This is a genomic window from Rhizobium sp. N324, assembly GCF_001664485.1.
In the GTDB taxonomy this organism is placed as follows: domain Bacteria; phylum Pseudomonadota; class Alphaproteobacteria; order Rhizobiales; family Rhizobiaceae; genus Rhizobium.
Genome location: NZ_CP013631.1, coordinates 1 through 229156 on the forward strand (window position 1 = coordinate 1; position 229156 = coordinate 229156).

213 protein-coding genes and 2 pseudogenes (1 of these 215 cut by a window edge) are annotated in these 229156 nt (G+C 62.3%); 125 read left to right on the top strand and 90 right to left on the bottom strand.

Annotated features, from left to right (window positions below):
- Nucleotides 1-41: 41 nt before the first annotated feature.
- Nucleotides 42-366 (bottom strand): annotated as a pseudogene (locus AMK05_RS22270) (type II toxin-antitoxin system RelE/ParE family toxin).
- The gene (locus tag AMK05_RS22275; RefSeq protein ID WP_064841490.1) at nucleotides 366-647 is read right to left on the bottom strand and encodes a type II toxin-antitoxin system Phd/YefM family antitoxin; all 282 of its coding nucleotides are present in this window, start codon (nucleotides 645-647) and stop codon (nucleotides 366-368) included. The pseudogene AMK05_RS22270 and the gene AMK05_RS22275 overlap by 1 nt, the downstream one beginning before the upstream one ends.
- A 220-nt stretch (nucleotides 648-867) precedes the next feature.
- Here AMK05_RS22275 and AMK05_RS22280 point away from each other — a divergent pair, with 220 nt between their 5' ends.
- The 10 genes from AMK05_RS22280 to AMK05_RS22325 all read left to right on the top strand — a co-directional run bounded on the left by AMK05_RS22280 (nucleotide 868) and on the right by AMK05_RS22325 (nucleotide 11611).
- Nucleotides 868-1860, top strand: a complete 993-nt coding sequence (locus AMK05_RS22280; RefSeq protein WP_064841491.1) for an LLM class flavin-dependent oxidoreductase — start codon at nucleotides 868-870, stop codon at nucleotides 1858-1860.
- Nucleotides 1861-1883: 23 nt separating this feature from the next.
- Nucleotides 1884-3233 (top strand): LLM class flavin-dependent oxidoreductase, encoded by a 1350-nt coding sequence (locus tag AMK05_RS22285; protein ID WP_064841492.1) that lies wholly within the window; start codon nucleotides 1884-1886, stop codon nucleotides 3231-3233.
- 17 nt (nucleotides 3234-3250) lie between these two features.
- Complete coding sequence (locus AMK05_RS22290; RefSeq protein ID WP_064841493.1) at nucleotides 3251-4450, top strand: M20 aminoacylase family protein; 1200 nt, start codon at nucleotides 3251-3253, stop codon at nucleotides 4448-4450.
- Entirely contained in the window at nucleotides 4447-5004 is a 558-nt protein-coding gene (locus tag AMK05_RS22295) for a GNAT family N-acetyltransferase (protein WP_064841494.1), read from the top strand. The genes AMK05_RS22290 and AMK05_RS22295 overlap by 4 nt, the downstream gene beginning before the upstream one ends.
- Nucleotides 5005-5042: 38 nt before the next feature.
- Nucleotides 5043-6821, top strand: a complete 1779-nt coding sequence (locus AMK05_RS36050) for an amino acid ABC transporter permease/ATP-binding protein (RefSeq protein WP_064841495.1) — start codon at nucleotides 5043-5045, stop codon at nucleotides 6819-6821.
- Between the two features lie 92 nt (nucleotides 6822-6913).
- Nucleotides 6914-7858 (top strand): ABC transporter substrate-binding protein, encoded by a 945-nt coding sequence (locus tag AMK05_RS22305; RefSeq protein ID WP_064841496.1) that lies wholly within the window; start codon nucleotides 6914-6916, stop codon nucleotides 7856-7858.
- Nucleotides 7859-7920: 62 nt separating this feature from the next.
- Complete coding sequence (locus AMK05_RS22310; protein ID WP_064841497.1) at nucleotides 7921-8856, top strand: ABC transporter substrate-binding protein; 936 nt, start codon at nucleotides 7921-7923, stop codon at nucleotides 8854-8856.
- A gap of 17 nt (nucleotides 8857-8873) precedes the next feature.
- Entirely contained in the window at nucleotides 8874-9908 is a 1035-nt protein-coding gene (locus tag AMK05_RS22315; protein WP_064841498.1) for an LLM class flavin-dependent oxidoreductase, read from the top strand.
- A gap of 65 nt (nucleotides 9909-9973) precedes the next feature.
- The gene (locus tag AMK05_RS22320; protein WP_064841499.1) at nucleotides 9974-10570 is read left to right on the top strand and encodes a 2-hydroxychromene-2-carboxylate isomerase; all 597 of its coding nucleotides are present in this window, start codon (nucleotides 9974-9976) and stop codon (nucleotides 10568-10570) included.
- Nucleotides 10571-10690: 120 nt separating this feature from the next.
- Entirely contained in the window at nucleotides 10691-11611 is a 921-nt protein-coding gene (locus AMK05_RS22325; RefSeq protein ID WP_064841500.1) for a fatty acid desaturase, read from the top strand.
- Between the two features lie 120 nt (nucleotides 11612-11731).
- Here the strand turns inward: AMK05_RS22325 and AMK05_RS36235 are convergent, their stop codons facing one another.
- The 3 genes from AMK05_RS36235 to AMK05_RS22340 all read right to left on the bottom strand — a co-directional run bounded on the left by AMK05_RS36235 (nucleotide 11732) and on the right by AMK05_RS22340 (nucleotide 13040).
- Complete coding sequence (locus tag AMK05_RS36235) at nucleotides 11732-12175, bottom strand: hypothetical protein (RefSeq protein WP_442966266.1); 444 nt, start codon at nucleotides 12173-12175, stop codon at nucleotides 11732-11734.
- 69 nt (nucleotides 12176-12244) lie between these two features.
- Complete coding sequence (locus tag AMK05_RS22335) at nucleotides 12245-12865, bottom strand: helix-turn-helix domain-containing protein (RefSeq protein WP_064841501.1); 621 nt, start codon at nucleotides 12863-12865, stop codon at nucleotides 12245-12247.
- Complete coding sequence (locus AMK05_RS22340) at nucleotides 12855-13040, bottom strand: hypothetical protein (protein WP_064841502.1); 186 nt, start codon at nucleotides 13038-13040, stop codon at nucleotides 12855-12857. Before AMK05_RS22340 ends, AMK05_RS22335 begins: the two co-directional genes overlap by 11 nt.
- 332 nt (nucleotides 13041-13372) lie before the next feature.
- On the opposite strand from AMK05_RS22340, the gene msuE reads away from it, so the two are divergent.
- From msuE to AMK05_RS22365, 7 genes are read left to right on the top strand one after another with little or no spacing between them, the layout of a single operon-like run.
- A complete protein-coding gene (gene msuE, locus AMK05_RS22345; RefSeq protein WP_064841503.1) occupies nucleotides 13373-13933 on the top strand; it encodes an FMN reductase in 561 nt (186 codons plus the stop codon).
- A gap of 10 nt (nucleotides 13934-13943) precedes the next feature.
- Nucleotides 13944-14144 (top strand): hypothetical protein, encoded by a 201-nt coding sequence (locus AMK05_RS22350; RefSeq protein WP_064841504.1) that lies wholly within the window; start codon nucleotides 13944-13946, stop codon nucleotides 14142-14144.
- Nucleotides 14145-14170: 26 nt separating this feature from the next.
- Nucleotides 14171-14347, top strand: coding sequence for a hypothetical protein (locus tag AMK05_RS35325; protein ID WP_171899841.1), 177 nt, complete (start codon nucleotides 14171-14173; stop codon nucleotides 14345-14347).
- A 12-nt stretch (nucleotides 14348-14359) separates the two neighbouring features.
- On the top strand, nucleotides 14360-14512 hold the full coding sequence (locus tag AMK05_RS35330) for a hypothetical protein (protein WP_171899842.1): 153 nt from the start codon (nucleotides 14360-14362) through the stop codon (nucleotides 14510-14512).
- Nucleotides 14509-15090 carry an RBBP9/YdeN family alpha/beta hydrolase gene (locus AMK05_RS22355; RefSeq protein ID WP_064841505.1) on the top strand — a complete coding sequence of 194 codons (582 nt, stop codon included), beginning with the start codon at nucleotides 14509-14511 and terminating at the stop codon, nucleotides 15088-15090. Before AMK05_RS35330 ends, AMK05_RS22355 begins: the two co-directional genes overlap by 4 nt.
- An 11-nt stretch (nucleotides 15091-15101) precedes the next feature.
- On the top strand, nucleotides 15102-15410 hold the full coding sequence (locus AMK05_RS22360) for a hypothetical protein (protein ID WP_064841506.1): 309 nt from the start codon (nucleotides 15102-15104) through the stop codon (nucleotides 15408-15410).
- A gap of 57 nt (nucleotides 15411-15467) precedes the next feature.
- A complete protein-coding gene (locus AMK05_RS22365) occupies nucleotides 15468-16184 on the top strand; it encodes a gamma-glutamylcyclotransferase (protein WP_442966267.1) in 717 nt (238 codons plus the stop codon).
- A gap of 58 nt (nucleotides 16185-16242) precedes the next feature.
- Here the strand turns inward: AMK05_RS22365 and AMK05_RS22370 are convergent, their stop codons facing one another.
- The 3 genes from AMK05_RS22370 to tauA are packed head-to-tail and all read right to left on the bottom strand — an operon-like array spanning nucleotide 16243 to nucleotide 18953.
- Entirely contained in the window at nucleotides 16243-17097 is an 855-nt protein-coding gene (locus tag AMK05_RS22370) for an ABC transporter permease subunit (protein WP_064841508.1), read from the bottom strand.
- Complete coding sequence (locus AMK05_RS22375; protein WP_064841760.1) at nucleotides 17094-17882, bottom strand: taurine ABC transporter ATP-binding protein; 789 nt, start codon at nucleotides 17880-17882, stop codon at nucleotides 17094-17096. Before AMK05_RS22375 ends, AMK05_RS22370 begins: the two co-directional genes overlap by 4 nt.
- 57 nt (nucleotides 17883-17939) lie before the next feature.
- Complete coding sequence (gene tauA, locus AMK05_RS22380; protein WP_064841509.1) at nucleotides 17940-18953, bottom strand: taurine ABC transporter substrate-binding protein; 1014 nt, start codon at nucleotides 18951-18953, stop codon at nucleotides 17940-17942.
- 201 nt (nucleotides 18954-19154) lie between these two features.
- Between tauA and AMK05_RS22385 the strand changes: the two genes are divergently transcribed.
- The 14 genes from AMK05_RS22385 (at nucleotide 19155) to AMK05_RS22450 (ending at nucleotide 33185) form a co-directional block, all read left to right on the top strand.
- Entirely contained in the window at nucleotides 19155-20525 is a 1371-nt protein-coding gene (locus AMK05_RS22385) for an FAD/NAD(P)-binding protein (protein ID WP_064841510.1), read from the top strand.
- A gap of 145 nt (nucleotides 20526-20670) precedes the next feature.
- A complete protein-coding gene (locus tag AMK05_RS22390) occupies nucleotides 20671-21366 on the top strand; it encodes a GntR family transcriptional regulator (RefSeq protein ID WP_064841511.1) in 696 nt (231 codons plus the stop codon).
- Between the two features lie 365 nt (nucleotides 21367-21731).
- Nucleotides 21732-22334 (top strand): amino acid synthesis family protein, encoded by a 603-nt coding sequence (locus tag AMK05_RS22395; protein WP_064841512.1) that lies wholly within the window; start codon nucleotides 21732-21734, stop codon nucleotides 22332-22334.
- A 13-nt stretch (nucleotides 22335-22347) separates the two neighbouring features.
- On the top strand, nucleotides 22348-23193 hold the full coding sequence (locus tag AMK05_RS22400) for an alpha/beta fold hydrolase (RefSeq protein WP_064841513.1): 846 nt from the start codon (nucleotides 22348-22350) through the stop codon (nucleotides 23191-23193).
- A complete protein-coding gene (locus AMK05_RS22405) occupies nucleotides 23190-24125 on the top strand; it encodes a flavin reductase family protein (protein WP_064841514.1) in 936 nt (311 codons plus the stop codon). Before AMK05_RS22400 ends, AMK05_RS22405 begins: the two co-directional genes overlap by 4 nt.
- Nucleotides 24122-25162, top strand: a complete 1041-nt coding sequence (locus tag AMK05_RS22410; RefSeq protein WP_064841515.1) for an LLM class flavin-dependent oxidoreductase — start codon at nucleotides 24122-24124, stop codon at nucleotides 25160-25162. Before AMK05_RS22405 ends, AMK05_RS22410 begins: the two co-directional genes overlap by 4 nt.
- A 4-nt stretch (nucleotides 25163-25166) precedes the next feature.
- On the top strand, nucleotides 25167-26630 hold the full coding sequence (locus AMK05_RS22415; RefSeq protein WP_064841516.1) for an aldehyde dehydrogenase: 1464 nt from the start codon (nucleotides 25167-25169) through the stop codon (nucleotides 26628-26630).
- A gap of 5 nt (nucleotides 26631-26635) precedes the next feature.
- Entirely contained in the window at nucleotides 26636-26959 is a 324-nt protein-coding gene (locus tag AMK05_RS22420; protein WP_064841517.1) for an NIPSNAP family protein, read from the top strand.
- 49 nt (nucleotides 26960-27008) lie between these two features.
- Nucleotides 27009-28019, top strand: a complete 1011-nt coding sequence (locus AMK05_RS22425) for an ABC transporter substrate-binding protein (protein ID WP_064841518.1) — start codon at nucleotides 27009-27011, stop codon at nucleotides 28017-28019.
- Nucleotides 28020-28131: 112 nt separating this feature from the next.
- Nucleotides 28132-29004, top strand: a complete 873-nt coding sequence (locus AMK05_RS22430; protein ID WP_064841519.1) for an ABC transporter permease — start codon at nucleotides 28132-28134, stop codon at nucleotides 29002-29004.
- A gap of 1 nt (nucleotide 29005) precedes the next feature.
- Nucleotides 29006-29806: an ABC transporter permease gene (locus tag AMK05_RS22435; protein ID WP_064841520.1), complete on the top strand. Its 801-nt coding sequence runs from the start codon at nucleotides 29006-29008 to the stop codon at nucleotides 29804-29806.
- Complete coding sequence (locus AMK05_RS22440) at nucleotides 29803-30879, top strand: ABC transporter ATP-binding protein (RefSeq protein ID WP_064841521.1); 1077 nt, start codon at nucleotides 29803-29805, stop codon at nucleotides 30877-30879. The genes AMK05_RS22435 and AMK05_RS22440 overlap by 4 nt, the downstream gene beginning before the upstream one ends.
- A 10-nt stretch (nucleotides 30880-30889) precedes the next feature.
- A complete protein-coding gene (locus AMK05_RS22445) occupies nucleotides 30890-32344 on the top strand; it encodes an NAD-dependent succinate-semialdehyde dehydrogenase (protein WP_064841522.1) in 1455 nt (484 codons plus the stop codon).
- A gap of 40 nt (nucleotides 32345-32384) precedes the next feature.
- Nucleotides 32385-33185: a phosphate/phosphite/phosphonate ABC transporter substrate-binding protein gene (locus AMK05_RS22450; protein WP_064841523.1), complete on the top strand. Its 801-nt coding sequence runs from the start codon at nucleotides 32385-32387 to the stop codon at nucleotides 33183-33185.
- A 156-nt stretch (nucleotides 33186-33341) separates the two neighbouring features.
- Here AMK05_RS22450 and AMK05_RS22455 read toward each other — a convergent pair whose 3' ends face one another.
- From AMK05_RS22455 to AMK05_RS22485, 7 genes are all read right to left on the bottom strand, one after another.
- Nucleotides 33342-33764 carry a type II toxin-antitoxin system VapC family toxin gene (locus tag AMK05_RS22455; protein WP_064841524.1) on the bottom strand — a complete coding sequence of 141 codons (423 nt, stop codon included), beginning with the start codon at nucleotides 33762-33764 and terminating at the stop codon, nucleotides 33342-33344.
- Nucleotides 33761-34009: a FitA-like ribbon-helix-helix domain-containing protein gene (locus AMK05_RS22460; protein ID WP_064841525.1), complete on the bottom strand. Its 249-nt coding sequence runs from the start codon at nucleotides 34007-34009 to the stop codon at nucleotides 33761-33763. The genes AMK05_RS22455 and AMK05_RS22460 overlap by 4 nt, the downstream gene beginning before the upstream one ends.
- A 135-nt stretch (nucleotides 34010-34144) precedes the next feature.
- On the bottom strand, nucleotides 34145-35122 hold the full coding sequence (locus tag AMK05_RS22465; RefSeq protein ID WP_064841526.1) for an ABC transporter ATP-binding protein: 978 nt from the start codon (nucleotides 35120-35122) through the stop codon (nucleotides 34145-34147).
- A gap of 3 nt (nucleotides 35123-35125) precedes the next feature.
- The gene (locus tag AMK05_RS22470) at nucleotides 35126-35953 is read right to left on the bottom strand and encodes a carbohydrate ABC transporter permease (RefSeq protein WP_064841527.1); all 828 of its coding nucleotides are present in this window, start codon (nucleotides 35951-35953) and stop codon (nucleotides 35126-35128) included.
- On the bottom strand, nucleotides 35950-36828 hold the full coding sequence (locus AMK05_RS22475; RefSeq protein WP_064841528.1) for a carbohydrate ABC transporter permease: 879 nt from the start codon (nucleotides 36826-36828) through the stop codon (nucleotides 35950-35952). Before AMK05_RS22475 ends, AMK05_RS22470 begins: the two co-directional genes overlap by 4 nt.
- Before the next feature lie 59 nt (nucleotides 36829-36887).
- On the bottom strand, nucleotides 36888-38171 hold the full coding sequence (locus AMK05_RS22480; RefSeq protein WP_064841529.1) for an ABC transporter substrate-binding protein: 1284 nt from the start codon (nucleotides 38169-38171) through the stop codon (nucleotides 36888-36890).
- Nucleotides 38172-38208: 37 nt separating this feature from the next.
- A complete protein-coding gene (locus AMK05_RS22485) occupies nucleotides 38209-40530 on the bottom strand; it encodes an alpha-L-rhamnosidase (RefSeq protein WP_064841530.1) in 2322 nt (773 codons plus the stop codon).
- A 158-nt stretch (nucleotides 40531-40688) separates the two neighbouring features.
- Here AMK05_RS22485 and AMK05_RS22490 point away from each other — a divergent pair, with 158 nt between their 5' ends.
- A complete protein-coding gene (locus AMK05_RS22490; protein ID WP_064841531.1) occupies nucleotides 40689-41747 on the top strand; it encodes a LacI family DNA-binding transcriptional regulator in 1059 nt (352 codons plus the stop codon).
- A 72-nt stretch (nucleotides 41748-41819) separates the two neighbouring features.
- On the opposite strand, the pseudogene AMK05_RS22495 reads toward AMK05_RS22490, so the two are convergent.
- Nucleotides 41820-43184 (bottom strand): annotated as a pseudogene (locus AMK05_RS22495) (alpha-L-fucosidase); the annotation flags it as partial.
- The gene (locus tag AMK05_RS22500; RefSeq protein ID WP_082935724.1) at nucleotides 43185-44192 is read right to left on the bottom strand and encodes a LacI family DNA-binding transcriptional regulator; all 1008 of its coding nucleotides are present in this window, start codon (nucleotides 44190-44192) and stop codon (nucleotides 43185-43187) included. It lies immediately after the preceding pseudogene.
- A gap of 187 nt (nucleotides 44193-44379) precedes the next feature.
- Here AMK05_RS22500 and AMK05_RS22505 point away from each other — a divergent pair, with 187 nt between their 5' ends.
- The 10 genes from AMK05_RS22505 (at nucleotide 44380) to AMK05_RS22550 (ending at nucleotide 56671) form a co-directional block, all read left to right on the top strand.
- Complete coding sequence (locus AMK05_RS22505; RefSeq protein WP_064841533.1) at nucleotides 44380-46305, top strand: ABC transporter substrate-binding protein; 1926 nt, start codon at nucleotides 44380-44382, stop codon at nucleotides 46303-46305.
- 106 nt (nucleotides 46306-46411) lie between these two features.
- Entirely contained in the window at nucleotides 46412-47398 is a 987-nt protein-coding gene (locus tag AMK05_RS22510; protein ID WP_064841534.1) for an ABC transporter permease, read from the top strand.
- 12 nt (nucleotides 47399-47410) lie between these two features.
- On the top strand, nucleotides 47411-48544 hold the full coding sequence (locus AMK05_RS22515; RefSeq protein ID WP_064841535.1) for an ABC transporter permease: 1134 nt from the start codon (nucleotides 47411-47413) through the stop codon (nucleotides 48542-48544).
- On the top strand, nucleotides 48534-49583 hold the full coding sequence (locus AMK05_RS22520; RefSeq protein ID WP_039752298.1) for an ABC transporter ATP-binding protein: 1050 nt from the start codon (nucleotides 48534-48536) through the stop codon (nucleotides 49581-49583). The genes AMK05_RS22515 and AMK05_RS22520 overlap by 11 nt, the downstream gene beginning before the upstream one ends.
- A complete protein-coding gene (locus tag AMK05_RS22525) occupies nucleotides 49583-50641 on the top strand; it encodes an ABC transporter ATP-binding protein (protein ID WP_171899843.1) in 1059 nt (352 codons plus the stop codon). Before AMK05_RS22520 ends, AMK05_RS22525 begins: the two co-directional genes overlap by 1 nt.
- Nucleotides 50641-51474 (top strand): 5-deoxy-glucuronate isomerase, encoded by an 834-nt coding sequence (locus AMK05_RS22530; RefSeq protein ID WP_064841537.1) that lies wholly within the window; start codon nucleotides 50641-50643, stop codon nucleotides 51472-51474. Before AMK05_RS22525 ends, AMK05_RS22530 begins: the two co-directional genes overlap by 1 nt.
- 53 nt (nucleotides 51475-51527) lie before the next feature.
- The gene (locus tag AMK05_RS22535; protein ID WP_064841538.1) at nucleotides 51528-53396 is read left to right on the top strand and encodes a GH39 family glycosyl hydrolase; all 1869 of its coding nucleotides are present in this window, start codon (nucleotides 51528-51530) and stop codon (nucleotides 53394-53396) included.
- Nucleotides 53397-53407: 11 nt separating this feature from the next.
- Nucleotides 53408-54226: a sugar phosphate isomerase/epimerase family protein gene (locus AMK05_RS22540; protein WP_064841762.1), complete on the top strand. Its 819-nt coding sequence runs from the start codon at nucleotides 53408-53410 to the stop codon at nucleotides 54224-54226.
- 4 nt (nucleotides 54227-54230) lie between these two features.
- A complete protein-coding gene (locus AMK05_RS22545; protein ID WP_064841539.1) occupies nucleotides 54231-55247 on the top strand; it encodes a hydroxyacid dehydrogenase in 1017 nt (338 codons plus the stop codon).
- Nucleotides 55244-56671 carry a hypothetical protein gene (locus AMK05_RS22550; RefSeq protein WP_064841540.1) on the top strand — a complete coding sequence of 476 codons (1428 nt, stop codon included), beginning with the start codon at nucleotides 55244-55246 and terminating at the stop codon, nucleotides 56669-56671. The genes AMK05_RS22545 and AMK05_RS22550 overlap by 4 nt, the downstream gene beginning before the upstream one ends.
- Before the next feature lie 122 nt (nucleotides 56672-56793).
- On the opposite strand, the gene AMK05_RS22555 is transcribed toward AMK05_RS22550, so the two are convergent.
- Together AMK05_RS22555 and AMK05_RS22560 are read right to left on the bottom strand one after the other, a co-directional pair.
- The gene (locus tag AMK05_RS22555) at nucleotides 56794-59946 is read right to left on the bottom strand and encodes an efflux RND transporter permease subunit (RefSeq protein ID WP_064841541.1); all 3153 of its coding nucleotides are present in this window, start codon (nucleotides 59944-59946) and stop codon (nucleotides 56794-56796) included.
- Complete coding sequence (locus AMK05_RS22560) at nucleotides 59946-61046, bottom strand: efflux RND transporter periplasmic adaptor subunit (RefSeq protein ID WP_442966268.1); 1101 nt, start codon at nucleotides 61044-61046, stop codon at nucleotides 59946-59948. The genes AMK05_RS22555 and AMK05_RS22560 overlap by 1 nt, the downstream gene beginning before the upstream one ends.
- A 317-nt stretch (nucleotides 61047-61363) precedes the next feature.
- Here AMK05_RS22560 and AMK05_RS22565 point away from each other — a divergent pair, with 317 nt between their 5' ends.
- The 3 genes from AMK05_RS22565 (at nucleotide 61364) to AMK05_RS22575 (ending at nucleotide 64894) form a co-directional block, all read left to right on the top strand.
- Nucleotides 61364-62050: a response regulator gene (locus tag AMK05_RS22565; protein WP_064841543.1), complete on the top strand. Its 687-nt coding sequence runs from the start codon at nucleotides 61364-61366 to the stop codon at nucleotides 62048-62050.
- A 2-nt stretch (nucleotides 62051-62052) separates the two neighbouring features.
- Nucleotides 62053-63351, top strand: a complete 1299-nt coding sequence (locus AMK05_RS22570) for a HAMP domain-containing sensor histidine kinase (RefSeq protein WP_064841544.1) — start codon at nucleotides 62053-62055, stop codon at nucleotides 63349-63351.
- A gap of 94 nt (nucleotides 63352-63445) precedes the next feature.
- Complete coding sequence (locus AMK05_RS22575; RefSeq protein ID WP_064841545.1) at nucleotides 63446-64894, top strand: efflux transporter outer membrane subunit; 1449 nt, start codon at nucleotides 63446-63448, stop codon at nucleotides 64892-64894.
- A gap of 17 nt (nucleotides 64895-64911) precedes the next feature.
- On the opposite strand, the gene AMK05_RS22580 is transcribed toward AMK05_RS22575, so the two are convergent.
- Genes AMK05_RS22580 through AMK05_RS22600 form a run of 5 tightly spaced genes read right to left on the bottom strand, consistent with a single transcriptional unit; the run spans nucleotide 64912 to nucleotide 70821 of the window.
- Nucleotides 64912-65748 carry an HpcH/HpaI aldolase/citrate lyase family protein gene (locus tag AMK05_RS22580; protein WP_064841546.1) on the bottom strand — a complete coding sequence of 279 codons (837 nt, stop codon included), beginning with the start codon at nucleotides 65746-65748 and terminating at the stop codon, nucleotides 64912-64914.
- The gene (locus AMK05_RS22585; protein WP_064841763.1) at nucleotides 65745-66197 is read right to left on the bottom strand and encodes a MaoC family dehydratase; all 453 of its coding nucleotides are present in this window, start codon (nucleotides 66195-66197) and stop codon (nucleotides 65745-65747) included. The genes AMK05_RS22580 and AMK05_RS22585 overlap by 4 nt, the downstream gene beginning before the upstream one ends.
- A complete protein-coding gene (locus AMK05_RS22590) occupies nucleotides 66197-68062 on the bottom strand; it encodes an acetyl/propionyl/methylcrotonyl-CoA carboxylase subunit alpha (RefSeq protein ID WP_064841547.1) in 1866 nt (621 codons plus the stop codon). Before AMK05_RS22590 ends, AMK05_RS22585 begins: the two co-directional genes overlap by 1 nt.
- Before the next feature lie 6 nt (nucleotides 68063-68068).
- Nucleotides 68069-69679 (bottom strand): carboxyl transferase domain-containing protein, encoded by a 1611-nt coding sequence (locus AMK05_RS22595; RefSeq protein ID WP_064841548.1) that lies wholly within the window; start codon nucleotides 69677-69679, stop codon nucleotides 68069-68071.
- The gene (locus tag AMK05_RS22600; RefSeq protein WP_064841549.1) at nucleotides 69676-70821 is read right to left on the bottom strand and encodes an isovaleryl-CoA dehydrogenase; all 1146 of its coding nucleotides are present in this window, start codon (nucleotides 70819-70821) and stop codon (nucleotides 69676-69678) included. Before AMK05_RS22600 ends, AMK05_RS22595 begins: the two co-directional genes overlap by 4 nt.
- A 163-nt stretch (nucleotides 70822-70984) precedes the next feature.
- Here AMK05_RS22600 and AMK05_RS22605 point away from each other — a divergent pair, with 163 nt between their 5' ends.
- Nucleotides 70985-71245: a type II toxin-antitoxin system prevent-host-death family antitoxin gene (locus AMK05_RS22605; RefSeq protein WP_064841764.1), complete on the top strand. Its 261-nt coding sequence runs from the start codon at nucleotides 70985-70987 to the stop codon at nucleotides 71243-71245.
- A complete protein-coding gene (locus AMK05_RS22610; RefSeq protein WP_064841550.1) occupies nucleotides 71235-71654 on the top strand; it encodes a hypothetical protein in 420 nt (139 codons plus the stop codon). Before AMK05_RS22605 ends, AMK05_RS22610 begins: the two co-directional genes overlap by 11 nt.
- A gap of 1 nt (nucleotide 71655) precedes the next feature.
- Here AMK05_RS22610 and AMK05_RS22615 read toward each other — a convergent pair whose 3' ends face one another.
- On the bottom strand, nucleotides 71656-72663 hold the full coding sequence (locus AMK05_RS22615; RefSeq protein ID WP_064841551.1) for an AraC family transcriptional regulator: 1008 nt from the start codon (nucleotides 72661-72663) through the stop codon (nucleotides 71656-71658).
- Nucleotides 72664-72799: 136 nt separating this feature from the next.
- Between AMK05_RS22615 and AMK05_RS22620 the strand changes: the two genes are divergently transcribed.
- The 8 genes from AMK05_RS22620 to AMK05_RS22655 all read left to right on the top strand — a co-directional run bounded on the left by AMK05_RS22620 (nucleotide 72800) and on the right by AMK05_RS22655 (nucleotide 81753).
- Nucleotides 72800-73567: a 3-hydroxyacyl-CoA dehydrogenase gene (locus AMK05_RS22620; RefSeq protein WP_064841552.1), complete on the top strand. Its 768-nt coding sequence runs from the start codon at nucleotides 72800-72802 to the stop codon at nucleotides 73565-73567.
- Nucleotides 73568-73587: 20 nt separating this feature from the next.
- Entirely contained in the window at nucleotides 73588-74775 is a 1188-nt protein-coding gene (locus tag AMK05_RS22625; protein ID WP_064841553.1) for an acetyl-CoA C-acyltransferase, read from the top strand.
- A gap of 14 nt (nucleotides 74776-74789) precedes the next feature.
- Nucleotides 74790-75917, top strand: a complete 1128-nt coding sequence (locus tag AMK05_RS22630) for an acyl-CoA dehydrogenase family protein (protein ID WP_064841554.1) — start codon at nucleotides 74790-74792, stop codon at nucleotides 75915-75917.
- Between the two features lie 63 nt (nucleotides 75918-75980).
- Entirely contained in the window at nucleotides 75981-77213 is a 1233-nt protein-coding gene (locus AMK05_RS22635; RefSeq protein ID WP_064841555.1) for a 3-methyl-2-oxobutanoate dehydrogenase (2-methylpropanoyl-transferring) subunit alpha, read from the top strand.
- Between the two features lies 1 nt (nucleotide 77214).
- The gene (locus AMK05_RS22640; protein WP_064841556.1) at nucleotides 77215-78228 is read left to right on the top strand and encodes an alpha-ketoacid dehydrogenase subunit beta; all 1014 of its coding nucleotides are present in this window, start codon (nucleotides 77215-77217) and stop codon (nucleotides 78226-78228) included.
- 3 nt (nucleotides 78229-78231) lie between these two features.
- A complete protein-coding gene (locus tag AMK05_RS22645) occupies nucleotides 78232-79470 on the top strand; it encodes a dihydrolipoamide acetyltransferase family protein (RefSeq protein ID WP_064841557.1) in 1239 nt (412 codons plus the stop codon).
- 3 nt (nucleotides 79471-79473) lie between these two features.
- Nucleotides 79474-80871 carry a dihydrolipoyl dehydrogenase gene (gene lpdA, locus AMK05_RS22650; RefSeq protein ID WP_064841558.1) on the top strand — a complete coding sequence of 466 codons (1398 nt, stop codon included), beginning with the start codon at nucleotides 79474-79476 and terminating at the stop codon, nucleotides 80869-80871.
- Between the two features lie 363 nt (nucleotides 80872-81234).
- Nucleotides 81235-81753, top strand: a complete 519-nt coding sequence (locus tag AMK05_RS22655; RefSeq protein ID WP_064841559.1) for a tetratricopeptide repeat protein — start codon at nucleotides 81235-81237, stop codon at nucleotides 81751-81753.
- Between the two features lie 217 nt (nucleotides 81754-81970).
- On the opposite strand, the gene AMK05_RS22660 is transcribed toward AMK05_RS22655, so the two are convergent.
- The 14 genes from AMK05_RS22660 to AMK05_RS22725 all read right to left on the bottom strand — a co-directional run bounded on the left by AMK05_RS22660 (nucleotide 81971) and on the right by AMK05_RS22725 (nucleotide 94855).
- The gene (locus AMK05_RS22660; protein WP_064841560.1) at nucleotides 81971-82531 is read right to left on the bottom strand and encodes a hypothetical protein; all 561 of its coding nucleotides are present in this window, start codon (nucleotides 82529-82531) and stop codon (nucleotides 81971-81973) included.
- A 61-nt stretch (nucleotides 82532-82592) separates the two neighbouring features.
- The gene (locus tag AMK05_RS22665) at nucleotides 82593-83897 is read right to left on the bottom strand and encodes a hypothetical protein (RefSeq protein WP_064841561.1); all 1305 of its coding nucleotides are present in this window, start codon (nucleotides 83895-83897) and stop codon (nucleotides 82593-82595) included.
- A 15-nt stretch (nucleotides 83898-83912) separates the two neighbouring features.
- Nucleotides 83913-84857, bottom strand: a complete 945-nt coding sequence (locus AMK05_RS22670; protein ID WP_064841562.1) for a type II secretion system F family protein — start codon at nucleotides 84855-84857, stop codon at nucleotides 83913-83915.
- A 7-nt stretch (nucleotides 84858-84864) separates the two neighbouring features.
- Nucleotides 84865-85818, bottom strand: a complete 954-nt coding sequence (locus AMK05_RS22675; RefSeq protein ID WP_064841563.1) for a type II secretion system F family protein — start codon at nucleotides 85816-85818, stop codon at nucleotides 84865-84867.
- Complete coding sequence (locus AMK05_RS22680; RefSeq protein WP_064841564.1) at nucleotides 85815-87260, bottom strand: CpaF family protein; 1446 nt, start codon at nucleotides 87258-87260, stop codon at nucleotides 85815-85817. Before AMK05_RS22680 ends, AMK05_RS22675 begins: the two co-directional genes overlap by 4 nt.
- 16 nt (nucleotides 87261-87276) lie before the next feature.
- A complete protein-coding gene (locus AMK05_RS22685; protein ID WP_064841565.1) occupies nucleotides 87277-87849 on the bottom strand; it encodes a L,D-transpeptidase in 573 nt (190 codons plus the stop codon).
- Nucleotides 87846-88988, bottom strand: coding sequence for a response regulator/pilus assembly protein (locus AMK05_RS22690; RefSeq protein ID WP_064841566.1), 1143 nt, complete (start codon nucleotides 88986-88988; stop codon nucleotides 87846-87848). The genes AMK05_RS22685 and AMK05_RS22690 overlap by 4 nt, the downstream gene beginning before the upstream one ends.
- Nucleotides 88989-89017: 29 nt before the next feature.
- The gene (locus tag AMK05_RS22695) at nucleotides 89018-89644 is read right to left on the bottom strand and encodes a TadE/TadG family type IV pilus assembly protein (protein WP_064841567.1); all 627 of its coding nucleotides are present in this window, start codon (nucleotides 89642-89644) and stop codon (nucleotides 89018-89020) included.
- The gene (locus tag AMK05_RS22700) at nucleotides 89638-90117 is read right to left on the bottom strand and encodes a TadE/TadG family type IV pilus assembly protein (RefSeq protein WP_064841568.1); all 480 of its coding nucleotides are present in this window, start codon (nucleotides 90115-90117) and stop codon (nucleotides 89638-89640) included. Before AMK05_RS22700 ends, AMK05_RS22695 begins: the two co-directional genes overlap by 7 nt.
- Nucleotides 90114-91715 (bottom strand): TadE/TadG family type IV pilus assembly protein, encoded by a 1602-nt coding sequence (locus AMK05_RS22705; RefSeq protein WP_064841569.1) that lies wholly within the window; start codon nucleotides 91713-91715, stop codon nucleotides 90114-90116. Before AMK05_RS22705 ends, AMK05_RS22700 begins: the two co-directional genes overlap by 4 nt.
- A gap of 91 nt (nucleotides 91716-91806) precedes the next feature.
- The gene (locus AMK05_RS22710) at nucleotides 91807-92112 is read right to left on the bottom strand and encodes a hypothetical protein (protein ID WP_064841765.1); all 306 of its coding nucleotides are present in this window, start codon (nucleotides 92110-92112) and stop codon (nucleotides 91807-91809) included.
- Nucleotides 92096-93583 (bottom strand): type II and III secretion system protein family protein, encoded by a 1488-nt coding sequence (locus AMK05_RS22715; RefSeq protein ID WP_064841570.1) that lies wholly within the window; start codon nucleotides 93581-93583, stop codon nucleotides 92096-92098. Before AMK05_RS22715 ends, AMK05_RS22710 begins: the two co-directional genes overlap by 17 nt.
- Nucleotides 93584-93641: 58 nt before the next feature.
- Nucleotides 93642-94559, bottom strand: coding sequence for a Flp pilus assembly protein CpaB (gene cpaB, locus AMK05_RS22720; RefSeq protein WP_064841571.1), 918 nt, complete (start codon nucleotides 94557-94559; stop codon nucleotides 93642-93644).
- A gap of 98 nt (nucleotides 94560-94657) precedes the next feature.
- A complete protein-coding gene (locus tag AMK05_RS22725) occupies nucleotides 94658-94855 on the bottom strand; it encodes a Flp family type IVb pilin (RefSeq protein ID WP_064841572.1) in 198 nt (65 codons plus the stop codon).
- Nucleotides 94856-95114: 259 nt separating this feature from the next.
- On the opposite strand from AMK05_RS22725, the gene AMK05_RS22730 reads away from it, so the two are divergent.
- Entirely contained in the window at nucleotides 95115-95645 is a 531-nt protein-coding gene (locus tag AMK05_RS22730) for a prepilin peptidase (RefSeq protein WP_064841766.1), read from the top strand.
- Nucleotides 95646-96055: 410 nt separating this feature from the next.
- On the opposite strand, the gene AMK05_RS22735 is transcribed toward AMK05_RS22730, so the two are convergent.
- The 8 genes from AMK05_RS22735 to AMK05_RS22770 all read right to left on the bottom strand — a co-directional run bounded on the left by AMK05_RS22735 (nucleotide 96056) and on the right by AMK05_RS22770 (nucleotide 102211).
- Nucleotides 96056-96460 carry a type II toxin-antitoxin system VapC family toxin gene (locus AMK05_RS22735; RefSeq protein ID WP_064841573.1) on the bottom strand — a complete coding sequence of 135 codons (405 nt, stop codon included), beginning with the start codon at nucleotides 96458-96460 and terminating at the stop codon, nucleotides 96056-96058.
- Entirely contained in the window at nucleotides 96457-96726 is a 270-nt protein-coding gene (locus AMK05_RS22740; RefSeq protein ID WP_064841574.1) for an antitoxin, read from the bottom strand. The genes AMK05_RS22735 and AMK05_RS22740 overlap by 4 nt, the downstream gene beginning before the upstream one ends.
- Before the next feature lie 143 nt (nucleotides 96727-96869).
- Nucleotides 96870-97166, bottom strand: a complete 297-nt coding sequence (locus AMK05_RS22745; protein WP_064841767.1) for a MurR/RpiR family transcriptional regulator — start codon at nucleotides 97164-97166, stop codon at nucleotides 96870-96872.
- Nucleotides 97167-97302: 136 nt separating this feature from the next.
- Entirely contained in the window at nucleotides 97303-98295 is a 993-nt protein-coding gene (gene iolG / locus AMK05_RS22750; protein WP_064841575.1) for an inositol 2-dehydrogenase, read from the bottom strand.
- Nucleotides 98296-98337: 42 nt separating this feature from the next.
- Nucleotides 98338-99141 carry a TIM barrel protein gene (locus AMK05_RS22755; protein WP_064841576.1) on the bottom strand — a complete coding sequence of 268 codons (804 nt, stop codon included), beginning with the start codon at nucleotides 99139-99141 and terminating at the stop codon, nucleotides 98338-98340.
- Nucleotides 99142-99218: 77 nt separating this feature from the next.
- Nucleotides 99219-100013, bottom strand: coding sequence for an ATP-binding cassette domain-containing protein (locus AMK05_RS22760; protein WP_064841577.1), 795 nt, complete (start codon nucleotides 100011-100013; stop codon nucleotides 99219-99221).
- A gap of 2 nt (nucleotides 100014-100015) precedes the next feature.
- Nucleotides 100016-101137 carry an ABC transporter permease gene (locus AMK05_RS22765; RefSeq protein WP_064841578.1) on the bottom strand — a complete coding sequence of 374 codons (1122 nt, stop codon included), beginning with the start codon at nucleotides 101135-101137 and terminating at the stop codon, nucleotides 100016-100018.
- Nucleotides 101138-101263: 126 nt separating this feature from the next.
- Nucleotides 101264-102211, bottom strand: coding sequence for a sugar ABC transporter substrate-binding protein (locus AMK05_RS22770; protein ID WP_064841579.1), 948 nt, complete (start codon nucleotides 102209-102211; stop codon nucleotides 101264-101266).
- Nucleotides 102212-102382: 171 nt separating this feature from the next.
- Here AMK05_RS22770 and AMK05_RS22775 point away from each other — a divergent pair, with 171 nt between their 5' ends.
- The gene (locus AMK05_RS22775) at nucleotides 102383-103378 is read left to right on the top strand and encodes a LacI family DNA-binding transcriptional regulator (protein WP_064841580.1); all 996 of its coding nucleotides are present in this window, start codon (nucleotides 102383-102385) and stop codon (nucleotides 103376-103378) included.
- Between the two features lie 58 nt (nucleotides 103379-103436).
- Here the strand turns inward: AMK05_RS22775 and AMK05_RS22780 are convergent, their stop codons facing one another.
- The gene (locus AMK05_RS22780; RefSeq protein WP_064841581.1) at nucleotides 103437-104351 is read right to left on the bottom strand and encodes a LysR family transcriptional regulator; all 915 of its coding nucleotides are present in this window, start codon (nucleotides 104349-104351) and stop codon (nucleotides 103437-103439) included.
- Between the two features lie 136 nt (nucleotides 104352-104487).
- Between AMK05_RS22780 and AMK05_RS22785 the strand changes: the two genes are divergently transcribed.
- Together AMK05_RS22785 and AMK05_RS22790 are read left to right on the top strand one after the other, a co-directional pair.
- Nucleotides 104488-105561 carry a tartrate dehydrogenase gene (locus AMK05_RS22785; RefSeq protein ID WP_064841582.1) on the top strand — a complete coding sequence of 358 codons (1074 nt, stop codon included), beginning with the start codon at nucleotides 104488-104490 and terminating at the stop codon, nucleotides 105559-105561.
- 193 nt (nucleotides 105562-105754) lie between these two features.
- Nucleotides 105755-106231, top strand: coding sequence for an Lrp/AsnC family transcriptional regulator (locus AMK05_RS22790; protein WP_003577877.1), 477 nt, complete (start codon nucleotides 105755-105757; stop codon nucleotides 106229-106231).
- A gap of 124 nt (nucleotides 106232-106355) precedes the next feature.
- Here AMK05_RS22790 and AMK05_RS22795 read toward each other — a convergent pair whose 3' ends face one another.
- A complete protein-coding gene (locus tag AMK05_RS22795) occupies nucleotides 106356-107732 on the bottom strand; it encodes an aspartate aminotransferase family protein (RefSeq protein WP_064841583.1) in 1377 nt (458 codons plus the stop codon).
- Nucleotides 107733-107745: 13 nt separating this feature from the next.
- The gene (locus AMK05_RS22800; RefSeq protein ID WP_064841584.1) at nucleotides 107746-108579 is read right to left on the bottom strand and encodes a GNAT family N-acetyltransferase; all 834 of its coding nucleotides are present in this window, start codon (nucleotides 108577-108579) and stop codon (nucleotides 107746-107748) included.
- A gap of 413 nt (nucleotides 108580-108992) precedes the next feature.
- Between AMK05_RS22800 and AMK05_RS22810 the strand changes: the two genes are divergently transcribed.
- The gene (locus AMK05_RS22810; RefSeq protein WP_064841586.1) at nucleotides 108993-109661 is read left to right on the top strand and encodes a haloacid dehalogenase type II; all 669 of its coding nucleotides are present in this window, start codon (nucleotides 108993-108995) and stop codon (nucleotides 109659-109661) included.
- A gap of 175 nt (nucleotides 109662-109836) precedes the next feature.
- Here AMK05_RS22810 and AMK05_RS22815 read toward each other — a convergent pair whose 3' ends face one another.
- The 3 genes from AMK05_RS22815 to AMK05_RS22825 all read right to left on the bottom strand — a co-directional run bounded on the left by AMK05_RS22815 (nucleotide 109837) and on the right by AMK05_RS22825 (nucleotide 114400).
- Entirely contained in the window at nucleotides 109837-111294 is a 1458-nt protein-coding gene (locus AMK05_RS22815) for an NAD-dependent succinate-semialdehyde dehydrogenase (protein ID WP_064841587.1), read from the bottom strand.
- Nucleotides 111295-111563: 269 nt separating this feature from the next.
- Entirely contained in the window at nucleotides 111564-113018 is a 1455-nt protein-coding gene (locus AMK05_RS22820) for an aldehyde dehydrogenase family protein (protein WP_064841588.1), read from the bottom strand.
- A 104-nt stretch (nucleotides 113019-113122) separates the two neighbouring features.
- Entirely contained in the window at nucleotides 113123-114400 is a 1278-nt protein-coding gene (locus AMK05_RS22825) for an NAD(P)/FAD-dependent oxidoreductase (RefSeq protein WP_064841589.1), read from the bottom strand.
- 371 nt (nucleotides 114401-114771) lie between these two features.
- On the opposite strand from AMK05_RS22825, the gene AMK05_RS22830 reads away from it, so the two are divergent.
- On the top strand, nucleotides 114772-115482 hold the full coding sequence (locus tag AMK05_RS22830) for a cupin domain-containing protein (RefSeq protein WP_064841590.1): 711 nt from the start codon (nucleotides 114772-114774) through the stop codon (nucleotides 115480-115482).
- A 42-nt stretch (nucleotides 115483-115524) separates the two neighbouring features.
- Here AMK05_RS22830 and AMK05_RS22835 read toward each other — a convergent pair whose 3' ends face one another.
- Genes AMK05_RS22835 through argE form a run of 3 tightly spaced genes read right to left on the bottom strand, consistent with a single transcriptional unit; the run spans nucleotide 115525 to nucleotide 117961 of the window.
- Nucleotides 115525-115881: a cupin domain-containing protein gene (locus tag AMK05_RS22835; RefSeq protein WP_064841591.1), complete on the bottom strand. Its 357-nt coding sequence runs from the start codon at nucleotides 115879-115881 to the stop codon at nucleotides 115525-115527.
- 13 nt (nucleotides 115882-115894) lie between these two features.
- Entirely contained in the window at nucleotides 115895-116818 is a 924-nt protein-coding gene (locus AMK05_RS22840) for a 2-hydroxyacid dehydrogenase (RefSeq protein WP_064841592.1), read from the bottom strand.
- Nucleotides 116819-116833: 15 nt separating this feature from the next.
- Nucleotides 116834-117961, bottom strand: coding sequence for an acetylornithine deacetylase (gene argE / locus AMK05_RS22845; protein ID WP_064841593.1), 1128 nt, complete (start codon nucleotides 117959-117961; stop codon nucleotides 116834-116836).
- Between the two features lie 239 nt (nucleotides 117962-118200).
- Between argE and AMK05_RS22850 the strand changes: the two genes are divergently transcribed.
- Both AMK05_RS22850 and AMK05_RS22855 read left to right on the top strand, forming a co-directional pair.
- Nucleotides 118201-119076, top strand: coding sequence for a GNAT family N-acetyltransferase (locus tag AMK05_RS22850; RefSeq protein ID WP_064841594.1), 876 nt, complete (start codon nucleotides 118201-118203; stop codon nucleotides 119074-119076).
- Nucleotides 119077-119322: 246 nt separating this feature from the next.
- On the top strand, nucleotides 119323-120216 hold the full coding sequence (locus tag AMK05_RS22855; RefSeq protein WP_064841595.1) for a DMT family transporter: 894 nt from the start codon (nucleotides 119323-119325) through the stop codon (nucleotides 120214-120216).
- A 27-nt stretch (nucleotides 120217-120243) separates the two neighbouring features.
- Here AMK05_RS22855 and AMK05_RS22860 read toward each other — a convergent pair whose 3' ends face one another.
- Nucleotides 120244-121119: a helix-turn-helix domain-containing protein gene (locus AMK05_RS22860; RefSeq protein ID WP_064841596.1), complete on the bottom strand. Its 876-nt coding sequence runs from the start codon at nucleotides 121117-121119 to the stop codon at nucleotides 120244-120246.
- 95 nt (nucleotides 121120-121214) lie between these two features.
- On the opposite strand from AMK05_RS22860, the gene AMK05_RS22865 reads away from it, so the two are divergent.
- Both AMK05_RS22865 and AMK05_RS22870 read left to right on the top strand, forming a co-directional pair.
- Nucleotides 121215-122777, top strand: a complete 1563-nt coding sequence (locus AMK05_RS22865; RefSeq protein WP_064841597.1) for a 4-hydroxyphenylacetate 3-hydroxylase N-terminal domain-containing protein — start codon at nucleotides 121215-121217, stop codon at nucleotides 122775-122777.
- Between the two features lie 10 nt (nucleotides 122778-122787).
- The gene (locus AMK05_RS22870) at nucleotides 122788-123300 is read left to right on the top strand and encodes a flavin reductase (RefSeq protein ID WP_064841598.1); all 513 of its coding nucleotides are present in this window, start codon (nucleotides 122788-122790) and stop codon (nucleotides 123298-123300) included.
- 70 nt (nucleotides 123301-123370) lie between these two features.
- On the opposite strand, the gene AMK05_RS22875 is transcribed toward AMK05_RS22870, so the two are convergent.
- Genes AMK05_RS22875 through AMK05_RS22885 form a run of 3 tightly spaced genes read right to left on the bottom strand, consistent with a single transcriptional unit; the run spans nucleotide 123371 to nucleotide 127578 of the window.
- Complete coding sequence (locus AMK05_RS22875; RefSeq protein ID WP_064841599.1) at nucleotides 123371-124552, bottom strand: cytochrome P450; 1182 nt, start codon at nucleotides 124550-124552, stop codon at nucleotides 123371-123373.
- Between the two features lie 33 nt (nucleotides 124553-124585).
- A complete protein-coding gene (locus AMK05_RS22880; RefSeq protein WP_064841600.1) occupies nucleotides 124586-126064 on the bottom strand; it encodes an aldehyde dehydrogenase in 1479 nt (492 codons plus the stop codon).
- A 59-nt stretch (nucleotides 126065-126123) separates the two neighbouring features.
- Nucleotides 126124-127578, bottom strand: coding sequence for an APC family permease (locus AMK05_RS22885; protein WP_064841601.1), 1455 nt, complete (start codon nucleotides 127576-127578; stop codon nucleotides 126124-126126).
- A 321-nt stretch (nucleotides 127579-127899) separates the two neighbouring features.
- Here AMK05_RS22885 and AMK05_RS22890 point away from each other — a divergent pair, with 321 nt between their 5' ends.
- The 6 genes from AMK05_RS22890 to AMK05_RS22915 are packed head-to-tail and all read left to right on the top strand — an operon-like array spanning nucleotide 127900 to nucleotide 134258.
- Nucleotides 127900-128685 carry an IclR family transcriptional regulator gene (locus tag AMK05_RS22890; RefSeq protein ID WP_064841602.1) on the top strand — a complete coding sequence of 262 codons (786 nt, stop codon included), beginning with the start codon at nucleotides 127900-127902 and terminating at the stop codon, nucleotides 128683-128685.
- Nucleotides 128685-129938 carry a Tm-1-like ATP-binding domain-containing protein gene (locus AMK05_RS22895; RefSeq protein WP_064841603.1) on the top strand — a complete coding sequence of 418 codons (1254 nt, stop codon included), beginning with the start codon at nucleotides 128685-128687 and terminating at the stop codon, nucleotides 129936-129938. The genes AMK05_RS22890 and AMK05_RS22895 overlap by 1 nt, the downstream gene beginning before the upstream one ends.
- The gene (locus tag AMK05_RS22900) at nucleotides 129935-130585 is read left to right on the top strand and encodes an HAD family hydrolase (protein ID WP_064841604.1); all 651 of its coding nucleotides are present in this window, start codon (nucleotides 129935-129937) and stop codon (nucleotides 130583-130585) included. Before AMK05_RS22895 ends, AMK05_RS22900 begins: the two co-directional genes overlap by 4 nt.
- A gap of 18 nt (nucleotides 130586-130603) precedes the next feature.
- On the top strand, nucleotides 130604-131959 hold the full coding sequence (locus tag AMK05_RS22905; protein ID WP_064841605.1) for an aspartate aminotransferase family protein: 1356 nt from the start codon (nucleotides 130604-130606) through the stop codon (nucleotides 131957-131959).
- Between the two features lie 2 nt (nucleotides 131960-131961).
- On the top strand, nucleotides 131962-133245 hold the full coding sequence (locus AMK05_RS22910; protein ID WP_064841606.1) for an aspartate aminotransferase family protein: 1284 nt from the start codon (nucleotides 131962-131964) through the stop codon (nucleotides 133243-133245).
- Between the two features lie 8 nt (nucleotides 133246-133253).
- Nucleotides 133254-134258: a phosphotransferase enzyme family protein gene (locus tag AMK05_RS22915; RefSeq protein WP_064841607.1), complete on the top strand. Its 1005-nt coding sequence runs from the start codon at nucleotides 133254-133256 to the stop codon at nucleotides 134256-134258.
- Between the two features lie 54 nt (nucleotides 134259-134312).
- Here AMK05_RS22915 and AMK05_RS22920 read toward each other — a convergent pair whose 3' ends face one another.
- From AMK05_RS22920 to AMK05_RS22935, 4 genes are all read right to left on the bottom strand, one after another.
- Nucleotides 134313-135752 (bottom strand): amidase, encoded by a 1440-nt coding sequence (locus AMK05_RS22920; protein WP_064841608.1) that lies wholly within the window; start codon nucleotides 135750-135752, stop codon nucleotides 134313-134315.
- A 74-nt stretch (nucleotides 135753-135826) separates the two neighbouring features.
- On the bottom strand, nucleotides 135827-137062 hold the full coding sequence (locus AMK05_RS22925; RefSeq protein ID WP_064841609.1) for an MFS transporter: 1236 nt from the start codon (nucleotides 137060-137062) through the stop codon (nucleotides 135827-135829).
- Nucleotides 137063-137072: 10 nt separating this feature from the next.
- Entirely contained in the window at nucleotides 137073-138011 is a 939-nt protein-coding gene (locus AMK05_RS22930) for a SphA family protein (protein ID WP_082935725.1), read from the bottom strand.
- 52 nt (nucleotides 138012-138063) lie between these two features.
- Nucleotides 138064-139110, bottom strand: coding sequence for a helix-turn-helix domain-containing protein (locus AMK05_RS22935; protein ID WP_064841610.1), 1047 nt, complete (start codon nucleotides 139108-139110; stop codon nucleotides 138064-138066).
- Between the two features lie 128 nt (nucleotides 139111-139238).
- Between AMK05_RS22935 and AMK05_RS22940 the strand changes: the two genes are divergently transcribed.
- The 10 genes from AMK05_RS22940 to AMK05_RS22985 all read left to right on the top strand — a co-directional run bounded on the left by AMK05_RS22940 (nucleotide 139239) and on the right by AMK05_RS22985 (nucleotide 148336).
- Nucleotides 139239-139625, top strand: coding sequence for a 5-carboxymethyl-2-hydroxymuconate Delta-isomerase (locus AMK05_RS22940; RefSeq protein ID WP_064841611.1), 387 nt, complete (start codon nucleotides 139239-139241; stop codon nucleotides 139623-139625).
- 44 nt (nucleotides 139626-139669) lie between these two features.
- On the top strand, nucleotides 139670-141187 hold the full coding sequence (hpaE, locus tag AMK05_RS22945) for a 5-carboxymethyl-2-hydroxymuconate semialdehyde dehydrogenase (RefSeq protein ID WP_064841612.1): 1518 nt from the start codon (nucleotides 139670-139672) through the stop codon (nucleotides 141185-141187).
- 39 nt (nucleotides 141188-141226) lie between these two features.
- Nucleotides 141227-142207, top strand: coding sequence for a 3,4-dihydroxyphenylacetate 2,3-dioxygenase (gene hpaD, locus AMK05_RS22950; protein ID WP_064841613.1), 981 nt, complete (start codon nucleotides 141227-141229; stop codon nucleotides 142205-142207).
- A gap of 58 nt (nucleotides 142208-142265) precedes the next feature.
- On the top strand, nucleotides 142266-143717 hold the full coding sequence (gabD, locus tag AMK05_RS22955; RefSeq protein ID WP_064841614.1) for an NADP-dependent succinate-semialdehyde dehydrogenase: 1452 nt from the start codon (nucleotides 142266-142268) through the stop codon (nucleotides 143715-143717).
- A gap of 25 nt (nucleotides 143718-143742) precedes the next feature.
- Complete coding sequence (locus tag AMK05_RS22960; protein ID WP_064841769.1) at nucleotides 143743-144615, top strand: fumarylacetoacetate hydrolase family protein; 873 nt, start codon at nucleotides 143743-143745, stop codon at nucleotides 144613-144615.
- Complete coding sequence (gene hpaH, locus AMK05_RS22965) at nucleotides 144615-145418, top strand: 2-oxo-hept-4-ene-1,7-dioate hydratase (RefSeq protein WP_064841615.1); 804 nt, start codon at nucleotides 144615-144617, stop codon at nucleotides 145416-145418. The genes AMK05_RS22960 and hpaH overlap by 1 nt, the downstream gene beginning before the upstream one ends.
- Nucleotides 145419-145430: 12 nt before the next feature.
- Nucleotides 145431-146237 carry a 4-hydroxy-2-oxoheptanedioate aldolase gene (gene hpaI, locus AMK05_RS22970; RefSeq protein WP_064841616.1) on the top strand — a complete coding sequence of 269 codons (807 nt, stop codon included), beginning with the start codon at nucleotides 145431-145433 and terminating at the stop codon, nucleotides 146235-146237.
- 112 nt (nucleotides 146238-146349) lie between these two features.
- Nucleotides 146350-147138 carry an SDR family NAD(P)-dependent oxidoreductase gene (locus AMK05_RS22975; RefSeq protein WP_064841617.1) on the top strand — a complete coding sequence of 263 codons (789 nt, stop codon included), beginning with the start codon at nucleotides 146350-146352 and terminating at the stop codon, nucleotides 147136-147138.
- Between the two features lie 18 nt (nucleotides 147139-147156).
- Nucleotides 147157-147936 (top strand): MoaF C-terminal domain-containing protein, encoded by a 780-nt coding sequence (locus AMK05_RS22980; protein ID WP_064841618.1) that lies wholly within the window; start codon nucleotides 147157-147159, stop codon nucleotides 147934-147936.
- 10 nt (nucleotides 147937-147946) lie between these two features.
- Entirely contained in the window at nucleotides 147947-148336 is a 390-nt protein-coding gene (locus AMK05_RS22985; RefSeq protein ID WP_064841619.1) for a nuclear transport factor 2 family protein, read from the top strand.
- A gap of 33 nt (nucleotides 148337-148369) precedes the next feature.
- On the opposite strand, the gene AMK05_RS22990 is transcribed toward AMK05_RS22985, so the two are convergent.
- The 10 genes from AMK05_RS22990 to hpaR form a co-directional block, all read right to left on the bottom strand.
- On the bottom strand, nucleotides 148370-149311 hold the full coding sequence (locus AMK05_RS22990; RefSeq protein WP_064841620.1) for a helix-turn-helix domain-containing protein: 942 nt from the start codon (nucleotides 149309-149311) through the stop codon (nucleotides 148370-148372).
- Between the two features lie 15 nt (nucleotides 149312-149326).
- On the bottom strand, nucleotides 149327-150043 hold the full coding sequence (locus AMK05_RS22995) for an ABC transporter ATP-binding protein (RefSeq protein WP_064841621.1): 717 nt from the start codon (nucleotides 150041-150043) through the stop codon (nucleotides 149327-149329).
- 1 nt (nucleotide 150044) lies between these two features.
- A complete protein-coding gene (locus AMK05_RS23000) occupies nucleotides 150045-150749 on the bottom strand; it encodes an ABC transporter ATP-binding protein (protein WP_064841622.1) in 705 nt (234 codons plus the stop codon).
- Nucleotides 150746-151780, bottom strand: coding sequence for a branched-chain amino acid ABC transporter permease (locus tag AMK05_RS23005; protein WP_064841623.1), 1035 nt, complete (start codon nucleotides 151778-151780; stop codon nucleotides 150746-150748). Before AMK05_RS23005 ends, AMK05_RS23000 begins: the two co-directional genes overlap by 4 nt.
- On the bottom strand, nucleotides 151777-152643 hold the full coding sequence (locus tag AMK05_RS23010; RefSeq protein ID WP_064841624.1) for a branched-chain amino acid ABC transporter permease: 867 nt from the start codon (nucleotides 152641-152643) through the stop codon (nucleotides 151777-151779). Before AMK05_RS23010 ends, AMK05_RS23005 begins: the two co-directional genes overlap by 4 nt.
- A gap of 66 nt (nucleotides 152644-152709) precedes the next feature.
- Nucleotides 152710-153963 (bottom strand): ABC transporter substrate-binding protein, encoded by a 1254-nt coding sequence (locus AMK05_RS23015; protein ID WP_064841625.1) that lies wholly within the window; start codon nucleotides 153961-153963, stop codon nucleotides 152710-152712.
- Between the two features lie 57 nt (nucleotides 153964-154020).
- Entirely contained in the window at nucleotides 154021-155616 is a 1596-nt protein-coding gene (locus AMK05_RS23020; RefSeq protein ID WP_064841626.1) for a GMC family oxidoreductase, read from the bottom strand.
- Between the two features lie 3 nt (nucleotides 155617-155619).
- Nucleotides 155620-157026 (bottom strand): aldehyde dehydrogenase family protein, encoded by a 1407-nt coding sequence (locus AMK05_RS23025; protein ID WP_064841627.1) that lies wholly within the window; start codon nucleotides 157024-157026, stop codon nucleotides 155620-155622.
- 102 nt (nucleotides 157027-157128) lie between these two features.
- Complete coding sequence (locus AMK05_RS23030; RefSeq protein WP_064841628.1) at nucleotides 157129-158115, bottom strand: helix-turn-helix domain-containing protein; 987 nt, start codon at nucleotides 158113-158115, stop codon at nucleotides 157129-157131.
- Nucleotides 158116-158226: 111 nt separating this feature from the next.
- Complete coding sequence (hpaR, locus tag AMK05_RS23035; protein WP_237352225.1) at nucleotides 158227-158694, bottom strand: homoprotocatechuate degradation operon regulator HpaR; 468 nt, start codon at nucleotides 158692-158694, stop codon at nucleotides 158227-158229.
- Nucleotides 158695-158977: 283 nt separating this feature from the next.
- On the opposite strand from hpaR, the gene AMK05_RS23040 reads away from it, so the two are divergent.
- The 13 genes from AMK05_RS23040 to AMK05_RS23100 all read left to right on the top strand — a co-directional run bounded on the left by AMK05_RS23040 (nucleotide 158978) and on the right by AMK05_RS23100 (nucleotide 172527).
- Nucleotides 158978-159244, top strand: a complete 267-nt coding sequence (locus AMK05_RS23040) for a hypothetical protein (protein WP_064841630.1) — start codon at nucleotides 158978-158980, stop codon at nucleotides 159242-159244.
- 126 nt (nucleotides 159245-159370) lie between these two features.
- The gene (locus AMK05_RS23045; RefSeq protein WP_064841631.1) at nucleotides 159371-160024 is read left to right on the top strand and encodes a Rieske 2Fe-2S domain-containing protein; all 654 of its coding nucleotides are present in this window, start codon (nucleotides 159371-159373) and stop codon (nucleotides 160022-160024) included.
- Nucleotides 160021-160866 carry an aromatic ring-hydroxylating oxygenase subunit alpha gene (locus tag AMK05_RS23050; RefSeq protein WP_064841632.1) on the top strand — a complete coding sequence of 282 codons (846 nt, stop codon included), beginning with the start codon at nucleotides 160021-160023 and terminating at the stop codon, nucleotides 160864-160866. Before AMK05_RS23045 ends, AMK05_RS23050 begins: the two co-directional genes overlap by 4 nt.
- Entirely contained in the window at nucleotides 160863-161522 is a 660-nt protein-coding gene (locus AMK05_RS23055; RefSeq protein ID WP_064841633.1) for a glutathione S-transferase family protein, read from the top strand. The genes AMK05_RS23050 and AMK05_RS23055 overlap by 4 nt, the downstream gene beginning before the upstream one ends.
- A gap of 1 nt (nucleotide 161523) precedes the next feature.
- Nucleotides 161524-162903, top strand: a complete 1380-nt coding sequence (locus AMK05_RS23060; protein ID WP_064841634.1) for an amidohydrolase — start codon at nucleotides 161524-161526, stop codon at nucleotides 162901-162903.
- 26 nt (nucleotides 162904-162929) lie between these two features.
- Entirely contained in the window at nucleotides 162930-164027 is a 1098-nt protein-coding gene (locus AMK05_RS23065) for a BMP family ABC transporter substrate-binding protein (protein WP_064841635.1), read from the top strand.
- Nucleotides 164028-164030: 3 nt separating this feature from the next.
- On the top strand, nucleotides 164031-165551 hold the full coding sequence (locus AMK05_RS23070) for an ABC transporter ATP-binding protein (protein WP_064841636.1): 1521 nt from the start codon (nucleotides 164031-164033) through the stop codon (nucleotides 165549-165551).
- Nucleotides 165551-166651, top strand: a complete 1101-nt coding sequence (locus AMK05_RS23075) for an ABC transporter permease (protein WP_064841637.1) — start codon at nucleotides 165551-165553, stop codon at nucleotides 166649-166651. Before AMK05_RS23070 ends, AMK05_RS23075 begins: the two co-directional genes overlap by 1 nt.
- On the top strand, nucleotides 166648-167559 hold the full coding sequence (locus AMK05_RS23080; RefSeq protein ID WP_064841638.1) for an ABC transporter permease: 912 nt from the start codon (nucleotides 166648-166650) through the stop codon (nucleotides 167557-167559). Before AMK05_RS23075 ends, AMK05_RS23080 begins: the two co-directional genes overlap by 4 nt.
- Nucleotides 167560-167759: 200 nt before the next feature.
- A complete protein-coding gene (locus tag AMK05_RS23085) occupies nucleotides 167760-168947 on the top strand; it encodes an alpha-hydroxy acid oxidase (RefSeq protein WP_064841639.1) in 1188 nt (395 codons plus the stop codon).
- Between the two features lie 505 nt (nucleotides 168948-169452).
- Nucleotides 169453-170766 (top strand): CmpA/NrtA family ABC transporter substrate-binding protein, encoded by a 1314-nt coding sequence (locus AMK05_RS23090; RefSeq protein WP_064841640.1) that lies wholly within the window; start codon nucleotides 169453-169455, stop codon nucleotides 170764-170766.
- Nucleotides 170767-170824: 58 nt separating this feature from the next.
- Entirely contained in the window at nucleotides 170825-171718 is an 894-nt protein-coding gene (ntrB, locus tag AMK05_RS23095; protein ID WP_064841641.1) for a nitrate ABC transporter permease, read from the top strand.
- Nucleotides 171719-171729: 11 nt separating this feature from the next.
- Complete coding sequence (locus AMK05_RS23100; protein ID WP_064841642.1) at nucleotides 171730-172527, top strand: ABC transporter ATP-binding protein; 798 nt, start codon at nucleotides 171730-171732, stop codon at nucleotides 172525-172527.
- Between the two features lie 48 nt (nucleotides 172528-172575).
- On the opposite strand, the gene AMK05_RS23105 is transcribed toward AMK05_RS23100, so the two are convergent.
- Together AMK05_RS23105 and AMK05_RS23110 are read right to left on the bottom strand one after the other, a co-directional pair.
- Complete coding sequence (locus tag AMK05_RS23105; RefSeq protein WP_064841643.1) at nucleotides 172576-174612, bottom strand: oxidoreductase; 2037 nt, start codon at nucleotides 174610-174612, stop codon at nucleotides 172576-172578.
- Between the two features lie 126 nt (nucleotides 174613-174738).
- Nucleotides 174739-175734, bottom strand: a complete 996-nt coding sequence (locus AMK05_RS23110; protein WP_064841770.1) for a glycine betaine ABC transporter substrate-binding protein — start codon at nucleotides 175732-175734, stop codon at nucleotides 174739-174741.
- 162 nt (nucleotides 175735-175896) lie between these two features.
- Here AMK05_RS23110 and AMK05_RS23115 point away from each other — a divergent pair, with 162 nt between their 5' ends.
- Nucleotides 175897-176922: a GlxA family transcriptional regulator gene (locus tag AMK05_RS23115; protein ID WP_064841644.1), complete on the top strand. Its 1026-nt coding sequence runs from the start codon at nucleotides 175897-175899 to the stop codon at nucleotides 176920-176922.
- 11 nt (nucleotides 176923-176933) lie between these two features.
- Here AMK05_RS23115 and AMK05_RS23120 read toward each other — a convergent pair whose 3' ends face one another.
- Both AMK05_RS23120 and AMK05_RS23125 read right to left on the bottom strand, forming a co-directional pair.
- Complete coding sequence (locus AMK05_RS23120; RefSeq protein WP_064841645.1) at nucleotides 176934-177518, bottom strand: cysteine hydrolase family protein; 585 nt, start codon at nucleotides 177516-177518, stop codon at nucleotides 176934-176936.
- Between the two features lie 77 nt (nucleotides 177519-177595).
- Complete coding sequence (locus tag AMK05_RS23125) at nucleotides 177596-179983, bottom strand: putative bifunctional diguanylate cyclase/phosphodiesterase (protein WP_171899844.1); 2388 nt, start codon at nucleotides 179981-179983, stop codon at nucleotides 177596-177598.
- Between the two features lie 104 nt (nucleotides 179984-180087).
- Here AMK05_RS23125 and AMK05_RS23130 point away from each other — a divergent pair, with 104 nt between their 5' ends.
- The gene (locus tag AMK05_RS23130; protein WP_064841771.1) at nucleotides 180088-180894 is read left to right on the top strand and encodes a transporter substrate-binding domain-containing protein; all 807 of its coding nucleotides are present in this window, start codon (nucleotides 180088-180090) and stop codon (nucleotides 180892-180894) included.
- A 101-nt stretch (nucleotides 180895-180995) separates the two neighbouring features.
- Here AMK05_RS23130 and fdhA read toward each other — a convergent pair whose 3' ends face one another.
- Nucleotides 180996-182186: a formaldehyde dehydrogenase, glutathione-independent gene (gene fdhA, locus AMK05_RS23135; RefSeq protein ID WP_064841772.1), complete on the bottom strand. Its 1191-nt coding sequence runs from the start codon at nucleotides 182184-182186 to the stop codon at nucleotides 180996-180998.
- Between the two features lie 670 nt (nucleotides 182187-182856).
- Here fdhA and AMK05_RS23145 point away from each other — a divergent pair.
- Complete coding sequence (locus AMK05_RS23145; protein ID WP_064841648.1) at nucleotides 182857-183291, top strand: hypothetical protein; 435 nt, start codon at nucleotides 182857-182859, stop codon at nucleotides 183289-183291.
- 65 nt (nucleotides 183292-183356) lie between these two features.
- Here AMK05_RS23145 and AMK05_RS23150 read toward each other — a convergent pair whose 3' ends face one another.
- A complete protein-coding gene (locus tag AMK05_RS23150) occupies nucleotides 183357-184262 on the bottom strand; it encodes a DMT family transporter (protein WP_064841649.1) in 906 nt (301 codons plus the stop codon).
- 112 nt (nucleotides 184263-184374) lie between these two features.
- Between AMK05_RS23150 and AMK05_RS23155 the strand changes: the two genes are divergently transcribed.
- Nucleotides 184375-185250, top strand: a complete 876-nt coding sequence (locus AMK05_RS23155; protein WP_064841773.1) for a LysR substrate-binding domain-containing protein — start codon at nucleotides 184375-184377, stop codon at nucleotides 185248-185250.
- Here the strand turns inward: AMK05_RS23155 and AMK05_RS23160 are convergent.
- The gene (locus tag AMK05_RS23160) at nucleotides 185225-186223 is read right to left on the bottom strand and encodes a GlxA family transcriptional regulator (RefSeq protein ID WP_064841650.1); all 999 of its coding nucleotides are present in this window, start codon (nucleotides 186221-186223) and stop codon (nucleotides 185225-185227) included. The genes AMK05_RS23155 and AMK05_RS23160 overlap by 26 nt on opposite strands.
- A 100-nt stretch (nucleotides 186224-186323) precedes the next feature.
- Between AMK05_RS23160 and AMK05_RS23165 the strand changes: the two genes are divergently transcribed.
- The 9 genes from AMK05_RS23165 (at nucleotide 186324) to AMK05_RS23205 (ending at nucleotide 197996) form a co-directional block, all read left to right on the top strand.
- On the top strand, nucleotides 186324-187226 hold the full coding sequence (locus AMK05_RS23165) for a 3-keto-5-aminohexanoate cleavage protein (protein ID WP_064841651.1): 903 nt from the start codon (nucleotides 186324-186326) through the stop codon (nucleotides 187224-187226).
- A gap of 7 nt (nucleotides 187227-187233) precedes the next feature.
- Nucleotides 187234-188724 carry a carnitine 3-dehydrogenase gene (locus AMK05_RS23170; RefSeq protein WP_064841652.1) on the top strand — a complete coding sequence of 497 codons (1491 nt, stop codon included), beginning with the start codon at nucleotides 187234-187236 and terminating at the stop codon, nucleotides 188722-188724.
- A 10-nt stretch (nucleotides 188725-188734) separates the two neighbouring features.
- Nucleotides 188735-189895, top strand: a complete 1161-nt coding sequence (locus tag AMK05_RS23175) for an acyl-CoA dehydrogenase family protein (protein WP_064841653.1) — start codon at nucleotides 188735-188737, stop codon at nucleotides 189893-189895.
- Nucleotides 189896-189899: 4 nt separating this feature from the next.
- Nucleotides 189900-191954, top strand: a complete 2055-nt coding sequence (locus AMK05_RS23180) for an acetate--CoA ligase family protein (RefSeq protein WP_064841654.1) — start codon at nucleotides 189900-189902, stop codon at nucleotides 191952-191954.
- Nucleotides 191955-191961: 7 nt separating this feature from the next.
- Nucleotides 191962-192744: a carnitinyl-CoA dehydratase gene (locus AMK05_RS23185; protein WP_064841655.1), complete on the top strand. Its 783-nt coding sequence runs from the start codon at nucleotides 191962-191964 to the stop codon at nucleotides 192742-192744.
- 117 nt (nucleotides 192745-192861) lie between these two features.
- Nucleotides 192862-194451 (top strand): ABC transporter substrate-binding protein, encoded by a 1590-nt coding sequence (locus tag AMK05_RS23190; protein ID WP_064841656.1) that lies wholly within the window; start codon nucleotides 192862-192864, stop codon nucleotides 194449-194451.
- Between the two features lie 89 nt (nucleotides 194452-194540).
- Entirely contained in the window at nucleotides 194541-195548 is a 1008-nt protein-coding gene (locus AMK05_RS23195) for an ABC transporter permease (protein ID WP_064841657.1), read from the top strand.
- Nucleotides 195545-196372 (top strand): ABC transporter permease, encoded by an 828-nt coding sequence (locus tag AMK05_RS23200; RefSeq protein WP_064841658.1) that lies wholly within the window; start codon nucleotides 195545-195547, stop codon nucleotides 196370-196372. Before AMK05_RS23195 ends, AMK05_RS23200 begins: the two co-directional genes overlap by 4 nt.
- Nucleotides 196365-197996, top strand: coding sequence for an ABC transporter ATP-binding protein (locus AMK05_RS23205; protein ID WP_064841659.1), 1632 nt, complete (start codon nucleotides 196365-196367; stop codon nucleotides 197994-197996). The genes AMK05_RS23200 and AMK05_RS23205 overlap by 8 nt, the downstream gene beginning before the upstream one ends.
- A gap of 59 nt (nucleotides 197997-198055) precedes the next feature.
- Here AMK05_RS23205 and AMK05_RS23210 read toward each other — a convergent pair whose 3' ends face one another.
- Nucleotides 198056-198841 carry a helix-turn-helix domain-containing protein gene (locus AMK05_RS23210; protein ID WP_064841660.1) on the bottom strand — a complete coding sequence of 262 codons (786 nt, stop codon included), beginning with the start codon at nucleotides 198839-198841 and terminating at the stop codon, nucleotides 198056-198058.
- A gap of 120 nt (nucleotides 198842-198961) precedes the next feature.
- Between AMK05_RS23210 and AMK05_RS23215 the strand changes: the two genes are divergently transcribed.
- Together AMK05_RS23215 and AMK05_RS23220 are read left to right on the top strand one after the other, a co-directional pair.
- A complete protein-coding gene (locus AMK05_RS23215) occupies nucleotides 198962-200542 on the top strand; it encodes an ABC transporter substrate-binding protein (protein WP_064841661.1) in 1581 nt (526 codons plus the stop codon).
- A gap of 21 nt (nucleotides 200543-200563) precedes the next feature.
- Nucleotides 200564-202567: a CocE/NonD family hydrolase gene (locus AMK05_RS23220; RefSeq protein WP_064841662.1), complete on the top strand. Its 2004-nt coding sequence runs from the start codon at nucleotides 200564-200566 to the stop codon at nucleotides 202565-202567.
- Nucleotides 202568-202570: 3 nt separating this feature from the next.
- Here AMK05_RS23220 and AMK05_RS23225 read toward each other — a convergent pair whose 3' ends face one another.
- Nucleotides 202571-203482, bottom strand: a complete 912-nt coding sequence (locus AMK05_RS23225) for an alpha/beta hydrolase (protein ID WP_064841663.1) — start codon at nucleotides 203480-203482, stop codon at nucleotides 202571-202573.
- Between the two features lie 264 nt (nucleotides 203483-203746).
- Between AMK05_RS23225 and AMK05_RS23235 the strand changes: the two genes are divergently transcribed.
- Both AMK05_RS23235 and AMK05_RS23240 read left to right on the top strand, forming a co-directional pair.
- Nucleotides 203747-204271 carry an RNA polymerase sigma factor gene (locus AMK05_RS23235; RefSeq protein ID WP_064841665.1) on the top strand — a complete coding sequence of 175 codons (525 nt, stop codon included), beginning with the start codon at nucleotides 203747-203749 and terminating at the stop codon, nucleotides 204269-204271.
- Nucleotides 204268-206370: a vWA domain-containing protein gene (locus AMK05_RS23240; protein ID WP_064841666.1), complete on the top strand. Its 2103-nt coding sequence runs from the start codon at nucleotides 204268-204270 to the stop codon at nucleotides 206368-206370. Before AMK05_RS23235 ends, AMK05_RS23240 begins: the two co-directional genes overlap by 4 nt.
- A 189-nt stretch (nucleotides 206371-206559) precedes the next feature.
- Here AMK05_RS23240 and AMK05_RS23245 read toward each other — a convergent pair whose 3' ends face one another.
- Entirely contained in the window at nucleotides 206560-207486 is a 927-nt protein-coding gene (locus AMK05_RS23245) for an SMP-30/gluconolactonase/LRE family protein (RefSeq protein WP_064841667.1), read from the bottom strand.
- Nucleotides 207487-207667: 181 nt separating this feature from the next.
- Here AMK05_RS23245 and AMK05_RS23250 point away from each other — a divergent pair, with 181 nt between their 5' ends.
- Nucleotides 207668-208738 (top strand): LacI family DNA-binding transcriptional regulator, encoded by a 1071-nt coding sequence (locus AMK05_RS23250; RefSeq protein WP_064841668.1) that lies wholly within the window; start codon nucleotides 207668-207670, stop codon nucleotides 208736-208738.
- Between the two features lie 11 nt (nucleotides 208739-208749).
- On the opposite strand, the gene AMK05_RS23255 is transcribed toward AMK05_RS23250, so the two are convergent.
- Both AMK05_RS23255 and AMK05_RS23260 read right to left on the bottom strand, forming a co-directional pair.
- Nucleotides 208750-209781 (bottom strand): L-idonate 5-dehydrogenase, encoded by a 1032-nt coding sequence (locus tag AMK05_RS23255; RefSeq protein WP_064841669.1) that lies wholly within the window; start codon nucleotides 209779-209781, stop codon nucleotides 208750-208752.
- A 10-nt stretch (nucleotides 209782-209791) separates the two neighbouring features.
- Nucleotides 209792-210733 (bottom strand): 2-hydroxyacid dehydrogenase, encoded by a 942-nt coding sequence (locus AMK05_RS23260; protein ID WP_064841670.1) that lies wholly within the window; start codon nucleotides 210731-210733, stop codon nucleotides 209792-209794.
- A 135-nt stretch (nucleotides 210734-210868) separates the two neighbouring features.
- Here AMK05_RS23260 and AMK05_RS23265 point away from each other — a divergent pair, with 135 nt between their 5' ends.
- The 12 genes from AMK05_RS23265 (at nucleotide 210869) to AMK05_RS23320 (ending at nucleotide 222752) form a co-directional block, all read left to right on the top strand.
- Nucleotides 210869-211633, top strand: a complete 765-nt coding sequence (locus AMK05_RS23265; RefSeq protein WP_010029976.1) for an SDR family oxidoreductase — start codon at nucleotides 210869-210871, stop codon at nucleotides 211631-211633.
- 13 nt (nucleotides 211634-211646) lie between these two features.
- Nucleotides 211647-212201 carry a gluconokinase gene (locus AMK05_RS23270; RefSeq protein WP_064841671.1) on the top strand — a complete coding sequence of 185 codons (555 nt, stop codon included), beginning with the start codon at nucleotides 211647-211649 and terminating at the stop codon, nucleotides 212199-212201.
- On the top strand, nucleotides 212191-213084 hold the full coding sequence (locus AMK05_RS23275; protein WP_064841672.1) for an NAD(P)-dependent oxidoreductase: 894 nt from the start codon (nucleotides 212191-212193) through the stop codon (nucleotides 213082-213084). Before AMK05_RS23270 ends, AMK05_RS23275 begins: the two co-directional genes overlap by 11 nt.
- Before the next feature lie 102 nt (nucleotides 213085-213186).
- Nucleotides 213187-214683 carry a sugar ABC transporter ATP-binding protein gene (locus AMK05_RS23280; protein WP_064841673.1) on the top strand — a complete coding sequence of 499 codons (1497 nt, stop codon included), beginning with the start codon at nucleotides 213187-213189 and terminating at the stop codon, nucleotides 214681-214683.
- A gap of 18 nt (nucleotides 214684-214701) precedes the next feature.
- Complete coding sequence (locus tag AMK05_RS23285) at nucleotides 214702-215742, top strand: ABC transporter permease (protein ID WP_064841674.1); 1041 nt, start codon at nucleotides 214702-214704, stop codon at nucleotides 215740-215742.
- A 49-nt stretch (nucleotides 215743-215791) separates the two neighbouring features.
- On the top strand, nucleotides 215792-216889 hold the full coding sequence (locus AMK05_RS23290; RefSeq protein ID WP_064841675.1) for an ABC transporter substrate-binding protein: 1098 nt from the start codon (nucleotides 215792-215794) through the stop codon (nucleotides 216887-216889).
- 89 nt (nucleotides 216890-216978) lie between these two features.
- Nucleotides 216979-217317 carry a hypothetical protein gene (locus tag AMK05_RS23295; protein ID WP_064841676.1) on the top strand — a complete coding sequence of 113 codons (339 nt, stop codon included), beginning with the start codon at nucleotides 216979-216981 and terminating at the stop codon, nucleotides 217315-217317.
- Nucleotides 217318-217549: 232 nt separating this feature from the next.
- Nucleotides 217550-218575, top strand: a complete 1026-nt coding sequence (locus AMK05_RS23300; protein WP_064841677.1) for an ABC transporter substrate-binding protein — start codon at nucleotides 217550-217552, stop codon at nucleotides 218573-218575.
- Between the two features lie 34 nt (nucleotides 218576-218609).
- Nucleotides 218610-219509 (top strand): ABC transporter permease, encoded by a 900-nt coding sequence (locus AMK05_RS23305; protein WP_064841678.1) that lies wholly within the window; start codon nucleotides 218610-218612, stop codon nucleotides 219507-219509.
- Nucleotides 219485-220234: an ABC transporter ATP-binding protein gene (locus AMK05_RS23310; RefSeq protein WP_064841679.1), complete on the top strand. Its 750-nt coding sequence runs from the start codon at nucleotides 219485-219487 to the stop codon at nucleotides 220232-220234. Before AMK05_RS23305 ends, AMK05_RS23310 begins: the two co-directional genes overlap by 25 nt.
- Before the next feature lie 21 nt (nucleotides 220235-220255).
- Nucleotides 220256-221623 (top strand): LLM class flavin-dependent oxidoreductase, encoded by a 1368-nt coding sequence (locus AMK05_RS23315; protein ID WP_064841680.1) that lies wholly within the window; start codon nucleotides 220256-220258, stop codon nucleotides 221621-221623.
- Between the two features lie 58 nt (nucleotides 221624-221681).
- Nucleotides 221682-222752, top strand: a complete 1071-nt coding sequence (locus AMK05_RS23320) for an LLM class flavin-dependent oxidoreductase (RefSeq protein WP_064841681.1) — start codon at nucleotides 221682-221684, stop codon at nucleotides 222750-222752.
- A gap of 30 nt (nucleotides 222753-222782) precedes the next feature.
- On the opposite strand, the gene AMK05_RS23325 is transcribed toward AMK05_RS23320, so the two are convergent.
- A complete protein-coding gene (locus AMK05_RS23325; RefSeq protein WP_237352226.1) occupies nucleotides 222783-224417 on the bottom strand; it encodes a GGDEF domain-containing protein in 1635 nt (544 codons plus the stop codon).
- Between the two features lie 542 nt (nucleotides 224418-224959).
- Here AMK05_RS23325 and AMK05_RS23330 point away from each other — a divergent pair.
- On the top strand, nucleotides 224960-226930 hold the full coding sequence (locus AMK05_RS23330) for a HAMP domain-containing methyl-accepting chemotaxis protein (RefSeq protein ID WP_064841683.1): 1971 nt from the start codon (nucleotides 224960-224962) through the stop codon (nucleotides 226928-226930).
- Between the two features lie 75 nt (nucleotides 226931-227005).
- Here the strand turns inward: AMK05_RS23330 and mctP are convergent, their stop codons facing one another.
- From mctP to AMK05_RS23345, 3 genes are all read right to left on the bottom strand, one after another.
- A complete protein-coding gene (mctP, locus tag AMK05_RS23335; RefSeq protein WP_064841684.1) occupies nucleotides 227006-228481 on the bottom strand; it encodes a sodium:solute symporter family monocarboxylate transporter in 1476 nt (491 codons plus the stop codon).
- Nucleotides 228471-228668 carry a DUF3311 domain-containing protein gene (locus AMK05_RS23340; protein WP_007539443.1) on the bottom strand — a complete coding sequence of 66 codons (198 nt, stop codon included), beginning with the start codon at nucleotides 228666-228668 and terminating at the stop codon, nucleotides 228471-228473. The genes mctP and AMK05_RS23340 overlap by 11 nt, the downstream gene beginning before the upstream one ends.
- Nucleotides 228669-228915: 247 nt before the next feature.
- On the bottom strand, nucleotides 228916-229156 hold the end of the coding sequence (locus tag AMK05_RS23345; RefSeq protein ID WP_064841685.1) for a response regulator transcription factor. 431 nt of this gene lie beyond the right edge of the window; only the last 241 of its 672 coding nucleotides appear in the window; the start codon falls outside the window, past its right edge; it ends in the stop codon at nucleotides 228916-228918.

A 229156-nucleotide genomic window follows, 5' to 3' on the forward strand; every position in this document is an offset into this window, starting at 1 on the left:
GGTTCGAGGGTTGTGCGACCGCTGAAGTCGATATGCCCGGGTCAGCGGATCAGCCTTCGCTCCAGGAAGGTCTGCATGTCATGGCGCCCGTCTACGACACAGTAGACGGGCGCCGTCGCTGCCGATGATGCGATAGATCATGCGCCAGGGCTTATGGTGCCGTTCGCGATATTCGGTGAGTCCGATAGCGGTGAGCTCTTTCGGGATATTTCCCCTGGCCGGGAATTCTTCGAGATCGGCGCAGGCACTCTCGATTTCCGTCAGGATGCGCTCAGCCGTCTCGATGCCGTCGCGGCCGGCGATGAAACGGTAGAGATCTTCGATGTCGCGTTCCGCTTCCTCGGCGAAACGAACACGATAAGGCATCAGGATTGGCTGTTGGACAAACGCTTGCGAATGCGCGCGAAGGTCTCGGCAGCGGGGCGCAGCTTGCCTTCCTCGACTTGCCGATTGGTCAGCGCCAGCACCTTCAGGAGCGCCAAGGTCTCCTGTGTCTCTTCATATTGGCCGACATCCTGCAAAATGGCTTTCGCTTCGCCGTGAAGGGTAATGACAACCGGCTGCGGATTGTCTTTCAGTGTCCGGATGATCTCGGGCGCATGCGTTTTGAGATAGCTGATCGGCTTGACTTGATCTGACAGCCTCATGCTGTTGCTCCTTTTCGACCAAAATATAGATCATCAAATGGTCGATTGAAAGACGCCTTTTGCACGGCGGCGGCCCGACCCGAGCCTCCGATTTTCCATTTCAGGCACCACCGCTTTTTTTCACGCAACCTCCGCGAAAGAGAAAGCCATTTCTTATAACGAAGTTTGTCTACTGATTTTATAGATTATACTTTGCAACCAGCGATCGGATCGTGATGTCATGACCTATCTCCTCAGCCTTCTCGACAAAAGCCCGATCGAACAGGGTTTCACCGCCGCGGATGCGTTGCGGGCAACGGTCAAGATTGCCGCGCGCGCCGAGGAACTCGGTTATCACCGCTTCTGGGTGGCCGAGCATCATAACATGTCCAATCTGGCAAGCTCCGCGCCGGAGGTGCTGATCGCCTATCTCCTCGCCAGAACCTCGAAGATCCGTATCGGCTCCGGCGGCGTCATGCTGCAGCATTACAGCGCCTATAAGGTTGCCGAGACGTTCAATTTGCTGGCATCGCTTGCGCCCGGCCGTGTCGATCTCGGTGTCGGCAAGGCGCCGGGCGGTTTTCCGCTGTCGACGCGCGCCCTGCAGCTTGCCGTCGATCCGTCCAGGAAGCCGGATTTTGCAAGCCAGCTTTCCGATCTCAACACCTATCTTGCTGCCAATCCGAACTATGACGGTGCGCAGGCAACCCCTTTCCCGCCGACGGCGCCCGATCGTTTCCTGCTCGGCGCCAGCGTCGAAAGCGCCGAACTGGCGGCCGAGAAGGGCTGGGAACTGGTCTTTGCCGGTCACCTGAACGGCGATCCCGACAATCTGCGCAGGACCTTCGAGGCTTATGAGCGGGCGTCCGGCGGCAAGCGGCCGATCCTGGCGCTCGCAGCTTTTGCCGCCGAAAGCGATGACTATGCCCGCGAGAGGATCGGCAATCTGCGCATCGTCAAGCTGTTCCTGCCGAATGGCCAGACCGCCAATGTCGGCAGCGAGGAGCAGGCGGCCGAATTTGCCCGCCAGGCCGGCGTCACCGATTACCGCATCGAGGAGAAGGTGCCGAGCGTACTGCACGGCACGGCAAAGCAGATCCGCAAGGAATTGGACGAGCTTCACCGCCGCTACGGCGTCAAGGAATTCGTGCTCGACACGCCGGCGCTGTCGGTCGCCGAGCGCCTTGCCTCCATCGAGTTGCTCGCCGAAGAGCGGCTTTCCCTCGTCGCCTGACCGTTTTCAAGGAGATCGATCCCATGCCTCAGAAACACGTCACGTTCGGCATCATGCTGCAGGGTCCCGGCGGTCACATGAATGCCTGGAAGCATCCAAGCGGACCGGTGGATGCCAGCGTCAATTTCGACTTCTTCGTCAAGACGGCGCGGAAGGCAGAGGCCGCCGGCATCGCCTTCGCCTTCGTAGCCGACGGGCTCTATATCAACGAGCAGTCGATCCCGCATTTCCTCAACCGCTTCGAGCCGATCGCCATTCTTTCGGCGCTGGCGGCCTCGACCTCGAAAATCGGCCTCGTCGGTACGGTCTCGACCTCCTACAGCGATCCCTTCACCATCGCCCGTCAGTTTGCTTCGGTAGATCTTATCAGCGGCGGCAGGGCAGGGTGGAATGCGGTGACCTCGCCGCTTGAAGGCTCCGGGCGCAACTACAGTCGCCAACATCCCGAGCACGAGCTGCGCTACGAGATCGCCGAAGACTATATCGATGCGATTAAAGGCTTGTGGGATTCCTGGGATGACGACGCCTTCGTGCGCGATCGCGAAACCGGCGTCTATGCCGACAAGACCAGGATGCACCGCCTTAACCACAAGGGCCGCTTCTTCCGCATCGAGGGGCCGCTCAACATTGGCCGTTCGAAGCAGGGGCAACCGGTGATCTTCCAGGCCGGCGCCTCGGACTCCGGCATCAGACTCGCCGGCAAACATGCCGATGCCGTCTTCACCAATGGCGGCCCGTTCGAGGAAGCCCAGGCCTTCTATCGGCAGCTGAAGGACAGCGTCGTCGCCCATGGACGCCCGGCAGCCGAAGCCGGCATTTACCCCGGCATCGGCCCGATCGTCGGGAAGACGGCCGAGGAAGCGGAAGCCAAATATCAGGCGATCCGCAATCTCGTCACCATCGAGGAAGCGCTCGCCTATCTCGGCCGCTTCTTCGATCATCACGATTTCAGCATCTATCCGCTCGACGAGGCCTTCCCGGATCTTGGCGATATCGGCAAGAACAGCTTCCGGGCAACCACCGACCGCATCAAGCGCACGGCACGCGAAAAAGGGCTGACGCTGCGCGAAACCGCGCTCGACGTCGCCACACCCCGCACGGCCTTCATCGGTACGGCGGAACATATCGCCGACGAGATCATCCGCTGGGTGGATCATGGCGCCGCCGACGGCTTCATCCTCGGTTTTCCCGTCATCGCCGAAGGCTTCGATGACTTCGCCGAATACGTCCTGCCGATCCTGACCGAGCGCGGCTATTTCGATCCGGTCCTGAAGGGCGAGACGCTGCGCGATCATCTGGGCCTGCCCTTCCGGGAAAGCCGCTATGCGGCCGGCGCCGATCAGCTCGAGCAGGGAAGGGCTGTCGGCGCCTGAGGCGCCGGCGAACCGCCATGGACACTATCGCTCGGAACCCGCGCAGCAACGATCCGGTCGAGAAGGGCATCGCCGCCTATCTCGACGAGATCATCGCACTTCGCCACGATCTGCACCAATATCCCGAGCTTGCCTTCCAGGAGCTCAGGACCAGCAAGCTCGTGGCCTCCCGCCTGTCCTCCTGGGGCTACGAGGTGACGACGGGCATTGCCGGCACCGGCATCGTCGCCACCTTGAGACGCGGCGAAGGCAGGAAACGGATCGGTATTCGCGCCGATATGGATGGGCTGCCGATCGAGGAAGCGACCGGTCTTGCCTATGCGAGCAGCAATCCGGGCGTCATGCACGCCTGTGGTCATGACGGCCATACCTCGATCCTGCTGGCGGCTGCGCGCTATCTCGCAGAGAGCGGCAATTTCAGCGGCACGTTGAGGCTGATCTTTCAGCCCGCCGAGGAAATTGGTGCGGGCGCCCGCAAGATGATCTCGGAAGGCCTGTTCGAACGGTTTCCCGTCGATGCGGTCTTCGGCCTGCACAACTGGCCGGGTGTGCCGGCGGGCCAGTTCGGTTTTGTCGCCGGCCCGGCCATGGCCTCGGTCGATCAGGCGGTCGTCAAGATTGTCGGCAAGGGCGGCCACGGCGCCGAGCCGCACCGCGCCGTCGATCCGGTGCTGGCGTCCGCATCCTTCATCACCGCCCTGCAAAGTGTCGTCTCTCGCAATGTCGATCCGCAAGACATGGCGGTCGCCACTGTCGGCTCGATCCATGCCGGCTCCGCCTCGAATGTCATCCCCGAGAGTGTGGAGATGAAGCTGACCATGCGGGCCTTCAGCGAGACGGTGCGTCAGCTGCTGCAGGAGCGCATTCCAGCCCTTGCCCGCGCCCAGGCCGAAAGCTTCGGCGCGGTGGCGGAGGTGAATTACCGGCTCGGTTTTCCGGCGCTGGTCAACCACGCCAAGGAAACCGCATTTGCCCGGGATGTCGCCTATGATGCGCTTGGTCTTGCGGCGATCGAAAAGGATTTCCGGCCGCGCACCGCGAGCGAGGATTTTGCCTTCATGCTGCAGGCCAATCCCGGCAGCTATCTCTTCGTCGGCAATGGCGACAGCGCGCCTCTGCACAGCGCCCACTACGATTTCAACGACGCGATCATTGCACCGGCCGCCCGCTACTGGGTGCGGCTCGCCGAAACCTTCCTCACGGATGACAATGGGTGACGAACGATATGAGCGACACGTTTCTCTATACGAGCCCTCTCGACCCCCGCGCCAAGCCGCTGATCGATGAGTTGATCCATGAATATGACAGCCGCTACGGCACCTATTTCAATGCCGAAGGTGCTGCGGCAGAGCTCAACCGCTATCCTCCCGAAGCCTTTGCGCCGCCTCACGGCAATTTTCTGCTGCTGCTCCGCAATGGCGAAACCATCGGCGGCGGCGCCTTCAAACATTATGACGAGCGCACCGCCGAATTCAAACGCATCTGGACGCGTTCCGACCTGCGCCGCCAGGGTCTTGCCCGCAAGGTGCTGGTGGAGCTGGAGGCCCAGGCCGGCCGTCAGGGTTATAGCCGCATTTACCTGACGACCGGTTTCCGCCAGCCCGAGGCCGTCGGCCTCTATCTGAATGACGGCTATACGGCTCTCTTCGACACATCAGCCGATCCCGAAATCTACAAGAGCCTGCCCTTCGAGAAGGACATCACCCATCTCGCGCAATCGGTTCTCGATGAGGCCGAACCACGCCTGCGCGTGGCCGGCGCAAATCACTGAAAACGGCAAAGACCGACAATCATAAAAGGGAAGCAAGAATGGCACTGACGACGGATTTCGCCGGCATCGCGCCCGGCAGCAGGACGGTGGAATCGAAGCCGGATCATTCCCGTTACCGCATCGTGCCGGCACGCCATCCCGGTCGTCTGGCCGGCACGATCTTCGCCGCCGTCGTCATCGTCGCCGTGCTCTATTCGACCTTCACCAATCCGCGCTGGGGTTGGAACGTCTTTGCCGAATGGTTCTTTGCCGAGCCGGTGCTCGTTGGCCTCGGCAGGACGTTGCTGCTGACCGCGCTTGCCGCCGTTTCCGGTTCCATTCTCGGGACGGCCCTGGCGCTCGCCCGGGTCTCCAAGTCGCCGCTGCTGTCAGGCCTTTCCTGGGGTTATATCTGGCTGTTGCGCTCGATCCCGATGATCGTGCTGCTGCTGATCCTGAACAATCTCGGCTATCTCTACGAAACGATCAGGATCGGCATCCCCTTCACCAACACGGTCTTCATCGATTATCCCACGGTGCAGTTGCTGACGCCGTTTGCCGCCGCCTTCCTCGGCCTGACACTCAACCAGTCGGCCTTCTTCGCCGAGATCGTCCGCGGCGGTATCCTTTCGGTGGATCATGGCCAGCTGGAGGCCGCCGCCGCCCTCGGCCTGCCGCGCCGGCGCCAGGCTTTCCGCATCGTGCTGCCGCAGGCGATGCGCTCGATCCTGCCGACCGGTTTCAACGAACTCATCGGATTGGCGAAAAGCACGTCCATGGTCTATGTGCTGGCGCTGCCGGAACTGTTCTACACGGTGCAGGTGATCTACCGCCGCAATCTCGAAGTCATTCCGCTGCTGATGGTCGCCACCGTTTGGTACCTGATCATCATGACGGTGCTGTCGGTCGCCCAGCATTATATCGAGCGCTATTTCTCCAAGGGCGCCGTGCGCAATCCGACGCCGCTGCCCTTTCAGGCATTCTTCGAGCGTTTCCGTCGCTCGCTTCCTGCCTTCGATACGACGGTCGAGCCCGTGCGCAAGATCGGCTTCCGGGATGCGGCCTCACTGCGGGCTACGGGCGGGGCGGTGCGCGTGCAAACGATCTCGAAGAGTTTCGGCTCGCTGAAGGTGCTCGACAAGGTCGAGCTCAGCCTGCCCTCGGGCAGCGTGACCGCCATCCTTGGTCCGTCCGGCTCCGGTAAATCGACGCTTCTGCGCGCGATCAACCATCTGGAGCGTGTCGATGAGGGTTTCATCTCCGTCGACGGCGATTTCGTCGGCTACAGCAGGAAGGGCGACACGCTCTACGAGCTCAAGGAAAAAGAGATCCTCAAGCGCCGCGCCGATATCGGCATGGTCTTCCAGAGCTTCAATCTGTTCCCGCATCTGACCGTGCTCGAAAATCTCATCGAGGCGCCGATCCAGGTTCGTGGGCTCGGCCGCGAGGAAGCCGTGCAACTGGCGCAGGAGCTGTTGGCCCGTATCGGCCTCAGCGACAAGATCAATGCCTATCCGCGCCAGCTCTCCGGCGGCCAGCAGCAGCGTGTGGCGATCGCCCGGGCCTTAGCGCTCCGTCCCAAGGTGCTGCTCTTCGACGAGCCGACCTCTGCACTTGATCCGGAGCTTGTCGGCGAAGTGCTGGACCTCATCAAGGACCTCGCCCGCACCGGCACGACGCTCGTCATCGTCACCCATGAGGTCGGCTTTGCCCGCGAAGTCGCCGACACGGTCGTCTTCATGGAAAGCGGCCGTATTCTGGAGGTTGGTCCGCCGGCCCGGATTTTCACACAGGCGGAGCATCCCCGAACCCGCGAATTCCTTGCCAAGGTTCTCTAGCGCCGATCGGCGCTGGTGAAATGCCGGGCCGCGACGGGCTGCTCCGGTCGAACGACAATAACCACAACCCGAAGATGAAATGGAGAAGGGGCATGGCATTTGCAGATAGAGTAAGGCTTCTCATAGCGGGAGCCGTCACCATCGGCGCAATCGGTTTCGGTTCCGCTCAGGCGCAGCAGAAATTCGATCTCAGCCCCGAACAGCCGAACCGGCTGCGGGTGGAAAAGAACGAGAAACGCATCGCTGAAATCAAGGACTTCAAGTTCGTCGAAAACGGCGCCTTCACCGTCGGCATCAGCTCAAGCGGCAATCTGCCGCTGCATGACTATGCCTCCGATTCCAAGACAGTCATCGGTTACGACGTCGATCTGGCGCAGGCCATTGCCGACAGCCTCGGCCTGAAGCTCAACCTCGTCTCCGTCGCCTGGGCCGATTGGCCGCTGGGGCTGACCTCCGGCAAATTCGACGCGGTGATCTCGAACGTGACCGTCACGGAAGAGCGCAAGGAGAAGTTCGATTTCTCGACCTACCGCAAGGATGAACTTGGTTTCTACGTCAAGGCCGAAAGCCCGATCGCAGCGCTCAAGCAGCCGAAGGATATTGCCGGCCTGAAGGTCATCACCGATGCCGGCACCAACCAGGAGAAGATCCTGCTGGAATGGGACCGCGAGAATGTCGCCGCCGGCTTGAAGCCGATCGAGGTGCAATATTATGACGACGACGCGGTCAAGGATCTCGCCGTGCAGTCCGGCAGAGCCGACGCCGTCTTCAGTGTCAATGCGACGCAGGCCTATTCGGCAGGGATAAACGGCAAGACCAAGCTCGTCGGCACTGTCAGCGGCGGCTGGCCGATCACCGCCGAGATTGCGGTCACCACCCGCAAGGGCAGCGGTCTGGCGGCTCCCCTGACCGACGTCGTCAACGACCTGATCGCCAGCGGCGCCTATAAGAAGATCCTCGATACGTGGAATCTCGGTCCGGAGGCGATCGACAAGGCGCAGACCAACCCGCCCGGCCTGCCGAAGAGCGGCTCCTGATCCTATCCGGCCGGCAGTATGCTGCCGGCCATTCCTGCCTGACATTTCGGAGATTGAAGACGATGATTGCCTTTCCGGCATTGCGGACCCTGCTGATCGCCGCCATGGCGTCCGGCCTTTCCTTCGGCGCAACCCGTGCGGCCGACGATTTCGACCTGAGCCCGCAGCAGCCGGGCAGGCTGCATGCCGCCAAAAACGATGCGGCGATCGCGGCGATCCCCAAGGGATTCAAGTTCGTCACGCCAGGCAAGTTCACCATCGCCGTCAGTCCGGGCGGGCCGCCGCTTTCCACCTATGCCACCGACGCCAAGACCGTGGTCGGGGCGGATCCCGATTATGCCTGTGCCATCGCCGACAGTCTCGGCCTGACGCTGGAGATCGTGCCCGTCGCCTGGATCGACTGGCCGCTCGGCCTGGCCTCGGGCAAGTATGATGCCGTCATTTCCAATGTCGGGGTCACCGAGCAGCGCAAGGAGAAGTTCGATTTCTCCACCTACCGTCAGGGCCTGCACGGCATCTTCGTGAAGTCCGACAGCCCGGTCACCTCGATCAAACAGCCGAAGGATGCGGCGGGTCTGAGGATCATCGTCGGGGCTGGAACCAATCAGGAGCGCATCCTGGTGAAGTGGAGCGACGAGGATGTCGCCGCGGGCCTGAAACCGATCGAGCTGCAATATTACGACGACGAGGCGGCAAGCCTCCTCGCGCTGCAGTCGGGCAGGGCCGATGTCATCGTCCAGCCGCATGCGCAGCTGGTCTTCATCGCTGCGCGCGACAAGAACATCAAGCGCGTCGGCACGCTCAGCGCCGGCTGGCCTGATCGTTCCGACGTTGCGATCGCCACCCGCAAGGGAGGAGGGCTTGCCGATGCGCTGACCGTCGCCACCAACGGCCTGATCAAGGACGGCACCTACGGCAAAATCCTCGACCACTGGCACCTTTCCGAGGAGGCCTTGCCGGCATCCGAGACCAATCCGCCCGGCCTGCCGAAATACTGATCTGCAGAAGGCGTGACATGAGCAGCGGCATTATATCCATCAGCCATATCGGTTTCCTCACCCCCGGCAACTATCGCGACGACGATCCCCTGTCAGGATTGGAGCAGACGCTCCAGCAACTGCAATATGGCGAAGAGCTGGGTTTCGACAGCGCCTGGGTCCGCCAGCGGCACGTGGAGCCCGGGATTTCTTCCGCGAGCGCCTTTCTGGCGGCGGCGACGCAACGGACCAGCCGGATCCAGCTCGGAACGGCGGTCATTCCGATCGGCTATGAAAACCCCTACCGGCTGGCCGAAGACCTCGCCACGGTCGATGTCCTCTCACGCGGACGGCTGAATATCGGCGTCAGCGCCGGCCGGCCGCCGCATGCCGAGTTGATTGCCCCGCTCGCCTTCGACGGCGACTGGACGCGCTACGATTTCTCGCATGACCGCGTGCTGCGCTTCGCCGACAATCTGCGCGGTGCCTATCTCGGCGACGATGAGACCTTGATCAAGACGCCCTTCGGCCCGCAGCGGCCGCGGCTGCAACCTTATGCCAAAGGCCTGATCGATCGGATCTGGTATGGCGGCGGGTCTCAGCGCTCGGCCGAGTGGGCCGGGCGCAACGGCTTCAATCTCCTGACCGGCAACGTGATAACGGGGGAGGGGACCGACGACTTCTTCGTCGCCCAATCCAGGTTGATCGAAACCTACCGTGGCGCCGGACCTCAGCGCCGCGTCGCGCTCGGCCGCGTCATCGTGCCTTTCGACAGCGCCGATGCGGCGACACGCCGCCGCTATCGCGATTATGCCGCTGGCCGCCATCAGCGGACGCTTTCGCCCCAGGGCGAGCGGCGGACCCTGTTTGCCCGCGATATCGTCGGCACGTCGGAGGAGATCTTGGAGCAGCTTTTTTCCGATCCGATCCTGCCTGAGGTCGGCGAGCTGCGGCTGGAGCTTCCTTACGAGTTCGAGCACGAGGAATACCGTCAGATCCTGCACGACTTCGTGACAAGGATCGCGCCGCAGCTCGGATGGAAAGCGCAGCCCGAAATTCGGGGCGCTTCCTGAGGCAGGCCGCGCCGGTCAAGCCCTCATTCGACGTCAGAACAATCATTCACGAGGAACAATCACCAGTGACGAGAACGGTAGAATACTTCTTTTCGATTGGATCGCCCTGGTCCTACATCGGTTTCGACGCCTTCATCGAACTGGCGGCGAAGAACGACGTCGTCGTCGCGCCCTATCTGACGACGGTGGTCGAGGAAAATGGCGGGATCTTCTCGCGCAACCGGCCCGAAATCCGGCGTGCTTACTGGACGCGGGACCTCAAACGCTGGGCGCGCGTGCGGGGCAAGGAATTGCGGCTCGAACATCGCCCTGAGCTCACCGATCCGACGCCGGCCTCCCTCTTCGTCATTGCCGCCTATCTCGACGGACAGGACTGGATCGGTGTCGCCCGAACCCTGCAGCATGCCTTCTGGGCCGAGGCGAGGGATATCGGCAAGCCCGACGTCCGTGAGGCGATTGTTACCGCCGCAGGCTTTGATGGTGCAGCACTGCTCCGGCGGCAAGCCGATGAGGATGTCCAGAACAAATGGTCGGCAGACCGCACGCATGCGCGCGACAGCGGTGTCTTCGGCTTCCCCACCTATGTCCATGACGGCGAGATTTACTGGGGACAGGACAATCTGCCTTTCCTGGAGCGCCATCTTGGCGGCGACAGGCCTTAAGCCGAGTGGCACCTCGGTTGAGACGGATTTTTCCAAATAAGTCTATAAAATAGATAGACATAATTCCTTGCCTTTGACGCCGTTCGCTAGATTGCTGTGATTGAAGGGGAAATCGCACGCATGCTCGACAGGACATCTGAGGACGCCACCATTCCGCCGCATCCGACGGAATGGCCGACCGTTATTCTCGCGATCGTCATCCATGGCGGGTTTCTGGCGCTGACCTGGTGGTGGCAATCATTGCCGACGATCGTGGTCGTGATCGTCGGAGGCTGGCTGATTGCCTGGCACGGGTCGCTTCAGCATGAGGTCATTCACGGCCATCCGACAGGAAGACGGTGGGTGAACGATGTGATCGGATCGGTGCCCCTGTCGCTGTGGCTGCCTTACCCGATCTACAGGGAAAGCCATCTGGAGCACCATCGAGACGAATATCTGACCGACCCGATCGAAGATCCGGAATCCTCCTACGTCACCCGGGCCGCCTGGGAGCGGCTCGGCCCTGCAGGCAGGCTGCTGGCGCGGTGGAACACGACCCTTTTCGGCCGGTTGACGATCGGCCCTGCCGTGATGCTCCTGAGTTTCCTCGGGCAGGAATGGCGGCTGGTGTGGGCGAACGAGCCGGGAAGACAGCGGATATGGGCGGTCCATAGCATCGGTGTCTCCCTCGTCCTTTTCTGGGTGACGGTCATCTCAGGCATGCCGCTATGGCTCTATCTCTTCGCCTTCGTCTATATCGGTGCGGCAATGACGCGGCTTAGATCCTATGCCGAGCACCGATATGCGGAAAGCCATGAGGAGCGCACCGCCATCGTCGAAAACAGCCATCTCTTCGGCCTGCTGTTTCTCTACAACAATCTGCATGTTCTCCACCATCGCCGTCCCGGCATCTCCTGGTATCGTCTGTCCACCGTCTATCGCCACAATCGCGAGATGCTGGTCCGTTCGAACGGCGGGCTCGTCTATGACGGTTATTGGGATGTCGCACGCCGGTTTTTCCTGAAGCCGCACGACGATCCGACGCATCCCCGTCATTCGTGACGGCGGCGACAGCCGCGCCTGCAGGTCACTGGCTCGGAGCCAGCGGCGTCCGACCTGCTATAGCGGAGGAAATTCCGTTATCCTGACGGTTTTGCACATTCCCATCGAAACCGTTCCATTCTATTGGAGGAAAAGATAAGGGAAGATTTTTTTACATTGTTTGCTTCGATTGGTTCTTTTATCTCCTGTTTCATCAAAACGCGAAACGCGCAGCATTGATCGGAGAAAGACGATGAACCCCGCCATGAACATGATGCCGATGATGAACAACATGATGCCCGCCATGATGAACCCGATGATGGGTGGTGGAATGATGCCGATGATGGGCGGCATGCCCATGATGAACGGCGCGATGATGCCGATGATGGCCTCTATGCCGATGATGATGATGATGATGGGCTCGATGAAGTGCAGCATGACGGCCGACGGCATGGTCTGCGAAATGAAGCCGATGGAAGGCATGGACAAGGACATGTTCATGGAATGCTGCAAGCGCATGATGTCGATGATGTCGGGCGGCATGCCGATGATGATGATGTGCGGCGGCATGATGATGTGCTGCACGATGGCCGCCTGAGCCTTTCACATCCCGAAAGAGACGACAAAGCCTCCGGAGACGGAGGCTTTCTTGCATCAGACCCTGATGTCCTCAAGATAGGTCGTCACGAGGTAGAGGATCGCCTCCGTGCCTGTCATGTTTCGATAGACGTGGGGAACGTCCGCCTCGAAGACGATGGCATCGCCTTCACCCAGGATATGCAGCGGCTGTTTGCCGGCGATGATTTCGACGGTGCCTTGAGCAACGACCAGATTTTCGACCGTTCCATGCTGATGGGCGTCGGCGTTTTCGGTATGGTGCGGAGCGATCCGGAGCTCGTAGAATTCCACCTTCCTCTCGCCCTCGAAGGGAAAGAGTGCGCGTGTCTGGAAGCGCCCCTCGGAAGACGCGAGGATTTTCGATCGTGCCCTCGGCACGGCAATGATCGGAGTTTCGCCGCGTTCGGCGATCAACGCGGCGCAGGGAATGCCGAGAGCAAGCGCGATCTTCGACAGGATGCTTAACGTCGGGCTGCTCTTGCCCGTTTCGATCTGGCCGAGCATCGCCCGGCTGACGCCGGCGATCTTTGCCAGCCTGTCCAGGGAATAGCCGCGGCGGGTGCGGATACGCCGCAAGTTCTGTCCCGTCTGAACCGTAATCTCGTCGGCGGCATCCTTCGCTTCGACGTCGGAACGAAGCGCTTGATCAGACGCCATGTCCCGCAATGCCCATTGCCATGACCGGAACGAAGCCCCAATAGGGCACCCACATCAGAACCGGCTGCATCGCAAACGATACCGACGCGGCAACCTTCGCCGCGTCAGGCGCATGCTTGCTACGCGCTTGCCGGTAAGCCTGAAGGTCGATGACATCAGCCGTTTGCATTGGCATGAAAAGCTCCCGCTAAAATCTATAAGAAAGCTATATTTTCTCCGGCGGAAAAGGCAGGGCGCGTCATCCAATCGTCCGGCCGAACCGGAAATCTTATACCAAAAATACGCGGGCTTACGGCAAAGCCATTTGTCGCCGGATTTCATACGCCCAAAGACGTCTGCCATCCGGAGACCAAGCCCGCAACTGGGCGATTGACGATCGCCGCAGCCTATGCGTGCGGACGCTGAGATGAATGTTTTTTTCAACCGAGTGCGGAAGGAGAGACACACATTCCTTTAATCCAGTAATTTTATAGACAATATTTGAAGCAACCATAGAGAGGAAAAACCATGTCAGGTTTCAAACTCGTCGGCATAGCTGGCAGCTTCAACCGTCCATCGAAGACATTGGCGCTGGTCCGCCACGTCGCCGAACGCGCAAGCATCCGATACGGATTTACGAGCAAGACCTACGATTTGCACGATGTCGGTCCGTCGCTGGGCAGCGCCTTGTGGCGCAAGGACCTCGACGACCAGGCCCGGCGTGTCGTCGACGAGATCGTGGGCGCCGACGTGCTGGTGGTCGGTTCGCCGACCTACAAGGGATCCTATCCCGGCCATTTCAAGCATCTCATCGATCTGATCGACCCGCAGGAACTGCGGGCGAAGCCGATCATCATTACGGCAACGGGCGGCGGCGATCGGCATGCGCTGATGGTCGAGCATCAGCTTCGGCCGCTGTTCGGTTTTTTCATGGCGCACACGCTGCCGACGGCCGTTTATGCGTCCGATCGCGATTTCACGGACTACGCGGTCTCATCCGATCAGCTTTCGAACCGCATCAGCGAAGTGGTCGGCGAATTGGCGGCCTTCTTTCCCGGAGCAGGCCCGGCAATAGCGGCGGCCGAATAGGAACATCGCCATGGTTCTATCTCAGGACACAACGGCAGACGGTGCGGAAGGCTCGGGGCGGCCGGGCGAACAATTGTGGAGCGTCTTCGAATTCGCGCGACGATATCGCCTCGCCAAACGGGAAGAGAACCGCTTGCTGATGCTTTACGGCCCGACCGCATCGCTTCGCGATCTCCTTGCCAATGCCCGACGTCATTGCCTGATTTCCTAACCATCGCTTCCTGACAGGAGGTTCGCATGAAGCTTGATTTCTATTTCCGGCTGAAACGCGCGATCGGCCGTTTTCTCGATCCGAAAAGCCCGGCTGGGCTGCAGCCTGTAAACGGACGGCTTCTCCGCGACGAAGAGCGGGACCGGTCGGCGCGCGAATACGAACTCCATTATTGGGGCGCGATGCCCGGACTTTGGTATTGAGGAGGATGCGGGATGGCGATCGTCGTTGAGACCGGCTTCCGCCGGCACAAAACGAAAAGAGCGACGGCAAGCGTCATGTCGCAGTTCAGGCATGCGGCCGGGTTCTGCACGGTCGTCGGTTCCTTCACCTTCCTGTTCGCGCTGGTGATCGGGCTGATCCAATGAGCGACGTCCTCATTCTTCCCGGATTGTTCGGCTCGGGAGAGGGGCATTGGCAGCAGCACTGGCTGCAGGATCAACCGGGCAGCCGTTATGTTGTCCAGGACGATTGGAGCCATCCTGACCTCGACAGCTGGCTGCCGCGCCTGGAAAGCGCGCTCGAAGAGGCCGGTGAGGCCTATCTGGTTGCCCATAGTCTCGGATGCCTGCTCGCCGCCCGGCTGGCCGGGCGAAGTGTTGCCCGTCGGGTGAAGGGAGCATTGCTCGTTGCTCCCTGCGATCTGCCGGCCACGGACATTCTGCATCCCGGGCACATCTCGTTCGGCGGCATGCCGACGGCGCCTCTGCCATTTCCGAGCATCGTCGTCGGCAGCATGAACGATGCCTACATGACGGTCGATCGGCTGACCTTGTTTGGTCGCCTGTGGAAGGCCGAGACCAGGAATATCGGCCTTGCCGGCCACATCAATATCGCCAGCGGTTTTGGCCGCTGGCGAACCGGCTACCGGCTGCTGGACGCCTTGAAGATGCGCGCCGGCGATCGAAGGCGCAACGTTTTCGCGCGGCCGGCTTTCGCGATGTGAATGGAAGCCGAATGTCCGATATCATCGACGATCTCCTGCGCCTCAGCGATGATCCGAATGCCGACCCGAGGAGCCGGCGCCGGCAAACCATGGAGCGTTTGGTAGAGACGCTGCTTGCCATGGCAGATGCCGAAATTGGGCCGGACGAAGTGCAACATCGCCATTCGATCATCCATCTGACGACAATCATCCGCGACATGACGGGCAGGATCGCCGAGGCCGACGATACGACATTTGCGGCGATCGTCAGGGAGGCCGCGATGCTGATCTGCAGCCTTCAGCGGCGCCGGGCCGACGCGGCCAGATTTACGGTGCATTGAAACGTGACCGGCATCATCGAGTATAAGCAGCCCGGGATGCGGCGAAGCGAGGTTCGGATGCTCGGCGCAACCAGCATGGCTCTTACGGACGAGCTCGTGTCGCTCAGCCTTCGCCCCGAGCTCGATCCCGGCCCCGAGCCGCACCGGATACCGCTGACCGAGATGGAGACGGAGATGTTCGCCAGGCGGCTGCTCCAGGAATCCGACGGCGCGCCGCTCTGGGTCTTCGCCTATGGATCATTGATATGGAAGCCGGACTTCGATGCCGTCGAGTGGCAGCGCGGCGCAGCAAGGGGTTGGCATCGGTCCTTCTGCCTGAAGATGACCCGCTGGCGGGGAAGCCGGGCGCAGCCCGGCCTCATGATGGCGCTTGATCGCGGCGGACGCTGCAACGGCATCCTCTACAGGCTTGCCGATGACGATCGCCTCGGCCAAATTCGGCGGTTGATCCGCCGTGAGGTCGGCACGATCGACGATGCGGCGACGGTTCGCTGGATTTCTGTCGAGACCGCACATGGCTTGGTGCGCGCCCTGGTCTTTTGGGCCGGCCCGAAGGGGGAGCGCGTTTCCCGCAGATTGCCGTTGGAGACGGTGGCGCGCGTGCTTGCCAGGGCCTGCGGACATATGGGCTCCTGCGCCGAATATCTCTATCTGACGGTGAAGCATCTGGAAGAACGCGGCATCCACGATCGCAATTTATGGCGCCTCCAGGAGCTCGTCGCCGCCGAACTCCAATCGATCCATGGTCTGAACGAGGTTACGCAAAGACGTTAAGCGCCGCGCGTCTTTTCAGACCCGCGGCGCTTTGACGTTTTGAATTACCTGCATTCCCTCAGAGCTTGCCTTTCCAAGGCACAAGGTAGGTCTCCAGGAAACGGATGGCGGCCGAGAAGGTGAAGGCGCAGACCGCGATGATGCCGATGCCGACGAAGACGACGTCGGTTGCCAGGAACTGCGATGCCGACATGATCATGAAGCCGATCCCGCGCGTCGAGGCGATCAATTCGGCGGCGACCAGCGTGCCCCAGCCGACGCCGAGTGCAATGCGGATGCCGGTGAGGATCTCGGGCAGGGCGGAGGGCAGGACGATATCGATGAACAGCTGCAGCCGGCTCGCGCCGAGCGAACGGGCGGCATTGACGCGCTCGATCGGCAGCGATCGGACGCCTGCCTGGGCCGAGAGGCAGATCGGCGCGAACATCGCCAGCACCAGGAGCGTGATTTTCGACGTTTCGCCGATACCGAGCCAGATGATCATCAGCGGCAGGTAGGAGAGGGGCGGGAGCGGCCAGTAGAATTCGATCGGCGCATCGAACACCCCTTTGGCCCAGCGGTTCAGGCCCATGAGCAGTCCGAGCGGAATGCCGGCGGAGATGGCGATCAGCGCTGCGACGACGATGCGGAACAGGCTCGCAAGGATATGCTCGGAAAGCGATGCGCCGGCATAACCGTCGCGATAGACGAGGCCGATCTGCGTCAGCACCTCGTCCGGACGCGGCAGGAAAAGATGCGGCACGAGGCCGAGCGCGGAGACGAGCCACCACAGCAGCAGGATCGCCAAGGCGGTGGCAACACTGATCGCCACCGTGGATTTCTCGCCGGCGCCGAAACTTGCCATCTTCACCAGCTTGACCTGCCGGTCCGCTCTATGCGCCGCAATCGACGGAGACTGGACGATATCACTCATGCCGCACTCCTCAAATCTTCGCTGCTGTGGAGAATGGCGCGGATCTCCTCGCGCAGCTCGGCAAATTGCGGCGAGGCCTTGATCGATCGTGCATCGCCGGTCTCGGCGAAGCGTCTGATGAAATCTAGATCGAAGCGGGCGACGACGCGCCCCGGCCGAGGCGACATGACGAGGACCTGCGTACCGAGGAACAGGGCCTCCTCGATCGAGTGGGTAATGAAGAAAATCTTCTTTGCCGTCTTGTTCCAGACGGAAACCAGCAGTTCCTGCATCTGCTCGCGCGTCAGGCTGTCGAGCGCCCCGAACGGCTCGTCCATCAGCAGGATGTCGGGATTTGTAGCGAGCGCGCGGGCGATGCCGACCCGCTGGCGCATGCCGCCCGACAGCTCGTAGGGAAAGGCACTGGCGAATTCGTCGAGGCCGACGAGCCGGAGCAGCTCGAACGCGCGCACCTGTCGCTCCTTGCGGTTGACGCCGGCAAATTTCAGGCCGAGCGCGACATTGTCGGCTACCGATTTCCAGGGCAGCAGCGCATCTTTCTGAAAGACGACGCCGCGATCGGCGCCTGGGCGTTCGACCGCGCGGCCATCAAGCGTGATCCGGCCATCCGACAGTGGAAGGAAACCGGCAATCGCGTTGAGAAGGGTTGATTTGCCGCATCCCGAGGCGCCGAGCGCGACCACGAAACCCCGTTCGGGGATATCGAAGGAAACGCGATCGAGCGCATGGACGGTCCGCCCGTCCCGGGCTGCAAAGAAAACGCTGGCGTGATCGACTTTAAGCATGGTCCGCTCGCAAGGTTCGACGCCGGCGCGCAAGTGTTGCGCCGGCGTCGGGGAGGATCAGTTGCTGACGCTGGTAAGCGCGTCTGCGGTGACGAAGGCGCCGTAATTTGCCAGCACGTCGGACACCTTGCCTTGTTCTTTCAGGAACGATGCCGTGTCCTTGAGGATCTTGCCGGCACCCGCCTTTTCGCCACCGCCCAGCCAAGCCTCCGATGCCTGGACCTCGGGGGTGAGCAGCGTCAGGTTCTTCAGAGCCGAGGCCTGTTGCTCGGCCGTTCCGCCGAGAAGCTTGGCGAGCGACTTGGCGTTGTCGCTGTCGGGCCCCCAGGCGGCCTTATCCGACGCGAAGGAGGCGTAGTATTTGTTGATGACCGAGGCGAAGCCCTTCAGGAATTCCGGGTTCTCGGTGGCAAACGTCGAGGTGGCGACCCAGGCGGAGAATGTCGGCGCACCCTTGTCCGCCACGTCCTTGGAAGTCACCAGAACCTTTCCGTTCTTCTTGAGTTCGGTCAGCGCCGGATCCCAGACGAAGCCGCCGTCGATATCGCCGCGGTTATAGCTCGCCACGATCTCCGGCTGCGGGATTGCGAAGACCTGAACGTCCTTCTCGGTCAGGCCAAGCGATTTGATCAGCGCCAGGAGCTGATAATGGTCGGTGGAAACGGGTGCGGCGGCAAGCTTCTTGCCCTTCAGATCGTTCAGGCTTTCGATGCCCGAGCCGTTGCGGACGACGAGGGCCTCGTCGATGCCGGAGATGGAGGCAAGGTAGAAGGCCTTGACCTCGAGCCCGCGCGAGACCGCAGCCGCAAACGGGCTGGAGCCGACATAGCCGACCTGAACGTCGCCCGAGGCAATGGCCGCAAAGATTTCGGCGCCGGAATTGAATCTGCGGAAGTCGATGTCGTATCCCGTGTCCTTGGCGAATTCGCCGTTGGCGATCGCCACGGAAGACGGCAAGGCATCGGTTTGATAGCCGACGACGACCTTCTTGTCCGCCGCCTCGGCGACGATCGCTGTTGCAAGCGTGCCGACGCCCAAGGCAATCGCGGCAATCAGTTTTTTGAAATTCATCTTGAGCCCCTTTGTTCCCAGGGCCACCCGGCCCCTTGATCTCACCTTCAAAGGGTAATCGTCGAGAAGGGGCTGGCGGGAGGAATAACAAACTATATTTATAGACTATAGAGATAATTGTTTTCGTGATTCTGCCGCTTGAGTGATCCCGAGGCGGGTGAGCGACAAGAACCGGCATTACGGAGCTTCGGGGAGAATGTGTTGATATACGATGTGATCGTGGTCGGTTCCGGTTTTTCAGCGATCGCTGTGACCTGCAATCTCATCGAGCAGCTTCCCGCTACGGCGACGATCGCCGTCGTCGGCGACGATCCCGGTTTCGGGCGCGGGACCGCATATCGGACGGAGCTCTATCTCCATCGCCTCAATGTGCCGGCCGGCCGCATGAGCCTGCTGCCCCATCATCCCGACGATTTCGTCGATTGGCTGAAAACTCATGGACGCCAGCTGCAGGCGGGCGATTTCGCCTCGCGCAGCGATTACGGCCTCTATGTCAGGGATACGCTTGCGCGGCTGCTGCGCAAGCGGGATGGCCGCTGCCGGGTCGATTTCATCAAGGCCAAGGCGGCCGGATGTGTGGAGCGCTACACCAGCAGGCTCGCCTTCCACCTCGGCAATGGCGACGAGATCGCCGGGAAGAATGTGGTGCTTTGCCTTGGCGTCGGAAATGCCGACCTTCCGGTCGATCCGTCTGGCGTCCCGTCTTCGCTGCGATCGCGGATCGTCGAGAACCCGTGGCGGCTTTCCTGGCTGCGGCGTGTCGCGCCGTCCGATACGGTCTCTATCCTCGGCTCCGGCCTGACGATGATCGATCAGGTTCTGGCACTTCGCGCCCACGGCCACAGAGGCAGGATCGACGTGCTTTCGCGGCGCGGCCTGGCGCCGCTCGGCCATGCGAAGACGCCGCCGGCGCCTCTGCCGGTCGACGTTCACACACTTCCCGGCACGATCAGCGGTATCTTGAAGACCTTGCGGGAAAAGAGCAGGTCGGTCGCCGACTGGCGGGCCGTGATGGACGGCCTAAGGCCGGTCACGCAGGCTCTCTGGCAAAGGCTTTCGAACGAGGAGCGGGCGCGTTTCCTCAGGCATGCGCTTCCCTGGTGGAACATCCACCGCCACCGGGTCGCGCCCGAGGTGTTCGCCGGCTTCGAGAAACTGGTCGCGGACGGAACCGTTCGCTTTCACGCCGGATTCCTGAAATCGCTCGAGGCCAGGGAAGGCAGGCTCGTTGCCGGATATAGGGTCAGAGCCAAGCGTGAGATCGCCGAGATCAAGGCGGACTGGCTGGTCAACTGCACGGGCATGGAGCGCGCCGGGATCAGCCATTCGCCGCTTCTGAAGGAAATGAGCCGGTTTCAGTTGATCGTCCCCGATCCTCTCGGTCTTGGCATCCAGGTGGATGCGGCTTCCGAGGTGACGGCGCCATCTCGAATTTCGCCGGCCCGGCTGTTTGCCGTCGGCGCCTTGACGGCGGGTCAATTCTGGGAGATCACCGCCGTCCCCGACATCCGGCTGCAGGCGAAGGCCGTGGCCGAAGAGATCGTCCGGGCAAGGCCCAATTCCGGTGCATAGGCTGACAATCTCGGGATCGGCGCGCTGCTGTTGAATTGCCGGCCGCCGACAGCTACAGTATTTGGTAGGCCATAATACGATTCCTGAATTCGGCTGCCGCAGCAAAACTTGAGCCTGCGAAGTCAATCCAACACTGAGGTACAGTATGAGCGGTGCTCCGAAGGACGCAGCAATCAGGGTCGAGCGTCCTGCGAAAACCTTGCGGGAGCTAGCGCTCGACAAGGTCCGCGAGGCCATCGTCAACGGATATTTCCGTCCCGGAGACAGGCTTGTCGAGCGCGACCTCTGCGCCCAGCTCGGCGTCAGCCGGACGGTGGTGCGCGAGGTTCTGAGACATCTGGAATCGGAAGGGCTGGTCGCCAATCTGCCGAACAAGGGACCAATCGTCGCCCAGCTGGATATCGAGGAAGCCAAACAGATCTATGAGATCCGCGGTGCGCTCGAAGGCATGGCGGCACGGCTCTGCGCAGAGCGCGGCAGCCCCGAGATCGTCGCCGCGCTCGAGGAATCCCTGACCGCAATCCGCAACAGCTACCGCGATAGCGATATGGCCGGCGTGCTGGCCAATACCTCTTCCTTTTACCAGACGCTGTTCACCAAGGTCGACAGGCATGTCGCCTGGGGCGTCGTCAACCTCCTCACTGTGCGCATCAACCATCTGCGCTCGATGACGATCAAGACGGAACGGCGCGGTATCGAAGGGCCGCTGCAGATGTCGAAGATCGTCGATGCCATCCGCCGCGGCGACGGCGAGGGCGCCCAGCGCGCGGCGATGGATCATGTCGCGGCGGCGAGTGCCATTGCCGAGGCGGTGTTGTCCGCTCAGAAGCCTGCGGAATAATTCCTTAAAACTCGTCGTATGTAGACCGCCGACAAGGCGGTGTCGCATCGACATTTGTCGATGCCTCTGCGCATACGCAATCACGTTCCCCGAAACGTCTACACTCCGAGCTTGACACCCGTCTTTGCTCGATGTGATGGTATGCCATATTCAATAATATATAAGGCGGTATCATATGAACTGGGATTTGGCCTGCCGATCCGCTGCAAGGGTCCTGACAGCAGAATAAAAGTAACGCTTCCGAGCGTTTCGGGGACGGCCGGAAAATCGGAGATTTCAAGGGTCGACCAAGTCCTCGCAGAAACCAACTTGACACTCATATATTATGGTATACCATAATACCAAATAGAGAGACGAGGTGATCCATGGCCATTCAAATTCGCAAGACGGGACTGCAGATCGAAACGACGCTGATCGAAGGCGGCAAGGCCGCAGCGGTGCCGCTGAAGCTGTTTACCGCTTTCGCGGTCGTGAAGAATCCCTGGGCGGGCCGCGGCTTCGTCGAAGACCTCAAGCCTGAAATCCATGCGGGCGCTCCGGTTCTCGGTGAATTGCTGACCAAGATGATCATCGATGCGGTCGGGTCCGGCGATGCGGTCGAAGGCTATGGCAAGGCCGCCGTGGTCGGCCTGGACGGTGAGATCGAGCATGCCTCCGCGCTCATCCACACGCTGCGCTTCGGCAATTTTTATCGCCATGCCGTCGGCGCCAAATCCTATCTCGCCTTCTGCAATACGCGCGGTCCTGCCAATGCGCCGATCATGATCCCGCTGATGGACAAGAACGACGAAGGCCGCCGCTCGCATTACCTGACCATCCAGACCTCGATCCCCGACGCGCCGGCCGCCGACGAGATTGTCGTGGCTCTTGGCGCGTCGGTGGGGGGGCGTCCTCATCACCGCATCGGCGACCGCTACCAGGATCTGAAAGATCTTGGGCAGGACGTCGCCAATCCTGCGGGCGTTTGAAAGGGGCTCCGAGATGCTGACAGCCGGATCGATCTCAGGCGTCGCTGCAGCAAAGAGCGCCGCCGGTGGCTTGCCCCGCAAGAAGACGGCAAGCGGAACGGCCTATCACGAGGCCGGCAGCGGTGAGCCGCTGGTTCTCATTCATGGCGTCGGCATGCGGCTCGAAGCTTGGGCGCCGCAGATCACCTTTCTGTCGGCCGGCCATCGTGTCATCGCCGTCGACATGCCGGGACATGGCGAGAGCGCAAAATTGCCGGCGGGCAGCCGCCTCAATGAGTTTGTCGCCTGGTTCGGGCGTTTTCTCGACGAGATGGCAATCGATAGGGTGAATGTTGCCGGCCACTCCATGGGTGCGTTGGTATCCGGAGGAGCGGCGGCGACGTTCGGCGAACGGATCAGCCGTGTCGCGTACCTTAACGGCGTTTACAGGCGCGATCCGCAAGCAAAGGCTGCCGTGCTCGCACGGGCCGCGGCCATTCCGGTGACGGGTGTGGACAAGGAAGGTCCCTTGGCGCGCTGGTTCGGCGATGACGCAGACAGCGTTGTTGCGCGGGAATTGACGCGCAAATGGCTCAACCTCGTCGATCCGGAGGGTTATGCTGTCGCTTACGCCGCCTTCGCCGGCGGCGACGAGACCTATGCCGATCACTGGAAAAACGTGGCTGGGCCGGCCCTGTTCCTGACGGGGTCCGATGATCCGAATTCGACACCTCTGATGGCGCAGCAGATGGCGGCGCTTGCGCCGAAGGGCTGGGCCCGCATCGTCGAAGGCCATCGTCATATGGTGAACCTGACCGCGCCTGATATCGTCAATTCGCTGCTCGCCGAGTGGCTGTCGTTCGGGGAGGGTGAACGATGACAATCCAGACTGTCGACCCAAGGGCATTGCGAGATGCATTCGGCGCTTTTCCCACAGGCGTGACCGTCGTCACCGCCTGCGACGGAGATGGAAATCCGATCGGCTTCACCGCGAACTCCTTCACATCGGTCTCGCTCAATCCGCCCTTGCTCCTCGTCTGCCTTGCCAAGACGTCGCGCAATTTCGCCACCATGACCGGTACGCCGCATTTCGCGATCAACGTGCTGTCGGAAACGCAGAAGGACGTGTCGAACACCTTTGCGCGGCCGGTCGAAGACAGATTTGCGGCAGTCGAATGGGCCAAGGGATCGGCGGGCTGCCCGATCTTCTCGAATGTGGCCGCCTGGTTCGAATGCGCCATGGAAGAGGTCGTCGAGGCCGGCGACCATGTCATCCTGATGGGGCGTATCGAATCCTTCGACAATAGCGGCCGCAACGGTCTCGGCTATGCGCGCGGCGGCTATTTCACGCCGACGCTCGCAAGCAAGGCGGTTTCCGCGGCAAGCGAAGGCAATATCGAACTTGCAGCCGTCGTCGAGCGCCGCGGAGAAGTTCTTCTGCTCGGCGACGATGTGCTCTCCCTGCCGAGCGTCGACGCTCATGACGGCAACCCGACCGAGGCGCTGCAGGAATATCTGGAGACGCTCACCGGGCTGAAGGTCAGCATCGGCTTTCTCTATTCAGTCTATGAGGGCAAGAGCGATGGGAAGCAGCACATCGTCTATCACGCCGTTGCCGGAGACGGTGAGCCCGCCGGCGGCAGGTTCGTAAAACCTGACGCCCTGGCTGCGGCAAAATTCAAGACCAGCTCGACCGCCGATATCGTCAACCGCTTCGCGATGGAAAGCTCGATCGGCAATTTCGGCGTCTATTTCGGTGACGAGACCGGCGGCACCATTCATCCCATTCCAGCCAAGGGCGCAAAAGCATGAAGTTCTCCCTCTTCGTCCATATGGAACGGCTCGACGCCAACCAGAGCCATAAGAGCCTCTATGAGGAATTCGTCGCGCTCTGCGAGATCGCCGACAAAGGCGGCATGCATGCGATCTGGACGGGCGAACACCATGGCATGGATTTCACCATTGCCCCCAACCCCTTCGTGACCATTGCCGATCTCGCGCGCCGCACATCGCGGGCAAGGCTCGGGACGGGGACGGTGATCGCCCCCTTCTGGCATCCGATCAAGCTTGCCGGCGAAGCGGCGATGACCGACATCATCTGCGACGGAAGGCTCGACATCGGCATTGCCCGCGGCGCCTATTCCTTCGAATACGAGCGTCTGCTGCCCGGCCTCGACGCCTGGGGCGCCGGCCAGCGCATGCGCGAGCTCATCCCGGCGGTCAAGGGCATCTGGAAGGGCGACTATGCCCATGACGGCGAGTTCTTCAAGTTTCCTGCCACCACTTCTGCGCCGAAGCCGCTGCAGCAGCCGAACCCGCCGATCTGGGTCGCCGCGCGCGATCCGAACTCGCACGAATTTGCCGTCGCCAACGGCTGTAATGTTCAGGTGACGCCGCTCTGGCAGGGCGATGACGAGGTCCAGTCGCTGATGGACCGCTTCAACGATGCCTGCGCCAAGAACCCTGGTATCGAGCGGCCGAAGATCATGCTGCTGCGCCACACCTACGTCGGCTCGTCGGAAGAGGACGTCGCCCAGGCGGCCTATGAACTCAGCGTCTACTACAACTACTTCTTCGCCTGGTTCAAGAATGAGAAGCCGGTTACCCAAGGCCTGATCGAGCGGATCCCGGACGAGCAGATCCGCGCAAACGCGATGCTCTCGGACGAGGTCATGCGCACCAACAATGTCGTTGGTGACGTGCAGACCGTGATCGACCGGCTCAAGGCCTATGAAGCGCTCGGCTATGACGAATATTCTTTCTGGATCGACACCGGCATGAGTTTCGAGCGCAAGAAGGCGTCGCTTGAGCGCTTCATCACCGAGGTCATGCCGGCATTTCAGGAGTAAAGCCATGCGGCGTTTCCAGCACTATATCGACGGTGAATTCTCGGATGGCGAGGCTTCTTATCCGAGCATCGATCCGGCGACCGGCGCGGTCTGGGCTGAGATGCCCGAAGCCCGCGAAGCGGATGTCGATCGGGCAGTGAACGCTGCCGAACGGGCGCTTTATGAAGGCCCCTGGGCGAAGATGACGGCCACCCAACGCGGCAAGCTGCTTTACAAGCTCGCCGATCTCGTTGCCGCCAACGCGCCGATTCTGGCGGAACTGGAGACGCGCGACACCGGCAAGATCATCCGCGAGACCTCCGCGCAGATCGCCTATGTCGCCGAATATTATCGTTACTATGCCGGCATATCGGACAAGATCGAAGGCTCCTACCTGCCGATCGACAAGCCCGACATGGACGTCTGGCTTCGCCGCGAGCCGATCGGCGTCGTTGCGATGGTCGTGCCGTGGAACAGCCAGCTCTTCCTGTCGGCGGTGAAGATCGGCCCGGCGCTTGCGGCCGGCTGCACGATGGTGGTCAAGGCCTCGGAAGACGGTCCGGCGCCGCTGCTCGAATTTGCCCGCCTAGTGCATGAGGCAGGTTTTCCCGCCGGCGTCGTCAACATCATCACCGGTTTCGGCCCCTCCTGCGGTGCGGCGCTTGGCCGTCACCCGAAGGTCGCCCATGTCGCCTTCACCGGCGGCCCGGAAACCGCCCGGCACGTCGTGCGCAACTCGGCCGAAAACCTCGCCTCAACCTCGCTTGAACTCGGCGGCAAGTCGCCCTTCATCGTCTTTGCCGACGCCGACCTCGAAAGTGCCGCCAACGCCCAGGTCGCGGGCATTTTCGCGGCGACGGGGCAGAGCTGCGTTGCCGGCTCGCGCCTGATCGTCGAGCGCAACGTCAAGGATAGGTTTGTCGCGCTGCTGCGCGAGAAGGCGGAAGCGATCCGCATCGGCGCGCCGCTCGACATGGCGACCGAAGTCGGCCCGCTTGCTACCAAGCGCCAGCAGGACAATATCGGCGCTCTCGTCGAGAAGTCGATCGAAAGCGGCGCCCGGCTCGTCACCGGCGGGCGCAAGATCGATGGCGAAGGTTATTATTTCCCGCCGACGATCCTCGATTGCGACGATGTCGCTTCGCCCTCGCTCACCGAGGAGTTCTTCGGGCCAGTCCTCTCCGTCGTCTCCTTCGAGACCGAGGCTGAGGCGCTGCGGCTTGCCAACGACACCCGCTATGGCCTGGCCTCCGGCATCTTCACCCAGAACCTCACCCGGGCGCACCGGCTGATGAAGGGCATCCGTGCCGGCATCGTCTGGGTCAACACCTACCGCGCCGTCTCGCCGATCGCGCCTTTCGGCGGCTGCGGCCTGTCGGGCCACGGCAGGGAAGGCGGCATGGCCGCGGCGCTCGACTACACCCGCACCAAGACGATCTGGCTCCGAACCTCCGACGATCCGATCCCCGATCCTTTCGTGATGAGGTGACGCCGATGTTTTACGAAATCCGCACCTATCGGCTGAAGAACGGCACGATCCCGCAATATCTCAAGGTCGTCGAAGAAGAGGGCATCGAGATCCAGAAGAGCCATCTCGGCACGCTGGTCGGCTACTTCTTCTCGGAGATCGGCACCATCAACGAGATCGTCCACATCTGGGCCTTTGCGAGCCTAGATGACAGGGAGGCAAGACGCCAGCGGCTGATAGCCGATCCCCGGTGGCAGGCCTTCCTGCCCAAGATTCGCGACCTCATCGAGGTGGCGGAAAACAAGATTATGAAGCCAGCAAGTTTCTCTCCCGGGAGCGAGGCGCACTGACGACATAAGGCATAACCCGCAGGACAAACCAGAACAGGGATAAGGGAACATGAAAACGACATTTGCTTTCGCGGCGGTTGCCGCATTCGTCGCGGTCTCCGCGCCGGCGCACGCCGACAACATGGTCTTCTCGAGCTGGGGCGGAACGACCCAGGATGCCCAGAAGGCGGCATGGGCAAGCCCGTTCACCGAGAAGACCGGCATTACCGTCGTGCAGGACGGCCCGACCGACTACGGCAAGCTGAAGGCCATGGTCGAAGCCGGCGAAGTCACCTGGGACGTCGTCGACGTCGAGGGCGACTATGCCGCCCAGGCCGGCAAGAGCGGCCAGCTCGAAAAGCTCGACTTCTCCGTCATCGACAAATCCAAGCTCGATCCGCGCTTTGTCACCGACTATTCGGTCGGCAGCTTCTATTATTCCTTCGTCATCGGCTGCAATGCCGATGCCGTCAAAGCCTGCCCGAAGACATGGGCCGACCTGTTCGACACGGCGAAGTTCCCCGGCAAGCGCACATTCTACAAGTGGTCGGCTCCCGGCGTGATCGAAGCGGCGCTTCTTGCCGACGGCGTGCCGGCCGACAAGCTTTATCCGCTCGATCTCGACCGCGCCTTCAAGAAGCTCGATACGATCAAGTCGGATATCATCTGGTGGTCGGGCGGCGCCCAGTCGCAGCAACTGCTGGCCTCAGCTGAAGCGCCCTTCGGCAGCGTCTGGAACGGCCGCATGACGGCGCTTGCTGCGACCGGCATCAAGGTTGAAACCTCCTGGGAACAGAACATCACCGCTGCCGATGCGCTCGTCGTGCCGAAGGGCTCGCCGAATGTCGAAGCTGCGATGAAGTTCATTGCACTGGCGACCTCGGCCGAACCGCAGGCCGCCCTGGCAAAGGCCACCGGATATGCGCCGATCAATATCGACTCGGCCAAGCTGATGGACCCGGAAACGGCCAAGACCCTGCCGGACCAGCAGACCGCAAGCCAGGTCAATGCCGATATGAACTACTGGGCTGATAATCGCGATGCCATCGGCGAGAAGTGGTACGCTTGGCAGGCGAAATAAGCTGAAGCTTGAGATCAACGGGCACGGCGAAGGTCGCCGTGCCCCCGCAGCGCCAGTGCCAATCGGTTGCACCTATGCGCCTCGCGGAAATTGACGGGTGGGAAGGACTGTCATGTCGACGTTTAGCGATGCCTCCGGCGTAATTGCGCCCTTGCCGAAGATACGCAGGCCAACAGGTTTCAGCGGGGTCGTTCCGGCTTTCGCCTTCGTCGGTATCTTTTTCGTCGTGCCGGTGGCGATACTGCTGTTGCGCAGCGTGCTGGAACCCGTGCCGGGTTTGGGAAACTATGCGCAACTGATCGGGTCTTCGACCTATCTGAAGATTTTCGCCAACACCTTCATCGTCTCGGGTCTCGTCACGGTGATTTCGCTCGCGATCGGTTTTCCCGTCGCCTGGGCGCTGGCAATCATGCCCGGACGGCTGACTTCGGTGATCTTTGCGATCCTGCTGCTGTCGATGTGGACCAACCTCCTGGCCCGCACCTATGCCTGGATGGTGCTCCTGCAGAGGACGGGGCTCATCAACAAGATGCTGATGGGAATGGGCCTGATCGACCAGCCGCTGGCGCTCGTCAACAATCTGACCGGTGTCACGATCGGCATGACCTATATCATGCTGCCTTTTATCATCCTGCCGCTCTATGGCGTGATTAAGAAGATCGACCCATCGACCCTGCAGGCGGCCGCCCTTTGCGGTGCCAACCGTTGGCAATGCCTGACGCGGGTCCTGCTGCCGCTGGCGATGCCCGGCATGGCGGCCGGCGCCCTGATGGTCTTCGTCATGTCGCTCGGTTATTTCGTCACGCCCTCGCTTCTCGGCGGCACTGCCAACATGATGCTTGCAGAGCTGATCGCGCAGTTCGTGCAGTCGCTGGTCAACTGGGGCATGGGCGGCGCGGCGGCGCTGGTGCTCCTGGTGGTGACGCTCTCGCTTTATGCCGTGCAGCTGCGTTTTTTCGGCAACCAGAACCCGGGAGGGCGTTGATATGTTGCTCAATTTCGACCGTCTTGGCTGGTGGAAATACCTCCTTCTCGGCATAACGCTTTTGACCGCAGCCTTCCTGCTGCTGCCGATCGTCTTCATCGCGGCGCTGTCCTTCGGCTCCTCGCAATGGCTGATCTTTCCGCCGCCGGGCTGGACGTTTCAATGGTACAGCCAGCTCTTTGCCGACCCTCGCTGGCTGGAATCGGCTTTGACGAGCTTCAAGATCGCCGTCATCGTCACGGTTCTGTCGGTACTGCTCGGGCTCGTGACATCCTTCGGACTGGTGCGTGGTTCATTCATGTTCCGCGATGCGCTGAAAGCGCTGTTTCTGACGCCGATGATCCTTCCGGTCGTGGTTCTCGCCGTTGCCCTCTACGCCTTCTTTCTCAGGATTGGCCTTGGGGGAACCTTGACGGGTTTTGTCATTTCGCACCTGGTGCTGGCGCTGCCCTTCTCGATCCTGTCGATATCGAGTGCGCTTGAAGGTTTCGACAAGTCGATCGAGGATGCGGCGGTGCTCTGCGGCGCCTCGCCCCTTGAGGCAAAGATCAGGGTCACCCTTCCGGCAATCAGCCATGGGCTGTTTTCGGCGGCCGTCTTCTCGTTCCTCACATCCTGGGACGAGGTGGTGGTGGCGATCTTCATGTCCAGTCCGACCTTGCAGACGCTGCCCGTGAAAGTATGGGCGACGCTGCGGCAAGACCTGACGCCTATTGTCGCAGCGGCGTCGACCCTTCTCATCCTTTTGACGATCATCTTGATGGCCCTGGTTGCCGTCGTGCGTAAGGTACTGAAACAATGAACGAACCATTCCTTCAGATCCGCGGCATACGCAAGGAATACGGCGCAGTCGTCGCCGTGCACGATGTCACTCTCGACGTTCGGCGCGGGGAGTTCCTGACCTTTCTCGGGCCATCCGGATCCGGCAAGAGCACGACGCTCTACATTCTGGCCGGATTTGACAATCCGACGAAAGGCGACATTACGCTGGAGGGCAAGACCTTGCTCGCCACGCCGTCGCACAAGCGCAATATTGGCATGGTGTTCCAGCGCTATACCCTGTTTCCGCATCTGACGGTGGGCGAAAACATCGCCTTTCCGCTGAAGGTCCGGCGCAAATCGAAGGCCGAGATCGACAGCAAGGTGAAGGAAATGCTGCGCCTCGTCCGGCTCGAAGGCTTCGAGGATCGCAAGCCGGCGCAAATGTCCGGCGGCCAGCAGCAGCGTGTGGCGCTGGCCAGAGCCCTTGCCTATGATCCGCCGGTGCTTCTGATGGACGAACCGCTGTCGGCGCTCGACAAGAAGCTGCGCGAGGAAATCCAGCATGAGATCCGCCGCATCCATCAGCAGACCGAAGTGACGATCCTTTACGTCACGCACGACCAGGAAGAGGCGCTGCGGCTCTCCGACCGCATCGCCGTCTTTTCCAAGGGCGTCATCGACCAGATCGGCACGGGCCCCGAACTCTACGCCAACCCGAAGACCCGCTTCGTTGCCGAATTCATCGGCGACAGCGACTTCATTTCCTGCGACCTGCTTTCGTCATCAGACGGACAGGCCACCATTTCGCTCGGCGGCGGAACCGTCTTCAACAGCATTCCGGTGCATGGGAAAGGCGCCTCAGGCACAAAAGCAGCCCTGATGCTGAGGCCGGAGCGCATTCGGCTGTCACGCGCCCAAGCCGGCGCGGGTCTCGCCGCCACCGTCAGCGACATTACTTTCCTCGGCAACAATATCCACGTGTCCACAGAAACCGCGAAGGGCGAAGCGCTGGCGGTTCGCCTGCCGTTCGGTCATGAGGCGATCACCGGGCTCAGCCGTGGAGACACGGTGCATCTGGATTTCGATCCGGGTGCGGCTCACGTGTTCTGTTGAAGGTCGTCCTATGAAGCTCAGTGATCCCTCGCTGTTCCGTCAGGCATGTCCGGTCGCCGGCCGCTGGATCGAGGCGGGAGGCCGCCTCGCGACGATGGTGCGCAATCCGGCGACGGGCGAGCCGCTCGGTGCGGTCCCCGATCTCGGTTCCGCCGAAACGGAGGAGGCCATCGCCGCCGCCGTCACTGCCCAGAAGCTTTGGGCGAAGAAGACTGCCGGCGAGCGCGCCGCCGTTCTCAAGGCATGGCACCGCCTGATGATCGAGAACCGCGACGATCTGGCGATGATCTTGACGCTGGAACAGGGAAAACCGCTCGCTGAAGCCATGGGGGAGATCACCTATGGCGCGAGCTTCATCGAATGGTTTGCCGAAGAGGCAAGGCGCATCAACGGCGAGACCATACCGGGACACCAACCGGACAAGCGCATCCTCGTCCTGCGCCAGCCGGCAGGAGTGGTGGCCGCGATCACGCCCTGGAACTTTCCAAACGCGATGATCACCCGCAAGGTCGGCCCCGCACTTGCCGCCGGCTGTGCCGTCGTTCTGAAGCCGGCGCCGCAGACGCCGTTCTCGGCAATCGCCATCGCCGTTCTCGCCGAGCGCGCCGGCCTGCCGCCCGGGCTGCTCAACATCGTCACCGGTGACGCTGCCGCAATCGGCGGGACGCTGACGGCAAGCCGTGATATCCGGGTCCTGACTTTCACCGGTTCCACCCGGACGGGCGAGCTGCTTTACCGGCAATGCGCGCCGACGATCAAAAAGCTCGGGCTCGAGCTTGGCGGGAATGCACCCTTCATCGTCTTCGACGATGCCGATCTCGACGCGGCCGTCGAAGGCGCGATCATCGCCAAATTCCGCAACAATGGCCAGACCTGCGTCTGTGCCAACCGGCTTTATGTCCAGGACGGCGTCTACGAGGCCTTTGCCGCCAAGCTCGCAACCGCCGTTGCGGCCCTGAAGGTCGGCAACGGCCTCGACAGGGATGTCGTGCTTGGCCCGCTCATCGACGACAACGCCGTCGCCAAGGTCGAAGCCCATATCGACGATGCCGTCGCAAGGGGTGCGGCGATCGTTTCAGGCGGCAAGCGCCACGCACTCGGCGGGCTTTTCTTCGAACCGACCATTCTGCGCGATGTCGCGGCCGGCATGCAGGTCGCCCGTGAGGAAACCTTCGGGCCTCTTGCGCCGCTCTTTCGTTTCCGCGACGAAGAGGACGTCATCGCACAGGCAAACGACACCGAATTCGGGCTTGCCTCGTATTTTTACGCGCGCGATCTGTCGCGGGTTTTCCGCGTGGCCGAAGCGCTCGAATATGGAATGGTCGGGGTCAATACCGGCCTGGTCTCCACCGCCGAGGCGCCGTTCGGCGGCGTCAAGATGTCGGGTCTCGGCCGCGAAGGCTCCAGGCACGGGTTGGACGAGTATACAGAACTCAAATATGTATGCCTGGGCGGCATTGCCTGACTTGGTCGATGCTTGCGCTTCGCCGCAACGAAAGACCGGAATGCCTCTCGCCAGCATCGCCATGTATGTCACATCGAAGCCGCTCGCGGATGCGACGGCCGAGCTCTGGTCGTTCCTCCGGCGCTACCTTTCGCAGGCCGGTCTGACGGACTTGCCCGAGACGCTCGATCGGACGGTAGCCTACGACGAAGCCTGGCTGAGGCCGGATCTGCTCCTCTCGCAGACCTGCGGTTATCCCTTTGCCAGGCGCCTTCGCGGCAAAGTTCGTCTGGTAGCGACGCCGGTCTATGATTATCCCGGCTGCGATGGTCCGCTGATGCGCAGCTTCATCATTGTCCGCACGGAGTCTCCTCTTCGCTCGCTGGAGGATTTGCGCGGCACCACGGCCGCGATCAACAGCCCTGACAGCAATTCCGGCAGCAATCTCTTTCGTGCTGCCGTTGCTCCGCTTGCCCGCGAGGGCCGCTTCTTCGGACGGATCATCGAAACTGGTAGCCACGGCGGCAGCATTGCTGCTGTTGCCGAGGGCAGGGCAGATAGCGCGGCGATCGATTGCGTCACCTATGAGAACGTTCGCCGCTTCGATCCCGGCCACCTTGAAGGGGTCCGCATCATCGCCGAAACGCTGAAAGGCCCCGGCCTGCCATTCATTACTTCAGGCGATGCCTCGGACGAGAGAGTCCTTCTCCTGCGCCGTGCGCTTGCCGCCGCTGTAAAGGATCCATCGCTGGTGGCGACACGGGCCACGCTGGGCCTCGTTGATTTCGCGGTGCTTTCCGAAGCCGATTACGAGTCGCTTCTCTCTTTGACGGGCGAGGCATTGCCGCAATTGAGGGCTTGAAGAGGCAACGGACTCCAGGGCGCCGAGGCTGCTTCCGCTGCAGCAAGACGATGGGCGATGCGATCGGCATTGGCCATGATCGTCATTGTGACATATTTCGAAGACAGATCGGGCTGATGGGAGATTGCCGTGTGGAGTTGCTGGTGGCTCCGCGCTCTATCCGTCGTTCCATGGGTTGATGATCTGAAGACTGATTTCCGTGAAATCGGAGACATTGCGTGTTGCGAGCGAAGCGCCCCGCGAGATGGCGATGGCGGCGATCTGGGCATCGAATTGACTGATTGGCCGGCCCGCCTTGCGGCGGTCGGTAGCGATCGTCGCATAGACGTTTGAAGCGTCGCGATCAAATGGCAGGACGCGTCCGCCGAAATCATCGCTGAAGATCGGCAAAATCGCCGCCTCCAGATCGCGTCGGCGACGTCCCTCGGGAAGGAGGCGCAGTCCATAGAGGATTTCCGCCTCCGTGACCGCAGTCGTGAAGACGGAAGAAGGATGCTGCCTTGCGAGCCAATCTATGACGGCCGCATTCGGGGCGGCGGTCAGCAGCTCCGAAATGACATTGGTATCGAGAACGATCACGCGGCGAAATCCGGCGGCTCACGAATTGGCTCTCGAGGCGGGATGTCGAGTTCGATGCCGCCGACTGAGAGCAGGCGCGTGCGGATGGCATCTGCGAGATTGCGAGCGACTGGTTCGTTGGTTGCAAGCGCCGTGCGCAAAATATCCCGCGCTTCATCCTCCATGGAGCGGCCATGTGTCGCCGCGCGCATGCGCAAGCGCTGCTTCAACCCATCGTCCAGGTTGCGGATGGTCATGCTTGCCATGCCGGCCTCCGTTCATCAATGATTGCATATTAATCATTGATTGCAGATTTTCAAGATACGAGTAGCGGGGTTGGTACGGTGCTAAACGCCACGAACGCGCCGATGCGGGTCGATCCGCTGGCGTTCTTTGCCCTTTCAGAACCTGTGTTCCGCGCCTTCAACCGGACTTGCCCAGACCGTCATCCCAGGCGCAAACAGTGTCTCGCCCTCGGTGCGCACGACCATCTCGCCGAGATCCGCGATATCGAGATAGAGGATCGCATCGGCGCCGAGCCGTTCCACGTGCCGGATCGTGCCGTGCCACTGTCCGGCGTCTTCGGAAAGCCTGATATGTTCAGGACGGATGCCATAGGTCGTGCAGTTCATCAGCCGTGCGATTTCGCCGCCGTAGAGGTTCATCTTCGGACTGCCGATGAAGCCGGCGACGAAGGGTGTGGCGGGATTGCGGTAGAGCTCCATCGGGCTGCCGATCTGCTCGACCGCTCCGCCGTTCAAGACGACGATCTTGTCGGCCATCGTCATCGCCTCGACCTGATCGTGCGTCACATAGATCATCGTCGATTTCAGCCGGGCGTGGAGATCGGCGATCTCCAGGCGCATCTGGGCTCTGAGCGACGCGTCGAGATTGGAAAGCGGCTCGTCGAACAGGAAGACCTTGGGATCGCGGACGATCGCGCGGCCGATGGCGACGCGCTGCCTCTGGCCGCCGGAGAGCGCTTTCGGTTTTCTCTGCAACAGATGGGTGAGCTGGAGCGTTTCGGCGGCCGCGTTGACTCTGGCCGTTATTTCCGCCTTCGGACGGCGGGCGAGCGACAGTCCGAAGCCGATATTTTCGGCAACCGTCATATGCGGGTATAGCGCATAGCTCTGGAACACCATGGCGATGCCGCGCTCGGAGGGTTCGGCATGGGTGACGTCCTTGCCGCCGATCGTCAGCGTTCCCGATGTCGTCTCCTCCAGCCCGGCGATGATGCGCAGCAGCGTCGATTTCCCACAGCCCGACGGGCCGACGAAAACGACGAACTCGCCGGAGGCAACTTCCAGATCGATGCCCTTGATGACCTCAAGGGCGCCGAAGCTCTTGCGGACCTGTTTCAGCGTCAGTTCAGCCATTTGTTACCCTTTGACCGCGCCTGATGTCATGCCCGCGACGATCTGCCGGTTGAAGAAGATGAAGACAATCAGCGGCGGGATCGTGACGAGCAGGATATTCATGAAGAGCAGATTGTACTGGCTCGTATACATGCTCTGGAAATTATAGAGCGTCAGCTGCACCGTGACGTTCTCCTTACCGGGAAGATAATAAAGCGGGTTGGTGAAATCGTTGAAGATCGCGATCGACTGCACGACGATATTGGTCACCGTCACCGGTTTCAAAAGCGGCAGGATGACCCTGAAGAAGATCTGCCGGGGTTTGGCGCCGTCGATCAGCGCCGCTTCGTCGAGATCGCGCGGGATGGTCGAGATGAACGACCGGTAGAGCAAGATCGAAAAGGAGAGATTATAGGCGACCTGGATCAGGATCATTCCGGTCATGGTCTTGAAGAGGCCGATTTCCTGCAGGAGCCCGATGGTCGGCACGACCGCCGGCGGCATCATCAGACCCATGAAAAGCGCAACCGAAGCCACTTTATTCCAGACGGTTCTGCGGCGCTGCATCACATAGCCCACCATCGCCGACAGCAGGAGCAGGATGGTGACGGAGACGACGGTGATCAGGGTGGAGTTGAAATAGGCGAGCACGAGTTGGTAGTCGCGGGCCTGGAAGACGGCGACCAGATTGTCCCAGAACAGCCATTGCCCGGGCAATTCGAAATCGAGGCGGGAGGCTTCGGATTTCGATTTGACCGCCTGAAGAGCGACGAAAACAAAGGGCATCACGAAGATCACGGCCGCGACGGCAAGGGCGATCGCGCCGGTCACGTAAGGGCGAACGCTTCTCATTCCTCGACCTCGCGCCGGTTGAACCACAAACTGATGGGCAGGATGATCACGGCGATCAGGGCAAAAAGGATGACGTTTCCGGCGGTCGACAGCCCATAAAAACCGGCCTGGTACTGCTTGTAGATGACCGAGGCGATTACATCCGAGGAGAAGCCGGGGCCGCCGCGGGTCATCGCCCATATCAGATCAAACGACCGAAGCCCACCGATGAGCGACAATGTCACCACGACAACGGTGGCGGGACGCACGAGCGGCAGGGTGATCCGGAAAAATTGCTGAAGCCGTGTCGCGCCGTCGATTCTCGCCGCTTCGTAATAATCGGGGCTGATCGCAGCCAGGCCGGCGATGAAGATCAGGGTGGCGAGGCCGACCCCTTTCCAGACATCGACCAGGGCGACTGAGAAAAGCGCCAGCGCCGGATTGGTGAGCCATCCCGGCCCCGGAATGCCGAGCGCTTCGAGCGTGACATTGATGATGCCCCTGGTCGGATGCATCATCACCGTGAAGGTGATGCCGATGCCGATCGTCGACACCAGCACGGGAAAGAAGACCAGCGTGCGCAGGAAGCCGCGGGCGAAGACATTGCTGGTCAGCAGCACCGCCAGCAGCAGACCGCAGACCGTCTTCAGGCCCGACGTCGTCACGGCGTAGATCAGCGTGTTGACGAGCCCCTTGACCAGGAAGGGCTCGGAAAAGAACTGCTGAAAATTTTCGAACCCGATGAATTCGGCCGTCGAAAGATCCCAGCGTGTCAGGCTGAACCAGAGAGACGATACCGTGGGGACGAGAAACAGCACGCCGTAGATGATTGCGGCGGGAATGAAAAACCACAGTGGATAAGGCGATTTGCGCGAGCGGGGGCGTGTCTCGGTCATATCAATCTCTTCGATCGGTGCAACCTCGCCCCTTCGCGAGCGAGGTTGCCGAAAGACCGCTACCAGTTGGGCAGGCCGAGCTGCTTGGCCTGCTTGCGCACGTCGTCGTCATAAAGTTTCGCTGCCTCGGCGGGCTGGCGGATGCCGGAGCCGACCTCGACGGTGATCTGCTCGAGCGCCGGTCCCTTGACCGGCGACACGAATTCCAAGGCGGGAGTCGTCTTTCCCTCGGCCTCGAAATAAGGAAGCATGTCCTTGATTGCAGGCGGGACATCGGCCGGCAGATCGCAGCCGTCGACCAGGGAGGGGCCCTGAACGGCGTTGGTTTCCACCATGATCTTGCAGCCTTCGACGCTTCCGGCGAAATCGACGAATTTCCGCGCTTCCTCGGCATGCTGGCTGGCCAAGGGAATATACAGGCCCGGCGGCATCCAGACCGTCAGGCCGTTCGTTGCCGCATCGTCGCTCGGCTGGGCGAAAAAGCCGACATCGCCAAGGTTTTCGGGGTAATTCTGTTTGAGCGCACTGACGGCGAAGCTCAGCATCGGATAATGCGCGGCCTCGCCGGTCGACACCATTCTCAAGCCGTCGTCGTAGCTTGCCGCGCCGAAGTCTTCGTTCATCAGGCCGGCGTCGTGAACGTCCTTCAGCCGTTCGAAGCCCTTCATCGCCGCCGGCGTTTCGGCATATTTCGCCTTATTGGCGGTATAATCGGCAGCGAAGTTCGGCACGGCGGCATGCAGGTTGTAATAATCGGCCAGAACGAACAGCTGCGAGGTCCAGGTGTCGCGATAGGTCTGCGCGACCGCGACCTTGCCTGACGCCTTGACCTTGGCGTTGTTCGCCATGAAATCCGCCCATGTCTTCGGAACGGGGAGGCCGAGATCCTGGTAGATCTTCCTGTTGTAGAGGATGCCGCCGGCCATTGCCGTGCCGAAGGGAACGCCGTAGAGCTTGCCGTCGGCGCTGACGACCGCCTTGAAGCTCTTATCCACCTTCGCTTGCGACGGCAGCCCGGTGAGATCGACCAGTGTCTGCGCGGGCTTCAGCGCCTGCAAGAGCGAACCTGAGTTATAGAGAAACACATCGGACATTTCCCCGGTCGCCAGGCGCGTTTTGATGATGTTGTCGCCTTCGCCGCCGCCCGGCCGCTGCTCGATTTCGATCGTCACATCAGGCGCCTTGGTCTGATAGGCGGCAACCAGGGCCTCGGCTGCAGCGACCGTGTCCGGGTTGTTGTCGATCAGGAAAGACAGCGTGGTTTCCGCCTGCGACGGGCCGGCCACGGCCAAGGCCAAAAGCGCGGATGCGCCCGCGAGAATGCGCTTTATCCGATGTGTCATGACGTTCCTCCTCTGAACGGTGTGACGTGTATGCTCCTCAATTATCGGGTAGTGAAAAAACCAGCCGGTGCGTTCCCGAGGGCAAAGCGACCTCCTCGACGACAGGTTCTCCGTTGATGGACGCGTTCTGGTGCCGTTTTCCGGGCCGGAAGCGGCCGATGCAGCCTTGCGGAAGCGTCAGCACATAGGTGACCTCGCTGCCGTTGCAATGCCAGCCGGCTTCGATGCGTCCCTGGCTGACGTCATGATGGGCCGCAACCGGTGAAAGGGACGGAATTGGCGCCGGATCGACGATCACTTCGGCAAAGCCGGGTGCGCTCGGGCTCGGCGAAATTCCGGCGACGCATTCGAACAGCCACTGGCAGACGGCGCCATAGGCGTAGTGATTGTAGCTGTTCATGTCGGGTTCGTAGATCGTGCCGTCAGGCGCGATAGAGTCCCAGCGCTCCCAGATCGTCGTTGCCCCCTTCGAGACCTGGTAGAGCCAGCCCGGCACATCCTCCTGCAGGAAGACCTTTTCGGCGAGATCGTCCATCCCCAGCTTCGTCAGCGCCGGCAAAAGGGCAGGGGTGCCGATGAAGCCGGTGCCGATCCTGTAGTCGGCGTCGATGACCACCTGCCGGAAATGCCGCCTGGCAGCCTCATGATGCTCCGTCGGCATCAGGTCGTGCAGGAAGGCCAGCGCATAGGATGTCTGGTCGTTGTGCGCGAGCCGCCCCGCCGGGGTGATGAACTCGTCGGCGAAAGCCCGCCGGATCTCGCCGGCGCGCCGCTTCATCTCAGCTTCGAGTTTTTGCTCACCGAGCACGGCGGCGATCCTTGCCAGAAGGTTGGTGGAGATGAAGTGATAGAGTGTGGCCGCGCAGTCGTCGGCGATCGTCGGGCGCGGCTTGCGGTTGTCGCCGACCGGCTGCAGCCAGTCGCCGAAGGTAAAGCCGCGTGCGCCCCAATGCGACGGCGGACGCACGATCGGACCATCCGAAATCGACCAGACGAAATCGACCCAGCGCACCATTGAGGCGAGGCATTCCGCCAGAACCGCCCGGTCGCCGTAATGGGTATAAAGCACCCAGGGGATCACAACGATCGCATCGCCCCAGCCGGTCGAGCCGGCATAACCCGGGAAATTGGCGGGGTGCAGGCGCGTCGGGTCCGGCGAAAAATGCGAGACGGCGCCGTCCTCGCGCTGATCGGCCATCACATCGCGCAGATATTTCCTGAGGAAGGACTGGCTGTCGCTCAGCCAGCAGGCGGTTGCGGCAAAGACCTGGGCATCGCCTGTCCAACCCAGGCGTTCGTCGCGCTGCGGGCAATCTGTGGGTACTTCGACGAAATTGGCGCGCTGCGACCAGATGGTATTCTGGACGAGGCGGTTGACGAGCGGGTTGCCCGAGGTGAAACCGCCGGCCGGTTCCGGCACCGACGAGATCGGGATGGAGGCGATCGCAAGAATCTTTGCGTCGCCCTTGATCGTCACCCTGGCATAACGAAAGCCGTGAAAGGTGAAATGTGGCGCGTAGGTTTCCTCGTCGTCTCCGCGCAGCGTGTAGAGCGTGTGCGCCGCGGCGGTGCGATAATTGCGATTGTCGAAATGGCGGTCGGGGCCGAGCACCTCCGAATGCTCTACCCGCACTTCGGCGCCGGCCACGCCACGAACCGTATATCTGACATAGCCGCCGGCATTCTGGCCGAAATCGTAGACTGTCCTGCCGTCATCGTCGATCCAGCTTTCGACGGGAGCAAGCGGCTGCAATTCCCGCACCGCCGCGGTTTCATGCGCGACGAGCAGCCCCCTGTCGAACGGCAATCTCTCGGTGCCATGCGTCTCGACGCGGTTTTCCGCGCGGGCATCGTAGACCTCGCCGAAATAGATCCCAGACCTTAGGATCGGCAGCAGACCGCTGCGCCATGTCGTGTCGGTGGAAAGCAGGGGGCCGCCTGGCCCGATCAGATCGGCGATGACGCCGATCCTGTTGCCCCAGCAGTTGGGGATCGGCTTGGCGCCCCACATCAGGGGCGACCGGTACCATCCGTCGGCAAGCCAGATCTCGATGCGGTTGATGCCCGGCTTGAGCAGGTTCGAGACATCGTATCGCTGGTAGGCGATGCGATCGTCGTAATTCGTCCAGCCTGGCGTCAGCAGCTCGTCGCCGACGCGGGCGCCGTTGATGAAACAGCGGTAAAGGCCGAGGGCGGAGATGAACAGTTCGACCGGACGCCCGGCGCCCTCATGTTCGAAGGTCTGGGAGACGAAGCTTGCCGGCGTTCCCTGACCGCCATCCGACAGCGGCGCGATCATCTCTCCCGACCAAGCGCGCGAAACGAGATTGCCGCTGATGGCTGCCGGCTGAAGGTTCATCACATCCTCCCGATGAAATGTAGAACGTTCTCCATATAACGTTCTACATTTTCTTCGGAAGCGCAATAGAAATTTCATCGCCAGTCTGCCATGGTGGTTCCCCGGGCAATTGTTGGCGGCCCGCAGCCGCAAGCCAGAGAACCCAAGCCAGAGAGTCCATGCCAGTCGAAGACAAACAGAAGCCGCAGCGAAACGATCGCGTGACGATCCGGACGGTGGCAACGCATGCAGGCGTCTCGGTCGCGGCGGTTTCCAAGGTGATGCGAAACGCCTACGGCGTCAGCGAGGCGCTGCGCGCCAGGGTGACGGATGCCATCGAGGCGCTCGGCTATCGCCCCTCGCGGGCAGCAAGGGGCCTGCGCGGCCGCAGTTTCACCATCGGCGTGCTGTTGATCGACATCCGCAATCCCTTCCTTCCCGAGGTGATTGCCGGCGTCAACGGCGTGCTGGCGCCTTCGCATTATCAGGCGATGATCGGCGTCAGCGATGCGCGCGTGCAGTTGGAAACGTCACTGATCGAGTCGATGATCGACTACAAGATGGACGGGCTCGTTCTCGTGGCGCCGCGCCTGCCCTCGGAAATCCTCGCCAAATTCGCGGCGCAGATCCCGATCGTCGCGGTCGGCTACCACGATGCCGGCGCGACGGCCTTCGATACCGTCAATGCCGACGATCAGCGCGGCGCGGAGATCGCGGTGGAAGCGCTGCTTGCCTGCGGCTATCGCGACATCGAAATGCTCAGTCTCGGTGAGCGCGAAGGGCATGCGGTGTCCGTCGTGCGCCAGCGTGAGATCGGCTTCCGCCGGGCGATGCAGCGCGGCGGGCTCGGCCCCTCCGCGCCGATCGGCAAAATTCCGATCGCCCCGCCAAAGCGGGAAGCCGCGATGCGAAAATTCCTCGCGAGAAAGGACAGGCCGCGCGCCGTGTTCTGCTGGAGCGATCTCGACGCCATCACGCTTCTGAGCCTGGCGATGGAAATGGGCGTGCGGGTGCCCGAGGACCTCGCCGTCGTCGGATATGACAACTCGTCGACTGCAGCCCTCGGCCTCGTCAATCTGGCAAGCATCGATCAGTCGGGCAGGGAGCTTGGCCAGGTCGCGACCCGGACCCTCATTTCCAGAATAGAAGGCCGCACCGCCTCCGAGCATATTCTCCAGATACCGTCGCTCGTCAGCCGCAACAGTCTGAGCGAGTCGGACGACACGAAGCAGGGCTGAGGTCGGTGGCCAGGCCGACCGAGCCGTTCTGCTGAGCGGGCACCATGTCGTGTCCGCTCAAAGCACTGCGCCCTAGTTCCGAACGCCGCCCGCACTCCCCGCCTTGAGCTTGACCTCGATGACCGGGACGACCACCTTGGGGCGGCGCACCGGCAGGACGAAGGTCAATTCGTCGTCGGCGACGGGGAACTGGGTGTTCGTCCAGAGCGTATTGGCGGACGGGCGCAGCCAGGTGACTTCGCTGGCATCATGCAGGAACTGAGCGTATTCGATCTTTCCGGCCAGCGCATCGAAATGCAGATGCTTATAGGGCCAGTTGAACAGGTGGATATAGAGCCGGTCGCCGTTCTGGGTCAGGCGGCAATCGGGCGGGGCGGTGAAGTCGGACTGGGTGCAGCCGACGATGCTGCGCTCATGCAGCGCCATCCACTCCTCATAGGCGGCGAGCGCCGATATCGCCCGGTCATCGAGCGTGCCGCGCGCCGTCGGCCCGACATTCATCAAGAGATTGCCGCCGATCGCGACGGTGCCGACCAGCATCTGCACCAGCTGCTCCGTGCTTTTCCAGGTGTCCTCGTCGCGGTGATAGCCCCAGGAACCGCTGAGCGTCTGGCAGGCTTCCCAGACGACGCGCCGGCCGTCGCGTTTCGGCCAGGCGCGCGGCATGTATTGCTCCGGCGTGACGATGTCGGGCTGCAGACCGGCGAGGTCGAGCCGGTTGTTGATGATGATATCGGGGGCAAGCTCGCGCACCAGGCGCACGAGTTTTTCGCTTTCCCAATCCCGATGGCCCTTTCCGACAAGCTCCCCGAGCTTCCACTGCGGATAGCTGAAATCGAACCACAGGATGTCGATCCGGCCGAATTCGGTCAGCAGCTCGCGCACCTGCTCGCGCATGAAGGCGGCATAGCGCTGCATATCCCGGCCTTCGTTGAGTTTCGCTGCATCGGGATGATTGCGCTGCGGGTGGCGCGGATCGACGGTGAAGTCGGGGTGATGCCAATCGATCAGCGAATAGTAGAAGCCGATCCGCAGGCCCTCGGCGCGGAAGGCGTCGACGAAGGGGCGCAGCAGATCCTTGCCATAGGGCGTGTTGGTCACCTTGAAGTCGGTGGCCTTGGTGTCCCAGAGGCAGAAGCCTTCATGGTGCTTGGTCGTCAACACCACATATTTCATGCCCGCGGCCTTGGCGCGCCTCGCCCATTCACGGGGATCGTAGAGATCGGGGTCGAAATGATCGAAATATTTCTGATAGTCGGCGTCATCAAGCTCTTCGCGGCTTTTGACCCATTCATGCCGCGCCGGCAGGGCATAGAGCCCCCAGTGCACGAACATGCCGAACCGGTCGTGAACGAACCAGGCTTTCTTCTCTTCGGGCAGGGCCAATGACTGCAGATTGCCGGCATCCATGGGATATTCCTCCTGTTGATCGTCGGATCATGTCGTTTCGCGGACGATGAGTTCGGGCACGATGACGATGCCATGCTGACGGTTCTTGGTGGCAATGCGGCTGAGCAGCAGGCGCACGGCTTCCTCTCCCATCTCCCGTTTCTGCACCCGCAGGGTGGTGAGCGCCGGAGACAGAAGTTCGGCCGTCGGGATGTCGTCGAAACCGATGAGGGCGATCTGCGCGGGGATCGCAATGCCGGCCGCCCGGCAGGCCTTCATGGCGCCGATCGCATTGAGGTCGTTGTAGCAGATGAGGGCATCGATATCGGGCGTTTCCGCCAGCAATTGCGCCGCCGCCGTCTGGCCGCCGGCAGCGGTGGGGTCGCAGTAGACGATGCCATGCGCCTTCAGCCCATGGGCTGTCAGCGTCTTGCGGAAGCCGACGAGGCGGCTCTTGCCACCGAAGGAGCTGCGCGGCCCGGCAATGATCGCGATATTGCGGCGGCCGCGTTCGACCAGATGGTCGATCGCCCGCGACGCGCCGGTCTCGTAGTCCGTGACGATGGTTCCGGCGATCTCGTTCGGAGCCTCGCGGTTGATGAGCACGACGGCGCGGTGCGGCGCCAGAGCCCTATGAAGCGCGGCATCCGGCAGCCGGGCGCTGCAGACGATGATCCCGTCGACGCGATGCCTGAGCAGCGCTTCGATGAGCTCCTCTTCCCGCTTGCTGTTTTCGACGACGTTGGACAGCAGCAGGTTGTAGCCGGCCGCACTCGCCGCATCCTCGGCGCCCCGGATGACCTCGGGAAAGAACGGGTTGGTGATGTCGGGCACAAGAAGGCCGATGGTCTTCGATCGGTCGGACCGCAATCCGCGCGCAAAAGGATTGGGACGATAATTGAGTTCGTTCGCCGCAGCGAGAATGCGCTGACTGGTTTCGGCGCTGGCGCCGCCCCGGCCGTTGAGCACGCGCGAGACCGTCATCGGCGACACGCCTGCGGCATGGGCGACATCGGCGATGGTTATTTTGGAATCTGGTTCTTTGGGGTCGCTCAAGGGCTGTCTCTGAGAGGGCAAGAAGTTACGATAACGATAACTAACATAGTTTCGGCGAAAGCCAAGTCTTTGCGGGGTTTCTTCATGCCGATGCGAATCTTTTTGACAAGATTGAACGATAACGTTAACGTTCGGAATTGAGGAGACTACGTTAACGATAACGTAATTAGAGCATAGGGAGGAGAGAATGCAGCACGTCAGGATTCTACGACGGCAGGTTGTTTCCACAGTTGCCGCGGCCATCTTCATCGGGGCCGGCTGGGCCGGCGCCGCGCTCGGTTTTCAGGAGGCGCCCGAACTCACGGCGCTGGTCGATGCCGGCAAGCTGCCGCCGGTGGACAAGCGGCTGCCCAAGGAGCCACTGGTGCTCACGCCACTTGAATCGGTCGGCACCTATGGCGGCACTTGGCGCACCGCCACCTTCGGCGGCGGCGACAGCGAGATCGAGCGTTCGATCGGCTATACGAGGCTCGTCCGCTGGAATCCGGAATGGACCGAGGTGATCCCCGACATCGCCAGGAGTGTCGAGGTCAACGACAATGCCACCGAATATACCTTCACGCTGCGGGAAGGCACGCGTTGGTCGGACGGCGAGCCCTTCACCGCCGGCGACCTGGTGTGGTGGAACGAGAATGTGCTGCGCAACACCAAGATAACCCCTGCTACGCCCGACTGGCTGACCGCGGGCGGAGCGACCGTCAAGGTCGAAAAGCTAGCCGACGACAAGGTCGTCTTCAAATTTGCCGCGCCGAACGGCCTGTTCCTGATGAACATGGCGACCGTGCGCGGCTCCGATATCCTGGCGGCGGCACCCGCGCACTACCTCAAACAGTTTCACAAGGATTTCAATCCCGACGGCATCGACGCCCTGGTGAAGGCGGCCGGCGCGACCGATTGGGTCCAGCTCTTCAACAACAAGATCGGCTTTCCCGGCCGCTGGCGCGATCTCGGCCGGCCGACGCTCGATGCCTGGGTGCTGACCGCGCCCTATAACGGCACGACCCAGGTCGTCGCCGAACGCAATCCCTACTATGCCAAGGTGGATACCGCGGGAAATCAGCTGCCTTACTTCGATCGCATCACCATCGACGTGATGCAGGATACGCAGGCGATCATCCTGAAGGCGATCAGCGGCGAAATCGACATGCAGAACCGCTTCATCGAGACGACGGACGCCCGCACCGTCATCGTGCAGAATCAGGAGAAGGCCGGTTACGGCCTGTTCATTGCCCGGCCGGCTTGGTCGAACGCGCTGCTGATCACCCTGAACCAGACCCACAAGAACCCGGCCTTGCGGGCGGTCTTCTCCAACAAGGATTTCCGCATCGGGCTCAGCTACGCCATCAACCGCGAGGAGCTCAACCAGCTGATCTATGCCGGGCAAGCCAAGCCCTATCAGGCGGCACCCCGCGAAGGCACCGCGCTCTACGACGAGAAGATGGCGACGCAGTATCTCGAATATAATGTCGACCTCGCCAATCAATATCTCGACAAGGCGGGTCTGACCAAAAAGGACGCCGAGGGTTTTCGCCTCGGTCAGGACGGCAAGCGCATCACTTTCGCGATCGATGCGCTGACTGGCAGCCCGATCCAGGTCGACGCGCTGGAAATGATCCAGCGCTATTGGCGGGCGGTCGGCATCGACATGCAGCCCCGCCCGGCTGAACGTTCGCTGATCTTCTCCCGCCTGCAGAACAACGACAATGACGGCCTGGGATGGGTCGGCGGCGGCGGCTACGACTTCCTCGGCCTGCTCGATCCCAAATGGTATTTCCCGCACGAATACGAGTCGAGCTTCGCGACGGCATGGGGTCTCTATTACCAGAACCCCAAGGATCCGAATGCTCAGGAACCGAGCCCGGCCGCCAAGAAGCAGATGGATCTCTACCGGCAGGTGCAGGAAGCCCCGACGTTGGAAAAACAGCTTGAAGCCATGAAGGAACTGCTGGCGATCACCCGAGACGAATTCTACGTCATCGGCACCAATCTCGAGCCGGATCGCGTCGGCATCGTCAAGACCAATATGCACAACGTTCCGAAGGTCATCCCCAGCACGTCCTTCTATATGACGCCGGGACCAGCGAAGCCCGAGACCTTCTACTACCAGCAGTAAAGACACTCCGATCGGCGGAATGGCGTCCCTCGGCGCCATTCCCAAAGCACAGCCTCGCCCCATCACCCAATGCGATCGGCGACTTGCCGGTCGAAGGAGCTTGAACATGGCCGGCTTCATCATCAGACGTCTGCTCTACATGATCCCGATGATGTTCGCGATCTCGGTCGTGACCTTCATCATCATCCAGCTGCCGCCGGGCGATTTCCTGACCGCGATGACGGCGCGTCTTGCTTCGCAGAACGAGACCATCGATCCCGGCGTCATCGCCGGCCTGCGCGAGCGCTACGGCCTCGATCAGCCCTGGGCGGTGCAATATTGGAAATGGATCAGCGGCATCCTGCTGCGCGGCGATTTCGGCCAGTCCCTCGATTGGAACAAGCCGGTCAGCGAGCTGATCTGGGCGCGCATGGGCCTGACCATGGTGGTCTCGGTCACCACACTGCTCTTCGTCTGGGCGGTGGCCTTTCCGATCGGCATCTATTCGGCGGTGCGGCAATATTCGGTCGGCGATTATTTCGCCACCTTCTTCGGCTTTCTCGGGCTTGCCATTCCGAACTTCCTGCTGGCGCTGGTGCTGATGTTCGTGTCCGCGCAGTATTTCGGCCAAAGCGTCGGCGGCCTGTTTTCGCCCCTCTATATCAACGCCGCCTGGAGCTGGGCCAAGCTCGGCGATCTCATTTCGCACATGTGGATCCCGGTCGTCGTGCTCGGCACCGGTGCGACGGCGGCGCTGATCCGCATCATGCGCGCCAATCTGCTCGACGAACTCAACAAACCCTATGTCGACATGGCGCGGGCCCGGGGCCTGAGCGAAATCCGGCTGCTGCTGAAATATCCGGTGCGCGTCGCGCTCAACCCCTTCGTCTCGACGGTCGGCTGGGTGCTGCCGCACCTCGTCTCGGGTTCGGTGGTGGTCTCCATCGTCCTCAGCCTGCCGATCACAGGACCGCTGCTGCTCAACGCCCTGTTTGCCCAGGACATGTATCTCGCCGGCACCTTCATCCTGCTGATGAGCATGCTGACGCTGATCGGCACGCTGATCTCCGATCTGCTGCTCGCCTGGCTCGATCCCCGCATCCGCAACGGCTGAAGGAGGACAGATATGACCGATCACGCTATCGCGCTGGTGCCTGAAGCCGTTCGCAATTCCGATGCGGTCGCCGGCCAGTGGAAACTGATCTGGCGCCGCTTCCGCCGCCACCGGCTGGCGCTTGGGGCGGGCGTCGTCATCCTGCTGATTTACCTGGTCGCCCTGTTTGCCGAGGTCATCGCTCCGGTTTCATCGCAGACCTACGATTCCCGCTACACCTACGCGCCGCCCCAGCGGCTCAAAGTCGCCGGCTACGACGCAGCGGGGCAGTTTCATCCGCTCTATGTCAACGGCTATTCGATGAAGGTCGATCCGATCGCGCTCAGCCGCACCTATTTGCCTGATCCCGCCGTCGTCATTCCCGTCGGGTTCTTCGTCAAAGGCGAGCCCTATCGGTTCTGGGGACTGTTCGATTTCGACCGTCACCTGATCGGCCCGGTCGAAGCGGGCAAACCCTTCTACCTCTTCGGCGCCGATCGCCTCGGCCGCGACGTCTTCAGCCGAACAGTGCACGGCACGCGTGTCTCAATGTCCGTCGGGCTGATCGGTGTGGCGATCAGCCTCCTCCTCGGGATCATCCTCGGCGGCATCTCCGGTCTTTACGGCGGTTGGGTGGACGATGTCATCCAGCGTTCGATCGAGCTCATCAACTCGATCCCGACCATCCCGCTATGGATGGGCCTTGCGGCTGCCGTTCCGATCAGCGCCGATCCGATCCTCGTCTATCTCTGGATCACGATCATCCTGTCGCTGATCGGCTGGACCGATCTGGCGCGCGTGGTGCGCGGACGCTTCCTGTCGCTGAAGACCGAGGACTTCGTCATCGCCGCCCATCTCGATGGCTGTTCGCGGATGCGCATCATCTGGCGGCACATGGTGCCGTCCTTCATGAGCCACATCATCGCCTCGGTCACGCTCGCCATTCCGACGATGATTCTCGCCGAAACCGCGCTCTCCTTCCTCGGCATTGGCCTGCGGCCGCCGGTGGTCAGCTGGGGCGTGCTGCTCCAGGAGGCCCAGAACATTCTCGCGGTCTCGAGCGCGCCCTGGCTGTTTCTTCCGGGCCTGGCGGTGATCGTCACGGTGCTCGCCCTCAATTTCCTTGGTGATGGACTACGCGATGCTGCAGATCCCTATGAATACTGACGTCAATTTCGCTGCTGGCGGCGGCCGGAGCCCGCATCGCGACGCGCTGATCGAGGTCGATGGCCTCAGGACCCATTTCTTCGGCGGCGCGGGCACGGTGAGGGCGGTCGATGGCGTCTCCTTTTCCATCCCGCGCGGCAAGACGGTTTGCGTTGTCGGTGAATCCGGGTCGGGCAAGAGCATCACCGGTCGCTCGATTCTCAACCAGGTGCCGCGCGGCGGGCGGATCGTGTCGGGCGCGATTCGCTATCGGCCCGATCCGGCCGCACCCGCCATCGATCTCGCGGCGCTCGATCCGCGCGGCCGCGACATGCGGGCGATCCGCGGCGCCCAGATCGGCCTGATCAGCCAGGAGCCGATGGCGGCGCTCTCACCCGTCCATACGATCGGCAACCAGATGGTGGAGGTGATCCGCCTGCATCTCAAGATGGGCCGCAAGGAAGCGCGCGAACATGCCATCGAGACCCTGGCTCTCGTCGGTATTCCCAGGCCGGCCGAGCGCATGGAAAGTTATGCCTTCCAGTTTTCCGGCGGCATGCGTCAGCGCGTCTGCATCGCGCTGGCGCTCGCCTGCCGTCCGAAACTGCTGATCGCCGACGAACCGACCACGGCGCTCGATGTGACCACTCAGGCCAATATCCTCGATCTCCTCGCCTCGCTGCAGGCAGAGTTCGGGCTCTCGGTGCTGTTCGTCACCCATGATCTCGGCGTGGTGGCCGAGATCGCCGACGAGGTCGTCGTCATGTATGTCGGCCGGGTGGTGGAAGCGGGTGATGTCGACACGATCTTCCACGCGCCCGTTCATCCCTACACCAAGGCCCTGCTGCAATCGGTGCCGCGCATGCACGGGCAGCCGAGCGAACGGCTCGCCACCATCGATGGCATGGTGCCCTCGCGTTTCGAGCGGCCGAAGGGCTGCAGCTTTCATCCCCGGTGCAGAGAGGCGAGGGCAGGGCTCTGCGATCAAGAAGATCCTGGGTCCGCTGTTATCGGCGACGGGCACGTCGCCAGCTGCCTGCTTTACGAAGGAAGACAATGATGGCCGATCCCATGACGCAGCCAAGCCCGCTGCTGGAACTCAACGATCTCAAAATGCACTTCCCCATCCGCAAGGGCGCGTTCCGACGGGTCGTCGGGCATGTCAAGGCGGTCGACGGCGTTTCGCTTCGCGTCGAGGACGGCGAGACGCTCGGCATTGTCGGCGAATCCGGCTGCGGCAAGTCGACGCTCGCCCGCACGGTGCTGCGCATCTACCAGCCGACGAGCGGCGAGATCCGCTACCGCGACCGGAGCGGCGGCACGGTCGACCTCGCGGCCCTCTCAGGCCCCGCCCTCAAGGAAATCCATCGCGACCTGCGCATCGTCTTTCAGGACCCGCAATCCTCGCTCAATCCGCGCCTTCCCGTCATCGACATCATCGGCGAAGTGCTTGGTGTCAACGGCATCGCCAAGGGCCGGGAACTGGAGCACCGGGTCGCCGAGCTCATGCAGAGTGTGGGCCTGCGGCCCGAATATATGCGCCGTTATCCGCATGCCTTCTCCGGCGGCGAACGCCAGCGCATCGGGATTGCCCGGGCGCTGGCGTCCAACCCGCGGCTCGTCATCGCCGACGAGGCCGTCTCGGCGCTCGATGTCAGCGTGCAGGCCCAGACCATCAACCTCTTGCAGGATCTGCAGGAACAATTCGGCCTAACCTATCTCTTCGTCGCCCACGATCTTTCGGTTGTTCGGCACATCTCGGATAACATTGCCGTCATGTATGTCGGCCGGGTGGTCGAAAAGGCGCCGACGGAGCAGATCTTTTCGCGCCCGCTCCATCCCTACACCGAGGCGCTGCTGTCGGCCGTGCCCATCGCCGATCCCAGGCTGCGCCGCCACGGCAAGCGCATCCGGTTGGGTGGCGAGGTCGCCGACCCCGCGCATCCGCCGCCCGGCTGCGCATTTCATCCGCGCTGCCGCTACGCCACCGAGCTTTGCAGCCAGGAGGTGCCGGCCCTGCGCACCGTCACGGCTGATGGCCACGCGGCGGCCTGCCATTATGCCGAATCCCTGACCCTCAATCCTTTTGCCGACCGTACCGTTGCGGAGTTCAATTGATGCCCGAATTCATTCCCCGCTCCGAGCAGCGTCCCATCGTGGATACCTCCTCCAGGACGCTCGATCTCATTTACTTCGACCTCGTCACGCTTCCGGCCGACGGCCGGGACACGCGGCGGCTGCCCTTGCACGAAAGCCTCTACGTCGTGCTGTCGGGGCAGGTGGATATTGCGGTGGATGAGGTCCCGTTCGAAGCGGTGGGCCGGCGGGCCGATATCTGGGGAGGCAATGCGGATTCGGTTTACGCGCCGGTCGACGCCGATGTCCGGATATCGGCCCGTGGCGGTCCGGCGGAAGTCGCCATCGCCGGCGGCCTGTGCGACACGCGATATGCGCCGTTCCGGGTGACCCCCGACGAGGTCGATGCGGTCAATGTCGGCTCGCCGGATACGCATAGCCAGCGGCGGATCGCCCACCTGCTCGGCCAGCGGCAGAACGGGCGCTGCGGCAATCTGCTGGTGAGCGAGCTCTATGCCGGCGAAGGCTGCTGGTCGGGCTATCCTCCCCATAAGCACGATACGGAAGACGGCGATGCCGAGACGTTGCACGAGGAGCTCTATCACTATCGTTTCCAGCCCGAGACGGGCTTCGGCAGCCAGATCACCTATGACGACAACGGCCCGGTCAAGATCCTGATGACCCGCAACGGCGATACTGTCCTGGTCGATCGGGGTTACCATCCGACCGTCACCTCGCCTGGCCACCGCGGTTACATCTTCACCATCCTCGTTGGCAAGCATCGCCGGGGCCTGATCCAGCGCTTTGATCCGGCGCATCAGCATCTGACCAAAACCATCCCCGGCATCGATGCGATGCGCGAAAAGTTCAGATAGCCTGCGCCGGCTCGGTCGGCATCGCCAGATTTCCGTCTTGGGAGAGATGAACCATGCGTGAGCGTACGCGAATAAACGTTGATGCCGGCCAAGCCGTGCGCCCTTTCAACCGGTTCTGGCGCGGCACCGGCTTTTCGCCCGCCGAGCTGCTGCTCGAACCCGAAATGCGCCAGATGCTCGCCTATATGGGCGGCCTGCCGAACGAGGGCATCCGGTTCCTGCGCGTCCATTATCTCTACAATCTGCTGCGCTCGACCGGTGGTCTTGGCGGCTACGACTGGTCACTGCTCGACCGGGCGCTCGACGTAATGATCGAGCACCGCCTGAAGCCCTTCTTCGAGCTGATGGGCAATCCCTCGGGCCTCTTCACTGACTATGAGGACATGGATCAGGTCAGGCGCTGGCGGGACCTGGTGACGGCAACGGCCGATCGCTACGGCGCGCGCTGCGGCATGGACGAATTGCGGACATGGTGCTTCGAAACGACGAACGAGGCCGATTCCGGCTGGTGGACCTATGGCATAAAGGGCTACACCAACTATTACGACGCCTGCGTCGCAGGGCTCGATGCGGTCGATCCCAGCCTGCCGATGGGCGGCCCCGGCACCGCCCGTACGCTCTCGCCGATCTTTCGCGCCCTGATCGCCCATTGCGACAGCGGCACGAGCTGCCTGACTGGCGAGGGCCCGCCACGCCTCGACTACATCTCGATCCACGAAAAGGGCGTCAACGGCAGCAAGGACGACCTCACCCCGAAAACCAGCGCCATCGTCGACCGCACGCTGCTCGTCGTCGATTATCTCAAGGAGCATCATCCGCGGCTGGTGGGTCTGCCGATCATAAACGACGAATGCGACCCGCAGCTCGGTTGGAGCGATCATCACAGCTGGCACGGCAAGGCCTACTACGCCGGCATCATCGCCCGTATCATCGAGCAGCACGACCGGCGCATCATCGCGCCGAAGGCGGCGAATTTCACCTTCCTCAGCAATGACCACGCCTTTATCGGCGGCTGGAGCCAGCGCACGATCTTCGCCTATTTCGGCTCGCGCAATTTCACCAAGGCGCAGTGGGAGCACAAGACCGATCTGGACCGGCTGGTGACCGACATCGACAGGGCGCCGCCCTTCGACATCATCAAGAAGCCTGGTCTCACATCGATGGAGCTGCTGGCGACGCTCGGTGACACCGTCTGCAAGGTGACGGCCGAGCCGCCGCTCGCGCCCGATCAGGATGGCTTGGCGATCCTGCCGACACGGTTGCCGGGCGGCGGCGTTTCGATCAGCCTCATCCACAGCGTCGATGCCATCAACCGCTCGGGCCGGACCGCCGTGCGGCTTGAGGTCGGCGGGCTTGCTCCCGGCCGCCATGCGCTGTGCCTGCTGCGCATCGATGAGGAATTCACCAATCCGATGGAGGTCTGGGAGGCCCAGCGCGACGAAAGCAATCCGCGCGGGCCTTTCGAGCCGGTCGGCGCGCCGCCCGTGCCTGATGAAGCGCAGTTTGCCGAATTGCGCCGCGCGCAAGAGCCTGCCCTGCTGCATCCGATCAGCGTCGTCGAATGCGACGAGGGCCGGATCAGCGTCGATCTCGACGTGCCGTTGCCGTCGCTGACGCAGGTGCTCGTCGTCCCCGACACCGGCGCGCGCCCGGCCGCACCCACCGGCCTCGTCGTCGAACGTTACCTCGGTCTTGGCGGCCGGGAAGAGCGGATGCTGTTCTGGGCGGCCGGCGACGGCAGTCCCGCCATCTTCTACGATGTCTTCACCAGCACCGACGGCAAGACCTTTGAAAAGGTCAGTCCGGTGCCGCTGATCTCGACGGCATTCCTGCACATGTCGCCGCCGGAGGGCGCGCAGTATGCGGTGCGCGCCCGCGATGCCTTCGGCCGCGGGAGCGAGCTCTGTGTTTCCAGCCGATGAGCAGGGGCATCATGGATATCGCCTATTTCACCAAGACCCTGGAAGGCCTGCCTCTGGAGACGGCGGCGGAGATCACGGCGGAGCTGGGCTTCGACTGTGCCGATCTTCTCGTTCGCGACGGCCATGCCGTTTCTCCCGGCCGGCCGGAGGAAATCGTCAAGGCCGCAAAGCTCTTTGCCTCGGCCGGCCTCCGCATCCCGATGGCGACCATCGATTCCACGCGGCCCGACGTTGCTGCGTCGCGTCTTCTCGGCTTCTGCGGTGAGGCCGGCATCGGCCAGGTCCGGCTCGGCTTCTGGCGTTATGATCCGTCCCGGCGCTGGAAGGCTCAGGCCGATGAGGCGCGGCGTGACCTCGATGGTTTCGAACGCCTTGCCGAACGCTTCGCCGTCAAGCTGACGATCCAGCTTCACGGCGGAACCCTGCACAGCTCCGGTGCGCTGGCGGCGCAACTGCTGGCCGGGCGCGATCCGATGAGGATCGGCGCCTATCCCGACCCGGCCAATCAGCTCATTCGCGAGGGCAGTGAAGACTGGCGTCTGACCCTCGATCTTCTCGATCCTTGGTTCTGCTGCATGGGTGTCAAGAATTGCGGTTGGTTTCCCGGCGCTCACGGCGCCCGCGGCCAGCGTGCATGGCATTCGGACTGGTATGGGCTCGACGAAGGCATGGTGCCCTGGAACGACATCGTCCCGCATCTGGTTGCCACCGGATTTGCCGGCGTGCTCTCGATGCATTCGCAATACCGGCTTGCCCGGGACCAGGCGCTCGACAAGGCCCGCGCCGATCTTGCCCATCTCAGGCGCCTCGTCGCCGCAGCGAAAGAGTAGAACCATGAGCAAACAGGCTCCCGTCATCTCAGTCCTTTTGACCGAAAAGACCCGCCGCATGATGCTGGACGATGCGGCGACCGCCCGGTTGAACGGCCTCGGCGAGGTGCGCTGGGCGGCCGGTGCCACGATCGACGCTGCCGATATCGACCGGTTGCTGCAAGGCGCCACGGCCTGCCTCACCGGATGGGGCACGCCGCCCTTCGATCCGGCCCTGCGGCAGCGTCATCCGCGCCTTTCTCTCGTCGCTCATTCCGCAGGCAGCATCCGCACACTCGTTCCGGCGGGCCTGTTCGATGACGGCCTTCGCGTCAGCCACGCCGCCTCGAAAATTGCCGCCTCGGTTGCCGAGTTCGTCGTCGCCGAAGCGCTGCTCGCCATGCGCGGCATTCACCGGCTGCATCATCAATTGCGTGGCGGCGGTGAATGGCTCGACGTCCGCGCCGCCGTGCCGCAAAGATTGCTCGGCGCCAGAACGATTGGCATCGTCGGCGCCGGATATGTCGGGCGGGCAGTCATGCGCCTGCTCGTGCCATTCGGTTGCCGCGTGCTTGTTGTCGATCCCTATCTCGACGACAGCGAGGCCGCGGCACTCGGCGTCGTCAGAACGGAACTGAACGATGTGCTGGCGCAAAGCGATGTGATTTCCCTGCATGCGCCCGTCCTGCCGGAAACGCGTGGGATGATCGGCGCCCACGAGTTGGCGCTGCTTCGCCCCGGCGCGCTGTTCATCAACACCGCGCGGGCCGAGCTGGTCGATGAGGCCGCATTGCTTGCCGAGCTCCGCTCCGGCCGCATCGAGGCGGCTCTCGATGTCTTCGACAATGAACCGCTGCCTCAGGACAGCCCGTTCCGCGATCCCGGGCTCACCAATGTCACCATTTCGCCGCATGCCGCCGGCCACACCGAGGAGGCGCATTTCGCCCAAGGGCAGGCCATGGTGGACGAGATCGGCCGGCTGCTGCGCGACGAACCGCTCCAACATGAAGTGTCGCGCGCCATGCTCGAGCGGATGGCGTGAGCATGGACAGGAACATCGGAGGTTCCGTGACGGCGCCGCGCATCAGAATTGTCGAGATCGATGCCTTCGAGCGCGATGTCAGCCTGCGCCTGCCGTTCCGCTTCGGCGCGGCAACCCTCGAAAGGGCGCCGCAGGCCTTCCTCAGAGTGCGTGTCGAGGATGAGGCAGGGAAAACCGCCATCGGCGCTGCCGCCGAAATGATGGTGCCGAAATGGTTCGACAAAAACCCGGCGCTGACGCCGGTGCAGAATGTCGATCAATTGCGCGGCTCGATCCGCACCGCAGCCGCGGCATCGTTTGAAGCGTCCGCGCCGACGACATTGTTTGCCGCTGCCCGCCTGAACGAGATGGAAGCCACCCGCCGCCTGCCCGGAAATCCTTTGGCCGCCGGCTTCGGACCTTCGCTTGTCGCCCGCGCAGCACTCGATGCCTATTGCCGCCTTGCCGGCATTTCCGTCTTCGATGCGGTGCGGGGCAACTTGGTCGGCATCGGCGGTTCGATGTTGCCTGGCGATATCGACGCGGATGCAGCGTCAGCCGTGCTCGCCGGCCTTCGTCCCGCCGGCTCGATCGCAGCCCGGCATACGATCGGGCTTCTCGACCCGATCACCGAGAGCGAGATCGTCGATCCCGTCGACGACGACCTGCCGCAGAGCCTCGAGGCGGTAATCGCGCGCTATGGCAATCGCTGGTTCAAGATCAAGCTGTCGGGCGCGATCGATGCCGATATCGACCGGCTGGCGCGGATCGCCGCCGTGCTCGACCGTCTGCCCGATTACCGGGTGACGGTCGACGGCAACGAACAATTCGGCGGCGCCGAACTGTTGGACTTCCTGCTGGCACGGATTGATTCAACGCCCCGGCTAGCCAGGCTGCGCGCGGCCATTGCCTTCGTCGAGCAGCCGTTCTCACGCGAGATCACCATGGAAACGCCGCTCGGGGATCTGGCGGCGCAATTGCCCTTCCTGATCGACGAGAGCGACGATGGCGACGGCGCCTTCGCCCGCGCCCGGCGGCTCGGTTACACCGGCGTCTCGTCGAAGACCTGCAAGGGCATTTACCGCTCGCTGTTGAAGGCGATCCGCATCAGAACCGGAGGCGTGTCGGGGTTGTTTCTCTCCGGCGAGGATCTGACCTGCCAGGCCGGGCTTGCCGTGCAGCAGGATCTGGCGTTGGTTTCCCTGCTCGGCCTTTCCCATGTCGAGCGCAACGGCCATCACTATGTGGCCGGCATGCAAGCGGCGCCGCAGGTGGAGAAAGCGCGCTTTGCCGCCGCCCATCCCGATCTCTACGAAGAGGGTGCCGACGGGCCGTTGCTGTCGATCCGCGACGGTCAGATCGCCATCGGTTCGCTCGGGGCGATCGGCTACGCCAGCAGCGTCCTGCCTGATTTCGAGGCAATGGAGCCGTTATCGGCCGGATAGCAGGACGCGCAGGCGGCTTGTGGCCGCCTGCGGGGGAATACGTCCCGCGGTCTTGTTCCGGGGGAGAGGAACGCGACCGAAGAGGTTGCCGTCACCGGCTGCTGACTGGAGGGCGGCGAAGATTATCTCTGACCGTGCCCCCGCCGTGATTGCTCGGGCTGGAAGGCGATCGCAGCGTGATCGTTGGACGCATGCGGTTTACCCCCGGCAGGGTCCTCGGCCAGCCCGATCCGGCGCAGGACCCGTATGACGATCTGTTCGAAATCGTCGACGAAGGTGAAGATGACCGGAATGACGATGAGGCTGAGCAGCGTCGACATCACCACGCCGCCGATCACGACGATCGCCATCGGCTGGCGGAAGCTCGAATCGCCGCCCATCAGGCTGAGTGCGGCCGGCAGCATGCCTGAGGCCATGGCGATGGTGGTCATCACGATCGGCCGCGCCCGCTTGTGGCAGGCATCCACCAAGGCGTCGAATCTCGACATGCCACGCTGGCGCGACATGATCGCATATTCGATGAGCAGGATGGAGTTCTTGGTCACCACACCCATCAGCATCAGCAGGCCGATGACCGCAGGCATGGAGAAGCTCGTCCCGGTCAGCACCAGCGGCAGCAACGCGCCACCGAGCGAGAGCGGCAGAGCCATCAGAAGCGTGAGTGGCTGCAGGAAATCGTGGAAGAGTACGACGAGAACCGCATAGATGCAGAAGACGCCGATTGCCATAGCAAGAGCAAAACTCTGGAACAGCTCCGAACTGCGCTGAAGTTCGCCCTGGTTGACCAGGGTGACACCCGACGGCAGATGCTGGAGCGCCGGCAGCGCCTGCGCCTCGCGGTTGACGTCGCCGAGGATGCGACCATTGAGTTCGACGGACAGGGTGACGTTGCGCATCCGATCGATGCGGTCGATCTCCGACGGGCTGCCGCCGATCCTCACATCGGCAATCGATCCGAGATCGACATTGCCGCGCGTTCCCGCCACCCGCATGTTCTTGATGTCGTCCAGATTGGTGCGGGTCTCGGGCGAGAAGCGGACGACGATCGGAATCTGCCGCTGAGGCAGGTTGAGCTTCGGCAGATCGGAGGAATATTCCCCATTCGTTGCCACGCGCACCGCCTCGGCGACGGCGCTCGACGTGACCCCGAGCGCGGCGCTGCGCGCAAAGTCGGGTGCGATCTGGATCTCGGGCGCCTGCCTGGCCGCAGTCGACGTCACCGCGCCGATGCCCTGCAGCGAGCGCAGCTGTTCCTCGAGCGCCGTGCTGGCGCTGTCGAGGACGTTCGCATCGTCGCTTGCCAGCGTAATCTCGAGCTTCGTGCCATTGCCGCCGCCGCCGACCTCCACACGCACGCCGGGCAGGACGGAGAGCGCCTGTCGGATGTCGTTTTCGATTTCCGATTGCTTGCGGTCGCGCTCGTCGATGGGCGGCAGCACGGCCACGATCGTCGCCGATCCGACATCGCTCGTGGTGCTGGCGTCGGGGCCGCCGCCCGAGGAGGTCGAACCGACGGCTGAGAAGACATGCGTGACGTCGGGAAGCTTGCCGATAATATCCGCGGCCTTCCTGGCTGTGGCATCCGTCTGCTCGATGGTGGCGCCCGGCTGCATGGTGAGCGTGACCTGGGTCCGCGCATCGTCGGAAGCGGGCAGGAAGCCCGATTTCAACAGGGGGATTGTCGAAAGCGAGAGTGCCACGACGACGGCGGTGACGGCCACGGTCGTCTTCCTGCGGTTCATGGCGGCCTTCACGATTGATATATAGGCGCGCATGATCCGGCCATCCTTCTCCTCGGTCGGATGGGCCTTCATGAAATAGGCGGCCATCATCGGCGTCAGCAGGCGCGCGACCACGAGCGAGGCGAGCACGGCGACGGCGGCGGTGATGCCGAACTGGCGGAATATGAGGCCTGGTATGCCGCTCATGAAGGCCGTCGGCAGGAAGACCGAGACCAGCGTGAAAGTGGTCGCGATGACGGCAAGCCCGATCTCGTTGGCCGCTTCGAGAGCAGCGTCGAGCGGCCGCTTGCCCATCTGCAGGTGGCGGGCAATGTTTTCGATCTCGACGATGGCATCGTCGACGAGGATGCCGACCACCAGCGACAGCGCAAGCAGCGTGACGATATTCAGGCTGAAGCCGGCGAAATACATGACAAGGAAGGTCGGTATGACAGACAGGGGCAGCGCCACGGCCGACAGGATCGTCGCCCGCCAGTCCCGCAGGAAAAGCCAGACGACGATGATCGCCAGGATCGCTCCTTCGTAGAGCATGTGCATCGAGCCATCGTAATTGCCGATGATCGGGCCGATCGTGCTGTAAGCCTCGTCGATCTTAACATTGGAATGTTTGGCGGCGAACTGTTTGATCGCCTTGTCGACGGCGGCGGCAACACCGCTGTCGGAAAATCCGTTCGAGCGCTTGATCTCGACCGCGATCACCGGCTTGCCGTCGAGATAGGCCATCGAGGAGCGTTCGGCGAAGCTGTCGGTGACGGATGCGACGTCATCGAGGCGAATCTGCTGGCCGTTTGCCAGCGGGATTTTCAGCCCTTTCAGTGCCTCGACCGAGGGCAGGGCGCCGAGCGTGCGCAGGGTCTGGCGGGTGCCGCCGATTTCGCCGAGGCCGCCCGACGTATCCGTCTGCACCGCCTTCAGCTGCGACGATACGGTGGCTGCCGTGACACCCAGCGATGCCATTGTCGCCGGATCGAGATCCACATGAACCTCGCGGTCGATCCCGCCGATGCGGTTGACCTGCCCGACGCCGGGCACCGACAGCAGCGCCTTGGTCAGATCATTGTCGACGAACCAGGAAAGTTCGGTCTCGTTGAGAGCGGTCGAGCGGACGGCATAGGTGACCAAAGCCGAGCTCTGTACCGTGACCTTGCTGACGTTTGGTGTTTCCATTTGCGCCGGCAAGTCGCCCTTGACGCTGTCGACGGCATTGCGGACTTCGTTCAAGGCCGTTTCGCTGTCTTTTTCCAGCTTGAAGGACACCTTGATCGAGACGGTGCCGTCGGTGATCGTCGTCGTGATGTGATCGAGATAGCTGAGCGCGGCAAGGCCATCCTCGATCTTGCGGGCAACCTCGGTTTCGAGCTGCGTCGGTGCGGCGCCTTCGAGCGTGGCGGTGACGTTGATCGTCGGAAGGTCCATATCGGGGAAGTTCTGGATCGGCAGCTGCTTGAAGGCCAACAGCCCACCAACGGTCAGCATCACAAACAGCAATATCGCCGGTACGGGATTGCGGATCGACCAGGCTGAGAAGTTCATCAGTTTTTCTCCGCAATCTTCACGAGGTCATTGTCCGACAGGAAGGCGCCGCCCGAGGTTACGACCCTCGACGCGCGGTCGATGCCGGAGACGATTTCCACCTCGCCATTGTTGCGGCGGCCCGTTTCTACCCTGACCCTTTGCACCCGCTGATCCTCGCCTGAAGTGAAGAGGTAGCTGATGCCGTCGCGGAACACGATCGCAGTCTCGGGAACGGTCAGCGCCGGAGAGGTCTGCAGTTCGATGTTGCCGGTGACGTAAAGGCCGGTGCGCGGACGCGCGTCCGCGGGAAGCGCGACATAGACGATTGCCCGGCTGGTATCGGTACTGACCGAAGGCCCGACAAGCCTCACCTTGCCGTCGATGACCTGGCCGTCCGGCCCGTTGATCCTCACGCTCAAGCCTTCAGAAATACGCAGGAGATAGCGCGCGGAAATCTCGGCCTGCCATTCGACACGCTGCTGGCGGACCATGCGGAACAGCTCGGTGCCGGTGGAAACGACAGCGCCGAGGTTGGCGGAACGCGACGTGATGAGACCGTCGTCGACGGCCGTGATCGTGGCCCGCGCAAGCTTGATCTTTTCGCTGTCGAGTGCGGCCTCTTCGGATGCAAGGCTTGCGGTCGCCGTCTGCTCGTCGGCCAGGTATTCGACGATCTTCTCATCGGAGAGCGCGCCGGAAGGACGCAGCTGCCGTGCCCGGTCGGCATTGGCCTTGGCCTTCGTCAGACTTGCCTTGGCATTCTCGACGGCCGCCTCCTGCTTGCGAAGATCGGCGAGCACGCTTTCCTGGGAAAGCCGGACGAGCGTCTGTCCCTTCGTGACCACGGAGCCGACATCGACCAGGACATCGGTGATGCGCAGGCCACTTGTTTCAGAGGCGATGACCGCTTCCTGCCAAGGCTTCAGCCAGCCGCTCGCGGGCACGGTTTCCGGCCAGTCGCGTTGCGCAGGCGTCGTCAGAGAGACGGTGAGAGCCGTCGCAGTGGCCTGTTCCGCCACGGCAAAACGGGCGGGAGAGCCAAACGCTGCCACAACGAGAACTGCGGCAAGTATTCTGGATGATTTTCTCAACAAAGCACTCCTTGTGGTCAAAGGCACATGCCTTTGGATCCGCGCGAACACGACGAAGGAGTGCCGCTCATGTCGAGGCAACCCGGTCGTGGTGCGCGTCGATGTCATGGGCAGGATAAGTAACGGGGCGAACGTTAAGCGCGGTCAAGTTAGTGTTAAGTTAGGTAAAACTTGGCCGGGTCAGCGTGCTTTTGCTGTATGGCTTGCCTGGATTCGAGCATGATGCCGAAAAGTGTGAGCGGTTTTCGGACGACATCATGCTCTAACTCTTTAATGTAGAACAGGATTTAGATTTTAGGCCGAGCCGGCCTAAAATCATCCTGTTCTAGTGACGGACAATGCAAATGAACAAGGTTCTCCTCATCGACGACGATGCCGAGCTGACGACGCTTCTGCAGGAATATCTGGTCGAGGAAGGATATGACGTCGTAACCGGCACGGACGGCCGCGCCGCCATTGCCGCGGCCGCCGGCAATACGGTCGATATCATCGTGCTCGACATCATGATGCCGCGGATGAACGGCATCGAGGTGCTGCAGCGGATCAGGAAGCTGAGCCAGGTCCCCGTGCTGATGCTGACCGCAAGAGGCGACGACGTCGACAGGATATCGGGCCTCAATCTCGGCGCTGACGATTACGTGCCGAAACCCTGTTCGCCGGGTGAACTGGCGGCAAGGCTGCGCGCCATCCTGCGCCGTGCGGGTCAGCCGGCAGGCGGTGCAGCGACCGACACGATCAGGGCAGGGCAGCTGGTGATCCATTCCGGCAGCAGAAGCGCCGAATGGCGCGGCGAGAGTTTGGAGCTGACCGGCACCGAGTTCAGCCTGATCGAGGTTCTCGCCCGCAGCGCCGGCCAACTGGTGTCGAAGCAGGAGATTTCGAAGAAGGCCTTCGGCAAGCCGCTCACGCCGTTCGACCGTCGCATCGACGTCCATATCAGCAGCGTTCGCCAGAAGCTCGGGCTGCGGGAGGACGGGCAATCCTGGATCCAGTCCGTCCGCGGCCAGGGCTACCAACTTCTCGTGGACTGACCATGCCCCGGCTTTTCTGGAAGTTTTTCAGCATCATATGGCTAACGATGGCGGTGACTGTCGGGGCGATCATCCTGCTCGTGAATATAATCGAGGGAGCTCCTTTCGCGCGAGAGCGGGAGGAAGGACGACGAACGATCGTCCTGGATCTGACGGCGGACATGCTGGCGAGAGACGGTGCCGCCGTCGCCTCGCATTTCGTGGGCATAAACGCAGAGACGCTGCCGCCGGGTCTGACGATTTCCAAAACGGAAAATGCCGATGCATGCGCGGGCTCGAAGAGTGCCGATGCGAGACTCGTCCCGGCAGAGGGCGTCTGCTATCGGATTTCCTTGCCGGTCCAGCCCACCTTCACGATGGAGAATATTGGTCCGTTCATCCCGTGGTTCACGATCTTGGTTGCGAGCACGATATCGGCCTGGGCGCTCGCCCGATATCTCATTCGTCCCGTCGTGCATCTGCGCGACGGCTTGAGTGCGCTTGCTCATGGCCGCTTCGACTTTCGCATCGGCGACAAGATGGCCGGGCGAAAGGATGAAGTCACCGCACTTGCCTATGATTTCGATGCGAGCGCTGCCCGGCTTCAGGAGCTTCAGGATGCGCAGCAGAGGCTGTTCCATGACGTTTCCCATGAGCTGCGCTCGCCTTTGTCCCGCCTGCAGGCAGCCGTCGGCGTCCTCAGGCAGAGTCCCGCCAAACTCGGCTCCATGCTGGACCGCATGGATCGCGAGGTCGAACGGCTCGATACGCTGGTAGGCGAGGTCTTGACACTTGCCAGGCTGACAGCGGGATCCAGCCTGCCGCTGAAGACGCAGACCGTGGATGTTATCGAGCTCCTCAACGAAATCCTCGGCGATGCAGCATTCGAAGCCCAGGCGCGGGAGATATCGATCACGACGAGCGTCGACGGCATCTTCCGTGCCGAGGTCGAAGGCGAACTGATCTACCGGGCGCTCGAAAACGTCGTCCGCAACGCCGTCAAACATACGGCGGAGCATTCGCACATATCGGTGTCCTGCGAAGCCGCGGCCGAGCGTCTGACGATCCGCGTCACGGATGAGGGTCCGGGTGTCGGGCGGGACGAACTCGAACGCATCTTCCAGCCGTTTTCCCGCGGAAAGGATGCCGTGCCGAGAGGCGGATACGGCCTGGGCCTCGCCATCACCCGGCAGGCAATCGAGCGCCACGGCGGGCGCGTGCACGCGTCATTGCCGGCGGCCGGCGGCCTGGCCATCACGCTGGAACTTCCGAGAAGACCGACGCCCTATGGCGCGGGCGGCGATGAAAGCCGATCTCGATGAAGGCGGGTTTTACCTAACTTTACAGTTTCTTAACCGCCATTAACGCTGGCGTCGCTAAGCCTGAGCCCACGATCCCGGTTCAGAAGGCTCGCCCGTGAGTACGTCGCTTCGCACAAGACTATCACCCCTCCGCTATGCCGCATCGCTCCTGACAATTCTGCTGGCAGGCTGCGTCAGCGGTCCGGATCACGTGTCCCCGCAAATGCCGCTGCCCGCCAAATTCGAGGAGGGCGGCAGCATGAGCAACGGCAATGTCGTGACCGCCGAATGGTGGACGGCCTATCGTGACAAGCAGCTAAACGGCCTGGTGACCCGTGGCCTTCGCGAGAACCTCGATGTGCTGCAGGCGCTCGAAAGCATCAATTCTGCAGCCGCCAACGTCACCGTCGCGGGCGCCGGAGGCCTGCCGAGCCTGACCGTCGGCGCATCGCACACGCTGTCCGGCGAGAAGGGCCGGCTGCGCACGAGCGTCGGCACCACGAACACATCAGGCGGCGAAGCCAGCCTTTCCTGGCTGCTCGACATTTTCGGCCAGTATCGCCGCTCGAGGGAAAGTGCAATCGCCTCGCTCGGGGCGGCCTATGCGACGGCCGACAATGCCAAGCTCACCTTTCTGAAGGATCTCGTCGAGAGCTATATCGACGCCCGCTATTACCAGGAGCGCATCGCGCTCTCCCGGGCGAGTTTGAAATCCCGGCAGCAGACCTACGAACTGACGCAGCTGCAGCTGAAAGCCGGTGCGGCCTCCCGCCTCGACGTCGTGCAGGCTGAAGGCCTGGTGCAATCGACGAAGTCCGACATTCCCGGCCTCGAAAAGAGCTTCACGGAATCAGCCCATCACATCGCCACGCTGCTCGGCATGCCGGCGTCGTCGCTAATGGACGAGCTGCAGAAGAGTGCGGCCCAGCCGGTCTTCCGCGGCGACATCCGCGCTGGGATCCCGGCCGACCTGATCCGCAACCGTCCCGATATCCGCAAGGCCGAACGCGAGCTGGCGGCGGCCGTCGCCGATATCGGCGTGGCCGAAGCCCGGCTCTATCCGTCGATCACCTTGTCCGGCTCGGTCTCGCCGAGCTGGGTCAAATCGTCAGGCGCCAAAGGCGCAAGCCTGACCAGCTGGTCCTTCGGGCCATCACTCAACCTGCCGATCCTCGATGGCGGCACGTTGCGGGCAAATGTCGATATCGAAAAATCCGACGCCAAAACCCAGTATCTCGCCTGGAAAGCGGCGGTGCTGAACGGCGTCGAAGAGGTCGAAAACGCGCTGACGGCTGTTCGCCGCGACACGCAGACGCTGGAGCCGCTGCGCCGGCAGGTCGAGACGGCGCAGGAATCGCTGGCGCTTTCGACCGTAAGCTACAAGGATGGCGCCTCGTCGCTGCTCGATGTCCTCGACGCGCAGCGTTCGGTCTCCGATGCCGAGGCAAGCCTTGCCGCCACAGTGCAGCAGGTCGCCAAGGATTATGTGGACCTTTATGTCGCGATCGGCGCCGGTTACCTCGAGCCGGAGCGTGCCTCCAAGCCAACGGCAAAGTCGGGCTGATTGGCCGGAGGGTTTTGCTATCGCCCAGCACTCTCCAGAAGGCGGAGCGCGAGCTTGAGGTGCGGCAGGTCAAGCATGCGCCCGTCAAGCTGGATGACACCGGCGTCGGGCTGGGCGGCAAAGGCGGCGGCCACCTTCTCCGCCCAGGCGATCTCGGATGCATCCGGCGTGAAGGCGTGATTGATCGTTTCCACCTGGCTCGGATGGATGGCCATCATGCCGGAGAAGCCGTCGCGCCGGGCGCGGCCGACATAGGCCCTCAGGCCGTTGAGATCGCGAAAATCGGGATAGACCGTGTCGATCGCCGGAACGGCTGCGGCATGGGCGGCGAATAGGGTGAGCGAGCGGGCAAGCTCGTAAGGCGGCGTATAGCGGCCGTCCGTCCTGCGCGCGGTCGAAGCCCCGATCGCAGCCGGCAGATCCTCGGCACCCCAAGTCAGCCCGCAGAGACTGTCCGAGACCTCGCGATAGCTGCCGATCTCGAAGATCGCCGACGGCGTTTCGGTCGCGATCGGCAGGATGGGAAGGGCCGATGCCAGAGCGCTTGCAAGCTGCCGCACGGAAGCAGCGCCTTCGGCCTTCGGCAGCATGAGCGCGAAAGGCTGAAGACCGCTCAAGACGGTGAGGTCGTGTTCGAATTCCGGCGAGGCGAGGGGATTGATGCGGATCAGGAGAGCGGTCTCGGCGGCATGGCGCTGCACGAAGGTGCGCACGCTGTCGCGGGCCTTTGGCTTGTTGGCCGGCGCGACGGAATCTTCAAGATCGAGAATGACGGCATCGGCGCCCGAGGCGAGGGCTTTTTCGAAGCGGTCCGGCCGGTCGCCGGGCACGAAGAGCAGCGAGCGCAGCCTCATGACGGCTTCACCTGCAGCATGGCGGTGCGCAGGCACTGGCAGACGATCTCGTCGCGCTGGTTCAGCGTGATGTGCCGGAAGGTGACGATGCCGGCATCGGGGCGGGAGTTCGAGCGGCGCAGTTCCATCACCTCGCTTTCCACCCTAAGCGTATCGCCGATGAAGACCGGTTTCGGCATCGTCACCTTGTCATAACCGAGATTGGCGACGAGCGTGCCGAGCGTGGTGTCGCCGACCGAAAGGCCGACGGTCAGCGCGAAGGTGAAGGTGCCGTTGACGACAATCCGGCCGAACTCGGTGCCGGCCGCATATTCGGCATCGAGATGCAGCGGCTGCGGATTGTGGGAGAGCGTCGTAAACAGCAGATTGTCGGTCTCAGTGACCGTGCGGCGGATGTCGTGGGCGATGCGGTCGCCGACCGTCCATTCGTCGAAATAGCGGCCGGCCATCATTCCTCTCCCTTCATGACGGTGACGACCAGCTGGTTTTCCGAGACCCTGGCGCCGGGGGAAACCTGCAGTTTGCCGACGATGCCGTCGAAGGGCGCCCGCAGCGTATGTTCCATTTTCATCGCTTCGACCGTCAGCAGACGGTCCCCCTTGGTGACCAGGGCGCCCTCGGTGACCTCAACCGAAATGACGAGGCCCGGCATAGGCGACAGGATGGCGCCGTCGCCCACGCCGTGATTTGCTTCGACCTCTCCTGCATGCGGCAAGCCGATCGGCCAGGCATTGCCCGCATCGAAAAGCACCGCCGCTTCGCCTATCTCGACGGCATTCGCTTCGAGGTCGGCGCGCGCGCGTCCCCAATGGAGGTGACCGTCGATGCGCACGCGCACGCGGCTGTCACTTGGTCCGGCAATGCGGAAGCCGGTCAGCGCAGACCAAGGATTGCCAACCATGCCCTTCGAAAGTGCCGTCGCCGCCTTGTCGATGACGGTTTCATCAGGCTCGCTCGTCACCAGGTTTTCGCCGTGGCGGTCGAGGAAGCCGGTATCGATCCGTGCGGCGCGAAAATCCGGGTCAGTGGTGATGCGGGCGAGAAGGCCGGCGTTGGATCTGACCGGCCAGACCTCGATGCCGGCACAGGCGGCGGCGAGCTTCGAAAGGGCGGCCTCGCGGTTCGGCCCATGCGCGATGATCTTGGCAATCATCGGATCGTAAAAGGCGGTGATCTCATCGCCCTCAACGACGCCGCTGTCGACGCGGACCGTCGTCGGCAGTTTGAGATGGTCGAGCCGGCCGATCGAGGGCAGATATCCGGCGGCGGGGTTTTCGGCATAGAGCCGGGCTTCGAAGGCCCAGCCCTTCATGGTGATCTCGTCCTGGCTTTTCGGCAGAGCTTCGCCGCTCGCGACCTTCAGCTGCCAGAGGACCAGATCCTCACCCGTGATTGCCTCGGTGACCGGATGTTCCACCTGCAGGCGCGTGTTCATCTCCATGAACCAGATGCGGTCGGGATCGAGGCCTGCGGAGGCGTCGGCGATGAATTCGATCGTGCCGGCGCCGACATAGTTGACCGCTCTTGCGGCCTTTACCGCCGCATCGCAGATCGCCGCCCGGGTGGCGGCATCGAGGCCGGGGGCAGGCGCCTCTTCGATGACTTTCTGATGGCGGCGCTGCAGCGAACAATCCCGTTCGAAGAGGTGGACACAGTTTCCGTGTATGTCGGCAAAGACCTGCACCTCGATATGGCGCGGATTGGCGATATAGCGCTCGATCAGAACGCGGTCGTCGCCGAAAGAGGCGGCTGCCTCGCGCCGGCAGGAGGCGAGACCTTCGGCGAAATCCTCAGGCCGGTCGATGCGACGCATGCCCTTGCCGCCGCCGCCGGCGACCGCCTTGATCAGCACGGGGCAACCGACGAGATCGGCTTCAGCCGCGAGCCTCGCTTCGCTCTGGTCCGAGCCGAGGTAGCCGGGGGTGACGGGCACGCCCGCCGCCTGCATCAATTGCTTGGCGGCGTCCTTCAGCCCCATGGCGCGGATTGCGGCCGGCGGCGCGCCGACCCAGATCATGCCGGCCTTCTCGACGGCTTCGGCGAATTCGGCATTTTCCGACAGGAATCCGTAACCGGGATGGATGGCGGCAGCACCTGTTTTTCGGGCGGCCTCCAGGATGCGCTCCTGCGAGAGATAACTTTCTCGGGCCGGCGGCGGGCCGATGGCGATCGCTTCGTCCGCTTCCCTGGCGAAAGGCAGACCGGCATCGGCCTCGGAATAGACGGCGATCGTGCGGATGCCGAGCATCTTCGCCGTGCGGATGATGCGGCGGGCAATTTCGCCCCGGTTGGCGATGAGAAGGCTTTCCATCATCGCGCGTCACATCCTGAACAGGCCGAAACGCGGCCCTTTCGGGATCGGCGCGTTCAGGCAGGCGGAAAAGGCAAGGCCCAGCACGTCGCGCGTCTGGCGCGGGTCGATGATGCCGTCGTCCCAGAGGCGGGCGGTGGCAAAATAGGGATTGCCCTCCGCCTCGTAGCCGGCGCGGATCGGCGCCTTGAAAGCCTCTTCCTCATCGGCCGGCCACGCCTCACCGCGCGCCTCCATCGCGTCGCGGCGGATGGTGGCGAGCACCGAGGCCGCCTGTTCGCCGCCCATGACGCTGATGCGGCTGTTCGGCCAGGTGAACAGGAAGCGCGGGCGATAGGCGCGGCCGCACATGCCGTAATTGCCGGCGCCGAAGCTGCCGCCGATGATGACGGTGACTTTCGGCACGGTCGCGGTCGCCACCGCCGTCACCAGCTTCGCCCCATCCTTGGCGATGCCGCCGGCCTCATAGCGGCCGCCCACCATGAAGCCGGAAATGTTTTGCAGGAAGAGCAGCGGCACGCGGCGCTGGCAGGCGAGCTCGATGAAATGCGCGCCCTTCAGCGCGCTTTCGGAAAACAGCACACCGTTGTTGGCGATGACGGCAACCGGCATGCCCCAGATGCGGGCGAAGCCGCAGACGAGCGTGGTGCCGTAGAGCGGCTTGAACTCATGCAGTTCCGAGCCGTCGACGATCCGGCCGATCACCTCGCGCACGTCATAGGGCGAGCGCACGTCCTCGGGAATGATCCCGTGAAGGTCTTCGACGTCGAGCTTCGGCGGACGCGGAGGCTGAATGTCGATATCGACCGATTTGACGCTGTTGAGGCTGGCGACGATATCGCGCACCAGAAGCAGCGCATGTTCGTCGTTTTCGGCGACATGGTCGACGACGCCCGAGCGGCGGCCATGGGTCTCGGCGCCGCCCAATTCTTCGGCCGAGATGATCTCGCCGGTCGCGGCTTTGACCAGCGGCGGGCCGGCCAAAAAGATCGTGCCCTGATTGCGTACGATGACCGTTTCGTCGGACATGGCGGGGACATAGGCGCCGCCGGCGGTGCAGCTTCCCATCACGCAGGCGATCTGCGGAATGCCTTCGGCCGACATCTGCGCCTGGTTGTAGAAGATCGCGCCGAAATGGTCGCGGTCGGGAAAGACCTCGGCCTGATGCGGCAGATTGGCGCCGCCGCTATCGACCAGATAGAGGCAGGGCAGCCGGTTCTGCAGGGCGATTTCCTGTGCCCGCAGATGTTTCTTGACCGTCAGGGGGTAATAGGCGCCGCCCTTCACCGTCGCGTCGTTGGCGACGATCATCACTTCGCGGCCGCAAACGCGGCCGATGCCGGATATGAGGCCGGCGCCCGGCGCTTCTTCACCATACATGCCGTTGGCCGCCAGCGCGCCGATCTCCAGGAACGGGCTGCCGGCATCGAGCAGAAGCTGGATGCGGTCGCGCGGCAGGAGCTTGCCCTTGGCCGTGTGGCGCTCGCGCGCTGCTTGCGATCCGCCCTCGCGGGCTTTCGCCGAACGGGCGTGGAGCTCGTCGATCAGGGTTCTGTTCTTGACGGCATTGGCCTTGAAGCTGTCGCTGTCGCGGTCGATCGCGGTCGAAATCACCGTCATGATGCGATGAGCTCCCGACCGATCAGATAGCGGCGGATCTCGTTGGTGCCGGCGCCGATATCGTAGAGTTTGGCGTCGCGCAAAAAGCGCTCGACCGGCCACTCCTTGGTATAGCCGGCGCCGCCGAGCGCCTGGATCGCCTCCAGCGAAACCTTCACGGCATTCTCGCTGGCAAAGAGGATCGCGGCCGCTGCATCGGTGCGTGTGGCGCGGCCGGCGTCGCAGGCCCGCGCCACGGAATAGACATAGGCGCGCGCCGAATTCAGCGCGACATACATGTCGGCGATCTTGGCTTGCATCAGCTGGAATTCGCCGATCGGCTTGCCGAACTGCTTGCGATCCCTGACATAGGGCAGAACGACATCAAGGCAGGCCTGCATGATGCCGAGCGGGCCGCCGGCAAGGACAGTGCGCTCATAATCGAGGCCGGACATCAGGATCTTCACGCCTTCGCCTTCCCGGCCCATCAGCGCCTCGGCCGGCACTTCGCAATCCTGGAATACCAGCTCGGCCGTGTCGCTGCCGCGCATGCCGAGCTTGGAGAGCTTCTTGGAGACGCTGAAGCCGGGCATGCCCTTCTCGATGATGAGGGCGGAAATGCCTTTCGCGCCGGCGGCGGGATCGGTCTTGGCATAGACGACCAGCACATCGGCATGCGGCGCATTGGTGATCCAGAATTTGGTGCCGTTGAGGATGTAGCGGTCGCCCTTGCGCTCGGCCCGCAACCGCATGGACACGACGTCGGACCCGGCGCCGGCCTCCGACATGGCAAGCGAGCCGACATGTTCGCCTGAGATCAGCTTCGGCAGATAGCGGCGCTTCTGTTCCGGTGAGGCCCAGCGGCGGATCTGGTTGACGCAGAGATTGGAATGAGCGCCATAACTCAGGCCGACGGAGGCCGAAGCGCGCGAAACCTCCTCCATGGCGACGACATGCTCGAGGTAACCGAGACCGGCGCCACCGAATTCCTCCTCGACGGTGATCCCATGCAGGCCGAGCGCGCCCATCCGGGGCCAGAGCTGGCGCGGAAACGTGTTGCTTTCGTCGATCTCCGCGGCCAGCGGGGCAATATGATCGGCGGCAAACCGCGCCGTCGTGTCGCGGATCGCATCCGCGGTTTCGCCAAGCGAAAAATCAAACATGGCACTCCTCCCGCTGAAATATGTAGCGCGGGTTGCGAAAGGTTCAAAGTGCCCATGATTTTGATGCAGGTGAGGGTCCTCACATTCAAAGTCATACACGTGCCGTTTTCTTGAAAATATGGGAAATATGGAATATATGGAAATAAAGAACGGAGATGATCCCATGCGACAATTCACGACAGGCGACCTCAATAAGCAGGTCGGCGATGTCACCGATGCTGCGAGCCGGGAGCCGGTCGTTCTCACCCGGCATAACAAGCCGCGTTTTGTGCTCATGAGCTATGAGCACTTCGAGCGGATGCGCAGCGGCATGGACCCGCGTCGTGCCCATCACATCTCGGAGATGCCGGACGAACATGCCGAGTTGTTCGGCGAGGCGATCGAGCGGCTGGCGAAGGGTGAAGGCTACGACGATGAGCCGTGAGTTTCGCCCTGGGGAAGTGATATCCTATCCCTATCTCTGGGCACGGCAGCAGCAGCGTGGCGAAACGGAAGGGCGCAAACAGCGACCAGTTTGTGTCGTTGTCGCAATCCGCAGTGCGGGCGATGGAAAGACGCACCTTGTGCTTCTGGCGATTACCACGCAGCCACCGCAGGCGGGGAGGATTGCCCTGGAAATTCCCGATATCGAGCGTCGGCGTGCCGGTCTTGGGGATCTCAAGCAGAGCTGGATCGTCATAGACGAATATAATTACGATATTGTCGAGCAGTCCTGGTACATCGAGCCTCATCAGGAGGCTCTTGGCCGCTTCAGCAAATCCTTTGTGATGAAGATTGCCGCCTTGTTCGCGAAAGCGCGAAGCCAGTCAGGTCAAGTTAAGCGGTTCGACTGACTTAGCTCTGATTTTCCAATTCCTCTCGCCGGAATGTCTCCGGGCTCTTGCCCATCCATTTCCGGAAGGCCCGGAAGAAGGCGCTGGGTTCGGAATAACCGAGCAGCACGGCGATCTCGCCGATTGTCTTGGTTGAGTTCAGCAGAAGCTCGACAGCCAGATCGCGGCGGATGTCGTCCTTGATGGCGGCATAGCTTTGTCCCTCGTCGTGCAGGCGGTGGCGGAGTGTGGAGGAGGGCATGCGCATATCGGCGGCAAGTGCGGCAAAACTCGTCCAGGCAGCCGGCGTCGCCTGGTTCAAGCGCCGGCGGACGGCGGCGGCGATGCCGGCGTCGTAGCGGTACCGCACCAGTATATTGGCGGGCGCACCGCGCAGGAACTGCTTCAGCGCCTGTTCGCTGCGGGAAATCGGCAGGTCGAGCATGGTGCTGTCGAAGCCGAGCCGGCTGATCGATTGCGAGAAACGCACCGGCGCGCCGAAGAAGAGCCGGTAGTCGGCCCCTTGTTTGGGTTCGGCGCAGCGGAAATCGACGAGGCGAATCGGGACGCGCCGCCCGACCAGCCAGCAGATGATGCCGTGCAGGATGATCCAGTAGGTTCGATAGGCGAAGGCCGAACGCGGGCCGCCGGCATTCCTGAGTTCGACTTGGGCGAGACCATCGCGGATGACGAGCTGCCCCCGGGGGTCGTCGAGCACGACAGCGAGGAAGCGCAGCGCCCGGCGCAGCGCATGACCGAGCGTCGGCGCGTGCAGCACGCAATGGCAGAGCAATGTGAAACTGCCACTGCGCATCGGGCGGGCGCCCATACCAAAGAATTCGTCGTCGAGTTCGGCAGCGATTGCCAGCCAGAGCGCGCCGTAGGTTTCGGCCGAAACCGGATGTTCAACGAGAGATGGCAGGCCGACCTGCGCAAGGATCGGCTCCGTCGGCTTGCCGAGCCGCCGCAGGCTGTCCAGCGCCTCCTCCACAAAACCCGGCGCGATCATGCGTCGCTCGATCTCGGCCATGCCGGTCCTCTCTATGGCAAAACTGTCCGAAATTATGGAGCAGTTCTGTCATCGCTTGCAACAGGTGGAGCGAATAGAATCGCTGCTGCCGGTTGCGTCTGGAGGAGGGCGTCTGCCGGGAGGGAGGACCGGATTCATGCTGATCCCAGGAGCAAGTTTCATCGTCACCGGCGGCGGCTCAGGCCTGGGCGCGGCCACGGTGCGCGCGATTGTCGAGGCCGGCGGGCGCGTGACGATCGCCGATCTCAATGCGGGAGCGGGCGAAGAGATTGCCCGGGAATTCGGGAACGAGGTTCGCTTCGTCAAGGCCGATGTGACCGATGGCGAGGAAGGAGCTGGAGTGGTTGCCGCTGCGGTCGAAGCCTTCGGCGGCTTGCGCGGATTGGTGAATTGCGCCGGTGTCGCGCCGGCCGAAAAGGTGATCGGCCGCGACGGGCCGCATCGGCTGGAGAGTTTTGCGCGCACGCTCGGCATCAATCTCGTCGGCACGTTCAACATGATTCGGCTTGCCGCAGCCGCAATCCGGAGCATGGAGCCGGATGCCGAAGGCGAACGCGGCGTCATCGTCAACACGGCTTCGGTTGCCGCCTTCGACGGCCAGATCGGCCAGGCCGCCTATGCCGCCTCCAAGGGCGGGGTGGCGGCGATGACCTTACCGATCGCCCGTGAACTTGCCCGGCACGGCATCCGGGTCGTGTCGATCGCGCCCGGCATTTTCGAGACGCCGATGATGGCTGACATGCCGGCGGAGGTGCAGGAAGCGCTCGGCAAGAGCGTGCCCTTTCCGCCGCGGCTCGGCCGGCCGGCGGAATTTGCCGGGCTGGTACGCCATATCTTTGAAAACAACATGCTGAACGGCGAGGTCATCCGCCTCGACGGCGCATTGCGGATGGGGGCGCGGTGAGCGTCGCCCGAGGAGGGAAGATGGCATTGCAGGACCCTATCGTCATCGTCGGTGCGGCGCGCACCCCGATCGGCAGCTTTCAGGGAGAGCTGAAGGAGGCGGCCGCGCCCGAGCTTGGCGCAACGGCGATCCGCGCGGCACTTGATCGCAGCCGCGTCGAGGCCGCGGCGATCGAGGAGGTCGTCTTCGGTTGTGTGCTGCCGGCAGGGCAGGGGCAGGCGCCGGCGCGTCAGGCGGCCATCCATGCCGGCCTGCCGTTTTCGACCGGCGCCAGCACCGTCAACAAGATGTGCGGCTCGGGCATGAAGGCTGTCATGATGGCGCATGATCTGATCGCCGCCGGCAGCGCCTCGGTGACCGTCGCCGGCGGCATGGAAAGCATGACCAACGCGCCCTATCTCCTTGACAGGGCCCGCGGCGGCTACAGGCTCGGCCATGGGCGTGTCGTGGATCATATGTTCCTCGACGGGCTGGAGGATGCTTATGACAAGGGGCGCTTGATGGGCAGCTTCGCGGAGGATTGCGCCGAGGCCTATCAGTTCACGCGCGAGGCGCAGGATAGCTACGCCATCGCCTCGCTGACGCGGGCGCAGAAGGCGATTGCCGAAGGCTGTTTCGAAAGCGAGATCGTGCCGGTGACGGTCAAATCGGGCAAATCAGAGCAGGTGGCGAGCCGCGACGAACAGCCCGGCAAGGCCAGGCTCGACAAGATCCCGACACTGAAGCCCGCCTTCCGCGAGGGTGGCACGGTGACGGCGGCCAATTCCAGCTCGATTTCCGACGGCGCGGCGGCTCTTGTGCTGATGCGCCGATCCGAGGCGGAACATCGTGGGCTCAAGCCTCTCGCAACGATCCTCGGTCATGCCACCCATTCGCAGGCACCTAATCTTTTCGCCACAGCGCCGATCGGTGCGCTGCAGAAGCTGTCGGACCGTACCGGACTGGCGCTCTCCGATGTCGATCTCTTCGAGATCAACGAGGCCTTCGCCGTCGTCGCCATGGCGGCGATGCGCGATCTCGACTTGCCGCATGAAAAGGTGAACGTTCATGGCGGCGCCTGTGCCCTCGGCCATCCGATCGGCGCATCGGGGGGCCGCATCCTGGTCACGCTGCTTGCGGCGCTCGAGCGTTACGACTTGAAACGCGGCATGGCGGCACTCTGCATCGGCGGCGGCGAAGCGACGGCCGTCGCCATCGAGCGGCACTAGGGGAGGGCAAGCAGATGATCCTGTCCGAACTTCAGCAGCAGATCACAGATCTCGCCCGCGATTTTGCCCGCGACCGGCTGGCGCCGGGGGCGGCCAAGCGCGACCGGGAGCATCTTTTCCCGCGCGAGGAACTGAAGGAGATGGGCGAACTCGGTCTGCTCGGTATGCTGGTGCCGGAGGCCTATGGCGGCTCGGATACGGGCGTGGTTGCCTATGCCGCGGCACTTGAGGAGATTGCCGCCGGCGACGGGCCCTGTTCGACGATCATGAGCGTGCACTCCTCCGTCGGCTGCGTGCCGATCCTGAAATTCGGCACCGAGGAGCAGCGGCAGCGCTTCCTGCCGAAACTGGCAAGCGGCGAATGGATCGGCGGTTTTGCGCTGACCGAGCCGCAGGCGGGGTCCGACGCCTCGAACCTGAAGACCCGGGCGCGGCGGGACGGGGATCATTACGTCATCGAGGGCGCCAAGCAGTTCATCACCTCTGGAAAGAACGGCAATGTCATCATCGTCTTTGCTGTCACCGATCCCGATGCCGGCAAGAAGGGCATCACCGCCTTCATCGTGCCGACGGAGACGCCGGGCTACGAGGTGATCCGGGTCGAGGAAAAGCTCGGGCTGCATTCCACCGATACCTGCCAGATCGCCTTCAACAACATGCGCATTCCTGCAGAATTGAGGCTCGGGGCGGAAGGCGAAGGTTACCGCATCGCGCTCGCCAATCTCGAAGGCGGACGGATCGGCATCGCGGCGCAGGCGGTCGGCATGGCGCGGTCGGCTTTCGAGGCGGCGCGCGATTACGCCAGGGAGCGCACGGCCTTCGGCAAGCCGATCTTCGAGCACCAGGCGGTCGCCTTCCGCCTTGCCGATATGGCGGTGCGGATCGAGGCGGCGCGGCAGCTGGTCTTTCATGCCGCCGCCTTGAGGGAGGCCGAAATGCCCTGCCTGTCGGAAGCCTCGATGGCAAAGCTCTTTGCCTCGGAGATGGCCGAGCGCGTCTGTTCCGACGCGATCCAGATCCATGGGGGCTATGGCTACATGGCCGATTACCCGGTCGAGCGCATCTATCGCGATGTGCGCATCTGCCAGATTTATGAGGGAACGAGCGACGTGCAGCGCATGGTGATCGCCCGCAATCTATAAGAATCATATCCGGCCCCGCTCCCGGGGAGAGGGGTGTGGCCGGCAAAGGGAGGAAAGAAAAATATGGTGGATTCCGCTCGTTTGAGCCTGCACGTCCCCGAACCTGCCGTCCGACCCGGCGGCCAGCCCGATTTTTCCAACGTCAAGATTGCCAAGGCCGGTGCCGTGCCGCGGCCGGAGGTCGATGTCGCCTCGGAGGAAATCCGCGATCTTGCCTATTCGATCATCCGCGTGCTGAACCGTGACGGCGAGGCGGTCGGTCCCTGGGCGGGGTCGCTCTCGGATGAGGAACTGCTGACCGGGCTTCGCAATATGATGAAGCTGCGCGCCTTCGATGCCCGCATGCTGATGGCGCAGCGCCAGGGCAAGACCTCCTTCTACATGCAGCATCTCGGCGAAGAGGCCGTCAGCTGCGCCTTCCGCAAGGCGCTCAATAAGGGCGACATGAATTTCCCGACCTATCGCCAGGCGGGCCTGTTGATCGCCGATGATTATCCGATGGTCGAGATGATGAACCAGATCTACTCGAATGAGAGCGATCCGCTGCGCGGCCGGCAGCTGCCGATCATGTATTCCTCCAAGGAGCATGGCTTCTTCACCATCTCGGGCAATCTCGCCACCCAATATGTGCAGGCCGTCGGCTGGGCGATGGCCTCGGCGATCAAGAATGACAGCCGCATCGCCGCTGCCTGGATCGGCGACGGATCGACGGCGGAATCGGATTTCCACTCGGCGCTCGTCTTCGCCTCGACCTATAAGGCGCCTGTCATTCTCAACATCGTCAACAATCAATGGGCGATCTCCACCTTCCAGGGCATCGCCCGCGGCGGTTCCGGCACCTTTGCCGCCCGCGGCCTCGGCTTCGGCATTCCGGCGCTGCGGGTCGACGGCAACGACTATCTCGCCGTCCATGCCGTCGCCCGCTGGGCGGCCGAGCGGGCGCGGCGCAATCTCGGCCCGACGCTGATCGAATATGTGACCTACCGCGTCGGCGCACATTCGACCTCCGACGATCCGAGCGCCTATCGGCCGAAGACGGAATCGGAGGCATGGCCGCTCGGCGATCCCGTGCTGCGGCTGAAGAAACATCTGATCGTCAAGGGCGCCTGGTCGGAGGAGCGGCATGTGCAGGCGGAAGCCGAAATCATGGACGAGGTGATCGAGGCGCAGCGCCAGGCAGAGGCGCACGGCACTCTGCATGCCGGCGGCAGGCCTTCGGTGCGCGATATTTTCGAGGGCGTCTATGCAGAGATGCCGCCGCATATCCGCCGTCAGCGGCAGAAGGCGGGGTACTGACATGGCCAGGATGACGATGATCGAGGCCGTGCGCAGCGCCATGGATGTCTCGATGGCGAAGGACGACAATGTCGTGGTCTTCGGCGAGGATGTCGGCTATTTCGGCGGTGTCTTCCGCAGCACGCAGGGGCTGCAGGCAAAATACGGCAGAACCCGCTGCTTCGATACGCCGATCAGCGAATCCGGCATCGTCGGCACGGCGATCGGCATGGCCGCCTATGGGCTGAAACCCTGTGTCGAAATCCAGTTCGCCGATTACATGTATCCGGCCTATGACCAGCTGACGCAGGAGGCGGCGCGCATCCGCTACCGCTCCAACGGTGATTTTACCTGCCCGATCGTCGTGCGCATGCCGACAGGCGGCGGCATCTTCGGCGGCCAGACGCACAGCCAGAGCCCGGAAGCGCTCTTCACCCATGTCTGCGGGCTGAAGGTGATTGTTCCCTCCAATCCTTACGACGCCAAAGGCCTGCTGATCGCGGCGATCGAAGATCCTGACCCCGTCATGTTCCTGGAGCCGAAGCGGCTTTATAACGGCCCGTTCGACGGCCATCACGAGCGGCCGGTCACACCCTGGTCGAAACATGATCTGGGCGAGGTGCCCGATGGCCATTACACCATCCCGATCGGCAAGGCCGAGGTCCGGCGCGAGGGATCGGCGGTGACCGTGATTGCTTACGGCACGATGGTGCATGTGGCGCTCGCCGCAGCCGAAGATGCCGGCATCGATGCCGAGGTGATCGATCTCAGAAGCCTGCTGCCGCTCGATCTCGATACGATCGTCAAATCGGTTACCAAGACCGGGCGCTGTGTCGTTGTCCACGAGGCGACCCTGACGTCGGGCTTTGGCGCCGAGGTCGTGTCGCTGGTGCAGGAACATTGCTTCTATCATCTCGAAGCGCCTGTTGTGCGCGTCGCCGGCTGGGACACGCCCTATCCGCATGCGCAGGAGTGGGACTATTTCCCCGGTCCCGGCCGTGTCGGGCGGGCGCTTGCCGAAGTCATGGAGGCCTGAGCCGTGGGCGAATTCATCATCAAGATGCCGGATGTGGGCGAAGGGGTCGCCGAGGCCGAGCTGGTGGAATGGCACGTGAAGGCAGGAGATCCGGTCCGCGAGGACATGGTGATCGCCGCCGTCATGACCGACAAGGCGACCGTGGAAATTCCCTCGCCCGTCAATGGCACCGTCACCTGGCTCGCCGGCGAGGTCGGAGACCGGATCGCGGTCAAGGCGCCGCTGGTGCGGATCGAGACGGCGGGTAATGCCGGCGAGGCTCCGCCTGTGCAGATCTCGCAGGCCCCCGTTGCGGAACCGGCCAAGGTCGAAGCTGCGCAGCCCGCTCCGGTCGCTCCGCCTGCGCCGGCTCACGCATTGCCTCCGGCCGAAAGGCCGCTCGCCGCACCGTCCGTGCGGCTCTTCGCCAGGGAAAATGGCGTCGATCTCCGGCAAGTGCAGGGCACGGGACCTGCCGGCCGCATCCTGCGCGAGGATGTCGAGCAGTTTCTGTCTCAGGGAGCCGCGCCCGCAACGGTAAAGAATGGTCTCGCCAGAAAGATGGCGACGGAGGAGATCAAGCTGACCGGCCTGCGCCGCCGCATCGCCGAGAAGATGGTGCTGTCCACCTCGCGCATTCCCCACATCACCTATGTGGAGGAAGTCGACATGACCGCGCTCGAGGAATTGCGCGCCACGATGAACAGCGACCGCCGGGAAGGGCACTCGAAGCTGACAGTGCTGCCCTTCCTGATGCGGGCGCTGATCAAGGCCATTTCCCAACAGCCTGAGGTCAACGCCACCTTCGACGACGATGCCGGCATCATCACACGCCACAGTGCCGTGCATATCGGCATCGCCACGCAGACGCCCGCCGGTCTGACCGTGCCGGTGGTGCGGCACGCGGAAGCACGCGGCATCTGGGATTGCGCCGCCGAGATGGTCCGGTTGGCGGAAGCGGCGCGGTCGGGCACGGCGACGCGCGATGAGCTTTCCGGCTCGACCATCACCATCAGCTCGCTCGGCGCGCTTGGCGGTATCGTCTCGACACCTGTTATCAACCATCCCGAAGTGGCGATCATCGGCGTCAACAAGATCGCCACACGTCCGGTCTGGGACGGCGCGCAATTCGTGCCGCGCAAGATGATGAACCTGTCCTCCAGCTTCGATCATCGCATCATCGACGGCTGGGATGCGGCGACCTTCGTCCAACGCATCCGTACGCTCCTGGAAACCCCGGCGCTCATTTTCATCGAAGGCTGATCCATGAAAGAGATTGTCTGCAAGCTCCTCGTCATCGGCGCTGGTCCGGGCGGTTATGTCTGCGCCATCCGCGCCGGCCAGCTCGGTGTCGATACCGTCATCGTCGAGGCCGGCAAGCCCGGCGGCACCTGCCTGACGGTCGGCTGCATTCCTTCCAAGGCCTTGATCCATGCGGCTGAGGAATTCGAGGCGACGCAGAAAATGCTCGCCGGCAAAAATCCGATGGGCATTCGCGTCGAAGGCGCCTCGATCGATCTTGCCAGGACGATCGCCTGGAAGGACGGCATCGTCGGCCGGCTGACGGGCGGGGTCTCGGGTCTCTTGCAGAAGGCCCGGGTTAAGATCGTCCATGGCCGGGCCCACTTTCGCGACGGCAAGACGGTGGAGGTCGAGACGGAAACCGGCCAGCAGATCATCCGCGCCGAGACCGTCGTGATCGCCACCGGTTCCGATCCGGTCGAGCTTTCCAACTTGCCATTCGGCGGCCGCGTCATCTCCTCGACCGAGGCGCTGTCGCTGACGGAGCTGCCGAAAAAGCTGGTCGTGGTCGGCGGCGGTTATATCGGCTTGGAACTCGGAATGGCTTTCTCCAAGATGGGATCGGAAGTGACGGTGGTCGAGGCGACGCCGCAGGTGCTGCCGCTCTATGATGGGGAACTGGTGCGCCCCGTCATGCGCAAGCTGACCGAAAGCGGCATCCGGGTGCTGACAGGCGCGAAGGCGATGGGCCTTGCCGACAACGGTGAGGCGTTGCTTGTCGAAACCTCCGACAGCCGGCGAGAAAGCCTGCCGGCCGACCGCATCCTTGTGACCGTCGGCCGCCGCCCGCGAACGGCGGGCTCCGGTCTCGAAGAACTCGATCTCGATCGCGCCGGCCCTTATCTGAGGATCGACGATCGCTGCCGCACATCGATGCGTGGCATCTATGCGATCGGCGACGTGACCGGCGAGCCGATGCTGGCGCATCGCGCCATGGCGCAAGGCGAGATGGTGGCGGAGATCATCGCCGGCAAGAAACGCGCCTGGGACAAGCGCTGCATTCCGGCCATCTGCTTCACCGATCCGGAGATTGTCAGCGTCGGTCTCTCGCCGGCCGAAGCGCAAGCGCAAGGTTATGAAATCCGCACCGGCCAGTTTCCCTTCAGCGCCAATGGACGGGCGATGACGATGCTGTCCGAAGAGGGCTTCGTGCGCGTCGTCGCCCGCGCCGACACCAACCTCGTTCTCGGCCTGCAGGCAGTTGGGGCAGGGGTTTCCGAACTCTCGGCGTCCTTTGCGCTGGCGATCGAGATGGGCGCGCGCCTCGAAGACATTGCCGGCACCATCCACGCGCATCCGACCCGCAGCGAAGCGGTCATGGAGGCGGCGCTGAAGGCTTTGGGGAGTGCTCTGCATATCTGAGCCGAGCTGGCCAAGACAAAGAAGGAGGCGTCCCAGGATTTGCGAACAAGTGAAGAACGCCGAGCCTCTGCCGATATGTGCGCTTGATGAATGGCGATCCGCATACGGCGTTCCATCCTTTGCCCTGACGAGCGGAGTTAAGCGACGTTGATTGAATTTCCACTCTAAGAATCGCCGGACGCATGATACTACCGTAAATAGGTGGCGTTCATCGCTCCGGCGCATTCCGGCGAAGACCGGGTTTGTCGCTTTTTTGCGGCTATTTGCTCAAATTCTTGAGTTGTTAGCTTTTTTTGACGATGATTTCGGGTGAACGTATCCGAAATTCAGGTAAGAATGTCTGACGGGGAGATCAAATTGCCAATGCTGCAGATCAAAGCTGGAACGACATGCATCGCATTTTTGATAGCGACCGGGGCGATTTTGGCCGGTTGCCAGTCAGCCACTGATGGCTTGGCTGCCTATGGCGACAGCGCAAAGACGCTCGAGGATGACTCAGCCGTCGCCTTCTATAAAAACGACGAGTTGATAACCACCGGAAAACTGCAGTTTCAGGAAAAGAACTACGGAAAATCCTACGCCATTTACAAGCGGGCGGTTGACGTTTTTCCGGAAGATCCGGCCGCCTGGCTGGGTTTTGCAGCCTCCGCCGACATGGTTGCCCGCTTCGACACATCCGACCGCGCCTACCAGCAGCTCTCGCGCATGATCGGCAACACCCCAGTTTACTACAACAATATTGGATATTCTCACCTTTTACGCGGTGATTTACGCAACGCCAGACGGTATTTCTTGAAAGCCTATGAGCTTGATCCCGGAAACGAAGTCACAGCCCGCAATCTCGAATTGATGAAGAATAGCGTAAATTACGCTCAGCGCTGATAAGCTTTTCAGCGATCTGCATCGGGATGAGAGTGCCGTTGCCGCGTTGCGAGCATCGGCGCGGCGCCCCTGGCAGCGTCCAGCGATTGCTTTCAAGCATGCGTCGCGCAAAATTGTGCAGCGGTTTTGCGGCAGGGACATCGCCTAAATGCAAAGACCCAAAGCTCGTCACATGGAGCACGTCTGATGCGACGTGCTTTGCAGGTGAAGCCTTTATCTAACGTGCCTTCCGAAGGATGAGCTGGCCTTCCGGCGAGAGCGTTCGTTCGTAACGCGGCAGGTCGTTGACGGCAATGCCGCCGGCTGCGATCGACGCAAGACTGCTGTCCGGCATTTGAGTTTCCACCGACGCGGCACGGGGTGCGAAAAATTGTGCCGGTTCCTTGCCGGGCGCGCTCAGGACCAAAGCCGAACCCATCCGAAGATTGCTTGTGTCGTTCTGCCGTTCGTTCACCACGGCCTTTTGCAGCGCATCCATCTGCTGGCGAATCACTGCGACGTCGTTGGCCTTGGCATTGTCGTCAATCTTGCCCGACTGCTTTTCCATCTGTCCTCTCAGGCCGTCGATGGACCTTTTCAGCGCGGCGATGGTCTCGCGGCTCTCGCGAACATCCGCCGAGTTTTTGGCGGTATAGATGAGAACGCCGGCATTCACAGGCAGGAGCATCAGGAGCAAACCGACGAGCAGCGGGCTTTTTGAGCCTTTCTGTTCTACGGTTCGCACATTGCCTGGTTTTGGTCGTTCTGCTTCGACCTCGATGCTCGGAATGCTGGTCATTCGTTTACTCCTCCGTAAGTCATTCAATCTGCCTTGGCCGTGATTGGCGCCAGTCCGCAAATCATTCCGATGTAAACACACCTTCCCATGCCCGTTCGAGCATGTCGAGCGATGCGTTTTTTGCTATTCCGTTGAAATCGCAGTAAGAACCGACGAAATCCAAAAGATATTTCGGATGATAGCAAGAGGCCGGCATATCGCCATTATACTTGCGATCGTAGAACAGGTTCAGGTCTGGATCGCAGACAACCAATCCGTTGCCGCCGGCATAGGATTTGAAGATCCTGATATATTCGTCGCGCGACGGCGTGTTCACGAAGATCTTGTATTTCAGACGCCGCAAGCCGGCCTCGTCGGAAAGGTCCTTCGGGGCGATATTCGTCGAAAATACCACCAGTTCGTCAAAGGGAACCTTGAACTTCTTGCCGGTGTGCAGCGTCAGGAAGTCATAGCCGCGCTCGAGCGGCACGATCCAGCGATTGATCAGCGCCTGCGGCGCCACTTGCTGGCGGCCGAAGTCGTCGATGATGAAAACGCCGCCGGATGCCTTCAAATGGATGGGCGCTTCATAGATATTCGGTCCGGCGTTGAAGGTGAGATCGAGCTGATCGAGGGTCAATTCCCCGCCCGTCTTGATCACCGGACGGCGGCATTCGATCCAACGCTGATCAGCCTTCGGATGGGATTCCGTAGCAGCCTCCGATATGGGCTGATGCACGGCCTCGTCATAGAAACTGATGACATGGCCGCCGACCTCGATGGCGTAAGGCACCCAGATCGTTTGGCGAAACAGTTGCGACGTCCGCTCGGCGATGCTGGTCTTTCCGTTTCCGGGTGGGCCGTAAAGCAGGATGGAGCGGCCGGAATTGATGGCGGGGCCGAGCTTTTCGACCAGGGTGTGCGAGAGCACCAGCCCGGCAAGGCTGTCGGTCAGCCGCTCCGGAGTTACGCGCTCGTCGTGGATGGACTGCAGACCGACTTGCCGGCAGAAAGCGTCCAGCGACACCGGCGCCGGCCCGGCATATTGGCATTGACGCAACGCCGTATGGGCATATTCAAGCCCCTTCATGGAAAGCGCATATCGAATATCGGATCTCACATCCTCGCCAGCCAGGCCGCGCGCCTCGAGATATGCGAGTTTCACCAATTCCTTGATCAGGATATTGGCGATCACTTTCGGCAATTTCATGCGCTCAGCCAGATGAGAGGCCGTAGTCGTATCCTGCTCGGCCGCGCATTTGGCCGCCAGCCGAAGCAGGAAAGACGGATCCAGTCCGGCTTGTTCCATGCTTGCCGGCGCCATCGGCATGCGCGGATCGAGGGAAATGATCGCGTCGTTTCGGTTCTGTTCGAGCGGATACTGCATACGACCTCGCTTGGCTCAACCGCCGGGTTTCATGCTGATAAGAAGACTGACGACGCGCATAACGACGGGAACAAGAACGATGATGAGGCTGACCGGAAAAAGGAAGGCGCCGAGCGGTAGCAGCATTTTGACCGGCAGGGCGTTTGCCTTTTCCTCCGCGCGAACAATACGGATGTCGCGCATTTCCTTGCAGTAGACCCGCAGCGTCTGCGTTACGCTGGTCCCGAGCTCCTCCGATTGACGAAACAGAACGGAAAGGGCCCGGGCTTCGTCAATCCTCAGGCGGATAGCAAGGTTGGCGAGCGCCTCGCGCAATCGCCGGCCGCCGCGCACTTCCAGCATCATGATCGACAGATGCAGGCCGAAATCCTGCCGCTTGTCGACGAATTCCCGGGCAACACGGTTCGCCGCCGCCTCGATGCTCATGCCCGCATCGAGGCAGACGATCAGCATATCCATGAAATCGGGAAAGAGGCGGCGGTACTCCCTCTCCTTGGCAGCGCCGCGCCGGTCGATATAGATGTTGACCAGTATAAAGGTGGAGCCCGCGGCAAACATGGCAGCGATCAATGTCGCTACCCCTGACATATCAGGCACGACCCAATTGAGAGCCCAGACCACCGAGACCATCACGCCGATGCAGACCGCGGCGCGAACCACCTGGAAGGTGGTCACGGCGCCGGCGGCAAAATAGCCCGCCCGGATCAGCCGGTTCTGGGTGGAGTTCACATTGGTGTCACGTCGCGTAATCTCGAAATAGCGACGAATTAGGCGGTTTTCCGCCTCGCCGAGATCGGCGATTGTCGTATCGCCAAGATGGAACTCCTCGCGGGCTGTCGCCGAGCTTTTCGACACCCGAACCGAGACCTCGCGCTGGCGAAAAAACAATTCCGAGGCGGCCGCAGTAAAGATCAGCACTGCGAAGAAGACGATGAGATAAATTCCATACTCACTCGACATGACCGCCTCAGTACTCGAAGTTGACCATCTTGTAGAGAATGACATTCCCGATCGCCATGACGGCCAGCAGCGCGGTCACCACGACGGCTCCGTGGCCGCTCTCCCAGACGGGATCGAAGTAGGTCGGCGACAACATCTTGATCATCGCGTAGAGCAGAAACGGATACATCGACATGAAGATCGCCGTGATGCGTCCTTCCGAGGAAATCGCCTTGACCTTTGCCTTCAGCATCGACCGGTCTCGCAGCGTCTTCGAAAGGTTCTGCAGGATCTCCACGAGGTTTCCGCCGGTTCCCGCCTGGACGCTCAGCGATATCGCAAGCAGGTTCAGATCCTCGACGCCGACGCGGTCCGCCAGGTTGACCAGCGCATCGTCCAGCGTCACGCCGTAGGTGAGTTCATCCGAGAGCAGACCGAATTCGGTGCCGATCGGATCAGGCATCTCGCGCGCCACCAAAGAAATCGCCGCCGGCAGCGGATGGCCGGCGGCCAGGCTGCGATTGGCGACATCGAGCGCTTCGGGAAGCTTCAGTTCGAATTTCCTCATGCGGCGTGCCCGGGCACGCCAGACGACGAGTGCAGGGACGAGGAGGCCGACGAGAAGAAAGACAGGGATCCTGAACAGCGTGCTCGGCACGAGGAACTGAACGATCAGCCACGTCAGAAGTGCGCCCGCGATCGCGAAGATAGCAAATCGCCTGGCATCGAACTTGATCCCCGACTGGGCGTAGAACCGCAGCAGCCGCTGCATCACCGGGGTTTGCCGCCAACTGGTTGCGGCGCCGCGTTCCTTCAGCATATCGCTATAGGTCTTGCGATGATCATCGCTGACCTCGAGCAAGCTCAGCCGATGGTTCACGGCGCGGTGGCGTTCGGATGTCTTGAAGTAGCCGCGCAGTATCGCTTCGACGGCAACAAGGGCGGCGGTGAAAACGGCCGCGTAAAGGAGAAGCAGGGTCATTGAACAGGTCCCGTCTGCAGCGGTTTGCCGGGATCGAAAATCGTCACGGGGATCTCGATCCCGAGTTCGGCAAATTCCTCGACGAAGCGCGGCCGGATGCCGGTGGCGCGGAATTCTCCATGGATCCGCCCGCCTTCATCGGTGCCGATTTTCTTGAATTTCATAATCTCCTGCATCTGCACGACTTCACCTTCCATGCCGGTGATCTCGGAAATCGAGACAACTTTGCGGGTGCCGTCGCTCAGGCGCTGGACCTGCACGATCATGGTGATGGCCGACGAGATCTGCGAGCGAATGCTGATCTGCGACATCGGCATCCCGGCCATGCCGACCATCTGCTCAAGCCGGCCGACGGCGTCGCGCGGCGTATTGGCGTGAATGGTCGTCATCGACCCCTCGTGACCGGTATTCATCGCCTGCAGCATATCGAAGGCTTCGTCGCCGCGGACTTCGCCGACGATGATGCGGTCGGGACGCATGCGCAGGGCGTTTTTCAAAAGTTCGCGTTGCCGGATCTCGTTGCGTCCGTCGAGCGTCGGCGGCCGGGTCTCCAAACGCCCGACATGCGGCTGCTGCAGTTGAAGCTCGGCCGCATCCTCGATGGTGATCAGGCGCTCCTTCGGAGAAATCTGCGACGAAAGCGCGTTCAGCAAGGTGGTCTTGCCGGAACCGGTGCCGCCCGAAATGACCATCGACACCTTGCCCTTGACCGCGGCGCTGAGAAGGATGCGCATCGCATCGGCCATGGCGCCATATTGCACGAGGCGCTCCATCGTCAGCGGCTTGCGGGTGAATTTACGGATGGAGACGAGCGGTCCATCGACCGAGATCGGCCGGATGGCGACGTTGACACGCGAGCCATCCTTGAGGCGGGCGTCGACCATCGGCGTCGACTCGTCGACGCGGCGGCCGACCGCCGAGACGATCTTGTTGATCACCCGAAGCAGATGGTCCTCGTCCTTGAACCGCACGGCGGTGCTCTCGAGCTTGCCGCTCCGCTCGACATAGACGCTGTTGTAACCGTTGATAAGAATATCTGCGATCGTGTCGTCGGCCAGCAGCGGCTCGATCGGTCCGAGCCCCAGCATCTCGTCGGTGATATCGCGGATCAGATCATTGATTTCCTTGGCATTGAGCGGAAAGTTGTTGGTCCGGATATAATCCTTGACCAATGGCCGGATCTCGGTGGCGATCTCCTCGTTGTCGAGTGTGTCGAGGATCCCGAGATTGATGCGATCGAGCAGGTAACGGTGCAGATTGACCCGCTCGGAAACCATGTCCGGCCCGAGCGAAGCCTCTTCCTCCCTCGCCGTGGCGCCCTCAGAGGCCGGTTGGTTGGGCATGGCTTGAGCCGCGCCAATCAAAGACAGTTCGGCCGCCTCCGGATGTTCCCGCTTTTCCGGCTCCTGCCTGTAGAAACGCCCCATGATACCGCTCGCCATGCGTCCCACCCCTGAACTATTTTACAATGACCGTGGAACCGACCTTCACCCTCTCATAGAGATCGATGACGTCGGCATTGCTCATGCGAAAACAGCCCGATGAGGCGAAACCGCCGACCGTCGACTGCTCGTTCGTTCCATGAATGCGGTAGAGCGTGTCGGCCCCGCCCTTGTAGAGATAGATCCCGCGAGCACCCAAAGGATTGAGCGGCCCGGCGGGCACCAGATCCGGAAGTCCGGCTGCGCGCGCCTTCATCTCGGCAGGCGGGCGCCAGTCGGGCCACTCTGCCTTGCGTCCGACCTTGACGGTACCGCTCCAGCGAAACCCGTCTCGTCCGACGCCGATTTTGTACCGGATAGCGCGTCCTTCGGAGATGACGAGATCCAGCGTGCGGTTGCTACTGACGATGACGATTGTCCCGGCCGCGTAGCTTTTTTCGATCGTCACCACGGCGCTTGTCGTCGGCCCGAGGCTGCGTGGCACAAGCCCGGCTGCCGCGGCATTTCCGGCGGGGGCCAGAATTGCCAAAACGGCAAGGCCGGCACCGGTTGCGCGGGATCTTATACGCCCACTGTCGATCGCCCTCATCGCACCAGCGCCCCAAGTTTGCCGACCGCGCCGCAGAAGCGCGCCCGGGAATTCACTTGAAATGGCAGCACGCCGCGATTGACCGCCTCGCTCAAAGTCTCCCAGTCATCCCCGATGACATGCGTCGGGATCTCCTTGAATATCTTTTCCGTTTGTTGTCGGCGCAGGCCGAGGCCGAAAAGCTTGGAGCGGTATTTGTTGATGACGATGAATATCTGATCCGCACTGCCCCGCAGCCGCACCAGATTGGCAAACAGATCCTTGGCTTGAGAAAGCGCAGGCACCGTCATTTCCGTGACGATGCAGACGCTGTTGACCGACGTGAGCACCTCGTATTTCCACGGCGTGTCATAATAGGGAACGTCGATGATCGTGTGATCGCTCTCGAAGGCGGCCACGTCGAGCATGCGCAGCACGAGTTCACGGCCCTTCGGCGCCAGAAGCACGGATGGCTGCTTGAAGGACAGCAGCGAAAAGCCGCCCGAATGCCGCTTTCTGACCAGATCGATGAATTCCAGATCGACCCGGGACGGATTGGCGATGACCGGTTTCAAGTCGTAGTCGTTGACGAGGTTGAGGTAATAGCCAAGCGTTCCGGAGCAGAAATCCGTGTCGAACAAGTCGATCCGCGGCGTGGAATTCTTGATTGGCTGGGCCAGCACATGCGCAAGCGACGAGGCGATCACGCTGGCGCCTGCGCCGCCGACGGCCGAGACCACGGCATGCACCCGGCTGTCGCTCGCGCCGGTGCCCGGCGCATGGGTGGAGATCATGTCGATCAGTGCGCGGCGCTCGAGCGGCTTCTTCAGCCAGTCATTGCCGTTCAGGCGAAAGAGCAGCCGCAGCATGTCGTCCGGCAGGTCTTCGGAAACGACGACCAGCGGAATGTCCCGATAGCTGGTGCGAAACGTGAAAAGCTCCGGCTGCTGCAGCAATTTCCCATTGTCGACGTCGAGAACGATAAGGTCGAACTGCGCCGGATCGAACCGGCCCTTTTCCGCGAGCGCCTTCAGCGCGAGATGGCGGACATCGTAACGTGACAACGACCCGAACGTATCGAGCATGAAGCTCGCTGCAGCCGCGTCGTCGGAAAGGACCAGGATCTTGGTAGATGCGGCAATGTTCATGTGCGCTGTCATTTTCGCTTTCCTACGCGTAAATTAAGGAGTCAGCAGGTGGAGCACGTCTTCAGATCTTCCGTCGTGATCGTCACCGGGTGGGCCGGGATGGTGACGTCGTTCAGTCCCAACAGGCCGCCGAGCACCGGCAGATCGAAGGTGATATCGCGCACCTCGAGCCGCATCGTCAGCACAGGCCCGTCCGGCCGGCCCCAATAGCCGAGCCCCGATCGCTGATAGGTGACCATCAGCTTATCCGGGGTGATGCGCCAGTTGAGGTCGCAAATGCCGGGGTGAGGATCGGTTCCCGCGTTGCAGACGCCGTCGCTTCCGAGCACAATCCGGTTCAATGCCGCCGTACTGCAGTTCGCAAGAGCTGGTCCGCAAGTCGAGGATATCGTGGCATCGTTCGGCGCCGCTTTGCCGTTGTTGAGCGGATCGGCAGCGTCGGTTGGGAAAGCGGCATTGAAATTCGTCGTCAACGGATCGGATACGGCCGCCAGGCGAGCACCATATTGCAGCGCCTTGACCGTCTGGTTCCACTGCGACATGGCATAGCCGAACTCGATGAAGGCGGCGAACACCAGCATGACGATCGGAAAGGTCAGCAATGCTTCGACGAGGCTGACACCGCTGTTATCCTGCCAGAATGCCTTGATTGCCCTAGGGATCACCATCCGATGTACCTCTCTTCATGGAAGGAACTGATGGTGATGGCGTCGATTCCGAGAAAGCTGAACACCGGCGAACTCTGGTAGAGATGAGCCGTGGAAATGGTGATGTTCCCATCCGCATCGGGTGCGGTGATGGTGATGTCGGCAGGGTTGGTCCAGCCGGGGACGCGGGGTGTGGCGCCTGCCGCGGGCGTTTGCGTTCCGTAAAAGGCGATCGTCTTCGCAGTCGCCTGATTGCAGGTCGGCACATAGGTTCCCGACAGCGGCCGGCATCGCGAGAGGTAACGCCCCGCATCGCGCAAGCCTGCGTCGATCTGCATACGCTCCCAGAAGATACTGCCGAATTCTAGTATTCCAGCCGCAAAGAGCGTCACGAAGGGGATGGCGAGCAGCGCTTCGGCAAGCACCGCGCCTTCCTCCTGCCGCCAGAAGCCTGGGCAAAGCCGATGCCGGATAAAGTTGCGGAGCGCCATCATCTGACCAGTTCCGCTTCTTCCCGCAGGAATTCGTCCAGCGTCCCGCGGCCACCCATGCCCGAGATGTCGATCACCTCGAGCGAAAGATAGCGCTCGCTACCGGCCTTGATCGCCGGTTTGGTCATGAACATGCGCGCAAAGGCAACCGCCTGCGTCTGTTTCTGACCATTCAGATGGCCCACCGATGCCTCGTAGCCGCAATTGACGATTGCGGCGAAAATCTCTCGGCGATCGCCGTACTCGCTACCCGTGTAGTTCGAGAGAGCAGGTCCCGAATAGCACTGACCGCCGCCGGTCGTCGGCGTACCGACCTCGCCGTTCGCAGAGGCATGGTTGAGCAGCGCCGCGGTATTGAGCTCGTAACGATAGACATCATAGGCAGAGGGCCGGCTCGGCGTTCCGGTGGCCCCCGGGGGATAGCTGGAATAGTTGCCGAGGATCGCGCTGACCGACGGCGCCGTGCCTCCCTGGGCGACACTCCAGTAGTTTGCGTAGTTCCAATTGTTGCCGGTGCTGATCTTGCCGCCGCCGAGGGGGCTCATGGTTGCGCCGTAGCCCAAAGGCACCGCCTTGGTGACATCGCCGACCGTGCTGCCGACCATCGCCGGGTCGTAGCCTTTGCAGCCGTTCTGCCCTGTTTGCTTTTGCGCGGAGCGGACGTTCTGGGCCGGGCGATAGCGGCTGTCCCCGCGCGAGCCCTTGAACGACCCCTCATAAATACCGAAGCGCGTATTGACGCCAGCTTCAACGGGTCCTGCCATGGCACCCGTCTTGGTATCGAGGCTGTCCTGGGTATAACAGGCCCCCGGATTGCCGGTGGCCAGAGCCTCTGCCATCACGTTCGCACCATTGCCCAGCGGCGTCCGCAGGAATCCGAAATTGCCAGGCCCGGGATTGGCGGAGGACGTGCTGTACATTTCGATCTGTCGGCCGTAGAGATTGCCAGCCGCGAAGTTGGTGTGGAGATCCGTCGCCGCCTGCTGGCTGGCGGCCTCGCTCGTATTGCCCGCCGGCTCGTAGGGATTGCAGATAAAGATCGGCGTCACGTCGCAGGCGCTGGCGTGGTATACCGCCACGGCATCGGCAGCGATGTTGATTGTGCTGCGGGTAAAGCCGACCGGGACCGGAAAGATCGTCTGCATCGCCTGCGGCTTGGCGATGACCCAGGCGTAGGACGCTTCGCTGGCCACTGTCGTTTCCATCGAAGACGGGATCGGCGTATCGTCGTTGGCCGGGATGTTCTTCAGAAAGAGCACTGTGACCGTGCTGCCGGCGTCGTTTCCGGCGTCATAGGTGACGCTGATGTGCGAGCCGAGCGACATGCCGGCCCCGCCTCCGGAAAAAGCCGCGCTATTGGCGATTTTCTCGATCGCCGTCTGCGCCCTCGAAATGGCATCGTCGCGGCCATCGAGTTCGCGGGCTCCGGCCAGTGCCATCGCATCGACCGCGTTCTGGAGATCGGTATGCAGGTTGCTGCTGCGGCCGACATCGATGACCAGCAGCGAAAAACCGAGAAGCATGGGCATGGCGATGAGCGTCAAGGCGATGACATAGCCACGATGATCATTCCAGAACCGTCTGACAACCCTGCTCAGCATTGGCCTACCCCATCACGGCTTTCGCCGTGACGACCCTGTTTCGTGCATTTCCCCTTCCGGCGCGCTGCCGCCGTTCATGCCTTTCGAACGGCTATTGGCTGACGGTGGCCCCACCGGACGCACCGTTGGCCTCCATGGCCGGCGACGGCTCAATGACCACCGCCCCGCCGTTCTGATACTCAGTCATCACCCTGCGGACCACCTTGCCGTCGCTTGCGATATGGGTTCGCTGGGCTTCCGGCGGGAACGGATCCTCGGTGTGGATGGCCTTGTTTGCTTCCATGGCGTTCCCGGCCCCGAAGGTGATCGTGTCGCGATGGTTCATGTAGTCGGCGCAGCCGGAAGTGAGGCCGGCAGCGGCAAGGACGAGAAGGACGCGCTTAGCGTTTTGTAGCAACAACCTGGCCTCCCTGGTTCAGGTCGAGACGATGGCCATAAGGCCCGGTCACACCTTCGCCATTGCGAAAGCGCCGGAGCATGTCCTTGTCGACTTCCAGGACACCGAGCGCGAAAAGCTCGACATCGTTGGACGAACGCGTCTGATCGAGCGGACTGTAGAGGTCTTCGCCCGGACGAGCCGGCCGCACGATGTGCGGGGTCACGACGATCACCAGGTCGGATTCCTTCTTCTGGAAACTCGTCGAACGGAACAGTGCGCCGAGGATCGGTATCTTCCCGAGACCCGGCAATTGCTGGATGTCCTTCGCGTTGATCGACTGCAGCAGGCCCGCCAAGGCAAAGCTCTGGCCGTCGCGAAGTGCGACCGTGGTACTGGCCGCGCGCGAGATGAAACCCGGATTGCCGTTGACGTTGATCGACGGATCAAGCTCGGAAACCTCAGGCTCGATCTCCAGATTGATGAGCCCGTCATCAAGAACCACCGGCTTGAAGGTCAGCCGCACACCGAAGGGGCGATAGTCCGTCTCGGTGGCGACTGTCGTCCCGTTGTTGGTCGTCTTCAGGATCGGCACTTCGCCGCCGGCATGGAAGCTGGCCGTCGAGCCGCTCATTGCGATGAGGTTCGGCTGAGCCAGGCGACGCACCAATCCCTTCTGCTCGAGCGCGTTGATGACCACGTCGATGTGGCCGCCCGAGATTTCCAGCACTTTGGCGATCAACTGGCCGAAGGGCAGCATACCCGTTGCCGCACCCTTGGGGTCAAGAAGGGAGCGGGCCAGGTTGCCGTCATCGTTCACGGTAATACCCTGGCTGGTCGTTGCCTTGCCGATGCCGTTGTTGCCGCGCCCGGACCAGCCGATCCCGAGGTCGCGACCCGTCTGGCGCGAGGCTTCGATGACACGGACCTCCAGCATCACCTGCTGACTGTCACTGACGCGCAACTGGTTCAGCACCGGTTGGTCGGAATAGGACTGGGCGATGTCCATCACCCGCTGCAATTCGACGCCGTCACGGACTATGCCTGTCAGGCGAATGCGGTCGCTGGAATTGGCCACGATAACCCGGGCCGAGGGCGCGGCAGAACGAATGGCGGCGGCGACTTCACTGAAATCGCTGGCAACCCGGACATCGATGACACCGAGAAGCGATTTGTCGTCGCCATAGACCGAGATATTGGTGGCGCCGATCTTCTTGCCGCGGATGAACAGCGACTTGTCGGAAAGCGGCACCACGTCGATCATATCGGCGCTGCCGATGACGAGATCGCCGAAGGCCTGGCCGGTATTGAGCGTCAGCGTCGCATTCGGAGGCAAGGTCACGCGCTGGACCGATTTGCCTAAGGTGACCGATTTTTCCTGTGCGTTGGCGCAGCCTGCAAATCCGGGCCCTAAACACACACAGGCCGAAAATACTGCCGCCAGTGCCGCAAGGCTTTTCGTCCTTGCGATTCTTCTCTTGCCATTCGCCATGCCTGCTTTAGCCCCCTCGTTCGGCTGGCCGCATCTGCGGCATGCCGGCTAAACAACATCACTGGACCAGGCCGACTCGGTGCTCCTCGCGCTTCGTCGTGTTCCAGACCCCCACCGTCACCCATTTCGGCTCAACCGGCAACACCGGTTCGACCTTTTGTTCTACAATCTGCACTTGTTTTTCAGGTTCTGGCAACTTATTCTTTTCCAAATCATTGCCGAGTTCCGTCGCCATCGCCCCGCCACCGAGGTCGGCGACCGTGATCGGCCGGGTCTGCTCGACGGAGGCAGAGGCAATATTGCGAAGCGCCAGCGAGAGCGTGCCGATGCTGGAGCCGAGGGTAAGGCGCTGGGCCTCATCGGTCGTGACCTCGAAGGTCACGGTTTTGACGACGGATGGTTCGTCCTTGCGTTCGTCTGCCGTCTGGTCCACCGCCAGCACCTTGACGCCTTGCAGCAGCACGTCGACGAAGGTCTGATCGTTGCCGGCCGGCCCCCGCACGACCCGCGTCAGAAGCACGTCGACGCGATCGGAAGGCCTGACGAAGCCGGCAACGCCGAGCACGTCGTTGACACGGATGGAAACGGCCTTCATGCCCTGGTCGAGGGCCGCCGACAGCGTGGCGCGTTCGCCGGCGCCGGTGATTTTCGAGGAGAGTACCGGCTCGCCGGGATCGATCGCCGCCATCGCATAACGCGGTTGGGCATCGCTGCCGACGACGGTCTCGATGCTGACGAACGAACCTGCGGGTGTTTCATTGGAGGGCCATGGGATGGCCCTGAGATTTTCGGGCCGGATCCGGTCGCCGAAGCGCATCGGTTTGGCGGCGACAACGAGTGTCCGCTCCTCGGCCTTCACGCCGCTCATCGCCAGCAACCGGGCCTTCTGATCGGAGAGATACTCGCGCATGCCGAAAACTGCTGCTGCTGCGAGGACAAACGCAATAACGAGACTTAAAATCGTTGAAGAACGCATCGCAGTTACTCGCTACACTGGACGGAACGCATCCATTCATTGCTTCTAATTTAGAAGAGAGGGGTTAACAAAACCCCTCGCTTCTTCGTACGCCGATATCAGGCTGCTGGAGCGGTCAGATTGGTCGTAAACCAGCCTGCCCAGCCGTTCCAAACGGTGGCCAGATTGGTGCCGGCCAATGTCACCGCCCCGATCACGCCGCCGACCAGCAAGGCGAGCAGAATGAGGTATTCGGTAAGTGCGACGCCGTCTTCTTCCCGCGCGAAAGCGCGTACGCAGTTTACAAATGCTTTCATCGAGAATTACCTCCCAGGTAAGTTGTGCGCCGTATTTCCCCCGGCCGCGTTGTCGTCGAGACCGCCCCTTCGACTGGTTGTATTAATAATCTGTTAAGTCTAAATTAGTCAATTGTTTTATACATGGAAGATATACATCTATACTTTTATAGTTAAGACCAAAGTCCGAATAGTGCGCAGTAAATACCAGCTAGCGTCGCAGCCATTGAATGAAATTGAACGCAAAGATAGGTTAAATAACCCAAAGAGGTTGATTTTCATGCTGAAACTGGTCGCCGTTATTAACTATCTTTCAGTATTACTTTTTCTCTACGCCGCCTGGACAGATTTCCGCACATGGAAAATCCCCAACACGCTCGTTCTTGCCCTCGTAACACTCTATGTATTGCGCGCGGCGGCTGTGATTCTCAGCTCCGAAGATGTCGGCGCTGCGCTGTTTGCTTCGAGCGGAATTGGCGGCGACGTCGGGGCCGGCCTGCTGATGTTCCTGCTTGGGGTGGTGCTCTGGGCACTCCGGCTGTTCGGCGCAGGAGACGCCAAGCTTTTCCTGCCGATCGGCCTTTTTGTCGGATGGCACGGAATCCTGCCGTTTTCGTTTTTCCTCCTTGTCCTCGGCATTCTGACGCTCCTGGCTCTGCGGCTGCCGGTGCCGTTGCCCGTCGCACATCTCGCTTTTTTCATGCGCATCGCGGAAATCCGGGCGAGCCGGAAGGTGCCTTATGGCGTCGTCATGGTTTTCGCCGTGCTCCTCACCCTGGCTTTGCCGATGATCCGACAGCAGCTGCAGTGACCTGCATCGACAAGCTTCCTGGCAAGCCAAAAGCAGTTCTCGGCGTGCAGGCAGTGGGGCGGGTGTTTCCGAACTCGTTGCGCTGGCGATCGAAATGGGGTGCGCGTCAAAGACGTCGCCGGCACCATCCACCTGCATACGACCCGCAGCGAAGCGCTCATGGCGATGACGCTTTGTAGGGAGATTGCAATCTTTAATATACGATCATCTCAAGACGAAAGAAGCGCCCGCCCACGCGATGTGCAAAGGCAAGCCAAATAACAGTTATATATATCAACATGTTGTTGGTAAAAAGATCTGCGATGCAGCGAGGGTGTGAAGGATTGTTCGCAATTAAAGATTGCACTTCTTGCGTAATGGGAATTATGGAACTCGTCGCTGCCGATGGACTCAACTCGTGTTGGTCGCATTCAATCCAACCAGTTCTCGACCTGCAAAGCGCGCACGCGCACGAACTCTCCGAGGTTCGCCGTCACAAGAACTGCTCCCAAGGCGCATGCATGCGCGGCAATGAAGAGGTCATTCGGACCGATAGGTTTGCCACAGGTCTCTAGTTCCGCCCGGATGACGCCATACTGGGCGTCGGCGGGCACATCCAGTGCCAGCACGGGGATGCTCCCAAGGATGGCCTCGATCTGTGCGAGAAGTTTCGCCGATCCTTTCTTGGCGCAACCGTAGCGCAACTCAGATGCCGTGATGATGCTGACGCAGATTGCTTCCGCGCCGACCTCAGCGATGCGTCGAGCGACAACGCCCCTCGGGTTTCGAGCAAGCTCGGACACGATATTGGTGTCCAGCATATAAAGGCTGGTCACAAGTCGATATCCTTCGCGGGAAGCAAGGTCTCGTCAACATCCGGGAACTGATCTTCGGGACCAAGCGGCTGCAAACCGGCTAGTACTTCTAGGAGGTTCTTGCGTCGGACCGGCTCTAGGATGAGCCGATCACCATCCCTGTGGATCATCACTCGGTCGCCGGGCAATTCAAAGTCAGCCGGAATTCGCACAGCTTGGCTTTTGTTGTTTCGGAAAAGCTTAGCCTCCCGTGGCGGGGTGGTTTCATTGTGCCGGAGATGGGGCATTGGAACTCCTTTGTATATGCATATGGATATACATCGCTTTAACCGAGCTTTCAAGCAAATCCGATCGCTCGGGGCTCCGCAGTGAAAAGCAATTGGCGCCCCCTACCGGTCGGCCCGAACAGGATGGTCGCGCAAGCTTTCGATCACTCAATCACCTCACCATGGGTCATGGCAGCCTTCCGAAGATGATTTCTCATCATCGCCCGCAATTCAGCGAATGTTTGTAGTCCGCAGTGCTGTGCCAGGCGCAAAACCGTTGTTGGAGACACCTTGCAGCTGCGCGAGATTTCTGCCGCGCTTTCGAAAGCGACCATCTCCGGTCGTTCAATGACTCGTCTGGCAACTTGCTCAAGTCGATCGGGAAAGACAATCTGACGTCTCGCGATCAGCGATTTCAACTCCTCCAATGTCTCAGGAGGACTAATGGTGGCCTGCTTCATGGGCTTCTGCCTCTTGAGGGCGTTATCTAGGATTGAGGTCATGCGCAGCGCCGGATGATCTGCACAGGTTAGGCGATACGCCGGGTGCGAACCGATGACGCGTGGAGCGCTATCGGTTCGCACCCGTTCCTTTCCATCAATCGACCGCCACCGGTTTGCCGGTTTGCCAGCTCTTGGTTGCGGCTTCCGCGAGTTTCTGCGCTTGCAATCCGTCAAATCCGCTCGGCCGCGGCGACCGGTGGCCATTGTCGATCGCTTCGATGAAGGCATTGATCTCGTTGGCGTAGGCCTGCGCATAGCGCTCAAGGAAGAAATATTGGACGGGGTCGCCGCTGACACCGCTGGCGTTGGAAAGCTCGACACTGGTTGCCTGGATATTCCGTGCCGCCAGCATGCCGGCAGAACCATGGACTTCGATGCGTTGATCGTAGCCATAGGTTGCCCGGCGCGAATTGGTGATGACAGCGATTCGACCCGACGCCGTCTGCATCTGAACCGCGGCAGTATCCACATCGCCCTCGGCCCCGATCGCCTTGTCGACGAGAGACGATCCAAGCGCGTTTACCACGACGAATTCCTCGCCCATGAGGAAGCGGGCCATATCGAGGTCGTGAATCATCATGTCACGGAACAGGCCACCGGAGGATTTGACGTATTCGGCTGGCGGTGGAGCGGGGTCACGGCTGGTGATGGTGACGATTTCGATGTCGCCGACATCGCCGCGACGCAGCCGCGCCTCCACACTGGCGAAGTTGGGATCGAACCGCCGATTGAAGCCGATCATCAGGGTGGAATTGTTCTTTTCGACAAGGTCTAGGCAGGAATTGATGCGTTCGACCGACAAGGATACCGGCTTTTCGCAGAGGATCGCTTTGCCGGCCTTCGAAGCCGCCTCGATGAGATCGGCATGACTTGATGTCGGCGTTGCTATCAGGATCGCATCCACCGCCGGGGACTTGACGATATCCTCTGCGTCAGCGACCTCGGTGCCTGTCTGGGCAGCAAGCGCTTCTGCCGTGGCCCTGAAGGCGTCGGCCACATAAACGAGCTTTGCCTTCGGGTTCGCCGCGATGGTGGCGGCATGTACCTTGCCTATCCGTCCGGCGCCGATCACTCCAAACCTGATCATTGATCATTTCTCCGTATTCGTAAGCGTTAACTGTCGGATCGTTCAAACCGTGAAGGCATCGCGGAAGCGGTCGAGCGCTGCCTCATCCTCGCCGGAAGCCCAAGCTTCCATGCCGATGGCGCCGCGATAGCCCATGTCCTTGAGCGCGCGTGCGATCATCTTGTAGTTGACCTCGCCGGTACCTAGCTCGCAGCGGCCGGGCACATCGGCCACCTGGATTTCGCCGATCCAAGGCAGGCAGTTGCGGCAAAGCTCGATCAGGTTTCCCTCCCCAATCTGGGCATGGTAGAGATCGAGATTGAGGCGGACCCGCGGATGATTGACGCTTGAGACGAGCGCCAGCGTGTCTTCGGCACGCCCGAATGGCACGCCCGGATGATCGACCGGAAGATTGAGGTTTTCGAGGGTGAAGATGACGCCCTCTTCTTCGGCCATGTCGGCGACACGGCAGAGGGTGTCGCGCGCCTTTAACCACATGGCGCCGGTCAAGACGTCGACCGGCTGGGCCGGCAAACCTCCATCTCCCAGACCGGTGCCGTGCAGATTGAGCCTTTGCACGCCGAGCCGCTTACCGATCTGCGCCGTTTCGCGTGCTGTCTTGAGAAGTTCGGCAGCACCTTCGTCGTCCGTCAGACGGCCGGAGAGATATCCGTTCATGATCGTGAAGGTCGCGCCCGTTGCTTCCAGCTTGTTCAGATCGTGATCCGGCCAATTCCATAGACCAACGCCAAAACCCAGTTCCTTGAGGCGGGAGGCTCGCCACTCGATCGCCTTGTCGCGCCAGAGCATTTCCGCACAGGCGGCGAGCGAAAATGTTGGCAAATCTTCTCGTGATCGATCGTTCATGATCGTGTTCCATCGTTGTTGCGTGAATGAAAGGCGTCGCTGTTCTGGTCGAGCACCGCCTGTGGTGTGATTCCAGGCTAGATCGTGCCGCCGAGTTCTTCGGACAACTGCTGCAACTCCTTGCCACCGGCCATCAGGTTCTGGAGTTCGTCCATCGCGATGTTCGCCTTTGCGTAGGTGCCAAGCGTTTGACCGCGGTTGAGGATGGTGAAACGGTCGGCCACCGCATAGGCGTGGCGGACATTGTGGGTAATAAAGATTACACCCAATCCTTTCTGCCGGACCTGATGGATGTATTTCAACACCATGGAGGTCTGCGCCACACCGAGTGCCGAGGTCGGTTCGTCCAGGATCAGGATCTTGGCACCGAAATAGACTGCTCGTGCGATGGCTACGCACTGGCGTTCACCGCCGGAAAGCGTGCCGACGGCCTGGTTGGGATCACGGATATCGATGCCGATCTTGCGCATTTCCTCGCGCGTGACATCATTGCAGTGATCGAAGTCGATGTGGCGGAATGGGAAGACACCTCTGCGAGGTTCCCGCCCCATGAAGAAATTGCGGGTGATCGACATCAGGGGAATCATCGCCAGATCCTGATAGACGGTCGCGATCCCCGCATCGAGGGCGTCCCGGGGGCTCCTGAAATCGACCGGCTTTCCCTCCACCCGGAACTCGCCACCGCTCGGGCGGACAACGCCGGATAGCGTCTTGATCAGCGTGGATTTGCCCGCGCCGTTGTCTCCCAGAAGGCAAAGCACCTCCCCGGCTGAGACTTGCATGGAAACGCCGTTCAATGCGATCACCGAACCGTAGTGCTTGACGATATCGGTTACTTCGATGACCGGAGTTCGAATGTTGAAATCAACCATGATCAGCGCTCCCCGGTAACCTTGCGGCGAATGAAATTGTTGAAGAGCACTGCCAACAGCAGCATTGAGCCCAGGAAGACCTGAAACCAGTCGGAGTCGAACTTGGTATAGGTCAGGCCGATCGAAACCGAGCCGAAGATAATCGCACCGAAGAAGGCGCCGATTGCCGAGCCGTACCCGCCGGTGAGCAGACATCCGCCGATGACGGCCGCGATGATAGCTTCGAATTCCTTCTGAAATCCGCGCCTGGCGTCGGTGGAACCAGCATCGAGTACGGTGATGATCGCGACCAGAGCCGCCGCACATGCCGTCAACGCAAAGAGGCCGGTTTTGACCCTGTGAACCGGGACACCCGAGTTCCTCGCCGCATTGGGATCGCCGCCGGCCGCAAAGACCCAGTTGCCGGTGCGCGTACGCAATAAGACCCAGGTCGCAAGCAGGGCAAGGGCTACGAACCACAAGACGGAAACCGGAACACCCGTGACCTTCGGCACGCCATTGGGGAACTTGTCGATCAGATCATGGTCGGCCAACCATAAGAAGGCGCCCTTCAGGGCTTCGCCGGAGAAAATTCCAAGCAGCGGGCTGTCTTTGACATGGTCACTGATGCCGCGGAGCTGCGTCGAGCCACCCGTCGCCCATTTCAGGCCGACAAGCGTCAGGCCACGGAGAATAAAGAGGAAGGCCAGCGTCACGATAAAGGATGGCAGACGCGTATGGATCACGATCTGTCCGTTGATCGCGCCCATGAAGGCAGCGAAAAGCATCGTCATCACGATGGCGACCGACAATGGCTGCCCGAAGTTCGTCAGGATGACACCAAAGATCAGTCCTGCGAAGGCGACCATAGACCCGATCGAGAGATCGAACTCGCCGCCGATCATCAGGAGCGCGGCCGCGATAGCGAGAATCCCCAATTGGGAGGCCGGCGCCATGATCGTCATCACGCCCGAAAGCGAAAACATCGTGGGGTCTGCGGTGAGAAAGAAAAATACGATGACGAGCACCAGGCCGGCCACGGCTCCTAGCTCGGGCCGGCGCATCAGTTGCGTCAGAAAACCCACCTGCTTGATGCGCTCATCGGCTTTCGGCGCGACCGCCGCTTTCTGCTCAAGCGAAGCCATGATTTCTCCCTGTGAATGTGATTTAGCGCTTCAGCTGCGCTGCCTCGCAGCGCGTTCCATCGAACCAAAGCCCCTCCCCCGGTAACGGGGAGGAACTTCGAGGAGGATGCCTTTCGGCAATCTCGATCAGCGAATCCCCTTGGCGGAAAGATCGACCACCTGAGCGGCCTTTTCCTTGGTGATCAGGTTCGGACCGGAGGGAACGTTGCCACCCGGGATGAGCCCGTATTTGGCGTAGTTGGCCAGAAACACGACGGGCAGATAGCCCTGAAGGAATTGCTGCTGATCGATAGCGAAAGCGGCCTTGCCGTCTGCAACCGCCTTCAGAAAATCGGCCGAAAGGTCGAAGGTTGCCACCTTGATCTTGCCGGTCATGCCGACATCTTCGACGGCTGCCAACGCCGGTTCACCAGCTGTGCTTGCGCCGAGCGCCATAACGGTATCGACGGCCGAGTTGGAACTCAGCGCTGCCTTGACCTTCGCCCGAACATCGGCAGGATCGTTGCTGACAGGAAGCACCGTGACCTTGCCGCCGAAACCATCTGTAAAGCCCTTGCAACGCAGATCGAGCGAAACATTGCCGACTTCCTGGTTCACGCACAGGCCCTCCTTGCCGCCGAGCTCATGCAGCTTCGCGCCGGCGGCTTTGCCGGCGGTATATTCGTCCTGACCGACATGCAGAAGCGCTCCCAGCTCTTTCGAGACATCGGAGCCGGAATTGATCGAGATGACAGGGATCCCGGCGGCGACGGCTTTCTTAATGGAAGGACCGAGTGCCGAGGCGTCCGGAATGGAGACGATCAACCCATCCGGCTTTTGATTGACCGCGGCATCGATAAGCTGCCCCATCGACACCATGTCGAACGTTTCTGGTGCACGATATTCGACACTCGCACCCATGTCCTTGGCCGCTGCGCTCACGCCGTTCTTGACAACGGACCAGAAGGGGTCGTTGGCTTGACCGTGAGTGACGGCAACGATGCGAATGTCGGCGGCATTGGCAAGCGCCGAAGACGCGATGATCGCTGCCGCAAAGGCAGTGCCTGCGAAAAGTGATTTCAGACCCAATTTCATTTTAACCTCCCAAAACGATCCCACCGGAGGGATCTCCAGATGCTACCGGTTGCAACTCCTTTTGCACCCGGTAGCAAGTTGAGAAAAGTTACTTTATCCTCGATAAAAATCAAGCATCCATTCCATTTTTATTTTTTTGTGGAATATTCATTCCAATCAAGGAGGCAGTAGATGCGCAAGCGGGCGACAGCAAAAGAGGTGGCGGACGCCGCTGGCGTATCGAAATGGACGGTCATCCGCGCCTTCACTCCGGGTGCGTCCATTACAGATGCCAGCCGACAGAAGGTACTTCAGGCGGCAGAGGCTCTGAACTACTCCCCCAACCTGCTGGCTCGCAGCCTTGCGACGAACATTACGCATCAGGTCGCCGTCTTCGTCGACGACTTCGCCAACCCACATAAGCTCCCCGTTCTGGAGATGCTGACCGAGCGGCTGCAGGCGGAGGGTCTCCTAACCGTGCTGATCAATATCAATCGCCATTTCGATCACATCCATGCGTTGATCAACGCCGATCAGCGGCAGTTCGACGCCGTCATTCTGTTCGGAACCGCCTTTCGTGAGGAAACGCTGGGGGGGCCACGGCTTGGCCCCGGTTTCCCGCCAATGTTTGTCCTTGCGCGAGATAGCCAGATCCCCGGGGTTCCCGCCGTCGCCTGCAATGCCGAACTCGCTCTGGGCGAAATTGTAAATTACCTGTTCGAGAGAGGATATCGCCGTCCAGGCTTCATGACGGGAGGAAAGACCCTGTCGACCGCGCTCGGCCGACGACACCACTATATGCAATTCTGGCAGCGGAAGGGTGTCGATGGCGTCGTCGAGCTGGCCGCAGAGCGCTACAGCGCGGAGGCCGGTGCCAAGGTGGCGCGCGCCTATCTGAGCGCCACCTCCTCCTCCCCGCGCATCGATGTGCTGATGTGCGAAAACGACATTCTGGCGCTCGGAGCAATGGATGTGGCCCGCAGCGAATTCGGGCTTCGCGTGCCAGATGATCTGGCGATCGTCGGCTTCGACAATATCGAGCTCGGCGCCGCTCCGGCCTATCAACTGACTTCTTACCAACAGCCTGCCGATGAGATGATCGACACCATGGTGGCAATGATCACGGGCAAGCGCGAAGCCAAAACAGTTGTTCTACCCGGACGTCTTGTGCAGCGATCATCGGCGTGAAATTGCCCGGCATGCTTTCAACTCATTCGACACCGGCGCGATCGAGAAACCGGCATGCTCAGGCCGCTGTCGAATATCTTTCGAGATTCCGCCTCAGGAGATCAAGCAGCGCATCTCGCTCCGTATCGCGGACGGCTTTCATCCAGGCTGCAGCCAGCGGCAGTTTCGGCGTCGTCTGCCCTGCCCTCTCCTGGACCGGCAGAAAGCGAACGCCGGCTGAAGCAAGCGAGGATGTCCATCGCGGGACGACGGCGAGGCCGAGGCCGGCGGCGACCATGCTGACGATGGTTTGTTTTTCATCGGCGACTTGGGCGATATCAGGATGCAGGCCGGCTGCGGCAAACAGGTTCATCGTCAAATCATAGCTGTGCGGCCTGGATCGTCTGTCCGGGACGATCAGCGGTGCGTTCGCCAGATCAAGGACAGAGACGCTCTTATGGTCCGCGAGTTCATGAGAGGTCGGGACCGCCACGACGGTGGTCTCGGAAAACAGATCCTCGACCGCCAGGTGACGGCTCATTCCCGGACGCGGCCTGATGAAAGCCAGATCCAATCCTCCGGCCAGCAGTTTGGGCACGAGCCGAATGGATTTGTCCTCCGTCAGCTGGGTTTTGACATCGGGGGCGATGGCTCGAAAGTCGTGGATCAGTGTCGGAAGGAGGCCGGCGGCGGCGCTGTCGATCGTACCGATTCGAAGGATGCGGCTGCGCCGCTGCTGCTTGGCGCGAAATTTTTGACCGAGTTCATCGAGCCGGGCGAGAAGCGGCCTGACCTCTTCCAGAAGCGCTATTCCATCCTCGGTCAGTGAGACGCTCCGGGTCGTGCGGCTCAGCAGTTGACTTCCGACCGACTCTTCCAGCAAGCGCACATGACGCCCGAGCGATGCCGGAAGCAACCCGATCCTTTGCGCCGCCCTTCCGAAATGAAGCTCCTCGGCAACGGCAACGAAGCATCTCAACTGCTCCAGCTCCACACGCCAGCCTCCTATTATATTCATATTTTATATAATTCTTTCGCCATTGAGTAAACCGAGGGACCGGCACTAGGCTTCAGGAAGAATGCGTAAGACTGATCGGGCAGGGCTGGGAAGACGTTGGCGGAGCAAATCGATGCGTGAATATTCTATCGCGGCTATCCCTGCGGACGGGATCGGTCCCGAGGTCATTGCCGCCGGGCGAACGGTGCTCGCAAGTCTGGAAAAACGTCTCGGCGACGTTAGGTTCGCCATCGAACACTTCGACTGGGGCTCCGACTACTACAAAAGGTACGGCGTGATGATGCCGTCGGACGGGCTCGAGCAGTTGAAGAAATTCGACGCGATTTATTTCGGCGCCGTCGGCGCGCCGGATGTTCCCGATCACATCACTCTTTGGGGGCTTAGGCTGCCGATCTGCCAGGGTTTTGACCAATATGCCAATGTCCGACCGACGAAGATCCTTCCAGGCATCATCCCTCCGCTGCGCAACTGCGGCGTCGGCGATCTCGATTGGGTGATCGTCCGCGAGAATTCCGAAGGCGAATATTCCGGCCATGGCGGCCGCGCCCATCGCGGCCTGCCGGAGGAGGTCGGAACCGAGGTTGCCATTTTCACCCGCGTCGGCGTCACCCGCATCATGCGCTACGCCTTCAGACTGGCGCAGGCGCGGCCGCGCAAATTGCTGACGGTCGTGACCAAATCGAATGCCCAGCGCCACGGCATGGTCATGTGGGACGAGATCGCCGCCGAGGTGGCTGCGGAATTTCCTGACGTTACCTGGGACAAGATGCTGGTCGACGCCATGACAGTGCGGATGACGCTGAAACCGCAGAGCCTCGACACGATCGTCGCGACCAACCTGCATGCCGACATCCTCTCCGACCTCGCCGGCGCGCTCGCCGGCAGCATCGGGGTTGCACCCACGGCGAATATCGATCCGCAGCGCCGTTTTCCCTCGATGTTCGAACCGATCCATGGCTCGGCCTTCGACATCGCCGGCAAGGGCATCGCCAACCCTGTCGCGACTTTCTGGACCGCCGCCCAGATGCTCGACCATCTCGGCGAGCAGGAGGCCTCGGCTCGTCTCATGCGCGCCGTCGAAGCGGTCACCGGCGCGGGCATCCTCACGCCCGATGTCGGCGGTACCGCCACGACCAGAGAGGTCACGGACGCAGTTTGCGATGCGATCCATTCTTCCAATGTCTAGAACACGGCCGCGTGCAGGATCATCGCGTCGCCAGCGAGCAGCATAAAATGCTGTTGGAGGTCGCGCCGCATGCTGTTCCTCCCTCGCGAAGCCCGCGAAACGCGATCGACTCGCACCTTCGATGTGATAGTGTTGGGAAGGTAGCGGCAGAATATGCTGCGGCGTTGGCAGGTTCGACAGGCGGAGTGGAGCGATGAAACTCGACCGGATCGATATAAAAATTCTGCATGAGTTACAGAAGAATGGCCGCGTCACCAATGTCGAGCTCGCCGAGCTCGTCAACCTGTCGCCGAGCCCCTGCCTGATGCGGGTGAAGAAGCTGCAGTCGGAAGGCTATATCGAGGGTTACTCCGCACAGATCAATGTCGCCAAACTCGGCCAGACGCTGACCGTGTTCACGGAGATCACCCTGAAGAACCACCGGCAGATCGATTTTGCCCGATTTTTGACGACGGTCGAGAAGATCGACCAGGTGATCGAATGCCATCTGGTCTCCGGCGGCTACGACTATCTTTTGAAATTCGTCACGGCCGGGATCGGCGAATACCAGACAATCATGGAGCGGCTCTCCGATATGGAGATCGGCATCGACAAGTATTTCAGCTTCGTCGTCCTGAAATCGCCCATCGTCAAATCGCACATGCCATTGACGAGCCTGTTTCCGCTTTAGAGCGGTTCAACTTTTCACGAAAAGCGCAGAACCGTTCTAACCTCTTGTTCTTACGCAATTCCCGGCAAAAGCGCTTCGTGCTTTGCCGGGAATTGCTCTCGTTCGATCGTCGGCCCGGCCACGCTCAGCCCTTCAGAGCCGCGCGTACATCGGAGTCGGCCAGGGTGTCATCCAGCGTTTTGCGCGTGCGCTCAATGATCGCGTCGATGTCGGCGTCGGTGCAGCAGAGCGGCGGCGCGTAGCCGAGCACGCCGTTGGCGAAGGCGCGGATGACCAGACCATTTTCCCAGGCGCGGTCGAAGACCCGGCGCGCCGGATCGGCGGCTGCCGGCAGCGGCGTCTTTTTTTCCTTGTCGACCACCAGCTCGATGGCGGCCAGCATGCCGCGGCCGCGCACGTCGCCGACAAGCGGATGGTCTTTAAGGCTTTCAAGCCCGTGCATCAGCCGCGCGCCGGCCTTCCGGCCGTTCTCCAGCAGGCTCGTTTCATACAGATTCAGCACTTCGAGGCCGACAGCGGCGCTGACGGGATGGGCCGAATAAGTATAACCGTGGCCGACGGCTGCGCCGCCGGCGCCATCCGCGATGGCCTGGTAGACATGGTCGGCCATGAAGACCGCGCCCATCGGCACATAGGCCGACGTCAGACCCTTTGCGGTGGTGATGAAATCAGGAACGATCTCGTCCTCCTCGCACGCGAAGAGCGGGCCGGTGCGGCCGAAAGCGGTAATCACTTCGTCGGCGACAAAGAGGATGCCGAGCTCGCTGCAAAGCGCGCGCATCGCCTTCATCCAACCCTTCGGCGGCACCAGAACGCCGCCCGACCCCTGAATGGGTTCGGCATAAAAGGCGGCGACCCGCTCGGGGCCGACTTCTTCGACCTTGCGGCGCAGGGCCGCGAGCGAGGCGTTGATGATCGCCTGCGGGTCCTGACCTACCGGGTTGCGGTAGGCGTAGTGCGAGGGGATCTTATGCTGCCAGTCGAAGGGAATGCCGAAGCCGGCGTGGAACAGCGGAAGCGCCGTCAGTCCCGCCCCGACAGTCGATGAGCCGTGATAGCCTTGCTCGATGGAGATGAACTGGTCGCGCTGCGGCTGGCCGCGGGCGATCCAGTAATAGCGGATGAACCGGATCGTGCTGTCGACGGCATCGGATCCGCCCAGAGTGAAGTAGACATGGTTGAGGTCGCCCGGCGCGCGTTCGGCCAATGCCGCGGCAAGCCGGATCGCCGGTTCCGAGCCGAGGCCGAAATAGGTCGTCGCATAGGGCAGTTCGCGCATCTGCCGCGCCGCCGCCTCGACGATCGAGTCATGGCCGTAACCGGCATTGACGCACCACAGGCCGGCAAAGCCGTCGACCAACTGCTTGCCCGAAGCATCGGTCACCGTCGCGCCTTTGGCCGAAGCGAGCACGCGCACGCCGAGCTTTTCGTGATTGCGGTAGGAGGCGACGGGGTGCACGAGATGGGCGCGGTCGAGTTCGACAAGGGAATTGCTGTACATGATATTCTCCGGATCAGCCGAGCGCCTGGCTGGCGAGGGCGAAGATGGTGGCGACGGGTCCGGCGCCTGGAATCGGTGGCTTCATCATGGCGATGCCGCCGCCGACATGGGCGAGGCCCTGTTCGGCCAGCCAATCGGACAGACCGGCGGCAGCCGTGGTGTCGACCCTCAGGAAGGCGCCGGGGCGCAGCGCGATGAAATGCGTGACGAGCGCCTTGGCGTCCTCCAGGTTGCCGGCAATGACGGGGCCGATGACCTCGCCGCGGCCGAACGTGCGAAGGGCCGCAAAACCGGTGATGCGCCCGTTGTGGCGGAGCACGGCAAGTTCGCCAGCCTTGGCGATATATTCGAGCAGATCGGCGCGATCGGCGCCGAAAGCCTGTCGATCGAGTTCGGTGATCGCGGTGAAATCGGTCATGGTGGCGGTAGATGTGGCGATCGGCCGGGCGAGTTGTGCTGCAGTGCCCTGATGCTGCAGAATCCGGCCGGTCTGGCGGAAGCCGAGTTTCTCGTAGAGAGGAAGGCCATCGGCGGTCGCAACAAGCCGGAGCGGGCGATCGCCGGCAAGCTCCATGGCAGCATGCATCAGCCTGCGGCCAAGACCGCGGCCGCGCATGGCTTCATCGACGATGACCATGTTGATCGTGGCGCTGTCCTGTTTGTAGGGGGTGACGAGCACGGTGCCCACCACCCTATCACCCTCGATGGCGACGACGCCCTCGCTCAATGCAAACGCCATCTGCCAGTCTTCAGGGCGATGGGGCCAGCCCGCCTGCCGGGACAGGTTGAGGGCGGCACCCAGGTGTTCGCTGCCGAAAGCGGCAAAGTCGATCTGGCTTGTCTGCATGACACTTCCCTTATTCTCCTGAGTGGAAGTGTGAAGGAGTGCGGCTTGGCTAATCGTCTGAAGGCTGCGCCCTGAGCAGTATCTTATCGTTTTCCCTTTGTCGCCCGCCGCATCTTATGCTGGCATGCAGGCGTCACCGGGCGGATCGCGGGCAACATGCGCTGCACGCCGGCAAGCCGGGTGAGCGAGTGCGGCGGGCCGATCAAATCGACACGTATAATAGAGGACGACATGGTCATCCTCCCCGTCGTTCGGCCGCCGCCAGCGCGCCCGGCATCCACAACCATCTGCCAAAGCCGCCTTTCGATACGAAATAATCTGCTTCGATCGCCGCCACATTCAGGCGAGCCGGGGGGCGGGCCGCGTCTATCATGACTTCAAATGCCCCGGTCCACCCTCCAAAGGATATGTCCATGACCCTCTCGCGTCCGAAATACATCACCTTCGACTGCTACGGCACGCTGACCAACTTCCAGATGGCGGAAGCGGCGCGCGACCTTTACAGCGATCAGCTCGACGAGCCGCGCATGGCCGAGTTCGTCCGCAACTTCGCCGCCTATCGCCTCGACGAGGTTCTGGGCGACTGGAAGCCCTATGCCGAGGTCGTTCACAATTCGATCGAGCGCAGCTGCAAACGCAACGGCATCAAGTTCAGGGACGAAGACGCCCGCTCGGTCTATGAGCGCGTGCCGACCTGGGGTCCGCATGCCGATGTGCCGGCCGGCCTTGCGAAGGTCGCCAAGGAGATCCCGCTGGTGATCCTGTCGAACGCCATGAATTCGCAGATCATGTCGAATGTCGAAAAGCTCGGCGCTCCGTTCCATGCGGTCTACACGGCCGAACAGGCGCAAGCCTACAAGCCGCGGCTGCAGGCCTTTGAATATATGTTCGACATGCTCGGCTGCGGCCCCGACGATGTCGTGCACTGCTCCTCGTCGTTCCGCTATGACCATATGTCGGCCAACGATATCGGCATCAAGAACAAGGTGTGGGTCAACCGCCGCCATGAACCCGCCAACCCGTTCTATGGCTATGTCGAGATCGCCGACATTTCCGGCCTGCCGGGCGTTTTCGGTCTCTAAACCGTACGAGAAAAAGCGCGGGCGTTTCCGCCCGCGCTTCTTTTAAAGTGATCGGCCGTGCTCGCGGACCGACCGACGCCGAAGGGTTGCGAACGCTCGTGTGTAGCGATGGCTGCAAAAATGGCGCACCCGCGTGCGCCACATTGCTGGTTCTCCTCCCGTAATCGCTGCAGGCTCAGCTCAGCCCGCCAATGTGAAAACTCTTCATTTCGAGATATTCTTCGATGCCAACCTGCGCGCCCTCGCGCCCGAGGCCGGACTGTTTGACGCCGCCGAAGGGGGCGACTTCGGTGGAGATGGCGCCGGTGTTGAGCCCGATCATGCCGAATTCGAGGGCTTCGCCGACGCGCCAGGAGCGCCTCAGGTTTTCGGTGTAGAAATAGGCAGCCAGGCCGAAGGGCGTGCCGTTGGCGATTGCGATCGCCTCGTCTTCCGTCTCGAAGCGGAAGAGCGGAGCAACCGGGCCGAAGGTTTCTTCGCTGGCAAGCAGCATATCGGTCGTCGCTCCGGTCAGCACCATCGGCGCGGCGTATTGCGAACCCTCCGCCACGGAGCTGCCCCTTGCGGCGATCTTGGCGCCTTTGGCCAGAGCGTCGTCGACATGGCGGGTGATCTTCGCGATCGCCGCCGTGTTGATCATCGGGCCGATGACATTGCCGGGTTCTGTTCCGGGGCCGACCTTCATGGCGTTGACCCGGGCGCCGAGCTTTTCGGCGAAGGCATCATAGACCCCGGCCTGCACCAGGATGCGGTTGGCGCAGACGCAGGTCTGGCCGCCGTTGCGGAACTTCGAGACGATTGCGCCTTCGACCGCGAGATCGAGATCGGCGTCGTCGAAGACGATGAACGGCGCATTGCCGCCAAGTTCGAGGGAGAGCCGCTTGACGCTGTCGGCGGCGCCGCGCATCAGAAGCGAGCCGATCCGGGTCGAGCCGGTGAAGGAGATCTTGCGCACCGTCGGGTTTTCCATCAACTCGTTGCCGATCGCCGTCGGCATGCCGGTGACGATGTTGATCACACCCGCCGGAATGCCGGCGCGCTCGGCAAGGATACCCATGGCGAGCGCCGAATAGGGAGTGAATTCCGAAGGCTTGACGACAACCGTACAGCCGGCCGCCAGGGCGGGCGCCACCTTTCGGGTGATCATGGCGATCGGGAAATTCCAGGGTGTCACGATGGCGCAGACGCCGACCGCTTCCTTGAGCACGACGATGCGGCGATCCAGCGTCGGCGAGGGAATGGTGTGGCCGCCGATGCGGCGGGCCTCTTCGGCAAACCACTTGACGAAGGAAGCGCCGTAACGGACCTCGGCGCGGGATTCATCGAGTGGCTTGCCCTGTTCAAGGGTGATGAGCAGGGCGAGATCTTCGAGATTGTCGATCATCAGCGCATGCCAGCGCTCGAGCAGAACCGCACGCTCGGCATGCGTCCGCTTCTTCCATAGGGTGAAAGCGGCCTGGGCTGCGTCGATCGCCGCGCGGGTCTCGGCAGTTCCCATGTCCGGGACGGTGCCGAGGTTTACCTGAGTGGCGGGATCGACGACATCCACCGTCTTGCCCGAGGCTGCACGCGACCAGACCCCGTCGATCAGGCCGGCCTGCTGGAAAAGGTCCTTGTCTTTCAACTCAAGCATATCGTTTCCTCTCTGACCATCAGTCTGAGCCAAGTCTAGCGAAACAGGACAAGCATCATGCATCGACCGTGGCTTCCGGCGCGGTGGAAAATAACGTTTTGGTCGATGCGACAGTCATCTTCGGCTGTTGCCCCGAGGCTCCCGCAGTTGTCGTCGAGAGTTTCTTTTGGAAGTGCCGAGGGGTCGATAAACCGGTGAAACCCGGCGTCGGTGAGCAGGTGCCGGATAGGAATGTCAGCGGCCTGCGCGGCAGAGAGCGATGCGATGCTTTAGAAGTATCCGAGGATGGACTTGACCTCGAGGTATTCCAGCATGCCCTCAATGCCGAATTCGCGACCGTTTCCAGATTGCTTGAAGCCGCCAAATGGGGCGTGCGGATCCCAGGCCGGATAGTTGAGATGCACTTGACCGCAGCGGATCCGTGACGCGACGTCCTTGACGACGTCCATATTCTTGCCCTGCACGTGCGCACCCAAGCCGTAGACGGTATGATTGGCGATGGCGACGGCTTCCTCCACCGTGTCGTAGGGAATGAGGCAGAGAACCGGGCCGAAGATTTCCTCCTGGGCAATACGCATATCCGTGCGCACCTCCGAGAAAATCGTCGGTTTGACGTAGAAGCCGGCATTCAGCCCGGCTGGGCGACCCTCCCCGCCGGTAACGAGCGTCGCGCCTTCCGCAATCCCGACGCCGATCATGGTCTGGATCCGATCGAATTGAGCGCGGTTGGCGATCGCACCATGCGTGCTGGATTTTGAGAGGGGATCGCCGACCACGATCTCATCTGCGGCTCTCCCGGCGATGGACTCGCTCTCGGACAGGAGCGCGCGCGGCACGATCATACGCGTCGGCGCACTGCATGATTGGCCAAGGTTACGGAAGGCAGCCGCTATGCCCAGGGAAACGGCGCGATCGAGATCGGCGTCCGGCAGGATCACGTTCGGCGACTTGCCGCCGAGCTCCTGAGCGACGCGCTTGACGGTCGGCGCAGCTGCCTGGGCCACTGCGACACCGGCACGGGTAGAGCCGGTAATGGAAATCATGTCGACATCGGGATGGGACGCGAGAGCGGAACCGACGCACGGGCCGTCACCATTGACGAGGTTGAAGACGCCTTTGGGAAAGCCGGCTTCCTCGATCGTCTCTGCAAACAGCAGCGCGTCGAGAGGCGAAAGCTCGCTAGGCTTCAGCACGACCGTGCAGCCCGCAGCAAGCGCCGGCGAGACTTTGGCGGTGATCTGGTAGAGCGGCCAGTTCCACGGGGTGATCAGTGCGCAGACGCCGATCGGTTCGTGGGTGACGGCGGTGTGGCCACGCTGCTTGACGAAGGGGAAGGCCTCCAGCACAGCGCGGGCGACCTGCACATGGGCGATCGCCAGCGGCACCTGCGCGCTGCGCGCATATCCGATCGCCGCGCCCATTTCGAGGCTCAGGCATTGCGCGAACAGTTCGCTGCGCGCTTCGAGCAGCGCCTGCAGGCGGTCGAGCAGAGCCGCACGGTATTCCGGCGTGGTCCGGCTCCAGGTGGCGAAGGCCCGCCGGGCGGCGGAAACCGCAGCGTGGACATCCTCGCCGTTTCCGAGCGCAAAATGGGTCACTGTCTCCTCAGTGGCAGGATTGATCACGGCGCCCTTGGCGCTGCCCCTGGGTTCGAGCCATTGCCCGTCGATGAAGAACTTGTGCAGACGACCGTTGCGGGACAGATGTTCGAGAGGCGTGATCATTGCAAAGTCCTTATGCGGCATGAGGCACGGAGGATCGGCAGGAAAACAGGGGCGGTCGTCCTGCGCGAGGCTGTCGAAGCCGCGGGCGGCGGCGCCAGGGTCGGTCAGGGCAGCAGGTCCTTCATGCGGTAATAGGTGCCGACGATGGGCAAAAACCAGGGGTTTCCGGTATGCATCGGAACGGCGGGCCACGTGAAGCCGTCGAGCGGATTGGCGTCCTTGCGCCCCATCGCCATATTGGCCAGCGCGCCGCCCATGAAGGTCGACAACTGGGCTCCGTGGCCGGAATAGCCCATGCTGTAAATCACGCCCTCGGCGCTGCCCGCGCGGGGATAACGGTCTTGCGTGCAGCCGACGAGGCCGCCCCAGCAATAGTCGACCTCGACGTCCGCAAGCTGCGGAAACATGCCGACCATCTGCCGGCGCAGAAGCTGGCCGGAGCTGACGTCGGTTTTCTGGTTCGAGACGGCCGAAAATCTCGCCCTCCCCCCGAACAGCATGCGGTTGTCGGGTGTCAGGCGGAAATAGTTGGCGATGTTGAGGGAGTTGGTGAAGTTGCGGTTGCCCGGAACCGTCGCCGCGACCTCCTGCGGGGTGAGCGGGCGTGTCGCAATGATGAAGGAAGCGATCGGCATCAGCCTTCGGCGGAAATAGTTAAAGACGCTTGGCGTATAGGCATCGGTGGCCAGGATGACCTGGCGGGCGGTGAGCGAGCCGGTCGGCGTGGTCAGCCTCCATCCATTCGGTACGGGTTCGCGGGCGGTGACCGGGTTGCGCTCCCAGATCGCCGCACCATGGCGGCAGGCGGCTTGCGCCACGCCATTGGCGTAGCGTCCCATGTGCATCATGGCGGATTTCGGATAGAGGACTCCACCATGGAAGGCATCCGATACCACCTCCTTGCGGAGGTCCTCGCGCGTCAGCCATTCGGCTGACGGGTCGACTTCGCGGCGGATTTCTTTGGACATTGCCTGCAGCTTGCCGACATGAGAGGTCTTCGAGGCAAGCTTGAGCTTGCCGCCCCTGCGGAAGTCGCATGCGATCTTTTCTTCCTCGATGATGCGTTCGATCATGTCGATCGAGTCGTCATAGGCCCGCCACAAGCGGCGCGCCCGGTCTTCCCCGAGATGCTGCTTGGCGGCGCCGAAGCTTGCGAAATGGCCGCTGTTGAGGTGCCCGCCATTGCGTCCGGACGCACCATAGCCAACATGCTCGGCTTCCAGCAGAGCGACCTTCACACCGGATTGCGCCAGCGTGCGCGCTGCGTTGAGCCCGGTGAAGCCGGCCCCGATCACCGCAACTTCGAAATCTCCCGAGACGGGATCGGCGATGCCTCCGGCGAAGGGGATCGAGGTATCATGCCAGTAGGAAGCAAATTTCATTGGCGCATGCCCTTCTGCTCGTCTGATCCGATGCGGGAAGTATATGCCTGCTCGCGCTGGTGAGGTGCGGCGCAGGCGGCTTTGTTTCGCAACATTTGCCTGTGTTGGGGGCCGCAAACCAAAGGATATTCTGTTTATGCGCCAACTCCGCAGCGCGTCCCTTGACGCCACGGATTAGGATCTCTGCAGAATTCGATCCCGCGGTTTTCCGGAATAGGTCCATGCCCAATGATGCTCAGCTGTTGCCCGAAAGCCTGCTGCATTCGGCCGAGGCCAAGGACCGGAAGAGCACTGGCCTTGCCCTGGTAAAACGGCCTGCGGCCCATCGACACCAGAACCTATGAATAGCTCATCAAAATGGGATTGACGTGATGACCGGTAAAACCATCCTCCTCTTTGAGGCGAAAAGCGGATCCGCCCCGGAAGGCAAGCGAAGCGCCTTGGGGCCAGACGACATATTCGGGGCTGGCCGCGATATCGTCCGGAGCGCCTCTGGCACGGTTTTCGCCGGATCAGTCCATTGGAGCGGAAAAGCCGCGACCGCCGGCTTTCCCCATACGGAATGCCTGGTCGTCGTGGCAGGGCGTCTTGTCCTGCATTCGGGCGGCTTGACGTTTGATCTCGCCTCCGGCGACAGCGTAGTCATCGGCCGCGGCCAGGACATCACCGCGGAAGCAGACGAAGGCACGCAATGGATTTTTTGTGCGGCGACCGCGGCAACATCGGGCAGGCAAGGCGTCGTGGCGATCGATAGGGATGTGGCGCTTGCCTCTTCCGCGCCGCCCCCGGCGCAGTTTCTGGAAGGGGATACGCCTCAGTGTCGTCACTTCCGGGCATTTTCCGACGAAGCCGCCGGCTTTCGGGCCGGTGTCTGGGCGACGACTCCGCACACCCGGCTGTCGCGCCCACATCCCGTCCATGAATTGATGTATATCCTGGAGGGGCAGGTCGACGTGACCGATGCAGACGGGAGGAAAACATCGGTCGGGCCGGGGGACGCGATCTTCGTCGACCGCGGGACGATCAACCGCCTTTCAATTCACGGCAATCTCAAGAAGATCTTTGTCATTGCCGAAGGCTAGATAACAGGCGCGCCGTTCTTGGGCGCGCCCATCGGCGGCCTCTTAGTCGTAAACGCAGACATAGATCTTGCGCACGGTTTCGATCGTGCGCCAGACGCCGACAAAACCGGGCTTCATCACGAAGCTGTCGCCGGCGCGATAAGTCTTCGTCTCGCCGTTCTTTTCATCGATCTCGACGACGCCGGAAATGATGTGGCAGAACTCGTAAACCGTGCCCTTGATGGAATGGTGCTCGCCGGGTGTCGCCTCCCAAATGCCGGTGAGCACCTTCTCGCCTCTGGAGGCATCCTGAGCCCAGGTCTTGTAGGCCGGGCTGCCCGAAATCAGCCGGTCTGCGTCCGGCACGGCATGCTTTGGCGTAAAGTTCGGATCGGTGTCGATGGTCAGCAGAAGCGACATGTGATTTTCCTCGTTAATAACCGCGTGTCCGATCGACCAGGCCGATCAGGTTTTCTCCAGCGCGATGGCGCCGAATATTTTCAATGACCGAATGCGCTGCCGTTTCCGGCTGGGTGACCGAGGCGATGTGCGGCGTGATCGCCACTTTTGGATGTTGCCAGAGCGGATGGTCTGCCGGCAGCGGCTCCGGATCGGTGACGTCGAGCATGGCCGCGGCAAGACGGCCGCTGTCGAGCGCTTCGATCAGCGCCGCCTGGTCGAGATGCGGCCCGCGGCCCACATGCAACAGCCTCGCGCCGGCGGGCAGCCGGGAGAAGAGTTCGGCATTGAGAATGCCGCGCGTCTCGTCGGTCAGCGGCAGCAGGCAGACCAGAATGTCCGTCTCGGCCAGAAAGCCGGCGAGTCCGTCCGTGCCATGATGGCAGGTGACGCCGTCGATTTGCTTTTTGCTGCGGCTCCATCCGGCGAGCGGAAATTGGAACGGCTGCAAGCGCTCGATCGCCGCCTGCGCCAGGATGCCGAGGCCGAGGAAGCCTATTCTGCGCCGAGCGGCCTGCGGTACGGTCAGCGTCTGCCAGGCAGACTGTTTCTGCAGTTCCCGGTAAGCGAGCATCTCCCGGTGGAGCGTCAGGACCCCAAGAGTGACGTATTCCTGCATCATCCGGATAATGCCGTCCTCGACCATGCGGACGACGGCTATATGCTCCGGCACGCTGTCCTGTTTGAGCTGATCGACGCCGGCGCCGATGCAAAACAGAACTTCCAAATTGCGGTAACGCGCGATGTCGCCGGGGACCGTCCAGGTCAAGAGATAGCGCACCTTATCCGGATTCACCGTTTGGCCCTGCCCGACGAACTCCAGATCCGGAAGCTCGCGGGCAAAAATCTCCCGGAAAATCGCACCGCGTGCGGCATCGGAGTTGAAGAGAAATGCCATGGAGATCGCCTTCTTTCAGCCTTCGGCAAGATGGCTGCCGAATTCCTCGATCATCGTCTGGCATGCGGCGAGTTCGCCGACCTCGATGTATTCGTCGGGCCGGTGCGCACGGCCGATATCCCCGGGACCGCAAATAATGGAATCGATGCCGGCCTGCTGATAGAGTCCGGCTTCCGTGCCGTAGCTGACCGCGGCAAGTGGCTTCTGCCCCGTCAAGTCCGTCAGCAGCGCTGCGAGTTTACTGTCTACGGGGAGTGCCAGTCCGGGGTAAGCGCTGAGCTCGTGCCAGCCGACCTCGAAGCCCTGATCTTTGAGAGCGGTGAGCTTGGCTCGTACCGACTCAAGCAGAGAGGACGGCGAGAGGCCCGGTACGGCGCGGACCTCGACATCGGCGGTGCAGCGATCCGGAATGATGTTGACCGACTGGCCGCCGGCAATGACGCCGACCTGCAATGACGAGTAGGGAGGCGCGAAATCATGATGGAAGGGGCCGTTCGTCAGGGATTTACCGTATTCCGCGACCTCGGTGATCAGATTGGCCATGGCGTGAATGGCGTTCAGTCCGAGATCAGGGCGGGAGGAATGACCCGACCGCCCAATCACCTCGAGCCGGACGGCTGCCTTGCCCTTATGCCCCCGCACCGCCTGCATTCGGCTCGGTTCGCCGATGATCGCCCCCAGCGGGGCGTTGCACAGTTTCGGCAGCGCCGCGATCAGATGCGGCACGCCGCGGCTGCCGGCCTCCTCGTCATAGGAGAAGGCAAGGTGGATCGGCCGCCGCAGCTTCATGGCGGCAAGTTTCGGCAATGCGGCCAGGGCGCAGGCGAGAAAACCTTTCATATCGGTGGCGCCGCGCCCGTAAAGCCTGTCTCCTTCAGCGCGCAGCTCGAATGGATCTGAACTCCATTCCGGTTCGCCGGCCGGCACGACATCCATGTGTCCGGACAGAATGTAGCCTCGGCCTTCGGGCGGTCCGATAGTCGCGAAAAGGTTGTATCGGTCACCTTCCGGGCCAGGATGGACTGTGACATCGGCCCCCGCCTTCCGGCAATAGTCGCCGATCCAGTCGGCAATCGCGCCGTTCGGCGTTCCAACAACGGAGGGGAACGCGATCAGCCTCGCAAGAATATCTATGACGTTCATGGGTGACCAAGTTGCCTTTGGAGTGGTCCAGATGCTAACCAGCCTAAGCAAAGGCAGGAGTTTTGCCTGCTGAGTGGGGCTTCGGTTCAGCTGAAGATTTCGAATTGTTGCGGCGAACAAGCCAATCCTGCCGGCCTTGATGTGCGATATTGTGACTTGGTTGCAATCGGCGCAGGATCAAGGTCGCTGTCTCCCTCCGGTGGGGCTGGTGATCGGGCGAACGGAGCGGATACCCGAACATGCAAAAATCAGTGCGGCTGAAATCGTTCGAATTGATTGCGCAGGATATCAACAGTGTCGATGTCAGCCTGCTTCACGCGCTGTCGATCGGCGTCGGCTGGCCGCACCGGCCCAAAGACTGGGATCTCCTGCGGCGCGCGGGCCGCGGCATCGTTGCCGTCGATGGGATCGGACGCGTCTTCGGAAGCGCGATGTGGTTTCCGCATGGGGATGATTTCGCCACGATCGGTCTGGTGATCACCTCGCCCCGCACGCAAGCGCAAGGGACCGGCCGATGGCTCATGGAGCAGGTGTTCGAACAGTGCGGCGACCGCCATCTGAGCCTGAACTCGACCCATGCAGCTTACAGGCTTTATGTGTCGCTCGGCTTCACCAAGGAAGCGATTGTCTATCAGTACCAGGGCGATGTCACGCCTGCGCTCCCTCTCCTGCCGGAGCTGAACGGGCAGCTGGGCGAATTGTCAAATGACAATGTCGAGGAGATCAACGCCCTCGATACACGCGCTTTCGGCACCGATCGCGGCAAATTGCTGGCTTTGCTTGCCGAAGGTGCTTCCGTTCGCACACTCCGGCGGGGCGGCGAAATCGTCGGCTATTCCATGTGCCGCGAATTCGGGCGCGGCCATGTCGTCGGGCCGATCGTGGCAAGCAATGATCAGGACGCGATCCATCTGACCGCGGTGCATCTCAAGAATCTGGCTGGCCGCTTCGCGCGCGTCGATACGCGGGAAAAAGGCCTGTTCGCCGAGTTCCTTCAACAAAGCCGGCTGGCCGTCTCGGAAACCGTGACGACCATGTCCAAGGGGCGGCGTTTCCTGAACAGGAAGAATGGGGAGCCGGCGGTTTATGGCCTGGCCGGCCATGCCGTCAGCTAGAGAATGACACTGACAAATGTTGCTTGATGTCCTGTCGATGACGGTGGCTGAGAAGCCGTCCGTGGCGTCGCATCGAACAGCCCTCGACAGTTGCTCTTCAATCACGTTTAAACGCTTCGCGCCCGGATTCCAAAGCGCGTCGCATCAAACTTGATCCATGCGCCGCGCTTTGGTCCTTTGTTTTATGCATGTCGTTACCCGGGAACCGCCGCACATTCCGGACGACATGCATTGAGGATCGAAGTCATGCCAATTCATGAACTTGCCGCGCTCGGAGCGGCAACGTGCTGGGCCTTCACCGGTCTGATCTCGGCAGTTCCATCCGGCCATCTCGGCGCGCCCGCCTTCAACAGGGTCCGCCAGGTTTTCGTCACCGGCCTTTTGGCCCTTTATGTGATCGTCACCGGTTCCTGGCGTCAACTCGACGAGGCAAGCGTCGGTCCGCTGCTATTGTCCGGACTGATCGGCATCTTCATCGGCGATACGCTGCTTTTTGCGACCCTGAACCGGCTTGGCCCGCGTCGCGCCGGCATCTTGTTCGCGCTCAATGCTCCGATTGCCTCGCTGCTCGGCTGGCTGGTGCTCGGGGAAGCGCTGTCATCGACTGCGGTGGCGGGGATCGCGTTGACGGCCGCAGGCGTTTTTCTCGCCATCGTTTTCGGCAAGAGCCGATCACAGATCCATCAATGGGAGACGATCAAGGGACCGTTGTGGATCGGCGTCCTGCTGGGGCTTGGCGCCGCGACGGGCCAGGCGGTCGGTTCCATCATCGCCCGGCCGGTCATGGTGAGCGGTATCGATCCTTTTGTCGCTTCGCTGCTTCGCGTCGGCATGGCGGCCCTTTGCCTGAGCATCCTGATCCAGTTGCCTGTCCAGTCGGTCAAGCCGAAGGGGCCGCTCACCTTCAGGGTCGCAGCAATGACCGCCCTGACCGGGATCATAGCCCTCGGCATGGGCATGACACTCCTGCTCTTTGCGCTCGCGGGCGGCAAGGTCGGTATCGTTTCGACGCTGTCGGCCACGTCGCCCGCGATTATTCTGCCGTTGCTGTGGCTCAAAACCGGCGAACGCCCAGCCGGCGGCGCCTGGGCCGGCGCCGCTCTCGTTGTCGTCGGGATGGCTTTGATCTTTCTTCGGTGACGAGAGCCGACGCAGTCTTCTCGCGCGTCACGATGCCGCCTGCAAATGCCGCCGGCGCCAGGCGGCCGGCGCCTCACCGGTGCGTTTGCGAAAGAAGCGGGAGAAATAGGCGGGATCTTCGAAGCCGATCTCACCGGCAATATCTTCCACCGAGCGGACGGTGAACATCAGCAGACGTTTGGCTTCCAGCGTCCGCCGCTCCAACAGCAATTCCTTGACGGACAATCCAAAGACTTCGCGGGCGGCCTTGTCGAGAAGATGCGGCGTGGTGGCAAGCAGCTTGACATAGGCTCCGACCGGCCAATCCTTCCTGTAGTGAAGATCGACGAGACGGCGCAACGCCAGGCCGAGCGAGACCGTCGCCGAGGTCGACGGCAAGGCGCCGCGGCCGCCGATGCGGCCCATCAGCGACAGCGCGACCGAAATCAGGCCGCAGAGCACCTGTTCCCCGTCCGCACCCCGATCGCGATAATCCTCGGCGACCATGTCGAGCAGGGTTGCGAGCTTGGTCCATGCCGGATCCGCAGGCTGGCCGGTCAGGAAGGTCGGCACGTCGAGATTGAGCGCGACCTGCGGCACGATCGCCTTCAGCATGTCGTCCGAGACCGATACGACGATCGCGTCGGACTGTTCGTCGACATCGAAACCATGCACCACGTTGCTCGGCACGAAGCTCACGGCGGGAGCAGAAAAATTCCAAGTTTCGTCTTCGATCCGATAGGTTCCGCCACCTTGAAACCAATAGGTGATCTGTCCCATCAGCGGATGTTTGTGCGGCGAAACATGGCCGAAATGCAGGGTTTTTCGCTCCATCACCGTTTCGACGTGCAGGAATCCTACATCGAGCGAGCGGCTCGGCTCGCCATAGACAAAAAAAATGGGAACGTCGTTTCGTGTCGCCATGCCGGAAAAAGTACCAGCGAATTCCCTTCTTTGTCCATGGTGTGCCCGCCGCTCCCGTTTTAGCTTCTGTCAATATTCCAAGGGAGGAACCTGAGATGCGAGCTGAAGACCACCGCGGCGACAAGACACGTCCGTTTACCGGCGCCGAATATCTCGCCAGCCTGCGCGATGGGCGCGAGGTCTATATCAACGGCGATCGCATCGCCGACGTCACCAGCCATCCGTCGATGCGTAATTCCGCCCGTTCGATCGCGCGGATGTATGATGCGCTGCACGCCGAGAAGACCAGGGACCGCCTGACATCGCCGACCGATACCGGCAATGGCGGCTATACGCATAAATATTTCCGGGTGGCGAAATCCTCGGCCGAGCTCGTCGCCCAGCAGGGCGCCATCGCCGATTGGGCCCGCATGTCCTATGGCTGGATGGGCCGCACCGCCGACTACAAGGCGGCGCTGATGAACACGCTCGGCGCCAATGCCGACTGGTACGGACCGTTCAAGGACAACGCGCTTGCCTGGCACAAACGCGCCCAGGAATCCGTGCTGTTCATGAACCATGCGATCGTCAATCCACCGATCGACCGGCACAAGCCGGCCGACGCCGTCAAGGATGTCTTCGTCCACATCACCAAGGAAACCGATGCCGGCATCTACGTCTCAGGCGCCAAGGTAGTGGCGACTTCCTCGGCGCTGACGCATTACAACTTCCTCGCCCAGAGCTCGGCGACGGTCACGGAAGATCCGTCGCTGTCGGTCATGTTCATCGTGCCGATGAATGCGCCTGGTATCAAGATGTTCTGCCGCGTCTCCTACGAGCAGACCGCCAATACGATCGGCCAGCCCTTCGACTATCCCCTGTCGTCGCGCTTCGACGAGAACGATGCGATCCTGGTGCTCGACAATGTCTTCGTGCCCTGGGAGGACGTGCTGGTGTTGCGCGATGCGGCCAAGATCCTGTCGTTCCATCCGGCCTCCGGCTTCATGCACGGCTACTGCTTCCAGGGCTGCACGCGCTTTGCCGTCAAGCTGGACTTTATGGCGGGGTTGCTCGCCAAGGCGCTGCGGGCCACCGGCGGCGACGCCTTCCGCGGCAATCAGGCCGCACTCGGCGAGGTCATCGCACTGCGCCACATGTTCTGGTCCTTTTCCAACGCCATGGCCCACAATCCGCAGCCATGGGCGAACGGCGCCGTGCTGCCCAACATGGAGGCCGCCCTTTCCTACCGCACCTTCATGTCGGAGGCCTATCCGCGCGTCATCGAGACGGTGCGCAAGGTCGTCGCCTCGGGGCTGATCTATCTCCCCTCCTCCGCCAAGGATTTCGGAAATCCCGAGATCGACCGCTATCTCGCCCAATATGTGCGCGGCTCCAACGACATGGGCCATATTGAGCGCATCAAAATCATGAAACTGCTGTGGGATGCGACCGGCACCGAATTCGGCGGCCGCCACGCGCTTTACGAACTCAACTATGCCGGCGCGCCCGAGGAAGTCCGGCTGCAGGTGCTGAAGGGCGCCGAGCGCGGCGGGCGGCTTAGGGAGATGGAAGCGCTCGTCGACCAATGCATGAGCGATTACGACGAAACCGGCTGGACCGGCGACACCTGGCTGCCGCCGCTCGATGAGATATCCGCCGCCCGCAACGCGGCCGAGTGAGGAGATGGCCATGGAGGAGCAAGTCTCGAAAACCGAGTTCCGCGACGCCATGGCCAGGGTCTGCGCCCCGGTCAACGTCATTACCACCAACGGACCCGCCGGGCGCGGCGGGTTCACCGCCACCGCCATGTGCAGCGTCACCGACGAACCGCCGACGCTGCTGGTCTGCATGAACGGTCGCTCGGCCCAATGCGGCGTCTTTCTCGAAAACCACCGCTTTTGCGTCAACGTCCTTGCGGATGACCACCAGGAGCTCGCCGGCTATTTCGCCGGCCGCCAGGCGGATATGGCGGCACGCTATGCCGCGGCGGAATGGGTCGACATGCCGTCGGGAAGCCAGGCGCTGGCCGGCGCCATGGTCTCCTTCGACTGCCGGCTGACCGAGGCGCGCCTGGTCGGCACGCATCATATCTTCATCGGTCAGGTCATTGGCATTCGCGCGCGGGCGGATGGCAATGCACTGCTTTACTTCGACCGCAACTATATCAACGTGCCGACGCAGGTGGGCAGTTTCGGAGGCTAGTGCATCCGGTCGATGCGTGGAGACAAAGTGTTAGAGCGCAGGGCGCCTGAAAAACGTCCTGCTGAACCACTTATCGAAGCGTGACGTTCAATGTCGAGGGAGCACGGAATTCCCAGCCGCGAAACTGCACCGGGCCATCATCGCGGAGCGCGATCTCGGGCGAATGGTCGATCAGATAGCGGAGCGCCGAGGTGATCTGTTGCCGGGCAAACCAGCGCCCTGCACAGAAGTGATGGCCGAAGCCGAAGGCCGCGTGACCTCCCTCGTTGCGATGAATGTCGAAGCGTCCCGGATCCGTGAACCGGCTTTCGCAATGTGAGGCCGAGGCGAGCACGGCGGCGACAGGCTGGTTGGCGGGGATCGTCACGCCGCCGATTTCGGCAGCCTGTGTCGTCTGCCGCGTCTGCGTCCCGATCGGCGTCATCCAACGCAAACCTTCGTCGACGGCGCGTGGCAGAAGCGCGTCGGGATCGACCTTCACTGCCGCGAACTGATCCGGGTTCTGCAAAAGGCCTGCCATGATCGAACCCGCTCCGTGGCCCGGCTCCTGCATACCGCCGAGCAGCAGGACTTTGAGGGTCGGCAGTACGAAGTCTATGGTGCGGGTTTCGCCCTCGGGAATGCCGTCATGCAGCATATGCGACAAAGCGGAATCGTCCGGTTCTTCGATGAGCTTTTGCATCACGGGCGTCACGATCCCGGTGATTTCGGTGCTGATCGCATCGGCAACGGTCTGCCGCTCCGGATCGCATTCGAAATTGATTGCGCCCTGCGCCAGACCGAAGAACCAGCGCCTGAGCGTGGCGAGATCGACATCGCCGAGCCCAAGTGAACGAGCGAGGCTGAGGATCGAAATCGGTTCGAAATAGTCCGACATCAGGTCGCCGCCCCCACTGGCCCGCAGGCGGTGATGATATTCCCGGGCGATCGGCAGGACCAGATCGTCCATATAGGCGGCAACACGCTTCGGATGATATTTCGGATCGACGCCGCTGCGGAGATTTTTATGCACCGGACCGTCGGCGGTCAGGATGGTCGGTTTGCCCCAGCTCCGGTCGAGCGGCGAGCTTTCGACTGCGGCAGTGAAAATTTCCGGCGTCTTCGACAGGTATTCGACATCCTTGAAACGCGTCACGAACCAGAGATTGACGGCAGGGATATAGGCGACCGGCATCTCCCGCCGCAATCTGGCATAGATTGGATAAGGGTCGGCTTCGAGCTCCTCGACCGTGATGGTTTCGGGGAAAGTCATGGGCAGCCTCCTCCTGCTGGCCGAAATTCCTGTTCAAAGCTGGATCCACGCGGTTTTCAGGTCGACATATTTATCCAGCGCATGCAGCGATTTGTCGTGGCCGTTGCCCGATTGCTTGACGCCGCCGAGCGGCACGCTGTTGTCGGCGCCGCCATAGGTGTTGACGTGCACGACGCCGGCGCGGATGCCGCGGACAATCCGATGGGCGCGCGACAGGTTCGATGTCCAGACAGCGGATGCCAGCCCATATTCCGTGGCGTTGGCGATCTGCAGGGCTTCGGCATCCGTCTCGAAGGGAATGATCGACAGGATCGGCCCGAAGACCTCCTCGCGGGCGAGCGTCATCGATGGCGTCACATCAAACACCGCCGGCCGCATGTAATAACCGCCCGTCTCCTCCAGGATGCGGCCGCCGCCGGTGCGCAGCAAAGCACCTTCCGACAGGGCGTCGGCGACGTGGCCAAGGTCTTTCCGCAGCTGGATCTCGCTTGAGATCGCGCCGGCTTCGGTGGCGAGCTGCAAGGGATCGCCGACCTTCATGGCCGCAGCAATGCCGGCGACCTTTTCCGAAAATTCCTGATGGATCGATTTTTCTACAAGCAGGCGGGAACCCGCGACGCAGACCTGGCCGGAATTGCGGAAGATGCCGTAGGCTGAGATCTTGGCGGCCTGATCGAGATCCGGCGCATCGGCAAAGACGATGTTCGGCGATTTGCCGCCGAGTTCCAGATAGACGCGCTTCAGGTTGGAACGCGCCGAATTTTCCAGCAGCCGGCGGCCGACCGGGCCGGAGCCGGTAAAGGCGAGCACATCGATATCCATATGCAGCCCGAGTGCTTCGCCGCTGACGGCGCCGCGGCCGGTGACGACGTTGAGCACGCCATCGGGCAATCCCGCCTCGGTGCAAAGTTCGGCGAGCCGCAGCAGGGTCAGCGACGCGCCCTCGGCCGGTTTCAGCACCACCGAATTGCCGGCGGCAAGGGCCGGCGCAATCTTCCAGGCGCCGATCATCATCGGGAAATTCCACGGCACGATGGCCGCGACGACACCTATGGGCTCACGGTGAACGAGGCCGAGAATGTTGTCGGCCGTCGGGGCGATCTCGCCATAGACCTTGTCGATCGCCTCGGCATAATAGCGGAAGGTGCCGGCGGCACTGCCGGGCTCAGCCTTCAGCGCCATCGAAATTTCGGTGCCGTTGTCGCGCACGCCGAGCACGGCGAGTTCGAGCGCGTTCTTCTCGATCAACTCGGCGATCTTCAGCAGCACCTTCTTGCGCTCGGCAGGGGCGGCCCGCGACCAGCCGACTTTGTCGAAGGCGCGGCGCGCCGCTTTGACCGCCTGGTCGACGTCTTCGGCGCCGGCATCGGCGATCGTCGTCAGCCTCGTACCGTCGATCGGCGAGATGACGTCCATCGTCGCTCCACCGACGGCCAAGCGCCAGGCGCCATCGACGAACAGCGATTGGGAAGGAACGGGCTGCGTTCGCAACTGATCGATTTTGTCCTGCATCTCATGCCCTCATCAAAAAAAGGTGGCGGAGATGATCCGCCACCGTTGATCGGTTTTTGTCAGGCTTCCTGCCCGGCGCCAAGCCGGGCAAATCCGACCGCGTCTGCCGACTTCAGACGCGCCGCGGCAAGCAATCCGACGACCCCGGCGATCAGCACGAGACCCGGCAGGAACACGCCGAGCGCGCCATTGGCGCCGGCGATGGCGCCGAAATTCGCCGAGATGTAATAGACCAGCGCCAGCAGGATCAGTCCCGTGACGACGGGCAGTATTTTGACGGCCAGCACATTACGCTCGAGCCCCGGATTGCGGCTGAAGAAGACGACGATCGAGAAGGCCGTGAACGCCATCAGCAGAATGATGGCGAGCGTCGCCACATTGGTGAGCCAGGAGAACAGCGCCAGCACCGGATCCTGACCCGTCGCTGCAAAGAGTGCGACCACGAGCACGGCAATGACGGTCTGGATGATCGATCCAACATGCGGGCTCTGGAAGACCGGATGTGTCACGCCGACCGACTTCGGCAGCAGACCCTCGCGGCCGGCGACATACATGTAGCGGGCAACACCGTTGTGGAAGGCAAGGACGCCGGCAAACAGGCTGGTGATGAAGAGCACGCTCATCACGACGGTGATCCAGTGGCCGACATAGCGTTCGGCGAGACCGAAGAGGAAGGTCGTGGGGTCGGCGAGGCCCTGCAGTTCGGGTACGAGCTTATCGGCGCCGGCGCCATTTACCATCAGCCATGATGTCAGCATGTAGAAGAGGCCGATGATCAGCACGGAGATATAGGTGGCGCGCGGCACGGTCTTGTGCGGTTCGCGGGCTTCCTCGCTGTAGATGGTGGTTGCCTCGAAGCCGATGAAGGCGGCGAAGCAGAACAGGATGCCGATCGCCGGCGTTCCGCTCCAGAAGGCGGTGGGCGTGAAGGGGGTGGCGGTCAGGCCGCTGTCACCGCCCTTGGCCAAGATCGCAGCGTCGATGACGAGGACGACGAGATATTCGAGAATGACGAGAACCATCAGCACCTTGGCCGAAAGATCGACCCGCCGGTAGCCGAAGACGGCGACAAAGGCGATGCCGATATAACTCCAGACCCACCAGGGAAGGTCGATGCCGAGCTGCTCGGCGAAAAAGCCCCTGGTCGCTGCGCCGAAGAGGCCGAGAACGCCGACCTGCATGGCGTTGTATGCGAGGATCGCGATCAGCGCCGCCGCCCCGCCCATCAGGCCGCCGAGGCCTTGAGCCGTATAAGCGTAGAAGGCGCCGGCATTGCGGATATGGCGCGCCATGGCGACATAGCCGACGGCAAACAGCAACAGAATGCCGGTGACCAGCAGGAAGGTCAGCGGAATGCCCGCTCCGTTGCCGAGCATCATCGACAGCGGCACGCCGCCGGCAACCGCTGTCAGCGGTGCGGCGGCCGAAACCACCAGGAAGGTCACGGCGCCGACGCCGAGACTGTTTTTGCGCAGCTGGTTCTCAGCGGCACTTTGCGAATTTTGCGTATTCATCTGCCTTCGTTCCCCTTTTTAAGAGCATCCGATCATCGCTGCGATTGCGCGCAGGCGACCTCCACCAGAACCGGACTGACGAGGGGCGTTTTGGCTTTTGTTGATTTTGCCGCCGTCAGCGCTTATGGTTCATTATTTGAACCTCAGCTTCAAATATAGACTTGCAAACATTCCCAGCCTCTGTCAAGTTAATTCGCATGTTAAGTATCTTGGGTCGCTGTTGTCGCGCCGCGGTACAGGGTTTGCGGGCTGATTTGGCGGATGGCGTAAAGCCGGATGCGACAAGCCGGACATGAACCCTACTCCCCGAGAGGAAGAACGATGAGCACAATCGGAAAGGCGCTTTCATTGCTGGACACCCTGTCACGGCTGGACAAGGAGGTGGGGCTGACCGACATCGCCCGCCTGTGTTCGCTCGACAAGGCGACGGCCCGGCGTTTTCTGGTGGAGTTGGAAAAACACGGTTTCGTGGAGCAGGATCCCGACAACCGCCGCTACCGGATCGGCTCGGCGCCGGTTCGGCTCGCCCGCATCCGCGAGGCCCGCTATCCCTTCCTGCGGGTCGCCGTCCCCTTCATCAGGACACTTGCCGAATCCTCGGCGGAGACGGTGCATCTTTCCGAATTCTCCGGCGGCAGGCTATCGACCATTCATGTGGAAGATCCGCCGCGGGCGCACCGGATCATCGTCGATGTCGGCAGCATCCTGCCCTTCCACGCCACCGCATCCGGCCTCGCCTTCCTCGCCTTCTGCCCGCCAGCTGAGATCGATGCGGCGCTTCACAAGCCACTCGAAAAATTCACCGACCATACCGTCGTCGACCCACAGATGGTCCGCGGTCTGCTCGACGAAACGGCCGTGCGTGGCTTTTCCATCAGCCATCAGGGCCTCGAAGCCGGTGTTATCAGTGCCGCGGCACCGGTGCGTGCGCCGGATGGTCGGCCAATCGGCTGTGTGGCCGTCGCCGCCCCGCTCTCGCGCACCACCAAGACCGCCATTCACGAATTCGGCACGCAGGCCATCGCTGCCGCCGACGGAATTTCAGAAAAATACTACGGGTCGGAAAGGCTCGCGGGAACCAGTCCAAAAACCAGGAGGAGAGATTGATGAGCCCTGCGGCTCCCTCGCCAAAGATACTTGTCATCGGAACCGGTGATACGAAATGCGACGAACTGCAATTCATGGCGTCGGTCATTGAAGAAGCCGGCGGCCGGCCTGTGATGGTCGATGTCAGCATTCTCGGCGATCCGCCCTATGTTCCCGACCATTCCAAGCACGACATCGCCAAGGCGGCCGCGACCTCGATTGCGGCGATTACTGAAAGCGGCGACGAAAACAGTGCCATGGCCGCCATGGCCACGGGTGCGGCAGCGCTGACCCGCCGGCTTTACGAGGACGGGCTTGTCGATGGCATCATCGTGCTCGGCGGCTCGATGGGCACGGATCTCGCCCTCGACGTTGCCGCCGTGCTGCCGCTCGGCGTGCCGAAATTCGTGGTCTCGACCATCGCCTATTCCCACCTGATTCCGCCGGAACGCATCGCCCCCGACCTGATGATGATCCTCTGGGCCGGCGGCCTCTACGGCCTCAACAGCATCTGCCGCTCGGCGCTGTCGCAGGCCTGCGGCGCGGTCGTCGGTGCCGCAAGGCACGGAACCAGACCCGATCGCGCCCGCCCGCTGATCGGCATGACCTCGCTCGGTTCCTCCTGCCTGAAATATATGAAGTATCTGCGGCCCGAGCTGGAAAAGCGCGGCTATGACGTCGCCGTCTTTCATTCCACCGGCATGGGCGGCCGCGCCTTCGAGGCCATTGCCGCGCAGTCAGGCTTTGCCGCCGTCTTCGATTTCTGCATCCAGGAGGTCAGCAATCATCATTACGGCACGGTGGTGACCTCGGGGCCGGACAGGCTGGAAAATGCCGGCCGCGCCGGCATTCCGCAGATCGTCGCCCCCGGCGCCGTCGACATGGTCGATCTCCAGGCCTGGCAGACGCTGCCTGATATCTTCGCCGACCGTCCCTACCATGCGCATAACCGGCTGATCGGATCGGTGACGACCTCGCCGGAAGGCCGGCGGGACGTGGCCCGGCTAATCGGACGAAAGCTGGAACGGGCCGACGCCAAGGTCGCCTTCCTGCTGCCGACCGAAGGGCTGCAGGAATGGGACAAGCCGGACGAGCCGCTGCATGATCCGGAAGGCCTCGCCGCCTTCCTCGACGAAATGCGCCGCGCCGTTCCGCCGTCCGTCACCTTCCAGGAAGTCGACGCCCACATCAATTCTCCCGACTTTGCGGCCGCAGCCCTTGCCGTTTTCGACGGCTGGGTGGCCGAGGGCATCATTCCGGAAGGACGGCCATGACGAGCGAACGCGCCCTCATCCTCGATTTCGGCGGCGTCGTCACCCGCACCCTGTTCGAGACGCATGAGATCACCGAGCGCACGCTCGGCCTTCCGCCAGGCTCGCTCACCTGGCTTGGGCCGTTCGACACCGCGACCGACCCGCTCTGGGTGGCCATGCAGAACCGCGAGATCACCGAACGCGATTACTGGCTGACGCGCGCCGCCGAGATCGGCGGGATGGTCGGCGAGAACTGGGCCGATATGCAGACCTTCGTGCGCCGTGCCCGCGGCGCCGAACCCGAGCTGGTGCTGCGGCCGGAGGCCCGCGATGCCATACTGCGAGCCAAGGACGCAGGACTGAAGCTTGCGATCCTGTCGAACGAACTCGATCTTTTCTACGGCGTCGAATTCCGCCAGCGTTTCCCGCTGATCGACCTCTTCGACGTCATCGTCGACGCCACCTACACCAAGATCCTGAAGCCCGATCCGCGCGCCTATGAGCAGGTGCTTTCCGAACTCGGCCTGCCGCGTGAAGCCTGCGTTTTCGTCGACGACCAGAAGAAGAACATCGAAGGCGCCGAAGCCGTCGGATTGCCGCATGTGCATTTCGACGTCACCCGGCCTGCCGAAAGCTATGCCCGCGCCCTTGCGATGCTGGGCCTGTGAAACCCGAGGGGAATCGAGATGCGTGAAACCAATTTCATAATCGAGAACAACGCCCGCCACATGTGGCACCCGATGGCTCATCCGGCCGAAATGCAGGCCCAGCCGCCACGCGTAATCACTGCGGGCGAAGGCGTCGAAATCGTCGATATCCAGGGCAAGAAGGTGCTGGATGCGGTGGGCGGTCTGTGGAACGTCAATCTCGGTTATTCCTGCGAGCCGGTGAAGAAGGCGATCCGCGACCAGCTCGACGAGCTGCCCTATTATTCGACATTCCGCGGCACCACCAATTCACCGCTGATCGAGCTCTCCTACGAGCTTGCGGAATGGTTCAGGCCGGACGGATTGAGCCGCTCGTTCTTCACCTCGGGCGGCTCGGATTCGGTCGAGACCTGCCTGCGGCTGGCTCGCCAGTACCACAAGATCAACGGACAGCCGGAGCGCACCAAATTCGTCGCGCTGAAGAAGGGCTATCACGGCACGCATTTCGGCGGCGCCTCCGTCAACGGCAACCAGAATTTCCGGCGCAATTACGAGCCGCTGCTTCCCGGCGTTTTCCATCTGCCGGCGCCTCTCGCTTACCGCAACCCGTTCGGCACCACCGATGATGCAGAGATCGCGGCCGCCATCGGCCGGCTGTTCGAAGACGAGATCGCCTTCCAGGGCGCCGACACCATCGCCGCCCTGATCGTCGAGCCAGTGCTCGGCGCCGGCGGTGTCATCGTCCCGCATGAGACCTTCCTGCCGTTGATGCGCCAGATCTGCGACCGCCATGGCATCCTGCTGATCGCCGACGAAGTCATCACCGCCTTCGGCCGCACCGGCGCCTGGACGGGATCGCGCCTGTGGGGTGTCAAACCGGATCTGATGTCGACCGCCAAGGCGATCACCAACGGCTATTTCCCCTTTGGGGCCGTCATGATTTCCGACAAGGTGGCGGAAGTGTTCGAAGGCAGCAAGGGCGCGTTCGGCAGCATCGGTCACGGCTATACCTATTCCGGTCATCCCACCGGCGCGGCGGCCGCGCTTGCGACCTTGAAGGAGACGAAGCGGCTCAACGTCGCCGCCAATGCCGCCGTCCGCGGAGAGGAACTCATCGCCGGCTTGAAGAAGCTGCAGGACAGGCATGAGCTGATCGGCGACGTGCGCGGCAAGGGCCTGATGTGCGCGCTCGAACTCGTCAGCAACCGGGAGAAGAAAAGCGCCGCATCGAAGGATGTGATGCAGAAGGTACAGGATGTCGCTTATGAGGCCGGCGCGCTGGTGCGCACTTCCGGCGCCAATGTCATCATGTCGCCGCCGCTGATCGTCACGGCAGGGGACGTGCAAACGATCCTGACGGCGCTCGACGCCGGCCTTGCCGCGGCGGGAGTCTGATCATGTCCGACAACGCTGCCCTGATCGCGCGCCGCGACCGGCTTCTCGGCCGCAACATGTCGCTTTTCTATGACGAGCCCGTGCATCTGGTGCGCGGCGAAGGCGTCTGGCTCTGGGATGCCGACGGCCGGCGCTATCTCGATTGCTATAACAACGTGCCGCATGTCGGCCATTGCCATCCGCGCGTGGTCGAGGCGATCACCCGGCAGGCGTCGACGCTGAACACCCATACGCGTTATCTGCATGAAGGCATTCTCGATTATGTCGAACGCCTGACCGCGACCTTCGACAGCAGCCTCGACTCTGCGATCCTGACCTGCACCGGCAGCGAGGCGAACGATGTGGCGCTGCGCATGGCGCAGGCCGTCACCGGCAAGACCGGGGTGATTGCCACCAACCATACCTATCATGGCAATACCGCCGCCGTGTCGCAGCTCTCGACCCGCATGCCGCCGGTCGGCGGCTTCGGCGGTCATGTCCGCCATGTGCCGGCGCCCGACAGCTACCGCCCGCTCGGCGGTGAAAGCGGAGAGGCCTTTGCCGCAGCCTTTGCGGCCGCGGTCGAGGCGGCGATCACCTCGCTGCAGGAAAGCCCGCATGGGTTTTCGGCACTGATCATCGATCCGTTCTTCGCCAATGAAGGCTTTCCGGATCTGCCGCAGGGCTTCCTGGACAAGACGGTAGCGGCTGTGCGCAAGGCCGGCGGCCTCGTCATCACCGACGAGGTCCAGCCTGGTTTCGGCCGCACCGGCTCTGATATGTGGGGCCATCAGCGCGCCGGCATCGTTCCCGATATCGTGACGCTCGGCAAGCCGATGGCCAACGGCCATCCGGTCGGCGGCGTCGTTGCCAATGCCGATGTGCTGAACGCCTTCCGCAAGGCCTTCCGCTATTTCAATACCTTCGGCGGCAATCCCGTTTCCTGCGCCGCCGCCATGGCGGTGCTCGACGTGATCGAGGATGAGAAGCTGATCGAGAACGCCCGCGCCGTCGGCGAATACACCCGCGACGCCTTCAAGCGGCTGGCGCAGAAACATGCGATCATCGGCGACGTGCGCGGCAGCGGGCTGTTCATGGGCATGGAATTCGTGCTGGACCGCGCGACGAAGGAGCCGGCCGTCGCAGAGGCGAGCCGCATGGTCAACGAGATGCGCCAGCGCGGCGTGCTGATGGGCAAGATCGGCATCCACCAATGCGCCACCAAGATCCGCCCGCCGATGCCCTTCTCCCGGGAAAATGCCGATCTGATGTTGTCGGTCTTCGACGACGTGCTGTCGGGCCTGTGAGCGGCTCGATGCGCGAAGACGAAATCGCAGGGCTGACGGAAGCCCTTCCGGCAAGGGCGAAACAAGCACTTCAACTTTGGGATCTGGCCGACCAGACACCGAAACTGCTGAAATTCCGCGAGAATGCGGTGTTTCAGGTTCGCCTGGCCGATGGTAAACCCGCAGCCCTTCGGCTGCATCGGCCCGGATATCACGACGACCGCGCCCTCGCCTCCGAGCTGCAGTGGATGGCGGCGCTCGAAGCGGGCGGATTGCATGTCCCTGCACCGATCCCGGCCTTGGACGGCAATAATCTCGTGCGCTTGCCGGCCACCCCGGCATTTGCGAGCCAGCACGCCGACATTGTCAGTTGGATGAGCGGCGAGGAACTTGGCCAATCCGGCGCGCCGCTTTGCCATTCGCCCGACCGAATCGAGACGATTTTCGGCTGGCTCGGTGAAGCGATGGCCGAACTCCACACCATTTCCGACCGATGGACGCCGCCCGCATCCTTCACCCGCCCGGCGTGGGATTTCGATGGTTTGCTCGGGGATAGCCCTCTCTGGGGCCGGTTCTGGGACTGCCCGGGATTGACGTCGGAAACGGCAGCACAGCTTGAGGATTTGCGCCTTCTTCTTGGCGAGAAACTGAGATTGGTCGAGCAGGCCGGACTCGACTACGGGCTCATCCACGCCGACCTGGTGCGTGAAAACGTGCTGATCGCTGCCCACGGCGTCGAGCTCATTGATTTCGACGACGCGGGCTATGGCTGGCGCATGTTCGACATCGCCACGGCGCTTCTCAGAAACCGGCGCGAGCCCTGCTACGACCTGATCCGGAGCGCGCTCATTGCCGGCTACCGCAGACGGCGGCCCTTATCGGATGCGGCGCTCGAAACGCTGCCGCTCTTCCTGCTCTTGAGAAGCCTCACCTATATCGGTTGGGTCGGCGCCCGCCCGGATATGCCGGACGCGCAAAGGCGCGTGACCCGTTACATCAAGGAAGTGCAGGAGCTTGCTACGGCAATTCGCTAGAGCATGATGCCGAAAGTGCGCAGCTTTCTCATGACATCCTGTTTCAGCGCATCCTTATGGCGTTAGCGCGTTGAGGGGCGGGATGCATCCTGCCCAGGGGCGGGCTTCTTCCAGCTGGGCGGCGAGCGAAAACAGCAGAGCTTCGCGACCGAAGCCGGCGGCGAAATGCACGCCGACCGGCAGTCCTTCCGGCGACCAGCAGAGGGGCACCGACATGGCCGGCTGGCCGCTCGCATTGAACAACGACGTAAAGGGAGAGAAGCTGTGGAAACGTTCGATCAGATCCGACAGCGTCTCGCGGTCTTTCATGTCGAAGCTGCCGAGCAGTTGCGGTGGTTTGGCAAGCGTCGGTGACAGCAGGACGTCGTAATCCTCCAGCAGCCGGCCCATGCGGCGGCCGAAGGCGTGGATGTAATCCACCGCCGCGGCATAGCTTGCGCCGGAAACCCCGCCCTTTTCTCGCAGGATGATGCGCGTGCGCGCCTCGAGCTCGCCATGGTCGACCGGCTGTCCGCCCATCTCCTCGATCATGCTGAGAAAGCTTGTCGTTTGGGCACCGATGATCGTGAAGACGGTGTCGTAATACTCGATCGCATCCACCGGCAGTGTCGTCGTCTCGACCTGATGACCAAGTTCCTCGCAAAGCCGGGCGGCATCCTCGACCGCCTGCAGGCATTGGCCATTGGTTTCGAATGGATCGAGCCGGGTGACAAGACCGATGCGCAGGCCGGCCGGCCGTTTCGCGCAGCAGGAGAGAAGGCTGTCTGCATCGTGGGGGGCGGCATAGGGTGCGCCGGTATCCATCCCGCTCAAGGCATCCAGCATTGCGGCGCTGTCGCGCACGGAAATCGACATGATATTGTTGCATCCCATGCCGGCCCAGCCTTCGCCGATCATCGGTCCCATGGGCACCCGGCCGCGGGATGGCTTCAGGCCGAATATGCCGCAGCAGGAGGCGGGGACGCGCAACGATCCGCCGCCGTCATTGCCGAAGGCGAAAGGCACGGCTCTGGCCGCCACCAACGCCGCCGATCCGCCGCTGGAGCCGCCGGCCGTGTGTTCAAGCGACCAAGGATTGGCGGTCTTGCCGAAAAGGCGGCTTTCCGTCGTATAGGAGGTGCCAAATTCCGGCGATGTCGTGGTGGCGAGGATCGCAATGCCGGTGGTCCGGCCCCGTCTCACCACCTCAGCATCGAAGGGGGCGATGGCGGCGCTGCAGATCAGCGAGCCGTTGGTCATTCTTGCGCCCGCAACCGGCATGAAGAGATCTTTGACCACAGTCGGCACGCCGCCAAAAACGCCATCCGGCGCGGTTGCCACGGCCGCAATCGCATCGTCGCCGAGATCGTCGACGATTGCGTTCAGGGCCGGATTGACACGGCGGAAGCGCGCAACGGCCTCGCTGGTAGCGCCCTGGCGTGAAAGCCGGCCGCTGCGGATGGCTGCGGCGAGCGCAAGACCATCAGGCGGCGCGAGAGATGACAAGTCGTTCATGCTGAATACCTTTCCTCGATATGAAAAATGCGCCGGGGCGCGGTGACGCGCCGGCGCAAGGCCGCGTCGAGCCGTCAGGAGGGGAGCGCCCGCCGTCCCTTTTCGCGGTGGAGGAACCAGACTCCGGCCCAGATGAATGCCGCGGCCACAACGACGCCGGCCCAGAGGTTGATCGCCGCGGGAATTCCCTCCGGCGTCCCTCCGAAGCCCTGCGCGAAAGCCAGGATGATAAGCGGGCTTGCGAATTGCCCCAGATAGAGCGCTGAGGTGAAGCCGCCGACGCCGCGTGCCCGGTAGCGGGCGGGCAGCGTCTGCAGCAGCGGCAGCATGGCGTTCGGCACCAGAAAGCCGGCGCCGAAACCGTGAACCGCGACTGCGAGCATGACGGCGGCATAACTTCCGGCACTTGTCAGCAGCCATAGGCCGAGTGCCAGCAGCGAAAGCAGGAGGGCATTCACGCCGGCAGTGCCGAGACGCCGGCGGGCAGCAGGCCAGGCGAGCGAACCGGCAAGCGTGGCCAACAGACCGAGGCCGGTGCAAAGGCCGATGAGCGACGAGGAGGTGGTGCCGAGCGCGACCAGAAGTCCGGGCGCCATGACAGGCACGATGAAGCTTGCGATCATACCGATGAAGACCAGCACGTAGGAAGCCGTGACGGCGCCGACAATCTTTGCCCGCGAAAACGTATATTCCCGGACGTCCTGCTCGGTGCGCCGCGCCGGTTCCCACAGCGTTCTCACGATGAAGGGAAGCAGAAGCAGCGGCAACAGATACAGATAGAACGGGTAGCGCCAGCTCGTCTCGCCGACGGCACCTCCCAGCACGAAAAAGATCGAGCCGACGATGCCGATCGTCACCACCTGACGGTTGACGTAACGCGAGCGGTCCTCGCCGGTCCAGTAGTCGGCAATCAGGGTCGTGCAACTGGTCATGATGATCGCTTCGGCGCAACCAAAGGCGAGGCGGGCGCCAAGCAGGCTGCTCAAATCATCGAGGATCGCCGGCAGAAAGCCAAAAAGGGCATAGAGAAGGCTGCCGACGATCAGCATCGTCTTGCGACCGAACCGATCGGCAAGGAGGCCGGCCGCCGGAGCAAAGAGCGCGATTGCAAGCGCCGGCCCGGTGGCGACGAGCGGAACCAGTTCGGCCGCCCGCGGCGACGCTGGCGCAAATTCCGCCGCGAGCTTGGGCAGCATCGGCGCGATCATGACGGCGCCCATGATCGTCAGGCTGCTCGCGATCTGGATCACCAGGCCCTGTTTCGGTCCGGCTTGACGGCCGGCGATGCCGGGCAAAGAAGAAAGACTCATCCCAACCTCCCTAGAAAGCCATGCCGATGCGGAAGGCGACATTGACCCCTTCCGCCCGGTTCTCGGCGGCAAATTCGCGGTAGGCGTGCAGGCTCATGACCGGCAGGCCAGGTTCAAAGAAGCTGATGGCGGGTCCGAGAGCCATGACGCGTCCGCGATTGCCGTCGCCGGCCGCCGGTCCCGTATCATCGCTGAGCTGCTGGTAGAAATATCCGCCGGCCCCGAGGGTCCAGGGACCGAAATGCTGACCGACGGCAAATTCCTGTTTATATTCGATGCCGCTCGTATAGTCCGTATCCGGGTTCTCGGTGTTGAAGTTGAGTTCGATTCGCGAGGAGATCTCAAAGCCGCCGTCGGTCAGATAGGTAAGACCGACGAGAGGAGCGATCGCCCAATGGTTGGTGCCGACGTTGAAGGGCTCATTGACGTCATAAGAGCCCGTCGGCGCCTGAATCTGCAGGCTCGCATTGACGAAAAGATTGGGTGGTGCGTTCCACTGGAGCATCAACGGCATGACCTGAATATCGCCAAGTGCGAAATCCTCGCCGGCCAGCGTGAACGGCCCGCCCGGCGTCGGTATCGTGAGACTGCCGTTGATGTCCATCAGCGGAATGATGGTGCCGAAGCCGACCGAGGCGCCGAAGAGTTCGGTCTCGCTCATGTGGATGTAGGCGAGACCGATCGTTTTGACCGTCAGGTCGAAATCGTTGTCGATCCTGTCGCCTCTGCCGTTCTTCACGACGTCGGCAGAATAGTATGCTGCTCTGACGCCGACCGTCCCGAAGGGCGTTGACGGCGGGAGCATGCCGGCGCCGAAGTCGGTGACGCCGAACGGCGTGATCGTCGCGCCGTTCTCGGCGGCGAAGACGCCGGGTACGAAACAGAAGGCATTGAAAATCGCGGCACCCGCGGCAAGGCCGAGGGCGCATCCATATGCGCTGGTCTTCATGATAAGGTTCCCCTGCTGGTCTCTTCTGAACCAGTTCGGGGATTTTAGAGGATCAGCGTCCCCAGGCGTTATCCGTTTTCGGCACGGCCGGAAAACTTTGCCATGCCGGCAGACCTTTCCCGTCGCGCAGCGTTGCCGAGGGGAGTTCGCCGAAGTGCTTCCGATAATCTTCGGCAAACCGGCTCCAGTGCCAGAATCCCCACCGGGCGGCGATATCGCCGATCGAGACGCGGGCGCCGAGCTGGGCGTGGTCGCGAAGCTCGCGGCGCACGCGATTGAGCCGGATGGCCCGCAGCACATGGGTCGCGCTCTGGCCGTAAGAGCTTAGGAAGCAATTCTGCAGATGGCGTCGGCTGACGCTCAGCCGCCGGCAAATCCCGCCGATATCGAGTGTCTCCGAAGCGTCGGCAAGCGCCAGCGCCCGCGCCTGATCGGCGGTGGTCTTGCGCGGCGTGTCCTCGCGCGGCTCGACCGATACCGATGCGGCCAAGGCTTCGACGATATGCTCGATGATTGCCCCCTCAATCGCGCGGCGGGCGTTTTCGAAGGTGAGCAGCGCCGGCCGTCGCGAAATCTCGCGGAAAAGATCCCGAAACAATGCTTGCAAGGCGTGGAGCCGAGACGGCGGAATCACCAATATTTCCCGCTGCCGGAGGCGCGCGGCCAGCGCGGCATGGCCGAGGGCGTTTGCCTGCAGCGCAAACCACTGCCGATCGAGTGCGATGCAGACAAGGTCGAGTTCGACGGGTGTCAGCAGTTCCCGCAGGTCCTGTCCGTCTGCAAGCAGTCCGGACGGGTAGGCGATCGGCCGGCCGCCGGTCCAGCCGTCTCCCGACGCGGCCAACGGCAGGCTGAGCACGACCGACCCGGCCCAACCGGCGCCGCGTTTCAAAAGGGCGCGGTTGGTGCGCTCGCGGATCAATTGAACATGCTCGAAGCGAGTTTGAAACAAATGGCTCTCGAAGCGGCCTGCCGACAGCTGAAGACATTCGAGCTGCCAGCCGCTGATCGCCATGCCATGCTCGCAGGCATCATGCTCCACGCGCGTCGCGGCCTGCAGCATCTGTCCCGCACTCGTCTGCGGTTGCTTGCCCTTCATGCCCTCCCCTTCCTCCCCGGACGGTCGATGAAAGAAAACATGTTAAGTAATTTTTTGCAACAGACGCTTGACAGCGCTCGATATATTTAACATGTTAATGAAATGGAACGCAGGCTTTGGGAGGACGGATGCCACATCTCACCATCGAATATTCGGCCAATCTCGATGGCCGCGCCGACATCGGCGCGCTCTGTGAGACATTGCTGAAGACCGTGCTGGAGACCGGCCTTTTCGAAATCGGCGCGGTGCGCGTGCGTGCCCTTCGCGCCGATCACTATGCGATCGCCGACCGGCTTGCCGAAAACGCCTTCGTCGACCTGAATTTCCGCATCGGCAAGGGCCGCACGGCCGAAGAGAAGAAGCGCACCGGCGAAGCGATCTTTGCGGCGGCGACGGAAATCCTCGGCCCGCTCTTCGAGACGCCGCATTTCGCGCTGTCGCTGGAGATCCGCGAGATCGATGCGGAGCTGAGCTGGAAGAAGAACGCCATCCATCCGCGGCTGCGCGGCAAGTGACAAAACCCGTCTCGCCGGACGAGACAACATCAGGAAAATCGACGATGCCGACATTGCAGGAAAACATCGCAAAAGCCGAAACCTATCTTGCCCGCTTCAAGGAGCGCGGCGTCCTCAACCGTATCGGCGGCGAGGATGTGAGAGGCGGTGACGGCGCCACCTTCGAGACCCTCTCGCCGGTCGATCTGAAGCCGCTCGCCACCGTCGCCCGCGGCACGACCGCCGATATCGACCGGGCCGCCAGAGCCGCCAAATCAGCCTTTGGCGAATGGGCCGCCATGCCGGGCGATGCGCGCAAGAAGCTGCTGCACAAAATCGCCGATGCGATCGTTGCGCGCGCCGAAGAGATTGCTTTCGTCGAATGCATGGATACCGGCCAGTCGCTGAAATTCATGGCCAAGGCGGCGCTGCGCGGCGCGGAAAATTTCCGCTTTTTCGCCGATCGCGCGCCTGAGGCCCGGGACGGCAAGGCGCTGCGCGCCGATGGCCAGGTGAACGTGACGACGCGCGTGCCGATCGGCCCGGTCGGCATCATCACGCCGTGGAACACGCCCTTCATGCTGTCGACCTGGAAGATTGCGCCGGCCTTGGCCGCCGGCTGCACCATCGTCCACAAGCCGGCCGAATTCTCGCCGCTGACGGCCCGCCTGCTCGTCGAAATCGCCGAAGAGGCCGGTCTGCCCAAGGGCGTGTGGAACCTGGTCAACGGCTTCGGCGAGGATGCCGGCAAGGCGCTGACCGAACATCCGCTGATCAAGGCGATCGGCTTCGTCGGCGAGAGCCGCACCGGCTCGATGATCATGAAACAGGGCGCCGACACGCTGAAGCGCGTGCATTTCGAACTCGGCGGCAAAAACCCGGTCGTCGTCTTTGCCGATGCCGATTTCGAGCGCGCCGCCGACGCTGCCGTCTTCATGATCTATTCGCTGAACGGCGAGCGCTGCACCTCGTCCTCGCGCCTGCTGGTCGAAGACAGCGTCTATGACCGGTTCACCGCGCTCGTCGCCGAAAAGGCAAGGCGCATCAAGGTCGGGCATCCCCTCGATCCCGAGACGGTCATCGGCCCGCTCATTCATCCCGTGCACGAAAAGAAGGTGCTGGAATATATCGCGATCGGCCGCTCGGAGGGCGCAACGCTTGCCGCCGGCGGCGAGAAATTCGATGGCCCGGGCGGCGGCTGCTATGTCTCCCCCACCCTGTTTACCGGCGCCGACAACAAAATGCGCATCGCCCAGGAGGAAATCTTCGGGCCGGTACTGACCGCCATTCCCTTCAAGGACGAAGCCGATGCGCTGGCGCTCGCCAACGACGTCCAGTACGGTCTGACCGGCTATCTCTGGACCTCCGACGTCACCCGCGCCTTCCGTTTCACCGACCATCTCGATGCCGGGATGATCTGGGTAAACTCGGAAAATGTCCGTCACCTGCCGACGCCCTTCGGCGGCGTCAAGAACTCAGGCATCGGCCGCGACGGCGGCGATTGGTCCTTCGATTTCTACATGGAAACCAAGAACGTCGCCTTCGCCACCAGGCCGCACGCCATCCAGAAACTCGGCGGCTGAGCCGTCAATACAGATAAGCACGCATAAGAGGAGGAACCCATGCCCCTGCCGACACCCAATCTCTATCCACCCTTCAACATCGTGCGCCTCAGCCATGTGGAACTCGGCGTCACCGATCTCGCCAAGTCCCGCGCCTTTTATGTCGACACGCTCGGCCTGCAGGTGACGGATGAGAGCGCCGACACGATTTACCTGCGGGCAATGGAGGAACGCGGCCACCACTGCATCGTGCTGAAGAAATCCGCCAAGGCCGAAGCCCGCGACCTCGGCTTCAAGGTTTTCGGCGACGAGGATCTCGACAAGGCCGCCCATTTCTTCAAGGACAAGGGCCTGCCTGTGGAATGGATCGAGCGCCCCTATCAGGCGCGCACCTTCCGCACCCGCGATCCGCACGGCATTCCGCTCGAATTCTATTCGAAGATGGATCGCCTGCCGCCGATCCATCAGAAATATGCGTTCTACAAGGGCGTCAAGCCGTTGCGCATCGACCACTTCAACTGCTTCTCGCCGAATGTCGACGAGAGCGTCGCCTTCTATAACGAGCTTGGCTTCCGCGTCACCGAATATACCGAGGACGCCGAGACCGGCCGTCTCTGGGCCGCCTGGACGCACCGCAAGGGCGGCGTGCACGACATCGCCTTCACCAACGGCCGCGGCCCGCGTCTGCACCACACCGCTTTCTGGGTGCCGACGCCGCTCAACATCATCGACCTGCTCGACCTGATGGCGACCACCGGCTGGGTCTCCAACATCGAGCGCGGCCCGGGCCGCCACGGCATCTCCAACGCCTTCTTCCTCTATATCCTCGATCCCGACGGCCACCGCATCGAGATCTACTGCTCGGACTACCAGACGGTCGATCCCGATCTCGAGCCGATCAAGTGGGACCTCAAGGATCCGCAGCGCCAGACGCTTTGGGGCGCACCGGCTCCCAAATCCTGGTTCGAACATGGTAGCCTGTTCGCCGGCGCTGATGTGGTCGAGCCTGATTTGAAGGCACAGCCGATCATCGCGCCTTGAACGTTTACCCGAAAGCGGGCGAAATCGCCCGCTTTTCAACGTTGGCGAGGATAGAGTCATGGAATTGAAAGACGCAACATTGTTCCGGCAGGCCGCGTTGGTCGGCGGCGAGTGGATTGAGGCCGGCGACAATGCGATCGCGGTGGATAATCCGGCGACCGGCGAGATTATCGGCCGCGTTCCCAATCTGGGAGCGACCGAGACGAAGGCGGCGATTGCCGCGGCCGAGATTGCCCAGAAGGAATGGGCAGCCCGCACAGCCAAGGAGCGGTCGATCATCCTCAGGCGCTGGTTCGAGCTGATGATGGCGAACCAGGACGATCTCGGCCGCATCCTGACATCAGAACAGGGCAAGCCGCTGGCCGAGGCCAAGGGCGAGATCGCTTATGGCGCGAGCTTCATCGAATGGTTTGCCGAGGAGGCGCGGCGTCTCTACGGCGACATCGTTCCCGGTCATCAGAAGGATAAGCGCATCCTTGTCATGAAGCAGCCGATCGGCGTCGTTGCCGCCATCACCCCCTGGAATTTCCCGAACGCGATGATCACCCGCAAAGCCGGACCGGCCTTTGCCGCCGGCTGCGCCATGGTGCTGAAGCCTGCCTCGCAGACGCCCTTTTCGGCAATTGCCATCGCTATCCTGGCAGAGCGCGCCGGTTTCCCCAAGGGCCTGTTCAGCGTTCTCACAGGTTCGGCGCGCGCCATCGGCGGCGAGATGACCGCAAGCCCCGTCGTGCGCAAGCTGACCTTCACCGGCTCGACCGAAGTCGGCGCCGAGCTTTACAGGCAGAGCGCGCCGACCATCAAGAAGCTCGGACTGGAGCTCGGCGGCAATGCGCCCTTCATCGTCTTCGACGATGCCGATCTCGATGCGGCGGTCGAAGGCGCGCTGATCGCCAAATTCCGCAACAACGGCCAAACCTGCGTCTGCGCCAACCGTCTCTATGTGCAGGAAGGCGTTTATGACGCCTTTGCCGAGAAGCTCTCGAAGGCGGTCGGAGCGCTGAAGACCGGCAACGGTTTCGACGAAGGCATCAATCTCGGGCCGCTGATCGACGAATCGGCGCTTGCCAAGGTCGAGGAACATGTCGCCGATGCGCTGTCCAAGGGCGGTCGCGTCGTTGCCGGCGGCCATCGCCACCCGCTCGGCGGGCGCTTCTACGAGGCGACAGTGCTCGCCGACGTCACCCCTGCCATGGCGGTCGCCAGGGAAGAGACCTTCGGGCCGGTGGCGCCGCTCTTCCGCTTCAAGGACGAAGCCGATGTGATCGCCCAGGCCAACGACACCGAATTCGGTCTCGCCTCCTATTTCTACGCCAAGGATCTCGCCCGGGTCTTCCGGGTCGCCGAGGCGCTGGAATACGGCATGGTCGGGGTCAATACCGGGCTGATCTCCACGGCTGAAGCCCCCTTCGGCGGCGTCAAGCTTTCCGGCCTCGGCCGCGAAGGCTCGAAATACGGCATCGAGGAATTCACCGAAATCAAATATGTCTGCCTCGGCGGTATCGCCTGAGGCCAAGAGAAGGCCCGAGACAAGCATGACCCATCCACGATTCCTTTCCTTTTCCAGAAACGGCCGTCATGGCTATGGGCTTGCCGTCGAGGGCGGCGTCATCGACCTGTCGGCTCGCCACGGCGCAAGCTGGGCGAGCCTTCGCGAGGTGATCGAGGCGGGCCGCCTCGTTCAGCTCGCCGAGGAGAGCAGATCATTGCAGACGGATTTCGCGCTTGACGATATCCGCTTCGAAATTCCCATTCCGTCACCGGAAAAGATCATCTGCGTCGGGGTCAACTTCCCCGACCGCAACGAGGAATATAAGGACGGACAGACAGCGCCCTCCAACCCTTCGCTTTTCATCCGTTTCCCCCGTTCCTTCACCGGCCATGGCAAAGCGCTGATCCGGCCGCCGGAAAGCCCGCAGCTCGATTATGAGGGCGAGATCGTCATCGTCATCGGCAAGGGCGGCCGGCGGATCGCCGAGGCGGATGCCCTCTCCCACATCGCCGCCCTGTCGCTCTGCAATGAAGGCACGATCCGCGACTGGGTGCGCCATGCCAAATTCAACGTCACCCAGGGCAAGAATTTCGATCGCACCGGCGCGATCGGCCCCTGGCTGATCCCCTTCACCGACCCCGCCCAGCTCGAGGACATCAAGCTCGAAACCCGCGTCAACGGCGAGGTGCGCCAGAGCGACCGCACCAGCCGGATGATCTTCTCCTTCCGCAAGATCATCAATTACATCTCCACCTTCACCACTCTCCTTCCCGGCGACGTCATCGTCACAGGAACGCCGACGGGTGCCGGCGCCCGCTTCGATCCGCCGATCTGGCTGAAGCCCGGCGACATCGTCGAGATCGAGGCCGACGGGCTCGGCATCCTGAAGAACACCATCGCCGACGAGGGGTTCTGATGCTGTCGCAGGACGAAATCCAGGCGGCCGCCGAAAGCCTCGACCGGGCCGAGCGGACGCGTGTCCAAACCGGGCTCCTGTCGCTGAAATATCCCGCCATGGACATGGACGACGCCTATGCGGTGCAAGCCGCCTGGGTCAAGAAAAAGATCGCCGGCGGCCGCAAGCCGATCGGCTGGAAGATCGGGCTGACATCGAAGGCGATGCAGTATGCCCTCAACATCGACATCCCCGATTCCGGCGTGCTCATCGACGATATGGTCTTCGAAGACGGCGCGACCGTACCGGCTGACCGTTTCATCCAGCCGCGCATCGAAGCCGAGATCGCCTTCGTGATGAAGGCTCCACTCAAAGGGCCAAACGTCTCGATCTTCGATGTCTTGAACGCCACCGACTACGTGACGCCGGCGCTTGAAATCCTCGATACGCGCATCCTCCGGGTCGATCCCGATACGAAGAAAGCGCGCACCATCGTCGACACGATTTCCGACAATGCCGCCAATGCCGGCATCGTCACCGGCGGCCGCGCCGTGAAGCCTGACCAGATCGACATGCGCTGGATGGGCGCGATCGTCAGCCGCAATGCCGAAGTCGAGGAGACGGGGCTTGGGGCGGGCGTCCTCAACCAGCCTGCCCGCGGCGTTGCCTGGCTCGCCAACCGGCTGGCGCAATATGGCGATGGCATCGAGGCTGGACAGATCGTGCTGGCTGGTTCATTCATCCGCCCGATCGAGGCGCGGCACGGCGACACCATCCATGCCGATTTCGGCCCTTACGGCTCGGTCAGCCTCTATTTTGCATGAAGGAGCAAAGACATGCCGGCGCCTAAGAACCTCTTCAAGCAGGCCCTGAAAGAGGGGCGGGCGCAGATCGGTCTCTGGCAGGCGCTCGCCAGCCCCTATACGGTCGAAATCTGCGCCGGCGCCGGTTACGACTGGCTGCTGCTCGATGCCGAACATGCGCCAAACGACGTGCCGCTTCTCGCCTCGCAGCTGCAGGCGATGAAGGGATCGGCAAGCCATGCGGTGATCCGCCCGCCGGTCGGCGAAACCTGGATCATCAAGCAGATGCTCGATATCGGCGCGCAGACGCTGCTCATTCCGATGGTCGACAGCAGGGAGATGGCCGAAGCCATGGTGCGCGCCGTGCGTTATCCGCCGCAGGGTGTGCGCGGCGTCGGTGCTGCCCTTGCCCGCGCCTCCGATTTCAACCGCATTCCAGACTACCTCCAGACCGCCAATGACGAGATCTGCCTGCTGCTGCAGGTCGAAAGCCGCGCCGGGCTAGCCGCGCTCGACGCGATCGCCACGACCGACGGCGTCGACGGCGTCTTCATCGGCCCCTCCGATCTCGCCGCCGACATGGGCTATCTCGGCCGACCGGGCGCGCCCGAAGTGCAGGCCGAAGTCGAAAACGCGCTTGCCAGGATCCAGTCGCACGGCAAGGCCGCCGGCATCCTGATCGGCGATCTCGCCCTCTCCAAGCGCTACCTCGAACTCGGCGCCACCTTCGTCGCGATCGGCAACGACGTCATGCTGCTCGCCAATGCCACGGCCAAGCTGCTCGAAGACTTCCACAAAGCCGAAGCGGCCAGGCCGGCGGGCGACGTGAAGGTCTACTGACCTCACGCATCCCGCAGCGTTTTGCACGCTCAGTCAAAACGGACTGCACGCCTGGACAGGACGCCTCCCGGCCTTTCGACCATGATGATCGAAAGGTCCAGGAGGAAGAGATATGCGTTTCAGCAATAAGACGGCGCTGATCACCGGCGGCGGCACCGGCATCGGTGCTGCGGTCGCCCGGCGCATCCGTAGGGAAGGCGGCAATGTCGCGCTCGTCGGCCGGCGCCCCGAACCGCTTCGCGCCGTTGCCGATGAGATCGGCGCCAGCGTCATCACGGCCGATGCGGCTGACGGCGCCGCGATGCGGGAAGCACTCGAAACGGTCGTCGAGGACTTCGGCGGGCTCGACATTCTGATTGCCAATGCCGGCGGCCACGGTGTCGGGCCGACGATCAGCATGTCCGATGAGACCTGGGACCTCGCCATCCGGCTGAACCTCAACACTGCCTTTGTCAGCGCTCGCGAATGCCTACCGCATCTGATCCGCAGCAAGGGCAATATCGTCGTTCTCGCGTCGATCGCCGGGCTGTTCGCCGGGCCGGATGCGGCTGGTTACGTCACGATGAAGCACGGTTGCATCGGGCTTGCGAAGTCGCTGGCGCGCGACTACGGCCGCAAGGGCGTGCGCACCAACACGGTCTGCCCGGGGTGGGTGAGGACGGCGATGGCTGACGAGCAGATGCAGGCCGTGGTCGAAAAATTCAAGCTCAGGAATATCGACGAGGCCTACGCGCTCGTTACCAAGGATGTGCCGCTCGGCCGACCGGCCACCGCAAACGACGTGGCCGGCGCGGTCTGCTTTCTCGCCTCGGCTGAGGCGGCGATGATCAACGGCGCCGTCCTGACCGTCGATGGCGGCGCCGGCACCGTCGACCTGCCGACCCTTGCGTTTGCGGAATGATATGAGGAGGAGAGAGCGATGAACGACAAGCCGAAGGATTGGAAGACTTACGACGAATTCGCCTATGGCATCGACACCAACCGGCTGCCGGCAACGGAGGCGCTAGCCGGCTCTGTCCATAGGGTCAACTTCGACGATGGTCGTCGGCTCGAACTTTCCTTCGGCAAGGGTGAGGTCCGCTGGTCCGACGGCAAGGAAAGCGCGACCGACAGGGCTGAGGTGATCGAGGTTGCGTCGAATGCCTATTTCGTCGAGATCGTCTTTGCCGGCCGGCCGCAGGAAGCCGAAACGCTGATCGTCAATGTTCAGACCCGCCGAGCGCTTTCGATCTATTCCATCGTCCGCGATGCGAAGGATGCCGTCGGCGAGCCGCAGGTGGCGCAGATCTTCCGGCCCGGCATCGTCGAGGGCGCCGCCGCCGGCGGGCCGGCGCCGGCCGAAAGCCGCGACCTCATCGGGCTCAGGGCGCATTTCACCTACAGCCCCAATCACGTCTACGAACACACGTACCTTTCCTCTGAGCGCTACGCCTGGCAGTGCCTGGTCGGTGTCCAGCGCGGCCACGGCGACGTCGATCTGACGACCACCTACAAATTCGACGAGAACCAGTACGTCTTCACCTTCCGGGAGTTCAAAATCCCGGTCGCTTCCACCTTTTTCTATAATTTCGACGACATGCGCTCGACCGGCAAATTTCTCGGTATCGCCGGTGACGGACGCATACAGAACAGCCCGGCCGGCGCCTTCATCCGCAAGGCCTCGATGACCTATTACCTGCCAGGCCAGGAACCGGTGTGAGGACAAGACAATGAAAAGAGCTTTCGACATCGTGAAGGCGCATTACGACGCCAACGACCGCCGCGATATCAACGGCATGCTGGCCGACATCGCATCCGACTGCCGCTGGACCGAAATGGACGGCTTTCCCTGCGCCGGCACCTATGTCGGCCCCCAGGCGATCTTCAAGAATGTCTTCCAGGCGCTCGGCGAGACATTCGACGGCTATACCTTCAAGCTGGAGCGCCTCCTCGATGCCGGCGACGACGTCATCGCCATCGGTGACTATAGCGGCACCCACCGGCAGACCGGCAAATCCTTCAAGGCCCGCGTCGTCCATGCTTGGCGCGTGGCGGACGGCAAGATCCGGCGCTTCGAGCAGTTTACCGATACGCTGCGCGTCGCTGAATCGATGCGATAGAATCCGGGCGGCCCGGCGCAAAGCCGGGCCGCCTCAGGAAAGCGCGGCCTTGCGCCATTGCGACGGCGAGACAGCGTAGCGGGCGCGGAAAGCCCGCGAAAAATGCGCGCTGGAGGAAAAGCCGAGCGCAAAGGCGATCCCCGATATTTCGCCGCTGTGGCCGCCGGCCTCGCGCAGCTTCGCCGCGGCCCGTTGCAGCCGCAGGTCCCAGATATAGTCGGAGGGCGTCAGCCGCTCAGCCTCGAATGCGCGATAGATGTAACGCACCGAGCAGCCCATGCGCCGCGCGATCATGGCGATGGTGAGATCCGGCTGGTCGATATTTCGGGCGATGAAGTCCTTGATGCGCGCCAGCAACAGGTCAAGCGGGTTGACGACCTGTCCGGCCGGACCTTCGCCGATCATGGTGCGGACGAGGTCGATCATGGTCTGGCCGACGCTTGAGCGCCGCGCCGCATCCAGATGGCCGATCTCATACATGGTCGATTCCATCAGCGACAACAGAATGCGGCACATGCCGTCATGCTCGGCATGCGCGCTGAAGGGTGCCGCCAGCCGTTCGACGGCGGCCTCCGGCAATGCCTGCCGCGGCAGTTGCAATAGCAGCTGGCGAACCGGCGTATTGTTTGTCAGCACATAGGGACGGCGCGGATCGTAGATCACAAGAGCATTGATGGAGACCGGCGCGTGCAAGCCCCCCTGGGTGATCGAGGCGCTGCCCTCGGTCTGCAGGATCAGCTTGATCGCATCGGGATCATCAGGCCCCGCCGTAACCCGCTCGCCGAAAACGATGTGTCGATCGGCTTCCAGCCGCGTCAGCCGGCAGGCTCCCAGCATGGCCGAGAGCATCGAACTCTTCTCTTTGTCGGCCGTGCCGAAATCGAGCCTGACATTGCCGAACAGCGTGCGGGCAAGCCCTGCGAACTCTTGGCCCCGAGCGGTGTCGACATGGCGGTGATCGGCGGAAAAACGCATGATGGCTCCCTCGCCTCAGCTCGCCAGATAGGCGCCGTGGAGAATGTCCGGCTGCGCTTTCAGCGTCGCGGCGGGTCCGTCGAAGACAAGGCGGCCGCGCTCCAGCACGATGGCCTTGTCGGCAAGATCCAGCGCGAGATTGGCGAATTGCTCGATCAGCAGCACGCCGATGCCGCCGGCAGCGGCGATCTTCAGTGCCTCAGCCAGGCGCTTGACCACGGCAGGCGCGAGGCCCAGCGAAAGCTCGTCGACGATCATGAAACGCGGCTTTGCGACGAAAGCCTGCGCCATCGCCACCATCTGCTTCTGGCCGCCCGAGAGATCGGATGCCGATTGGCGCCGGCGCTCGACAAGCTCGGGAAAAATCTCATAGGCGCGCTCCAGCGCCTGCCGGCGCGCCGCCGTGGAAGGCTCGAGCGCGGCGACGAGGATATTGTCTTCCACGGACAGTTGCCCCAGCACACGGTGACCCTCGGGAACGAGCGCAAGGCCTGCTCGGCGGATGCGGTCGGGCGCAAAACCTTCGAGCGCGATGCCGCCCAGACGCACCGCTCCGCCGCGCGGCAGAACGCCCGCCATGGCCATGACCGTGCTCGACTTGCCGGCGCCATTGGCGCCGAGCAGGGTCGTCACCTTGCCGGCCGCGACCGAAAAGGAGATGTCATGAATGACGCGTTTGCCGCCGCGTTCGACGGCGAGGTTTTCGACGCTGACCTCGGAAATCCCGCTCATCTCAGAACTCCCCCAGATAGGCGCGCCGCACGTTCGGATCGGCAAGCACGGTCTGCGTCGGGCCGAGCGCCAGCAGCTTGCCGTAGTCGAGCACCATGGTTTCGCTGCACATGGAGCGAATGAGCTCGACGTCGTGATCAATGACCAGAACCTGCGCGCGGAATTCGGCCGGGATGCGCAGCACCAGTTCGCGGAACGCCTTTCCCTCCTCCTCGGTCAGGCCGGCAGCCGGTTCGTCCAGCAGGATGAGCTTCGGTTTACCGACGACGCATTTCGCCAGCTCGACTAGGCGGCGCTGGAAAAGATTGAGCGATTGCCCCAGCCGGTCGGCAGCCGCGGCCAGGCCAACGAAGGCAAGAGCCTCATCCACCGCTTCGGGACGATGCGTAGCGCCGACGACGTGATCGGCAATCGCGGCGATATTGCCGGCAATGGTCAGGTCTTCAACGACCTGTTCGGTCTGGAACGAGCGGCGCAGGCCGGCGCGCACGCGCTGCAGCGGTGTCATCGGCAACAGCGCCTGAGCGCCGAGCGACACGGTCCCTTGAACCGGCCGGACGAAGCCGGAGAGCACGTTGAGCAATGTCGTCTTGCCGGCTCCATTCGGGCCGATGAGGCCCGCCACCGGCGCCGTCAGCACGGCGCTGAGTTCGTTGATCGGCCTGACGCCGCCGAACTGAACGACGAGATTGTCGATAGTGATCATCGTCCCCTCCCCTTCGATAGGCTGCTGTTCAGACGGGCGATCAATGCCGCGATCTGGCCGGCTATGCCGGCCGGCGCCGTTGCCAGTGCATGGAACAGCGCGACGCCGAAAATGCCGATCGTGACGTAGCCGTCGATGCCGAGATCGGTGAGCAGCGCAGGCACCGCCCGCAGCAGCAGGCCGGCGATCAGCGCGCCATACCAGTTGAAGACGCCGCCAACGATGGCGAGCGCGAAGAGATTGAGGCTCTCGAATGCGCCGAAGGCGCGCCCGTCCAGCTGGCCGACATTGCCGGCTAGCAACCCGCCGGCAAGGCCGGCGAGCAAGCCGCTGAGCGCAAAGGCCCAGGCCTTGTAGACCAGCACGTTGACGCCGCTGGCGACGGCGACGGTCTCGCCCTTGCGGATCAGCGCCCAGGCCCTGCCGGGACGCGCAAGCTTATGCCATTGCGCGATCAAAAGACCGATCGCCGCTGCCGCGCAGACATAGAGGAAATAGGCAATCTCGCCGCCGGCCATTGCAGGCCTTGCCAGCATCTCGCGGCCCGAACCGTCGGCCCGGCCGAGAAAACCGGGACCGCCATCGGGGAAACCCCAGGCGCTGATGACGATCTGGAAGGCGCCGGCGAGCATCAGCGTCACGAGTGCGAGATAAAGGCCGCGCAGCCTGAGCGCGGGTACGCCGAAGGCCAATCCCACCACGGAGGCGACGATGCCGCCGGCAAGCAGGCTCACTTCGAAGGGTGGATGAAAGGCGTGGCCGACGCGCAGCGTCACCCAGCCGCCGACGCCGACGAGGGCGAACTGGCAGAGCGAAACCAGGCCGAGTTGACCATAGAGAATGGAAAGACCGGCAACCGACAGCGACAGCGCAACGGCCGAGGTTGCCGCCGAAAGCCAGAAGGAATTGGCAAGAAAAGCGACCATGGCCGCGAAGAGCGCCATCGTCACGGGAACATGCAGAAGCTGCTTCGGCAGGCGCATCGACAGGCCTTCGGCCTTGGAGACGATTGTTTGCGGCTGAACGCTCATCGGTCTTTCAACGCGGCCTTCGCCGTGCCTCCCAGGATCGTGACGGCGGCGAGCGCGATGATGAAAGGTGCCGCCGCCCGGTAAGGCGAGATCCAGGCAATCGGCGTCAGTGCCGCCTCGGCAATGCCGATCAGGATGCCGGCGACCGCCGTTTCCCACAGCGAGCGCAACTGGCCGAGGATCGCCGCGGCGATGGCCGGGATCACCAATAGCGTTAAAAACGTGCCCTGCAGGCGCACGAGATCGGCCAGCAACAGGCCGGCCAGGCCTGAGAAGATACCGGTGATGATCCAGGCGGCCGTCTCGGTATGGAGGACGCGTACGCCGAGCACAGCGCTGAGATCGCGATCATTGGCAAGTGCGCGCATGTCGAGGCCAAGCCGCGTGCGAGAAAGCAGCAAGGTGATCGCGACGACCATGGCGACGGCAAGAAGAAGGGCGATGATACGGGTGTAGGTGAGGCGCACGGCAAAGAGCGACACAAACATCTGGTCGGTCGGAAATTGCAGGCGGCGCGGAAGCTCGGCCCAGGTGACGCCCATGACCGCGATCAGGACGAGCGCCGGCGCTAGCGTGCCGACGGCGCGCACGACGGTGTCGCGATGCGACAGCATCGGCGCGAAGACCCGGCCATAGAGGAAACTGATCGCCGTCGAGACGGCAACGGCGGCAAGGATGGCGACGCCGAGCGGCATCTTCCATTCGAGCAGCTGCCAGGCGCAATGTGCGCCGATCGCGCCGAAGGCGCCGAAAGCGAAATTGAGAACGCCAGTCGCGCGAAACAGCACGACGAGGCCGACGCCCGACAGGGCATAGACCGCTCCGATCCCGAGCCCCGAAATGATGAAAGGAAGAATGTTCATGGGCGATCCTCTGGGACTCATCATGCTCCGCGGGTGATGCCGCGGAGCATGATGGCAGACGCAGGCTCAGTTGAGACCGGCGGACTTTTCGAAGGCGCGGATGTCCTTCAGCTCAGGATCCGGCGACGGCGCGCAGTCGGAGACGACTTTCCACTTGCCGCCCTCGCTGACGGCCATGCGCGTCGTCGAATTGGCGTTGTGGCGGGTCTGGCCGTCACCGAAATACCAGGGCGCGCAGAAGATATCGCTCTTGAAGCCCTTGATCCCCCGCACGGCGGCCGAAGCCGTCTCGCGATTGATGTTGGCGGGATCGAGCGTCATCAGCGCCGTTTCGGCGATCCTTGCCGCGAGATAGCCGGCCTGGGCGAAGGTATCGCGCGGATCGGATTTCTGACCGTACTGATCCATGACGGCGAGCCAGTTCTGGTTATCGGGCGTCGTCGCTTCGAGATCGTTGAACTCCATGTTGACGATGAAATTGCCATCCCAGCCGGCGCCGATCGTGCCGGGCACGGAGAGATCATAGGCAGAGGCAGCGCTGAGGAACTTGATGCTCTGGTTCAGCCCCTGCTCCTCGGCGGCGGTCAAGAGCGGTACCGTCACACCCTTGGGCAGGCCGAGAATAATCACGTCGGGCTTGGAAGCCGCCGCCTGCAGGATGGTCGACGTGGAATCGGCGGTACCGGGGTCCATCAGGATCGTCTCGGCCTTCAGGCCCTTTTCCTTGGCGAGCTGGATGATCCCGTCGCAGGACCAGGTGCCGACGTTCGGGATGTTCGGGCCGATGCAGACCACCGACTTCGCGTTCAGATGATCGAGCGCATAACCCATGGCGCCGAGCATGGAGACGCGCGGACCGGCATTGGTGGGCGCGTAATTTGCCGCGAAGAAGCATTCGCGGGGGACGCCGACGCCGGCGACGACGAGAATGCCGGATTTCTTGTAGAAATCGGCATTGGCGCCGCATTCGACGAAACTCGAATTGCCGACCATCAGCACGGCCTTCTCGTCATTGACGAGCTTGGCCGCAAGCTGCGCGGCGATCTCCGGATTCCACTGGTCGTCCTCGACCAGATATTTGACCGGTCGCCCCTTGATGCCGCCATTGGCATTGAGGCAGTCGAAATAAGCCTTGGCAGCCTTGGTCGAATTCGAGAAATCGTCCGGCCCGGTCTTGCCGGTGATGGCGCCGATCACGATCGGCTCGCCGGTTGCCGGCTTGCCGCTATTGTCGCCGCAGGATGCGGCCGCATGGGCGCTGCACGCCGAAACGAGCGTCAGCAAAAGGCCGATTGTCAGCCCTCTTAAATTGATAGGCATTGTCTCCTCCAGTTGTTGCCCCGCTCCCCACGGGGTCGTGCGATTGGGATTTCGGGCTCAGCCGGAAATCGTCTTTCCTGTCATGAACGCGGCAGCCTTTGCCGCAATCATCATCGTCGGCGCGTTGGTATTGCCCGACACCAGCGTCGGCATCACCGAGGCGTCGCAGACGCGCAGCCCCTCGACGCCGCGCACCTTGAGATCCGATCCGACGACCGCCATGCGATCATCAGCGCGGCCCATGCGCGCCGTTCCCGCCGGATGGAAGACGGTCTTGGCCGATTGCCTGATGTAGTCGCGCAGGGCCTCCGGATCTTTCTCGACGCCGGGTTTCGGCAGCACGCGGCGCTTGACCAGCTTGGCGAGCGCCGGGGCATCGAGGATGCGGATTGCCGTTTCGACACCGCGCACCAGTGTCTCGATATCGGCGGGATCAGACAGCAGATTGGCGGTGAAATCGGTCTGCTCGCTGGGATCGGCGCTTTTCAGCCTGATCCAGCCGCGCGACCGCGGCCGGAGGTAACACGGCCCGATGCTGAGGCCGTGGCCGGGCTCCGCTTCGCGGTCGACGAAGCCGATCAGCACCGGCAGCACATGGAACTGCACATCCGGCTGGCCGGTGCCTGCGGTATCGACGAAGCCGCCGCATTCGACGACATTGGACGACAGCAGCCCGCGATGCGAGGTGAGATAGCGCAGCATATGGCCGGCGGCCCGCAGGCCCCTGTCGTGGCCGAGGATCGAGATCGGCTCGCGCGTCTCGCCTTGTACCGGCACTTCGAGATGATCCTGATAATTGGCGCCGACCCCCGGCAGATCGGCGATCACCGGGATGCCCAGCGCGGCAAGATGCGCACCATCGCCGATCCCCGACAATTGCAGGATCTTCGGCGTGGCGATGGCGCCTGCGGTGAGCGCGATTTCGCGCGACGCCCTGAAGGTCGCACCATCGAGCAGTTCCACGCCGGTCGCCCTCTGCCCCTCGAACAGCAGGCGCGCCACCTTGCGCTCGGTCAGCACGGTGAGATTCGGCCGCTTCTCCGCCTCGCGCAGAAAGGCCTGAGCCGAGCTCCAGCGCCGGCCGCCATGGGTGGTGCTCTGATAGAAGCCGACCCCCGCCTGATCGGCGCCGTTGAAATCGTCATTGTGGGGAATGCCGATTTCGGTCGCCGCCTTGACGAAGGCCTCGCTCAGCGGATGCCGGTGGCGCGGGTCGGAGACATGCAAGCCACCCTTCCTGCCGTGGAATTGGCCGTTCAGACGCTCATTGTGCTCCAACGAACGGAAGGCCGGAAGCACGTCGTCATAAGACCAGCCGTGGCAGCCCATCTGCGACCAGGTGTCGTAGTCGTTGCGATGGCCGCGAATATAGATCATCGCGTTGACCGAGCTGCCGCCGCCGAGCACATTGCCCTGCGGCACGATGCTCGGCCGGCCGTTCAGGCCTTTGTCCGGGTTCGATGCATAGGGATGGATATCGATCCCCTTGCCCAGCACCTTGAAAAAGGTCGCGGGGATATGGATCCACGGATCGGCGTCGCGGCGGCCGGATTCGATCAGGAGCACCTTGTGCGCTGGGTTTTCCGACAGGCGGTTGGCCAGCACGCAGCCCGAGGATCCGCCACCGACGATGATGTAATCGTAAGTCGTCATGGCTCAGCTCAACACCGTCTGGATCGTCGTGAATTCCTTCAGCCCATCGGCGCCGAATTCGACGCCGATGCCGGATTGTTTGACGCCCCCGAAAGGTGCGTTTGGCTGGATCGCGCCATGTTTGTTGATCCAGACCGAACCGCATTCGAGCTGCATGGCATAGCGCTTCGCCTTCTCGACATCGGCAGACCAGACCGAGCCGCCGAGACCGGCCGGATTCTGGTTGGCGTGGGCGATGACCTCGTCGAGATCGCTGTAGCGGATGATCGGCAGGGCCGGTCCGAACTGCTCCTCATCGACTAGCCGGACACCATGGTCGACATCGGCAACGAGGGTGATCGGGTAGAAATAGCCCGGCCGGTCCAGCGGCGCGCCGCCGGTCAGGATGCGGCCGCCCTTTGCGCGCGCGTCGTCGACGAGCTCGCGCACCTTGTTGAACTGCAATTCGTTTTGTATCGGACCGAGGATGCTTGCCTCATCCAGGCCGTCGCCAATGGTGATCTTGCCGGCATAATCTGCAAGGGCCGCGCAGACCTCTTCATAGATGCTGTCATGCACATAGAGGCGTTTCAGCGCCGCGCAGGTCTGGCCGTTGTTGATGAAGGCGCCCCAGAACAGGCCCTCGGCGATGGCTTTCGGATCGACGTCGGGCAGCACGATCCCCGCATCGTTGCCGCCAAGCTCCAGCGTCAGCCGCTTCAGGGTGGCCACCGCCGAGGCCATGATCTTCTTGCCGGTTTCGGTCGAGCCGGTGAAGGTCATCTTGGCAATGCCTGGATGGGCGGAAAGCGCCGCACCGATGCTGTTTTCGCCGGTAATCACATTGACGACGCCGGCCGGCAGCACCGTGTTGATGATCTCGACGAGACGGATGGTCGAGAGCGGCGTCAGGGGCGACGGCTTGATGACGACGGTATTGCCGGCCCGCAGCGCCGGCACGATGTGCCAGCAGGCAATCATGACGGGCCAGTTCCAGGGCGTGATCGAACCGACGACGCCGATCGGCTTGCGGTGCAGCTCGACACGTCCTTCGGCGTCATCCTGGAGGATCTCGACCGGCAGGTCGAGATCGGCCGTATGGCGCGTCCAGGCAAGTGCTGCGCCGATTTCGAAGCGCGATCCTAGACCGTTGAGCGGCTTGCCCTGCTCCCGGGTCAGGATCTGCGCCAGTTCTTCGGCGTGCTCGGCAATCTTCTCGGCAATGGCCCGGCAGGCCGCGGCGCGTTCTTCATTCGAGGTCTGCGACCAGCTTTTGAAGGCCGCCGCGGCGGCGGCAACGGCCCGGTCGAGATCGGTTTCTCCGGCAAGCGGCATATAGCCGACGATTTCGCCGTTCGACGGATTGGCAACCGGCGCATGATGGGCGGTGGCGACAGTTTCGCCACCGATGAGCAGGGTAGACTGCTTCACGATATTCTCCTCCCGTGAGATTAGGGAGGACTATGACTTTCGCTGGAAAAACCGTCTTGGGGAGAAACGCACCTCGTCTTGGACGGAAGCGCAAATTGCGCGTCAGACCATCTTTGGCACCGGTTCGCCGGCGCGCAGCAGCTCGCTCGGCGCACAATCGAACAGTTCCTTGAAGCTGCGGTTGAAATAGGAAATGTCATTGAAGCCGGCGGAATAGGCGACTTCGGCGATCGTTCCGACGTTGCGCTGCTCTTTGAGCTGCTCGATCTTTTCGCGTGCAAAGCGCAGGCGTTTGTCGCGGATGACGGTGGTGCAGGTCATGCCTAGTCCCTGGAAGTCCTGCTGCAGCGTGCGGATCGAAACGCCGAGCCTCGTCGCCAGCCATTTGGCGCTGAGATCGCTCTCGGTCAGGTGTTTGTCGATCAGAATATCGACCATCTGCAGGCGCCTGCCGGCACTGTCATGCAAGGAAGTCAGGCTTGCCGTCTGGATGTCGGTCGACAGAAATGCCTGGCGCGTCGTGTCGAACATCAGCTGACGCAGATGCGGTGAGGCCGCCTCGCTTTCCGGCGTCGTCATCATCTTGGCGATCAGCGCACGCAGCATCATCGTCATCGGATCGTCGGCCGCAAGCTTGCGGGCCACGTCGAAATTCACCTTGCTGCCCGAATACATCAATTGCCGCGGCAAATGCAGGGACAGATGATTGGAGAAGTGACCGCGGAAATAGAAGGTGGTCGGTCGCGTGGAATCGACCAGAATACATTCGCCGACATCGAGAATGTTCTGCTGGCCGGAATGCTCTACGCCGCAGGCTCCCTCGAGCTGCAGGATCAGGAACAGATGTTCGTGGGCATCGCGGCGAATATCGTCCCAGCCGCGATGGACATAATCGAGATCGTTAGAGACGTGGGCAAATTCCATGCCGCAGACGTCGATGCGGCTTGCCGTGCCGGTCACCTTGTCGCCGCGCTGCATCGTGTGCGCGTTGAAATTCCCGCAGATATTGTGAAGGTCATCCGACCATTGATCGTAAGGCGTCGGCGACCAGGCGCGATCGACGAGGCTGCGGTTCTGCAACAGGTCCAACTCTGCCTCCCAACAGTGTCTACACAACTGAAGACTGCCGCAGGCCGGGTTGGCCGTCAATTAAATATTTAACACATTAATCAAGAGGCTTTGTATTGGGGCGGAAAGCCGTCACTCCTCCCCGCCGGTCGCGCCTTCGAGCCTCAGCGCCGTCAGCTCGTCCAGCATGTCCAGCAGCTGCTCGACCCGCTGCGTCCCGAAGCGTGCGCCGATATCGGCATAGACCTTCAGGCTCTCCGGCATGACCTCGTCGACCATTGCTCGCCCCGTGGGCGTAATCCGCAGCAGCACCCGCCGACCGTCGGCCTTGTCCTTATGTTTGGTGATGAAGCCGCGCTCTTCGAGCGAGCGGATCATGCGCGTCAGGCTCGGCGCCAGGATCGAGGCCTTGTCCGCCACTTCGCTTGCATCGAGCGTTCCCGCTTCGGACAGAACACGGATCACCCGCCATTGCTGCTCGGTTACATCATGCGCCGCCAGGATCGGCCGGAAATGGCTCATCACCGCTTCGCGCGCCCGCAAAAGCCCGATCGCGAGCGACCGCTGGCGCTCCCGCGATGAACCCGGCAACGACGGCATCTCACGTTTTTCCTGCTGTCCATTCTTCATCGGGATCCGATCGTGCAATGATTGATTACCGGTTTTTCGCGACCTTGAGTGGCCGCGGAAAATCGCAAGACAGCTAGTTAACACAGCAACGACCAATCACAAGCCCAGCCTCTCGATCGACCGACAAGGCTTATGAGCATCGTGACGGTCGCCGGTGTTTGCAGAGCAAACCCCGACGGGGTACCGTCGATTCGACGATACCCCTTTCGCAAGTTCATTCAGGCGCTATGGTGTTGGAAAAACAAGGGCGAGCATGGGACAAGATACAAGCCACCTTCAGGAGCGGATGACGATTATCGGTGATCTCAAGGCTGCGTCCTTTATCCCGTGGATCCGGCGCCATGCCGCCAAGCTCGGGCTCTCGCATACCATATCTCATGCGAGTTCCATGCGGATCGAACTCGAGCTTTCAGGACCGGAGGATTTGATCGACATGATGGAGGTGGGGTGCTCACTGGGGCCGATCGACGTATGGGTCGAGAGCATAGAACGCACGGCGATGATCGGCAAAACGGCCTGACACCAAATGCGGTTTTTGCGATGTGCATATTATTTAACCATTGTTGCCAATGCGAAAAAACTATGCAAACGTGAGGCCTTGAGCGTATCGTTCTACAAAACGTAGTATGGTTCAGGAAGTCTAGTCATGCCATCCGATCCGACCGGCTTTTGGACGCCAGTCGCCCTTTCCCGGGATCTGCCGGCCGCAACCGTCATCCCCGCCCGGACGGCATCTGGATCGATCGCCCTCTGGCGCAGCGCTTCGGGGCGTATATCGGCATCGGCGGATCGCTGTCCGCACCGCGGTATGCGCTTGTCCCATGGTTTCGTGCGCGGCGAGGCGCTTTCCTGCATCTATCACGGCTGGAGCTATGGCCAGGCCGGAAACTGTCTGCGCATTCCCGCCCATCCGGGGCTGGCGCCGCCGGAAACCATCCGGGTCGCCACCCATGAAGTCGAGGAAGCGGGCAGCGTGATCTGGGTGGCCGTGGGTACGCCCGCTTCGAAGCCGCCGAAGCTTGACGGCCTCATTCCCTTGCGCTCGCTGACGGCGTTTGCAGGCACTGCCGCGATCGAAGCGGCGGCCGGCGCGAAGGCGAACCCTGACGGTCTTGTCGAGATCGACGCATCCACCGGCACTCTCTGTCTGCTGTTATCCGTCCAGGACGACGCGCAGACGCTGATCCATGTGCTGCTGAAGGATGACCTTGGCCCTGCTGCGGCCATCGGCGCTTCGCGGGTTGCCGAAAGTCTGCGCCGCCAAGCTGAGGATCTTCAGAAAAAGGAGATCGCGCGGTGAGCATGCAGGCGATGATCGACGAATGGTATCCGGTTGGGCTTTTCAGCCAGCTCGACAGCGCCGGTCGCAAGACCGCGCTGATGGGCGAGCCGATCGACGTGGCGGCCGACGCCGATGGCAATGCGCGGGTCACGGGTGGCGGCGGCCGTGTTCTGCCGGTGCGCGTACGTTACGGCCATGTCTGGTCTTCGCTCGGCGAGCCGAAGAAGGAAATTTTCCCGATCCCCGAGGCCGATCAGCCCGGCCGCCGTTTCGTCGACGTTGGCGTGGTCCGCGTGCGCTGCTCGCCCCTGCGCGCCGTCGAGAATTTCCTCGACATTGCCCATTTCCCCTTCGTCCACACCGACATTCTCGGCGCAGAGCCGCACACCGAGGTCCAGAACTACAAGGTCGAGATCCGCGAGGCCGAAGACGAAGTCTGGGCAACGCAGGTGAAGTTTTACCAGCCGCAGGCCGCCAAATCGGCAAGCGGCGGGATCACGACGGAATATATGTACCGCGTGCCGGCGCCCACCTGCTCGGTGCTCTACAAGACCTGCCCGCCCCGCCCGAGCGAGTGGGATGTCATCACGCTCTTCGTTCAGCCGCTGGCCGAGGACCTGTGCGACGTCTGGCCGTGGATGGCGCTTTTCGATGACGAGACCGCGATGACCGACCTCATCCACTTCCAGCAGACGATCTTCCTGCAGGACCGGTCGATCCTGGAAAACCAGATCCCGCCGCTTCTGCCGCTCGATCCCGGCATGGAAATCCCGACGCGGGCCGATCTCACATCGATCGCTTACCGGCGCTGGCTGAAGCGTCACAATTATACCTACGGCGCACAGCTGGTGGCGCAATGAAGCTCTACGACTACATTCTTTCCCCCAGCTGCTACAAGGTGCGCCTGATGGCGGCGCTGACCGGCGTGAAGCTGGAACTCCGCCCGGTGGATTTCCATCCCGGCGCCGAGCATCGCGGCCCCGAGCTTCTCGCCCTCAATCCGGCAGGTTCCATTCCGATCCTGGAGGATGGCGATCTGATCCTGACCGAGTCGTCGGCAATCCTCGTCTATCTCGCCGCCAAGGCAGCACCCGAATGGCTTGGCAATGGCAAGGCCGAAGAAGCGGCAAAGGTGCAGCAATGGCTGTCGTTCTCCGGCCGGCTGACGGCAAGCCTCGGCGGCGCGCGACTTCATGAGATGCTGGTGCGGCCGGGCGATATCGGCGCGCTGCAGGCCCAGGGCATCGCCGCGCTTCGCGAGCTTGAGGCGGGACTGGTCGAGCAGGGTGTTTGCGGCATGCGCTTCCTCGCAGCCGACCGGCCGACAATTGCCGACATCGCCTGCTTCCCCTATGTGGCGCTGGCGCCCGATGGGGGCGTGACGCTGGATTCCTATCCCGCCATCCGGCTCTGGTCGCGGGCCCTGCGTGCGCTCGACAGGTTTATCGAAATGCCCGGTATTCACCGGCTGCACGAATTGAAGCCGGAACCCCATACCGCACCGGGCGAGGTGTGACATGACCGGCTATCTCCTGAAGAACTGCGCAGCCGTGATCGTCGATGAGGGCAAGGGGCCGGTCGTCCGTCGCCATGTCGATCTCCTGACCGACGGTCCGGCGATAGTGGCGGTCGGTGAAAATCTGGCGGCGGACGCGCTTCCCGCCGGCACGACCGTTCAGGATGCCGCCGGCTGGTTCGTCTATCCCGGCCTCGTCAACACCCACCATCATTTTTTCCAATGCTTCGTGCGCAATCGCGTCGATCTCGACTGGACAAAGCTTTCGGTCATCGAGTGGCTGGAGCGGATCTACCCGATCTTTTCGCAGCTCAATGAGGAGTGTTTTTACCACTCCTCCGTCACGGCGATGGCCGAGATGATCAAACATGGCTGCACCACGGCCTTGGATCACCAATACAATTTCCCCCGCCACGCCGGGAAGCGGTTGATCGACCGCCAGTTCGAGGCAGCCGAACTCTTCGGCATGCGTTTCCATGCCGGCCGCGGCGGCAACACCCTGCCGAAGTCGGAGGGCTCGACCATTCCCGACGCGATGCTGGAAACGACCGACGAATTCATCGCCGACTGCGCCCGGCTGATCGGCACTTATCACGATGCCAGCCCGTTCAGCATGCGCCAGGTCGTGGTCGCGCCCTGCCAGCCGGTGAATTGCTATCGCGAGACCTTCGTGGAATCGGTGGCATTGGCGCGCGATCGCGGCGTCATGATGCACACCCATGTCGGCGAGGGCGAAAGCCCGGTCATTCAGGCTCGTCATGGCATGCGCACGGTCGATTATCTGGAAGAACTCGGCTTTGCCGGGCCCGACGCTTTCTATGCCCATTGCTGGGAGTTGACTCACGACGAACTCAGAAAGATGGCGGCCAGCGGCACCGGCGTGGCGCACTGTCCGGAGCCGGTCTATCTGGTCGGCGCCGAAGTCACCGACATTCCCGCCATGGCCGCCTTCGGCCTGCGCATCGGCCTTGGCTGCGACGGGGCCGCCTCCAACGACAACTCCAACCTGATGCACTGCCTGCACTCGGCCTATATGCTGCAGTGCCTGGTATCTTCGAGCCGCGCCCATCCCGTGCCGGCCCCCGTCGATTTTCTCGGCTACGGCACGACGGGCGGGGCGAGCCTGCTCGGCCGGCGCGACCTCGGCCGGCTGGCGCCCGGCATGGCCGCTGACCTGTTTGCGATCGACACGCGTCGCATGGATTATGTCGGTACGCGGCACGATCCGTTGAGCCTGATTGCCCGTGTCGGCATCGGGATGGCGACCGATATGACGATGATCAATGGCCGTATCGTCTGGCAGAACGGGGAATTCCCCGGTCTCGACGAGGCCAAACTGTCCGCCGACGCCGAGGCCGCCCTATCCGCCGTAGAATTTTAAAAAAGCCAAAAGAGGGAACTGAGAACATGACCAAACTGACCCGCAGAAACCTGATGACGGCCGCTGCCGCCACCGGCCTTGCCGGCGCGCTCGGCAGCCGCATGGCTTTCGCCGCCGACCAGCCGCTCGGCATCACGCTCGTCGTCCCTTCGCCGATCGGCGATGTCGGCTGGGGGCACGCCCTTGCCGCCGGCCTCGAGCCGATCAAGGCCGCTTACGGCGACAAGGTGAAGGTCACCGTGCTTGAGAATATCGCCGAAGGCCCGGACGCCGACCGCATCATGACCAAGACCGTCGCCGACGGAAACAAGTTCCTGATCGCCGGCTCCTTCGGCTATCAGAACGGCGCCTTGCAGATCGCCCGCCGTGATCCGAGCGTGACGGTCCTGCATGCCTCCGGCTTCCAGGTTGCTCCCAATTTCTCGCCGTTCGCCGCCAAGTATTTCCAGGGCACCTATCTGCTCGGCATGGCCGCGGCAGCACTTTCCAAGACCGGCAAGCTCGGCTCCGTCTCGGCCTTTGCCATTCCCGAACTCATTACCTCGATCAACGCCTTTACGCTCGGCGCCCAGGCGGTAAAGCCGGATATCGAAGTCTCCGTCGTCTGGGTCAATTCCTGGTTCGACCCGGCCAAGGAGCAGGAGGCAGCCAAGGCGCTGATCGCGCAGAAATGCGACGTGATCTTCTCCAATGCCCAGGATACGCCATCGGTCATATCGGCCTGCGAAGACGCCGGCGTCTACGCCTTCAACCTCAACTCCTCGATGAAGAAGTATGCACCGAAAACCTATCTCGGCTGCATCTCGACGGACTGGTCGCCCTTCTTCAAGGCTTCGGTCGATGCCCATCTCGCCGGTACGTTCAAGGGGGCCAATGCGTTCCTCGGCGTCGCCGACAAGGTCGTCGAAGTGGTCGACTGGAACCCTGATATTCCGGCCGACGTGATGACCAAGATCAAAGAGATCGAGGCAAAGATCGCCGGCGGCAGCTTCTCCCCCTTCACCGGGCCGATCACCAAGGCCGATGGCAGCGAAGGTGCCGCCTCGGGCGCAACCATGGCCGACCCCGAGATCATCGCCATGAATTGGCACGTCAAGGGCGTCTCGACGCCGCTGCCGAAATAATTCATGACCACCCCGCTCCTGTCGCTGCGTGGCATTTCGAAAAGCTACGGTCAGATCCACGCCAACCGGGCAATCGATCTGGACGTGGCCCCGCAATCGATCCATGCGATCCTCGGAGAAAACGGGGCGGGAAAATCGACGCTGATGAAGCTGATCTACGGTGTCGAGCAGCCGGATGACGGAGATGTCGTCTGGGAAGGTACACCCTTGCGCCTCGCCTCACCCGCGGAGGCGCGGCGCAAGGGCATCGGCATGGTCTTCCAGCACTTTTCGCTGTTCGAGACCTTGACGGTGATCGAGAATATTCAGCTGGTGGTGCCGGGCCGAAAAGCTGATCTCAAGGAACGTATCCGCACGCTTGGACGGGAGTTCGGTCTCGAAGTCGATCCGCTTGCTCATGTGCATGCGCTGTCGGTCGGTGAACGGCAACGGGTGGAGATCATCCGAAGCCTGATGGCCAATCCGAAGCTGCTGATCCTTGACGAGCCCACCTCGGTCCTGCCGCCGCAATTGGTGGAGACGCTCTTCGACACCCTGCGTCGGCTGCGCGACGGCGGCGTTTCCATCCTGCTGATTTCCCACAAGCTCGAAGAAATTCGGGCAATCTGTGACCGCGCGACGATCCTGCGCGGCGGACGCGTGACCGGGGATGTCGATCCGCGCGAGCACGATGCCCATGACCTTGCCCGGATGATGATCGGCCGCGATATGCCCGCACCCATCTCGGCGCTGCCGCTGTCTGGCGGGGAAAAGCGGCTGGAGATCATTGGTTTGGACCACCGGCCCGACGATCCCTTTGCGGTGCCGCTCTCCGGCCTCAGCCTCGAGGTGCGTGCCGGCGAAATCCTCGGGATCGCCGGTGTTTCGGGCAACGGCCAAAGTGAGCTTGCCGCGCTGATTTCAGGCGAGACCATGCTGGGGCGTGACCAACGCGACCGGATCTACATGATGGGAATGGATGTCGGCAGGCTCGATGCCGCCGCGCGGCGGCAGCTCGGATTTGCCTTCGTTCCGGAAGACCGGCTCGGACGCGGCGCCGTGCCCGAAATGTCGCTCGTTCTCAACAGCCTGCTGACGGCCCATCCGCTCAAGCTTTTACGGCGTGGTCTGATCGAAAGGGCAAGGGCGATGACGTTCACCAAGGAGTGTATCCGTCGGTATGATGTTCGCACATCCGGCCCGGATGCGGAAGCCGGCACCCTGTCCGGCGGCAACCTGCAGAAGTTCATTGTCGGTCGCGAAATCATGCTGTCTCCGAAATTGCTTTTCGTGGCGCAGCCGACCTGGGGCGTTGATGTCGGCGCTGCCTCCGCCATCCGCAGCCGCCTGGTCGCATTGCGCAATCAGGGCATGGCGATCCTCGTCATTTCCGAGGAACTGGAAGAATTGTTCGAACTCTGCGATTCCATCCAGGTGCTGCATCACGGCCGGCTCAGCCCGCCGCTTGCAACGCGGGACACCAAGCCCGAGGAGATCGGCCGATACATGATCGGGGCCGATGCCTCGCCCGAGAAAGTTCAATAATGAGCGTCTGGTTCCCTACTTCCCTTCCCACTCTGGTCCGCCGGGAGCGCGCCTCGCTGGCCGCGGCCTTGGGCGCCCCCGTCATCGCGCTCGGGGGGGCGATCGCACTGAATCTCGGCCTTTACGTCTTGATGGGCCGCGACCCCGCCGCGGTCGTCTATGCGATGCTTTTCGAGCCCTTCCTCTCCTGGGCTTCATTTTCGGAAGTTCTGTTAAAGGCTGGCCCCCTCCTCCTCATCGCCCAAGGGCTGGCAATCGGCTTTCGCGCCAAGGTTTTCAATATCGGCGCCGAGGGCCAGTTTATCCTTGGCGCGATCTTCGCCTCCGCCATTCCGGTCTGGTTTCCCCAGGCGTCGGGCCCGTGGATCTGGCCGGCGATGCTGCTGCTCGGCGCCATCGGCGGCGCGATTTGGGCTTCTCTCACCGCCTTCTGGCGCGTGCGCCTCAATGCCAATGAGATCCTCGTTTCGCTGATGCTGAGCCTCGTTGCGGCGCAATTGTTGAACTATCTGCTGCTCGGGCCCTGGAAGGATCCGAACGGCTTTAATTTCCCCCAGTCGGTGATGTTCCAGTCAGATGCGATGGTGCCGACCCTGATTGCCGGCACGCGAGTCAACGTCTCCTTCCTCATCACCCTCGGTTTGTCGGTTGCGGCCTGGGTCTTCATGCAGAGGAGTTTCATCGGTTACAAGCTGCAGGTCGGCGGTCTGGCGCCGCGAGCTGCCGGCTACGCCGGCTTCAGGGAAGGTTGGGCGATCTGGCTTTCGCTGCTGATCGGCGGTTTTGCTGCCGGTCTTGCCGGCGCCGCCGAAGTTGCCGGTCCGCTCGGCCAGCTGCAGCGTTCGGTCGCGAGCGGCTACGGTTATGCGGCCATCATCGTCGCCTATCTCGGCGGCCTGCATCCCATCGGTATCGTGGTCTCGGCGCTGGTCATGGCGGTTATCTATATCGGCGGCGACAATGCCATGGTCTCGGCCAGCCTGCCGATCGCCGCCGTCCGTGTCTTCCAGGGCAGTCTGCTGCTCGCCTACCTGATCGCCGTCGCCTTCGTGCGTTATCGTCTCGAATGGCCTCGCTCCGCCCAGCGGAGCGTGTCATGAACGCCATCGAGTTCATTTTTGCCGGCATGCTTGCGGCTGCGACACCGTTTCTTCTGGCGGCGCTCGGCGAATTGGTGGCCGAGCGCGCCGGTGTCCTCAACCTCGGGGTCGAGGGATTGATGGCCCTTGGCGCCGTGCTCGCCTTCATCGTCGTTTATCATGGCGGCGGACATTTTCTCGGCTTCATCGTCGCAGGGCTCGGCAGCGCCGCCCTTTCTCTGCTCTTTGCCTTTGTCACGCTCGGGTTCCGGGCAAACCAGGTGGCCGCCGGCCTTGCCATCGGCATTCTTGGCCAAGGCCTCTCGGCCCTCTTCGGCAAGACCTATGAAAGCCTGACGGTCAAGGGTCTTCCAAAGCTTGCTCTTCCAGCGCTGTCGGAACTGCCGGTGATCGGTGGCCTTTTCGTCCAGGACATCGTCGTGTGGATCTCGCTCGCTGCGACGCTGGCTCTTTGGGCCATACTTGCCTACACCAAGCTTGGTCTCATCGTCCGCGCCGTCGGCGAGAACCCGAAGGCGGCCCACGCCATCGGCTATTCGGTGATATCGGTCCGTATCCTCGCCATCGCCTTCGGCGGCGCGATGGCCGGCTTCGCCGGCGCTTATGCGGCGGTCGTCTACACACCGCTCTGGGCTGACGGGATGATCGCCGGACGCGGCTGGATCGCCATTGCCCTCGTCGTCTTCGGGACCTGGCTCACCGGCCGTATCTTCCTCGGCGCCTGCCTCTTCGGCGCGGTCTCGCTGATGGGGCTTGCGGCCCAAGCAACCGGACTGGACGTTCCCTCGCAGCTGCTATCGAGCCTGCCCTATCTCGTCACTATCATCGTGCTCGGCATCATCTCCGCCGACCGTCGCCTGCTGAAACTGAACGGTGTCGCTTCGCTCGGCGAACCATTCGAGCGATAGAGCATCGTGCGGTCTGTTGATTAGCGCCGGTATGCTGGTTACCTTGTTATTTCCGTCCATTCGGAAGGGTCGCAAGAAAGCATTCGAGGCAAGCGAAGATTGAAGCTGCGGGGAGGCTGACGGTCGGTAGCGGTGGATGCAATGGCATTCACCGCCCTCTCCAAGGAAACAATTCGTCTGTAATCCAACGGAGCAAGCCCATGAAAGTAAGCAGCCCTGACTCCCGTCGGTCGACCCGGCTGGCGCAGGCTATGCTCTGCCTTGATGACTTCGAGCCAAAGGCAAAACGGCATCTGCCAAAGCCGCTCTACGGCTATATTTCCGGTGGCAGCGAAACCAACGCATCGCTGCGAAAGAATGTCGAAGCCTTTCAGGCTTATGCGTTTCGACCGCGTATTCTCCAGGACGTGTCGAAGCGAAGCATGGAGACGACCTTATTCGGTCAGACCTATGCCGCCCCATTCGGGATCGCGCCAATGGGGATCAGCGCGCTCATGGCCTATCGCGGCGACATTGTTCTTGCCGCCGGCGCAGCGCAGGTCGGCATTCCGATGATCATGAGCGGATCCTCGCTCATTCGGCTCGAGGAGGTTATTGCCGCCGCGCCCGCGACCTGGTTCCAAGCCTACCTGCCCGGTGAGCCCGAGCGCATCGATGCGCTGGTGGATCGAGTTGCCGCGGCAGGCTTTAACACCTTGTTGCTGACCGTCGATACCGCCACGCTCCCGAACCGGGAAAACAATATCCGGGCTGGTTTCTCGACGCCTCTGCGGCCGAGCCTCGCTTTGGCCTGGCAGGGTGTCTCGCACCCGCAATGGACCATCGGGACATTTTTGCGCACGATCGCCCGCCATGGCATTCCGCATTTTGAAAACTCCTACGCGACCAGAGGCGCACCCATCATCGCCTCGAACGTCACGCGGGACTTTGGCCGGAGAGACCATCTGAACTGGAGCCATCTCGAGCGCATCCGCAACCGCTGGAGCGGCAAGCTGATCGTCAAGGGCATTCTTCATCCGGACGATGCGGCGCGGGCCGCCGAGGCAGGGGCTGACGGGGTGATCGTGTCCAATCATGGCGGCCGCCAGCTCGATGGCGCCATCTCTCCTCTGGCGGCGCTTCCCGAGATCGTGGAGCGTCTGGGCGACAAGATCCCAGTCATGATCGACGGCGGCTTTCGCCGCGGAACCGATATCATCAAGGCCTTGGCGCTGGGAGCACGGTTCGTGTTTGTCGGGCGACCGTTCCTTTATGCGGCGGCCATTGCCGGTCTGCCCGGCGTATTGAGGGCGGCGGACATCCTGAAGGCTGAGCTCCATAGCAATATGGCCCTGCTCGGCGTGACGACGATCGAGCAAGTTTCGAGAGACCACCTCGTGGCGACTTGACGAGAAAAGCCGCGACCTCTCGCGGTCCGGACCGCCCTCGCGAACCGAGTGGCAGCGGGCCTTGCCATGGGCATTTTTCCAAGGCCTCTCCGTCCTTTGGCAAGACCGATGATTGGAGCGCCGATTTCGGCTTGATCATACCTGCCCGGCAACCGAAACGGCGCGTGTGCACTGCACAAATAGGCGCACCCGCGACTGCGGGCATAGCAGTGATCGCCTAAAACATCGGCGCGCTGTGTGTGTGCCTAAAATATAATCATTTGCGGATTTGTGAAATATCTCCTGTAGTTTCAGGCTGTTATCCCAAGCTTTCAGGACTGGCACGCTGATTGCAAGTCCTAAGCAGCATCGGTCAACGGCGACCGGCGCGGATAGGCGCGGCATAAGCGCCTGCACAGACACCGACGTCGCAAGGTCTTTGCACTCCAGGGTACTCCCATCCCTGGACGTAATTTCCGGCGGCGTTTTTTTGTGTCCAAATTCGGCCAGCAGAGGGAACCTGCGCATGACAAAGACTTCGACGACTGGAATTTCGACCACCGGCATAACCCGCCGCAGCATGCTCAAGACGACCGCGACGGCCGCCCTCATCGGCGCCGTCAAGACGGCCTTTCCCTCCGGCGCTTTTGCCGCCGGGACGGGCCCTGAAGTGAAAGGCGTCAAGCTCGGCTTTATCGCGCTCACGGATTCCGCACCGCTGATCATCGCTAAAGAAAAGGGCTTTTTCGACAAGCACGGCCTTCCGGAAACGGATGTGGCCAAACAGGCTTCCTGGGGCGCGACCCGCGATAATCTGGTGCTGGGCGGCGCAGCGAACGGCATCGACGGCGCCCATATCCTCTCGCCGCTCCCCTATCTCATGCATACCGGCAAGGTGACCCAGAACAACAAGCCGGTGCCGATGGCGATCCTCGCCCGGCTCAACCTCGACAGCCAGGGCATTTCCGTCGCCAAGGAATATGCCGAAACCGGCGTGCAGCTCGATGCCTCCAGGCTGAAGGCCGCCTTCGAGAAGAAGAAGGCTGAGGGCAAGGAGATCAAGGCCGCCATGACCTTCCCCGGCGGCACCCACGACCTCTGGATCCGTTACTGGCTCGCCGCCGGTGGCATCGACCCGAACAAGGACGTTTCCACAATCGTCGTGCCGCCGCCGCAGATGGTTGCCAATATGAAGGTCGGCAACATGGACGTCTTCTGCGTCGGCGAGCCGTGGAACGAGCAGCTCGTCAACCAGGGCATCGGCTTTACCGCGGCGACCACCGGCGAGCTCTGGAAGGGGCATCCCGAAAAGGCGCTGGGGCTGCGCGCCGAATGGATCGAAAAGAATCCCAACGCTGCCAAGGCCCTGCTGATGGCTGTCATGGAGGCTCAGCAATGGTGCGAGAGCATGGATAACAAGGCGGAAATGGCTGAGATTCTCGGCAAACGCCAATGGTTCAACGTTCCGACCAAGGATGTGCTCGGCCGCCTCAAGGGCGACATCAATTATGGCAACGGCCGCGAGGTCAAGGCTACCGACCTCTACATGAAGTTCTGGAAAGACGGTGCCTCCTATCCGTTCAAGAGCCACGATACCTGGTTCATGACGGAAAACATCCGCTGGGGAAATCTGCCTGGTACGACCGACATCAAGGCGCTGGTCAACCAGGTGAACCGCGAGGACGTCTGGCGCGAGGCCGCCAAGGATCTCGGCGTCGCGGCGGCCGATATTCCCGCATCGTCGTCTCGTGGCAAGGAGACCTTCTTCGACGGCAAGGTTTTCGATCCCGAAAATCCCTCCGCCTATCTCGACAGCCTTTCGATCAAGGCCGTCTCCTGATCTCGCCTCCGGCGCGCCAGCGGCGCGCCGGCCATCCATTCCCGTGAGGAGCACGTCGATGCCCGCCCTGGCAAATCAAGAAAACCCCTCCACTGCCGCCGCTGCCATGCCGGCGGCAAAGGTTCTGCCATTTTCCGGCAAGCACGGATCGCGGATCGATGTTCGTCATGCGGCAATCGCCGCGTTTCGCAACCTCGTTCCGCCAGCCATCGTCATGGCACTCATTCTGCTCGTCTGGCAGGTGCTCTGTTCATCGCCGGATGCGTCTTTACCGTCGCCACATCGGGTCTGGCAGGATAGCTACGACCTGATCGCCTATCCGTTTTTCAACAACGGCTCGCAGGATATCGGGCTGGGCTGGCGCGTGCTGATTTCGCTGCAACGCGTGGCCTATGGCTTCGGTCTTGCTGCCATCATCGGGGTTATCATCGGGGCGATCATCGGCCAATCGGTTTGGGCGATGCGCGGCCTCGATCCGATCTTCCAGGTGCTGCGAACGGTTCCGCCGCTCGCCTGGCTGCCGCTGTCGCTCGCAGCCTTCCAGGATTCCAACCCCTCAGCGATCTTCGTTATCTTCATCACCTCGATCTGGCCGGTGATTATCAACACCGCCGTCGGCGTGCGCAATATCCCGCAGGACTACCGCAACGTCGCCGAGGTGCTGCGGCTCAACCAGTTCGAGTTTTTCTGGAAGATCATGCTGCCTTCGGCGGCCCCCTACATCTTCACCGGCCTCAGGATCGGCGTCGGCCTCTCCTGGCTCGCCATCGTCGCAGCCGAAATGCTGACGGGCGGCGTCGGCATCGGCTTCTTCATCTGGGACGCATGGAATTCGTCGCGCCTGCCGGACATCATCGTCGCGCTCGCCTATATCGGCGTCGTCGGCTTCGCCCTCGACAAGCTGGTGGCTGCGCTCGGCAAACTCATCACCCGCGGCGCCACCGCCAACTAAGGAACGTCCCGATGGATGCCTATCTGAAACTCGATCATATCGACAAATATTTCGATCGCAGCGGCGTGCGCGCCGAAGTGCTGAAGGACATCAACCTGACGATATCAGCCGGCGAATTCGTCTCGATCATCGGCCATTCGGGCTGTGGAAAATCCACCCTGCTCAACCTGATTGCTGGCCTGACGCCGGTTTCTTCAGGCGCCGTGCTTCTTGAAAACCGTGAGGTCAACGGACCGGGTCCCGAACGCGCCGTCGTTTTCCAAAACCACTCCCTGTTGCCTTGGCTGACGGTTTACGAGAACGTCAATCTCGCCGTCTCCAAACTTTTCAACCGAACAAAGACCAAGACCGAGCGACATGACTGGGTCATGGCCAACCTCGACCTTGTGCAAATGGCGCATGCCAGGGATAGGCGGCCTTCGGAAATTTCCGGCGGCATGAAACAGCGCGTCGGCATTGCCCGCGCGCTTTCAATGGAGCCGAAAATCCTGCTGCTCGACGAGCCTTTCGGCGCGCTGGATGCGCTGACCCGCGCCCATCTTCAGGACGCAGTGATGGAAATCCACGCCCGGCTCGGCAACACGATGGTGATGATCACGCATGATGTCGATGAGGCGGTGCTGCTCTCCGACCGCATCGTGATGATGACCAACGGCCCGGCGGCCGGCATCGGCGAAGTGCTCGATGTGACCATCTCTCGTCCCCGCAATCGCATCGAGCTCGCCTCCGACCGGACATATCTCAAATGCCGGGAGGCTGTGCTGAAGTTCCTTTACGAACGCCATCGCTTCATTGAAGCCGCGGAATAGCGACGGGGAAGCGACCGGGCGTGATTGGCCGGTCGCGGTCCGCCCCGGCTATGCCGCGCAGATCTTCGCCGTTTCGTCGTGTCGCGTGCCCTCTGCGGTACCGATCGCCATTCCGGCGCGCCGTCCCTCGTAGAAGGCATAGGGAGCCTGCCTTGGCGCCACGCCGTCGCCGATCTCGACGAAGGGAATAGCGAGCTCAGCCAGCTCCATAGCGAGCCAGTTGGCCGCAACATTGGTGGTGGAGAAGACGAGGCTGTCGGCATCGACCGTCTCGCGCTTTCCGGTCAGATGGGAGACGAGGATTGCGGCGTGGCCTTGCCAGTTCTCTATGCTGGTCTCCGTTCGGAACTGAACGCCGAGCATGCTGAGCGTGCGGCGCAGGGGAACGTCGGCGGAGGTGCGCTGCAGTTCCTTTCCGATGAGTGCGTCGGGTGTCACGAGCACGACCTCGTGCCCCTGCTCGGCAAGCTTCCAGGCCGTGCCGCAGCCCTTCCAGCCGCCGGTTTCGTCGACGACGACAACACGTTTGCCGAGCCTTGCCTGGCGGGCCATGACGCTTTCGGCGGAGAAGACGTTTCCTTGTTCGATCCCGGCGAGCGACGGCCGGTCGGGCATGGCCTTCTGAAAGCCTGTTTCCTGCGGCACCGATCCGGTCGCCAGGATCACCACGTCGGCGCCGATGTCGGCGACATCGCTTCCTTCGATATAGCTGTTGAAGCGAACCTCGACGCCGAGTTTTTCGAAGCGGGTTTCGTACCAGGAAATGAGGTCCAGTATCTGCGCCCGCCTTGGCTGCTCGCCGGCAAGGCGGAAGGCGCCGCCCAGCCGGTCCGCGGCTTCCGCCAGGATAACCCGATGGCCCCTTTCGGCGGCCACACGCGCCGCTTCCAATCCGGCCGGCCCTCCCCCGACGACCAGCACGAATTGGGGATTTTCGACCGGTTCGAACCGGTCGCCTCCCCATTCGGCCTCGCGCCCGACCGAGGGGTTGATCAGGCAGCTGATCCAATAGTCGCGCGACCGCCGGCCCCAGCACATCTGGTTGCAGGACAGACAGCCGCGGATATCCTCGGGCGTTCCCAACCGCGCCTTATTGGCAAGATGCGGGTCGGCGATCTGGCCGCGCACGATCGAAACCAGATCCGCCGCTCCCTCCCCGAGCGTAATTTCCGCATTCTCCGGTGTTCGGATATGGCTCTCCGCCGTCACCAGCGCATGGCTCACGACCTGCTTCAGGCGTGCCGACAGCTCGACACCCAATCGCTCGGGATAGAGAAAGGTCGGCATCAGGCTGCCATAGTCGAAATATCCGCCCGAGCCGCAGGTCACGTAATCGATCAGCCTCTCCTCATCGAGGCCGGCGACGATCTCCGTCAACTGATCACGATTGAGAGCGGTGGGACAGCCCGGCTCGTCGCTGACGGTCAGGCCGATGATGAAGTCCGGGCCGCAGGCCTGCCGGATGCGGTTGAGGACTTCCCCGGAGAATCTCGTTCTGTTTTCGAGACTTCCACCCCAGCGATCCTCGCGGCGGTTATAGAAGGGTGTCCAGAACTGATCGAGCAGACCGCCATAGGCGGCCCAGACCTCGACGCCGTCAAAACCTGCCGCCCGACAGCGCAGCGCCGCCTTGACGAAAGCCTCGATGGTTTCCTCGATCTCGTCTTCCGTCATCGCATGCGAGCCGTCGCTGTCGTGATAGCTCGGTCCTCCCGAGGGCGACCAATGCGCGTGAAAGGAAAGGTCGGAATCGCCATGGCTGCCGACATGATAAAGCTGCTGGACGATGACGGCCCCGTGCTGCTTGACGCTTTCGGTCAGCCTCTTGAACGCCGGAATGACGGAGTCGTCCGATGTCCGGAAATTGCCCCGCGTCAGGACGGTCGCCGGATGGACCGGCATCGGCTCGACGACGATCATCGCCGCCCCGCCAATCGCCCTCTCGACGTAATAGGCGGTGGTCTGATCGCCCGGCAGGCCATTCACCGACATGTTTGCCGTATGGGCGCCGAACACGATCCTGTTGCGCAGCCTATGGCCGGCAAGCGTGATCTCGGAGAAGGTCTTCGGAAAGGTGGTCGTCATCTGGAATCCTGGCGGGTTTCACGCTGCAGTGCGGATGCGCGGGCCTCGACACCCGCGCACCAGCTATTTGTTCTTATGCATGTCGCTATCCCGCAACCGCTACACGCTTCCGGGCGACATTGCAGTTCAGAGGGCGGCTGTGATTTTTTCCGCCACGTCGGCGCTCAGCCACGACTTCCAGATCTCGGGATGCTCCTCGAAAAAATGCATCGCGCCGTCATCGCCGCCAGCCTGGGCATCGGTCATCCACGACATGACCGAACTGACGGTCTGATTGTCCCATGAGCGCTTGCGGAGATAGTCTATCACGCCGGCATTTCCGCTTTCCGCCAGTTTCTCGGAGACAAGCGTCACGACATGGTCCTTCGGCCACTCGTTCTTCCTGGGGTCGCCACAATCGGCAGCGGTGTTGCAGCGCTTCCACTCCGCCGCGTCATGCGGGACACCGGCTTCGAGACGCACCATGGAATATTTCCCGAGAAGGGCGGTCGGCGACCAGTAATAGCCCATCCAGCCCTCCTTGTGCTCATAGGCCCGCGCCATGGCGCCGTCGAGGCCGGCCTGGGTTCCGGGATCGACGAGCTCGAAGCCCTTGGCTTCGCCGCCATAGGCCTTGAAAAGCTGGGCGCTGACGACCGAGCCGCCCGATCCTGTCGGGCCGTTGAAGACCGCTCCCTTCGATGTGTTCTCGGGTGCGGGGAAAAGCTCCGGATGGGCGAAGGCGTCATCAACCGTCTTGATCTCGGGATGAGCGTCGACGATGAATTTCGGTATATACCAACCCTGGATGCCACCGTCGGACAAAGCCGGTCCGATATTTACAATTCTGCGCTCGTCGACGCCGCGTTTGACGATTTCCGGGACGAGATCGACCCAGGCCTCGCCGGCAATATCGGGCTGCCCCTTTTCCACCATCGAGGTGATCGTCGGCACGGTATCGCCGGGCACGAACTCCACCTGGCAGCCGAAACCGTGCTCGAGGATGAACTTATCGACATGGGCGAGAAGTTCGCCGCTTTGCCAGTTCATGTTGGCAACGGTGACGGTGCCGCAAGAGGCGCTGGCGTCGGATGCGATGCCGGCGATCAACGCGACCGTCGAAATTGCGAGAAGATTTTTCATTGTGTTCCCCTTTTTGCGCTTTGGCATAGCTGCTTGGCGGGAGGGAAGGCCGGTTTTCCAAGCCTCAGGCGCCTCGCCTCCCAACGCAAATCGATGGTATTTGTCTTGGCTGCCGCAGTATTGTACGTTTAGGACAATTTCGATGGCCCGGAGGACCTTCGTTTGCAGCGCGACTACTCTCAATTGGGGCCAAGCAAGCCGGCGCCCGACATCACCTCTCCGCTCAGGGTGGGAGTCGTCGCCACGCCGAACTTCACGCTGATGCCGCTTGCCTGCTTCACGGATTTTCTCCGGCTCGCAGGCGACGAAGGCGATTTCAGCCGGCGGATCTACTGTGACTGGGAGCTGCTGTCGCATACTCTCGATCCGATACGCTCGAGCTGCGGCCTGGAGCTGACGCCGGGCAGAACGTATGGGGATCCACGCGACTATGACTTCATCGTCGTGCACGGAGGCATACTGCACGCCGACCACAGGATCCCGCCGGAACTTTACGACTTCGTCACCGGTGCTGCGCGCAAAAGTGTGCCGGTGGCCGGCAACTGCTCAGGAAGTTTCGTGCTCGCCGAGGCGGGCCTGCTTGCCGGGAAGAAATGCGCTGTCCATTTCACGCTGGCAGGGCTGCTGCGCCAGACCTTTCCGGATATCATCCCCGTCACCGACCGGCCTGTCGTGGTTGACGGAAATGTCATAACCTGTCCCGGCGGATTGGCTTCGATCAAGCTCGCAATGTATCTTGTGTCCAATGCCTGCGGGGAGTCCCGCGCATATAAGGCGTTTCACTATCTTCTCGGCGATCACGGTTTCGACCGGCAGGGTGCGATCGAAGAGCCCGATCTCGGCATGAAGTGCGGGGACCGCCGCGTGGCGAATGCGATCGGGCTGATGCGGCAGAAGATGTACGAGCTCTGTTCGCTTGCCGACATCGCGGCGAGTGTCGGCACATCGGAACGGGAGCTTTCCCGGCTTTTCCAGAAGCATCTGCAGGTCGCTCCCGGCGAATATTGGCGCCAGATGCGGTTGAAAGCGGCAAAATGGATGGTGCTCAACAGCGATCGGTCGATCGCCCAGATTGCCTATGAATGCGGCTTTACCGATTGCGCCCATCTGGTGAACTGGTTCCGGCGCACCTATCACGTCACGCCCGCAAAACTCCGACGGTCGCATCGCGAACTGGGAGTGCGCTGACGGGAACTGCTTCAGCCAACGCCCCGCAAAAACTCCTCAGCCTCCATCAGTTCGAGCTGCACGGAAAACCGATCGTGCAGAAGTTCCAGCGACGCGTCGTAGGTGTCGTCGGCGCTGCTGCAGACGGCGTCCTTCAGCACGATCACACGATAGCCGAGATCGATGGCGCCGAGTGTCGTGGCAAGCACGCAGACATCGGTTTCACCGCCTGTTATCACAAGCGTATCGACATGCTCCGACTGAAGGATCGGATGGAGGCGGCCGTCGATCCAGGGAGAATAGGTGCGTTTGTCGAAGTGCCTTGCCGGCGGAACCAGTGACGCCAGCGATGAGGCCAGATCGACGAGGTCGCGCGGAAGATGCTCGCCGGTCATCATCCACCATTTCCGGTAATAATCCCGCCATTTCCCCGGCATCTCGTCGGCATGATCGGGCGGCAGGAAGCGGGTAAAGATCGTTCGGGAGGGGTGCCGCCCGGCGAGTTCCTCGATCTGCGGTGAGACCCGTGCCATCCAGGGAACATGCCAAGGCGTGTCTTCGGCAAACATCCGCTGCATGTCGACGCAAAGGTGCCGCCACTCGCCGATCTCGCCCATCACATCCTCCCTTCTCCGGGCGTCAACCATCGCCTGCGGCGAAAGTTCCCGTGGCTGGGAGATGATCGGAAGCCTTTTCAGGCGACGGCGTCTGGAGCGATCGTCAGCATTCCGGCGGCGGTCTCAGGTTCGCGGAAACAGTCGAGTTCGCGAAGCGGAACCGGTTTGGAGAAGAAATAGCCCTGGAGGTCGGTGCAGCCGAGGGCGGCCAGAAAGTCGCGTTGATATTCGGTTTCAACCCCTTCCGCCGTTGTCGAGATACCGAGGTTGCGGCTGAGCGCGACGATGGCGCCGATGATCGCTGCCCCGTTGGCCTTTGTGCCGAGCAGCGAGACGAAGGATCGATCGATCTTGATGCGGTCGATGTCGAAGCGCATCAGGTGGCTGAGGCATGAAAAGCCGGTTCCGAAATCATCGAGTGAGATCTGGATCCCTCGGCTGCGCAGCGACTTCAGCACCGAATAGATGTCGGAGTTGTCCTCGATCAGCGAGGATTCGGTGAGTTCGAGCTCAAGCCGGGACGGCGGCAGCCCGCTCTCCTGAAGCACGGTGAAGACTTCCTCGGCGAAATTCGGCCGCCGCAACTGGGCCGGGGACACGTTGACGGCAACAAAGGTGTTCTCAGGCCATTCGCAGGCGGCTCGGCAGGCTTCGCGCAACACCCAGAAACCGAGAGCGTCGATGAGGCCGCCCTCCTCGGCCACGGGGATGAAGCTCGCCGGCGTCAACAGGCCGCGCTGGCTGTGACGCCAGCGCACCAGGGCCTCTGCGCCCGAGGCCGAATATCCGCCCTCGGCGCGGTGCACTGTCTGGTAATAGACTTCGAGCGATCCGAAGTCCGGCCGGTTTGCAACGGCATCCGAGCGGGGACGAGCGGATGAGGCCGTGCCTTTGGCGAGAACTTCGCGCAATTCGTTCTTGAGAATGTCGCGCGCGTTTCTGCCGCCGTCCATGGACGGCGAATAGACGCGCCATTGACCTCTGCCGCCCATCTTTGCCTCGTAGAGTGCGACGTCGGCATAGCGCATGATGTCGTCGGCATTCCGGCCGGCATCCGGCACGACGGTCACGCCGATCGAGCCGCCGACGCGGGCGACCGCTTCGCCCCGCAAAAGCGGGAAGGGCTTGCCAAGTTCGGCAACGATGGCTTCGCAGATTACCGGCAAAACCTGATCATGATCTTTGATGTCACGGAGAAGCAGGGCAAATTCGTCCCCTCCGAGCCGGGCAAGCGTGTCGCCTGGACGCAGTATCGAGCGGATCCGCTCCGCAGCCAGCCTGATGAGCTCATCGCCGGCCGCATGGCCGAACGTGTCGTTCACGGCTTTGAAGCGGTCGAGGTCGAGAAGCGCAACAGCCGAGCGTTCGCTCGAATTCCGGGTCTCGGCGAGGCACTCGTCGAACCGCATTGCAAACAAGGCGCGGTTGGGAAGGTCGGTCAGCACGTCATGCAAGGCAAGCTGGCGTGCATGCAGCTCGCTTTTCTTCAACTCGCCGAGACTGCTTCGCAGGCGCACGAGCAGAACCGAGAACAGGACCGCGATCACCAGGGCGGCAATCGAAAGCGCCGGCATCAAGCGGCCGATGACCCTCGACCCCGGAAGATCGGGCCGCCAGACGATGAAGCCGATCGGTTCGCCGTTTGCCGTCGCGTCGATCTGAAACGCAACCTCGTTCTCGTCGGCATCGGCGGTGCGCGCGAAGCGCGCGCCGTTGAGCCCCTGTTGCCGGCTCAATTCATCGAGCGCCGCTCCATCGATAAACCGGACGACGATCAGGAATTGCCGCATCGGCTGCTGCCGTCCCTGATCGGCGTCGTTGATGGCGACGACGCCGACGATCGTCGGGCGGCCTTCCAGCCGCATCAGATTGGCCAAGGCGCGGTTGGAACCGGCCGCGCTTGCAAAGCGGCTTTCCATCGAGGCCGGCATTCGTTCGGACGCCGTCCCTTGTCTCACCCCAAGGCGGGCATCCTGAAGGAGAGGCAAAAACAGAGGCTTCATCCAGCGATAACGCTTTTCCGTCTGGGCGTCGGCCAGCATGAGCAGCTGGGCCTTCTCGTCGACGACGAAAGCCTGGTCGTAGCCGAAGGCGGACATTGCGGTCTGGCTGATTGCACTGCCGGCTGCCGCTGTCAGGACGGCATCGAGACTGGAGGCGCCTCCGGTCGAACGGGCGGCGGGATAAACGCGCGTGAGATAGCCGTTGCCGAACTGGCCGATAACATGCGCGACCTGATCGACCTGCTCCCGCAGCCGGGCATTGACGAGCTGGCGCTGGCGATCGAGGGCGGCAGCATCGCTTTCGGTTCCTGCCCACAGCGCCGATAAAACGACGAGACCAATCGCTCCCAGCCCGCTGATGGCGATCAGAAAGAGAATTCTTCCCGAGGCGATCCAGGATTGCTGAAACGTATTGGAGCTGGAAGGAACAACGATGTGCAAGCCTAAACCCCTGAACACCACGACACGGGCGCATGCGTCGACGCTAGCAAAGAAGCGTTCACGTAGAATTAAAAGCTACGGCGCATAATCGGCGAGATCGAATACGCCCCAAGGAGCTACCGATGATGCTGCGCATATCCCTTCAGACTATGGTGCGCGGAGCGCTGATGGCGGGCGGGCTGGGTATCTTCTTGGCCGCGGCCTCGCCATTCCCGGCGGCCGCGCAAGATCCGATGCCGATGCGAATTGCCGTCGAAGGCGCATTTCCGCCCTTCAACTATCTCGATGCCAACAACAAGCTTCAGGGCTTCGACATCGATATCGCCAACGCGCTTTGCGAGGTCGGCAAGTTCGACTGCCAGTTCATCATGGAGAAATGGGACGATATCATCCCCAATCTGGTTGCCGATAAATACGACGCGATCATCTCATCCATGTCGATGAGCCTCGAGCGGCGTCAGAAGGTTGCCTTTACGGAGAAATACTACAACAGCCCGTCGGTGTTCATTGCACGGAAAGATTCGCCGATCAGCGATGTCAGCCCCGCCGCCCTCAGCGGCAAAATCCTCGGGGTGACGTCGTCGACGGCGCAGGAATCCTACGCCAACCATCTCTATCCCGACATGAAAAAGAAGGTCTTCCGGTCTTCGCCTGAATTGTACAAGGGGCTGTCGGACGGCAGCGTCGATATCATCCTGGAGGACAAACTCGCCATTTACGACTGGATCGCCAATACGAAGGCGGGAACCTGCTGCGAGTTCAAAGGACCGGATCTGGTCGACGTCACATATTTCGGCGAAGGTGCCGGCATCGCGCTGCGCCTGGATGACAAGGAACGTCTTACACGCTTGAACGAAGCGTTGAAGAGCATCAAGGCGGACGGGACCTATGACATGATCAACGCAAAATACTTCCCGTTCAGCATCCAGTAGTTTTGCCGACAGATTCTTCTGACTGAGAGCATCAAAATATTACAGCGCCGCGCGTCTGAAAAGATGCGCGGCGCTGCAAGTTTGGTCTTCAGTCCCTGGCGTTAGGCGGCTTTCGCGACCTCTCCATGCGGATCGAGGACATATTTCGTCGCGGCGCCGTGGTCGAAGCTCTCATAGCCGGCGGCGGCATCGTCGAGCGGGATAACCTTGGCATTGACGATATCGGCAATCGGCAGCCGGTCGTGCAGGATCGCCTGCATGAGCTGCCGATTGTACTTGAGCACCGGTGTCTGGCCGGTGTGGAAAGACTGCGCCTTGGCCCAGCCGAGGCCGAAGCGGAGCGACAGATTGCCCTGTTTGGCAGCATTGTCGACGGCGCCCGGATCCTCGGTGACGTAGAGGCCGGGAATACCGATCGAGCCTGCGGCGCGGGTGATCTCCATCATCTGATTGAGGACGATCGCCGGCTGTTCGCCGCCCGAATGGCCACGTGCTTCGAAGCCGACCGCGTCGATGGCGCTGTCCACCTCGTTGCTGCCGACGACCTGGGCGATCATATCGCCAAGACGGTCGCTCTTGGAAAGATCGATCGGTTCGAAGCCGACCTTCGCCGCATGCGCCAGGCGGTCCTTGTTGAAATCACCGATCATGACGACCGCGGCGCCGAGGATGCGCGCCGAAGCCGCAGCCGCAAGGCCGACAGGGCCGGCGCCCGCGACATAGACGGTCGAGCCGACCCCGACGCCTGCGCGCACCGCGCCATGGAAGCCGGTGGGCAGAATGTCGGAGAGCATGGTGAGATCGCGGATCTTCGCCATCGCCTTGTCCCGATCCGGGATTTTGAGCAGGTTGAAATCGGCGTAGGGTATGGTGACGTAGCGTGCCTGTCCACCGATCCAGCCGCCCATGTCGACATAGCCGTAAGCGCCGCCGGCACGGGCCGGGTTCACGGTGAGGCAGACGCCGGTATCCTGGGACTTGCAGCAGCGGCAACGGCCGCAGGCGACATTGAACGGCACCGAGACGATATCGCCGATGTCGAGCATCTCGACGTCGACGCCTTTCTCGATGACCTCGCCGGTGATTTCATGACCGAGGACCAGGCCCGGCATCGCCGTCGTGCGGCCGCGGACCATATGCTGGTCGGAGCCGCAGATATTGGTCGAGATCACCTTCAGGATAACGCCGTGCTCGATGCGGCGGCCGTCGGGCGCTTCCAGCTTCGGGTCGTCGATGTCGCGAACTTCGACCTTGCCCGGCCTCAAATAAACGACGCCTCTATTCTTGCTCATGGATTCCTCCCATTCGTTGAATGCCTCGATCTGCAACCGATGCAATCGATGACAACTTTTCCTCCGGTCTGCCTCCTCTGCAGCCCGGTATTCACAACGCCGCATCGGGCGATATTCGAACTTCGCAAACAGGCGGGGGCAGATTGATGGAGGGGAGGAGCGAGACGATAGGTCCGGCCTGTCGTTCCACTCGTCATCGCCGCCGCAATCCGCCGATTTGCTGCGCAAAGAGCTGGTTTCCGGGCTCCAGAACCTCCTTTCGATTCATCTTGGAATCTTCGGTCGGCCTTCCAACGGTTCCGTCGCCAGTGACGAGCGCCTTGAACATCACAAGAAAACCATGCCCGGCGGAAAACAGCGCCCGAGAAAACGACATGGGCGCAACTCAAAGACGACAGTCGGAAAGCTGCGGATAGCATGCTGCCGACAGGCATGAGTTGATCCCCGGAATCGGGCGGTTTTCCGGATCGGTTCAGAAGGTTTGATTGCAGGCCTCCGATCAAATCCTTTGAGCAATGTAGGGTTCCTGCGCCGGTTGTCACCCATTGATCCGCATCTGGTCGATCAGCGGCAGATGCCGTTTCCAATCGTGATTGGACATCGGCTGCGACCTGAGCCACGCTGTTTTTGGGAGCGGACCATCTATTTTTCTTAGAGATAGGAGGCCGAAATGGAACAGTATGCACTGGAGCAGTTGAAAACGATTGCGAAGGTCAGCACGACCTGCAAGCGCCTTGAATTAACGCGGCGCGAACGGATTGAACGGTGGGCCGAAAGTCTCGAACGCAGCCCCAGACCGTTTCTTAGGACGCTTCACGAAACGGAATATCAGCCGATCGAAGATCGGATTGCCATGCGGGATGACGACACCCCGATCTCTGTCGCATTCGCTGATCCTATTCTGCGGGCGGCAGGAATGGAAAATGATAGCTATGGAGAGGCCAGGCGGTTCTTCGAGCTCAGCGACGGGGAATTGCACGAGCTTGTCTGCTTCTGTCATTTTGGTGAACGTGTCAGCGCGGCAACGATCGCTCGCCGGGTGCGAAAGATGGCAGATCCCAAACCAAGCGGGTTTTTCGCTCAGCTCCGTGCGTTCTTCGGCTAATCGAGGCCCAGGCCACATGAAACAAGGCCACATGAAACGGCCGCCGCAGCAATCGGGCGGCGTGCTTAGCCGTCGTAAGTCCGCCGGCCCCGGTTGAAGTCGACCGCCGTGTGGCAGAACACCGCGCCGAGGATGATCGCGCCGCCGAAATAGGTGGCGACGGGCGGCTGCTCAGAAAACAGCAGCCAGACCCAGAAGGGCGTCAGCACGATTTCCATCGTGCCGATCAGCGCCGCTTCAGCCGGCGGCATCCGTTTTGCCCCGGCGAGAAACAGCACCAGCGCCAGCGAGAAATTGGTGGCGCCGAAGGCGGCAAGGACGATCCAGTTGTGCAGGTCGAGCGAGCCGACCGAGCCGAATGGCGCGAAGATGACCAGGGTCAGGAAAGCGCTGACGACGGTCGGCGGCAGGCTCGGCACACCGGGGCTGATGCGCGGAATGATGATGACGAGCGCGAAGGACGTCGTCATGCCTAGCGCCAGCAGATCGCCCCAGCCCGTGCCGCCGCCGATCGACGAGGCGACGATGACGCCGACGCCGAAGAGGGAAACGGCGCCGGCGATCAGCGTCCGCCTGGCAACCCTCTCCTTGAGGATGAGCCAGCCGAACAAGGCTGCGATGAAGGGCGTCGTCGCATAAATCATCGTCACATTGGCGACGGTGGTCATGTAGAGCGCCCCGATGAAACATCCCTGACTGAAAGTCTGGCATGCGATCATCGCAAGACCGGAGGGATGGAGGACGGAACGCCATTGCCGCCGCGAGATGCCCCCTTCGAGGAAAAGGCAGGGGATCAGCAGGAACAGGCCTCCGAACAACGACCGCCAGGCGATCGCCGTCCATACGTCGGTCGTGAGCAGCCGCGAGTAAACGCCGCTCGCACTCCAGGCGAGCGTCGCGGCAACGATGAGAAGCACACCCTTCTCGTGCTCGCTGCCTGCGAGGCGCGTGGTCGGATTTTCAATGGTCACGCAGATGGTCTCAAAGAAGGAAGTCGAACGCCGCCCAGTTCTGCGCCCGCGATTGACATAAGACAAACGAATAGTAGAGATGGCTCCTATCGATTTTTTCTATGGCCATTGCATGCATGAACCAATCGAAAGCAACCTGCTGAGGACCTTCCTGGTCGTCGCCGAGACGTCGAATTTCTCCGCGGCTGCCCAGCGCATCGGGCGGACGCAGTCGGCGGTCAGCACCCAGATCAAGAGGCTCGAGGCGGCGATCGGCGAGATCCTTTTCGAGCGCGGCGCCCGCGGTGTGCTGCTCACCCGCCAGGGCATTCAGCTCGTGCCTTATGCCCGCAGGGTGATTGATCTCCTCAACGAGGCCGCCGCGACGATCCGCAGCAAGCCCCTCGACGGGCCGGTGCGGATCGGAATTCCCGAGGAATACAGCCAGACGGTGCTGCCGGCGGCGCTCGCGGCCTTTGCGGTGCGCCATCCGGCGGTGGAGGTCACGGTGTCCTGCGACTACACGGTCCGCAACCTTGCCGCCCTGGAACGGGACGAACTCGATCTCGCCGTCGTTTTCGACTGGAGCGATCAGAACAAGGGCGAGGTCCTCTGCATTGATCCCACCGTCTGGGTCACATCGATGGTCCACCGGCTGCACGACATCGATCCCCTGCCGGTTGCGACCTATCGCAACTCCACCTGGTCACGCGATTTTGCGCTGCGCTCGCTGGAGCAGATCGGCCGCAGCTACCGGATCGCCTTCATCGCCGATACCGGTTCTGGCCTGAAGAACGCCGTGACCGCAGGCCTTGCCGTCACCACGCTTTCCCGCAGCAGTATCCCGCCCGGCTGCCGGGAGCTGACCGCCGAAGACGGTTTTCCGCCGGTCGATTCCTCAAAGGTCGTGCTCCGCCGGAGCACTTTCCGTTCCAGCGAAGCCGTCCGGGAACTCGCCGAAAGGGTGCGCGAAGCATTCCAGCCTATGGCGGCGCCGGCGATGGTGTGATGCGGCGGCGCAAGCGACGCCTCGTCTCGGACGGGCTCTCGGAAAAACTCGCGCGGTAGCTTCTGGCAAAGGCCGAGGCCGAATTGAAGCCGGTCGCCGCCGCGATGTCGGCGAAGGAGGCCGTCGTCTCGATCACCTTGCGGCGCGCCGCATTCAGTCGCAGCGCCAGGTAATGCACATGCGGCGGCGCGCCGATGCTCTGCTGGAAGAGATCCTGCAGATGCCGGGCGCTGACGCCCACCCTGCGGGCGAGCCGTGCGAGAACTAGCGGCTGCTCGATATGCTCTTCCATCAGATGCACCGCCTGCGTCACCCGCGGGTCATGCATGCGCAGTCCCGCCGAGGCTGCGGAAAGCGGTTCGTTCACATGGAAGGAGGGTTGCTCGTAGCGGAACAGCCGGCTGACTTCGAGCGCCAGCGAATAACCCTGCCGCTGCCGGATCACCTCCAGCATCAGGTCGACGGTCGGCAGCGAACCTGATGTCGTCAGCCGCTTGCCGTCGATGACGAAACGGTCTTTGACGGCCCTGACCTCGGGATAGGCCAGTGCAAAATCCTCGTAATCCTCCCAGTGGACCGTCGCCCGCAGCCCGTCGAGCAGGCTTGCTTCCGCGAGCAGCCATGTGCCGGACTCGATGCCGGCAATGATCGTGCGGTGGCGGGCCGCCTGCGAGAGCTGCATCTTCAGTGCCGGCGTCGCGCTGCGGTGCCAGTTGTAACTGGCTAGCACAAAGAGCGGTCTGTCTTCAATCGTCGCCTGGAAGGTGCCTTCGACCGGGATGGCGATATGGCTGGTGGTCGGTACCGGCGCGCCGTCCGGCGTCAGCAGCCGCCAGCGATAAAGCTCGCTCCCGGCGATGCGGTTGGCGCCGCGCAGCGGCTCGATGACCGATGCGATCAGGATGAGGTTCGTATCCGGCAGGACGAGAAGATCGATATCGAGCCGTTCCGTCGATCGCTGCAGCAAAGTCATGTCCCCTCTGTTCCGATAATGTATCGATAGCTTCCGAAAATGCAAAGCATGTCCGCTGATCCTGTCGCGTAATGGCTGACAAGACGGGGAGAACAAAAACATGCCTCTAGCGATGAACCGCGATGTCTTCATCACCTGCGCCGTTACCGGTGCCGGCGATACGGTTTCCAAATCCAGCCACGTTCCCATCACTCCCAAGCAGATCGCGGCTTCCGCGATCGACGCCGCCAAGGCTGGGGCGGCTGTTGTTCACTGCCATGTCCGCGATCTGGAAACGGGGGCTGCCAGCCGCCGCAACGATCTTTACAGGGAGGTCACCGAGCGCATCCGCTCGGCCGATATCGACGTCGTCCTCAATCTCACCGCCGGCATGGGCGGGGACCTGATTTTCGGGAATGTCGAAAGTCCCCTGCCCCTTAACCCGAAGGGCACCGATATGGTGGGCGCGACCGAGCGCGTCAGCCATGTCGCCGAATGCCTGCCGGAGATCTGCACGCTCGACTGCGGCACGATGAACTTCAATCTCGGCGACTATGTTATGACCAACACGCCGGCCATGCTGCGGGCCATGGCGAAGAAGATGACGGATCTCGGCGTCCGCCCTGAGATCGAGGCCTTCGACACCGGCCATCTCTGGTTCGCCAAGCAGCTCGCCGAGGAAGGGCTGATCGAAGACCCGGTGCTGATCCAGCTCTGCATGGGCATTCCCTGGGGCGCGCCCGACGATCTCAACACGTTCATGGCGATGGTCAACAACGTGCCTCAGAGCTGGACCTTCTCAGCGTTCTCGATCGGCCGCAACGCCATGGCCTATCCGGCGGCGGCGGTTCTGGCCGGCGGCAACGTGCGCGTCGGCCTGGAGGACAACCTCTTCGTCGGCAAGGGCCAGCTCGCCACCAATGCGCAGCTCGTCGAAAAGGCCGTGCAGGTGGTGGAAGGCATGGGGGCGCGGATCATCGGGCCGGAAGATGTGCGCAAGAAGCTGAAGCTGACGAAGCGCTGAGGATATCATGACCAAGATCAGCAAGGCGGCCTGTATCGGCGGCGGCGTCATCGGCGGCGGATGGATCGCCCGATTCCTGCTGGCCGGCATCGACGTCGACGTGTTCGACCCGCATCCGGAAGCCGGCCGCATCGTCGGCGAAGTGATCGCCAATGCCGAAAAAGCCTATGCCATGCTGACCGGCGCGCCCCTGCCACCGCGCGGCAGGCTGACCTTCTGCGAGACGCTGGCGAAAGCCGTTGCCGATGCCGACTGGATTCAGGAGAGTGTGCCGGAAAGGCTCGATCTCAAGCGCGGCGTCCTCACCCAAATCGATGCCGCCGCGCGTCCGGACGCGCTGATCGGCTCCTCCACTTCTGGGCTGTTGCCGACCGATCTGCAGCGCGACATGAAGCATCCCGAACGGCTCTTCGTCGCCCACCCCTATAACCCGGTCTATCTGCTGCCGCTCGTCGAGATCGTCGGCGGTGAGAAGACCTCGGCGGCGACCATCCGGGCGGCGATGGAAAGATTGCCGCCGATCGGCATGAAAGGCGTCCACATCGCCAAGGAGATCGAGGCTTTCGTCGGCGACCGGCTGCTCGAAGCGCTCTGGCGCGAGGCCCTCTGGCTCATCCACGACGATATCTGCACCGTCGAGACGCTCGACGACGTCATCCGTTATTCCTTCGGCCTGCGCTGGGCGCAGATGGGTCTGTTCCAGACTTATCGCATTGCTGGCGGCGAGGCGGGCATGCGCCACTTCCTCGCCCAGTTCGGCCCCTGCCTTGCTTGGCCCTGGACCAAGCTGACCGATGTTGTCGATCTCGACGATGCGCTGATCGAAAAGATCGGCCGGCAATCCGATGAACAGGCGGCCGGGCTGTCGATCCGCGAGCTCGAACGCATCCGCGACGAAAATCTCGTCGGTATCCTGCAGGCGCTGAAAGGCGGTGACGGCGGCAAGGGCTGGGGCGCCGGCAAACTGCTGAAGGACTTTGAGCGAACGCTCTGGACAGAAGGCGCAGGCGAGACCATGCCCGCCGATCCTTCGAAGCCGCTGCGGCTTGTCGAAACCAAGGTCAGCCCGGCCTGGGTCGACTATAACGGCCATATGACCGAACACCGCTATCTGCAGGTGTTTGGCGATACGTCGGATGCGCTGCTGCGCCTCGTCGGCGTCGACCTTGCCTATGTCGAGGCGGGGCACAGCTACTATACGGTGGAAAGCCATATCCGCCATCTCGGCGAGGCGAAGCTCGGGCAGGCGATCCATTCGGCCTGCCAGATCCTGGCCGCCGACGAGAAACGGCTGCATGTCTTCCACACGCTGCACGAGACGGCGACGGGCGAGCTTATCGCAACCGCCGAGCAGATGTTGCTGCATGTCGACAGCAAGGCGGGCAAGGCAGTGGCGGCGCCCGCCGTGGTGCTCGACAGAGTGAAGGCGATTGCCGCGTCCCATGCGGAACTGGGGCTGCCCGAGGGTGCCGGCCGTCATGTCGGCCAGAGGCGGTAGGAGGATCGGCATGGATTTCGGTCTCAGCGAAGAACAGGAAATGATCGTCGAAACGGTTCGCGCTTTCGTCGAGACCGAGATCTATCCACATGAGAACGAGGTCGAGCGCACCGGCATCGTCCCGTCGGAACTCGGCCGCGACATCCAGCGCAAATGCATCGATCTCGGCTTCTATGCCTGCAATTTCCCGGAAGACGTCGGCGGCGCCGGCCTCGATCATGTCACCTTCACGCTGGTCGAGCGCGAGCTCGGGCGCGGTTCGCTCGGCCTGACGGTCTTCTTCGGTCGGCCTTCCGGCATCCTGATGGCCTGCGAGGGCGAGCAGCGCGAGCGTTATCTCCTGCCGGCGGTGCGCGGCGACAAGATCGATGCGCTTGCCATCACCGAGCCGGATGCCGGTTCCGATATGCGCGGCATGAAATGCGCCGCCCGCCGCGTCGGCGGCGACTTCGTCCTCAACGGCACGAAACATTTCATTTCGCATGCCGATGTCGCCGATTTCGTCATCGTCTTTGCCGCCACCGGCGAGGAGGAAACGCCGAGGGGCATCAAGAAGAAGATCACCGCCTTCCTCGTCGATCGCGGTACGCCTGGATTCGAGATCCTGAAAGGCTATGATTCGGTTTCGCATCGCGGCTACCATAATTGCACCCTCAGTTTTACCGATTGCCGGATCCCTGAAGCCCAGGTGTTGGGCGAGGTGCATCGCGGCTTCGATATCGCCAATCAATGGCTCTACGGCACCCGGCTGACGGTTGCCGCCACCTGCGTCGGCCGGGCACGCCGCGTCTTCGACATGACTTTGCCCTATGCCGCCGAACGTAAGCAGTTCGGCAGGCCGATCGGCGCCAATCAGGGTGTCTCCTTCAAGCTCGCCGATATGATCACCGAGATCGACGCAGCCGACTGGCTGACGCTTTCCGCCGCCTGGCGACTCGATGCCGGCCTTGCCGCCGACCGGCAGATCGCTTCGGCCAAACTCTATGCCTCCGAAATGCTGGCGCGGGTGACGGATGAGGCGATCCAGATCTTCGGCGGCATGGGTCTGATGGACGACCTGCCGCTTGCCCGCTTCTGGCGCGATGCCCGCGTCGAGCGCATCTGGGACGGCACGTCCGAAATCCAGCGGCATATCATCAGCCGCGACCTGCTTCGGCCTTTGGGAGCATGAGCCCATGACATCCACCCCGCTCGACCGCCTGCTCAGACCGCAATCGATCGCCGTCTTCGGCGGCCGCGAGGCGCGCAGGGTGATCGAGCAGTGCGACCGCATGGGTTTTTCAGGTGAGATCTGGCCCGTCCATCCCAAACTCGACGAGGTGCTGGGACGGCGTTGCTATCGCTCCGTATCCGATCTTCCCCAGGCGCCGGACGCCGCCTTCGTCGGTGTCAACAGGACGCTCACCGTCGAGATCGTGCGCAGCCTTGCCGCGGCCGGTGCCGGCGGCGCGGTCTGTTATGCATCGGGCTTCAGCGAGGCGACGGCGGAACTGGCCGATGGCACCGACCTGCAGCAGGCCTTGCTTTCGGCAGCCGGCGGCATGCCGATCCTCGGCCCGAATTGCTACGGGCTGATCAACGGTCTCGATGGCGCGCTGCTCTGGCCCGACCAGCACGGTATGAAGCGCATCGAATACGGCGTGGCGATCCTCACGCAGTCTTCCAACATCGCCATCAACCTGACCATGCAGACCCGTGGGCTGCCGATCGCCTATGTGGTCACGGCAGGCAACCAGGCGCAGACATCGCTTGCCGACGTCGCCTGCGCATTGATCGAGGATCCGCGCGTCACGGCGATCGGCCTTCATGTTGAAGGTTTCGGCGATGTCTCCGGCCTCGAACGCCTTGCCGCCATTGCCCGCCAGTCCAAGAAGCCTGTGGTCGTGCTGAAGGTCGGCAGATCCGAGCAGGCAAAACAGGCGGCGGTGTCGCACACCGCTTCGCTCGCCGGCAGCGATGCGGTGGCCGATGCCGTGCTTGCCCGCCTCGGCATCGGCCGTGTCCAAAGCCTGCCGGCATTGCTGGAAACCCTGAAGCTGCTGCATGTCGCCGGCCCTCTCCCAGGCCGGTCGATCTCGTCGATGAGCTGCTCGGGCGGCGAAGCTTCGCTGATCGCGGATGCGGCCGTCGGCCGCAATATCGAATTCCCCTCGCTGCAGCCGCAACAATTGCCGCGCCTTCGGCGGGTGCTGGGCGAGATGGTGACGCTGTCCAATCCGCTCGACTACCACACTTTCGTCTGGGGTGATTTCGCCCGCCAAACCGAAGCCTTCAGCGCCATGTTCAAAGGCGGCTATGCCCTCAATCTGGTCGTCCTCGACTTTCCCCGCAGCGACCGCTGTGATGCGTCCGAATGGGCAATGACGGCAGATGCGGTCATCACTGCCGTCTCTGCCACCGGTGCGCTGGCCGGCCTTCTCGCGACGCTTCCGGAGAATATGCCCGAACCTGTCGCAGATCGGCTGATGGCCAATGGCATCGTCGCCTTCTCGGGCATCGACGAAGCCATGGTTGCAGCTGAGGTCGCCGCCGGCATCGGCAGGGCCTGGGATCGCCCGCCGCCATTCCCGCTGCTCGATGTGCGCCCTATGGACGGTGAGATCGAAACGCTGACGGAAGCTGATGCAAAGATCGAACTTTCTGCCTGCGGCCTTCGCGTTCCCCGAGGGCTGCAGGCCTTTTCTCCCCGCGAGGCTGCCGAACAGGGCGAACAGCTCGGCTTCCCCGTCGTTCTGAAGGGGCTCGGCATAGCGCACAAGACCGAGGCAGGGGCTGTGGTACTCGATCTCAGGAATTCGCAGGCGGTATCGGATGCAGCAGCGGCCATGGACTGCGATGCCGGTTATCTCGTCGAGAAGATGGTCGAGCCTCCGGTCGCGGAACTCATCGTCGGCGCCACCCGCGATCCCGTCTTCGGATTGTCGCTGACACTGGGAGCGGGCGGAATTTTCGTCGAATTGCTCGAGGATTCCGTCATCTTGCCGCTGCCGGCGACGAGAGCCGAGATCCACGCCGCGATTTCGCGTCTCAAGATTGCGAAATTGATTCATGGCTATCGCGGCCGGCCGAGGGGCGATCTCGAAGCTGCCGTCGATGCTGTCGCAGCTACGGCAGAATATGTCGTAAAGAATGCGGTGCGCCTGGAAGAACTGGACCTTAATCCGTTGATGGTTCTTCCCGAAGGGCGCGGTGTGGCCGCAGTCGATGCTCTCATACGGCGAAGGAGGTAACGCAGGTTTGAGCGATCATATTCGCACACGACGTGACGGCGGCGTGCTGGAAGTCGTCATCGACCGGCCGAAGGCAAATGCCATCGACCTTGCGACCAGCCGTGCCATGGGACTGATCTTTCGGGATTTTCGCGACGATCCCGAGTTGCGCGTCGCCATCGTGACGGGCGCCGGCGAGAAATTCTTTTGCGCCGGATGGGATCTCAAGGCGGCTGCATCAGGCGATGCGGTCGACGGCGATTACGGTGTCGGCGGCTTCGGCGGGCTGCAGGAGCTGCGTGACCTCAACAAGCCGGTCATTTGTGCGGTCAACGGCATCTGTTGCGGCGGCGGACTGGAGATCGCGCTTTCGGCCGACCTGATCCTCGCCGCCGAGCATGCGACGTTCGCCCTGCCGGAAATCCGCTCGGGCACGGTGGCCGATGCGGCGTCGATCAAGCTGCCGAAACGCATCCCCTATCACATCGCCATGGACATGCTTTTGACGGGACGCTGGCTCGACGTGCACGAGGCGCATCGCTGGGGCTTCGTCAACGAGATCCTGCCGGCCAACCGCCTGATGGAGAGAGTCTGGGAGCTTGCCCGGCTGCTCGCAAGCGGGCCGCCGCTCGTCTATGCGGCCATCAAGGAAATCGTGCGCGAAGCGGAGGGTTCGACGTTCCAGACTGCCATGAACAAGATCACCAAACGGCAGTTTGCAACCGTCGACCGCCTCTATTCGAGCGAAGACCAATTGGAAGGCGCTCGCGCCTTCGCGGAAAAGCGCAACCCCATTTGGAAAGGACAATAAGCAGGCGGCAGCAACCGCAATGTTTCCCGCATGATGCGGGCACCGGAGGTGGAGAGGAAACCGCCTGCGATCCTGCCCGGAAGTTCTGTCAACGCACCATAAAGAAGGAACTGGGGAATGAACGACTATACGAAATATCTTGCAAGCCGCGTCACTGCGGGCGGGCTCAGCCGCCGCGAATTCATGGGACGCGCCATGGCGGCGGGCATCACACTTGCCGTCGCCGACAAGCTCTTCACCGAAAGCGCCGAAGCCGCCGAACCGAAGCGTGGCGGCCATCTGAAGCTTGGCCTCGAAGGCGGTGCTGCCACGGATTCCAAGGACCCGGCGAAATTCCTGTCGCAGTTCATGTTCTGCGTCGGCCGTTGCTGGGGCGACATGCTGGTTGAGTCAGACCCGCTGACCGGTGCCGCCGTGCCGGCGCTCGCCGAATCCTGGGAGCCGTCGAAAGACGCGGTGACCTGGACCTTCAAGATCCGCAAGGGCGTCAAGTTCCACGACGGCAAGGAGCTGACGATCGACGACGTCGTCGCGACGCTGAAGCGCCACACCGATAAAAAATCGGAATCCGGGGCGCTCGGTGTGCTCGGCTCGATCAAGGAGATCAAGGCCGACGGCGGCAATCTCGTGCTGACGCTCAGCGAAGGCAATGCCGACATGCCGCTGCTGCTCTCCGACTACCATCTGGTCATCCAGCCGAACGGCGGCGTCGACGATCCTCTCGCCTCGATTGGCACCGGCCCCTATAAGCTGACGAGCTTCGAAGCGGGCGTGCGGGCCACTTTCGAGAAGAACAAGGATGACTGGCGCAGCGACCGGGGTTATGTCGATTCGATCGAGGTCATCGGCATGAACGATGCGACCGCCCGCATCGCGGCGCTCTCGTCCGGCCAGGTGCATTACATCAACCGTGTCGATCCGAAGACCGTCAACCTGCTGAAGCGCGCGCCCAACGTCGAGATCCTCTCGACCGCCGGCCGCGGCCATTACGTCTTCATCATGCACTGCGATAAGGCGCCGTTCGACAACAACGACCTGCGCCTGGCGCTGAAATACGCCATGGATCGCGAAACCATGGTGCAGAAGATCCTCGGCGGTTACGGCAAGGTCGGCAACGACTTTCCGATCAACAGCACCTATGCGCTGTTCCCCGAAGGCATCGAGCAGCGCGTCTACGATCCTGACAAGGCCGCCTTCCATTACAAGAAATCGGGCCATAGCGGCTCGGTCCTTTTGCGCACCTCGGAAGTCGCTTTCCCCGGCGGCGTCGACGCGGCCGTGCTCTACCAGGAAAGCTGCAAGAAGGCCGGGATCGAGATCGAGGTCAAGCGCGAGCCGGGCGACGGCTACTGGACCAATGTCTGGAACGTCCAGCCCTTCTCGACCTCTTACTGGGGCGGCCGTCCGACGCAGGACCAGATGTATTCCACCGCCTATCTCTCGACGGCGGACTGGAACGACACCAAGTTCAAGCGGCCCGATTTCGACAAGCTGCTGCTAGCTGCCCGCTCCGAGCTTGATGAAGCCAAGCGCAAGGACATGTACCGCGCCATGGCGATGATGGTGCGCGACGAGGGCGGCGTGATCCTGCCGATGTTCAATGACTTCGTAAACGCCTCCACCAAGCAGGTGAAGGGTTATGTCCACGACATCGGCAACGATATGTCGAACGGCTATGTCGCAACCCGCGTCTGGCTGGACGCCTGAGGGGCGCAACGCCCTTCGATCTCCGACGAAGCCGGGACCGCGGGATGAAACCTGCGGTCCCTCCTGACGTTTTACGAGAGGCCTTCGCCATGACCAATCCTGCCCCGAGCAATATCTTGCCGGGCTTGAGGTTGCGGCAGCGTTTTCCGCTGCTTGCCCTCATCCTCGAGCGCTTCGTGCTCAGCATCATCCTGCTTTTCGCTGTTTCCATCCTGATTTTCGGCGGCCTGGAAGCGCTGCCCGGCGATTTCGCCACCACCTATCTCGGCCAGTCGGCCACACCGCAGGCCGTTGCCAATATCCGTCAGGATCTCGGGCTGAACCGGCCGGTGACGACGCGTTACGTCGAGTGGCTCGGCAATGCAGTTCAAGGTGACTTCGGCACCTCCTGGGCGAGCAAGAATTCGGTGAGCGAGCAGATCGGCAAGCGCCTCGGCAATTCGCTTTTTCTGGCGGGTTTTGCGGCGGTGATTTCAGTGCCGCTCGCCGTCGGCCTCGGCATGCTCTCGGTGCATTTCCGCAACCGCCTGCCGGATAAGATCATCAATGTGATTTCGCTTGCGGCGATCTCGCTGCCGGAATTCTTCATCGGCTATCTGCTGATCCTCGTCTTCGCAGTGAAGCTCGGCATGGCGACCTTTCCGGCGACCGTCTACGACAGCATGGGTTTCGTCGAGCGGTTGAAGGCGATCGCACTGCCGACCGCGACCCTGGTGCTCGTCGTGCTGGCGCACATGATGCGCATGACGAGGGCGGCGATCCTGTCGGTCATGTCGTCGGCCTATATGGAGACCGCCGAGCTGAAGGGCCTCGGCGCCTTCCGATCAATCGTCAAGCACGCTGCTCCCAATGCGCTGGCCCCGATCATCAACGTCGTCGCATTGAACCTTGCCTATCTCGTTGTCGGCGTCGTCGTCGTCGAAGTCGTCTTCGTCTATCCCGGCATGGGGCAATATATGGTCGACGCGGTCACCGTGCGCGACATGCCTGTGGTGCAGGCCTGCGGCCTGATCTTCGCAGCCGTCTACATCTTCCTCAACATGATCGCAGATATCCTCGCGATCGTCGCCAATCCAAGGCTGAGGCATCCGCGATGAGAGCAAGAGACATTCCCATCACCGCCTGGATCGGCATAACAGGCATTGCCCTGGCCTTCATCTTCGCGCTCTTCGCACCCTGGATCGCTCCCTATGGGGAGACGCAGGTCCTGGGCGACGTCTGGCAGCTGCCGGACGATCACTATATCTTCGGCCTCGACAATCTCGGCCGCGACATCCTCTCGCGCCTGATCTATGGCGCGCGCACGACGCTGCTCGTCGCCTCCGCCGCCACCATCATCTCCTTCTCGCTCGGCATCATCCTGAGCTTCACCGCGGCCGTCTCGCGCGGCCTCGTCGACACGATCTTTTCCCGCTTCAACGATCTGATGATGTCGATCCCGACGTTGATCTTCGCACTGGTGGTGCTTGCAGTCCTGCCGCAGAATATGATCGTCCTGATTCTTGTCATGGCGATCCTCGATTCTACCCGTGTCTATCGTCTCGGCCGCGCCGTCGCGCTCGACGTCGCGGTGATGGAATTCGTCGAGGCGGCCAAGCTGCGCGGCGAAGGCAAGCTCTGGATCATCTTCCGCGAAATCCTGCCGAACACGCTGTCGCCGCTGCTGGCCGAGTTCGGCCTGCGCTTCGCCTTCTCGATCCTGTTCCTCTCGACACTTTCCTTCCTCGGTCTGGGCATCCAGCCGCCGGCGGCCGACTGGGGCGGCATGGTCAAGGACAACAAGGACGGCATCATCTTCGGCATATCGGCCGCGCTGGTGCCGGGCACGGCGATCGCCGTGCTCGCCGTCTGCGTCAATCTCGTCGTCGACTGGCTGCTGAAACGTACATCCAGCCTCAAGGGAGGGCGCGGCGATGCCTGAGCTTCTTTCCGTTCGCAATCTCAAGATCGAGGCGACCAGCTATCCGCCGGGCGAGCCGCCCAAGCGGGTGACGATCGTCGACGGCGTTTCCTTCGACCTCAAGAAGGGCAAGGTCCTCGGCCTGATCGGAGAATCGGGCGCCGGCAAGTCGACGATCGGCCTCTCGGCGCTTGCCTACGGCCGCGGCGGCGCCGAAATCACCGGCGGCGAGGTGCGGCTCGACGGCGCCGATATCCTGGCGTTGGGGAAGAACGGCATCCGGAAAATCCGCGGTGCCCGGGTCTGCTATGTCGCGCAATCGGCGGCGGCCGCGTTCAATCCGGCGCACCGACTTGGCGACCAGGTGATCGAAGCCTCGCTCAAGCATGGCTTGATGACCAGGGAGGAGGCGCGCAAACGGGCGCTTTATCTGTTCCGCGTCCTCGGCCTGCCCAACCCCGAAACCTTCGGCGAGCGCTTTGCCCATCAGGTTTCCGGCGGCCAGCTGCAGCGTGCGATGACGGCGATGGCGCTCTGCTCCAACCCCGAGCTCATCGTTTTCGACGAGCCGACCACAGCCCTTGACGTCACCACGCAGATCGACGTGCTGGCGGCGATCAAACATGCGATCGAAGAAACCCACACGGCTGCCCTGTACATCACCCACGATCTTGCTGTCGTCGCGCAGATTTCCGACGACATCATGGTTCTGCGACATGGCAAGCAGGTGGAGTATGGCAGCGTTCAACAGATCATCGAGGCGCCGCGACAGGACTATACCCGTGCTCTCGTCAATGTCAGGCAGGCCTATCGCGAGGAAGCCGCCGATCAGTCCGCTGCACTTCTCAAAGTGGAGAATGTCAGCGCCGAATATTCCAACGGCTTTAAGGTATTGCACGATGTCTCGCTGCATGTGCCGAAGGGGCAGACGCTTGCCGTCGTCGGCGAATCCGGCTCCGGAAAATCGAGCCTGGCACGCGCCATTACCGGCCTCTTGCCGCCGAGGAGCGGACGCATCGTCTTCGACGGCAAGCCACTGGTGCCCGATCTGAAGAACCGGCCGAACGACGACCTCAGGCGTATCCAGCTGATCTATCAAATGGCCGACACGGCGATGAACCCGAGGCAGACGGTGCGCGACATCATCGGCCGGCCGTTGACCTTCTATTACGGCCTCAGAGGTGCCGAGAAGACGGCCAGAGTGAAGGAATTGCTCGATCAGATCGAGATGGGCAACGGCTTCATCGACCGCTACCCGGCCGAACTCTCCGGCGGCCAGAAGCAGCGGGTGGCGATCGCGAGGGCCCTTGCCGCCAAGCCGGAACTCATCCTCTGCGACGAGCCGACTTCGGCGCTCGATCCGCTGGTGGCCGAGGGCATCCTCAAGCTGCTGCTGCGTCTGCAACAGGAGGAACAGCTGTCCTATATCTTCATCACGCACGACATCGCGATCGTCCGGGCGATTGCCGACAGCGTGGCGGTGATGCATCGCGGCAAGCTGGTGCGCTTCGGGCCGAAATCGACGGCACTGTCGCCACCCTTCGATGATTACACCGATCTGCTGTTGAAATCGGTGCCGGAAATGGAAATTGGCTGGCTAGAACGGGTACTGACGACGCGGAAGATGGCAAGCGCCGGGAATTGAAGGCGCGAAATCGTTCGGCACTCATCCGGATATGATGGCTTCGTTGGAAATTGGTGTCTTCAATACTCTGCCGGCACCGCATACACTTCCGCGGATGGATCTGCGAGGAACGAGCGCACCGTCGGTGGCAGCTGGCGTGAAGACAGCGGCAATGGTCCGCAACGCGACAGAAGCTCGCGCAGGTTGGGCTCGGCGCCGACATGCCGCCAGATCATCCGCGACGCATACGGGAGATTTTCCCGTCGCCACGAGATTCCCATTGTCGTCCCGCGCAGATAGACGCGCTGGTACTCATCGAATGGCAGGAGGATCGTCTGTGAAAGTACCGGATTTGGGCCGACGACTCGCTCCGTAATGAAGATCCGGTTTCGATAGAAGGCCGCAAGGCCGACATATTTCGAAAATTGCTGGATGCCGTTTCCAGCGTCCCGCAGACGCTCCATTGATTTGACATGCACAAGCCCACCCTTCTCCACAAAGCGGCTGCACGAACAGACAACCATTCCCGGCCAGGACGGGGAGCGATGATAGGTCTGGAAATAGCCAATATGGCGCCGGAGCGCGGTCAGATCGCCTGGGAACGCCCTTAATAGTTCGGAACTTTGATTGAGGTCTAGAGTCGGTTTGCGAAGCCGCTCGCGAAATAGCCTGGGAGCGAGACCGAAGTCGGCCGCGTCGAGATCGAAATACTTGGCTATGCGCGCGAGATTATGGGCAGACGGCCTCGTCTGGCCGTTGATATATCGATTGAATTGCTGTCGGTTGATGTCGATCGCGCGGCAAAGATGCGAAATGGAACGCTGCGTGGCACAGGCGATCTTGAGGTTCTCGACTAGGTGGGGCATCGGCGGTTCCGTCTTGAGGATAGCAGCGTAAACTCGCTCAAAGATGCGTCAAGTCGCGAAATTGCGTGAAGCAGCCTGATCTCTACGTTCCCCTCTAATAACGTTGAAAAGGGAACTGAAATGACACGTGAAAAGGATCAATCTTCGCCCCTGAGTATCGGCCGCCGTCACTTCGTTGGCGGTGCCGTCGCGCTGGGTGCTTTGCCAGTCCTCACCTCCGGCCTCTTGATGCCGCGCGATGCCCGCGCGCAGGAAGCGAAGCGCGGTGGTCATCTGAAACTCGGTCTCAAGGGCGGCGCCACCAGTGATGCGCTCGATCCCGCGACCTATAGCGCCTCGGTGTTGTTCGTGATTGGCCGTCTCTGGGGCGACACCCTTGTCGAATCCGACCCTAAGACCGGTACGCCCTTGCCGTCGCTGGCGACTTCCTGGACGCCATCGGCGGACGCATCCGTCTGGACTTTCAAAATCAGGAACGACGTGCAGTTTCACGACGGCAGCAAGATGACCGTCGCGGACATCGTCGCGACACTGAAGCGACACGCGGACAAGAATTCGCAGTCGGGCGCTCTGGGACTCATGGCCTCGATCACCGGTATCGAAGAAAAAGCGGGCGACCTTGTCCTCACACTTTCGAAAGGCAATGCGGACCTACCTTTGCTTTTGACCGACTATCACCTGATCATCCAACCGAAGGGCGGCCTCGACAAGCCTGCGGCGGCCATCGGTACAGGTCCTTACATTCTGAAAAGCTTCGAACCGGGCGTTCACGCAACCTTCGAGAAAAACCCGAAGGATTGGCGCTCCGACCGCGGCTTTGTCGACAGTGTCGAAATCCTCGTCATCAACGACAATACCGCCCGCGTTGCCGCACTTGCCTCCGGCCAAGTCCATTTCGTCAACAATGTCGACCCCAAGACAGTCCCGATGCTGCAGCGAGCACCGACCGTCGAAATCCTCCGGAATGCAGGCAAGGGCTTCTATTGTTTCCTAATGCATTGCGACACGGCTCCCTTCGACAACACTGATCTTCGGCTTGCGCTGAAATATGCCATCGATCGTCAGGCGATCCTCGACAAGGTTCTGGGCGGCTACGGAGCCATCGGCAACGACTATCCGGTCAATTCTAACTACGCTCTCGCCCCGACCGATATCGAGCAGCGCCCTTATGATCCAGACAAGGCCGCCTTCCACTTCAAGAAAGCGGGTCTCGACCGCTCCATTCAGCTGCTCACGTCAGACGCAGCCTTTCCGGGCGCTGTGGATGCGGCGATCCTGTTCCAGCAAAGCGCGCGCAAGGCCGGCATCACGATCGACGTCAAGCGCGAACCGGAAGACGGCTACTGGACCAATGTCTGGAACAAGCAGCCCTTCTGCGCCTCGTTCTGGGGCGGTCGTCCGACCCAGGATTCGCGCTATTCCACCTCTTACCTGTCGACCGCAGAATGGAACGACACGCGTTTCAAGCGCCCTGACTTCGACAAATTGGTTCTGCAAGCAAGGTCAGAACTTGATGAGGCTAAGCGCAAGGTGCTTTATCGGCAATTGGCCCTGATGGTGCGAGACGATGGCGGTCTGATTCTGCCCGTCTTCAACGACTACATCATGGCCTCTTCGAAAATGCTGAAGGGATATGTCGACGATATCGGCAACGATATGTCCAACGGCTACATCGGCAGCCGCGTGTGGCTTAATGCCTAAAGCTCTTCTGGATATATGACAATGTCAGACCTCAGCTTCACAACCATCGAAAATCAGTGGATCACCTTGAAGGATCGGACGCGGCTGGCGGCACGCATCTGGATGCCCGACGGCGCTGAGCAGAACCCCGTTCCTGCCGTGTTCGAATTCCTGCCCTACCGCAAGCGGGACGGGACCAGCCCCAGGGACGAGTCGACCTATCCGGTGTTCGCCGCCGCCGGCATTGCCGGCGTGCGGGTCGATATCCGCGGATCGGGCGAATCCGACGGCGTCATCGACGGCGAATATACCGAGCGAGAGCTTGCCGATGCCTGCGAAGTGATCGCCTGGATCGCGGCGCAGCCCTGGTCGAACGGCTCGGTCGGCATGATGGGCATCTCCTGGGGCGGCTTCAACAGCCTGCAGGTCGCAGCCCTGCGCCCGCCGGCGCTCAAAGCCGTCATCTCGATCGCCTCGACCGTCGACCGTTATAATGACGATATCCACTACAAGAACGGCTGCCATCTCTCGGCCCAACTCTCATGGGCGGCGACGATGCTTGGCTACCAGTCGCGTCCGCCCGATCCGGCACTTGTCGGCGAGCGCTGGAAGGCGATGTGGCTTGAGCGCCTGGCGGGCGAACCCTTTTTCATGGAGGAGTGGCTGGCCCATCAGCGGCGCGATGATTTCTGGCGTCATGGCTCGATCTCGGAGGATTTTTCGAGCGTCGAGATTCCGACGCTCGTCATTGCCGGCTGGGCGGATGGCTACCGCAATACGCCGCTGATGGCGGTCGAGGGTCTGGGCGAGAAGGCGAAAGCGCTAATCGGTCCCTGGGTGCACAAATATCCGCACTTCGCCTGGCCGAAACCGCGCGCCGATTTCCATGGCGAAGCGATCGCCTGGTGGAACAAATGGCTTCGTGGCGAGGACAATGGCATCGACGGGCTGCCGCAGGCCCGCGCCTATATTCTCGATGCCGTCCGCCCGGCGCCGCGGCGCGACAGCGATCCCGGTTTCTGGATCGCGCGTGATGTCTGGACGCCGCCGCATATGCAATGTTTCTACGTCGAGCAATTCGGCAGGCTGACCGAAGGCATGCCGATCCCGCATGCGCCCGAGCATCCGGTCTATCTCAAGTCTCCTCTCGATACCGGCACGGCATCGGGTGAATATTTCACGCTCAAGCCCGACGCCGAAATGGCAATTGATCAACGCTCGGACGATGCCGGCTCGCTGGTCTTCGATACTATACCGCTTGCCCATGATTGCGACTATCTCGGCCGGCCGGTGCTGACACTGCGGCTGCGCCCCCGGGCGGCGCATGCAAATCTCTGCGCCCGGCTGATCGACGTCCATCCCGACGGCACGGCCATGCGCGTCGCCTTCGGCGTCGTCAATCTTACTCACCGCGACGGCAATGCCGATCCGAAACCGCTGATCCCAGGCGAGACGGTGTCGATCCGGCTGGTGCTCGATGCCTGCGGCTATCGCTTCCGCAACGGGCATCGCATCCGCCTTTCGCTGTCCACCGCCTATTGGCCGATGATCCTACCGCCGCCTGAGGACGAAGGGATCGACATCGATATCGCCTCGCTCGGTCTGGGGTTGCCGGTGCTCGGCGACCATCGCAGCATCGCTATCGCGGCGCCGGCCAATCCCGATTCCCTGCCGAGATATATCGAGCACGCGGCTGCCGCGACGACACGGCAGATCGTCCGGGATCTCTCGGCCAATCGGACGGACTATCGCATCCACGAGGAGACCGGGCTTTATGAACATCCTGAGACGGGCCTGTCGACCCGGCAATTGCGCGAGGAAGTCTGGTCGATTTCGCCGGATGATCCGCTGTCGATGACCGGTGTGTCGACCTGGACCTGCGACATGCACCGTCCCGGCTGGTTCGTGCGGACCGTGGCAACGGCGCGGATTGCCTGTACCGCAACCGATTGGATCGTCAGCGCCGTCGTCACTGCGTTCGAGGACGACGTGCAGATCTTCGAAAAGATCTTCGCGGAAAAGAAGATTGCGCGCGATCTGATGTGATCGTCAAAGCATCGCGAAATGCCTGACGGCCTCGCAGACTGCGCGGAAGCCGTCGCGCGCGCCATCGCTCATATGGCGGGCGCGCAGCCAGGCATGCACCATCTGCGGCTCCTCCCGGAACCAGACTTCAATGTCCTCCGCAGTCAGCCGGGCGGCATAGTGCCGGCCGTCATCGCGAAGCGGATCGAAATGCGCGACGGTGATGAAGGTCGGCGGCAGTCCGACGAGCGAAGCTGCCTGCAGCGGCTCGGCGATCGCATTTCCTTCAGGTGCCCGCAGGATTTCGCGATAATAGGCGACATCGGCCGTCGTCAGGCCGGGTGCGGCGGCCATTTCCACATAGGACCCTGTATCGAGATCACCGCCGAGGCTGGGGTAGATCAGCACCTGGCCGACGACGCCCGACAGCTCCTCATCGCGCGCCCGTAAGGCAAGGCCGGCCGCGAGATTGCCGCCGGCGCTGTCACCGATCAGCACGACTTTGTTGCCGGCGGCAAGCAGATGTTTGAGCACGGCGAAGCCGTCGTCCGTCTGTGCCGGCCAGCGATATTCAGGGGCCAGCCGGTAATCGACGGAAACGAGTTCGGCGCCGGCAAAGTCGGCGATCTCGGCGCAGATGGCGTGATGGCTCTCAAGCGAACCGACGACGAAGCCGCCGCCATGGAGATAGAGCAGAACAGTCCGGGTGATGATTTTCCGCGGACGGTAGCGCCGGATCGGTATGCGCTGAACCATGCCATCCGCAAAAATCATATCCGGGGGCAACGGGCGGTCGAAGCGCGCGCAGAGAGTATCGTACCAATGCCGCTGCTGCTCGACCGGGGCTTCGACGGCGTCCGCGGGATAGAAGCTATCGCAAATCTGGAGAAACTGCAGGATGCTCTTTTCGGTGGGGACAGGCGATGGAGCGGACATTGAGGGTCCTTTCGATTTTGGACATGCGGATCATGCCCTTGGCCGACTCTGCGTCCATCATGCCCCTTTGCGACGGTGGCAATCTGTCTGGCCGCGACCCATGGATGTCGCGATGCTTCCTTATTTTGATCCTGCATTTCCAGGGCTTTGGCGCTTTTTTCAAAAAGATCCAATATTTTTCGCGGCCGACCCAAGGAAAGCTATCGGAGAAACGTCTCAATCCTGAAATAGCATCTTGCTTGATAGCTTGGGGGTAGGTGCGCATTGGATGCGGAGCTCATAGAACGAGCACAGCGCGGCGACAGGGAGGCCTTCGGGCAACTGGTCTCGCGCCATTATGATTTCGTCCGCGCGACGGCGTGGCGATGGTCGGGCAGTTCCACGGATGCGGACGATATCGCCCAGGAGGTCTGCGTCAAAATCGGCGCCGCCATCGGCGGCTTTCGCGGCGCAAGCCGCTTCAGGACATGGCTTTACACGCTGACGCTGAACGCCGCTCGCGATCACAGACGCAAACGCGCACGAGAGGAGCAGACGTTCCGCGCCTATGCGGTCGAACCGCAGCCGGATGCACCGGGCGGGAACGACGACGAGCTGGCAAGCGAATTATGGGCGGCCGTGCGCGCTTTGCCGGAACGGCAATGCGACGCCGTGCTGCTCGTCTATGGCGAAGGCCTCAGCCATTCGGCCGCCGCCGATGTCATGGGCTGCTCGGAGGCGACCGTCTCCTGGCAAGTCCACGAGGCGCGCAAGCGGCTGAAGGCCATGCTCGGCAAGGAAGAGGTATGATGGACAAGGAACTCGAAAAACTCTCCCGCCTCACCCCGCCGGCCGTTGATCCGGAGGCGCGCGCACGCGCCCTTGCCGCGGCGATGCAGGCCTTTGACAGCGCAGAAAATAATGCAGCGGTGGCCCAAGGAAATGCCAAAGGCTGGCGTCCAAGCTCCATCATCAACTGGATATGGAGCCCTGCTATGAATAAGAAATTCCTCGCCGGTTCAGCCCTTGCGACGCTGCTCGTCATTCCCGCTGCCGGCTATCTCACCCTCGAGCGGGCCCGCAACCAACCGATCGTCGACCAGGAAAAGATCGCCGGCACCGTTTCGAAAAATGAACTGCCGAAACCATCCCAACTCAGGCTTTCCGAAGCGCCGGCCGAAGAGAATCGGCCGGCTCAATCGTCGGCGGCTGATAGCGCTCAAATCTTGCAGGACAAGGAGCCTCAGGCGGCAAAGTCCGCTGCGGAGTTGCGCGCTGAATTCGATGCCGGCGAGATCGCCGTTCTTAAGAACAAATCGGATGAATCCGCGGCGGCCCTTGGCATGGCCAAACGTGCTGCGCCGGCTGCTCCTGGCGTGGTTGCTCAAGGCCAGCTACTGGCTGAACCGATGGCCGCCGTTGCCCCCTCGCCTGTTCCGCCGGCGGATGGACGTGCTCAGCTCCAGCTCGACCCCGGTCGCGAGCGCTTTGCCAATGCCGCGGCAAATCCGATCAAAAGTGTCGCGGCCGATCCGGTTTCTACCTTCTCCGCCGATGTCGACAGCGCTTCCTATTCCTTCGTCCGCCGGTCGCTCACCGGCGGGGCGATGCCGGATCCGCAATCGGTTCGCGTCGAGGAGATGATCAATTACTTCCCCTATGACTGGCCGGGTCCCGAGACGGCCGACCAGCCCTTCAAGGCGACCGTGACGGTGATGCCGACCCCGTGGAACCACGACACGGAACTGATGCACGTGGCGATCAAGGGTTATGACATCGCGCCGGCGACCGCGCCGCACGCCAATCTCGTCTTTCTGATTGACGTCTCGGGCTCGATGGACGAACCGGACAAGCTGCCGATGCTGAAGAGCGCCTTCCGGCTGCTGGTCAACAGGCTGAAGGCCGACGACACCGTGTCTATCGTCACCTATGCCGGCAATGCCGGCACGGTGCTCGAGCCGACGCGGGTGGCGGAGAAATCGAAGATCCTGTCGGCGATCGACAGGCTGGAGGCTGGAGGCTCGACCGGCGGCGCCGAGGGCATCGAGGCGGCCTACGATCTTGCCAAAAAGGCCTTCGTCAAGGACGGCGTCAACCGGGTGATGCTGGCGACGGACGGCGACTTCAATGTCGGCCCGTCGAGCGACGAGGATCTGAAACGCATCATCGAGGAGAAACGCAAGGACGGCATCTTCCTCACCGTTCTCGGCTTCGGCCGCGGCAATCTCAACGATTCCCTGATGCAGACGCTCGCCCAGAACGGCAATGGCAGCGCCGCCTATATCGACACCTTGGCGGAGGCGCAGAAGACCTTGGTCGAAGAAGCCGGATCGACGCTGTTTCCGATTGCGAAGGACGTTAAATTCCAGGTCGAGTTCAATCCGGAACGGATCGCCGAATACCGGCTGATCGGCTATGAGACGCGCGCCCTCAAACGCGAGGACTTCAACAATGACCGCGTCGATGCCGGCGATATCGGCTCCGGCCACAGTGTCACGGCGATCTATGAGATCACCCCCAAGGGAAGTCCCGCGGTCATGAATGACGAGCTGCGGTACGGCGTGCCCAACAAGGCGCCGGCCGAGACATCGGGCAGCGCGCATCAGGGCGAGCTCGCCTTCGTCAAGATGCGCTACAAGCGGCCGGGTGAAGAAAAAAGCGCCCTGATCACCACGCCAGTCGGTGACGGCAACGCGTTCGCCACTATCGATGCCGCGCCTGAGGACGTTCGCTTCTCGGTGGCCGTCGCCGCCTTCGGCCAGAAATTGAGCCGCACCGCCGCCCTTGATGCTTATTCCTATCAAGCGATTGCCGATCTCGCTGCGGCATCGCGGGGCGCGGATGCCTTCGGCTACAGATCGGATTTCCTCGGTCTCGTCAGGTTGGCTGACGGACTCAGCCAACGGTGAAGAGAGAAGCACCACAGAGCAGAGACCGCGTGGGAAGGCGGCCTCTGCGTCTGAGCGTTTGGAACGAGGAGTTCCCCTGTTCAGTCTGTGGACTGATAATCGATATGATTAAATCAGCCCACAGTATGAAACGGAAACCCATTAATACAGGTCGCGGGCTGAATTATTGTTGGTGTAAGATAGGGCGCTCTATCCCAGTTTTGAGCCATTGGCCGTGAGATAGACGGCGTAGAGCGACGTGGTTGCGGTGATGAAGAGGCGGTTCCGTTTCTCGCCGCCGAAAGCGACGTTGGAGACGATCTCGGGAATATTGATCTTGCCGATCAGCGTGCCATCCGGGTCATAGCAGTGCACACCGTCGCCGGCGCTCGTCCAGATCCTTCCCTTCCGGTCGACGCGGAAACCATCGAAAAAGCCCGCGGTGCATTCGGCAAAAATGCCGCGGTCGCTCAGCTGGCCGCCATCGGACACGGCGAGCTTTCTGATATGGCGCGGACCGTCGGACAGGTGCGATGCCCCGGTATCGGCGATATAGAGCACCGTTTCGTCAGGGGAGAAAGCTAACCCGTTCGGCTTGACGAAGTCGGACGCCACCCGGTCGGTTGCGCCTGTTGCCGGGTCGTGCCGGTAGACGTGGCACCCGCCGATTTCCTCTTCGCCGTAGTCGCCTTCATAATCGTGGAGAATGCCGTAACTCGGGTCGGTGAACCAGACGGTGCCGTCGGATTTCACGGTGACGTCGTTGGGCGAATTGAGCCGTTTGCCTGCGATCCGATCGGCCAGCACGCTGATTCCGCCGTCGAAATCAGTGCGCGTGAGACGGCGTGTCAGATGCTCGCAGGTGATCAGCCGGCCCTGATTGTCGACGGTGTTGCCGTTGGAGTTGTTGCTCGGCGAGCGGAAGACCGATGTCTGCCCGCTGGTGTCGTCGTAGCGCATCATGCGATTGTTGGGGATATCCGAGAAGACCAGGTAGCGCCCGGCGGCAAACCAGGCCGGTCCCTCCAGCCAGCGGCCGCCTGTCCAAAGCCGCTCGACGCGGGCATGGCCGACGAAGCAGCTTTCAAAGCGCGGGTCGAGAACCTCGAACCCTGTACCCTCGATTTCCCCGAACATGATGCCTCCTCGTCTCAAATTGTTATCGATACCATTCTGCCCTGCTTCGCGGCCTTCGTATAGAGATCGATGGACTGTGGAACGCAGCATTCCAGTAATAATATTGATTGTGCGATGATAGCGATAACTTTATCCTATCCGGAGTTGCCAACTCGGATAGCTGTTTTAAGGGCGGAGACCAGTGAAAAACGAGGATGAGCCAAAAGACAAGCGTCTCAAGGGAGGAGACGCCCAAAAGCTGACGATGGCTGAGGTCGCCAAATATGTCGGCGTATCGGCCATGACCGTTTCGCGCGCCTTTCGCCAGGATGCGAGCGTTTCCGAAGAGACGCGCAAGCGCATCATGGAAGCGGTCGATGCGCTCGGTTACGTGCTCGACCTTTCCGCTGGCAGCCTTTCCTCGCGGCGCAGCGGCTTCATCGCCGCGCTGGTGCCCTCCATCAACAATTCGAATTTTTCCGACACCGCGCGCGGCATCACCGACGCGCTGGAGAATACCGGCCTTCAGCTTCTGCTCGGTTATACCGACTATGCCGCTGAGAAAGAGGAAAAGCTGATCGAGGCGATGCTGCGCCGGCGTCCCGAGGGCATCATCCTGACAGGCGGCTCGCATACCGACCGGGCGCGGCGCATGCTTGATAAGGCCGGCATTCCCGTGGTTGAAACCTGGGAAATTCCGGAGGAGCCGATCAATCATGTCGTCGGCTTTTCCAACAGCGAGGCGATGTCGCTGCTGGTGCGAACGCTTGCCAGTCAGGGCTATCGCAGGTTCGGCTATATCGGCGGCACGACGGCACGCGATACGCGCGGCAGCCAACGGCGCAGCGGTTTCCTGAAGACTGTCGAGGAACTGAGCCTGGGACCGGGCCGGGCGATTTCCTTTGGCGTGCCGCCGATCACCATGGAACAGGGCGGCCAGGCAATCGTCAGTCTGTTGGAGCGCTGGCCGGACACGGAAGTCGTTCTCTGCGTTTCCGACCTGTCCGCCTTCGGCGCGATCATGGAATGCAAGCGCAGGGGAATGCGCGTGCCTGAAGATATCGCCATTGCCGGTTTCGGCGATTACGAGATCTCGTCGATCTGTCATCCCAGCATCACCACGATCAATGTCGACTGTTACGGCATCGGCCGCCAGGCCGCCGGCCGCCTTCTCGATGCCCTGCAGGGCAGCGGCGAGGCGACCGGCGATGAAATCACATTGACCGGCTACAGGGTCGTACTGCGCGAAAGCACGGATCGAAGCGCCCGATAATCCGTGCCTTGTCAGAAGGCGATCTGGACTTTCATCGACTTGCTGCGGTCGCTTGCCAGTTCAAAGGCGGCGACGGCCTCGTCGATCTTAAAGACGCCTGTCAGCAGCGGCTTCAGATCGACGCGGCGCGCGTTGATCAGCTCGACGGCGAGCGCAAATTCCTCGTGAAAGCGGAACGTCCCGCGCATCTCGATTTCCTTGGCGACGATCATGTTCTGCGGGATGGAGACATCGCCGCCGAGGCCGAGCTGCACGAGAACGGCGCGGGGCTTCAGCACCTCCAGGCCCGCGCGCACCGCCCGCTCATTGCCCGACGCCTCGAACATGACGTCGAAATATCCCTTGTCGGCGCCGTAGGCGGCAAGGTCGGCGACATGCGTGGCGACATTGATCGTCCGATCCGCGCCGCTGGTGCGGGCGATCGCCAGAACGCTGTCGGTCACATCGGTCGCGACGATTTCGCGGGCGCCGAGAACGCGCGCCGCAACGATTGCCAGCATGCCGATCGGGCCGCAGCCGGTGACGAGCACCCGTTTGCCCAGCAGCGATCCGGCGCGGCTGGCGGCATGCAATGTCACGGCAAAGGGTTCGGCGAAGGCCGCTTCGTGAATGGAGATGCCGTCGGCAACCTTGTGGCATTGCCAGCGCTCCGCCACCAGCCGCTGGCGAAAGCCGCCCTGAATATGCGGCATCGGCATGGCGCTGCCGTAAAACCGCATGTTGAGGCAGTGGTTCTGCTGTCCCTTCAGGCAATATTGGCAATGATTGCACGGCCAGCTCGGGGACACCGCAACGCGGTCTCCGATGGCAAGATCGCTCACACCGGCGCCCAGCGCCTTGACCGTGCCGGCGATTTCGTGGCCGAGGATCATCGGCTCGCGCAGGCGAACGGTGCCGAAGCCGCCGTGATTGTAATAATGCAGGTCGGAGCCGCAAATGCCGCCGGCTTCGATGGCGATTTCCACCTGCCCCTCGCCCGCAACCTCCGGCTCGCGCTCCTCGATCCTGAGATCCTTGGCGGCATGAATGACGATGGCTTTCATATCGAAACCCTCACACGACGGGAGTTGGAAGCGGGTTGCCGGCAAAATGCGCGGCGAGATTGTCTCTGACCAACTGGCCCATGGCCTTGCGGGTTTCGACGGTGCCGGAGCCGTGATGGGGCTGCAACACCACGTTTTGAAGCGTCAGGAAACGCGCATCGATCTTTGGTTCGTTCAGGAACACGTCGAGGCCGGCGGCCTGGATGGTGCCGTTCTGAAGGGCTGCGATCAGCGCCTCTTCATCGACGGTCGTCCCGCGCGAAACATTGATCAACATGCCGTTGGGGCCGAGCGCTTTCAGCACCTCGGCATTTATGATCTTCATCGTCGCCTGCCCGCCGGGGACGATGACGATCAGGAAATCGGCCCAATCGGCAAGCGCCACCAGGTCCGGCTGGTAAGCATAAGGAACATCCGTGTGCTCGTTGCGGGCGAAGTAAGCGATATCGCAGCCGAAAGCGGCAGCCCGCCTGGCGATCGCCTTGCCGATCCGCCCCATGCCGGCGAGTCCGACCTTCTTGCCGGCGACGCGCGTTACCAGCGGCATGGCGACATTGCCCCACTGGCCGGCGCGGACGAAAACATCGGCCTGCGGAATCTGCCGCGCCGTGGCAAGCAGCAGTCCGATGGCGATATCGGCGACATCCTCGGTCAGAACGTCGGGTGTATTGGTGACGCGAATGCCGTTGGCGCGGGCATAGGAGAGGTCGATGGCATCGGTGCCGACGCCATAACAGGAGACGATCTCGAGCGTCGGCAATTGTTTCATCAGTTCGGCGGAGGCGCCGAGTTCGCCACGCGTCGCAATGGCGCGAACATTCTTGCCGACCCTTGCAATCAGTTCCTGCTTATCGGCCGCTTCCCACAGGCGGTGAATGCGATACTTCGCCTCCAGATCGACCATATCCCATTCCGGATAGGCTCCGGCCATCAAGATCTCTAGCTCAGGCATTCCATCTCCGTCCCGCATTTTGACAGTTGATTATGTTATCGATAACATATAATTCGAAAAAGCGATGTCAAGTGAGTTTCACCTGAAGTGGCGGTATAAGCCGTCATTCGTAGCGACACCGGAGGAGTTATTTGCATGAAGAACCTGTTTGATCTGACCGGGCAGCTTGCCCTGATCACCGGCTCGAGCCAAGGGATCGGATATGCGCTGGCCGAGGGCCTGGCGCAGCATGGCGCCGAGGTCGTCATCAACGGCCGCACGCCCGAAAGCGTCAAACGTGCCGTCGAGAGCCTCAAGGCGCAGGGACTGTCTGCCCATGCGGCCATCTTCGACGTAACCAGCAAGGACGCCGCCAAAGCGGGCATCGATGCGATCGAGGCCGATATCGGCCCGCTCGACATCCTGATCAACAATGCCGGCATGCAGTTTCGCACGCCGCTGGAAGATTTCCCGGCGGACAAATGGGAGCTGCTACTGACCACCAACATTTCGAGCGTATTTTACGTCGGCCAGGCGGCTGCCAAAGCCATGATCGCCCGCGGCCAGGGCAAGATCATCAACATCGCTTCCGTGCAGAGCGAACTGGCGCGCCCGGGCATCGCCCCCTATACCGCGACCAAAGGCGCGGTGCGCAATCTGACGCGCGGCATGTGCGCCGACTGGGCCAAGCACGGCCTGCAGATCAATGCGATCGCGCCGGGCTATTTCAAGACGCCGCTCAATCAGGCGCTCGTCGACAATCCGGAATTCTCGTCCTGGCTGGAGAAGCGGACGCCGGCCGGACGCTGGGGCAATGTCGAGGAACTTGTGGGTGCTGCTGTCTTCCTCTCCGGCCGTGGCTCATCCTTCATCAACGGCCACACGCTTTACGTCGACGGCGGCATCACCACCTGCCTCTGACAGGGACGCGACGATGAAGCTCAAGAAAGAAACACCGCCTCCGGCCGTCGTGGTCATGGGTGTCAGCGGCTGCGGCAAATCCTCCGTCGGCGAGGGCATCGCCGCGCGAAACGGCATGCGGTTTGTGGAGGGCGATCAGCTCCACCCGGCTCGCAATGTCGAGAAGATGGCGAAGGGCATACCGCTCACCGACGACGACCGCCTGCCCTGGCTCGACCGGATCGGCGCGGAAATAAAGACCGCGCAAGACGCATCGCAGGGATTGGTGATTTCGTGTTCGGCGCTGAAAAGAAGCTATCGGGACAGGCTGCGGCAGGCGGCTGGCGGACGGCTGGCCTTCGTATTCCTCGAAGGATCGCGCGAACTGCTGCTGTCGCGGATGCAGGCCCGTCAGGGCCACTTCATGCCGGCGTCGCTGCTCGACAGCCAGCTGCAGACGCTGGAGCCGCCGGCCGGTGAAGCCGGCGTTGTGGCGGTGGCGATCGACATGGCTTTGGATGATATGGTGGCGCTGGCCTGTGAGGGGCTGAAAAGCGCGGCCATCAAGGGAGGGTTTCATGCAGGATGATTATCGAGCAGACGTCGCCGTCATTGGCGCCGGCATCATGGGAACGGCGATCGTCACGCGACTGATCGAAACCGGCCACAAAGTCTCGGTCTTCGATCTCGATGCCGAAAAGGTCGCGGCATTGACGGGCAAAGGCGCTCACGCGGCGAGCTCCGTGACGAGTGCCGTCTCGGCGTCGGAATTCTGCATTCTCAGCCTCAATCACGCCAGCATCGTGCGCGCCGTCGTCTTCGGCGAGAAGGGGGTTGCGGCGGCGGCGAGTGCCGACAAGCTGCTGATCGACATGTCCTCCATCGACCCTGCCGAGACCGCCGACATGGCGAAACGGCTGCGGGCGGACACCGGCATGGCATGGGTGGATTGCCCGCTGTCGGGCGGCGTGCCTGGCGCGCTCGGCGGAAAGCTGACGATCATGGCCGGCGGCAGCGCCGAGGATTTCGAGCGGGCGCGTGTGGTGATGCGGCATCTTGCCGCCAATTATACGCTGATGGGCGCCTCCGGCGCTGGGCAGACCACCAAGCTGATCAATCAGTTGTTCTGCGCCGTGCTGTTCCAGGCGGTGGCGGAAGCCGTCAAGCTCGCCGAAGCCGGCGGCGTCGATCCCGCAGCCATTCCGGCAGCCCTTGCCGGCGGCAGGGCGGACAGCCGGATATTGCAGGAATTCATGGCAAAATTTGCTGCCCGGGATTTCTCGCCGACCGGCCGGATCGACAATATGCTGAAGGACCTGGATTCGCTCCAGGCTTTTGCGCTGAAGACCAAGACGCCGCTGCCGATGACGGGTGCGGTGGTGGAAATTCACCGCCTGTTGTGCGCCGCCGGTCTTGGGCCGAAGGACTCTGCCGAGATGATGCGCCTTCTCGACGGATTTCGTCCCGGCTGATGTCATTTCGCGGGGTTGGGGATCGTCATTTTCCGCTTGACTATCGATGAATGTTATCGATAACATATTTTTATAAGAACTGCAGCTTTGGGAGGAGCCACAGTGGAAGCCAAGAGACTGCTGGAGTTCCAATCGATCACCAAGAGCTTTGGCGGCACGCAGGCGCTGCGTGACGTATCGATCGATCTGCGCGAGGGCGAGATCCTGGCGCTGCTGGGGGAAAACGGCGCCGGCAAATCGACGCTGATCAAGACGCTTGCCGGCATCTACAAGCCGGATCACGGCGACATCCTTTTTCGCGGCCAGAGCTACCATCATCGCCCGCCGAAACCGAACGAGCGCCAGCCGGTCGCCTTCATCCACCAGGATCTCGGTCTGATCGAGTGGATGACCGTCGGCGAGAATATGGGTCTGTCGCAGGGCTTCTCGATGCGAAGCGGTCTCATCGATTGGAACAGGACGCAGGCGCGGGCCAAGGAAGCGCTGAAGCTCGTCGGCTGCGACTTCGATCCGACGACGCGAGTCTCGGCCCTGTCGCGTACCGAAAAATCGCTCGTCGCCATTGCCCGCGCGCTTGCCGTCGAAGCCGACGTTCTGGTGCTCGACGAGCCGACGGCGAGCCTGCCCGCCGATGAAGTCGATCGGCTGTTCAACGCCATCCGCCCCCTGAAGGAGCGCGGCGTCGGCATGATCTATGTCTCCCACCGGCTCGACGAGATTTTCCGCATCGCCGATCGCGTCGCCGTGCTGCGCGACGGATGCATGGTCGGGCAGAAGCCGGTCAGCGAGACCACTCCCGACGAACTGGTGACGATGATCATCGGCCGCAGCAGTGACAGCCTCTTTTCTAAAGCCGAGATCAAACCCGGCAAGGCGATCGTCGAGGTTCGCGACCTCGTCTGCACCGGCACGAGCCCGATCTCCTTCGATATTCGAGAGGGTGAGCTGCTCGGGCTGGTTGGATTGCGCGGCGCCGGCCAGGAAAGGATCGGCCGGGCGCTGTTCGGCTGCGAGCCCTTCAACGGCTCGGTGCTGCTGCATGGCGAGACGCCGGATCTTTCGAGCCCGCGGCAGGCGATGGCGTCGGGTATCGGTCTGATTGCCCGTGACCGGACGGAGGAATCGGTCGCACTGTCGCTGTCCATTCGGGAAAATACCTATCTCAATCCTGGCGCCGTCGGCCGCGGGATTTTCTCCTTCCTGTCGCCGCGCGGCGAAGCCGATCTTGCCCATGCTATCGGCCATTCCGTCGGCCTCAGGCCGAACGATCCGGATCTGCCGGTGGAGGCGCTGTCGGGCGGCAATCAGCAGAAGGTGGTCGTCGGCCGCTGGCTGGCGACCGGCCGCAAGCTGCTGGTCGCCGAAGACCCGACCGCCGGCGTCGACATTGGCGCGCGCGCCGAAATCTACCGCCTGATCACCCAGGCGCTGGAAGCCGGTCTCGCGGTCGTCGTGGTCTCGACGGATTTCGAGGAAATCGCCCATATCTGCCACCGCGCGCTGGTTTTCTCGCGCGGAAAAATCGTCAGCGAACTGAGTGGAAGCGCTCTGACCACGGAGGCGGTCATCACGGCCGCCTCGGCGTCGGAAGCGGCTTGAGCCATCGGGAGAACAGCCATGCAATCCATTGAATCCACCGCGCTGGAGCCGACCAAGAGCGAAATGGCCGGCCTGTCCACCGGCCAGAAGATCGGCCGCCTGATCCCGGTTTACGGGCTGGTGATCCTCACCCTCGGCCTGATCGTGATCTTCTCGATCCTTCTGCCGGATACGTTCCCGACCGTGCTGAACGTCCGCTCGATCGTGTCGGACAAGGCAATCATCGCGCTACTGTCGCTCGCCGCGATGATCCCGATGGCGTCGGGCCGCATCGACCTGACCGTCGGCTACGGCATCGTGCTCTGGCACATTCTCGCCATCAGCCTGCAGACGGCCTACGGCCTGCCCTGGCCGGTCGCCGTCCTCATCGTTCTCGCGCTCGGCGTCCTCACCGGCTTCATCAACGGCCTGCTCGTCGAGGTCGCCAAGATCGACAGCTTCATCGCAACGCTCGGCACCGGAACGGTTCTCTACGCACTTGCCCTTTGGCACACCGGCGGCCGGCAGGTGGTCGGTGTCCTGCCGGACGGCTTTTATGCGCTGAACGGCACGATGTTGTTCGGCCTGCCGATCACCGGCTTCTATGTGCTCCTGATCGCGATCTGCATGTGGATCGTGCTCGAATATTTGCCGATCGGCCGTTATCTCTACGCCATCGGCGCCAATCCCAAGGCCGCCGCCCTCAATGGCATCCCGGTCCGCAAATTCGTGATCGGCGCCTTCGTCACATCGGGCCTGCTGGCGGCTCTGACCGGGGTCCTTCTCGCCTCGAAACTGCGCATCGGTCAGGCGAGCGTCGGCCTCGAATATCTGCTGCCGGCGCTTGTCGGCGCATTCCTCGGATCGACGACGATCAAGCCGGGCCGGGTGAACGTCTGGGGTACGCTGATCGGCGTCATCATCCTGGCGGTCGGGATATCTGGAATTCAGCAATTCGGCGGATCGTTCTTCGTCGAACCGCTGTTCAACGGCGTGACCCTGCTGATTGCCATCGGCATTGCAGGTTACGCCCAGCGCAAGCGCGGAGCTGTGAGGAGGATCACACCCGCGTCCAAATGAGGATGCCGGCTTACCGGCATTCCACAACAAACAAAATGGAGGAGTGAACATGAAGCGCAGGACTTTAATGCAGGCAACGGTCGCAACCGTCGCCCTTATGCTGAGCATGCCGGCCATGGCCGATTCAATGGCTGACGCCAAGGCCGTGGTCGACAAATACGCGTCCAAGGTGAGGGCCTGGGATGGCCCGACGAGCGGCCCCAAGGGCGCGAGCGGCAAGAACATCGTCATTCTCGCCGCCGATATGAAGAACGGTGGCATTCTCGGCGTCGTCAACGGCGTTCAGGAAGCGGCAGGCGCGTTGGGCTGGACGGTGAAGGCGCTTGACGGCGCCGGTTCGATCGGCGGACGGACGGCGGCCTTCGGCCAGGCCATGGCGTTGAAGCCCGATGGCATCATCATCAACGGCTTCGACGCCGTCGAGCAGAAGCCGGCGATGGAAGCGGCCAAGGCCGCCGGCATCCCGATGGTGTCGTGGCACGCCGCCTCGGCCGTCGGCCCGGTTCCGGACGTCGGCGTTTTCGCCAACGTGACCACCGATGCGATGGAAGTCTCGAAGTCGGCGGCCGATTGGGCCTTCGCCGATGCCGGCGGCAAGCCTGGAGTCATCATCTTCACCGACTCGACCTATGCGATCGCGATCGCCAAGGCCGACCGCATGAAGAAGGAGATCGAGGATCTCGGCGGCACAGTGCTGGAATATGTCGATACGCCGATCGCCGAAACCTCCCAGCGCATGCCGCAGCTGACCACCTCGCTGTTGCAGAAGTACGGCGCGAAGTGGACGCATTCGCTGGCGATCAACGACCTCTATTACGATTTCATGGGCCCGTCGCTCGCCTCAGCCGGGATTGCCGGCGACGGAAAGCCGGTGAACGTCGCAGCCGGCGACGGTTCGGAGAGCGCCTATCAGCGTATCCGCGCCAAGCAGTACCAGGCCGTCACCGTCGCCGAGCCGCTCAACCTGCAGGGCTGGCAGCTCGTCGATGAGCTGAACCGCGCTTTCGCCGGCGCCCCGTGGTCGGGCTATGTGTCGCCGCTGCATGTGGTGACCAGCGCGAACGTCGAGTTCGACGGCGGGCCGAAGAACAGCTTCGATCCCGATAACGGCTATCGCGATCAATACAAGAAAATCTGGGGCAAATAGGCCTTCAATCAGGGCGTATCGACCGATACGCCCTCCCCTCTCCGCATCACCATCGATCCAGCTCCGGCGAGTTTTGGAAAAGAGAAGCTATGATCATTCGTTATGCCTTGTTTGAAGGCGAAATCCATCCAGGCCGGGAAGAGGAGTTCCGCGCCTTTGTCAGAGAGCGGCTCGTCCCTCTCTGGACGAAATTTCCGGGTGCCGAGGAAGTCCGTGTGCTTGATGGAATGGAGCGCGACGACGGCGCCCCGGTCTATGCGATGGCGCTCGCCATCCGGTATCCCGATATGGATGCGGTCAACGCGGCGCTGCGCTCCGACGTACGCTTCGAGAGCCGCGAGGTCACCGGCGAACTGTTGCGGCTCTTCACCGGCAAGGTGCATCATCACGTCTTCCAGGCCAACGAATATCCGCCGCATACCGCCTGATATCGGCGATGCCAACCACACCGGCGAAGCGCCCGCGACGAGTTGCGGGCGCTTTTTCGATTCGGAACGCGCCCTCATGCGGGACCCGACAGTTACGGCGGCCCGGCTTTTCGGGACAATTTTTTATCCAAGGCGTCATTATTAAATTAAATAGTCTATCGATTTAGTAGATTATATCCGATCTTACCGTGCATCGTTCCTGCAATCATCAATCGAAACGGGAAGATCGACGATGACATTGGCAAAGACATTCAAAATCGCGTTGTTCAGTCTGCTTGGCTTCGGCGCCATGCACAATTCCGCTGCGGCCCAGGCGGATGCTCCCCTCCTTGCCAAGGTGCCGCCGGGCACCGTGCTGACGATCGGTGATCCGGTCACGCAGAAGGCGCTTGAAGTGTCCGGCCTCGATAAAGAGCTCACGTTCGAAGTTAAATGGGCCAATATCAGTGGCGGGCCGCAGACGTCGGAAGCCTTCCGTGCCCATGCGCTCGATGTCGGCTCGGTGGCCGAGATCCCCTCGATCTTTGCCAACTGGAACAACCTGCCCGTCCGCAACATCGCCTATCGCGAACGCCGTGACCCGATCGCCAATCCGATCTACCGCTTCGGCATCGCGCCGGGCGCCGGCGTCAAGACGCTTGCGGATTTCCGCGGCAAACGCATTGCCTTCAGTCCCGGTCAGGCCCAGGGCACGCTTGTCCTGCGCGCGCTTCACGCGGCGGGTCTGAAGAGCAGCGACGTCACCCTCGTGGAATTGCCGAGCACCGGCGACGTATACCCGAAGGCGCTGGCCAGCAAACAGGTCGACATCGCGCCGCTCGGCACCGTCTATATCAGGCGCTACATCACCCAATACGGACCTGACGGCGCCACGCTTCTTGAGCATGGCCTGCGGGATGATCCCGGCCACCTTTATGCACCGCAATGGGTTCTGGACGATCCCGCCAAGGCGGCGGCTCTCGCGGAATTTGTCGGCCTGTGGGCGCGCGCCACCGAATGGGTGAACCGCAACCCGGACCTCTGGATCAAGGAATACTACGTCGGTCAGCAGGGCCTCAGCCAGGAAGACGGGGAATATCTCGTCAAGATGACCGGCGAACAGATCGTTCCCGCCGATTGGAGCGACGTGAAGAAGCGCCATCAGGAAACGATCAACCTGCTGGCGGACGAGCTCGGTTACAAGCCTTTCGACGTCGAGCAGATTTTCGACCATCGCTTTGAAAAGCTCGGTGCGGCGGCTTTGGCCAAGGGCCTGTAATTTTCGATATCCCTTCGCAGAGGAGATCTGAAGCATGGCAACCATTTGGGATGCGGGCGAGGCGAAACTATCGCCGCGACCCGGCAGCAGAATTGAGCATTCAGGTTCACGTCTGGCTAAAATGGCCAGCCCGATCAGCTCTGCCGGCCCTCGTGCCCGGCGCAGACTGGGTCCGGGACCGGCGATACCGCTCGGGCTGCAGATCGGGCCGGCATTGCTGGTCTTGGCCTGGGTCGTCGGCTCGGCGCTTGGCTGGATCGACCCACGCACCCTGTCGGCGCCCTGGACGGTGGTCGAGGCTTTCGCACGGCTGATAGAGCAGGGTCGGCTGCAGGACAATTTCGTGACGTCGGCGACGCGCGCTTTGCTCGGCCTTGGCATCGGCTTGCTGATCGGCACGATCCTGGCCGTCATCGCCGGTCTTTCCCGGATCGGCGAGGCACTGATCGACGGGCCGGTCCAGATCAAGCGGGCGATCCCGACGCTGGCGCTGATCCCCTTGCTCATCCTGTGGTTCGGCATCGGCGAGAGCATGAAGGTTACGACCATCGTGCTCGCCGTCATCGTGCCGATCTACATCCATACGCACAATGCATTGCGCAGCATCGACAGCCGCTATGTCGAACTGGCCGAGACGCTGCGCATGAGCCGGAAGGACTTCATCCTTCAGGTCGTGCTGCCGGGCGCTTTGCCCGGTTTCCTGCTGGGGCTGCGCTTTGCCGTCACCCTCTGCTGGGTTTCCCTCGTCGTCGTCGAGCAGATCAATGCCACCAGCGGGCTCGGCTACATGATCGATCTTGCCCGCAATTACGGGCAGACCGACGTCATTCTCGTCGGCCTCGTGGTCTATGTGCTGCTGGGTCTGGTCTCGGACGGTCTCGTCCGCCTCATCGAACGGAGGGCTCTCTCATGGCGCCGCACCCTGGCAAACTGAAGCCGGCGGCCACGGCCGTCCATGTGCGAAACCTCTTCCGCCGGTTTGCGGCAAAGACGATTCTCGATGGCGTCGATCTCGATATCGCGGAGGGCGAGTTCGTTGCCTTGCTCGGCCGCAGCGGCTCCGGCAAAAGCACGTTCCTGCGCGCCCTTGCCGGGCTCGATCACGGTGTCGAGGGAAGCGGAACCCTTGAGACGCCGGAAAGGCTCTCCGTGGTTTTCCAGGATGCCCGCTTGCTGCCGTGGCGCAGCGTCATCCAGAACGTCACGCTCGGCCTGCCGGGCGCCTCCGGCCAGGAAGGCGGCAGGAAGGCTTTGGCGGAAGTGGGACTTGCGGGGCGGGAAGTGGCATGGCCGAACCAGCTATCCGGCGGTGAGCAGCAGCGGGTCGCGCTTGCCCGTTCCCTGGTGCGCGAGCCGGCCTTGCTTCTCGCCGACGAGCCCTTCGGCGCGCTCGACGCGCTGACCCGGCTGAAGATGCACGATCTGCTGCGGGAATTATGCGCAAGGCACCGTCCCGCCGTGCTGCTCGTCACCCATGACGTCGACGAGGCGATCGCGCTGGCCGACCGGATTCTGGTTCTCCACGAAGGCCGGCTCATCGAGGATCTCAGGATCGATCTGCCGGCGCCGCGCGATCACGGCGATCCGCGTTTTGCAGAGTTCCGAAGCCATCTTCTCGGCCGGCTCGGGGTCAGCGTCCCCGGCCGCAAAGCAGCCTGATATCAGCGGAGAAGCAAGCCAATGAGCACATCGAAACGGCAAATGCGACTCGGCGCCTTTATCATGGCGACCGGCCATCATATCGCTGCCTGGCGCCATCCGGATGCGCAGGCCGATGCCGGCCTCAATATCGATCATTACCGGGACCTGGCGCAGACCGCCGAACGCGGGAAATTCGATCTCGTCTTCATCGCCGACAGCCCCGCGGGATGGGAGCGGGCCGCGGATCCGGAAGCGTTTCGCCGCATTGCCCAGGGCGCTCATTTCGAGCCGCTGACCCTTTGGGCCGCCCTCTCCCAGGCGACCAGTCATATCGGCTTCGTCGCCACGGCATCGACGACCTACGAGGACCCCTATCTTCTCGCCCGCAGATTCGCGTCGCTGGATTATATCTCCAGGGGCCGCGCCGCATGGAACGTCGTCACGACGGGCGCCGACGTTTCGAAGAACTTTTCGATCGCAGGCCATCCCGCCCATGCCGATCGTTATGAGCGGGCCGAGGAATTCGTCGACCTGGTGAAGGGATTGTGGGATTCCTACGAGGACGATGCCTTTATCCGCGACAAGCAAAGCGGGGTCTATCTCGATCCCGGCAAGGTGCATCTCGTCAATCACAAGGGCAAGTTCTTCTCGGTGGCGGGTCCGCTCAATGTCGGCCGCCCCGTTCAGGGCTATCCCGTCATCGTGCAGGCCGGCGCATCGGAACCGGGACGCGAACTTGCCGCCCGCACCGCCGAGATGATCTTTACCGCCAATCAGACGCTCGACGATGCCCAGGAGTTCTATTCCGATGTCAAGGGGCGGCTTGCCCGCTACGGGCGGCGGCCGGACGACCTTTTGATCAGCCCCGGCATATTTCCCGTTCTCGGCGGGACGGAGGCCGAAGCCCAGGCGAATTACGACTATATCCAGTCCCTTGTTCACCCTTCCATCGCCTGGAACATCCTTGCCCGCCACTATAAGGGCGTCGATCTTTCCGGCTATTCGCTTGATGATCCCGCCCCTCCCCTGCCGGGAGATACCGAACTCAACAAAAGCCGCCTCAAGCTGGTTTCCGACCTGGTCTCGCGCAATCATCTGACGCTGCGCCAATTCTATCTGGCGGTCGCCACCGCGCGCGGCCATCGTACCGTCGTCGGAACGCCCGAGCAGATCGCCGATGCGATGCAGAGCTGGTTCGAGAACGGCGCCGCCGACGCCTTCAACATCATGCCGCCGGTCCTGCCCACGGCGCTCACCGACTTCGTCGATCAGGTCGTGCCGATCCTGCGCAAGCGCGGCCTGTTCCGGCATGAATATGAAGGCACGACGCTGCGGGAGAATCTCGGCCTCCAGCGCCCGCCGAACGGTTTTGCGCTTCAGGCGCAGGCTGCACAGGCAGCCGTATGATCTTCCCGGAGGCCTTTCCTGGCCTCCTTCTTCCAACCAGGCAGAACCGCGGCATCGCATGAGCAATCATTCCGAATTTCTCTGGTATATTCCGAACGACGTCAGACCCGGTCATCGCGGGGATTCCGCCGTCGACAACCACAACAGCCTGGATACGCTGACCAGCCATGCGCGGGCGCTGGAGGAGCATGGCTGGAAGGGCGCGCTGATCGGCACCGGCTGGGGCCGGCCCGACACATTCACCGTCGCGGCCTCGCTTGCTGCGCGCACCACCACCTTCGAGCCGCTGATTGCGATCCGGCCGGGTTATTGGCGGCCGGCGAATTTTGCTGCCGCGGCGGCGACGCTGGACCATCTGACGGGCGGCCGGGTGCGGATCAACATCGTCTCGGGCAAGGATAATCTCGCCGCCTATGGTGACAGCGAAGGCGACCAGGCGCATCGCTATGGCCGTACGAAAGAGTTTATGCGGCTGGTCCGCCGATTGTGGACGGAAGAAAACGTCACGGCGGGAGGCGATCATTTCCGGGTCGCCGGCTCCACCGTGGTGCCGCGCATCGCGGCCCGCGGCGACCGCCGTCATCCCAAATTCTATTTCGGCGGCGCCTCGGAAGCGGCCGAGCGGGTGGCGGCGACTGAGGCCGATGTCCAGCTTTTCTGGGGCGAACCGCTCGAGGGCGTCCGCGAGCGGATCGGCCGGCTCAAGGGACTGAGCCGGGACCTCGACCGCGATCTCCCACAGCTGGAATTCGGGCTGCGGATAACGACGCTGGTTCGCGATACAACGGATGAGGCCTGGGCCGACGCCGAGGCGAAGGTCGCCGAGATGGCCAGAAGCAAGGGCGCCGGCTGGCACGATCACCAGCGCGTGCTCGCCGTCGGCCAGCAGCGGCTGCTCTCTCTTTACGAGCGCGGCGACGTTCTCGACGACAATCTCTATACCGCGCCGGGCAGGTTCGGCGGCGGCGGTGCCGGCACCACCTGGCTGGTCGGTTCGGCGGCAGACGTCGCCCGCTCGCTGCGCAAATACCAGGATCTCGGGATCACGCATTTCGTGCTGTCCGACACGCCCTATCTCTCGGAGATCAAGCGGCAGGGCGATCAGCTTCTGCCGCTGCTGCGCGGCTGAAGCCGGAGGCGGCGAGGCTGTGCGACAGCGTCAGGTCGCCGGCGCCACGCATCGGTTGCGGCCGGCATTCTTGGCGGCGTAGAGATTGGCGTCGGCGACCGGCAGCGCCGCCTCCAGGCTCCCGGCCAAGGACCAATCCGCCAGGCCGATGGAGCAGGTGACGTCAAGATTCGGGGCCACCTCGGACCAATCGTGGTCCTGCACCCGCAGGCGCAGCCGCTCGGCAGCGGCAAAGGCGTCGACGGCCCACGTATCGGGCAGCAGAAGCAGGAATTCCTCGCCGCCCATGCGGATCGCCAGACCGCCTTCCGCGCCGGCATCACCCAGCAAGCCGGCAAGGCGGGAGAGGACGATATCGCCGATCGAATGGGAAAAGACATCGTTGATGCGTTTGAAATGGTCGATGTCGCAGAGCATCAGGGCCGCATGGGTGACGCCGGATTGGGCCCACTCCCGGCACTTGAGCTGCAATTCGCGGCGGTTGCCGAGACCGGTCAGCGGATCGGTGCGCGAGGCCCGCACCGCCTCGCGCTGTTCGGCGGCAAGCCTCAGGTTTTCCTCCAGCAGGCGCTCGCGCTCCAGACGGGCACTGTCTTCCTTACGGCGCATCGTCTCCAGATCGAGCGAAAGCTTCATCGTATAAGCGCGCGCCGAGGCAAGCCGACGGTAATCCTCGACCACCAGCTCGTGATAGATCCTGTGATGGTCGAAGGCCGCCCGCCAGTCGCCGGCCATTTCGGCAATCCGGAATCGCATGTCGAAATGACGCAGCTTTATGCGCGGCACGGCCAGAACCTGCTCCAACGCCTCGATGCCGGCAAGCAGCGACTGCGCTTCATCGAAAGCGCCCTGCCCTGCCAGAAGATAGGCGTACCAGTAGGAGGTCTCCGCCAGCAGCACAGCGTCCTCAGCGACGCGGGCGGCGGCGATGGCCGCGATATAACGGGCAGCCGCTACAGCGTCGTCGCCGCGCGTCCATGCCAGAAGCCCAAGATAGCAATGGCATTCGGCAATCTCATAGCTGAGGTTTTCGGTTTGAGCCTCGGTCAGGATCGACTGCAGCTGCGCTTGTGTTCGCGCATGCAGGGCCTCGTCGATGTCCCGCCCGGCTAGCCGATGTTCGCCGAGTGCGCGTGCTGCCATGCGGCTGGCAATCGAGCGGGCAATCAGCACGGAGCCTTTGTCCAGGCCGCTCGTTTCGGCATAGTGCAGACTTTCGGCCGCAGCCTCGGCGGCGCGATCGAAGTCGTTCGAATCGAACAGGGCCACCGCATAGGCGGTGCGCGCCCGCCAATTGGCCAGGGGATCGGGGCAGGATTTGGTGCGTTTCTGGCAATCGGTCAGCAGGCCGAAGCCGGTTTCCAGATCGCCGAGCGCCACGAGAATGCCGCCATGGACCGATTGAAGGGAAATGACGGCAGCCTGATCCTGGCAATATCTGAGCCAGGTTTCGGCGCGAAGGCAGATCTTCAGGCCTTCCGCCAAGGTCTCCTTGTTGAAATGGATGAGCGCCAGTCGATGTGAAACACGCAGGGCTCCGGCAACATCACCCGCTTCGAGTGCTGCCTCATAGGCGGTTTCCGCCATCTCGAGCGCTTCGCCGGTGCGGCATTCCCAGTCCAGGCGTACGGCACTGTCGAGCAGTTCCTGCCAGCTCGCTGCCAAGTTCTGATCGTGCCTTGACTTGGAAGACGCCCGTCGTGCCACCTCTGCCCCATTCTTTCCGCACCGCATAATCTGCGAGAACTTCTAACAATTCTCAAAGAGTTGCGCTTAACGGCGAACTTCGTCGCTGAACATCGGTGCTGGCAAGCGGATTCAAACGGTCCGTTTTGCAACAGGAGATGTGTGTCAATTCAAATCGGCAACTTGATGTACTCTTTCCGGCGCAGACTTCGGGCCATTTACGACGTAAAATGCGTCAAATTATACAAAAACCGCATCATAATGGCGCCTTATCGGCCTCGTTTACACTCTCTAAAATATCTCCTCCTATTTTTAAGCATATCGGAGCGACGTTCTGAGGATCGTCACCTAAGCCATGATGGCCGGCCAGGTATCCCGAAATCCCGCATGAAATCGACGTTGTCACCCTGACGCCCGTCCCGCTTTAGACGCGACGCGCGCAGTGGCGGCGGGCGGAGGCATGCGGGACAGATCCTGGTCACAGACACCTTTAAACCTCGCCGACACGATGGAGAGCGCGAATGAACAGTATTAAGAGTTTCGGGATCGCGATGCGTCTCGCCCTTGGTTTCAGCTTCCTGATCCTGCTGATGGCCGGCCTGAGCATCTATTCAGCGGTACAGGTCGAGCACATCAACAGCAATCTCGGAACGATCAACGACGTCAACAGCGTCAAGCAGCGGTTTGCCATCAACTATCGCGGCAGCGTGCACGATCGGGCGATTGCCGTTCGCGACGTGACCCTGGTGACCTCCGCCGACGAACGCAAGGCGGCCGAGGCACTGATCGAAAAGCTGGCCGCCACCTATGCCGAGAATGAAAAGCGCATGGCGGAGATGGTTGCATCGCCGGCCGGGGCGACGGATCAGGAAAAGACCATTCTGAGCGAAATCGCCGACATACAGGCGAAAACCAATCCGCTGGTCGCGCAGATCATTGCGTTGCAGGAGAAGGGCGACGGCGACGCGGCCCGCAAAATCCTGCTCGAACAGGCGCGGCCGGCCTTCGTTGCCTGGCTCGGCGCCATCAACAAATTCATCGACTATCAGGAAGCGCTGAACAAATCGATTGGCGGCGAGGTTCGCAGTACGGCAAGCGGCTTCAAACCGATCGTCCTGACGGCGCTCGGCATCGCGGCTCTTCTTTCGATCGTTGCCGCTGCCATTACATCGCGCACGATCGTCGGCCCGCTGGCAAAACTGCAGCTGTCGCTGAAGGCGATGGCCGAAGGCAATCTCGACGGCGATCGTCGCCTCGAAGCGCGGGGCGATGAGATCGGCAAGCTTGCGCGGGCCGTGGCCGGCTTGCGCGATGCCATTTCGGCAAAGGCCGAGCGGGAAGCAGACACGGAAGCCAAGCGGGCTGTGGCGGAACGGCATCGGCTCGAACAGGATGCCGACGAACGCCGCACTCTTGCCGAACAGACCGACCGGGCTGTCGGTCAGCTCGGCACTGCACTGCAGGCATTGGCCGACGGCGACCTCACACAGCAGATCGACACGCCGTTCATCCCGTCTCTGGAAAAGCTCAGAGCAGACTTCAATACCGCGGTCGAAAAGCTGCGCGCCGCCATGCAGAAAGTTGCCCAGAACGCCAGCGCCATCGCCGCCGGCGCACAGGAGATCCGATCTTCCTCGGACGATCTCGCCAAACGCACCGAACAGCAGGCCGCATCCGTTGAGGAAACCGCCGCTGCGCTGGAGGAGATCACCACCACCGTCGCCGACTCGAGCAACAAGGCACAGGAAGCAGGACAGCTCGTTCGCAAGACGAAGGACAGCGCGGAACGTTCGGGCAGCGTCGTCCGAGGCGCGGTCGACGCCATGGGCAAGATCGAATCCTCCGCCACCGAAATCGGCAGCATCATCGGCGTCATCGATGAAATCGCCTTCCAGACCAACTTACTTGCGCTGAATGCCGGTGTCGAAGCCGCCCGAGCCGGTGAAGCAGGCAAGGGTTTTGCGGTCGTTGCCCAGGAGGTGCGCGAATTGGCGCAACGTTCCGCCAAGGCGGCGAAGGAAATCAAGGAGCTGATCAATGCTTCGAACGGCCACGTGAAAAACGGGGTCGCCTTGGTCGGCGAGACCGGAAAAGCCTTGGAAGAGATTGTCGCACAGGTGCAACAGGTCGACGGCAATGTCGGCGCTATCGTCGGCGCTTCGCAAGAGCAGGCAACGGGGCTGAAGGAGATCAACACCGCTGTCAACAGGATGGATCAGGGCACGCAGCAGAACGCCGCGATGGTGGAAGAAGCGACAGCCGCCGCCCATAATCTCGCCAAGGAAGCCGACGCATTGTTCCAGCTCCTGGGTCAGTTCAGCATCGGGGGCGCGGTGGCATCGAAGCGCACAACGCAGCCCGCTGCCGCGGCACACCATGCTCAACCCGTGGCATCGCCGGCGCGCCAGATGATCGCCAAGGTGGGCAGGTCGTTCCAGGGGACGGCGACCCAGGGGAATGCGGCATTGGCCGGCGATTGGGAAGAGTTCTAAGTCGCCTGCCTCTCCAGCCTCTGCTGAAAATCAAACGGACGAAGGGCAGCGTTTGCTGCCCTTCGCTTTTTTGTCTTATGCCTGGGCCGGAACCTTGGCCGGAAGCAGGGCGTTGATCACCACCGCGACCGCGATATTTGCCGCTAGCGCCAGCAGTCCGGTATAGACGGTGAAGGGTTCGCCGCCGAGGCTGATCATATGCAGCGGCTTCCAGCCGGCATCCCAGACGAGGAAGGTGCCGCCGCAGAAGCCGACGAACCAGCCGGCAAGCAGACCAGGTGCGCGGAACCAGTTGGTGTAGAGACCGAAAACCAGGGCCGGAAGCGTCTGCAGGATCCAGATGCCGCCGAGCAGCTGCAGGTCGAGGGCGAACTGCGTCGGCAGGAAGATGATGACGAGCAGCGCGCCGACCTTCACCACCAGCGACGTCACCTTCGCGACCTTCGCCTCGCCCGCATCGCTGACCTTCGGATCGACATAGGCCTTCCAGAAATTGCGGGTGAAGAGATTGGCCGCACCGATGCTCATCACCGCCGCCGGCACCAGTGCGCCGATCGCGATCGCAGCGAAGGCGAAGCCGGAGAACCAGCCCGAAAACAGCGTCTTGAACAGCGTGGGAACGACGTCATTGGCACTGTCGAGCTTCAGGTTGGCGGCATGGCCCATGTAGCCGAGCAGGGCCAGAAGCCCGAGCAGCAGCGTATAGGCGGGCAGCATGATCGCGTTCTTGCGGATCGTCTTGCCGCTGTTGGAGGCGAAGATGCCCGTCAGCGTATGCGGATACATGAAGGCGGCGAGCGCCGAACCGAGCGCAAGCGTGGCATAGGCGACATACTGATTGCCGCCGAGCAGCAGGTTGCCGGAGCCCTTGGCCTGGAAGGCCGCATCGGCCGAGGCGAAGACATTGGCATAGCCGCCGAGCTTCGAGGGGATGAGTGCGACGGCTGCGATCACCACGATATAGATCATGATGTCCTTGACGAAGGCGATCAGGGCCGGGGCGCGCAGACCCGCCGAGTAGGTATAGAGCGCCAGCACGATGAAGGCGATCGCCAGCGGCAGTTCGCCATGCAGCCCGAGCGCCTTCAGGACCGCCGTCATGCCGACGAGCTGGAGGGCGATGTAAGGCATGGTGGCGATGACGCCCGTCGCCGCGACGGCGAGTTCGAGGCCGCGCGATCCATATTGGCCGTGAACGACGTCGGCGGCCGTGACATAACCGAAATCCTTGGCGCGTTTCCACAGGATCGGCATGACCATGAAGACGAAGGGATAGACGACGATCGTATAGGGCAGCGCGAAGAAGCCATAGGCGCCGACCGTGTAGACCAGGGCAGGGACGGCGATGACGGTATAGGCGGTATAGAAATCGCCGCCGACGAGGAACCAGGTGATCCAGGTGCCGAAGTTGCGGCCGCCAAGGCCCCATTCATCGATATGGGCGAGCGTCTCGGGTTTGCGCCAGCGGCTGGCGACGAAGCCCATGACGGTGACGAGGGCGAAGAAGAAGATGAAGACGGCAAGCGCCGTGCCGTTGATGTCAGTCGTCATGGCGAACGCTCCGATAGGCAATCCAGGTCAGCGTCGCCGTGATCGGCACCCAGAGAAGCTGATACCAGTAGAAGAAGGGAAAGCCGAAAAGCGACGGCTCCCGGAGATTGTAGAATGGCGGCCAGAGCAGGCCGATGTAGGGAATGATCAGCAGCCACAGCGCTGCCTTGCTACGTGGTTTTTCCATGTCGGAGTACCTTTCAGGCGCCGTAATTGCGGTCGCCATGTTCCAGTTGTCGGCGTGGAAGGCAGGTCTGTCAGCCGGCGGCGGCAGCAGGCCCGGTTCGGGTCGCTCGAGCTTTTCCGGCCAATCGGAAGCTGATGTAACGCATGTGAGTTCCTCCCAACGGCTTGGCGCTTGGCCAGCCGTGAATGGAGTCCTAGGGCGTTGGTTTTATCCTCACAAGATGGGCGCAGAGCCGAAATACCGGGGCCTACCCAGAAGTGGGTAGGTGCGGATTTGCTTCGATTTTCGAGACGATGCCATGGTCGAGCGCATAGCGGATGAGGCCTGCCGTGGTAGCGATGCCGAGCTTTTTCTTGAGGTTCTTGCGGTGGGTTTCCGCCGTGGCGGCGCTTATCCCGAGCGCTTCGGCGATCTCGCGGTTGCTCCTGCCGGCAACGATCAGCCCGAGCGTATCGCGCTCGCGTGGCGTCAGGGGATCGCTCCCCTCC

Coding starts and splice junctions, on each gene's coding strand:
- AMK05_RS22275 (WP_064841490.1), bottom strand. CDS start 647: ATGAGGCTGTCAGATCAAGTCAAGCCGATCAGCTATCTCAAAACGCAT.
- AMK05_RS22280 (WP_064841491.1), top strand. CDS start 868: ATGACCTATCTCCTCAGCCTTCTCGACAAAAGCCCGATCGAACAGGGT.
- AMK05_RS22285 (WP_064841492.1), top strand. CDS start 1,884: ATGCCTCAGAAACACGTCACGTTCGGCATCATGCTGCAGGGTCCCGGC.
- AMK05_RS22290 (WP_064841493.1), top strand. CDS start 3,251: ATGGACACTATCGCTCGGAACCCGCGCAGCAACGATCCGGTCGAGAAG.
- AMK05_RS36050 (WP_064841495.1), top strand. CDS start 5,043: ATGGCACTGACGACGGATTTCGCCGGCATCGCGCCCGGCAGCAGGACG.
- AMK05_RS22305 (WP_064841496.1), top strand. CDS start 6,914: ATGGCATTTGCAGATAGAGTAAGGCTTCTCATAGCGGGAGCCGTCACC.
- AMK05_RS22310 (WP_064841497.1), top strand. CDS start 7,921: ATGATTGCCTTTCCGGCATTGCGGACCCTGCTGATCGCCGCCATGGCG.
- AMK05_RS22315 (WP_064841498.1), top strand. CDS start 8,874: ATGAGCAGCGGCATTATATCCATCAGCCATATCGGTTTCCTCACCCCC.
- AMK05_RS22325 (WP_064841500.1), top strand. CDS start 10,691: ATGCTCGACAGGACATCTGAGGACGCCACCATTCCGCCGCATCCGACG.
- AMK05_RS22335 (WP_064841501.1), bottom strand. CDS start 12,865: ATGGCGTCTGATCAAGCGCTTCGTTCCGACGTCGAAGCGAAGGATGCC.
- AMK05_RS22340 (WP_064841502.1), bottom strand. CDS start 13,040: ATGCCAATGCAAACGGCTGATGTCATCGACCTTCAGGCTTACCGGCAA.
- msuE (WP_064841503.1), top strand. CDS start 13,373: ATGTCAGGTTTCAAACTCGTCGGCATAGCTGGCAGCTTCAACCGTCCA.
- AMK05_RS22350 (WP_064841504.1), top strand. CDS start 13,944: ATGGTTCTATCTCAGGACACAACGGCAGACGGTGCGGAAGGCTCGGGG.
- AMK05_RS35325 (WP_171899841.1), top strand. CDS start 14,171: ATGAAGCTTGATTTCTATTTCCGGCTGAAACGCGCGATCGGCCGTTTT.
- AMK05_RS35330 (WP_171899842.1), top strand. CDS start 14,360: ATGGCGATCGTCGTTGAGACCGGCTTCCGCCGGCACAAAACGAAAAGA.
- AMK05_RS22355 (WP_064841505.1), top strand. CDS start 14,509: ATGAGCGACGTCCTCATTCTTCCCGGATTGTTCGGCTCGGGAGAGGGG.
- AMK05_RS22360 (WP_064841506.1), top strand. CDS start 15,102: ATGTCCGATATCATCGACGATCTCCTGCGCCTCAGCGATGATCCGAAT.
- AMK05_RS22365 (WP_442966267.1), top strand. CDS start 15,468: ATGCTCGGCGCAACCAGCATGGCTCTTACGGACGAGCTCGTGTCGCTC.
- AMK05_RS22370 (WP_064841508.1), bottom strand. CDS start 17,097: ATGAGTGATATCGTCCAGTCTCCGTCGATTGCGGCGCATAGAGCGGAC.
- AMK05_RS22375 (WP_064841760.1), bottom strand. CDS start 17,882: ATGCTTAAAGTCGATCACGCCAGCGTTTTCTTTGCAGCCCGGGACGGG.
- tauA (WP_064841509.1), bottom strand. CDS start 18,953: ATGAATTTCAAAAAACTGATTGCCGCGATTGCCTTGGGCGTCGGCACG.
- AMK05_RS22390 (WP_064841511.1), top strand. CDS start 20,671: ATGAGCGGTGCTCCGAAGGACGCAGCAATCAGGGTCGAGCGTCCTGCG.
- AMK05_RS22395 (WP_064841512.1), top strand. CDS start 21,732: ATGGCCATTCAAATTCGCAAGACGGGACTGCAGATCGAAACGACGCTG.
- AMK05_RS22400 (WP_064841513.1), top strand. CDS start 22,348: ATGCTGACAGCCGGATCGATCTCAGGCGTCGCTGCAGCAAAGAGCGCC.
- AMK05_RS22405 (WP_064841514.1), top strand. CDS start 23,190: ATGACAATCCAGACTGTCGACCCAAGGGCATTGCGAGATGCATTCGGC.
- AMK05_RS22410 (WP_064841515.1), top strand. CDS start 24,122: ATGAAGTTCTCCCTCTTCGTCCATATGGAACGGCTCGACGCCAACCAG.
- AMK05_RS22415 (WP_064841516.1), top strand. CDS start 25,167: ATGCGGCGTTTCCAGCACTATATCGACGGTGAATTCTCGGATGGCGAG.
- AMK05_RS22420 (WP_064841517.1), top strand. CDS start 26,636: ATGTTTTACGAAATCCGCACCTATCGGCTGAAGAACGGCACGATCCCG.
- AMK05_RS22425 (WP_064841518.1), top strand. CDS start 27,009: ATGAAAACGACATTTGCTTTCGCGGCGGTTGCCGCATTCGTCGCGGTC.
- AMK05_RS22430 (WP_064841519.1), top strand. CDS start 28,132: ATGTCGACGTTTAGCGATGCCTCCGGCGTAATTGCGCCCTTGCCGAAG.
- AMK05_RS22435 (WP_064841520.1), top strand. CDS start 29,006: ATGTTGCTCAATTTCGACCGTCTTGGCTGGTGGAAATACCTCCTTCTC.
- AMK05_RS22440 (WP_064841521.1), top strand. CDS start 29,803: ATGAACGAACCATTCCTTCAGATCCGCGGCATACGCAAGGAATACGGC.
- AMK05_RS22445 (WP_064841522.1), top strand. CDS start 30,890: ATGAAGCTCAGTGATCCCTCGCTGTTCCGTCAGGCATGTCCGGTCGCC.
- AMK05_RS22450 (WP_064841523.1), top strand. CDS start 32,385: ATGCCTCTCGCCAGCATCGCCATGTATGTCACATCGAAGCCGCTCGCG.
- AMK05_RS22460 (WP_064841525.1), bottom strand. CDS start 34,009: ATGGCAAGCATGACCATCCGCAACCTGGACGATGGGTTGAAGCAGCGC.
- AMK05_RS22465 (WP_064841526.1), bottom strand. CDS start 35,122: ATGGCTGAACTGACGCTGAAACAGGTCCGCAAGAGCTTCGGCGCCCTT.
- AMK05_RS22470 (WP_064841527.1), bottom strand. CDS start 35,953: ATGAGAAGCGTTCGCCCTTACGTGACCGGCGCGATCGCCCTTGCCGTC.
- AMK05_RS22475 (WP_064841528.1), bottom strand. CDS start 36,828: ATGACCGAGACACGCCCCCGCTCGCGCAAATCGCCTTATCCACTGTGG.
- AMK05_RS22480 (WP_064841529.1), bottom strand. CDS start 38,171: ATGACACATCGGATAAAGCGCATTCTCGCGGGCGCATCCGCGCTTTTG.
- AMK05_RS22485 (WP_064841530.1), bottom strand. CDS start 40,530: ATGAACCTTCAGCCGGCAGCCATCAGCGGCAATCTCGTTTCGCGCGCT.
- AMK05_RS22490 (WP_064841531.1), top strand. CDS start 40,689: ATGCCAGTCGAAGACAAACAGAAGCCGCAGCGAAACGATCGCGTGACG.
- AMK05_RS22505 (WP_064841533.1), top strand. CDS start 44,380: ATGCAGCACGTCAGGATTCTACGACGGCAGGTTGTTTCCACAGTTGCC.
- AMK05_RS22510 (WP_064841534.1), top strand. CDS start 46,412: ATGGCCGGCTTCATCATCAGACGTCTGCTCTACATGATCCCGATGATG.
- AMK05_RS22515 (WP_064841535.1), top strand. CDS start 47,411: ATGACCGATCACGCTATCGCGCTGGTGCCTGAAGCCGTTCGCAATTCC.
- AMK05_RS22520 (WP_039752298.1), top strand. CDS start 48,534: ATGAATACTGACGTCAATTTCGCTGCTGGCGGCGGCCGGAGCCCGCAT.
- AMK05_RS22525 (WP_171899843.1), top strand. CDS start 49,583: ATGGCCGATCCCATGACGCAGCCAAGCCCGCTGCTGGAACTCAACGAT.
- AMK05_RS22530 (WP_064841537.1), top strand. CDS start 50,641: ATGCCCGAATTCATTCCCCGCTCCGAGCAGCGTCCCATCGTGGATACC.
- AMK05_RS22535 (WP_064841538.1), top strand. CDS start 51,528: ATGCGTGAGCGTACGCGAATAAACGTTGATGCCGGCCAAGCCGTGCGC.
- AMK05_RS22540 (WP_064841762.1), top strand. CDS start 53,408: ATGGATATCGCCTATTTCACCAAGACCCTGGAAGGCCTGCCTCTGGAG.
- AMK05_RS22545 (WP_064841539.1), top strand. CDS start 54,231: ATGAGCAAACAGGCTCCCGTCATCTCAGTCCTTTTGACCGAAAAGACC.
- AMK05_RS22555 (WP_064841541.1), bottom strand. CDS start 59,946: ATGAACTTCTCAGCCTGGTCGATCCGCAATCCCGTACCGGCGATATTG.
- AMK05_RS22565 (WP_064841543.1), top strand. CDS start 61,364: ATGAACAAGGTTCTCCTCATCGACGACGATGCCGAGCTGACGACGCTT.
- AMK05_RS22570 (WP_064841544.1), top strand. CDS start 62,053: ATGCCCCGGCTTTTCTGGAAGTTTTTCAGCATCATATGGCTAACGATG.
- AMK05_RS22580 (WP_064841546.1), bottom strand. CDS start 65,748: ATGAGGCTGCGCTCGCTGCTCTTCGTGCCCGGCGACCGGCCGGACCGC.
- AMK05_RS22585 (WP_064841763.1), bottom strand. CDS start 66,197: ATGGCCGGCCGCTATTTCGACGAATGGACGGTCGGCGACCGCATCGCC.
- AMK05_RS22590 (WP_064841547.1), bottom strand. CDS start 68,062: ATGATGGAAAGCCTTCTCATCGCCAACCGGGGCGAAATTGCCCGCCGC.
- AMK05_RS22595 (WP_064841548.1), bottom strand. CDS start 69,679: ATGACGGTGATTTCGACCGCGATCGACCGCGACAGCGACAGCTTCAAG.
- AMK05_RS22600 (WP_064841549.1), bottom strand. CDS start 70,821: ATGTTTGATTTTTCGCTTGGCGAAACCGCGGATGCGATCCGCGACACG.
- AMK05_RS22605 (WP_064841764.1), top strand. CDS start 70,985: ATGCGACAATTCACGACAGGCGACCTCAATAAGCAGGTCGGCGATGTC.
- AMK05_RS22610 (WP_064841550.1), top strand. CDS start 71,235: ATGAGCCGTGAGTTTCGCCCTGGGGAAGTGATATCCTATCCCTATCTC.
- AMK05_RS22615 (WP_064841551.1), bottom strand. CDS start 72,663: ATGGCCGAGATCGAGCGACGCATGATCGCGCCGGGTTTTGTGGAGGAG.
- AMK05_RS22620 (WP_064841552.1), top strand. CDS start 72,800: ATGCTGATCCCAGGAGCAAGTTTCATCGTCACCGGCGGCGGCTCAGGC.
- AMK05_RS22625 (WP_064841553.1), top strand. CDS start 73,588: ATGGCATTGCAGGACCCTATCGTCATCGTCGGTGCGGCGCGCACCCCG.
- AMK05_RS22630 (WP_064841554.1), top strand. CDS start 74,790: ATGATCCTGTCCGAACTTCAGCAGCAGATCACAGATCTCGCCCGCGAT.
- AMK05_RS22635 (WP_064841555.1), top strand. CDS start 75,981: ATGGTGGATTCCGCTCGTTTGAGCCTGCACGTCCCCGAACCTGCCGTC.
- AMK05_RS22640 (WP_064841556.1), top strand. CDS start 77,215: ATGGCCAGGATGACGATGATCGAGGCCGTGCGCAGCGCCATGGATGTC.
- lpdA (WP_064841558.1), top strand. CDS start 79,474: ATGAAAGAGATTGTCTGCAAGCTCCTCGTCATCGGCGCTGGTCCGGGC.
- AMK05_RS22655 (WP_064841559.1), top strand. CDS start 81,235: ATGCTGCAGATCAAAGCTGGAACGACATGCATCGCATTTTTGATAGCG.
- AMK05_RS22660 (WP_064841560.1), bottom strand. CDS start 82,531: ATGACCAGCATTCCGAGCATCGAGGTCGAAGCAGAACGACCAAAACCA.
- AMK05_RS22665 (WP_064841561.1), bottom strand. CDS start 83,897: ATGCAGTATCCGCTCGAACAGAACCGAAACGACGCGATCATTTCCCTC.
- AMK05_RS22670 (WP_064841562.1), bottom strand. CDS start 84,857: ATGTCGAGTGAGTATGGAATTTATCTCATCGTCTTCTTCGCAGTGCTG.
- AMK05_RS22675 (WP_064841563.1), bottom strand. CDS start 85,818: ATGACCCTGCTTCTCCTTTACGCGGCCGTTTTCACCGCCGCCCTTGTT.
- AMK05_RS22680 (WP_064841564.1), bottom strand. CDS start 87,260: ATGGCGAGCGGTATCATGGGGCGTTTCTACAGGCAGGAGCCGGAAAAG.
- AMK05_RS22685 (WP_064841565.1), bottom strand. CDS start 87,849: ATGAGGGCGATCGACAGTGGGCGTATAAGATCCCGCGCAACCGGTGCC.
- AMK05_RS22690 (WP_064841566.1), bottom strand. CDS start 88,988: ATGACAGCGCACATGAACATTGCCGCATCTACCAAGATCCTGGTCCTT.
- AMK05_RS22695 (WP_064841567.1), bottom strand. CDS start 89,644: ATGGTGATCCCTAGGGCAATCAAGGCATTCTGGCAGGATAACAGCGGT.
- AMK05_RS22700 (WP_064841568.1), bottom strand. CDS start 90,117: ATGATGGCGCTCCGCAACTTTATCCGGCATCGGCTTTGCCCAGGCTTC.
- AMK05_RS22705 (WP_064841569.1), bottom strand. CDS start 91,715: ATGCTGAGCAGGGTTGTCAGACGGTTCTGGAATGATCATCGTGGCTAT.
- AMK05_RS22715 (WP_064841570.1), bottom strand. CDS start 93,583: ATGGCGAATGGCAAGAGAAGAATCGCAAGGACGAAAAGCCTTGCGGCA.
- cpaB (WP_064841571.1), bottom strand. CDS start 94,559: ATGCGTTCTTCAACGATTTTAAGTCTCGTTATTGCGTTTGTCCTCGCA.
- AMK05_RS22725 (WP_064841572.1), bottom strand. CDS start 94,855: ATGAAAGCATTTGTAAACTGCGTACGCGCTTTCGCGCGGGAAGAAGAC.
- AMK05_RS22730 (WP_064841766.1), top strand. CDS start 95,115: ATGCTGAAACTGGTCGCCGTTATTAACTATCTTTCAGTATTACTTTTT.
- AMK05_RS22740 (WP_064841574.1), bottom strand. CDS start 96,726: ATGCCCCATCTCCGGCACAATGAAACCACCCCGCCACGGGAGGCTAAG.
- AMK05_RS22745 (WP_064841767.1), bottom strand. CDS start 97,166: ATGAAGCAGGCCACCATTAGTCCTCCTGAGACATTGGAGGAGTTGAAA.
- iolG (WP_064841575.1), bottom strand. CDS start 98,295: ATGATCAGGTTTGGAGTGATCGGCGCCGGACGGATAGGCAAGGTACAT.
- AMK05_RS22755 (WP_064841576.1), bottom strand. CDS start 99,141: ATGAACGATCGATCACGAGAAGATTTGCCAACATTTTCGCTCGCCGCC.
- AMK05_RS22760 (WP_064841577.1), bottom strand. CDS start 100,013: ATGGTTGATTTCAACATTCGAACTCCGGTCATCGAAGTAACCGATATC.
- AMK05_RS22765 (WP_064841578.1), bottom strand. CDS start 101,137: ATGGCTTCGCTTGAGCAGAAAGCGGCGGTCGCGCCGAAAGCCGATGAG.
- AMK05_RS22770 (WP_064841579.1), bottom strand. CDS start 102,211: ATGAAATTGGGTCTGAAATCACTTTTCGCAGGCACTGCCTTTGCGGCA.
- AMK05_RS22775 (WP_064841580.1), top strand. CDS start 102,383: ATGCGCAAGCGGGCGACAGCAAAAGAGGTGGCGGACGCCGCTGGCGTA.
- AMK05_RS22785 (WP_064841582.1), top strand. CDS start 104,488: ATGCGTGAATATTCTATCGCGGCTATCCCTGCGGACGGGATCGGTCCC.
- AMK05_RS22790 (WP_003577877.1), top strand. CDS start 105,755: ATGAAACTCGACCGGATCGATATAAAAATTCTGCATGAGTTACAGAAG.
- AMK05_RS22795 (WP_064841583.1), bottom strand. CDS start 107,732: ATGTACAGCAATTCCCTTGTCGAACTCGACCGCGCCCATCTCGTGCAC.
- AMK05_RS22800 (WP_064841584.1), bottom strand. CDS start 108,579: ATGCAGACAAGCCAGATCGACTTTGCCGCTTTCGGCAGCGAACACCTG.
- AMK05_RS22810 (WP_064841586.1), top strand. CDS start 108,993: ATGACCCTCTCGCGTCCGAAATACATCACCTTCGACTGCTACGGCACG.
- AMK05_RS22815 (WP_064841587.1), bottom strand. CDS start 111,294: ATGCTTGAGTTGAAAGACAAGGACCTTTTCCAGCAGGCCGGCCTGATC.
- AMK05_RS22820 (WP_064841588.1), bottom strand. CDS start 113,018: ATGATCACGCCTCTCGAACATCTGTCCCGCAACGGTCGTCTGCACAAG.
- AMK05_RS22825 (WP_064841589.1), bottom strand. CDS start 114,400: ATGAAATTTGCTTCCTACTGGCATGATACCTCGATCCCCTTCGCCGGA.
- AMK05_RS22830 (WP_064841590.1), top strand. CDS start 114,772: ATGACCGGTAAAACCATCCTCCTCTTTGAGGCGAAAAGCGGATCCGCC.
- AMK05_RS22835 (WP_064841591.1), bottom strand. CDS start 115,881: ATGTCGCTTCTGCTGACCATCGACACCGATCCGAACTTTACGCCAAAG.
- AMK05_RS22840 (WP_064841592.1), bottom strand. CDS start 116,818: ATGGCATTTCTCTTCAACTCCGATGCCGCACGCGGTGCGATTTTCCGG.
- argE (WP_064841593.1), bottom strand. CDS start 117,961: ATGAACGTCATAGATATTCTTGCGAGGCTGATCGCGTTCCCCTCCGTT.
- AMK05_RS22850 (WP_064841594.1), top strand. CDS start 118,201: ATGCAAAAATCAGTGCGGCTGAAATCGTTCGAATTGATTGCGCAGGAT.
- AMK05_RS22855 (WP_064841595.1), top strand. CDS start 119,323: ATGCCAATTCATGAACTTGCCGCGCTCGGAGCGGCAACGTGCTGGGCC.
- AMK05_RS22860 (WP_064841596.1), bottom strand. CDS start 121,119: ATGGCGACACGAAACGACGTTCCCATTTTTTTTGTCTATGGCGAGCCG.
- AMK05_RS22865 (WP_064841597.1), top strand. CDS start 121,215: ATGCGAGCTGAAGACCACCGCGGCGACAAGACACGTCCGTTTACCGGC.
- AMK05_RS22870 (WP_064841598.1), top strand. CDS start 122,788: ATGGAGGAGCAAGTCTCGAAAACCGAGTTCCGCGACGCCATGGCCAGG.
- AMK05_RS22875 (WP_064841599.1), bottom strand. CDS start 124,552: ATGACTTTCCCCGAAACCATCACGGTCGAGGAGCTCGAAGCCGACCCT.
- AMK05_RS22880 (WP_064841600.1), bottom strand. CDS start 126,064: ATGCAGGACAAAATCGATCAGTTGCGAACGCAGCCCGTTCCTTCCCAA.
- AMK05_RS22885 (WP_064841601.1), bottom strand. CDS start 127,578: ATGAATACGCAAAATTCGCAAAGTGCCGCTGAGAACCAGCTGCGCAAA.
- AMK05_RS22890 (WP_064841602.1), top strand. CDS start 127,900: ATGAGCACAATCGGAAAGGCGCTTTCATTGCTGGACACCCTGTCACGG.
- AMK05_RS22895 (WP_064841603.1), top strand. CDS start 128,685: ATGAGCCCTGCGGCTCCCTCGCCAAAGATACTTGTCATCGGAACCGGT.
- AMK05_RS22900 (WP_064841604.1), top strand. CDS start 129,935: ATGACGAGCGAACGCGCCCTCATCCTCGATTTCGGCGGCGTCGTCACC.
- AMK05_RS22905 (WP_064841605.1), top strand. CDS start 130,604: ATGCGTGAAACCAATTTCATAATCGAGAACAACGCCCGCCACATGTGG.
- AMK05_RS22910 (WP_064841606.1), top strand. CDS start 131,962: ATGTCCGACAACGCTGCCCTGATCGCGCGCCGCGACCGGCTTCTCGGC.
- AMK05_RS22915 (WP_064841607.1), top strand. CDS start 133,254: ATGCGCGAAGACGAAATCGCAGGGCTGACGGAAGCCCTTCCGGCAAGG.
- AMK05_RS22920 (WP_064841608.1), bottom strand. CDS start 135,752: ATGAACGACTTGTCATCTCTCGCGCCGCCTGATGGTCTTGCGCTCGCC.
- AMK05_RS22925 (WP_064841609.1), bottom strand. CDS start 137,062: ATGAGTCTTTCTTCTTTGCCCGGCATCGCCGGCCGTCAAGCCGGACCG.
- AMK05_RS22930 (WP_082935725.1), bottom strand. CDS start 138,011: ATGAAGACCAGCGCATATGGATGCGCCCTCGGCCTTGCCGCGGGTGCC.
- AMK05_RS22935 (WP_064841610.1), bottom strand. CDS start 139,110: ATGAAGGGCAAGCAACCGCAGACGAGTGCGGGACAGATGCTGCAGGCC.
- AMK05_RS22940 (WP_064841611.1), top strand. CDS start 139,239: ATGCCACATCTCACCATCGAATATTCGGCCAATCTCGATGGCCGCGCC.
- hpaE (WP_064841612.1), top strand. CDS start 139,670: ATGCCGACATTGCAGGAAAACATCGCAAAAGCCGAAACCTATCTTGCC.
- hpaD (WP_064841613.1), top strand. CDS start 141,227: ATGCCCCTGCCGACACCCAATCTCTATCCACCCTTCAACATCGTGCGC.
- gabD (WP_064841614.1), top strand. CDS start 142,266: ATGGAATTGAAAGACGCAACATTGTTCCGGCAGGCCGCGTTGGTCGGC.
- AMK05_RS22960 (WP_064841769.1), top strand. CDS start 143,743: ATGACCCATCCACGATTCCTTTCCTTTTCCAGAAACGGCCGTCATGGC.
- hpaH (WP_064841615.1), top strand. CDS start 144,615: ATGCTGTCGCAGGACGAAATCCAGGCGGCCGCCGAAAGCCTCGACCGG.
- hpaI (WP_064841616.1), top strand. CDS start 145,431: ATGCCGGCGCCTAAGAACCTCTTCAAGCAGGCCCTGAAAGAGGGGCGG.
- AMK05_RS22975 (WP_064841617.1), top strand. CDS start 146,350: ATGCGTTTCAGCAATAAGACGGCGCTGATCACCGGCGGCGGCACCGGC.
- AMK05_RS22980 (WP_064841618.1), top strand. CDS start 147,157: ATGAACGACAAGCCGAAGGATTGGAAGACTTACGACGAATTCGCCTAT.
- AMK05_RS22985 (WP_064841619.1), top strand. CDS start 147,947: ATGAAAAGAGCTTTCGACATCGTGAAGGCGCATTACGACGCCAACGAC.
- AMK05_RS22990 (WP_064841620.1), bottom strand. CDS start 149,311: ATGCGTTTTTCCGCCGATCACCGCCATGTCGACACCGCTCGGGGCCAA.
- AMK05_RS22995 (WP_064841621.1), bottom strand. CDS start 150,043: ATGAGCGGGATTTCCGAGGTCAGCGTCGAAAACCTCGCCGTCGAACGC.
- AMK05_RS23000 (WP_064841622.1), bottom strand. CDS start 150,749: ATGATCACTATCGACAATCTCGTCGTTCAGTTCGGCGGCGTCAGGCCG.
- AMK05_RS23005 (WP_064841623.1), bottom strand. CDS start 151,780: ATGAGCGTTCAGCCGCAAACAATCGTCTCCAAGGCCGAAGGCCTGTCG.
- AMK05_RS23010 (WP_064841624.1), bottom strand. CDS start 152,643: ATGAACATTCTTCCTTTCATCATTTCGGGGCTCGGGATCGGAGCGGTC.
- AMK05_RS23015 (WP_064841625.1), bottom strand. CDS start 153,963: ATGCCTATCAATTTAAGAGGGCTGACAATCGGCCTTTTGCTGACGCTC.
- AMK05_RS23020 (WP_064841626.1), bottom strand. CDS start 155,616: ATGACGACTTACGATTACATCATCGTCGGTGGCGGATCCTCGGGCTGC.
- hpaR (WP_237352225.1), bottom strand. CDS start 158,694: ATGCCGTCGTTGCCGGGTTCATCGCGGGAGCGCCAGCGGTCGCTCGCG.
- AMK05_RS23040 (WP_064841630.1), top strand. CDS start 158,978: ATGGGACAAGATACAAGCCACCTTCAGGAGCGGATGACGATTATCGGT.
- AMK05_RS23045 (WP_064841631.1), top strand. CDS start 159,371: ATGCCATCCGATCCGACCGGCTTTTGGACGCCAGTCGCCCTTTCCCGG.
- AMK05_RS23055 (WP_064841633.1), top strand. CDS start 160,863: ATGAAGCTCTACGACTACATTCTTTCCCCCAGCTGCTACAAGGTGCGC.
- AMK05_RS23060 (WP_064841634.1), top strand. CDS start 161,524: ATGACCGGCTATCTCCTGAAGAACTGCGCAGCCGTGATCGTCGATGAG.
- AMK05_RS23065 (WP_064841635.1), top strand. CDS start 162,930: ATGACCAAACTGACCCGCAGAAACCTGATGACGGCCGCTGCCGCCACC.
- AMK05_RS23070 (WP_064841636.1), top strand. CDS start 164,031: ATGACCACCCCGCTCCTGTCGCTGCGTGGCATTTCGAAAAGCTACGGT.
- AMK05_RS23075 (WP_064841637.1), top strand. CDS start 165,551: ATGAGCGTCTGGTTCCCTACTTCCCTTCCCACTCTGGTCCGCCGGGAG.
- AMK05_RS23080 (WP_064841638.1), top strand. CDS start 166,648: ATGAACGCCATCGAGTTCATTTTTGCCGGCATGCTTGCGGCTGCGACA.
- AMK05_RS23085 (WP_064841639.1), top strand. CDS start 167,760: ATGAAAGTAAGCAGCCCTGACTCCCGTCGGTCGACCCGGCTGGCGCAG.
- AMK05_RS23090 (WP_064841640.1), top strand. CDS start 169,453: ATGACAAAGACTTCGACGACTGGAATTTCGACCACCGGCATAACCCGC.
- ntrB (WP_064841641.1), top strand. CDS start 170,825: ATGCCCGCCCTGGCAAATCAAGAAAACCCCTCCACTGCCGCCGCTGCC.
- AMK05_RS23100 (WP_064841642.1), top strand. CDS start 171,730: ATGGATGCCTATCTGAAACTCGATCATATCGACAAATATTTCGATCGC.
- AMK05_RS23105 (WP_064841643.1), bottom strand. CDS start 174,612: ATGACGACCACCTTTCCGAAGACCTTCTCCGAGATCACGCTTGCCGGC.
- AMK05_RS23110 (WP_064841770.1), bottom strand. CDS start 175,734: ATGAAAAATCTTCTCGCAATTTCGACGGTCGCGTTGATCGCCGGCATC.
- AMK05_RS23120 (WP_064841645.1), bottom strand. CDS start 177,518: ATGGGCGAGATCGGCGAGTGGCGGCACCTTTGCGTCGACATGCAGCGG.
- AMK05_RS23130 (WP_064841771.1), top strand. CDS start 180,088: ATGCTGCGCATATCCCTTCAGACTATGGTGCGCGGAGCGCTGATGGCG.
- fdhA (WP_064841772.1), bottom strand. CDS start 182,186: ATGAGCAAGAATAGAGGCGTCGTTTATTTGAGGCCGGGCAAGGTCGAA.
- AMK05_RS23145 (WP_064841648.1), top strand. CDS start 182,857: ATGGAACAGTATGCACTGGAGCAGTTGAAAACGATTGCGAAGGTCAGC.
- AMK05_RS23155 (WP_064841773.1), top strand. CDS start 184,375: ATGCATGAACCAATCGAAAGCAACCTGCTGAGGACCTTCCTGGTCGTC.
- AMK05_RS23160 (WP_064841650.1), bottom strand. CDS start 186,223: ATGACTTTGCTGCAGCGATCGACGGAACGGCTCGATATCGATCTTCTC.
- AMK05_RS23165 (WP_064841651.1), top strand. CDS start 186,324: ATGCCTCTAGCGATGAACCGCGATGTCTTCATCACCTGCGCCGTTACC.
- AMK05_RS23170 (WP_064841652.1), top strand. CDS start 187,234: ATGACCAAGATCAGCAAGGCGGCCTGTATCGGCGGCGGCGTCATCGGC.
- AMK05_RS23175 (WP_064841653.1), top strand. CDS start 188,735: ATGGATTTCGGTCTCAGCGAAGAACAGGAAATGATCGTCGAAACGGTT.
- AMK05_RS23180 (WP_064841654.1), top strand. CDS start 189,900: ATGACATCCACCCCGCTCGACCGCCTGCTCAGACCGCAATCGATCGCC.
- AMK05_RS23190 (WP_064841656.1), top strand. CDS start 192,862: ATGAACGACTATACGAAATATCTTGCAAGCCGCGTCACTGCGGGCGGG.
- AMK05_RS23195 (WP_064841657.1), top strand. CDS start 194,541: ATGACCAATCCTGCCCCGAGCAATATCTTGCCGGGCTTGAGGTTGCGG.
- AMK05_RS23200 (WP_064841658.1), top strand. CDS start 195,545: ATGAGAGCAAGAGACATTCCCATCACCGCCTGGATCGGCATAACAGGC.
- AMK05_RS23205 (WP_064841659.1), top strand. CDS start 196,365: ATGCCTGAGCTTCTTTCCGTTCGCAATCTCAAGATCGAGGCGACCAGC.
- AMK05_RS23210 (WP_064841660.1), bottom strand. CDS start 198,841: ATGCCCCACCTAGTCGAGAACCTCAAGATCGCCTGTGCCACGCAGCGT.
- AMK05_RS23215 (WP_064841661.1), top strand. CDS start 198,962: ATGACACGTGAAAAGGATCAATCTTCGCCCCTGAGTATCGGCCGCCGT.
- AMK05_RS23220 (WP_064841662.1), top strand. CDS start 200,564: ATGTCAGACCTCAGCTTCACAACCATCGAAAATCAGTGGATCACCTTG.
- AMK05_RS23225 (WP_064841663.1), bottom strand. CDS start 203,482: ATGTCCGCTCCATCGCCTGTCCCCACCGAAAAGAGCATCCTGCAGTTT.
- AMK05_RS23240 (WP_064841666.1), top strand. CDS start 204,268: ATGATGGACAAGGAACTCGAAAAACTCTCCCGCCTCACCCCGCCGGCC.
- AMK05_RS23245 (WP_064841667.1), bottom strand. CDS start 207,486: ATGTTCGGGGAAATCGAGGGTACAGGGTTCGAGGTTCTCGACCCGCGC.
- AMK05_RS23255 (WP_064841669.1), bottom strand. CDS start 209,781: ATGAAAGCCATCGTCATTCATGCCGCCAAGGATCTCAGGATCGAGGAG.
- AMK05_RS23260 (WP_064841670.1), bottom strand. CDS start 210,733: ATGCCTGAGCTAGAGATCTTGATGGCCGGAGCCTATCCGGAATGGGAT.
- AMK05_RS23265 (WP_010029976.1), top strand. CDS start 210,869: ATGAAGAACCTGTTTGATCTGACCGGGCAGCTTGCCCTGATCACCGGC.
- AMK05_RS23270 (WP_064841671.1), top strand. CDS start 211,647: ATGAAGCTCAAGAAAGAAACACCGCCTCCGGCCGTCGTGGTCATGGGT.
- AMK05_RS23275 (WP_064841672.1), top strand. CDS start 212,191: ATGCAGGATGATTATCGAGCAGACGTCGCCGTCATTGGCGCCGGCATC.
- AMK05_RS23285 (WP_064841674.1), top strand. CDS start 214,702: ATGCAATCCATTGAATCCACCGCGCTGGAGCCGACCAAGAGCGAAATG.
- AMK05_RS23290 (WP_064841675.1), top strand. CDS start 215,792: ATGAAGCGCAGGACTTTAATGCAGGCAACGGTCGCAACCGTCGCCCTT.
- AMK05_RS23295 (WP_064841676.1), top strand. CDS start 216,979: ATGATCATTCGTTATGCCTTGTTTGAAGGCGAAATCCATCCAGGCCGG.
- AMK05_RS23300 (WP_064841677.1), top strand. CDS start 217,550: ATGACATTGGCAAAGACATTCAAAATCGCGTTGTTCAGTCTGCTTGGC.
- AMK05_RS23305 (WP_064841678.1), top strand. CDS start 218,610: ATGGCAACCATTTGGGATGCGGGCGAGGCGAAACTATCGCCGCGACCC.
- AMK05_RS23310 (WP_064841679.1), top strand. CDS start 219,485: ATGGCGCCGCACCCTGGCAAACTGAAGCCGGCGGCCACGGCCGTCCAT.
- AMK05_RS23315 (WP_064841680.1), top strand. CDS start 220,256: ATGAGCACATCGAAACGGCAAATGCGACTCGGCGCCTTTATCATGGCG.
- AMK05_RS23320 (WP_064841681.1), top strand. CDS start 221,682: ATGAGCAATCATTCCGAATTTCTCTGGTATATTCCGAACGACGTCAGA.
- AMK05_RS23330 (WP_064841683.1), top strand. CDS start 224,960: ATGAACAGTATTAAGAGTTTCGGGATCGCGATGCGTCTCGCCCTTGGT.
- mctP (WP_064841684.1), bottom strand. CDS start 228,481: ATGACGACTGACATCAACGGCACGGCGCTTGCCGTCTTCATCTTCTTC.
- AMK05_RS23340 (WP_007539443.1), bottom strand. CDS start 228,668: ATGGAAAAACCACGTAGCAAGGCAGCGCTGTGGCTGCTGATCATTCCC.